General features: G+C 49.6%; 152 protein-coding genes and 1 pseudogene (1 of these 153 cut by a window edge). 79 read left to right on the top strand and 74 right to left on the bottom strand.

Annotated features, from left to right (window positions below; genetic code table 11):
* The 8 genes from AAHB90_RS14610 to AAHB90_RS14575 all read right to left on the bottom strand — a co-directional run.
* Window positions 1-6,010, bottom strand: a 6,010-nt coding sequence (locus tag AAHB90_RS14610; RefSeq protein ID WP_342085940.1) for an SBBP repeat-containing protein, incomplete at its 3' end; no start/stop codon positions are given.
* 185 nt (window positions 6,011-6,195) lie between these two features.
* Window positions 6,196-6,825, bottom strand: a complete 630-nt coding sequence (locus AAHB90_RS14605) for a response regulator transcription factor (protein WP_342085939.1) — start codon at window positions 6,823-6,825, stop codon at window positions 6,196-6,198.
* A gap of 23 nt (window positions 6,826-6,848) precedes the next feature.
* Window positions 6,849-7,478: a response regulator transcription factor gene (locus AAHB90_RS14600; RefSeq protein ID WP_342085938.1), complete on the bottom strand. Its 630-nt coding sequence runs from the start codon at window positions 7,476-7,478 to the stop codon at window positions 6,849-6,851.
* Between the two features lie 98 nt (window positions 7,479-7,576).
* Complete coding sequence (locus AAHB90_RS14595) at window positions 7,577-8,902, bottom strand: T9SS type A sorting domain-containing protein (protein ID WP_342085937.1); 1,326 nt, start codon at window positions 8,900-8,902, stop codon at window positions 7,577-7,579.
* Between the two features lie 84 nt (window positions 8,903-8,986).
* On the bottom strand, window positions 8,987-9,739 hold the full coding sequence (locus tag AAHB90_RS14590; RefSeq protein ID WP_342085936.1) for a hypothetical protein: 753 nt from the start codon (window positions 9,737-9,739) through the stop codon (window positions 8,987-8,989).
* A gap of 95 nt (window positions 9,740-9,834) precedes the next feature.
* Window positions 9,835-10,506 (bottom strand): hypothetical protein, encoded by a 672-nt coding sequence (locus tag AAHB90_RS14585; protein WP_342085935.1) that lies wholly within the window; start codon window positions 10,504-10,506, stop codon window positions 9,835-9,837.
* 33 nt (window positions 10,507-10,539) lie between these two features.
* Complete coding sequence (locus AAHB90_RS14580) at window positions 10,540-11,418, bottom strand: tail fiber domain-containing protein (protein ID WP_342085934.1); 879 nt, start codon at window positions 11,416-11,418, stop codon at window positions 10,540-10,542.
* Window positions 11,419-11,470: 52 nt separating this feature from the next.
* Window positions 11,471-12,205 (bottom strand): hypothetical protein, encoded by a 735-nt coding sequence (locus tag AAHB90_RS14575; protein ID WP_342085933.1) that lies wholly within the window; start codon window positions 12,203-12,205, stop codon window positions 11,471-11,473.
* Window positions 12,206-12,406: 201 nt separating this feature from the next.
* Here AAHB90_RS14575 and AAHB90_RS14570 point away from each other — a divergent pair, with 201 nt between their 5' ends.
* A complete protein-coding gene (locus AAHB90_RS14570; protein ID WP_342085932.1) occupies window positions 12,407-13,057 on the top strand; it encodes a response regulator transcription factor in 651 nt (216 codons plus the stop codon).
* A gap of 17 nt (window positions 13,058-13,074) precedes the next feature.
* On the opposite strand, the gene AAHB90_RS14565 is transcribed toward AAHB90_RS14570, so the two are convergent.
* The 5 genes from AAHB90_RS14565 to AAHB90_RS14545 all read right to left on the bottom strand — a co-directional run bounded on the left by AAHB90_RS14565 (window position 13,075) and on the right by AAHB90_RS14545 (window position 23,662).
* Complete coding sequence (locus AAHB90_RS14565; protein ID WP_342085931.1) at window positions 13,075-16,197, bottom strand: ligand-binding sensor domain-containing protein; 3,123 nt, start codon at window positions 16,195-16,197, stop codon at window positions 13,075-13,077.
* 328 nt (window positions 16,198-16,525) lie between these two features.
* Window positions 16,526-18,301 (bottom strand): RagB/SusD family nutrient uptake outer membrane protein, encoded by a 1,776-nt coding sequence (locus tag AAHB90_RS14560; protein ID WP_446717903.1) that lies wholly within the window; start codon window positions 18,299-18,301, stop codon window positions 16,526-16,528.
* A 21-nt stretch (window positions 18,302-18,322) separates the two neighbouring features.
* The gene (locus tag AAHB90_RS14555; protein WP_342085930.1) at window positions 18,323-21,838 is read right to left on the bottom strand and encodes a SusC/RagA family TonB-linked outer membrane protein; all 3,516 of its coding nucleotides are present in this window, start codon (window positions 21,836-21,838) and stop codon (window positions 18,323-18,325) included.
* 210 nt (window positions 21,839-22,048) lie between these two features.
* Window positions 22,049-23,020 carry a FecR family protein gene (locus AAHB90_RS14550; RefSeq protein WP_342085929.1) on the bottom strand — a complete coding sequence of 324 codons (972 nt, stop codon included), beginning with the start codon at window positions 23,018-23,020 and terminating at the stop codon, window positions 22,049-22,051.
* 75 nt (window positions 23,021-23,095) lie between these two features.
* Window positions 23,096-23,662: an RNA polymerase sigma factor gene (locus AAHB90_RS14545; RefSeq protein ID WP_342085928.1), complete on the bottom strand. Its 567-nt coding sequence runs from the start codon at window positions 23,660-23,662 to the stop codon at window positions 23,096-23,098.
* Window positions 23,663-24,101: 439 nt separating this feature from the next.
* Between AAHB90_RS14545 and AAHB90_RS14540 the strand changes: the two genes are divergently transcribed.
* Window positions 24,102-26,741 (top strand): hypothetical protein, encoded by a 2,640-nt coding sequence (locus AAHB90_RS14540; RefSeq protein ID WP_342085927.1) that lies wholly within the window; start codon window positions 24,102-24,104, stop codon window positions 26,739-26,741.
* 105 nt (window positions 26,742-26,846) lie between these two features.
* Window positions 26,847-27,557: a hypothetical protein gene (locus AAHB90_RS14535; protein WP_342085926.1), complete on the top strand. Its 711-nt coding sequence runs from the start codon at window positions 26,847-26,849 to the stop codon at window positions 27,555-27,557.
* A 177-nt stretch (window positions 27,558-27,734) separates the two neighbouring features.
* On the opposite strand, the gene AAHB90_RS14530 is transcribed toward AAHB90_RS14535, so the two are convergent.
* Complete coding sequence (locus tag AAHB90_RS14530; RefSeq protein WP_342085925.1) at window positions 27,735-28,211, bottom strand: group II truncated hemoglobin; 477 nt, start codon at window positions 28,209-28,211, stop codon at window positions 27,735-27,737.
* A 181-nt stretch (window positions 28,212-28,392) separates the two neighbouring features.
* Here AAHB90_RS14530 and AAHB90_RS14525 point away from each other — a divergent pair, with 181 nt between their 5' ends.
* The 3 genes from AAHB90_RS14525 (at window position 28,393) to AAHB90_RS14515 (ending at window position 30,582) form a co-directional block, all read left to right on the top strand.
* Window positions 28,393-29,199 carry an SDR family oxidoreductase gene (locus AAHB90_RS14525; protein ID WP_342085924.1) on the top strand — a complete coding sequence of 269 codons (807 nt, stop codon included), beginning with the start codon at window positions 28,393-28,395 and terminating at the stop codon, window positions 29,197-29,199.
* Window positions 29,200-29,226: 27 nt separating this feature from the next.
* Window positions 29,227-30,132 carry a helix-turn-helix domain-containing protein gene (locus AAHB90_RS14520; protein WP_342085923.1) on the top strand — a complete coding sequence of 302 codons (906 nt, stop codon included), beginning with the start codon at window positions 29,227-29,229 and terminating at the stop codon, window positions 30,130-30,132.
* Window positions 30,133-30,234: 102 nt separating this feature from the next.
* The gene (locus AAHB90_RS14515) at window positions 30,235-30,582 is read left to right on the top strand and encodes a DUF488 domain-containing protein (protein ID WP_342085922.1); all 348 of its coding nucleotides are present in this window, start codon (window positions 30,235-30,237) and stop codon (window positions 30,580-30,582) included.
* A 9-nt stretch (window positions 30,583-30,591) separates the two neighbouring features.
* Here the strand turns inward: AAHB90_RS14515 and AAHB90_RS14510 are convergent, their stop codons facing one another.
* Window positions 30,592-32,220: an alpha-amylase family glycosyl hydrolase gene (locus AAHB90_RS14510; RefSeq protein ID WP_342085921.1), complete on the bottom strand. Its 1,629-nt coding sequence runs from the start codon at window positions 32,218-32,220 to the stop codon at window positions 30,592-30,594.
* A gap of 143 nt (window positions 32,221-32,363) precedes the next feature.
* Between AAHB90_RS14510 and AAHB90_RS14505 the strand changes: the two genes are divergently transcribed.
* The 3 genes from AAHB90_RS14505 to AAHB90_RS14495 all read left to right on the top strand — a co-directional run bounded on the left by AAHB90_RS14505 (window position 32,364) and on the right by AAHB90_RS14495 (window position 34,817).
* The gene (locus AAHB90_RS14505) at window positions 32,364-32,555 is read left to right on the top strand and encodes a hypothetical protein (protein WP_342085920.1); all 192 of its coding nucleotides are present in this window, start codon (window positions 32,364-32,366) and stop codon (window positions 32,553-32,555) included.
* Window positions 32,556-32,935: 380 nt separating this feature from the next.
* Window positions 32,936-33,349 carry a hypothetical protein gene (locus tag AAHB90_RS14500; RefSeq protein ID WP_342085919.1) on the top strand — a complete coding sequence of 138 codons (414 nt, stop codon included), beginning with the start codon at window positions 32,936-32,938 and terminating at the stop codon, window positions 33,347-33,349.
* A 640-nt stretch (window positions 33,350-33,989) separates the two neighbouring features.
* Window positions 33,990-34,817 (top strand): SGNH/GDSL hydrolase family protein, encoded by an 828-nt coding sequence (locus AAHB90_RS14495; RefSeq protein ID WP_342085918.1) that lies wholly within the window; start codon window positions 33,990-33,992, stop codon window positions 34,815-34,817.
* A 10-nt stretch (window positions 34,818-34,827) separates the two neighbouring features.
* On the opposite strand, the gene AAHB90_RS14490 is transcribed toward AAHB90_RS14495, so the two are convergent.
* Entirely contained in the window at window positions 34,828-35,385 is a 558-nt protein-coding gene (locus tag AAHB90_RS14490; protein WP_342085917.1) for a hypothetical protein, read from the bottom strand.
* A 134-nt stretch (window positions 35,386-35,519) separates the two neighbouring features.
* On the opposite strand from AAHB90_RS14490, the gene AAHB90_RS14485 reads away from it, so the two are divergent.
* The 4 genes from AAHB90_RS14485 (at window position 35,520) to purL (ending at window position 40,725) form a co-directional block, all read left to right on the top strand.
* Window positions 35,520-35,873 carry a DUF6152 family protein gene (locus AAHB90_RS14485; RefSeq protein ID WP_342085916.1) on the top strand — a complete coding sequence of 118 codons (354 nt, stop codon included), beginning with the start codon at window positions 35,520-35,522 and terminating at the stop codon, window positions 35,871-35,873.
* A gap of 2 nt (window positions 35,874-35,875) precedes the next feature.
* On the top strand, window positions 35,876-36,361 hold the full coding sequence (locus tag AAHB90_RS14480; protein WP_342085915.1) for a DUF6644 family protein: 486 nt from the start codon (window positions 35,876-35,878) through the stop codon (window positions 36,359-36,361).
* Window positions 36,362-36,439: 78 nt separating this feature from the next.
* Window positions 36,440-36,901, top strand: a complete 462-nt coding sequence (locus AAHB90_RS14475; RefSeq protein WP_342085914.1) for a transposase — start codon at window positions 36,440-36,442, stop codon at window positions 36,899-36,901.
* Window positions 36,902-37,062: 161 nt separating this feature from the next.
* A complete protein-coding gene (gene purL, locus AAHB90_RS14470) occupies window positions 37,063-40,725 on the top strand; it encodes a phosphoribosylformylglycinamidine synthase (RefSeq protein ID WP_342085913.1) in 3,663 nt (1,220 codons plus the stop codon).
* Window positions 40,726-40,949: 224 nt separating this feature from the next.
* Here purL and AAHB90_RS14465 read toward each other — a convergent pair whose 3' ends face one another.
* Window positions 40,950-41,588 (bottom strand): TetR/AcrR family transcriptional regulator, encoded by a 639-nt coding sequence (locus tag AAHB90_RS14465; RefSeq protein ID WP_342085912.1) that lies wholly within the window; start codon window positions 41,586-41,588, stop codon window positions 40,950-40,952.
* Window positions 41,589-41,658: 70 nt separating this feature from the next.
* Here AAHB90_RS14465 and AAHB90_RS14460 point away from each other — a divergent pair, with 70 nt between their 5' ends.
* Both AAHB90_RS14460 and AAHB90_RS14455 read left to right on the top strand, forming a co-directional pair.
* Window positions 41,659-42,138 (top strand): hypothetical protein, encoded by a 480-nt coding sequence (locus AAHB90_RS14460; RefSeq protein ID WP_342085911.1) that lies wholly within the window; start codon window positions 41,659-41,661, stop codon window positions 42,136-42,138.
* Entirely contained in the window at window positions 42,138-42,710 is a 573-nt protein-coding gene (locus AAHB90_RS14455) for a cupin domain-containing protein (RefSeq protein ID WP_342085910.1), read from the top strand. Before AAHB90_RS14460 ends, AAHB90_RS14455 begins: the two co-directional genes overlap by 1 nt.
* Before the next feature lie 53 nt (window positions 42,711-42,763).
* Here AAHB90_RS14455 and AAHB90_RS14450 read toward each other — a convergent pair whose 3' ends face one another.
* Complete coding sequence (locus AAHB90_RS14450; RefSeq protein ID WP_342085909.1) at window positions 42,764-42,952, bottom strand: hypothetical protein; 189 nt, start codon at window positions 42,950-42,952, stop codon at window positions 42,764-42,766.
* A gap of 15 nt (window positions 42,953-42,967) precedes the next feature.
* On the opposite strand from AAHB90_RS14450, the gene AAHB90_RS14445 reads away from it, so the two are divergent.
* The gene (locus tag AAHB90_RS14445) at window positions 42,968-43,216 is read left to right on the top strand and encodes a hypothetical protein (protein WP_342085908.1); all 249 of its coding nucleotides are present in this window, start codon (window positions 42,968-42,970) and stop codon (window positions 43,214-43,216) included.
* Window positions 43,217-43,349: 133 nt separating this feature from the next.
* Here AAHB90_RS14445 and AAHB90_RS14440 read toward each other — a convergent pair whose 3' ends face one another.
* Window positions 43,350-44,702, bottom strand: a complete 1,353-nt coding sequence (locus tag AAHB90_RS14440; protein WP_342085907.1) for an alpha-L-fucosidase — start codon at window positions 44,700-44,702, stop codon at window positions 43,350-43,352.
* 177 nt (window positions 44,703-44,879) lie between these two features.
* On the opposite strand from AAHB90_RS14440, the gene AAHB90_RS14435 reads away from it, so the two are divergent.
* From AAHB90_RS14435 to AAHB90_RS14400, 8 genes are all read left to right on the top strand, one after another.
* The gene (locus tag AAHB90_RS14435) at window positions 44,880-45,506 is read left to right on the top strand and encodes a hypothetical protein (RefSeq protein WP_342085906.1); all 627 of its coding nucleotides are present in this window, start codon (window positions 44,880-44,882) and stop codon (window positions 45,504-45,506) included.
* 27 nt (window positions 45,507-45,533) lie between these two features.
* Window positions 45,534-46,133, top strand: a complete 600-nt coding sequence (locus AAHB90_RS14430) for a 2'-5' RNA ligase family protein (protein WP_342085905.1) — start codon at window positions 45,534-45,536, stop codon at window positions 46,131-46,133.
* Window positions 46,134-46,255: 122 nt separating this feature from the next.
* The gene (locus AAHB90_RS14425; protein WP_342085904.1) at window positions 46,256-46,666 is read left to right on the top strand and encodes a hypothetical protein; all 411 of its coding nucleotides are present in this window, start codon (window positions 46,256-46,258) and stop codon (window positions 46,664-46,666) included.
* Window positions 46,663-47,658, top strand: a complete 996-nt coding sequence (locus AAHB90_RS14420; RefSeq protein WP_342085903.1) for an MBOAT family O-acyltransferase — start codon at window positions 46,663-46,665, stop codon at window positions 47,656-47,658. The genes AAHB90_RS14425 and AAHB90_RS14420 overlap by 4 nt, the downstream gene beginning before the upstream one ends.
* Window positions 47,659-47,712: 54 nt before the next feature.
* Window positions 47,713-48,711: a hypothetical protein gene (locus AAHB90_RS14415; RefSeq protein ID WP_342085902.1), complete on the top strand. Its 999-nt coding sequence runs from the start codon at window positions 47,713-47,715 to the stop codon at window positions 48,709-48,711.
* A 104-nt stretch (window positions 48,712-48,815) separates the two neighbouring features.
* Window positions 48,816-49,016 (top strand): helix-turn-helix transcriptional regulator, encoded by a 201-nt coding sequence (locus AAHB90_RS14410; RefSeq protein WP_342085901.1) that lies wholly within the window; start codon window positions 48,816-48,818, stop codon window positions 49,014-49,016.
* Between the two features lie 5 nt (window positions 49,017-49,021).
* Window positions 49,022-49,354: a HipA N-terminal domain-containing protein gene (locus AAHB90_RS14405; protein ID WP_342085900.1), complete on the top strand. Its 333-nt coding sequence runs from the start codon at window positions 49,022-49,024 to the stop codon at window positions 49,352-49,354.
* Window positions 49,347-50,282, top strand: a complete 936-nt coding sequence (locus AAHB90_RS14400) for a HipA domain-containing protein (RefSeq protein ID WP_342085899.1) — start codon at window positions 49,347-49,349, stop codon at window positions 50,280-50,282. Before AAHB90_RS14405 ends, AAHB90_RS14400 begins: the two co-directional genes overlap by 8 nt.
* Window positions 50,283-50,290: 8 nt before the next feature.
* Here the strand turns inward: AAHB90_RS14400 and AAHB90_RS14395 are convergent, their stop codons facing one another.
* On the bottom strand, window positions 50,291-51,028 hold the full coding sequence (locus AAHB90_RS14395) for a DNA-formamidopyrimidine glycosylase family protein (RefSeq protein ID WP_342085898.1): 738 nt from the start codon (window positions 51,026-51,028) through the stop codon (window positions 50,291-50,293).
* A 102-nt stretch (window positions 51,029-51,130) separates the two neighbouring features.
* Here AAHB90_RS14395 and AAHB90_RS14390 point away from each other — a divergent pair, with 102 nt between their 5' ends.
* Window positions 51,131-51,340 carry a hypothetical protein gene (locus AAHB90_RS14390; protein ID WP_342085897.1) on the top strand — a complete coding sequence of 70 codons (210 nt, stop codon included), beginning with the start codon at window positions 51,131-51,133 and terminating at the stop codon, window positions 51,338-51,340.
* Between the two features lie 42 nt (window positions 51,341-51,382).
* Entirely contained in the window at window positions 51,383-52,546 is a 1,164-nt protein-coding gene (locus AAHB90_RS14385; protein WP_342085896.1) for an AI-2E family transporter, read from the top strand.
* Window positions 52,547-52,606: 60 nt separating this feature from the next.
* Here the strand turns inward: AAHB90_RS14385 and AAHB90_RS14380 are convergent, their stop codons facing one another.
* Window positions 52,607-53,620, bottom strand: coding sequence for a ScyD/ScyE family protein (locus tag AAHB90_RS14380; protein ID WP_342085895.1), 1,014 nt, complete (start codon window positions 53,618-53,620; stop codon window positions 52,607-52,609).
* A 201-nt stretch (window positions 53,621-53,821) separates the two neighbouring features.
* Here AAHB90_RS14380 and AAHB90_RS14375 point away from each other — a divergent pair, with 201 nt between their 5' ends.
* Both AAHB90_RS14375 and fdhA read left to right on the top strand, forming a co-directional pair.
* Entirely contained in the window at window positions 53,822-54,400 is a 579-nt protein-coding gene (locus tag AAHB90_RS14375) for an O-methyltransferase (protein WP_342085894.1), read from the top strand.
* 179 nt (window positions 54,401-54,579) lie between these two features.
* Complete coding sequence (gene fdhA / locus AAHB90_RS14370; protein ID WP_342085893.1) at window positions 54,580-55,767, top strand: formaldehyde dehydrogenase, glutathione-independent; 1,188 nt, start codon at window positions 54,580-54,582, stop codon at window positions 55,765-55,767.
* A gap of 61 nt (window positions 55,768-55,828) precedes the next feature.
* Here the strand turns inward: fdhA and AAHB90_RS14365 are convergent, their stop codons facing one another.
* From AAHB90_RS14365 to AAHB90_RS14345, 6 genes and pseudogenes are all read right to left on the bottom strand, one after another.
* Window positions 55,829-56,725: a Nif3-like dinuclear metal center hexameric protein gene (locus AAHB90_RS14365; protein WP_342085892.1), complete on the bottom strand. Its 897-nt coding sequence runs from the start codon at window positions 56,723-56,725 to the stop codon at window positions 55,829-55,831.
* A gap of 119 nt (window positions 56,726-56,844) precedes the next feature.
* A pseudogene (locus AAHB90_RS32800) lies at window positions 56,845-56,931 on the bottom strand (hypothetical protein); the annotation flags it as partial.
* 101 nt (window positions 56,932-57,032) lie between these two features.
* Complete coding sequence (locus tag AAHB90_RS14360; protein ID WP_342085891.1) at window positions 57,033-59,723, bottom strand: ABC transporter permease; 2,691 nt, start codon at window positions 59,721-59,723, stop codon at window positions 57,033-57,035.
* Window positions 59,716-62,346 (bottom strand): ABC transporter permease, encoded by a 2,631-nt coding sequence (locus AAHB90_RS14355; RefSeq protein ID WP_342085890.1) that lies wholly within the window; start codon window positions 62,344-62,346, stop codon window positions 59,716-59,718. The genes AAHB90_RS14360 and AAHB90_RS14355 overlap by 8 nt, the downstream gene beginning before the upstream one ends.
* Window positions 62,339-64,963, bottom strand: coding sequence for an ABC transporter permease (locus AAHB90_RS14350; RefSeq protein WP_342085889.1), 2,625 nt, complete (start codon window positions 64,961-64,963; stop codon window positions 62,339-62,341). The genes AAHB90_RS14355 and AAHB90_RS14350 overlap by 8 nt, the downstream gene beginning before the upstream one ends.
* A gap of 3 nt (window positions 64,964-64,966) precedes the next feature.
* Window positions 64,967-65,287, bottom strand: a complete 321-nt coding sequence (locus tag AAHB90_RS14345) for a PadR family transcriptional regulator (protein ID WP_342085888.1) — start codon at window positions 65,285-65,287, stop codon at window positions 64,967-64,969.
* Window positions 65,288-65,486: 199 nt separating this feature from the next.
* Here AAHB90_RS14345 and AAHB90_RS14340 point away from each other — a divergent pair, with 199 nt between their 5' ends.
* The 4 genes from AAHB90_RS14340 (at window position 65,487) to AAHB90_RS14325 (ending at window position 70,614) form a co-directional block, all read left to right on the top strand.
* Window positions 65,487-66,380, top strand: coding sequence for a LysR family transcriptional regulator (locus AAHB90_RS14340; protein ID WP_342085887.1), 894 nt, complete (start codon window positions 65,487-65,489; stop codon window positions 66,378-66,380).
* Between the two features lie 115 nt (window positions 66,381-66,495).
* Window positions 66,496-69,138 carry a DUF7133 domain-containing protein gene (locus tag AAHB90_RS14335; RefSeq protein WP_342085886.1) on the top strand — a complete coding sequence of 881 codons (2,643 nt, stop codon included), beginning with the start codon at window positions 66,496-66,498 and terminating at the stop codon, window positions 69,136-69,138.
* Between the two features lie 299 nt (window positions 69,139-69,437).
* Window positions 69,438-70,211 carry a HEAT repeat domain-containing protein gene (locus AAHB90_RS14330; protein ID WP_342085885.1) on the top strand — a complete coding sequence of 258 codons (774 nt, stop codon included), beginning with the start codon at window positions 69,438-69,440 and terminating at the stop codon, window positions 70,209-70,211.
* Between the two features lie 49 nt (window positions 70,212-70,260).
* On the top strand, window positions 70,261-70,614 hold the full coding sequence (locus AAHB90_RS14325; RefSeq protein WP_342085884.1) for a nuclear transport factor 2 family protein: 354 nt from the start codon (window positions 70,261-70,263) through the stop codon (window positions 70,612-70,614).
* Between the two features lie 21 nt (window positions 70,615-70,635).
* Here the strand turns inward: AAHB90_RS14325 and AAHB90_RS14320 are convergent, their stop codons facing one another.
* Entirely contained in the window at window positions 70,636-70,974 is a 339-nt protein-coding gene (locus AAHB90_RS14320) for a hypothetical protein (RefSeq protein WP_342085883.1), read from the bottom strand.
* A gap of 57 nt (window positions 70,975-71,031) precedes the next feature.
* Complete coding sequence (locus AAHB90_RS14315) at window positions 71,032-71,898, bottom strand: AraC family transcriptional regulator (RefSeq protein WP_342085882.1); 867 nt, start codon at window positions 71,896-71,898, stop codon at window positions 71,032-71,034.
* Between the two features lie 101 nt (window positions 71,899-71,999).
* On the opposite strand from AAHB90_RS14315, the gene AAHB90_RS14310 reads away from it, so the two are divergent.
* Window positions 72,000-73,001: a quinone oxidoreductase family protein gene (locus tag AAHB90_RS14310; RefSeq protein ID WP_342085881.1), complete on the top strand. Its 1,002-nt coding sequence runs from the start codon at window positions 72,000-72,002 to the stop codon at window positions 72,999-73,001.
* A gap of 106 nt (window positions 73,002-73,107) precedes the next feature.
* Here the strand turns inward: AAHB90_RS14310 and AAHB90_RS14305 are convergent, their stop codons facing one another.
* Together AAHB90_RS14305 and AAHB90_RS14300 are read right to left on the bottom strand one after the other, a co-directional pair.
* Window positions 73,108-74,241 carry a hypothetical protein gene (locus tag AAHB90_RS14305; RefSeq protein WP_342085880.1) on the bottom strand — a complete coding sequence of 378 codons (1,134 nt, stop codon included), beginning with the start codon at window positions 74,239-74,241 and terminating at the stop codon, window positions 73,108-73,110.
* Between the two features lie 28 nt (window positions 74,242-74,269).
* Entirely contained in the window at window positions 74,270-75,286 is a 1,017-nt protein-coding gene (locus AAHB90_RS14300; protein ID WP_342085879.1) for a hypothetical protein, read from the bottom strand.
* A gap of 139 nt (window positions 75,287-75,425) precedes the next feature.
* Between AAHB90_RS14300 and AAHB90_RS14295 the strand changes: the two genes are divergently transcribed.
* On the top strand, window positions 75,426-76,691 hold the full coding sequence (locus AAHB90_RS14295) for a hypothetical protein (RefSeq protein ID WP_342085878.1): 1,266 nt from the start codon (window positions 75,426-75,428) through the stop codon (window positions 76,689-76,691).
* 34 nt (window positions 76,692-76,725) lie between these two features.
* Here the strand turns inward: AAHB90_RS14295 and AAHB90_RS14290 are convergent, their stop codons facing one another.
* The 3 genes from AAHB90_RS14290 to AAHB90_RS14280 are packed head-to-tail and all read right to left on the bottom strand — an operon-like array spanning window position 76,726 to window position 80,000.
* Window positions 76,726-77,817: an Ig-like domain-containing protein gene (locus AAHB90_RS14290; RefSeq protein WP_342085877.1), complete on the bottom strand. Its 1,092-nt coding sequence runs from the start codon at window positions 77,815-77,817 to the stop codon at window positions 76,726-76,728.
* A 34-nt stretch (window positions 77,818-77,851) separates the two neighbouring features.
* On the bottom strand, window positions 77,852-78,529 hold the full coding sequence (locus tag AAHB90_RS14285) for a hypothetical protein (protein WP_342085876.1): 678 nt from the start codon (window positions 78,527-78,529) through the stop codon (window positions 77,852-77,854).
* A gap of 52 nt (window positions 78,530-78,581) precedes the next feature.
* A complete protein-coding gene (locus AAHB90_RS14280; RefSeq protein WP_342085875.1) occupies window positions 78,582-80,000 on the bottom strand; it encodes an immunoglobulin domain-containing protein in 1,419 nt (472 codons plus the stop codon).
* A gap of 184 nt (window positions 80,001-80,184) precedes the next feature.
* On the opposite strand from AAHB90_RS14280, the gene AAHB90_RS14275 reads away from it, so the two are divergent.
* Both AAHB90_RS14275 and AAHB90_RS14270 read left to right on the top strand, forming a co-directional pair.
* Complete coding sequence (locus tag AAHB90_RS14275) at window positions 80,185-80,979, top strand: HipA family kinase (protein ID WP_342085874.1); 795 nt, start codon at window positions 80,185-80,187, stop codon at window positions 80,977-80,979.
* A complete protein-coding gene (locus tag AAHB90_RS14270; protein ID WP_342085873.1) occupies window positions 80,969-81,355 on the top strand; it encodes a DUF3037 domain-containing protein in 387 nt (128 codons plus the stop codon). Before AAHB90_RS14275 ends, AAHB90_RS14270 begins: the two co-directional genes overlap by 11 nt.
* A gap of 290 nt (window positions 81,356-81,645) precedes the next feature.
* Here the strand turns inward: AAHB90_RS14270 and glgB are convergent, their stop codons facing one another.
* Genes glgB through AAHB90_RS14255 form a run of 3 tightly spaced genes read right to left on the bottom strand, consistent with a single transcriptional unit; the run spans window position 81,646 to window position 88,895 of the window.
* Complete coding sequence (gene glgB / locus AAHB90_RS14265) at window positions 81,646-83,571, bottom strand: 1,4-alpha-glucan branching protein GlgB (RefSeq protein WP_342085872.1); 1,926 nt, start codon at window positions 83,569-83,571, stop codon at window positions 81,646-81,648.
* A gap of 15 nt (window positions 83,572-83,586) precedes the next feature.
* Window positions 83,587-86,928 carry a maltose alpha-D-glucosyltransferase gene (gene treS, locus AAHB90_RS14260; RefSeq protein WP_342085871.1) on the bottom strand — a complete coding sequence of 1,114 codons (3,342 nt, stop codon included), beginning with the start codon at window positions 86,926-86,928 and terminating at the stop codon, window positions 83,587-83,589.
* 8 nt (window positions 86,929-86,936) lie between these two features.
* On the bottom strand, window positions 86,937-88,895 hold the full coding sequence (locus AAHB90_RS14255) for an alpha-1,4-glucan--maltose-1-phosphate maltosyltransferase (RefSeq protein WP_342085870.1): 1,959 nt from the start codon (window positions 88,893-88,895) through the stop codon (window positions 86,937-86,939).
* A gap of 464 nt (window positions 88,896-89,359) precedes the next feature.
* Between AAHB90_RS14255 and AAHB90_RS14250 the strand changes: the two genes are divergently transcribed.
* The 5 genes from AAHB90_RS14250 (at window position 89,360) to AAHB90_RS14230 (ending at window position 95,441) form a co-directional block, all read left to right on the top strand.
* Window positions 89,360-89,737, top strand: a complete 378-nt coding sequence (locus tag AAHB90_RS14250; protein WP_342085869.1) for a response regulator — start codon at window positions 89,360-89,362, stop codon at window positions 89,735-89,737.
* Between the two features lie 68 nt (window positions 89,738-89,805).
* A complete protein-coding gene (treY, locus tag AAHB90_RS14245; protein ID WP_342085868.1) occupies window positions 89,806-94,023 on the top strand; it encodes a malto-oligosyltrehalose synthase in 4,218 nt (1,405 codons plus the stop codon).
* A 76-nt stretch (window positions 94,024-94,099) separates the two neighbouring features.
* Window positions 94,100-94,570 carry a hypothetical protein gene (locus AAHB90_RS14240; RefSeq protein ID WP_342085867.1) on the top strand — a complete coding sequence of 157 codons (471 nt, stop codon included), beginning with the start codon at window positions 94,100-94,102 and terminating at the stop codon, window positions 94,568-94,570.
* 22 nt (window positions 94,571-94,592) lie between these two features.
* Entirely contained in the window at window positions 94,593-95,177 is a 585-nt protein-coding gene (locus AAHB90_RS14235; protein ID WP_342085866.1) for a DUF4202 domain-containing protein, read from the top strand.
* 54 nt (window positions 95,178-95,231) lie between these two features.
* On the top strand, window positions 95,232-95,441 hold the full coding sequence (locus tag AAHB90_RS14230; RefSeq protein WP_342085865.1) for a hypothetical protein: 210 nt from the start codon (window positions 95,232-95,234) through the stop codon (window positions 95,439-95,441).
* A 36-nt stretch (window positions 95,442-95,477) separates the two neighbouring features.
* Here the strand turns inward: AAHB90_RS14230 and AAHB90_RS14225 are convergent, their stop codons facing one another.
* Window positions 95,478-97,343 (bottom strand): vWA domain-containing protein, encoded by a 1,866-nt coding sequence (locus AAHB90_RS14225; protein ID WP_342085864.1) that lies wholly within the window; start codon window positions 97,341-97,343, stop codon window positions 95,478-95,480.
* Window positions 97,344-97,479: 136 nt separating this feature from the next.
* On the opposite strand from AAHB90_RS14225, the gene AAHB90_RS14220 reads away from it, so the two are divergent.
* The 4 genes from AAHB90_RS14220 (at window position 97,480) to AAHB90_RS14205 (ending at window position 101,096) form a co-directional block, all read left to right on the top strand.
* A complete protein-coding gene (locus AAHB90_RS14220) occupies window positions 97,480-98,070 on the top strand; it encodes an RNA polymerase sigma factor (RefSeq protein ID WP_342085863.1) in 591 nt (196 codons plus the stop codon).
* Window positions 98,057-99,139: a hypothetical protein gene (locus AAHB90_RS14215; protein ID WP_342085862.1), complete on the top strand. Its 1,083-nt coding sequence runs from the start codon at window positions 98,057-98,059 to the stop codon at window positions 99,137-99,139. Before AAHB90_RS14220 ends, AAHB90_RS14215 begins: the two co-directional genes overlap by 14 nt.
* Before the next feature lie 341 nt (window positions 99,140-99,480).
* On the top strand, window positions 99,481-99,870 hold the full coding sequence (locus AAHB90_RS14210) for a response regulator transcription factor (protein WP_342085861.1): 390 nt from the start codon (window positions 99,481-99,483) through the stop codon (window positions 99,868-99,870).
* A 14-nt stretch (window positions 99,871-99,884) separates the two neighbouring features.
* A complete protein-coding gene (locus AAHB90_RS14205; RefSeq protein WP_342085860.1) occupies window positions 99,885-101,096 on the top strand; it encodes a sugar transferase in 1,212 nt (403 codons plus the stop codon).
* 16 nt (window positions 101,097-101,112) lie between these two features.
* On the opposite strand, the gene AAHB90_RS14200 is transcribed toward AAHB90_RS14205, so the two are convergent.
* Window positions 101,113-101,730, bottom strand: coding sequence for an acyltransferase (locus AAHB90_RS14200; protein WP_342085859.1), 618 nt, complete (start codon window positions 101,728-101,730; stop codon window positions 101,113-101,115).
* Window positions 101,731-101,837: 107 nt separating this feature from the next.
* Here AAHB90_RS14200 and AAHB90_RS14195 point away from each other — a divergent pair, with 107 nt between their 5' ends.
* The 7 genes from AAHB90_RS14195 to AAHB90_RS14165 are packed head-to-tail and all read left to right on the top strand — an operon-like array spanning window position 101,838 to window position 109,588.
* Window positions 101,838-102,506: a TolC family protein gene (locus AAHB90_RS14195; protein WP_342085858.1), complete on the top strand. Its 669-nt coding sequence runs from the start codon at window positions 101,838-101,840 to the stop codon at window positions 102,504-102,506.
* Entirely contained in the window at window positions 102,503-104,683 is a 2,181-nt protein-coding gene (locus tag AAHB90_RS14190; protein WP_342085857.1) for an exopolysaccharide transport family protein, read from the top strand. Before AAHB90_RS14195 ends, AAHB90_RS14190 begins: the two co-directional genes overlap by 4 nt.
* A complete protein-coding gene (locus AAHB90_RS14185; RefSeq protein WP_342085856.1) occupies window positions 104,680-105,855 on the top strand; it encodes a glycosyltransferase in 1,176 nt (391 codons plus the stop codon). Before AAHB90_RS14190 ends, AAHB90_RS14185 begins: the two co-directional genes overlap by 4 nt.
* Window positions 105,856-105,867: 12 nt before the next feature.
* Entirely contained in the window at window positions 105,868-106,014 is a 147-nt protein-coding gene (locus AAHB90_RS14180) for a hypothetical protein (protein ID WP_342085855.1), read from the top strand.
* Window positions 106,014-107,498, top strand: a complete 1,485-nt coding sequence (locus AAHB90_RS14175; protein ID WP_342085854.1) for an O-antigen ligase family protein — start codon at window positions 106,014-106,016, stop codon at window positions 107,496-107,498. The genes AAHB90_RS14180 and AAHB90_RS14175 overlap by 1 nt, the downstream gene beginning before the upstream one ends.
* On the top strand, window positions 107,495-108,349 hold the full coding sequence (locus AAHB90_RS14170; protein WP_342085853.1) for a beta-1,6-N-acetylglucosaminyltransferase: 855 nt from the start codon (window positions 107,495-107,497) through the stop codon (window positions 108,347-108,349). The genes AAHB90_RS14175 and AAHB90_RS14170 overlap by 4 nt, the downstream gene beginning before the upstream one ends.
* A 54-nt stretch (window positions 108,350-108,403) precedes the next feature.
* Window positions 108,404-109,588, top strand: a complete 1,185-nt coding sequence (locus AAHB90_RS14165; RefSeq protein WP_342085852.1) for a glycosyltransferase — start codon at window positions 108,404-108,406, stop codon at window positions 109,586-109,588.
* Window positions 109,589-109,598: 10 nt separating this feature from the next.
* Here the strand turns inward: AAHB90_RS14165 and AAHB90_RS14160 are convergent, their stop codons facing one another.
* From AAHB90_RS14160 to AAHB90_RS14145, 4 genes are all read right to left on the bottom strand, one after another.
* Window positions 109,599-112,208: a response regulator gene (locus AAHB90_RS14160; protein WP_342085851.1), complete on the bottom strand. Its 2,610-nt coding sequence runs from the start codon at window positions 112,206-112,208 to the stop codon at window positions 109,599-109,601.
* A 61-nt stretch (window positions 112,209-112,269) separates the two neighbouring features.
* Entirely contained in the window at window positions 112,270-113,037 is a 768-nt protein-coding gene (locus tag AAHB90_RS14155) for a glycosyltransferase (protein WP_342085850.1), read from the bottom strand.
* 9 nt (window positions 113,038-113,046) lie between these two features.
* Window positions 113,047-113,823: a glycosyltransferase family 2 protein gene (locus AAHB90_RS14150; RefSeq protein WP_342085945.1), complete on the bottom strand. Its 777-nt coding sequence runs from the start codon at window positions 113,821-113,823 to the stop codon at window positions 113,047-113,049.
* 5 nt (window positions 113,824-113,828) lie between these two features.
* Window positions 113,829-114,695, bottom strand: a complete 867-nt coding sequence (locus tag AAHB90_RS14145; RefSeq protein ID WP_342085849.1) for a glycosyltransferase family 2 protein — start codon at window positions 114,693-114,695, stop codon at window positions 113,829-113,831.
* Window positions 114,696-114,851: 156 nt separating this feature from the next.
* Here AAHB90_RS14145 and AAHB90_RS14140 point away from each other — a divergent pair, with 156 nt between their 5' ends.
* A complete protein-coding gene (locus tag AAHB90_RS14140) occupies window positions 114,852-116,201 on the top strand; it encodes a lipopolysaccharide biosynthesis protein (protein WP_342085848.1) in 1,350 nt (449 codons plus the stop codon).
* 110 nt (window positions 116,202-116,311) lie between these two features.
* Window positions 116,312-117,526: a glycosyltransferase family protein gene (locus tag AAHB90_RS14135; protein ID WP_342085847.1), complete on the top strand. Its 1,215-nt coding sequence runs from the start codon at window positions 116,312-116,314 to the stop codon at window positions 117,524-117,526.
* Between the two features lie 6 nt (window positions 117,527-117,532).
* Here the strand turns inward: AAHB90_RS14135 and AAHB90_RS14130 are convergent, their stop codons facing one another.
* The 5 genes from AAHB90_RS14130 to AAHB90_RS14110 are packed head-to-tail and all read right to left on the bottom strand — an operon-like array spanning window position 117,533 to window position 121,266.
* Window positions 117,533-118,648 carry an acyltransferase family protein gene (locus tag AAHB90_RS14130; RefSeq protein ID WP_342085846.1) on the bottom strand — a complete coding sequence of 372 codons (1,116 nt, stop codon included), beginning with the start codon at window positions 118,646-118,648 and terminating at the stop codon, window positions 117,533-117,535.
* Complete coding sequence (locus AAHB90_RS14125) at window positions 118,645-119,220, bottom strand: ATP-binding protein (RefSeq protein WP_342085845.1); 576 nt, start codon at window positions 119,218-119,220, stop codon at window positions 118,645-118,647. Before AAHB90_RS14125 ends, AAHB90_RS14130 begins: the two co-directional genes overlap by 4 nt.
* 3 nt (window positions 119,221-119,223) lie before the next feature.
* Window positions 119,224-119,562 carry an STAS domain-containing protein gene (locus tag AAHB90_RS14120; RefSeq protein WP_342085844.1) on the bottom strand — a complete coding sequence of 113 codons (339 nt, stop codon included), beginning with the start codon at window positions 119,560-119,562 and terminating at the stop codon, window positions 119,224-119,226.
* Window positions 119,563-119,572: 10 nt separating this feature from the next.
* Complete coding sequence (locus tag AAHB90_RS14115; RefSeq protein WP_342085843.1) at window positions 119,573-120,730, bottom strand: response regulator; 1,158 nt, start codon at window positions 120,728-120,730, stop codon at window positions 119,573-119,575.
* Window positions 120,727-121,266: a hypothetical protein gene (locus tag AAHB90_RS14110; protein ID WP_342085842.1), complete on the bottom strand. Its 540-nt coding sequence runs from the start codon at window positions 121,264-121,266 to the stop codon at window positions 120,727-120,729. The genes AAHB90_RS14115 and AAHB90_RS14110 overlap by 4 nt, the downstream gene beginning before the upstream one ends.
* A gap of 181 nt (window positions 121,267-121,447) precedes the next feature.
* Between AAHB90_RS14110 and AAHB90_RS14105 the strand changes: the two genes are divergently transcribed.
* A complete protein-coding gene (locus AAHB90_RS14105) occupies window positions 121,448-122,365 on the top strand; it encodes a glycosyltransferase family 2 protein (protein ID WP_342085841.1) in 918 nt (305 codons plus the stop codon).
* 4 nt (window positions 122,366-122,369) lie between these two features.
* The gene (locus AAHB90_RS14100; protein WP_342085840.1) at window positions 122,370-123,542 is read left to right on the top strand and encodes a glycosyltransferase family 2 protein; all 1,173 of its coding nucleotides are present in this window, start codon (window positions 122,370-122,372) and stop codon (window positions 123,540-123,542) included.
* 38 nt (window positions 123,543-123,580) lie between these two features.
* Here AAHB90_RS14100 and AAHB90_RS14095 read toward each other — a convergent pair whose 3' ends face one another.
* From AAHB90_RS14095 to apaG, 11 genes are all read right to left on the bottom strand, one after another.
* Window positions 123,581-123,949, bottom strand: a complete 369-nt coding sequence (locus AAHB90_RS14095) for an Hpt domain-containing protein (protein ID WP_342085839.1) — start codon at window positions 123,947-123,949, stop codon at window positions 123,581-123,583.
* Between the two features lie 104 nt (window positions 123,950-124,053).
* Window positions 124,054-125,067 (bottom strand): MlaD family protein, encoded by a 1,014-nt coding sequence (locus AAHB90_RS14090; protein WP_342085838.1) that lies wholly within the window; start codon window positions 125,065-125,067, stop codon window positions 124,054-124,056.
* A gap of 2 nt (window positions 125,068-125,069) precedes the next feature.
* Window positions 125,070-125,834 carry an ABC transporter ATP-binding protein gene (locus AAHB90_RS14085; RefSeq protein ID WP_342085837.1) on the bottom strand — a complete coding sequence of 255 codons (765 nt, stop codon included), beginning with the start codon at window positions 125,832-125,834 and terminating at the stop codon, window positions 125,070-125,072.
* Window position 125,835: 1 nt separating this feature from the next.
* Complete coding sequence (locus AAHB90_RS14080) at window positions 125,836-126,624, bottom strand: MlaE family ABC transporter permease (RefSeq protein WP_342085836.1); 789 nt, start codon at window positions 126,622-126,624, stop codon at window positions 125,836-125,838.
* A gap of 31 nt (window positions 126,625-126,655) precedes the next feature.
* Complete coding sequence (locus AAHB90_RS14075; protein WP_446717902.1) at window positions 126,656-127,423, bottom strand: EcsC family protein; 768 nt, start codon at window positions 127,421-127,423, stop codon at window positions 126,656-126,658.
* A 192-nt stretch (window positions 127,424-127,615) separates the two neighbouring features.
* Window positions 127,616-129,655 (bottom strand): sialate O-acetylesterase, encoded by a 2,040-nt coding sequence (locus tag AAHB90_RS14070; RefSeq protein WP_342085835.1) that lies wholly within the window; start codon window positions 129,653-129,655, stop codon window positions 127,616-127,618.
* 13 nt (window positions 129,656-129,668) lie between these two features.
* Entirely contained in the window at window positions 129,669-130,658 is a 990-nt protein-coding gene (locus AAHB90_RS14065; protein ID WP_342085834.1) for a glycoside hydrolase family 43 protein, read from the bottom strand.
* Between the two features lie 56 nt (window positions 130,659-130,714).
* A complete protein-coding gene (locus AAHB90_RS14060) occupies window positions 130,715-131,860 on the bottom strand; it encodes a hypothetical protein (RefSeq protein WP_342085833.1) in 1,146 nt (381 codons plus the stop codon).
* Complete coding sequence (locus AAHB90_RS14055) at window positions 131,844-132,839, bottom strand: DUF2157 domain-containing protein (RefSeq protein ID WP_342085832.1); 996 nt, start codon at window positions 132,837-132,839, stop codon at window positions 131,844-131,846. Before AAHB90_RS14055 ends, AAHB90_RS14060 begins: the two co-directional genes overlap by 17 nt.
* Before the next feature lie 108 nt (window positions 132,840-132,947).
* Window positions 132,948-133,724 carry an O-methyltransferase gene (locus tag AAHB90_RS14050; protein WP_342085831.1) on the bottom strand — a complete coding sequence of 259 codons (777 nt, stop codon included), beginning with the start codon at window positions 133,722-133,724 and terminating at the stop codon, window positions 132,948-132,950.
* Between the two features lie 41 nt (window positions 133,725-133,765).
* A complete protein-coding gene (apaG, locus tag AAHB90_RS14045; protein ID WP_090386807.1) occupies window positions 133,766-134,152 on the bottom strand; it encodes a Co2+/Mg2+ efflux protein ApaG in 387 nt (128 codons plus the stop codon).
* A gap of 150 nt (window positions 134,153-134,302) precedes the next feature.
* On the opposite strand from apaG, the gene ung reads away from it, so the two are divergent.
* Complete coding sequence (gene ung / locus AAHB90_RS14040; protein ID WP_342085830.1) at window positions 134,303-134,968, top strand: uracil-DNA glycosylase; 666 nt, start codon at window positions 134,303-134,305, stop codon at window positions 134,966-134,968.
* Between the two features lie 70 nt (window positions 134,969-135,038).
* Here the strand turns inward: ung and AAHB90_RS14035 are convergent, their stop codons facing one another.
* Window positions 135,039-135,443 (bottom strand): Dabb family protein, encoded by a 405-nt coding sequence (locus tag AAHB90_RS14035; protein WP_342085829.1) that lies wholly within the window; start codon window positions 135,441-135,443, stop codon window positions 135,039-135,041.
* Window positions 135,444-135,869: 426 nt separating this feature from the next.
* Between AAHB90_RS14035 and AAHB90_RS14030 the strand changes: the two genes are divergently transcribed.
* Window positions 135,870-136,823, top strand: coding sequence for a zinc dependent phospholipase C family protein (locus AAHB90_RS14030; RefSeq protein ID WP_342085828.1), 954 nt, complete (start codon window positions 135,870-135,872; stop codon window positions 136,821-136,823).
* Between the two features lie 31 nt (window positions 136,824-136,854).
* Here the strand turns inward: AAHB90_RS14030 and AAHB90_RS14025 are convergent, their stop codons facing one another.
* From AAHB90_RS14025 to ald, 3 genes are all read right to left on the bottom strand, one after another.
* Window positions 136,855-137,379 carry a DinB family protein gene (locus tag AAHB90_RS14025; RefSeq protein WP_342085827.1) on the bottom strand — a complete coding sequence of 175 codons (525 nt, stop codon included), beginning with the start codon at window positions 137,377-137,379 and terminating at the stop codon, window positions 136,855-136,857.
* Window positions 137,380-137,444: 65 nt separating this feature from the next.
* The gene (locus AAHB90_RS14020) at window positions 137,445-139,217 is read right to left on the bottom strand and encodes a DEAD/DEAH box helicase (protein ID WP_342085826.1); all 1,773 of its coding nucleotides are present in this window, start codon (window positions 139,215-139,217) and stop codon (window positions 137,445-137,447) included.
* A 436-nt stretch (window positions 139,218-139,653) separates the two neighbouring features.
* Window positions 139,654-140,766 (bottom strand): alanine dehydrogenase, encoded by a 1,113-nt coding sequence (gene ald / locus AAHB90_RS14015; protein WP_342085825.1) that lies wholly within the window; start codon window positions 140,764-140,766, stop codon window positions 139,654-139,656.
* 173 nt (window positions 140,767-140,939) lie between these two features.
* On the opposite strand from ald, the gene AAHB90_RS14010 reads away from it, so the two are divergent.
* The 8 genes from AAHB90_RS14010 (at window position 140,940) to lepB (AAHB90_RS13975) (ending at window position 148,314) form a co-directional block, all read left to right on the top strand.
* Entirely contained in the window at window positions 140,940-141,401 is a 462-nt protein-coding gene (locus AAHB90_RS14010) for an Lrp/AsnC family transcriptional regulator (protein WP_342085824.1), read from the top strand.
* Window positions 141,402-141,467: 66 nt separating this feature from the next.
* Window positions 141,468-142,490 carry an SPASM domain-containing protein gene (locus AAHB90_RS14005; RefSeq protein ID WP_342085823.1) on the top strand — a complete coding sequence of 341 codons (1,023 nt, stop codon included), beginning with the start codon at window positions 141,468-141,470 and terminating at the stop codon, window positions 142,488-142,490.
* Between the two features lie 165 nt (window positions 142,491-142,655).
* Window positions 142,656-143,444: a ParA family protein gene (locus AAHB90_RS14000; RefSeq protein ID WP_342085822.1), complete on the top strand. Its 789-nt coding sequence runs from the start codon at window positions 142,656-142,658 to the stop codon at window positions 143,442-143,444.
* A gap of 21 nt (window positions 143,445-143,465) precedes the next feature.
* Complete coding sequence (locus AAHB90_RS13995) at window positions 143,466-144,383, top strand: ParB/RepB/Spo0J family partition protein (RefSeq protein WP_342085821.1); 918 nt, start codon at window positions 143,466-143,468, stop codon at window positions 144,381-144,383.
* A 3-nt stretch (window positions 144,384-144,386) separates the two neighbouring features.
* The gene (locus AAHB90_RS13990; RefSeq protein WP_342085820.1) at window positions 144,387-145,076 is read left to right on the top strand and encodes a DUF5683 domain-containing protein; all 690 of its coding nucleotides are present in this window, start codon (window positions 144,387-144,389) and stop codon (window positions 145,074-145,076) included.
* Between the two features lie 33 nt (window positions 145,077-145,109).
* Window positions 145,110-145,823 carry a 4-hydroxy-tetrahydrodipicolinate reductase gene (gene dapB, locus AAHB90_RS13985; protein WP_342085819.1) on the top strand — a complete coding sequence of 238 codons (714 nt, stop codon included), beginning with the start codon at window positions 145,110-145,112 and terminating at the stop codon, window positions 145,821-145,823.
* A 23-nt stretch (window positions 145,824-145,846) separates the two neighbouring features.
* Window positions 145,847-146,983: a signal peptidase I gene (gene lepB, locus AAHB90_RS13980; RefSeq protein ID WP_342085818.1), complete on the top strand. Its 1,137-nt coding sequence runs from the start codon at window positions 145,847-145,849 to the stop codon at window positions 146,981-146,983.
* A gap of 152 nt (window positions 146,984-147,135) precedes the next feature.
* Window positions 147,136-148,314: a signal peptidase I gene (gene lepB / locus AAHB90_RS13975; protein ID WP_342085817.1), complete on the top strand. Its 1,179-nt coding sequence runs from the start codon at window positions 147,136-147,138 to the stop codon at window positions 148,312-148,314.
* A gap of 101 nt (window positions 148,315-148,415) precedes the next feature.
* Here lepB (AAHB90_RS13975) and AAHB90_RS13970 read toward each other — a convergent pair whose 3' ends face one another.
* Window positions 148,416-150,248 (bottom strand): alpha-amylase family glycosyl hydrolase, encoded by a 1,833-nt coding sequence (locus AAHB90_RS13970; protein ID WP_342085816.1) that lies wholly within the window; start codon window positions 150,246-150,248, stop codon window positions 148,416-148,418.
* 106 nt (window positions 150,249-150,354) lie between these two features.
* Between AAHB90_RS13970 and dprA the strand changes: the two genes are divergently transcribed.
* Together dprA and AAHB90_RS13960 are read left to right on the top strand one after the other, a co-directional pair.
* A complete protein-coding gene (dprA, locus tag AAHB90_RS13965; protein WP_342085815.1) occupies window positions 150,355-151,482 on the top strand; it encodes a DNA-processing protein DprA in 1,128 nt (375 codons plus the stop codon).
* A 4-nt stretch (window positions 151,483-151,486) separates the two neighbouring features.
* Entirely contained in the window at window positions 151,487-152,116 is a 630-nt protein-coding gene (locus AAHB90_RS13960; RefSeq protein WP_342085814.1) for an AlbA family DNA-binding domain-containing protein, read from the top strand.
* A 71-nt stretch (window positions 152,117-152,187) separates the two neighbouring features.
* Here AAHB90_RS13960 and AAHB90_RS13955 read toward each other — a convergent pair whose 3' ends face one another.
* Together AAHB90_RS13955 and proS are read right to left on the bottom strand one after the other, a co-directional pair.
* Window positions 152,188-152,616, bottom strand: a complete 429-nt coding sequence (locus AAHB90_RS13955; protein ID WP_342085813.1) for an FKBP-type peptidyl-prolyl cis-trans isomerase — start codon at window positions 152,614-152,616, stop codon at window positions 152,188-152,190.
* A gap of 84 nt (window positions 152,617-152,700) precedes the next feature.
* On the bottom strand, window positions 152,701-154,176 hold the full coding sequence (proS, locus tag AAHB90_RS13950) for a proline--tRNA ligase (protein ID WP_342085812.1): 1,476 nt from the start codon (window positions 154,174-154,176) through the stop codon (window positions 152,701-152,703).
* A 183-nt stretch (window positions 154,177-154,359) separates the two neighbouring features.
* Here proS and AAHB90_RS13945 point away from each other — a divergent pair, with 183 nt between their 5' ends.
* Window positions 154,360-155,643 carry a hypothetical protein gene (locus AAHB90_RS13945; RefSeq protein ID WP_342085811.1) on the top strand — a complete coding sequence of 428 codons (1,284 nt, stop codon included), beginning with the start codon at window positions 154,360-154,362 and terminating at the stop codon, window positions 155,641-155,643.
* A gap of 104 nt (window positions 155,644-155,747) precedes the next feature.
* On the top strand, window positions 155,748-157,313 hold the full coding sequence (locus AAHB90_RS13940) for a hypothetical protein (protein WP_342085810.1): 1,566 nt from the start codon (window positions 155,748-155,750) through the stop codon (window positions 157,311-157,313).
* 51 nt (window positions 157,314-157,364) lie between these two features.
* Here AAHB90_RS13940 and AAHB90_RS13935 read toward each other — a convergent pair whose 3' ends face one another.
* Genes AAHB90_RS13935 through AAHB90_RS13925 form a run of 3 tightly spaced genes read right to left on the bottom strand, consistent with a single transcriptional unit; the run spans window position 157,365 to window position 159,616 of the window.
* Window positions 157,365-157,868 (bottom strand): shikimate kinase, encoded by a 504-nt coding sequence (locus AAHB90_RS13935; protein WP_342085809.1) that lies wholly within the window; start codon window positions 157,866-157,868, stop codon window positions 157,365-157,367.
* 21 nt (window positions 157,869-157,889) lie between these two features.
* A complete protein-coding gene (locus AAHB90_RS13930) occupies window positions 157,890-158,981 on the bottom strand; it encodes a BT_3928 family protein (RefSeq protein ID WP_342085808.1) in 1,092 nt (363 codons plus the stop codon).
* Between the two features lie 32 nt (window positions 158,982-159,013).
* The gene (locus tag AAHB90_RS13925) at window positions 159,014-159,616 is read right to left on the bottom strand and encodes a DUF1599 domain-containing protein (protein WP_446717901.1); all 603 of its coding nucleotides are present in this window, start codon (window positions 159,614-159,616) and stop codon (window positions 159,014-159,016) included.
* Between the two features lie 27 nt (window positions 159,617-159,643).
* Here AAHB90_RS13925 and folP point away from each other — a divergent pair, with 27 nt between their 5' ends.
* The 5 genes from folP to AAHB90_RS13900 all read left to right on the top strand — a co-directional run bounded on the left by folP (window position 159,644) and on the right by AAHB90_RS13900 (window position 164,898).
* The gene (folP, locus tag AAHB90_RS13920) at window positions 159,644-160,495 is read left to right on the top strand and encodes a dihydropteroate synthase (RefSeq protein ID WP_342085807.1); all 852 of its coding nucleotides are present in this window, start codon (window positions 159,644-159,646) and stop codon (window positions 160,493-160,495) included.
* Window positions 160,496-160,532: 37 nt separating this feature from the next.
* Window positions 160,533-161,336, top strand: a complete 804-nt coding sequence (cdaA, locus tag AAHB90_RS13915; protein WP_342085806.1) for a diadenylate cyclase CdaA — start codon at window positions 160,533-160,535, stop codon at window positions 161,334-161,336.
* 102 nt (window positions 161,337-161,438) lie between these two features.
* On the top strand, window positions 161,439-161,702 hold the full coding sequence (rpsT, locus tag AAHB90_RS13910; RefSeq protein ID WP_342085805.1) for a 30S ribosomal protein S20: 264 nt from the start codon (window positions 161,439-161,441) through the stop codon (window positions 161,700-161,702).
* 168 nt (window positions 161,703-161,870) lie between these two features.
* The gene (locus AAHB90_RS13905) at window positions 161,871-163,145 is read left to right on the top strand and encodes a WD40 repeat domain-containing protein (RefSeq protein WP_342085804.1); all 1,275 of its coding nucleotides are present in this window, start codon (window positions 161,871-161,873) and stop codon (window positions 163,143-163,145) included.
* Between the two features lie 139 nt (window positions 163,146-163,284).
* Window positions 163,285-164,898 carry an ABC-F family ATP-binding cassette domain-containing protein gene (locus AAHB90_RS13900; protein WP_342085803.1) on the top strand — a complete coding sequence of 538 codons (1,614 nt, stop codon included), beginning with the start codon at window positions 163,285-163,287 and terminating at the stop codon, window positions 164,896-164,898.
* An 82-nt stretch (window positions 164,899-164,980) separates the two neighbouring features.
* Here AAHB90_RS13900 and AAHB90_RS13895 read toward each other — a convergent pair whose 3' ends face one another.
* From AAHB90_RS13895 to AAHB90_RS13880, 4 genes are all read right to left on the bottom strand, one after another.
* Window positions 164,981-165,712, bottom strand: coding sequence for a class I SAM-dependent methyltransferase (locus tag AAHB90_RS13895; protein ID WP_342085802.1), 732 nt, complete (start codon window positions 165,710-165,712; stop codon window positions 164,981-164,983).
* 61 nt (window positions 165,713-165,773) lie between these two features.
* A complete protein-coding gene (locus tag AAHB90_RS13890; RefSeq protein WP_342085801.1) occupies window positions 165,774-167,216 on the bottom strand; it encodes a T9SS type A sorting domain-containing protein in 1,443 nt (480 codons plus the stop codon).
* A 176-nt stretch (window positions 167,217-167,392) separates the two neighbouring features.
* Window positions 167,393-168,028, bottom strand: coding sequence for a gluconate 2-dehydrogenase subunit 3 family protein (locus AAHB90_RS13885; RefSeq protein WP_342085800.1), 636 nt, complete (start codon window positions 168,026-168,028; stop codon window positions 167,393-167,395).
* A 29-nt stretch (window positions 168,029-168,057) separates the two neighbouring features.
* Window positions 168,058-169,797, bottom strand: a complete 1,740-nt coding sequence (locus AAHB90_RS13880) for a GMC family oxidoreductase (protein WP_342085799.1) — start codon at window positions 169,795-169,797, stop codon at window positions 168,058-168,060.
* A gap of 170 nt (window positions 169,798-169,967) precedes the next feature.
* On the opposite strand from AAHB90_RS13880, the gene AAHB90_RS13875 reads away from it, so the two are divergent.
* Complete coding sequence (locus AAHB90_RS13875; protein WP_342085798.1) at window positions 169,968-170,921, top strand: L-threonylcarbamoyladenylate synthase; 954 nt, start codon at window positions 169,968-169,970, stop codon at window positions 170,919-170,921.
* A 6-nt stretch (window positions 170,922-170,927) separates the two neighbouring features.
* Here AAHB90_RS13875 and AAHB90_RS13870 read toward each other — a convergent pair whose 3' ends face one another.
* Window positions 170,928-172,355 carry an ATP-dependent DNA helicase gene (locus tag AAHB90_RS13870; RefSeq protein ID WP_342085797.1) on the bottom strand — a complete coding sequence of 476 codons (1,428 nt, stop codon included), beginning with the start codon at window positions 172,353-172,355 and terminating at the stop codon, window positions 170,928-170,930.
* 158 nt (window positions 172,356-172,513) lie between these two features.
* Between AAHB90_RS13870 and AAHB90_RS13865 the strand changes: the two genes are divergently transcribed.
* The 3 genes from AAHB90_RS13865 to AAHB90_RS13855 all read left to right on the top strand — a co-directional run.
* Window positions 172,514-172,936 carry a CBS domain-containing protein gene (locus tag AAHB90_RS13865; protein ID WP_446717904.1) on the top strand — a complete coding sequence of 141 codons (423 nt, stop codon included), beginning with the start codon at window positions 172,514-172,516 and terminating at the stop codon, window positions 172,934-172,936.
* Window positions 172,937-173,060: 124 nt separating this feature from the next.
* The gene (locus tag AAHB90_RS13860) at window positions 173,061-173,552 is read left to right on the top strand and encodes an NUDIX hydrolase (protein ID WP_342085795.1); all 492 of its coding nucleotides are present in this window, start codon (window positions 173,061-173,063) and stop codon (window positions 173,550-173,552) included.
* 37 nt (window positions 173,553-173,589) lie between these two features.
* Window positions 173,590-174,077 carry the 5' portion of a DUF3822 family protein gene (locus AAHB90_RS13855; protein ID WP_342085794.1) on the top strand. Its footprint extends 418 nt past the window's final position, so 488 of the gene's 906 nt are visible here — the first part of the coding sequence; its start codon is at window positions 173,590-173,592; its stop codon lies off the right edge, out of view.

The raw sequence follows: 174,077 nt of genomic DNA, 5'->3' as shown, positions 1-174,077 counted from the left end.
TCACTGCAATACCGGTCAGGATACCATTGACTATTCCGTCGCTACCGGCCGCTGTGCCCAGGTTTTCACCTGTATTAAGCCAGCCTGTTGGCAAACTAGGCGTCGTCGATCCGGCCGCTGTCTGATGCAGCACCACGCTGTAAGTGCCCGGCGTAACATTGCCGAAATCATAGCTTCCATCCGCATTTACAGGGACAGTCGCCACCACAGCGCCTGTGCTATCCAGAAGCGATGCATAAAGGCCCGTTGGAATGGTAATGCCTGATGTTGTGTTAACGGTGCTGTCGGTCAACGCATTGGCGTCGTGGAACACATTACCCGAGAGGCTTACCACCGGAATAGTGAAGTCGGCCGTTACCGTGCTCACATTACTTTCCAGACCGCCATTGTCGGTCACAAAGAATGGAATCGAAGTAGACACATTTCCATCGACAGGGTCGACCAGGACCGACAAGCCCGTTCCCGGAACCGTCACATTGCCCGCCGGCCAAACCTGCTGACCAGCTTCCGGCGTTGTGCCCGGTGCGACATAGGTCGTTCCATTGATGGTGATCGTCTCGACATTTTCAGGGAACTCGGTGAAGGTAATCGAGCTCACGGTTCCATCCACATCTGAAAGGCCGAAATGCGAAGTCAGGTCAACTGTCGTCGTGCCGCCAGGGTTAGGCTGGGTTGGCTCCGCGCCGCCGGTAGTGACCGGAGGCAGCTGTATACCGAAGTTTGCATTGGTTACGTTGGTACCGGCTACGGTCACGCCAGTCAGGATACCACCGACAGCGTTATCGCTACCTACACCCGCGCCCAGGTTTTCACCCGTGTTCACCCATCCCGAAGGCAGGCTTGGCGTGGTAGAGCCTGCGGCAGTCTGGTGCAGCACAATGCTGTAATCACCCGGAGCAGTCACACCGAAATCATAAGTGCCATCCGCATTGACAGGAACTGTTTTGACAGCAGCGCCGGTCGAATCTACCAGGGTCACATACAGACCGGTCGGGATCGAAGGATCGGTGGCTGTGCTGTTGACAGTCACATCTTTCAAAGCATTCGCATCGTGGAATACGTTACCAGTAAGTGTTACGGGAGCAAAGCAAGCCTCAGGCGCATTGATAGCTACATTGACCTGTTTTACCAATTGACATTGGCTTGCATTATCCGTCACGGTTACCGTATAAGTTCTTGGCGAACCGGTGGTAACTGTCGGATTGGCAATGAATGCATTGGAAAGGCCTACTGATGGGCTCCAAACATAAGAGTAGCTTCCTGAGGAAGTTACATTCAGCGGCAGCGGGGCAGAGGTGCCTTCGCATAGGGCCACATCGCTGGTTGTCGCCGCGATGGTGTTCGGGTTTACCACGACCACTACTTCTTTGTAGTTACTGCAACCGGTTGCCGTGTTGGTTTGCGTCAGACGGTAGGTCTGGGTAGAGGTGGCAGCGATCGTCGTAGATGTGGCGTTAGGGCTGCTCACGCCAGCAACCGGGCTCCATTGCCAGGTACTGTTTGAAGGAGCAGTTCCAGCCAGCGACAGGGTCGCTATGCCACCTTCGCAAATCGCGGTGTTACCAGTGATGGCAAAGTTGTTCGGCGTGTTGACGGTCACGATTACCTGGTCGGTTGTGGTACAGCCGTTCAAAGTAGCGCTTACCGTGTAGGTGGTTGTTACGGTCGGTTTCACCGTTGGCTGGGCCACATTGGCCGCCCCTACAATGCCTGCACCTGTCCAGGAGTAGGTCGCACCGGCAATGGCTGGGGTGCCGATTACGGCAGATTCACCTGGGCATAAAGTTGCGTCGCTACCTGCATTGGCGGGCGGGCTCACTTTAACCTGATCGGTGAATACACAACCGCTAGGCAAGGTGACTGTTACCGAATAGATCGTTTCCGTGGTCACTGTGGCGGTAGGATTGGCGACAGTTGCGCTGCTCAGACCGGCTGCGGGTACCCAAAGGTAGGTTGCGCCAGCGGGAGCCGCCGGGTTTCCCGTTGCGCCGTATCCGATCGCGATCGGTCCTGCCGGACATACAACCTGATCAAGTAGTGCAAGACCGCCGACCGCGTTTACCGTAACGGTAATCTGATCTGCCAAAGGCGTATTACAACCCGGATAGCTAACCTTAACCACATAGGTTGTCGTTGCAGTAGGATTAGTCACCGTAGGATTAGCAACGGTATTGCTGCTTAGTCCGGTCGCAGGCGTAACACCATCGGCCATAAACCATTCATATTGTGCAAAAGGCTCGGCAGCACGTCCCAGTTGCACAGGCTCTCCCTGGCAAGTGGTAACGCCTGCGCCGGCATATTCGCCGGTAGCAACCGTATTACTCAATACCACCGTGTCGCTGGCCGTACAGCCCGACAAAGGATCTGTTACCGTCAGGATATAGCTTTGAGGCGTTGCAAATGCAAACTGCACCTGTGGCTGCGCATCGTTGGCATCGGTTCCGTTGGTCCAGGCCGTGTTGACTGGTTGCCACGAGTAGGTCCAGTTGCTACCTGCCGGAGGTGCGGTACCCAAAGTAACTGTGGCCCCGTTACATACGGCGCGGTCATTGCCGGCGTCTGCAACAGGCGCAGATGAATTGACCGTTACATCGGTATTGAGCTTACAACCTGAGGCTGTTTCTGTCACTACCACAGCAAAAGTCTGCGTGCTTGCAACCGTAGCGGTTGGGTTGGATACAGAGGTGCTGCTAAGTCCTGTGGCCGGTGTCCACGCGTAGGTAAAGCCCGCTACTGCGGCATTGCCTATCTGCACGGGGACATTCGGGCAGGTATACTTGTCGGTCGTCGCAAATACAGGCAGTGACCATCCCGGAGGGTTGATCACAATGGATTTCTGGCAAGTGATTGAGCCATCATACTTATTGGTCACCGTTACGGTAATGGTAGCTTGCGCAGTCGAAGTGATATTGACCGTCGCTGCATTGGCGTTGTCCACCAGGTTGGCAGGGCTCCATGAGAAGTTGTAATCCGAAGCAGCCAGGGTGGTTCCCAGTTTCAAAGCCACCGGTCCGAATACCTTCGGACAGCCCTGGTCTGAAAGCGTCAGGATTTCAAAGTCGCAAGTCGTTCCCGGTCCGGTACAAGGCTGTACCAGCACATCCGCGGTGCAGGTAACGCCATTCAGCGTCACGGTGCGGCGGAAGCGGGTGATACCGCTGTTACTTTTCAGGTAGGCATCTTTACCGCCGTTACGAGTCTGCAGGACCGTGCCATCCCCGCTAACAACGCTCCACGTATAGATGGTACCGGCAGCGTTGTCCTCATCCAGATGGGAAGACCAGACAGGGCCGCATATGGTTTCATCCTGATCGGTAATGCGCGAGTTAAGCACAGAAACCTTCACCTCGTCGGTGAACGCGCATCCAGCCTTTACCGCAGTTACCGTATAGTTGATCGAACCGCCGGTCACGGCTGCCGTACCCGCATTGAATACAGGGTTAGCACCCTGTGAAGCCGAAAGGTACTGGCCTGAAGTCCAGGTATAGGCAAATGTCGCATCGGCGGTACCGCCCAGGGTGACGGATGTGTTTTTACAAATCGTCTTGTCCGTTCCGGCAAACGCCAATGTGTTGTTTGGCGCAGTCACCGGGGTTACCGTCACATCGTCCGTAGTGACACAAGTTGCTCCCCCTTTTTGCTGAACCGTAACGGTCAAACGGTATACTGTCGCAGCAGTCGGGTTAGCAACAGGCTGCGCGCAGGTGGTACAGCTGAGTGACGAAATCGGGTCACCGGAAATGCTGGTCCATACATATGAAACCGAGGGGCTCGAAACTGGTGGCGCGCCGATCTGAACGCCACCAGCACCCTGGCAGGTCGACTTGTCGGTACCTGCATTGGCGATAGCGGGAACAATTGTAACTTGGTCAATATCCACACAGCCTGCCGCGTCGGTCACCTGTAAGGTGTAGGTCGTTGCCCCGGTAATACCCGGGGTTGTCCATGTGCCGGTAGAAGCGAGCGGTGTACCAGTGCTGGTGCTGCCTTCATACCACTGGTAGGTGTAGGCAGGCGTTCCGCCGGAAGCTGTTCCTGTCAGCTGTACCGTATTCGAACCAGGTCCGCAGACAAACCATTGTGGCCCGTCGGCGTTGGCAATCGGCGATACGTCGGTACCGATGATCACGGAGGCCACCCCGGAGCTGTCTACTGTTTTGAAACCGCAAAAACCGTCGTTGATCTTCACGATCCGGCGGTAGTAAGCCGAAGTGTTCCTGGCCAGTGGCTGCAAATCCTTGAATACCTCACCGGGCATGTCAGTCCATGGTCCTGTTGCGCTTTCGGCAATTTGCCATTGGTAAAGCATAGTTGTGCTGAACCCGGATGGAGAAGTGATGGTGGCAGGGCTCGCATTGATCACCTGCGGGATACCCAGGATACAGGCCTGCTGGCTGGCTGGTGAAAGCGTAGTCGCAGCGAATTGAAGATCAGGAACTGGGTCGGCTGAAAGCTTCCATACATACTGAGAACGGATATTTCCATTCGCCGTCGGCGTGATTGCATACTTGCAAGGGCCGAACTGGGCGTCAGTCGAGTAAATTCCACCCGCATAAACATCGCCCGCCGCGTCTACACCAACGGATAGTCCGTCCTCAAGGGAAAAGGTAGCACTTGCCCCTCCCGCAGTTTTGATCCATACGAAACCCGCGTCGGTGGTGTACTTGCTTACAAAAATATCCGTGCTGGCAAGGTGAGTACCCCGGTTGGTTACTTTGACAACTCCCGCTCCCGGGTCCCAGTCGCGGTCCAGGAGTGCAGGCGCATTGGTATAGCGGCCGGTGGCCAACAGATTTCCGGCATTGTCGAGTGTAATGTCGCCAACGGCACTACCCTGAAACATTCCCCAGGCGTAATTCCCGTTCCCATCCCATTTGGCGAGAAAACCGCCTCCGGGGAAGTCGGCAGTACCCGGACCCGGATCCAAGTCCCCAGTTCCTGACACGAGTCCCCCCATATAGATATTTCCGGTGCCGTCCACTTCGATATCAGACACGCTGCTAGAGGCGGTATTTGCAATCGTCTTGACCCATTGAAATGTTCCGGTGCTGTTCAACTTTGTGACAAACCCCGTTTGGGTGGTCACCGCAGGAACAGAGAAGGTGCCAAAATCAGAAACACTATTTGAATTGATAGTACCTCCGACAAGTACATTGCCATCTCCATCAACAGCCAGTGAGGTTCCATTGTCGCCGAATGTTCCTCCCATCCGCCTGGCCCATATGAATGTGCCGTCCGGAGCCAGTTTTAAAACATATGCGTCAAGCGCTGACGCACCACCCGGTGATGTCAACTCGGACACACCTGCGCCCGGGTTGAAGTCGACTGTATTGGCGAAGCTACCTGCAACATAAATATTGCCGGAACCATCGGTTTTGATCTCATTACCAGCGCCGTTGCTTCCAGCGACAGCGGAGGTGTCCCCCAATCGGGTAGCCCATAAATAATTCCCGTTGCTGTCGAGCTTAAGTATAAACGTTTCCGTGCCATTTGACGCTCTGGTCGAAAGCTGTGCAACGCCACTACCCGGGTCGAAGTCGGCAGTTCCCCTGAACGTCCCGGTGATAAGCAGGTTTCCTGCCGCATCGACCGTGATTGAATTAGTGGTGAGCTGAACAGTAGCGGTGATCGATTTGACCCATGACAGATTTTTGTTTTTATCCAGTTTCTGGATGTAGGCATACGCGCCGGCTCCTTCGGTCAAAGGGGTTACACCCGGACCTGGGTCGAAATCGACTGTTTCGAAGTAATTCCCGACCATATAGGTGTTTCCTGCCGGGTCGGTAGCGCCTCCTCGCGCGATAGCTTGCGCCCCGGCTGTAACCAGGCCGGGTTCTGCTACCCACACATTACCTACGTCCTGCGTTGCTTGGGCCTGCACCTGGCCGGGTTGCAGCCAGAGCATCAAAAGGCAGCATAAAGTTGCCAGCCCGGCATTGCCTGCCATTCGCGTTAGATTTTCCAATCGCCTGACAGCCAGCGCCAACTTAGTAAATAATTGTTTCTTCATTGAATGTAGAGTTTGGTTCGTAAAAAGTGCCTTGGGAGCATGAATTTTCATTTTATCATAGGCGATCAGGGATTTAGGATGGGTGGATTTGAAACTGTTTGGCACACGCGGGACCAGGGCACGCGTAAATCTCTTTCTGTTTCATGGGAGCAGATAGGGTCGTGTGTGTATAGTCGGGAGCCAGCCTAATCACCGACTTTCCTTGCCAATTCGATGATGCTTGAAACGCCCATTTTTTGGAATATCCGGGCCTTGAAGGTGCTGATGGTATTAGCGCGAAGGTTCAAATCCGATGCGATTTCTTTCACCCATTTGCCCTTTATGAGCATATGCATGACTTCCTTCTCGCGAACCGAGAGCCCTTTCACTACTTTCGGGCCTTTTCCGGATTGATTACCCGTTGAAACAGCCTCCAGTAACTTCTCCTGAACAGCCGGGCTCACATACCGGTTTTTTTTCATGACCGTTGTGACCGCAGTAATCATTTCCTCCTTATCGGCCGATTTGGACAAGTAGCCGTTAGCGCCGGACGTGATGTATTCCAGGGCTTGGATTTGCTCGTCTGCGCCAGAGCACATGAGTATGACAACACCGGGCTGCAGTTGCCGGATACGTTCGATCATCGGCCTGTTTTTTCCATCGGGGATGTCGGTATCGAGCAAGATCAAATCGAATGGCGAAGCCTGGATATGCGATATCCCGGCTTCAAAGCTTTCCGCTTCGGCGATCGTTGGCTCCCGGTAAACTTCGTTGAGCACGATCTTCTGGCTCATGCGGACTAAAAAATGGTCTTCGATCAGTAAAATTTTTATCATAAAAATAGTGGTGTGTCCGGTCGTCAGTTACCGCTTTCCTTGTTGATCAGGATCTTGTTGAGCTTGACAGCAAGGTCAATTAAATTGCCTACTTCTAACTTTTGAAAAATCCGACGTTTGTAGTATCCCACGCTTTTGGAGCTGGTTCCGGTGATGACGGCTACCTCCTGATGTGACTTGTTTGTAATCAATAAATCGGCCATTAATTCCTCCCGTTTTGTTAGCGTGCGGTTAATAGGCTTTTCAATGATATGGAATAGCAACTGTTGCTGGATATCGGAACTGATATACCTGGTATTGTTTTCAGCGAGCCTGAGGCCTTCGTTAATTTCCTCCGGCAGAGACTTGTTTGAAAACAGCGCGGTAACCCCCGCCCGTATGAATTTATACATGAACTGGGGTTGGTCGCCCAGGTTAACCAGGATGGCCGTGTGCGGGTTTGCTTTTTTAAAGTCATCCAGCAGCACTGTGTCTTTTGCGTCGGCTGCGCCAACATCCAAAATCATCGCGCGGGGATTTGACGTCTGCGACAAGGCAATAGCATTTAAAATGGTATCCGTTTCAATAATGGCACTATCGGGGTACTGGCTTTTGACAACTGAGCGTATAGCTATGGGAAACAGATGATTATCGGTAACGATCAATATCGTCATGACTGGGTAGGGTTATTCATGAAATTGGTGCTTAATTATCTGCGAACATCAACGCAAAGCCGGGCAGCAAAACTGCTGCCCGGATGGCATTCCCGTTATTACCTGGTAACGGCTATTTTGTGTGTGCTGATAGTGCCGTCAAACAGGGACATTGTAACGATGTAAATGCCTTGGGGAAGCTTTGTTACATCAATTCCGGCAGAGGACGGCTGCTGGTTTTTGATCACCTTTACACCGCTCGTGTTCACGATATCTATTTGTTTGACCAACTCATGACCCCGGATCAAGATTTTGTCCACGGCGGGATTAGGGTATGGCGCCACACCTCCTTCACCCTTAAACGCGACATTACGTATCTGGCTATACGCAAACGTTCCGTCCATGTCGACCATTTTAAGCCTGTAAAAATTCTGGCCTGCCAGCGGACTTGCATCTACATGGGAATAGTTGACAAGTACTTTGCTTTCTCCCTGGGAAGCAACCGATCCGATCCGGTTCCATTGCTTTCCGTTGGCGCTGCGTTCGATATCAAAACGTTCACTGTTTGTCTCTTCCGTTGTAGACCAGTCGAGCACAACCGTTCTGCTTTCCGCCATTGCCGTAAATCGTGTTAAGGTAACGGGAAGAGGAAGGACAAGCGAAGCAAACGTATAAGCTGTGTAAGTATCGGGTGCCAGTGGCGAGATCGTAGTGATCGATCCCGCTGTTAAGTCGCTGCTGCCACCCAGTACAGATGTTAAATCCACTTTGGATGGAATGGCTACCCATTGCGTTCCGTTCCAGCCGACAATCGTTAACTTCTCGAGCTGGCCGGCCGTCAACGTACCAATTGCGCTTCCCGCGTCCCATGTCAATGTAAGCGGCGTCGCGTTTGCCCCGTCGATGTCCCAGTATTCGACGGTGCTTACCACGTTGACATTAGTTCCCACGCTGCTGGTAGCAAAAGGACCTCCGTTTGGCAGGGCGGTATAGTCGGAGCCAGTGAAAAGGTTACTTGTAACGGCGGTATTGGCATCGGCGTGAAAGTAAGCGCCCATTGTGCCGTCGGCGGATGCAGCAAACTGGCCGACAAAACCATTGTCGCCCACAGGGAAGACAAAAGTGCCCGACCCATATTTACGCACGTAACCGTCCACATATCCCGCATCGGAAGCACCGGTGGAGGTGAGGTTATCGCCGGCGAAATTAAGCACGCCAAAGTTACCCGCAGCGCGCTCGGTCAGGATCACGCCCGGTTGGGCGCCTCCGCCTCCTGTCACAAAGTTATGGTTGCTGAAAAACGTCATCTGTGCACCGCCGAAGATGGTGGTGTTTCCCTGACTACCCTCCTGAGCCTGCGCCAGGTTTCCGAATAAAAGCAGGGCTGCAACGGCTGCCGTGCTAATCCATCCTTTTCCGGATGAAGTGGTATAGTCTTGTTTCATTGATTTGTCTGTTTAATGGCATTAGGAGACCCTAAGTGCCTGTTATGTTATAGTGGAGATTGAAATAATCTCGTTTGATCAATTCTAGTTTTTATTACAATCGACGCGGGTGCCTGAAAAATAAATTGAAACCGTATCCACCGAATCAGGCTTGACGCCGCTAACATGAGCGGAATCTATTTGAAATGTCACCTTATCGCCTGCCATCAGATAATTGGCAGATGTTACTTCTTGCCAGGCCCCGACTCCATAATTCAATTCGGGCGAAACAGTGTAGCTTAAAAGGCCTTTGGAAGTTGAGACCAATTGTAGCGTGGTGTTTCTTGCGCCAGTAGTTCCGGCGGCGACATTATAGGTACCCGCTGCCCCGTGAAAAATATAGAATCCGTTCTCGGGAACTGTGTACTCGCCGGTTGCACCGTTGTAGGCACCGGACGGAGCGTAAGCGACGTTATTGGCGATCAATTTGACTGGCAGAAATTCGCCCGGATTATTCACTGGTGTAGTCGTGTTACTCCCGCTGGCATCAAAGCTCGCGCAACCGGCGCCGCTCGTTTGCCAGCTTCCGCCGCCATTGGCATCGGAGGTAAATACTTTCCCCGCACCCTCAGTACCGTCTGTTATCGACACCTGGCCGGTCGTTTTATCCACCTTCATCTTACGCCCGGGCGTGGAGGCTTCCACTTCCAGGTTGGAGTTGGGTTCGATGGTCGTCGGATTGGTTCCGATCTTCACCTGTGCAAAAGCGGCAGAAGTACCCAAAAACAGTGCGGTGGCAAATAGAGCAGAGGTGATCTTTGCCCGGGAAGTTTTGAATAATAGATTTCTCGTTTTCATAAAGTGATGTATTTAAAGGCAGTCATGTACGAAATGGCTCACAGTTTGGCAAACGCCGTGTAAAAACTTTCGCTGGCAACAGCTGGCGGGCCGCATTAGAATGGCCCGACAGCATAGATTTCGTCAAACTGCAGTTTGCCGGTAAAAAAGCCGGTGTTGAACCAGAGGTAGATGGTTTGCGGGCCTGTCACAGTAACTTTGAACGCCGGGGTATTATGGTACATGCCATGTGTAATAAACAGCCATTCAGCCGCGCCCACATTGGGCATGTCGACAGTACTCTCGCTGGTTGACGGATTTATATTTACATAACCGATATTTGGGGTGGTAAAGCTCGTCACGGGGTCAAGTGTAAACCATCTGGTCGAAACCATATAGGTACCTGCTTTGGGCAATACAAGTGATCCTCCCGAATAGGTCAAAGCCACATTATTTGTTACGTTTACTTGCGATCCGGGAGCTCCGTTGATAAGTGCGGCGGGACTCTGCCAGCTCGCCCCACCCGCTGCATCCGAAGTCAAAACTTTTCCCGCTCCCTCGGTGCCATCGGTAATGGTGACCTGGCCCGTTGTTTTGTCGATTTTTGTCTTACGTCCGGGGGTGGACGCTTCCACTTCCAGGTTGGAATTAGGCTCGATGGTAGTCGGATTGGTTCCGATTTTTACTTGCGCAAAAGCGGCGGAAGAACCGCAAAGCAATGCAGCTGCAAACAGGGCGGAAGTAATCTTTGCCCGGGAAGTTCTCAATAATAGATGTTGTGTTTTCATATCGTTGTGATGGTTTTTGAAATATTTGCGTTTTTACCGGCCTACGGATTTTGTATTTTCACCACTGCTTAGCAACCGTTCCATCCGGGAAATGCGGCTGTCGAGCTCCTTTTCGGAGGTTTCTTTACGCTTCAATTCGGCGGTTAGCTGGGCTTTTTCGTTTTTCAGCGATTCTACCTCCTCGCTGAGCTCCTGCACTGATTTTATCAACATGGGAACCAGCTTGCTGTAATCTACCTGCCAGGGGTTGGCCTTGGCATCAGCGCCGCCTACGGTAACTGCCTGCGGATAAACCTTGTGCAGCTCCTGCGCTAGTACACCGGTGGAAAGCGTCTTTTTTGAATCTGTTTTGAAATTGTAGTCATACACTTTGACAGCCTTCAGTGCTTCCAGCCCAAACTTGCTGGCGTGGATGTTTTCCTTCAGACGCTGATCGGAAGTGGTGAGATAGACCACCCCCGCTGCACCATTATATCGGATCGAGCCGACACCGCCGACACCGCCCACACTGCAAATCAGGAATGAGTTTTCGCTCGGACCCGCGGGCTTGGAAAGATGCAGCGGGGCGCCTCCGTCGCGTTGGATGCCGACATAGATGACGCCATTGCCGGCGGTTACCTCCATACCGTCCATATTGGACTCTCCTCGCCAAATAGCACCGGTTTGGGTACCTGGCGAGGAGAGTATCTTGGTAGTTCCACGAACATCTAGCCAGGCCTGTGGCGTTACGGTGTTGATGCCAACTGCGCCGGATTGCATCACCACCGTATGTGTGCTACCCGTTCCTTCCACATCCAGGTTAGCCCCGGGGGTGATCGTAGTAGGGTTCGACCCTATTTTCACCTGGGCAAAGGAAGCATTGGCGGCCACAGTCGCAAAGAGGACAACGGCTAATAGTCGTCTTGTTTTCATAAGACATTTACGTTTTGGTTAGACAATCATTGAGAATATTTGAACCGACTCGCTAGTCGATCTTGGTAACGGTCATGTACGCGCGGCCACAGGTGCCGGTCCAGATCGGGTTGACGGGCGGGTTTCCGTCTGTCTGCATGGTGTAGCCTTCCAGGGAGATGCCATCGCCTGCTGTTAATTTTCCTGTATAAACAACTGATTGCCAGTCGCCCGCAACCAGGCCCATCGGGCTGGTACCCTTGAAGATCGGGCCGCCATTTTCCGATACCACCCATATCCTTGTCCAAAGTGTCACACCTGCGCCTGTTGTACTGATGCAGGACAAGCCAACCTGTACAGAATATGTTCCGTCTGCGGGAACGGTGAACCGCTTGGTGCCTGCGTCCCAGTACGCGCCTCCCAGTGTAGGGATAAGCGGAAGCCGCTGGCTGGGTTCGTCATGGGTTGTGAATGTAGGAATGATGGCCTGGCCGGTAATAGCGCCGCTGAAAGCGGTCACCGGTATCGCCAGCTGCGATTGACTCTGCCAGGTAGCGACGCCGTTGGCATCGGAGGTAAGTATCTTCTTGTCGCCCTGGGAGCCGTCGGCGATTGTGAGCTTACCGGTGGTTTTGTGAATGCTGATTTTTTTTGTCGGATCTGTGCTTTCGACTTCGAGATTGTTATTCGGATCGATTGTCGTTGGATTGGAGCCGATTTTCACCTGGGCCCAAGCCGATGATGAAGCAAGCAATAGGGCTGTTCCAAGTGCTGCCGTGAAAAATGCTTTGGGTAGTAGTTTTTCCATTTTTACGCTGTTTGAATTGATTTAGAGAGTCAAAAGATTTCTCAGCTTTTTGTTCTCGACAAATGCATGGTGTAAACATACAGCGGTCGACTAAGAACCTAAATCGAAATATTTCTACTAATCGTTACGAATTGTTCAGTTTGTAAATTGGTGCAACTAGCTTTACTTTGGAACCGTAAATCGTTTTCAGCAACCCCGGATATGCATCACATACTCATTATCGACGATCATCCTATGGTTTCCATAGGAGTACAGGCGCTTGTTAAGACCGTCCTGGAGAACTCTACCATTTCTTTTGCATATTCCTTTCAGGAGGGACTTGACGCGCTTGCCCGAACGCATGTGGATCTGATGATACTGGACCTTGCTATTCCGGGAAGCCGCGGGCCGGAGATGATCGGAGCCTACCGAAATGTGCAGCCGGATTTGAAAATCCTGGTCTTTTCAGGAAGGGATGAATTATCGAATGCGCCCATTTACTTACACAGAGGCGCCAACGGGTTCTTGCACAAGAACAGCTTTGATGCAGAGGCTGCGAAGGCCATCCTGACAATCATGGAGAACAAAAAGTATGTTAGCCCAAAGTTAAAGGAAGCCATGCTCAGCAACCTGATGGAAGGCAAGGCTATGCAGCCAGACCCCGTAGCTTCGCTCACCCCGCGGGAACGCGAGGTCCTTAGCTTACTGCTCACAGGCAAATGGCTCAAATCAATCGCTGATGAGCTGAACGTAAAGATTTCTACCGTCGGAACGCAAAAGAACCGGATTTTCAAGAAACTGAATGTCGATAACATCGTGGATCTTGCCAGGAAGTTCTGGTACCTGGAAGAAAGTTCCGCTGACCATCTGTAAGGACTGGCTTTACAACATTACTTTCCCCCAAAAATCAGATGTATGGATGCGCCCGGCCTGTTGATAACGTATAAGTCCAGACGTAAAAATTGACAGATCTGTTTTAGCAGCAACAGGCCCAGGCCCTCGTAACCCGCCGGCGGGGTTACCCCTTCCCCCGGGTTGGCTGCATTGAGCCATTTGAGAAGCTCGGCAGGCATGCCGGGCCCGTTGTCTTCAAAGATGAGGTGCACGTCGGCATCCTCCCGCCGGAGGTAAATTTTAAGTGTGTTTCCAGGGCGGATCTTGATGGCATTGTCTATCAGGTTATGAATGATAATGCCCAGCAGCTTTGGATCGGTAAAGACTGTCTCCTCCGGCGCAACATCCACCTGAATGTCGGCATTGCTTGCCGCGGCGATTTGCCTGAATAGCATGAGCTTTTCGTTGATCAGCTCAATGAGCTTAACGTCCGTCGCAGTGTTGCTCGCCCCGCGTACCTCCGGCTTAATGAAATTAACCAGGTTATCTACCATGTGGTACATCTTTTCTACGCCCTGTTTGAGCTGGCTGATAAAGGCTACGGCGCTGTCCAGTTTGTTTTCCTCAATCAAAGCCTGGCTATAATCCAGCGCATAAGACATGTGCTTTACCGGCGTGCGTATATCGTGTGAAATCGAGGCAATCATATGGATTTGCAGCCTGAGCTGCTGTTCGAGCTGTTTTTCCGAGTCACTGAGTATGCTGAGCGTTTTTTCAAGGTGTTCCGTCCGTTCCCTGACCTTGACTTCCAAAGCCAGGTTTTGTCTTTTGATGGCTTTGATGCGTCGTCTGAGTATGCTATAAAACAAGAGTACAATCACTGCCGCGGCGATACCGAAAAACCACCATGTTTCATGCCACTGCCGTTCAACGGAGATTCCCAGGTGCACTTCATTGTAGTTATTGACGCCAAACCCGCTGATCTTGCGGACGCTGAGGGTGTATTTACCTCCTCCGCGAAAGGGAATTGCGATGTTGTTGCTTTCTTCCAATGCCTTCCACTCGGTTAAGGGTTCATCACCCTTGAAGATCCGGTAGGACATTTTCAGATTGTAGGAATCGCCAAAGTAGGGTGTGCTTATCTTCACCAGGATCTGCGGCACTCCGGCCCTGACCAAAACATTGTCCTGGTCAAATACCATCGAGCTGTCGCCATCGTCGGCCTTATCGATGAAAATTTGCTGCCTGGGAAGCTCTGGCCGTACGCGTTCGGGGACAAACCAGACCAGTCCATCAATCGAGGGAAGTGATACTATTCCTCCCGGTGTCTTTATCGCGCAGGGCTGGCACCCGCCGTTGAATTCATTGGTATTAAAGCCGGCCACTTTTGAATAGTAGTGGTAATACAATTCGAACGGCTTTTTTGCATAGGTGAGCAGATCGGCCCTGCTGACCTGGAACAGTCCTTTATTGGTTGTTATCCAGAAGAAGCCGTTCTTGTCCTCGACAATGCAATGGGCGCTGGAAAGGTAGAGCTCTTTGTCAGGAGGGAAATGCGTGAGTTTGTCCTCTTTCAAAAGAAAAACGCCGTTGGAATAGGTGGTAATCCAAAGCTCGTTATGGCTGTCCGGAATGTAAAGGCTGCGGATGTAGATACCGGCAAGCCCTGTAACGCGGAATATCTTCTTGGAAGGTAAATGTATTTTGTAAAGCCCTTTGCCAGTTCCAACCCATAGTATTTCCCTGTTTTGATGTTGAATCCAGGAGATGTTGGACAAATGATTGCCTGCAAAAAATTGCGGTTGCGTGCCAGGTTGCGATGGGTCAATATAATACAGGCCCAGCGAGTTGGTGCCAATCCAGATCCTTCCGTCGGGGCCCTGATAAAGTTGCTTTATTTCGTCAGCCATCGTCCAGGTAGCAATAATGCGCTCACCACTACTGTCGAACCTGAACAAAGTTTCCCTTCGTTTACACCATATAGTGCCGGCCCGGTCTTTGAGGATGTTATACTTATCCCAGTCCACGGACTTTTCTATCAGCTTGAGCTGCGGGCTAACTGCTCCCAGATTTCCGCTATCCAGTGAAAAAACCACTCCTTTAACGGTAGCAATCTTTTTGCCGTCAAATAATGTCTGGCCGTAATAGACGTTGTCGGCGCTGGCCGACGGGTCTATTACCGTGCGGAACTGCTTTTTTGAAAGGATATAAAGACCATGGAGCTGACTTCCCAAAAATAATCTGCCCGTCTCCATGTCCATAAAGACGGTTTTAATATCGTTGCCTTGAAAATCGAACCCATCCAGCACCAACGTGCTAACCAGCGAGCCATTCTTGGCCGGCTGCAGGTAATACAGGCGCTGTCCTGTGGCTATAAAGGCTTGATTGGAGCAGTTATTCCAAAAGATCTGATGTTGTTTGCTGGACTTATAGTTGGGATCCTGAGAAATGGTCCCCGTCAGCATGGATGCTACCGGCGGGTGGTTACCCGGAAATTGGGTCAGTTTTAAATTTTCGTCCAGGAAATAAAGACTTTCACCCAAGCGAAAAAAGCGGAAAAAGCTCTTGCCGGGAAATGGAAGAAGCTTTGCCATTTTATTATTCACGTAGTAGCCCAGGTTTTTTTCATCATAGACAAAATGATTTCCGCCCGGTGTAGGGTATATTGTGGCAATACCGTGGCGGTAGTGTGTGAGCGCGGCCTCGTTCAGGTCAGGTAAGGCCTCAACCAAATGCAGGTCGCGGACTTTCGAAACGTTGGCCGACCAATGCAGGGGGTAGCCTTTCAACGAAGAGTCTATAGCGGCTTTGCCGTCGATCATCCGGATCCAAGCCTCGTCACTGGTCATCGCCAGCAGATCACCCGTACGGCTTTTGGGATCCAGGTGAAACCCCGAGATGCTCCGGGCTGCGAACGAATTCCCCAGGTTGTCAAAATTGACAAAACGGGTTCCGTCAAATCGGACCAATCCCCTTTCAGTGGCCAGCCAAATGTTTCCCCCCGCGTCGCGTACGATCGCTTTAATACTGTTCTGCGGCAAGCCGTTCTCGTCTGTGAAATGCCTGACCTCATACCCGGGAACAGGATTCTGCTGGGTTGGTACTTGTTGACCGACTGTTATGTTTGGGATGAAGAGGAAACAAAAAAAAAGTGGCAGGTGCTTGTAAACTAAATGCATTCTTGCTTCTGATAAATGACCTTGAATGAATCTTTGGTGCCGAATCGCGAAGCGCCAAGGTTTTCCTTGGTGCGCGATTTTGCTTCATCTAAGATTTTAATGACAAAGCCGTCACCAAGGTCGAATGTAGTTCAGAAAACATTTAGATTATAGAAAAAATTCGACAAATGTCGATGAAAAATGTGTAAAGGGGTAGGGTCGTGGGAGGGTATCCCTGCCGAAGTAGAGCGCAGGCTCCGAGATTATTGAATGGCAGTGGCAGTAAGCTGGGAAACACCGGTATCCTCAGCGACCGCAGCATTGAACCGGCCGCTGAGGATCGTTTTCTTTAATTATAACCCGGGTTTTGTTTAAGCAGCGGCGTTCCGTTCACCACGCTCATGTCGATCTGGTATTGAGGGATCGGAAAATAGTTGTTCTTGCCTTCAAGGTATTTACCGCCTGCAAGATCGGTGGTTATCTTGGACTCGTAGCCGAAATAGCCGTTAATTGCCGTGTTGGCTTTGCCCCACCTGACCAGATCGAAGAAACGGTGGCCTTCCATCGCCAGTTCGAGACCGCGTTCATAATAGATCGCCTCCAATACACCGTCTTTACCTTTGGCGGCCAATGTGCCGGCAGGGTAGGGCTTGATGACGTAGTTGGCTGCCGGAGTGGCCGAAAAGCCGCCCAGCGGGTTAGAGTCGTTGCTATATTTGTACAACCAGCCTGCTTTATCCGCAGCGCGGTTTCTCACCTTATTTACATACTCTTCGGCCTTTGCCAGACTTCCGCCATTTGCTTCGGCCTCGGCAGCCATCAGAAGCACGTCGGCAAAGCGGATTACCAGCACGTTGATCGCATTGCCAGGCGCCCAAGAGCTCAGGTCTGCGTAAAGGTCTTGTGTTTTTTGGCGGTGAATATTCTTTTTAGGCGCATACGGCCCGCCGTAAGGCTGGTCGCGCACCCAGTTCATGCCCGGGTAGATACCCCAGTCGTGGTAGGGAATGCCCCGGCGACCCACAGTCCAGTCCAGGCGTGGGTCCAGGTTTCCTGCATCGGGGGCGAATGCGGTGGCTGAGGTAATACCCATGTCGTTTTTGACGGCGTGGCTGTTGAAATCCGGGTAGGGTAACCCGTTCGCATCGGTACGGTACATATTCACAAGCATCTGGGTAGGCTGAAAAAAGCCGCAGCAACTGAATGGGGCGCCAGTACCATAAGGGAAATTGAGCATTCCGCCCTGGTTGGCATTGGTAATATCCAACGTTCCGTCATTTGCAACCATTTGGATCGCGAATACCGATTCGGCATTGTTTTTGGTGGCCGCATCGAAGTTATCCTTGAAAGAAACCAGCTCATACTTCAAACCGTTCGTGGTCACACCTCCGGCGATCACTTCGCTGAACACCTTTACAGCTTCGGTATATTTTTTCTGGTACAAATACGTTTTGCCCAGATAAGCGCCCGCAGCCCATTTGTTGGCCCTGCCCACAAGGGTCTGCGTGGCAGGCAGCTGCTCGTAAGCGGCTTTGAAATCCGCCTCGATCATCGGCCAGATGTCCTTGTCGTTTGGCTGGTTGAAGTCCGTGGTGGTTTCGTCGATCCAGGGGACCATATTCCACATTTTTTTCAATTCGAAATAGTAATGAGCCCTCAGAAACCGCGCTTGCGCTTCAATATTGGCCTTGTTTTCGGCCGGGACATCGCTGGCCAGCGCGAGTACTTTCAGCACGGTGTTAGAGCGCGAAACACCTTCGTACAATGCCTTCCATTTACTATTAAAAAAGCCGTTGTCCGCACCGGTAGCAAACGTGGCGATGGCGCTGATGGGGGTTTGGTCGCCGCCGTCGCTGCCTTTATGGGCGTCGCCGCCGGGAATCGAGCCGTAAACCCAGTTATCCGGGGGCGATTCCCAGCCGCTGCCGCCGGTGAAGTCGCCCTGGCCGTCGAGTGCTGCGTAGGCACCGGTCAGCAAGCCGTCAATACCTTTTGCATTGGCAAGCACGTCGTCGCCCAACGCGCCTTGCACAGGTTTATCCAGAAAGTCGTCCTGGCACGCTTGTAAGATTGTAAAACCGCCGATCCAGCAAAGAACGGCCATATATTTGATGAACTTGTTCATATCGCGTCGCTTTGTGATTGGTTAAAAAGTAAGGTTCAGGCCCACGGTGTACTGTCTGGATGAGGGGTATGAACCTTCGTCTATGCCGAACACGGTCGGGTTACCGCTGGCGTTCCGGCTTACCTCCGGATCAAGACCCGAATAGCCAGTGAGGGTAAACAGGTTGGTAGCTTGCAGGTACAGACGGAATTGCTGAACCTTGACCTTCCTGAGCAGCGAGGCAGGGAATGTGTAGCCTATTTGTAGGTTCTTTGCGCGCAGGTAGGATCCGTCTTCGACGAAATACGAGTTGGGCACATTAATGGTGCTAAAAGAACTGCTGTTTTCCTGAATCGGCGCTTTGGCATTGTGGTTTTCGGGTGTCCACGAGTCGTACAGCGCAGTTTTACTTTTCGCACCCGAGCGCGAGGAGTTGAAATCGCTCCACCACAGGGTTTGGTTCCAGAGCTGGTTACCCTGCACACCGTAGAGAAACAGGCTGAAATCAAAGTTTTTGTAATTCAGCGCCAGGTTCAGACCGTAGCTGAAATCAGGGTTGGGATTGCCCAGCATCTGACGGTCGGCCGCGGTGATCTGCCCGTCGCCGTTGATGTTCTCATAACGGAAACGTCCAACCGAAGCGCCATCCTGGAAGACCGCATTGGGATCGCTGGTTCGTTGCACAGCCTCTGCATTGGCTGCCGCGATCTCTTCCTGTGAGTTCCAGAAACCGATTACTTTGTAGCCAAAGAACTGGCCGATGGAACTGCCCACCTGGTTACGAACGATTGATGCACCATCGAAACCCCGGCCCTCCAGGTCAAAGTAATTGGTACTGTTGGTGACCTTTTTAATTTTGTTATTATAGGTCGTAAGCGTCAGGGTTGCATTCAGTTTCAGCTCACGCGTCAGATCGAATTTCGAGTCGATTTGAAGATCGATACCCCTGTTTTTCATTTGACCGATGTTTACATAAGGCACCGAGCCCCCACCCGCTGTACCGATCAGCGCAGGATTGAAAAGAAGGTCTTTGATCTCCTTCACATAGTAGTCGGCGATTACATCGAGTCTGCCCTTGAAGAAAGTCGCGTCGATACCGATGTTGGTGCTCACATTTTTTTCCCAAACCGCATTCGGGTTTCCGATCTGGCTCTTTTCAAAGCCTTCCAATGCACCCGAACCGCTGGTGCCGCCCAAATCGTAGTAAGAGCTGCGACGGTTGGAGCTGTAAGTAGTAAATGCATTGCCGGAGCTAACATTGATCTGGTTACCCATAATACCGTAATTGGCTCGCAGTTTCAGATCGTCGATCCAGGTTAGACCGCGCATGAAGTCCTCACGCGAGATACGCCAGCCGGCGCTCACAGCCGGGAAAAAGCCGTAGCGTTCGTTGATGAACTTTGAGGAGCCATCCCGGCGAAGGATCGCGCCGAACAGGTATCTGTCATTGAAGATGTAGTCCAAACGGCCGAGTAGCGAGTACAATGCATCGGCCGACCGGCTGCTGGAATTGGTACGCGTGCCCGAGCCGGTGCCCAGGTTCATGTAATTGGGGTCAAACGAGAAATAACCCTGTGTACTGCCGCCGAGCTCGTAATACTTGCCGCTGTAAGCTTCGGTGCCGGCCGCTACGGTCAGATCGTGCTTGCCCATGGTTTTGTGAAAGGTCAGCAAGTTGGTCCACGTCCAGTTGAAACCCGAGTAGGAACCTTCCGAATACGTGTTGGTGTTGCTGTTTTCCTTGTTCTCGTAGCTCGGAAAGGCAAACGAGTTCCACCTGCCGGAATAATTCTCGCCGCCAAGACTGGTGCGGAAGGTAAAGTAGTTGAAAAGATCGATTTCTGCGAAAACGTTACCGAAAAGGCGGTTGTCCAGGCCCTTGTCGTAGCGTGTGCGGTCGCGCATGGCCACAGGGTTGAATGCATCGCCCATACCCGAGGCGCGGCTACCGGCGTAGTTGCCCATGATGTCGTGTACGGGCACGATCGGCTGCATACGGAAGGAGAATGCAATGGCCGAACCGCCGTCGGAAAGGCTCGTCTTAGGGTTGTCGGAAATTGAATAGGCCAGGTTTTCGCCGATCCGCACGTGCTTGCCGATGTTGTACTGGCTGTTGGAGCGGAGCGTGTAGCGTTTCAGGTAGGTGTTTGTCAATGCGCCCTGCTGGTTGAAGTAATTCAGCGAGAACAGGTAGTTGCCCTGGTCGCTGCCACCGCTGAGCGAAATATTGTGGCTTGTGGAAGGGGCGGTTTTGAAAATCTCGTGAAACCAGTCGGTACCCTGCTTATTGGCTTTTACGATCTGATTGAAAGTGTTGAAATCGTCGACCGAAGTATAATTAGGGTTCACATAATACAGGTCGGGATTAGTGCCCGGATCGCCTTCTTTGGCGCCGGCAGGTAAAATGTAATCCGGCAAAACGGGAGAGGTGCCATGGCCGTATTGGTCGTCGCCTACGGTCAGCCCCGAGTTTTTCTGTACCTGGAATTTAAGCTGCGCCTGTTCCAGCGGGGTGAGCGTGTTCCACACATTGCCGCCGGGAGGCGTTTGTACACCGAACCACGCGCTGTAATTCACTTTCACTTTGTCCTTACCCTTCTTGGTGGTGATAATGATCACGCCATTTGCCGCCCGCGAACCGTAAATCGATGCAGAACCCGCATCTTTCAACACCTGCATCGAAGCAATGTCATTGCTGTTCAGGTCGGCAATCGAGGTCGTCGGTACCCCGTCGACAACATACAATGGCGAGTTGTTCCCAAACGTGTTCAAGCCGCGGATGCGGACCTGCGGGGTCTCGCCCGGCTGCCCGGAGCTCAGGATCGTCACGCCCGAAGCGCGTCCTTGCAGCTGGTTGGTGACCTGTCCGTCAGGGGTTTGCTTTAATTGCTCGACGTCTACGACCGACACCGCCCCGATCAAATCCTTTTTACGCTGGGCGCCGTAACCTGTTACTACCAGCTCGGTCAGCGTGGAGACATCCGGTTTCAGGGCTACATCCACGGTGCTGCGCGCGCCGACCATTACTTCCTGCGCGACAAAACCGATAAAACTGAATATCAGAATGGACTCGTCGCCAGTTACATCAATGGAGTAGTTGCCCTCGATGTCGGTCATGGTGCCCTCATTGGTACCCTTTACACGAATTGCCACCGATGGCAGGGCCTCTCCCTTCTCGTCGGTAACCTTGCCTTTCACGGGCCGGGCGGCCGTTTGCGTTACCGGCGTGATCTCACGCGTAATTTCCAATTTCGGCCGTTCTGTAATGCCGATCATATTGCCTACCTGCCTGAATTCCAGTTGGGTTTGCTTTTCGATCATCTTCAATATGGCCGGTATGGGTTGGCCCAATGCGTAAATGGTGACCTCCGGCGCCTTGCGCACCAGCTTCTCATCGAATGCAAAAGTGAGTCCGGTTTGCTGCTCGATCTGTCTTAGAACTGTCTTTACGCGGGTTTGCCTGACATCCATGCTCACATGCTGGGCCTCCGTGGGGCCGGCCATCAGCAGAGCGGTTGTCAGAACATTAATACCCAGTATCAGCGTAGAGATGCGCATACATTTTTTGAACAAGGGGAGTCCCTTATGGTAATATTTCACCATATTTGTCTGATGTTTAATGGTTAAGCTGTTAAACCGCGTCCACCCGCCATTCATGGTTCCAAGCATTGGCTGGCAGGGGACATCTGATACCGGGGACATTCGCAGTGTTCCCGGTATTCAACCGAACCAGCCTTCCTGGAAAGCCGGCCCGCATTTTTTGGTATCCTATCTTATGACTATCGTGCTATCGTTTAGTTGTGAATAATTGAAATTCTTCGAAAAGCCCAGCACTTTCAGCACGTCAGTCATTGGCTGATCATTCAGGGTAAGCGATATCTTTTCGGCGGAAAGCTCCGCTTTTTCGATAACAATGTGCTGATTGTATTTTCTTTCCAGTGCATGCAGTACTTCCACCAGCAATTCATCTTCGAATACCATCCGGTTATCCTTCCAGGGTGCGATGGCAGGCTTGCTGATCTCGTTGACCTGGATCTTCTGCGCTTTTTCGGCTACTACGGCCTGTTCGGCAGGAAGCAGCATCAATGCAGGCTGGCCGGGTTTGTCGCGCACCCTGACGCCGACTTTGCCGGTTTTGACCGTCACTTTAATGTCCGGATCGTTCTGATAGGCTTTTACATCAAATGAGGTGCCCAGTACGGTAATGTCCAGCGTTTTGGCATGGACTATAAAAGGCCTGGTGGTATCGCGGGCGATATCGAAGAATGCCTGTCCTTCGCGCAGAACGACCTCCCGCGTTTTGCCTTCGAACGTAACAGGGTAGCTTAGCGCGGAACCGGCATTGAGCCAGATATGCGAGCCGTCGGGCAGGTTTACTTTCAGTGTTTTTCCCAATGGCGCCTGCGCCAGCTTGAAATCGGTAGGGGTGGGTTTGCGCTCGTTGCTCCAAAGCAGAAAGCCGATGATGATCACCGCCGCTGCGGCCGAGGACCAGGTTGTGAGCCGGCGCACCCAGCCAAAGCGTTTTACCTGACGCTGCTGTCCCTGCCTGTGCTGTAAATTGGCATGCATGCGGTCACGTATTTCAGCGGCCCCTTCGGGCGCCCCGGTAGCAATGTTTTGGGGACTTTCATCATCAAGGAGCCGGTCGTACCACTCGTGCAATAGCTGTTTTTCTTCTTCCGAAGCGGTTCCTTCGAAGAATTTCCTGGCGAGCAGTCTGATGTATTCCTGTGTCATTGCAAAGCGGATTAGCCCTTTGCAACACATAGAGGGCAGTTGCGATAAAAACCCCTTAGTGGATAATGAAAATTTTTACAGCAGTAATAACGCCATTACGTTATTTAAGCTTGCCCTGACGATTTTCAGGGCCTTGGTGAGATGCGCTTCGGCGGTTTTAGGCGAAATGTTGAGCTCCTCGCAGATATCGGGCAGTGAGCGGTCTTGTAATTTGTTGTACTGAAAAACCAGCCGGCATTTTTCGGGCAGTCGGTTGGTAAGATTGGTAATAATTTCCAGCAGCAGACGGTTCTCGATCTCCTGGTCCATCGAGACCGACGAGGCCACCTCGTGCCTGATCGATTGCTCTACGTATTGCGCTTGTTTTGATTTGGCCAGATAACGGTACACCTCGTACCGCAGCATTGCGGCCAGATAAGGGCCTAGTGACTGTATTTGAAGCGTTTCGCGCTTCATCCAGAACAACATGAATGTGTCCTGCGTAATCTCTTCGGCCACAGCAGCCGATTTGACCATGCGATGGGCCGTATAGTAGAGCTTGTCCCAGTAGCGGACGTAGATTTCGTCAAACACCCGTTCCTCACCCTCCCTGAGCGCCGCCGCAAGCTGATCATCAGATAAAGAGGAAAGCGGAGTTGTCATCGTAGGTCAGGGTCAAACCATTTGTTGTTAACCAAATATATATCAATGCTTCGATAATATTGCCTGATCGTTGGAAAAAGCGGAATAAAAAACGTGAGAGCAGGCTAGTCTTCGTATTTTGGATTTAATGAATTGCAGAATTCCAATATTTTATTCTGTTGGACTGGTTCTCGTAGAATGCGCTCCGCGGCTGGATAGGTGCAATGTCGTGTGGCAAGCGGATAGACATCGCCGCGAGCTCGTAGGCAGGCTAACATCTTCTAAAACCTATCCCCCTAGTCGGAGCATGGTCAAGCAAGCGAGTATCTGAGCAGTCAAAGCTCCGTTGCCGGGCTAATTTCAGTCGAATACGCACGGATTCTTGTTAAAAGTTTTGATGTAACAAATCGGTGTTATATTATGCAGTCAAATCATATACTCAACGAAAAACTTGTTACTAATGAAACACTTTTTACTTTTTGTTATTCTTTCTGTTTCATGTTTGATGGGAGTTAGAGGCCAGTCGGTCGACCCAGTCAAATTCACACTTGAAACAAACGCATCCCGCATTCAGATCGGCGAAGAGGTGGAAATTGTCATTAAAGCGAGCCTGCTTGAATTACCATCTAACACAGTCTTTGTATTCAAAGAAAATTATTCATTTAAAGTAAAATTGGTGACGCCAGATGGATTTGTCCAGACATCGGGCACCTATTCCGATTATGTCGGTGCTACGCTTTCACCGGCAAGACCTGTTGTTACCTATACAGTTAAGGGGAAGTTTACCACCTCCACGAAGGCTAATAAGTTCACATTGCTAAGAGGAAATCAAAATGCCAACGATCAGAGTCAGTTTGTATTTGTGACTTCGTTGTCATATTCCATCCTTGAAAAAGAAAACACATCCAGAGTCAACCAGGAAAATTCAACACTAGTACTAAGTACACCTGAATTTGTCAAGCACTTGACAATTGATGAATTAAGAAATGGCGGTGCGGATTCAGCGCATGTGGTACTGGTAACGAATTATGGCCGGGTCTACACTTTTCGGTACGATCCGAATGCTTCGACATTGGTTGACAATTCCGGAACTCTCATAGTGGATACTAGTGCCAATCGCCAGTATGTCATCGACTCAGATTTTATTACGCCTGAAATGTTTGGTGCCAAAGGTGACGGGATAACCGATGATCTTGCGGCGCTGCAAGCTTGTCTAAATGTTCCCAATGCTCGTTATATGTTTAGAAAGGACGCTATTTATGCGGTGTCTAATGAAGTTCTTATTAAGAATACCGATTCACAAATTATCGGAAATAACGCTACGATCAAGGCGCATTCCTCGCCTAGTTCTGCTCTTCCGCCAAATGCATTTCTAATGCGCACCGGTAATTCCGCTGCGGTATATTCCCATACCGCAACCTCAATTAATATACAGGACGGTTCTGCGGAGTTTGTTTTCGAGGGTGCGGCTGCATTGAACATTGGGGACATTGTAAGGATTGAGGGAGGTATCAGCTATTCTAACACCGAGCTCGCAAATCAGACATATAATTATGGACATATGTCACAAATTAAAAGCAAAACGGGGAATGTCATTACGTTGACGAATCCGGCAATAGAACCCTTTACAGGATCAAAAATATATGCTTACCGCGCTCTGGACAGGATCGAGATTTCAAATCTTAATTTCGACCACAGTAGTTCTCTATTCTTCGGGTCGTTACAATTATCCTACTGCACTAATTTGAAAATTGACGGAGGCAGGTATCGTGGAAATGGTTTGGGGCAACTTGGGGTTTTAATCGATGCCAATATTAACGCCTTGGTACAGCGATTAGATATTGACGGCTATTCGAATTTAGTTGGCTCCTCCCCAGTTGGCTACGGGATTGGTATGATCGGGCACAATGTCACAGCTTTTAAAAACAGGATATCAGATTGTAAACACGCATTGGCTACGAGCGATCGACGTTACATGTCAACGGGCCTAATCATGGACAGTAACATTTGCTACGGCTTAAAAGTATTGGGCAATACCGCGCCGCTTGATTATCATGCCAATGCGCGCGGTAAAGCTATTAATAATACCATTTACAGCTTCAATGCTATCGGCGCGCAATTCCGTGACGGAGGAATAGACGTAATTGACAACACGATAATCATCAACAACCAGGGTACCGAATCACTTACTTACAAAGGACTGATCTTTTACGAAAAATACTTTGGCGAAAACAGAATCGAAGGCAATAAAGTCTTCTTCCACCACACGACTAATCCACTGGGCACTTTCGCCCTGCAAATAGATGTAAACGATTCAATACAAAACAAAAATGTGAGTGTGCGTAAGAACTTCTTTTCTGAGGGATTTGTGTATTGGGAACAGTCCAGTGGGGGCCTGGTGATTGAGGAAAACGAATTTACATCGCCTGGTGATCTTGGCGGCGCTTTAATTAGTCCGGGAATTCAGATTTTCAGGTCTTTTGATTTCTTAATTCGCCGAAATACTTTCACCAACAGGCACGTTTCACTGGGAAGCTACGCACTAATTGCTGATAGTTCCTGTTCGCGCGGAACCTTTCGGGATAATAAAATAAATCTTATCAACGACGATACCGATCCACAAATAAGGGTTGCGGGGAAGGAAACGAAAGTAATTGACAATGTCATTATCTCGGCCGCGGCAACTCAGAATAGTTATATTTCAGGGTATACGACGGCGAGTAAGGCTCTATTGATTAATAACAAAAAGACAACACCGACAGGCTCATATGTCTATATTGGCTATGGTACTCTTCCAAATCCTAGTGGGTTTTATGTGGACCAGAACATAGTCGTCAGCGCCGGTAGCACGACAACCAGTTATACTTGTAAGAATGTAGGTGGAGTTTACAGTTGGGTCCTTGCGGAAAACTTAAACTTTACTGATCCTGCTACGGCAATGCCGACAAAAACGAGTCTAAACGCGACCTATGGCGCCTACAAAGCGGGAGCGACGGTTTACTTTCCTAATCGGTCGGGATCAAAACGCTATGTTAAACTATCCGATTCTTCAACAAGTGAATGGGACGAGATTACACCGACAATTGTCGGCAATAACTAAACCGGAGAACGGATTTTACATCAACCCCTGGCTAGACACGGTCGATGAAGCGGAGGAATTTTCAATTTAAATTTGGAACCGCTTCTAATAAACAACCTGTAACCCATGAGCCGTATTTTACTTTTGTTGTTAGTATCTGCCAGCTTGATTTCCTGCCATGCCTTAAAGGACAGCCCTAAGTACAAACTGACAGACGGTGTCTATAAGACGAAAATCGGCGAGCAAAAAACAGCAGTTTATGTTGAGAATGCAGAGGATTCTGTCCTTGTATATCCATTGGGAGCGGGTTGGAGAACGCAGCGATCCGCCCCGAAGCCTCCTAAGCCAAGTATATACCCCCGGAGCGGGGTGGAGAAGGAAATTGGAGCAAGCAAGTACTGGAAAAACAGTTTTGATCTGGATGTGCTTACGATCCCGTTCAAGTACAGGCCTTCCACCAGCTCTTTCACCCCACAGCTAAGCAACCACCTGAATGGCGCAGTATATGTAGGTTACCGGAATGATACCTACGAGTTGTCCTACAAAAGCAATCCGATTGGCAAATTGAATCAACGGGTTACCCACCTTGGTTTTTCGGCGGGATTAGCAACCGGGATCGGCGTAACGCCGCTCAATCCCTGGGTTACTGATAATAATATCAACACTGAATATGACGGTTTTATCTGGTCAAAGGCATTCTGCGTTTTGATGGCAGTTGAGAAACTTAATTTTGGCCTTGCGCTGGGGGTCGATCATTTGCTGGACGACAACAGGCAATACTGGATCTACCAGGGTAAGCCCTATGTGGGTCTGACCGTTGGGTTAAACCTGAATTAAGCAAAAGCTTATCTGTTGCCAGGTAGCTTTCCCTGTTTCTGCGGCCGATAGTTTTGAGTGAGAAATTTTGATCAAGCACATGATATTCGCCAGAAGTCTATTGATTTTAAGAGGCATAGCTTTGCTGCTGGAATTGTTTAGGCCACTCAGGCAGAATACGTGCCGGTTCTGATGGCATCACCCCATGTAGGGGCCGGCAGGAACACCCCAGCCCCATTTGGGCATCGGCTCCTCTGGGTTCATTTGCAGCTCGTCGCTGTTGGAGTTGATGACCGCAATCCTGGTGCCCCATTCGATATAGGCTACAAATGCAGAACGGAATTCGGGATCATCAGGCAGGTTGATCTCATCTGCCGTTTGCAAAAGCAGCCCCACCCAGCGCTGGCGGTGCTGCTCGGTCAGATGCTTGGCCAAATGTTTCTGGACCATTTTAAAATGGCTGCCTTCCGCGGTACTGTACCATTCGGGGCCGCCCAGGACTTCGGCGATGAAATGTGCGACATGCCGCTGGTGCTCGGGCGACATATGCTTAAATACCGGTTCCAGCAACGGGTCTTTCAGGACCTTTTGATAGAATGAATCTGTCAGCCTTTCGAAAACAGGCATTCCGCCGGCCCATTCGAACAAGGTAGGAATTGAGGATTGTTGAGCCATAAGGGCGGGTATTTGATGATAATGTTGATGAAAGCGTTTTGAATAAACCCGATTTTGTAAAGGTAATAAAATGATGGCCTGAAATCCGGCCGTTGAAAAGTATAAGCCTTCCCGAGAAATCTATAAGCCCGCCAATTGCAAGCGCTCCACCTTTGCATCATTGAATTAAACAAATATAACAATGACAAAGACAGTATTGATTACGGGTGCTTCCTCCGGATTTGGGAAGGATGCTGCACGGTTATTTCAAAAAAATGGATGGAATGTGATCGCTTCAATGCGGTCGCCGGAAAAAGAGACGGAGTTGCGCGGGCTTGATCGTCTGGCGTTGGTGCGGCTGGATGTGACCGACAGCGCAAGCATCGAAAAAGCGGTGCAGGAAGGGATTGCGCGTTTTGGTGGAATCGATGCGCTGGTTAACAATGCGGGATTCGGTTCACTGGGTGTGTTGGAGGCGGCTCCCGGAGAGGTGATACGCCAGCAGTTCGATGTGAATGTGTTTGGAGTGATTGAGCTGATCAAGGCGATCTTGCCGCACATGCGCAGCAACAAGAGTGGAGTGATAGTGAATGTAACATCGATGGGCGGCCGGATCGCTTTTCCTTTTTCAACACTTTACCATGCTACCAAATATGCGGTAGAGGGACTTTCCGAGTCGCTGCAATATGAGCTCGAACCACTGGGTATAAAAGTGAAAATAGTTGAGCCGGGTGGTTATAAAACCGATTTTGCTGGCCGGTCTCTAGCAACTTTCGGCGCGGGCGATTTGTTGGACTACCAGTTGGCATATGACCAGTTCGCAGGCAAGGTTGACACCTGGCCGATGTCCGAGCACGTGTGGGAGGTGGCAGAAGCGATTTTTGAAGCGGCAAGCGACGGCTCGGAGCGGTTGCGTTACCCGGTAGGGGCCGATGCGGTGCAGCTACTTGAAGCCAGAAAAGAAATGGATGATTTGGCGATCAAGAATCTGATTGCAGCGCACCTTTAGATTTTATCAATCAGGTATTCCCATGTTATGACCAGTCAGTATCTAGATATCGAGTCCATTAGCGGCCTGCACGACTACGTGGGTGCTCCCAAGCCCAAACACCCGCTGATCAGTCTGATTGACAATACGCAGTTTTACGCGCAATGCCCGCGCGAGTTGACCTCCTTCCGGTTTGGCTTCTACACGATTTCGTGCAAGCGCGTCCAAGGTGTTTTGAAATACGGAAAGGGAACCTACGATTTTAGCGAAGGCTCACTGATGTTTACCGCGCCCTGGCAGGTCATAAGTGGCAGCATCGAAGAAGGCGGGGTGGAGCAGGGTTGGGCACTTTTCATCCATCCCGACCTGATTAATTCCACCGAGCTTGGGAAAAAGATACACCAGTATTCGTTTTTTAGTTACGATGTCAATGAGGCCTTACATATTTCCGATGATGAGAAACAGATAATCCGCGATTGCGTGGCCAAGATAGAAAGGGAATATTCCCAGAATATCGACAAGCATACGCTTGGACTGATCAGCGGAAATGTCGAGTTGCTGCTCAACTATTGCGACCGGTTCTATGACCGGCAGTTCTACACCCGTGCGAAAGTAAGCAATGACCTTGTGCAGCATTTCGAAAGACTGCTAAACGACTATTTTGCGAAAGATACGCTGATCGAAGCAGGCTTGCCCAGTGTCAGATACTTCGCTTCGCAGCTGAATCTTTCGCCCAATTACCTCTCTGATATGCTCAATCGATTCACTGGCAAAACCACCCAGGAGCATATTCATTTACGCATGATCGAGAAGGCCAAATCCCTGCTTTGGGGAACAGGGCAGTCGATCAGTGAAATCGCCTACGATCTGGGTTTTGAGCATCCATCCCATTTTACCAAAATATTTAAGGCCAAAACCGGCAAATCACCCAGCGAATTCAGGAACCTGAACTGAGGGATGGGTGAAATGCTGCCTATAAAAAATACTTTCGACAACAATCGTAAACCGGCAGGGGTGGCTAACTTTAAAGGGAAGAAAACCTTTAATCAATAGCCTATGACGATCAAAACAAAACGCGTTTATGAGCCCGTAGTGGCCACCGATGGCTACCGTGTATTGGTAGACCGCCTGTGGCCACGCGGGCTGACCAAGGAAGCGGCTCGTATCGACCGCTGGATGAAGGAAGTAGCGCCGTCCAACGAGCTGCGAACCTGGTTTCATGCCCATATGGACCACTGGGATGAGTTCTGCGCCCGCTATCAAGCGGAACTTCAAGATTCGGACGCATTGAATGCCCTGCGCTCCCTGATCTCAGAAAATGAGGTGGTAACCCTGCTTTTTGCGGCCAAAACACAAGACCGGAACCAGGCGCTGGTCCTGAAAGAACTGCTTGAAAAAGCCTGATTAACCTGCTCAACGTTCCAATCTTACGATCAATCCTTCATCCCCGCTCAGAAGCAGGTTGTTCTCCATGCGCAGGCCGATCCGTTCCGTCTCGGTGCTGATGACGATCTCGCCGGTAAAGGTTTCATTTTTAAGCCGTAAATAACCTGGCCTATGGCTCAGATTAAGTACCACCAAAAAGCGGTCAGTTTCGTTCTCCCGAATGAATGCGATCAGTTGTTTGTCTGAATAAACCGGGGTGTATTTTCCTGTCTGAAATGCAGGATGCCTTTTGCGCAGGGAAGTCAGGCTATGGTAAAAGCAGAGCATCGAGTCCGGGTCCTGTTTTTGTAATTCCACATTCACGCGGCGGAAGCTATACGGCAGCCGAAGCCAGGGCTTGTTTTGCGAAAACCCGGCGAATTCATCGGCATTCCATTGCATGGGCGTGCGCGCAGGGTCGCGGCTCACGTTGCGGTCGGGCATATTCAATCCCTGTGGGTCCACGATCTCCTCTTGCGGGATCGGCACATCACGCATACCGATTTCCTCACCATAATAGATAGTCGGCGTTCCGCGCAGCGTCAGTAGCAGCATTGCCGCCACGCGCGCCTGTGAGCGGCCTACGCGGCTGGCTACGCGCGGCTGGTCGTGATTGCCAAGCACCCAGTTGGGCCAGCCATCTGCCGGCAGGGCCCCTTCGTATTCATCGATGGCCCGGGCGATCTGCTCAGAATCCCAGGGTAAGGTTAGCAATTGGAAATTAAAGGGAAGATGCGCGCCGGATTTGTCTGGACCATAGTATGTCACCAGCTTGTGAATAGGCAGGTAAATCTCGCCGATCAGAACTCGATCCTCATATTGATTGGTTACCTGCCGCATCATGCGCACAATGTCATGAACCTCGGGCTGGTCGGTGGAATACACCGGATCGTGGTACTCGTAGATCAGCTCGGTTTCATCGAATGGGGAGCCTGGTACCACCGGGTTGTTGCGCAGCTGTAAATCTTTGATCATATGCCACATTACATCTACGCGGAAGCCATCTACGCCCTTGCCAAGCCAGAAATGCATCACGTCCGTCATGGCCTTTTGCACCTGGGGATTGCGCCAGTTCAGGTCGGGCTGCTGTTTCAGAAATGCGTGGTAGTAGTATTGTCCCGTCGTTTCGTCCCATTCCCAGGCATGACCGCCGAAGACGCTAAGCCAGTTGTTGGGCAGTGCGCCGATTTCGCCGGCATCGCGCCAGATGTACCAGTCCCGTTTCGGATTATCCCGGGAGGAGCGCGACTCGAGGAACCAAGGGTGCTGGTCGGAGGTATGATTGGGGACCAGGTCCAGGATCAGTTTCATGCCGCGGATGTGGACCTGGTCGAGCAGTTCATCGAAATCTTCCATCGTTCCAAACAGCGGGTGGATCCCCCGGTAGTCGGAGATGTCATACCCAAAGTCTGCCATCGGGGATGGGTAGATAGGTGACAGCCACACGCAGTCCACGCCCAGCCATTGCAGATAGTCGAGCCGTTGGACGATCCCTTTCAGATCCCCGATGCCGTCGCCGTTTGCATCCTGAAACGAGCGTGGGTAGATCTGGTAGATTACGCCTGTTTGCCACCAAAGGTGATTGTCTTTGGGGTTTAATTCCGTGGTTGTTTCCATCGCTTCTGGTTTTGCTGATGCCGACCGCCCTTAAAAAATCACACCACCTTATAAATGAAAAATTTTATGGGAATTATTTGATAAAAAACATGTATAATCGAAGTAAATAGATTATATTTCAGTAAACCAAAAATCCTCAGACCATGATGCCTTTCATCAAAGTTACCGGCGAATTCGACGAGAGCCTCAACGTAAGCGTAGAGAAGATCCTGTATTACATGGGGTATAGCCATGGTAGCACGATCTGGCTCGGTACCAGTATTTCCATTCGCGTGAAAGAATGCGAGGAAGACATTAAAAGGCTCATCGAAGAAGCATATATGCAGGAGGCTTAGGCCGGAAGGTTGCTTCAAGGTAGCAACATGGACCTGTAACAAGTAGCGAATGGTCGCTGACGGGAAGTAGCCCTGTCAGCGATTTTTTTTGTTTCAAAATGCGCAAAATTGGAATGTTAAGAAGCTTAGTAATAGTATTATTTTAATAAATTGAAATGGTGATAGTAAGAATTTTGAGCAAATCGGAAAAGAATCGCTAGCTTTGTAAACTATTGATAGACAATGATAGTTAATACTGTCGATTAGGATAATATCCTGGTAAGTCGTTTTGTGTCTAATAAATGCATTTAGTATTTTACCGTTGTTGTGGGTTTCGTCCCGAATTGGCTAAAAACCTCCTGAAAATATTGCCCACAGGGCATTCCATAAAATTCAATACCATGAAACAAGTACAAAAGGGTAAAAGAAAGCATGCTCCGGTAGGTTTCCGGACGTTTTTGGGTCAGTTCTTCAATGAACCCAAACAAGTAACAGAAGAATATTCGGAGAACCGGTACTCGGTCCTATATATGCTGAATGATCAGTATCAGCACGTCGGCTGTCCAACTCAGGAAGAGGCTCAGCTGGTCCAGAGTCTGATGCTTACCGATGAAAATCGTGTTCCGGTGGGTATTTACGATTCGCGCGCCGATTCGTTTGAGTGGGAGATTGTAGGCGAATATCTTGCCGCTCAGGGTACTGACGAACATCAGCGTAGCCATCAGGAAGAAATTCTCGGCATCGCACGGGCATTGCGCCGACGCGACGCGAGCTGGCACCCGGAGTATCTGCAGCGCCCTAGCTTTTTTGCGTGAACGAAAACGAGCAAAGCGCTATCCAGTAAAATGCAACGAGGCCATCTCATAAGAGAATGGCCTCGTTTTTTGATGCCTTAAGGCTATTACCAGGTCAGGGTGATAGCAACGTTAGGAAGAATAGAGTCAAGCCACAAAAGAAGCTGCGTAAGAGAAAGTCCAATTCCTACCATGATATTGATGAGATTAGCGTTTTTTGCCTACTCGTTTTTAGTGGTTTTCGGCTGTTCCACATCTTGCAAGATGTTGTAATATTAATCCTACAATAAATTAAAAGCAAATTCGATGCGTGACGCTTCTTCTTGTGTTTGATCCATGCGGTTACTTTGAGGTTTACTGACGCGTAGTTAGATGCCGAATATACTTCTACAACTAAAATTAAGCGTAATTTTTTGAATTTCAATCAATTGTAAATTTATATCCTCAGAGGCCTTATTGTCTATTGAGCTGTTCAAGTTGTAAAATAGTGTCGTATTATTGTAGAATAAATTTACGCTCTGTGAATTAAATTTGACCTGGCGGAGACGATTATGCCACAATGCAACTTGCCCGGGGCGAAGATATTTATGAGGGTGGAGCACATTTGCAAGGTCTGAATCGTTGCGCTAACTTTCAGGAAATTTTCAAATCCATAGAGCTGATGAAAAGATTTCTGATTCTTCTTGCGCTTGTGATCACCGTTGCGGCTTCAAAACCGCGAAAAATTACCTGGGTGGCCATCGGCGATTCGATTACTTACCTTAATGACCATCAGAACGAAACCGGGAATCGTGTTACCAAAGGGTATCTTACGCTCATTACGGAGAAATTTCCGCAGGTTACCTATATCAATCAGGGGCATAATGGCTGGACGTCAGTAAACATCGCCGATAAGATCGAATCGTTGGGGCTTGTGCGGGGCGATGTGTACACGGTTTTCCTCGGTACCAATGACTGGTGGCAGGGCAAACCGCTCGGCACGTTTGTGGATTACCAGCAAGGCAAGGGAACTGGTACCGTTTACGGCGCATTCAGGGTTATTACAGACAAGCTAAAGCAGCTCAATAAAAAGGCGAAGATCATCCTGATCACACCCATGCAGCGGGGTGATTTTGTGTATATTAACAGCTATAAAAACAACGCATTTGGTTCTTATATGCCCAAAAATGGCCAGACTCTGGAGCAGTTTGCCAATGCGGTAGTGGAAATTGGGCAGAAGGGGAAGTTTCCTGTTGTAGATCTATATCATAACGCAGGCATCAATCTGGATAATATAGTCCGGTTCAAGCGGGTGAAAGACCCGCAAACCGGGACTTACAAGGATTATAAATACCCGGATTATGTTGGTATACCTTATAATCCGCAGACCGACGAATACCCATATCCCGAACAATCGATCGATATGACCTATGATGGACTACATCCCTCCGACAAGGGATATGAAGTGATTGCAGAAATGCTAATAAAGAAATGGAAAGGGCTGAAATAACGGCCCCGTTTTATTCCGCTTTGGGTCCGGTGATATAAGCTTTCAGGTCGGCCAGCAGGTTATATAAGGATGTATTAATGCCATCATTATCGGCTTTCGCTGTTTGTAGCGCCAGTTCTGCTTCCTTCCGTTTTTTGCGATTGCTTTCTGTTTTAATGATTTGCTCTTTGGCGGTAATATTGTCATTATCTCTTGCGCCCAAACGGATGGGGCTGTGCTCGGCGGAAACACCGTCGAGTGTTGTAATGCGGGCATCGTACAGGTTGTCTTTATACTGAACGCCAAGGTCGAAGCGGACATACTGGTAGTCCGAGTGTATGACGGGTATATAGCTTGTGATGAGGATAATGCCTGCCTGGGTGTCATCGCTGGTTATCGCATTTTGTGCATTGCCAAACTTCTTGTCGACCCATGCCCTGATCTTCTCGTGAAGCTCTGTCCTGCCAAGCTTTGGCTGACCCGAATCGGTGTAGCTGATGCTGTTTTTGGAGTCGAGCGGCAATCGGCCGTCCTGTGCGAAACTGTGGGTGGCCGCTATTAGCAGCGCGAAAAGAAGCAGATGTTTCAAGACAGAGTGTTGTATGGTACCCGGCAAATATAGCGGAAAACATTTTGGCGGGGCTTTTAGCGACTTTGTATTTGGCTCGGTTTTTTAAAACAGATGATCTTGTTTACTTTTAAGTGCACTAAACTCAACAGGTTATGTCTAAGCTCAAAAACGTTTCACTTGCTATTGCGCTGCTCATCTGCGCTTCGTTCACTGTTCTGCACCACGGCTGGGCCGATTACGACCAGACTAAACCGACTGATTTTAAAGCCAAAATCGAAGACCTTACCTACGAAAACCCGCATGTACTTGCGAAGGTGAAGCTGAAAAAGGAAATGACCACAGTGTATCTGGCGCCTGTTACCCGGATGGAATCACGCGGCGTGAATGCAGACATGATCAAAAAAGGTACGACGATCCGTTTTGTTGCCTATCCTCACAAAACAGAGAAAAATGAAATGCGAGCCGAACGCATTTTTGTTGGGGACGAGAAATACGAACTCCGCTAAGCGTGCAGTCATACCATCAATCGCTCGAATGGCTGGAAAAATCTTCATGGGCGGCGGGCATCAGGCAATCGCTATGGCTATACCCGGCTTTGGAGATCGTTCATATACTAGGTATTGTGATGCTCGTTGGCGCAGCGTTTCTGTTTGACCTGCGCCTGCTAGGCTTCTCCCGCGAACTTCCCCTTAGGGGGCTTTCAAGGCATTTGTTACCATGGTCGCAACGTGGGTTGATACTGATTATCCCTTCCGGCCTCCTGCTGTTCATCACGAATGCGCAGGCGCTGGGAACTGATCCGGTTTTTTGGGTCAAAATCGGTTTGATACTGCTGGCGGCACTCAACGTATTTTGGTTTCACCGGTTTATTTATGGCCCGTTTACCCGATGGGGCGCCACCGGCGAGCTGCCCGGCGCCGCACGTTTATGCGCGGTGATTTCTATTCTGGTATGGGTTGCGGTGGTAGCTTGCGGGAGATTGCTGGCTTATTGAGCTGCAGCCGCTTGCTTATTGGTTTTCGGCGAATCGATTTATGTTTTTAGCTTTTCGCTGAACGTAAATCCTTGTTCGATGGGCAATTCTTATTCCCAAATCTTCATTCAATGTGTTTTTGCGGTAAAATATCGTGCTGCCCGGCTGCATAAATCCTGGCGACAAGAGTTGTTTGGGGTCATTGGTAATCTTATAAATGAAGCAGGTGCGCGGACGCTGATTGTGAATGGCGTTGAGGATCATGTGCATTGTTTGTTTACTCTTAGGTCAGCGCAGTCTGTCGCAGAAGTGATGAAAGTTGCGAAGGCTAAATCCTCCAAATGGATCCACGAATCCGGATTTCTTAAAAGTCGGTTTGAATGGCAGGTGGGCTACGGTGCATTTTCTTACAGTAAATCCGAAATTAAGCGGGTTTACAGGTATATTGAAAATCAGGAAGAACACCACTGCGGAATCTCTTTTCCGGAAGAATACCTGGATATGCTGGTAAAGAACGGCATTGAATTTCAAGAACAATATCTTTTCCATGCGCCCGTCTGATTCCTTTTTCAGGGATTTAAATCCCTGGCTGGAGTATCGTTTGTGCCTCTGGCACTTGTGATACGGAAGTGCCGGAGGTGCGAACGATTTTTTTGACCAGGCAATTCATTGCCTGGTTTAAAAAACAAAAAAGCCGTACCTTTGCGCCTTAATTGGACATCATGATTTACTTCTTCACTGGCGGGGATGACACCGTCTTTGCACTACAAACCGAGCGGACGCTCGATGCCTCCGATTCTTCCAAATTAAGCTGGCTTTTCGGCGGCGCAGAACTCCGAAAGGAGACCGTTCTCACAGACTTTTTCGTAGGCCCACGTGCTGCCATGATCACGCCGTGGAGTACCAACGCCGTCGAAATTACCCAGAATATGGGGCTGGAAGGCATTGTGCGTATCGAGGAATTCAGGAAGGTAACCGCTGATTTTACGGACTTCGATCCGATGCTCTCGCAGAAATACAGCGAGCTAAACCAGGAGATTTACACCATTAACATTCAGCCTGAACCTGTACAGGAGGTCGACGATATTGCTGCTTATAATAAACAGGAAGGCCTGGCATTGAACGATGAAGAAGTCGATTATTTGACTGGTCTTGCCCAAAAGCTTGGCCGCAAGCTGACCGACTCCGAAGTGTTTGGTTTCTCACAGGTGAACTCAGAGCACTGCCGTCACAAGATATTCAACGGCGTGTTTGTGATCGACGGGCAGGAACAGCCGGTTTCGCTTTTCAAGCTGATCCGTAAGACATCTGAAACGAATCCAAACTCGATCGTTTCAGCTTACAAAGACAACGTTGCATTCCTGAAAGGTCCGGTCGTGCAGCAATTCGCTCCCAAGCGCCCGGATGTGCCGGAATACTACGAAATCAAAGATTTTGAATCTGTTCTTTCATTGAAAGCGGAAACCCACAACTTTCCGACTACTGTGGAGCCGTTCAACGGCGCGGCAACCGGTTCGGGTGGTGAAATCCGTGATCGCCTGGCAGGCGGGCAGGGCTCGATTCCATTGGCTGGAACGGCGGTATATATGACCGCGCTCTCGCGTTTGGAGGAAAATCGTCCCTGGGAAAAAGGGGTAGAAGAGCGCAAATGGCTCTATCAGACTCCGATGGATATCTTGATCAAAGCTTCCAATGGCGCTACTGATTTTGGAAACAAATTCGGCCAGCCACTGATCGTCGGCTCGGTGCTTACATTCGAGCATGAGGAAGACGGTCGCAAGTTGGGTTACGACAAAGTGATTATGCAGGCCGGCGGTATCGGATATGGTAAAGCTGAGCAGGCGAAAAAACACACCCCTTCCACTGGAGATAAAGTGGTGGTAATGGGTGGCGAAAACTACCGGATAGGGATGGGAGGCGCGGCCGTTTCGTCTGCAGATACCGGTGCATTCGGTTCAGGTATTGAATTGAATGCGATCCAGCGCTCCAACCCTGAGATGCAAAAGCGTGTAGCCAATGCGGTACGCGGGATGGTGGAAAGCGGCAATAATACCATTGTTTCAATCCACGACCACGGCGCAGGCGGGCATTTGAACTGCTTGTCCGAACTCGTAGAAGAAACAGGCGGTAAAATCGATCTCGATAAATTGCCGGTTGGCGACCCGACGCTTTCCGCGAAAGAAATCATCGGCAACGAATCCCAGGAAAGAATGGGCCTCGTGATCAGCCAGGACGATATTGACTTCCTCCAACGCATCGCCGACCGCGAACGCGCCCCGATGTATACGGTAGGAGAGGTGACAGGCGACCACCGCTTCACTTTTGAATCCTCGGCCACTGGCGCCAAGCCGATGGATTTAGCGATGGACGAAATGTTCGGCAGTTCACCTAAAACGTACATGCGCGACAAAACCGTAGAGCGCAGCTATGAGCCGGTGCAATATGAAACTTCAAAACTGCACGAGTACCTCGAACAAATGCTGCAACTGGAAGCGGTAGCGTCCAAAGACTGGCTGACCAACAAGGTCGACCGTTGCGTAGGTGGCCATGTCGCGAAGCAGCAAACTGCGGGCCCGCTGCAATTGCCCTTGAACAATGTCGGTGTAATGGCTCTCGACTTCCAGGGCAAAGACGGTATCGCAACTTCTATCGGTCACGCCCCGCTTTCGGCGTTGATCGATCCGGCGGCAGGTAGCCGCAATGCGGTAGCAGAAGCGCTTTCTAACATCGTTTGGGCACCATTGAAGGACGGACTTGCGACCGTGTCACTTTCAGCCAACTGGATGTGGGCTTGTAAAAATGAAGGCGAGGATGCGCGTTTGTACAAAGCCGTACAAGCCTGCTCGGATTTTGCCATCAGCCTCGGCATCAATATCCCGACAGGAAAAGACTCCCTGTCGATGAAGCAGAAATATAAAGATGGCGATGTCATCGCGCCGGGTACTGTCATCATTTCGGCAGGTGCGCATTGTGATGACATTACTGCGGTGGTAGAGCCGGTATTGAAAAAATCGGGTGGCCCTATTTATTATATCAACCTGTCGTGCGACCGTTTCAAACTCGGTGGCTCGTCATTCGCGCAAATTTTGAATAAAATAGGTTCTGAAACGCCCGATGTTCGGGATGCGGCGCAATTCAAAACTACATTCAATGCGATTCAGCAATTGATCAAAGCGGGTAAAATCCAGGCTGGTCACGACATTGGCAGCGGTGGATTGATCACTACATTGCTCGAAATGTGCTTCGCAGACCGTGACTTGGGTGCTTCCATCGATTTGTCGGTGCTAGGCGACCAGGACATTATTGAGAAATTATTTGCTGAAAACATCGGTATCGTATTCCAGGCCGATGAATCGGCCGAAGCCGTGCTTTCGGAAAATGGAGTCGCATTCCATAAAATCGGTACCGTGAACCTTGCTTCTACACTGACTGTGAAGGATGCAGCAGGCAAATGGGATTTTGATATTGACCACCTGCGCGATGTTTGGTTCAAGACATCTTATTTGTTAGACCAAAAACAAACCGGCAACGGCCTTGCGAAAGAGCGTTTCGACAATTACAAGCACCACGTATTGCGCTATAAATTCCCTGCGCAGTTCGATGGCAAAAAACCGGTGATCGACGCTTCAAAACCACGTCCGAAAGCAGCTGTACTTCGCGAAAAGGGCAGCAACTCCGAGCGTGAACTTGCCAATGCCATGTACCTCGCTGGTTTCGACGTGAAGGACGTACACATGACCGACCTCATTTCCGGCCGCGAGACCCTGGAAGAAATTCAGTTCATCGGTGCGGTCGGCGGTTTCTCGAACTCCGACGTATTGGGTTCTGCCAAAGGTTGGGCAGGAGCATTTTTATACAACGAAAAGGCCAAAATCGCGCTCGAAAACTTCTTCAAACGCGAAGACACGCTTTCCATCGGTATTTGTAATGGTTGCCAGCTCTTCATCGAGCTCGGCCTGATCAATCCAGATCACGAAGAAAAACCGAAAATGCTGCATAACGCGAGCCATAAGCACGAAAGTATCTTTACGTCCATGACTGTGCAGCCTAATAATTCGGTTATGCTTTCTTCACTCGCAGGTAGCACCCTGGGCGTGTGGGTATCGCACGGAGAAGGACGTTTCCAGTTGCCATTGTCTGAAAATCAATACAACATCGTTTCCAAATATGGTTACGAAACTTATCCGGCCAACCCGAATGGCTCGGACTATAATACCGCTATCCTTTGCGATAATACCGGTCGGCATTTGGTAACCATGCCGCACATCGAAAGATCACTTTTCCAATGGCATTGGGCAAATTATCCTGAGGGACGTAGGGACGAAGTTTCTCCGTGGATGGAAGCATTTGTGAATGCGCGGAAGTGGATTGAGGAGAGACGATAGTTTTAAGGAGGAACGGGAAAGAAGAGGAAGTAAGTGTTTACCTTCTGATAAATGGGCCCGTTGCGATGGTAATCGTGACGGGCTTTTTTAGGTTGAAAAGTGTAGAAGATAAAGGGTTGCGCTTCATGCGTGGGATGGCAATATTTGGTTGAGTCAAAAAGTCAGTGAACTGCGTGTCGATTTAGTTATTAAGGATCACTTAACAACTGCCAGACTTCACCCAACTATGAAGATTTGAATTCCTTCAACTCCTCAATAAACCTATCAATATCCCAAATCCCCTTCTTAGTAGCATAAGGTCGGAACAAATGTGCCTTCATCCTTAAATAATGCGTCAATTGCGCCGCCAGGTTTTGCCGTGATTCGGTGAGGACCGCTTCCGAGAGCCAAAAACGGCTTTGCAGGCTGTTGCTGGAAACGATCAGCAATTTATCATCCTCACAGCTGAATTTCAGGTATTTATTTTCTTCCAAAATCTCTATATCCCGGATCAGGCCGGCCATGCGGTTCTGTATAACATTACCCTGGTAGTTCGCGGCGATGCGAGTGTTTTGTTCCATTAAATGCACCATGCTCAGCAGCAGGCACTGATATTTCAATCCATTTTCGAAAAGCAGCTTGTTCTTATGTAGGAAATCGTAAAGGCTCATTACGGGCAAATCACTGTGAATCTTTGAATTGGACTCGGTGTAGGCCTGACTGATGCTGAAAACCAGATCATCCTTCGTCGGGAAGTAATAGGTAAGGTTGCCGATGCGCATACCCAGGTCGGCCGCCAGTTCACGCATGCCTACGTACTCGATACCTTTGAGATTGAAGAGCTCCAATGCCCGTTTAATAATTTTTTCCTGGGTCGCGTTCATGAAAATTTGGTCAATGTCCTAAATTGTCGTAATTTTAGGTCGTTGTCCAAAAATAGAACTTTTAAATCTCATGACGAAATCATTTCCAAACATCTTGCACATTCTGGCGTCGATTGCCTTTATCACCATCATCGGCGCCGCCATTTACGAACATGCGGCCGTGGTGCCCATGTGGAGCGTCGCACCGCCACGCTCGCTATCCATGTTTCAGGGCGAGTACGGTCTTCAAGCCGTTAACTTTTGGAAGCCGGTACATCCCGTAGCCATTTTGTTGCTCGCAGCTGCATTGATTACCAACTGGCGCCAGCCACGACGCAAACAATTGCTAATCACCCTCGGCGGATACGCGCTGATACTGGTCATTACCGGGATATATTTTGTCCCCGAACTTTTGTCGATTACTACTTCTACCTACTCAACTGCCGTGAGCGATGATCTGACCGGCCGCGCCAAAACCTGGGAAACACTGAGTCTCGTGCGGTTGGGTGTATTATTGGTTTTGGCGGTAGTACTTTTAAATGGTTTAGCCGTAAAAACGAGAGAGAACTAATGGAAACTGCAACGACTACAATGGCATATCCCGTTACGATCGACAATGGCTACGGCGAGCGGCTGACTTTTCTCGGCCGCGAGCTCCGCGACGGCGTCGAATACATCCAGGTCGAAAACCAGGTAAGTCCTGGCGCGGGCCCGCCCATGCATGTGCACCATCAGCAGCACGAAAGCCTGCACATTCTCGAAGGTAAAATGGGTGTTGAAATCCTTGGCGAGCAGCCTTACTACTTGCACAAAGGCGAATCGGCCACCTTCGAAGCCGGCATTGTCCACCGTTTCTGGAACGCAGGTGATAACACATTGTATTGCAAGGGTGAAATCTGGCCGCCGCATAATATCGAGTATTTCCTTGGTGAAATCTACCGCTCCTCGCGCGAGCACGGCAAAGGTCGCCCGGGCGCGTTCGACTCGGCTTATTTGCTTCGGAAATACCGTACAGAGTTCGATATGCTGGGCATTCCGGCATTTGTGAAGAAAGTGATTTTTCCTATCGTGTTGTTTTTTGGGAAATTACAGGGGAAAAACAGGCGGTTCAAAGATGCGCCGGAGGCGCAGCCAGCGGGTTGATTTCAGATTTCTACATTCCAAACTTCTGCCCAGTATTTCCCGGAACAGTGCATTCAATGAAGCATTATCTGGTGCTGTGCCAGCAAGGGCGGAAGTTCTTTTACATACTTCTTAAAATAGGCAATTCTAGCCGTCAGGAAATCGTGCCGCAAGGGAAACTCGCACGCCGGGCTACTCGTTTGCGCCTTCACTACGTCCATCAAATGCCCGGGCCCGGCGAAGAAGATTTCGTTGTGATCCATTAAATCCCTAAAAGTATGTGTATCCATCAACAAACATCCCCCGAATCTTCGGATTGGGCCACACTCGCCTACGGTGAACACGTCAAAGCCTTGTTAAAGATGATGGCCCCCGCCGAATGGATCGAAGACATCTGGACGATTTACACCGGCTTCATGATCTCGCAAGGTGAACTAGGCCACAACCCACGCGCAAGCGACCTGTTCTGCACATTCCGCGAACTGGTCTTTTTCTTCCAAAAGCTAGAAAAGCGGAGGGCGGCGTAGGACCGAAGGCTAATCAGTAAAGTCACAAGGCACATTTTCAATAACTCACGTTCCTCTATTTACATTTCAAAACAAACAAAAAATGGAGACCACCCTGGCAGCCTCCATTCCAATGCATTAGCAGTGTCAGGCGTCATTGCGCGCCATCAATCCCCGATTTTGAAGTCTTTTTCTCCTCGGGAGCCTTAAACTTCGCGTTCGAAATCTTCAAAACCACCGCATTAGGCCACGTCCGGTTCGTATAAAACCGCTGTCCGTTCACAGCGCTCACAGCCAGCCCGAGAGGCGTTGAGGCCGACCGGATCGAAGCGTCGAAATTGTTTACATATTCCACCAATTCGCTTCCGTAGCCCAGCACTTCCACCTTGGTTGCAGCCGTGCCTTCGATCATCGGAAAGAGGAATTCGCGGCGTTGGCCGTATTTCCATTCGTCGTCGCGCTTCTTGGTGATGAAGGCGTAAATGTCCTTTTCGTCGTTCGATTGCGTGAACCAAATGTCCTTGTCGCGGATGACGGGCAAAGGTTTGACGGCGTATATGGATTCTCCGTTCGCGAAGTTCCAGAGGGCGATTTCGCGCAGGAGCGCTTCCTGTTCGATCTGGATTTCGCCATTCGGTTTCGGGCCGACGTTCAGGAGGAAGTTGCCGCCCTTGGCGCGGATCTCGATGAGCATGTTGATGATCTCGGTGCCCGATTTGTGCGGGTCATTGGTCGGCTTGTATTGCCAGTCGGTGCCCATCGTGTAGCAGGCTTCCCAGGGGCGCGGCGAGGCTTTGTCGGGGATGTTTTGCTCGGGCGTGTTCATGGCGTCGCGCGTGATGACGAGTTCGGGTTGCAGGCTCCACGCGTACTCGCGCAGCCCGTCGCCGGGGCCGTCGAAGAACATGACGTCGATTTTGCCGTAATTGGTGAGGAGTTCTTTGATCTGCGCCTTGTCGTACTCCATCAGTTTGGGGTTGTTCATCGGGAACTGGCGCTTGTCCTGCAAACGCCCGAGCGGGATGTTGTTCTGGTGGAAAAACAGGAAATCTTCCGGTGAAAAATACAGCCCGATGGCAATGCCCTGCTTGCGGAACGCCTCGATGATCTCCTTCGTCACATCGCGTTTGAAGGGCGTGTTCATGACATTGAATGTCGTCGTTTTGGTATCGAACATGCAGAAACCGGCGTGGTGCTTGGTCGTGAAAACGACATATTTCATCCCTGCGAGCCGCGCGGCAGTCGCCCATTCGTCTGGGTCAAACTTTTTGGGGTTGAAGAACGTCGGTAGCTCCTTCATATACCGGTTCACGTAATCGTCCGAAGCCCCGGCCAGCGAATGGCTGATCACCGTTCCGAGGGACACGTCGACATTCCAGTGAATGAACATCCCGAAACCCAGGTCCTGGAACCATTTGACGCGGTCGGGTTTGTTGGTGGTTTGCTGGGCTAGGGTGGGGGCTGCGAGGCTGAGGCCGAGTAAAAGGGTTAAGAGTTTGAGGCGCATTGTTTGTAAGGTCTTTTTTGAAAGACTGGATTTTAAGGCCGCGATACTCTGTTTTGACGGTGCTTTTTAAAAATAGTTTAAGGATCAGTGGTTATATTAGGGTTTTGTAGAATTTTATAATGAAAGACAGGAAGGTAAACGCATTTGCCGGCTGCATTCAAAAACACTTCATCGTTTATGAGAGTCTTGAAATTGAGCATAGTTCTTTGTCTCATAACCCTTACCGCCGCGGTCGGCCAGGTCGAAGAAATTTACCGGGTGACATTCAGCGATCCGACGAATTTTGCCATTATGAACAGCTTGTCGCATAAAAAGCCGAAGACGATCCTAATCTTAAACAGAACTCATGGCTGGGATTACACGATATTTTGGAACGGATTTGTAGGCGGAGAAACGCAGGATCAGATTGACACTGAAACTAAAACATCCCGCCATGAATCCTACGACCCCGCATCCCTTTTCAGGGATTCGGAAATGCTGAAAGCGATCAGTACAGCCGAACGTAAGTCGCTTCGAAAACGCACATTGAAACCCGCCTCGACAAAGAAAATCACATTGAAAGGTGCTAATTATAGAACGGTTTTGTCAGCCAAAAATATTAATGGCTTTTATGTTTCTACTACGGAACCTATCTTCACTTCCGATGGTCGACTTGCATTCATTGATCTGACGATCTTTCGCAAAGGAAATATCGAAGTCGGCGAGCGGATATTTGACGATTTTGGATCGGTGACGATCGTTTATCAAAAGCAAGCGAATGGCAAGTGGAGGAGATTTAAGAAGTATGAACATTTGATTTTGTAGATTCGCAAAAAATTAAAGTAACGAATTATGCCTGGCATTTGCTCCTACTCCCTGGCAATCATGCCATCGCCTATTATTCATGAAGAAGTAAAAGGCTTCAAGCAGCTCTTCCGCGATGCCATCGGCAAAAGCTACGGCAGCGCCAACGCCGACGGCCATATTTCCCTCGACGGCTTCGATGCCGCGGAAGCGGACTATCCATTGATCCTGGCTGAATACACCAAACTGGTTTCCCCCTTAACCCCCTTCCAGCTCAATTTCTCAGGCTTCTCCGACTTCGACCGGGCCAACTTCTCTGCATTCTACATCAAACCAACCGAAGAATCATCCAACGCCATCCGCGAGCGGACGCAGGTGATCATGAAGGCATTCGACAAGAAGTTCAAAAAGCAATACATGCAGAAATGGGCGGATGAGTCGAAAAACCCGCATATGTCGATCGGCCGCAGGCTTACGCGCGAGTGGATTGCATTGGCCTATTCACTTTTTACGGATTATGGGGCCGGGTTTCTTTGTGAGTCTTTTGCAATTAGAAAGTATAATGAGAAGCGTAGGCAGTATGAGGTGATTGATACGATTCCTTTACTTGGCAAAAGCACTGCGGGAGGGCAAACTAGTTTGTTCTAACGCGAATCTAATTCCTCCCATTTCCCGTTGGCTAACGCCGATAATCCCTACGAGAATTAAGTCTTTTGAAAAGACGCATTCATGCTTTGTTTTAGCCCTGATTCACCATAAGGGCTATACACATGCTTTTCAATTCCCTCCATTTTATCGTCTTTTTCATATTCATAACCACCACCTACTACACACTACCCGGGCGCTGGCGATGGATTTTACTCCTCATTGCCAGCGCCTATTTCTACGCCTCGTTTATCCCGGCCTACCTGTTATTGCTGGGGATCATCATTGTCTTCGATTATCTGGCTGGAATAGGTATTGAAATTCTCTCCGGTAAACCGCGCAAGGCGATGCTGGTGGCGAGCATTGTGGCCAACGTGGGGTTTCTTTGTTTTTTCAAATATTTCGATTTTCTAAATGCTAATATTTCCGGATTGCTGGCTGCGGCGGGGATTGATTATCAGTCGGGAACATTGGCGGAATGGTATCCGGGCTTGCTTTACCGATCGGTTTGTCGTTTCACACGTTTCAGTCGATGAGTTACACCATCGAGGTTTATCGCGGCAAGCAGCGTGCGGAGCGGAATCCGGGGATCTATGCATTGTATGTGCTGTTTTACCCGCAGCTCGTGGCCGGCCCGATCGAACGCCCGCAAAATGTACACTGGCAGTTCAGACGGCAAATGGATTTTGACTGGGATAATCTTTGGACGGGCCTTTGGTGGATGGTTTGGGGAATGTTCAAAAAGGTAGTGATCGCCGACAGGCTTGCATTGGTGACCGACTCGATTTTCGCACATCCCGAAACAGAGAATGCGACCAGCCTGGCCATCGCCGCTTTGCTTTACAGCATTCAGATCTACTGTGATTTCTCAGGCTATTCCGACATCGCATTAGGCACCGCGCGGACGATGGGCTTTCGGCTGATGGTCAATTTTCGCTCGCCTTATTTTGCCAAATCCATCCCCGAATTCTGGCAACGCTGGCACATTTCGCTATCGACCTGGTTTCGCGATTATGTGTATATTCCAATGGGTGGAAACCGACGCGGAAATTTCCGGACATGCATTAATCTGCTGATTGTATTTCTGCTAAGCGGGTTATGGCACGGCGCCGACTGGAAATTTGTAATATGGGGGCTGATACACGGCATTTTACTAATCCTCTCACGTATAGCGGGCGCCGGTATGCACGATTTCGGCCGTTGGCCAGGCTGGTTACGGATCGCGCTGACGTTCACAATGGTAACCCTCGCCTGGATTTTCTTCCGCGCGCATAGCGTAAGCGACGCAGTCCTGATCCTGCGAGCTTTTGCGACACCTTCCCCATGGAGTCCGCCCGCATTGCCGATCAGCGGAGGTGAAATGGCGTTCTGCGTTCTGCTGATCGTGTTTTTGTTTTTCAAAGAATACCAGTTTCCCGACTATGTACCGGCACGGAAGTCATTCTGGCCATCGCTGGGTGTGGCGACATTGCTGTGTTACCTGTGGGGCGTTTTTGGAAGTAACCAGTTCATCTATTTTCAGTTTTGAAATATGAGAATCCTGCATTCAATTTTGCGCATATGGCTAATGCTGGTATCCGGCATGGCACTTTCTACCAGCCTTTCCGACCAACTGCAACGTAAATTGTACGCGCGCGGCTTCATTTCGAACCAGTATCGTTTCGACGACCTCTACAACATTTCCAATTTGGCGCAATTCAAAGAAACGCAATGGGCCGAAACCGACGACCTTAATGAAAGTGACAAACCGGCCAGCCGGTCGAGAAACGTCGATTTGTACACGATCGGAGATAGTTTTACTACGATGGACACCAGTTTCTACGCCGGCCGCAGGAATCGTCACATCTGGCTCGGCACGGCGGTCGATACCGTCACGCTTGATCCGAAAGTGCGTTCCATTCTCGTCATCGAAGTCATTGAGCGGACGATCCAGGAGCGCCTCCGGGAGCATTATGCCGACCTTTACATTCGCCGCGGGTTTCAGGTGAGAGGCGAAACCCAGCCGCTCGCCCGGCCGAATGCGGAAACCATCGACACCTTTTGGGAAAACACATTGAACTCGGAAATCAACCAGCGGCTGGAATTCCTGCTTTTTAACGCGGATATCGCATTAAGTTGTAAGGAATTAAAAGCAAACCTCATGCTCTCCTGGTTCGGTCGCACGCATTCGGGTTCGCTCATCTCGCGCGACCGGCAGTTTCTCTTTTATGAGGTTGAAGCAAGCCGGAAAAGCAACCTTTCCCCATTCGTACCACTAACCGACGCCGATATCGACAGCGTGGTCGTCAACATGAACCGCATTCGGGCACATTACATCAGTGCCGGGTTTACCGAGGTCTACTTTTGCTTCATTCCTAATAAAGTAACCGTCTGTGAGCCAGGCCGGCATCCGCATAATGACCAGATCCAGCGCATCGAGCGAAACCGTAACCTCCAAGCCCCACTTCTAAAACTAAGCAACGAGCTCCTCCAACACCCGGAATGGTTTCACAAGAGTGGCGGGCATTGGAATGTGAATGGGAAACGGCTGTGGTTGAGGTATGTGAATGGGGTGGTGTTGGAATGGCCGGTGATTCGGTAAAATTATATCCTATCGGGTATAATTTCCGTTATTTATTTGTTTTTATACCTTTTAGGGTATAATTTCAATAAATTGCTTATTTTTATACCCTAAAAGGTATAGTTATGACTCAACTTCCTCGGTTTGTTAAGGAAAAACGTAAATCAGTAGGCCTCACGCAGGAACAACTGGCACTTAAGGCGGGTGTAGGTTTGCGCTTTGTCCGCGACTTGGAACAAGGTAAAGAATCCTTGCGTCTCGACAAAGTGAATCAGGTTTTGGCATTGTTTGGCAAAGAAGTAGGAGTAGTAAACCTTGAATCGTAGTTTTTATGGCGAGAGCGCTTATTTATTATCAAAAGGTCCTGGCAGGCTATCTTTCGGAAACCGACGAAGGATTTCTGTTTGAGTATGACACTGCCTATCTCGAACTACCCGATTCGAAACCGGTAAGCCTCACATTGCCTTTACGGAAAGCACCTTACCGAAGTAATGTCCTGTTTGCGTTCTTTGATGGGTTAATCCCTGAGGGCTGGCTTCTGAATGTCGGACGGGAGTATTGGAAATTGAAAAGCAATGATCGCTTTGAACTGCTTGTAACACTTTGCCGGGAATCGATCGGCGCAGTTAGCGTGGTGCCTGAGGAGGGGGATGAAAATGCCTAATTGTCTATTTTGCTATAAACCAGTCGAGGAAGGGGAGCAGGAATACCATGTGAAATGCTGTAAATCGTTTTTCGGCCTGGCAGCCTTGCCTGAATTACATCTTGATAAAAAATTGCTGGAAGAGCTGGCAAATCAGACGGTCAATCAGCGCATTGCTGTGACCGGCGTGCAACCCAAACTTTCCGTCGATTTGGCAAAGACCAGAAAGGGCGGCGAACGGTTGACGATAGTGGGCTTATGGGGAGAATACATCCTGAAACCCCAACACGAGCAGTTTATGCATATGCCCGAAACAGAAGACCTGACAATGCATTTGGCCAGCCTTTTCGATATTAAGGTTTGCCGACATACGCTCATGCGCACGTTGGAAGGTGAGCTGGTATATCTCGCGAAACGATTTGATCGTCAGAATGGGCAAAAAATACATGTGGAGGATTTTTGCCAATTGTCTGAGCTATTGACCGAGCAGAAGTATAAAAGCTCTTATGAGAAGATCGGCAAGCTAATCCGTTTGTACTGTACCTACAAAGGGCTCGATGCTTTGGCGTTTTTTGAACTCGTTCTTTTTTCCTATCTGACAGGGAATAATGATATGCATTTGAAGAACTTTTCGGTCATACACGATAATGGAGAAATAAAACTTGCCCCGGCTTATGATTTGTTGAATGTAAATCTTGTATTTCCTGACGATAAAGAAGAGCTTGGTCTGACGCTAAATGGTAAGAAGCGAAAACTAACCAAAAAGGATTTCAATACTTTGAGTGCAAGTCTCAGCCAGCCCGAGCGTGCCATTGAAAATGTTTACCAGAAATTTACAAATAGACAGAACGAAGTCAAGCGTTTGATTGAATCGTCGTTTCTACCTGCCGACTGGAAGGAGCGTTATCTCGCCATTTGGAATGAGAAGATAAAGATCCTGATCGGGTAAGCCCAATATCAATCATACAACCGCTGGCAATTCTCGCAAAAGTAACTCCTCCGTTTTGTCCGCCCCAAGTACTCTTTATGAAACGGAATATCGCACCGCGGGCAGATCTTCTTCGTATGCGCCAGCCAGTGTTTCTTTAAAGTAAATTCCTTTTTCCATTCCAGAAAATCGAAAGCGTAGTTTCGCGTTTCTTTGACCAGTTCCTTCAATTTAGCGACGGGGATTTCGCCCAGTTTGCTTTGCGGGTGCGTACGTATGCGGAACAGGACTTCGTTTTTGATGATGTTGCCGCTGCCGGCGAATATGTTTTGATCCAGAAGAGCATCGCAGGCAAGCATTTTCGGATTCTCCTTTAACTTTTTGAATGCGGCGGCGGGCTTCCAGGTTTTGGACATAATGTCTGCCGACCAGTCGTAAATTTCATGAGCGGGCTGCTCGATCAGCTGGACGGACGAAGTGTAAAAATTCAGTTCGTGGTCATCGAAAATCAGGCTTAGCCTGGGCGGAGTTTTCTTCTGTTCGTCGATCAGGTAGGAGCCGAAAAGCATGAAATGAATGCGGACGGTAAAATCCTTGAAGCAAATCAGGAAATGTTTTCCCCATGATCTGAAATCAGCCACCTTCTCTCCGATCAGTCGGTCTTTATCGATCTTCGAATTCCCTTCCACGTGTCGGATGGTCTTTCCCTTTAGCCCCAGTTCTTCAACGGCTTCCCTTAAAATTACAATGGACGGTCCTTCGGGCATCTGCGGCGAATTTGGTTTAGTGCAACCGGTTTAAAGAATAATGCCAGGTAACTTCGGCACGCTTATTGATAAGCTCCTTAAAACCATCAGCAATCATTAACTATGCGCAATTTCATGATTACCATTGCTTCCACTTCGGAAAAGAATATCCTGACTTTTGAAAGGCATCTGATAGCGTCTGAGACGTATCCGAGCCGGTCGTACGTCACCAACGTGGTCAACCGCGGCGGGCCGGAGCAGGCTCGTGGGGAGGTGATTTCGATCGTCGAACTTTCGGATCAGGACGTCCGTGAGTATGAGGGCACTGAATAGCCGCCCACGTAAACCTTACTTTTCATCTCTGACACCTTCTATATGGGATTATTTTTTAAAAGTCGCAAACCCGAATCCGCCCCTGAGCTGCCCGAATGGCTTACTGCAAAAGACGGCTTTCCTTTCTACATTAAGGCTCCGATGGTGTTCATCGGGCTTTATTTGTTTTTCAATACCCTCAATCTGTTGCAGGAGATCATTGTCCCATTTGCATTCGCCGGACTAATCGCTGTGTTGCTTAATCCGGTTTACAACCGTTTTCAGAAGTGGAAGTTCAATAAGATCCTAGCCATTGTGCTCACAATTTTTCTGGCAATACTCGTTGTGGGCGGTATTATGTTTTTTCTGTCCTCTCAGATCGTTCAGTTCGGCGATATGATCCCTCAACTGGAAAAGAAGGCCTTGAAACTACTTGGTAATTTGCAGGTTTGGCTGTCGACAAGTTTTGGTATTTCCACAGAGAAGCAAATGAGTATGCTCGATGAGGCAGTTAATAACAGCCGGACCTATGTGGGAAAGACGGTCAACACACTTTTCGGCATTATCAGCTTTTTTGTACTGATACCGCTCTACATATTCCTTCTCTTATTTTACAAGCCGTTGATCCTGAATTTTATATTTGAGGTTTTTGATGAAGATAATTCGGATCAGGTGGCCGAAATCTTGCAGGAAACCAAGGGTGCAGTGCAAAGCTATATAGTAGGGCTGATGATCGAAACAACGATCATTGCTACACTGAATTCGGTTGCATTGCTCATTTTGGGTGTGCAGTACGCCCTGCTGCTGGGTGTGATCGGGGCGATCTTAAATCTGATTCCCTACATCGGAGGCATAATCGCGATCGCATTGCCCGTTCTGATTTCCTTCATCACAAAGGACGGATATACCACACCGTTACTGATCATTGGAGCTTACACAGTGATCCAGTTTTTGGACAACAACATCATAGTTCCGAGGGTGGTCTCCTCAAAGGTCTCAGTTAATGCATTGATTTCCATATTGGTCGTTTTGCTTGGAGGTACGCTTTGGGGTGTGAGCGGGATGTTTTTATCGATACCTTTTGTGGCCGTTTTAAAAATCATATTCGACCGCATTGACGAGCTTAAACCGTGGGGCAAATTGCTGGGCGATACGATGCCGGACGATCCACCGGCCAAGGTCGTAAATCCGCGCGAGGCGGAAGACGACCAGCAAACTTTGCTGTAAACAAAAACAGGCAGGCATTCGAGCGAACACCTGCCTGTTTTGCATTTAATATGTTGTAAATCAATAATCCAGTTTCTTAATAGTGCCATCACCAAGGCTAAGCACATAAAAAGTGCGGTCACCCCAGCGTTTGATGTCTGTCGGCCTGTCGAGTCCGCTGAACAATACCATTCCGTCTTCATTGAGCACCGAGCCGGTATTTGCCTTAAAACCCGGAGGATTGCCCGGGCCGCCCGGAGGCATTGTGAAATCAGCATAATGTAGCAGAAGCGGTTTGTTATTGACAGTCAAAGTCAGATGGGTCAGGGTGGTGAACCCAGATTTGTAGGGAACCATCACGCCGCTCGTGTTAACCTTATAGATATTTGCCGCGCCCGGTGAGAATGGAAATCCAGTCAGGCTGCTCAGCACGAAGTGAGTACCATCAAAAACAATCCCGGTGGGAACAGGGTCCCTGTTGGGCGCCACGGGAGGGAAGGTCGTGAAGAGACTGAGCGTATGGGTGTCCTTGTCGCGTTTGATGACCGCGTTGGCGCCAGCATCGGCTATGTAGAGATGTCCATCCGGTCCCTTCGTCAGGCTGAATGCATTCGAGTTGTTGTCAAACGTGAGATTGAGCGTAGATACGAACGCCCGGATATTCTCTTTGGGAATCGTGTTCTTGTCAAGCGCTGGGGCTCCGGAGCTGAACCCGGAAACATCGATGATGTACAGAAAGCCTTCCACGCCGTGAAGCAGGTATATTGTGCCGTTTTCGTAGTATAAGTGGCTGATTCCCTCAACATTACCCTGGTTAATGATGGATTGAAAACCAGTGACAACAGTTGTTTTGACCCCGCCGGATGTAATCATCACCAATGCGCCGTCGTTTTGCCCGGTACCTCCTTCGGTTACCCAAAACTGGCCTTTTTCATCGATAGCCATCCCGATGGGAGCACGGAGGCCGCTTGTAAAGCTGCTTACACTGAATTGAGTGGGTTCGGGGACTGGTTCGCCGTGGTCGGTACAGGCGATCATGACCGCCGTGGTGGCCATGACGGCAAATGCAAGGAATGAGAGGAAATGCTTTTTCATCGCGGTTGAGTTTAGAGTGGAATAGATGGGAATGTAATTTGTAGAAGCTGGTGCCAAAAGTAAGGTTTTGATCTAGCCTACTCATTCAATAACTGGGTGGTTTTCCGTGGATTATTAAGCGGTAAATCTTTTTGTTCGGCCCTTTCAAATGTCACTAAATATTGATTTTTTGCAGTTTTTAAATCCACCACCAAACATCTTATGAACCAGGATATCCGCCAGCCGTTACCGGCTGCCTACCTTTCCATCGACCAGGCAACCCAAGCCTCCGGTTTCACGATGGCCTCCGACATTTACACCTGTTCGTTACTCAAAACGCTGGCCGCCTCCAAGCCGGGCGGTAAGTTCCTCGAACTCGGTACCGGCTCGGGCCTCTCCACATCCTGGATCCTCGACGGTATGGACGCGCATTCCACGCTCGTTTCGATTGACAACGACGCCCGCTTCCTCGAAATCGCCGAAAATCACCTCGGCGGTGACCCGCGCCTGACGCTAGTGCACACAGACGGCGAAGAATGGGTGAACGCGCATCTCGATGAGAAGTATGACTACATTTTCGCTGATACATGGCATGGAAAATACCTTTTGCTGGATGAAGTGCTCAACATGCTCAATCCTGGCGCATTTTATATCATCGACGACATGCTGCCGCAACCCAACTGGCCCGAAGGACACGACCAGAAGGCATTGAAACTCATCGAATACCTCGACAGCCGTCAGGACCTGGCCATTACCAAACAGGTGTGGGCGACCGGCATTATTCTGGCCGTCAAGCTCTGAGGATTCCGATGTTTCCTATGATCTCCCAAAATAGCCCTCTGGCACAATCAGAGGGCTATTTGTAACTTTTTGTGGTTTATGTAGGAGTAAATAAAGGTGCAATAGGGCTTGACTTTGATAATTGTAAGATCATCTTACAATTATCAAAGATTTAGTACTAACCCTTAAATCCTAGGCTTATGTGTCAAAATCACGGAGTAGCTTACATCAGGCCCGGCGAGGTCGAAGTGCAGGAAATCGAGTATCCGAAGCTGTCTATCGGTGACCGGAAATGCGAGCACGGCGTCATCCTGAAAATCGTTTCCACCAACATCTGCGGAAGTGATCAGCACATGGTTCGCGGGCGCACGACCGCACCTGCGGGCCTCGTTCTCGGGCACGAGATCACCGGCATTGTGATCGAAGCGGGCCGCGACGTCGAATTTATCAAAGTCGGAGATCTGGTGTCGGTGCCCTTCAACATTGCCTGCGGCCGCTGCCGCAACTGCAAGGAAGGTAAAACCGGCATTTGTCTCAACGTGAACCCCGCACGCCCGGGCGCAGCGTACGGGTACGTAGACATGGGTGGCTGGGTAGGCGGGCAGGCCGAGTACGTGATGGTACCCTATGCCGATTTTAACCTTTTGAAATTTCCGGACAAAGACCAGGGAATGGCCTATATCAAGGACCTGACCCTGCTTTCCGATATTTTCCCGACGGGCTATCACGGCGCCGTCACGGCCGGAGTAGGGCCGGGCTCGATCGTGTACGTCGCGGGCGCAGGTCCGGTGGGCCTCGCATGTGCGGCCTCCTGTCACTTGCTTGGGGCTGCGGTGGTAATCGTTGGCGACATGATCCCTGAACGCCTAGCGCAAGCCGCCAGCTTTGGGTGCGAGGTGATCGACCTCACCAAAGACACGCCTCTGGAACAAGCCATTGCCGAAATTATCGGCGTTCCCGAAGTAGATTGCTTCGTGGATTGCGTAGGCTTCGAAGCCCGTGGTCACGGTGCGCACGCCGTCGAAGAACGTCCCGCTACCGTTCTGAATACGGCCATGGCAGTTACCCGCGCTGGTGGTGCCATCGGTATCCCGGGCCTGTACGTCACCGGCGACCCCGGAGCCAAAGATAAAGCCGCCCAGGAGGGCAGCCTCAGCATCCGGATCGGTCTGGGCTGGGCCAAATCGCACTCGTTTTACACAGGACAATGCCCGGTGATGAAATACCATCGTAACCTGATGAACGCCATTCTTTACGATAAGATCAAAATCGCAAAGGCTGTGAATGTGGAAGTGATTACCCTGCAAGACGCGCCGCGAGGCTATGCGGATTTTGATAAGGGTGCGGCGAAGAAGTTTGTGATTGATCCGCACGGAATGATTGCTTGATCTTTTATGCAAAAACAGAAAGCGGCCCCTGACTTTTGAGATCAGGGGCCGCTGCTATTTCTCAAACCCACTGAAACGGGTCCCCCGATGCCACGTGCGTCACTTTCAATCCGCTAACTTTAGGCTGTAACCATTCCACAAAATACTCCATTCCCGGCTCTTCACTCACGGCGTGTCCAAGCACGATCAGCGCCATTTTCGAGCCGAGTAACCTTCCGTCGCGGGCGTATTCGACACCTTCCCATTCCGGGGTTTCTCCGACGATGAGGACATCGGGTTTTTCGGCTTCCGCGATCGATACCTGCCGTTGGCCACCCGCAGCTCCGGGCATGATCGCGAGTTTGGAGCATTGTTGGCCCAAATCACCAACGACGCGCAGCTTTTGAATGCCCAACTTATTTTTGAGATGCTTCACTAAATCTCCCAATGTCATTGCGGGGATAGTCAGTGCAGGGGATTCGTTTTTATAATATTGCGTCCAGCCCGCTTTTTTTACCACGCCGTAACGGATTGCGTCGGGTTTCAGCGAGTGGCAGTAGTCGTGAAAGCGCCAGACGGCGATTTTGTGCTTTTCGAGCAATGCCTGCTTCTTTTTAACGATTTCATTGTGTTTTATCCATTCCGGATCGTCGCGGTGGTTGTAGAAGGTCGGTTCGTGGGCAATGATGAAATTGGCTTTCAGCTTTGCGGCTTGCTCTATGACGCTCGCGGTGGCAAACATGGTAGTGACGATGCCGGTCACGGGCAGGTCCGAACTGCCGGATTTAATGGTGTCGACCGTATCCGGGATCGGTTTCAGATTGCCTTCTTTGAGAATCATGTCGATGATTTGCTGCACGGTGTATGCCTTGGGAGTTGCGCCGGAGAGCATTTCGGGAGCGAGGAATGTAAATACGCCGGCGGATGCAGCCTTGCTTAAGAATCGGCGTCGTGGGATAAATTCGGATTGTCGGGTCATGGAAACACCATTAAGAGTATAAATAAAAGAGGCCGGTTGCCCAGCCTCCTACTTGTCATGCTTAGTGGATTTCATCAATTTAGTTTCTTTTTTCTTCGCTTCTTCTTTTTTGGGGATCGTCAGCCGCAGTGTACCGTTTTTGTATGCGCGGTGATGCTGTCTTCATCCATTGCGTCTTTAGGTAGCACTAACGTCCGTTGAAACGATTGATAACTGAATTCCCGACGACTATAATTTTCCTTCTTATCTTGCTGATTGTTCTCTTCGGCAAGAAGATTGTCAGCGTACTACTATCGATACCGCCATCTCATTCACTGCGCAGGCTTTTTACGGGATTTGTCAGGGCCGCCCGGATGCTTTGGAAGCTCACGGACACGAATGCGATGGCGATGGACAATGCTGCCGCGATCACAAACATCCACCATTCGACGTCGATGTGGTAAGCGAAGTCATTAAGCCAGATGTTGATACCGTACCAGGCGATAGGGGCTCCAATGACGACGGCAAACAGCACCAGTTTGAGGAAATCCCTCGAAAGCAAGGCTACAATACCGGAAACAGTGGCGCCAAGGACTTTACGGACGCCGATCTCCTTAGTACGCTGTGCGATGGTGTATGACGAGAGCCCGAAAATACCCAGCGACGCGATCAGCACGGCGAGTATTGAAAAGAGACTGGAAATTTTGCCAAAAATCCGGTCTTCCTTGTACTGTTCATCGAAGTGCTGGTCCATGAAAAAATAGTTGAAATTGTTGCCCGGGAAAAAGTCGTTGAACTTTTCGTGTACCATGGCGATGCTTCGTGCCGGGTCGGAAGCGGTGATTTTGATGGAGATAAAACCGGAGAGTGTATAGAATGGCGCGAAAACGATGGGTTCTATGGTGTGTTTAAGGGATTGTTGGTGAAAGTCACTCACAACGCCGACGATATCCCATTCCTTGCCATTGAACAGGAATTTCTGGCCGGCCGCGTCGGCAGCATTGGCAAACCCGAGCAGTTTCGCAGCCGACTCGTTCAGAATGGCGCTTTTGACTTTGCCCGAGTTCGGGTTGGAGTCGCCAGGAAGGAAATTGCGGCCGGCAAGGAGCGGTATTTTGTAGGTGTCAAAAAAGTCGGCGTCGACCTGCATGCGGCTAAATGTAACGCCTTTTTCATCGTTCGAACCGATCCTCCGGAAATTAAAGCTGCGGCTTAGCCGGTTACCAAATAAATTCCCGGAAGCACTCGCCATTTGTACGGAGGGAATGCGTTCAAGCTCGGTTTTAAAGCTGTTAATACGGTCAATAGACGTCGAATCCCAGCGCGTTAGTTCCGGCCCGCGGATAACCAGTACCTGGTCCATATTGAAGCCCAGCTTCTCCTGGCGCATGAATTTGAGTTGTTTAGAAACAATGAATGTACCCACGATTAGCACCATCGAAGCCGTATATTGGAATACAACTAGCGACTGCCGCACCCAGATCCCTTTCGCAGAGCGTTTGAATGAACCCTTCAGAACCTGGACGGCCTTGAACGATGACAGTGCGAATGCGGGGTAAAAGCCCGAAAGCAGGATGCCGAGCAGGAAAACGCCTGTAACGATGAACGCAAAACCCTGCCCACCGAACCCTGCGCCGGTCAGCATCGCGAATGACAACGGTCTTTCGATCAGGTGGTTCAAAGCGGGTTGCAGCAGCAATGTCAGCATGATACCCAGGCTAAGTCCCAGCAGGTTCAGTACGACAGATTCGGACATGAACTGGCTTACGAGCTGCCACGAAGTTGCGCCGGCAACCTTACGTATGCCTACCTCACGCGCCCGTTCAAGCGACCGGGCGGTAGCGAGGTTAATATAGTTGATCCAGGCAATGAGCAAGATAAATACTGCGATTGTGAGCATCGTCCAAACCGCCTTACCGCTATTGACTTGCCCGATTTCATACTCGTAGTCCGAGAAAAGATGTGCTTTGCTGAGCGGTTGTAGAAAAAACTGCTCCACACTGCCGGAAACCTTGCTGCCGTGGAAATGCCGTTCGCTGAATGCAGGCAACTTTTTCGCCAGTGTTGCCGCATCCACGCCAGGCCGGAGCTTCATATAATGCCATACATCGGAACTTTCCCAGCTTGTTTTAATCCATTCGCCCCAGGTTTTAGTGAGCGTTTCGAAAGACATCAGTGCACCAAATTGCAAATGCGATGTCGCTGGAAAATCCTTCATCACCCCCGTGATCTGGTACTGTTCGGTATCCAGATCCACGACGATTGTTTTCCCTATCAGGCTTGCATAGTCGTTCGGACCGGCCTGGAAAATCCGTCGGGCATTGGTTTCCGAGATCACGATCGAATGCGGCGCTTTTAACGCCGTTTCGCGGTCACCGGCAACGAGTGGAAAAGTAAAAAGTGACAGGAAGCGCTCGTCGGCATAAGCCCCTTTCGCCTCAAAAATGCGACGATCCTTTTGCAGGCTGAACGTTCCCGGGTTCGCGATAGTGGTATAATTTTCAATTTCGTTGAAATCTTTCGCCATTGCAGCCGCCACAGCCGGGTAGGTGATCGTGCCATGCTGGATGAGTTTACCTTGCTGGAAACGATCGTTGGTAACGCGGTAGATACGGTCGAAATCCTTGTTAAACCGGTCGAAGTTCAATTCAAAGCTTACATACTGCAGGATCATCAGGCAGGCCGTGATACCGGCGACCAGTCCGGTAATGTTCATCGCAGAAAAACCTTTGTTCTTCCACATATTGCGCAGGGCGATTTTAAAGTAATTCCGGATCATATCAAATGGAGAAACAGAAGGTGGCGGATATTTGGATACTTCTTTTTTGAATGCGAAGGGGCGGGCGAGGCTGAATACGTCGCGTACATAACGCGAGCGGGCATGCCCCGCCCCGTATAGGCGCATACGTTGCGTGAAAAGCTCGTGAAGATCACCTTCGAGCTCCTCGATCAGGTGCGGCGCACAAAACAGCCGCAGTATGCGGCCCGGCCAGCGAGGGGGAAATGGGGGCTTATTCACTGCGAAGGCTTTTGACAGGGTTCATCAATGCGGCTCGAATGCTCTGAAAACTGATTGTTGCCAGCGCTACAAGTGCGGAAAGCAACGCCGCCGTGACAAAGACCCAGGCGCGGATATCCGTTTTGTAAGCAAAACCTTCCAGCCAGCGGTGCATCACAAACCACGCCAGGGGTGCAGCTATGACAAATGCGATGGCGACCAGTTGGAGGAAATCTTTGGACAACAGGCCGACTATACTCGCCGCGGATGCGCCCATAACTTTGCGGACACCGATCTCCTTGGTGCGCTGAACGGTGGAGTAAGAGGCCAGACCAAGTAAACCCAGGCAGGAAATGAAGATCGCCAAGACGGCAAAATTCAGAAAAAGTGCTTCGAAACGCTCGTCGGCGCGGTATTGTCGATCGAAGAACTCGTCAAGGAAGTAGTAGCTGAACGGCCTGTCTGGATGCATGGCTTTCCATCGGTTCTCAATTGATGCGAGGGTCTGCTTGGGATTACCTCCGTCGACTTTGACGGAAAGCAGCTCGCCGTTCCAAAAGTCGATCATGCGAAGGGTTAACGGTTTGATGTTTTCCTGCAATGACTTGAAGTGGAAGTCTTTAACAACACCGATGATAGTTCCCTGCCGGTCCCATTGATCGAACTTTTTACCGACGGCCTCACCTGGCGAGTGGTAGCCGAGTACTTTCGAGGCCGTTTCATTGATTATGAGCGATCGAGTGCTGTCAGAGCTGAATTGTTTCGAAAAGGCCCTTCCAGCCACTATTTCTAATCCATACTGTGGTATGAAATCGAAATCTACACGGTAGACGTCCATGTTGCCGGCTTGCATTTCGCCATTTCGGTTTTCCACCTTCGAATATGCCTGCGGGTTCCAGCTGCCTGGTACCGCCGAAGATGCAGCGGCCGATTTTACGCCCGCAATATCCTGTATAGAGGCCTCAAAGACGTTGCGTTCACGGCCGGTACCTGCCCGCACAACGAGTGTCTGATCCTTAGAGAAACCAAGGTCATAGCTGCGCATGAAATCGAGCTGGGTATATACGACGATGGTTGCGATAATCATTGTGATAGAAACGGCAAACTGCGCAGTTACCATGGCTTTGCGGAGCGTCATACCCTTCAAGCTGGTCGTAAAGCGACCTTTCAGTACCTTCACAGGTTCAAAGGAAGAAAGCACAAAGGCAGGATAAACGCCTGCAAGCAATCCAACTATCAGCGCCATCGCGAGTTGGATGCCTATGAAGGGCAACTCAAAGATAATTCCCTTGCTGATTTCCTTGCCGGCCAATGCATTGAAAGCAGGCAGTAATGCCGTTGAAATCATTGTGGATATTATGAATGCAACGATACAGATCAGTACCGACTCGCCAATAAACTGTATGGCTAGTGCCCCCCTGGCCGCACCAATCGCCTTGCGCACGCCTACCTCACGCGCACGCTCGACCGAACGTGCCGTGGTCAGGTTTACAAAGTTGATACAGGCAATGAGCATGATAAAAATGGCGACCACAGTGAAAATGTAGACATTGTCCATACTGCCGGATTCGTCCGATATGCGATTGGAATGCAGATAAATATTCAGTAGAGGTTCCATCTCGATGCTGATTTGCATCTGCTGCTCGGCCATCAGCTTACCGGCATGGGCTTGCAGGAATGCCGGAAATTTGCCTGCCATTGCAGCCGGATCGGCGCCCGGTTTGAGCAGCGCAAATGCGATCGCGCCAAAGCTGCCCCATTCGCGTTCGATGTTCTTGTCCTGATGGGCCGTGTAAGTGCTCATGGAAACGAAAATGTCTCCCTTGATCTGCGAATTGGCTGGGGGATCCTGCATCACTCCTGTAATCAGTGCCGGCTCGCTATTGTCGCCAAAAAGCAGCGTCTGGCCCATCGGGTCACTGTCGCCAAAGTATTTGCTGGCCGCGGTTTTGGTTAAAACCAGGCGTAAAGGCGCCATCAGTGCAGTGTTTGGATCACCCTCCAATAATTTAAGATCAAAGACCCTGAATAGTGTCGAGTCAGCGAATACGGTGTTCTCCTCATTGAACCTCAGATCACCTTTCCGGAACAGGGTTTCATCCTTTCGTACACGAACAATTGCCTCTACTTCGGGGAATTCGTTCTGCATATTTGGCGCCATTGCCCAAGGGCTGATTGCATAATGCAGTGTTTCAGAGCTGGTTTTAACATCCGCGGCGAGGCGGTAAATACGGTCAGCCTTTTTGTTGAACGCATCATAGGTCAGCTCAAAATGCACGTATAATGCAATAAGAAAGCAGGCGGTCATGCCGGCTGACAGTCCCAGCACATTAATGAAGGAGAATAGCTTGTGCTTGGCCAGGTTACGGAAAGCGATTTTTAAGAAAATACGGATCATGGCTGGTTGAGTGAATGCAGGTTTCGGATATTTTTCTGGTTTTTCCTTGATGGCAAACGGGCGCATCAGCGATAGTACGTCACAGACGTAACGCCTGCGGGCTTCGCGCGTCCCTTGTGTGCGGACACGCTGTGCGAAAAGTTCCAGCAGGTCGCCTTCCAGGTCATCTGCCAGGCGGGAGGCGCAGAACCAGCGCAGCAGCCGCGTAGCCCATCGGGGTGGTTGTTGATTTTGCAAGTTATTCACTGCGAAGGCTTTTAACAGGGTTCATCAATGCGGCGCGAATGCTTTGAAAACTGATTGTGGCCAGCGCCACAAGTGCGGAAAGCAGCGCAGCTGCGACAAAGACCCAAAGATCGATAGCCGTTTTATAGGCAAAACCTTCCAGCCAGCGTCGCATCACAAACCACGCCAGAGGCGCTGCAATGAGGAATGCAAGTCCAATTAATTGCAGAAAATCTTTGGATAGCAGACTGACGATACTTGCCACAGAAGCCCCCAAGACTTTTCTGAGACCGATCTCTTTTGTGCGCTGAATGGTAGTATAGGAGGCAAGTCCAAGCAGGCCCATGCAGGAAATGAAGATGGCCAGGGCTGCAAAGTTTAGAAAAAGTGCCTCAAAGCGCTCCTCAGCGCGGTATTGACGGTCGTAGAATTCATCGAGGAAATAGTAGCTGAAAGGCCTGTCGGGGTATTGCATTTTCCATTGCGTTTCAATTGCTTCCAGGGTCGCCTTTACATTGCGGCCATCAAGTCTGACCGATAACAGGTCGCTGTTCCACGGATCGAGCAAACGGAAAGTCAGTGGTTTTACATTTTCCTTTAACGATTTAAAATTAAAGTCTTTAACAACTCCGACAATCCTGCCGTTACGGTCCCACTGACTGAATTTTTTGCCAATTGCCTCGCCCGGGAAGCGATATCCAAGCAGTTTCACCGTCGCCTCGTTGACGATTAGCGCTTTGGTGCTGTCAGAGGTGAATTCGTTCGAAAATGGCCTGCCTGCCACTACTTTCAGGTCGTACTGGGGAATAAAGTCAAAGTCGACGCGATAAACGTCCAGGGTTGCTATCTGCATTTCGCCCCTGCTGTTTTCAAGCTTCGAGTGGGCCTGTGAATTAGGTCCCCCAGGAACCGCCGAAGAGGCTGCAACAGACCTGACACCGCTTAAACCTTGCAGTTTTGTTTTCAATGCATTACGGCCATTTCCAGAGCCTGGCCGGATTACAATTGTCTGATCCTTGCTAAAACCCAGCTCATGGCTGCGCATGAAATCCAGCTGCGAGTAGACAATCATCGTACCAATAATCAAGGCGATCGAAATGGCAAACTGCACGGTAACCAATCCTTTCCGAAGCATTGCCCCTTTGCCGCTCGTTGCAAACTTGCCTTTCAGAACCTTGACAGGCTCGAATGATGAGAGCACCAGGGCGGGATAAATGCCCGACGCCAGTCCGATCAGCATTGAACCCAGAAACAAAATGCCAACGGAAAGCGGCTCCTGGGCAAGCCCGCCACTGATCGTCTTGCCGGAAAGCTCGTTAAACAATGGGAGCAGTGCAGTGGCAAGTATTACGGAAAATAGAAAGCTTAGAAACGACATCAGCAGCGACTCGCCGATAAACTGCCGCGCGAGCAGCCACCTTCCGGCGCCCACCGCCTTGCGCACGCCGACCTCCCGGGCGCGTTCCAGCGACCGTGCCGTAGTCAGGTTGACGAAGTTGATACAGGCAATGAGTAAAATGAACACAGCGATGATGGTGAAAGTATAGATGTTTTCTATGCTCCCCGACTGTTCGGCTTCCCGTTTGGAATGCAGGTAGATATCCCGAAGTGGTTCCAGTAGCAGCGCCATCGATATGTTTTCCTGTTGCATCAACCGGCCCATGTGGCTGTGCAGGAATGCGGGAAATTTTCCTGAAAGTGTGGAAGGATCCGTTCCCGGTCGTAAAAGCAGGTACGTAGTAGTGCCGAAATTGCCCCACTCATCATTTACCGCCGTGTTGTAGTGGCGCGTATGGGTGGTCATGGAAAGCAATACGTCACCCCGTAATTGCGAGTTCACCGGAGGGTCTTGCATTATACCGGTGACCTGGGCAGCATCCCCTTTGTCCCCTACAAGAAGTATCCCTCCCATGGCGGGCCGCTTTCCGAAGTATTTTTTTGCCGCACTTTCGGTTAGTACCACGCTGAACGGGGCCTTCAATGCGGTTCTCGGATCGCCTTCAAGCAATTTCAGGTCAAATACCTGGAAAATCGACGAATCGGCGAGCAGCGTGCTTTCTTCATTGACTTTGACATCGCCTTTCCGAAAAAGATAGCTCTGTTTACTAACCCTGGTAAATGCTTCTATTTCAGGAAAGTCATTTTGCAGGGAGGGGCCGAATGGCCATGAAGTGATACTGTATTGCAGCGTACCAGCTGAAGATTGGACATCCGCGGCGAGGCGGTAAATACGGTCAGCCTTTTTGTTGAACGCATCATAGGTTAGCTCAAAATGCACGTATAATGCAATAAGAAAGCAGGCGGTCATGCCGGCTGACAGTCCCAGCACATTAATGAAGGAGAATAGCTTGTGCTTGGCCAGGTTACGGAACGCGATTTTTAAAAAATTTCGGATCATGGCTGGTTGAGTGAATGCAGGTTTCGGATATTTTTCTGGTTTTTCCTTGATGGCAAACGGGCGCATCAGCGATAGTACGTCACAGACGTAACGCCTGCGGGCTTCGCGCGTCCCTTGTGTGCGGACACGCTGTGCGAAAAGTTCCAGCAGGTCGCCTTCCAGGTCATCTGCCAGGTGGGAGGCGCAGAACCAGCGCAGCAGCCGCGTAGCCCATCGGGGTGGTTGAACAGGGGCGCTCATGATTCAAATGGGTTTGGGAATGGCGTTCCACATGCGGTTGCGTATCTGACGGATATTGTCCAAAGCCCTGGTGCCGGCCACGGTGACCGTAAAGAACCGCTTGCTTCGGCCGCCGCGCTCGGCGGTCGCCCCGCCCAGCCGCGATGACAGCAGGCCCTTCTCTTCCAACCGGTGCAATGCGGCGTGTACCGCGCCCAGGTTTACCGACCGGCCCATTTGCTGCTCGATTTCATTGGTAATCGAGGCTCCGTAAGCGTCTCCGGCTAGTATTGCCGCTGCCAGCAGGACTATTTCTTCAAATTCTCCCAGATAGGTTCCTTTCATAAGGGTGGCATTATTTCTGTAAATGTATAACAAATGGTGTGCCGCCGACTAAAAGTGTTGAATTTGCGCTGCAAATGCATTTTTTTGAAAATTTACCTGTCCGAAAGCGGACATACCGTGCAAATGCCGGACAATGCGTGCGGCCTTTTGTGCCGAAAGCCTTTTCTTTGCCCTGGCATAATCACCGAATCGATATTTCATGGTTTTCGACTTTCGCTTGCAGGTTTTCCAGGCTGTCGCCCGGCGTCTAAGCTTCACAAAAGCCGCATCTGAGCTTTTCATTACCCAGCCGGCGGTCACCAAACACATTCATGAGCTGGAAAATCAACTAAAAACTAAGCTATTTGAGCGGAGCGGTTCGAAGATCAGCCTGACAGCGGCAGGTGAAATCCTTTTGCATCATGCCGAGCAGATTTTCGATATTTACAGAAATCTTGAATTTGAAATAAACAGCCTTTCCCAAAGGACGAGCGGCAAACTAAGGCTGGGGGCGAGCACTACGGCCGCCCAGTACATTCTGCCACCTATTCTGGCGGCATTCCACCGCAAGTTCCATAATATCGAGGTGACCCTTACCACCAAAAACACCGAGGAGATTGAACAGGCCTTGCAGCACAAAGAGATCGATCTGGGCGTGATCGAGGGTTTTTCCAAGAATGCAGCCATTAAATATACCGAATTTCTAAAGGATGAGATCGTGCTGGTGGCCAATAGCCAAAATCCGCTGGCGGTAAAAGGGGTGATCAATGCTGCGCAGTTGCGCCAAATACCCCTGCTGTTGCGAGAGCCCGGTTCGGGCACGCTGGAAGTGCTCGCGCACGCATTAAAGTCGATCGGATTGGGACTTGGCGATCTCAGTGTGGAAATGCAGCTCAGCAGCAGTGAAAGTATGAAGTTATATATTTTGCATTCGGACAGCATGGCCTTCATTTCCGTGCACGCGGTCCTGAAAGAATTGCAGAGTAAAGAATGCCGGATTGTAGATGTCGAGGGGCTTTCGATCGACCGCCATTTTCATTTTACGACACTGCATGGCCAGCAGCAGGCCTTGCCGGAGCTTTTCATGCGTTTTGCGCTCTACCAGCGAAAATAGACGGGCATTTGGCGTTTTTTTCGAGTAGTTCTGCCTGTTATCCTATTTTAAGAATCTGTGTACTGTACCAATCAGCTTTTGTGGAAACGGCTGAATTATTTTTGTTAACCAATTTATGTTAAAAATCACATTAAGCGTATCGGCGTTCCTGCTCATGCTGTGGAGCATGACCAGCACCCTTCAAAAAGAAGAAACATCCAAGCCAAGGATTCTGACGCGAGCAGACTCCCTTCCCAACGCGGCCGCATGGCCGGCAGAACTGAATGTAACGCATTTTGCGGGCCACGATCTTACGCCAAGTCCGGCTTGCCTGGCCGCGGCGCCGACGGGCGAAGTATTTGTCGGGGTCGATATGATCGGCTCTTTGGGCAAAACGCCCGGAAAAGGCAGCATTGTGCGCCTTGTTGATACGGATAACGATGGCAAAGTAGACCAGCACACCACGTTTGCCATGCTGGATAATCCCCGCGGTATTATAGCCCAGGGCGATCAGGTCTTTGTTTTACACACAACTTTTTCCAAAGAAACCGGCAAGGCTTCCGGAATGGACCTGGTTGTTTTAGAAGATAAAAACCACGACGGCCTGGCAGACGGTCCGGCTAAGCCGCTTGTACAGAATGTGTGCTCGCCCAAATTTCTTCAAAGCCGCGGTACTGACCACGCTACCAACGGTATCAGAATGGGTATCGACGGCTGGATCTACATTGCCGTAGGTGATTTCGGCTTTCATGATGCGCTGGACCGCTCGGGCAAGAAAATGACCCAGCTCGGAGGCGGCATCGTCCGCGTCCGGCCCGACGGCACCGAAATGGAAGTTTACACGCACGGCCTGCGCAACATTTACGACGTGGCGATCGACCCTTTTATGAACATTTTCACCCGTGACAATACCAATGATGGCGGCGGCTGGAACATCCGTTTCAGCAATCAGATTCAGTCGGGTGAATATGGCTACCCGGTGTTGTTCAAGAACTTTACAGAAGAAATCATCCCGGCCTTGATCGATCTTGGCGGGGGATCGGGAACCGGCTCACTGTTTTTGGATGACCCGAGCTGGCCAGCCAAATACAATCGTGTGCCGATGATGGCCGACTGGGGCCGCAGCCAGGTGTATGTACACCGTTTGACAGCGGACGGGCCAACTTTTCAGCAAAAAGAAGAAGAATTTATCAAGCTTTCCCAGGTTACCGACCTGGATGTAGATGCCTCGGGACGTGTTTACCTGGCGGCCTGGGATGGAGCCGGCTACTCGGGTAATCCGGGCAAAGGATTTATCACCCGCGCAGTGCCGCAGGGCTGGAAGTATAAGGCATTCAAGGATATCAGCAAATCGTCAGTGAAGCAGCTGGCGGCGTTGCTGCGGTCGGAGAGCGCGGTACAGCGTCTGGCGGCGCAGCAGGAATTGCTCAAACGCCCGGCCAAAGATGCAGCAAAAGCGGCTTGGGCCGTTGCCGATGATAAGAAGGCTCCTTTATATGTACGCGTGGCGGGGATGTATACCTACGCGCAGGCAGCAGGAGCGGAAGGTATTGGAAACCTGGCCAAACTGGCTTCGGAAAATGATATGCGTGAGTATGCATTGCGCGCATTGGCGGATCGTAAGGCGTTTGTGGATAAAGTGCCGGTTGACCCGTTTTTAAAGGCATTGGAAAATGGAAACGCCCGCGAGCAACTGGCAGCGGCAATCGGCTTGGGCCGTTTGGGCAGACCGGAAGGAGCCCAGGCATTGCTGAAAGTGAAAGTGCCGGCCTCTTTTGTGGCGCCGGCCAAAGGAACCGAGGGGCCGCATGCAACCCCGAACTCGGCGATCGTAACTCCGCACATCGCGGTGCGTGCGCTGGTGGCATTGAACGCCGTGGACGCTTGCGTGCAAGCGATCGGTACCGAGAATTCGACCATCGCGTTGTGGGCACTGCGTTACATGCACGATCCGAAGGCCGTGGATGGGCTTATCGCAGCATATAGTAAGACCAGTGACAAGGTGCGGAAAGAACAGATACTGACTACATTGGGAAGGATCTACAAAAAAGAAGCTGACTACGATGGTTCCTGGTGGTGGAGCACACGCCCGGATACGCACGGTCCTTATTACAAGGCTGTTGAATGGGAGTCGTCCGCAAAAGTGAAAGACTTTTTGAGGAAAGAATGGAACAATGCGAGCGACAAGCAGTTCTTTGCCGACCTTAATGCACGCAACCGTATGGGTATTGCCGAATTTGGCGGTGAAGAGGTGGCGGCGGTCAAAGAAGAGGTGAAAGTTGACCTTGAAAAAATCCGTAACAAAAAAGGCCAGGTAGGAGAGTCGTCTATCGAAGATGTGATGCTGGCGATCGCAAAAATACAGGGAGATCCCGCAACGGGAAGAAAACTGTTTACAAAGCAGGGATGTGTTGCCTGCCACAGCCTGAGCCGTAGTGAGGTGATGAAAGGGCCATTTATGGGGCAGATCGGCTCTATTATGAACCGCGAGCAGATCGCCGAGTCGATATTGAAGCCTAATGCCTCCATTTCCCAAGGCTTTGCCTCGGTTATGATCACCACAAAAGGTGATAAGACCTACATGGGTTTTGTTTCGGAAGAATCGGCCGACAAGTTGGTGATCCGTGACATTACCGGTCAGGTGAACACGATTAAAGTTGCAAATATTACCTCTCGTAAGGAAATGGAAACCTCAATGATGCCTCCCGGACTGGCCAACGAGCTGTCCTATGAGGAGTTTGCCTCGCTGATCACGTTCCTTTCTCAGCAGAAGAAATAACAAAAGACAAAATCAGGTTGCCAAACCGGCACATTTCATCGAAAAAAAGTGTGAGATCTCCAATTTTTGACGAATTTTCTCATGATTATAACCGTTTTTTTGCGTCGCACTTGAAATTGCGCTACATTGGTACCTTGATAGAAGTAGTTGGAAATTGTTGAGTACACATTATTTGCACCCCTTGTCTCTTACTCGACGTTTACTTATACAGCATTCCCCGGCAAACACGTTTTCGCCGGGGATTTTTTTGCAATGACCTGTTCTGTTTATAGGCCTCTTAGTCGAGATTACCTGCTACCATGGCATTTTACGATTTGTCCAAGTCCGAAAGAGCTGATCGTGTAACGGCGATCCGGAAAGATATTAAGCAGGCATTGTTGACTCAAAGCCTTCAAAAAGTGCATTCGTACTACGCTGATCAGGACACTTATATACGCAAATCCGCCTATTTGGTAACCGGACGGCTGTATTCTCAGGAACCGGAGCTGAGCCGGGTGATACTCGAAATGCTTCTTGCTCTTCTTTTCGACCAGGATTTTAAAGTCAGGCAAACGGTGATCAATACTGCGGGCGAGATCGGAAAGCAACATTTTGAAGAAGTTCGGACTTTTTTCGACATAGGATTGAAAGATCCACATCATTCCCCTCGCAACGCAGTAATAGGTTCGATCAAGAAAATGGGTGAGGTGAACCCAAAGCCAGTTCTTGGCTGGGCCAGGGCGTATCTGCATGATGATGACAAGGAAATTCGCCGTGAAATTTGCCATGGGATCGAATTACGCGGCCGTAAAAATCCCGAAGACATCCTTCCGCTCTTGCAGGAGTTACAACATGACCGCGCGGCCCGCGTACGCAAGACGCTTGTTCATGTTATCGGGCAGATCGCCTACAAAAAGGGCTGCCTCATAAAAGTACTCACGCATTTAAAAGGTTGGGAGAACCGCCCGCTCGTCGAGGCCGCATTGGAAGAGATCATTGATGTGCATGATCGCTACCGAAACTTCGCAGCGCTTACGCAGGCGGAGGCTATTCAGTTGATCGATGCGCATTATCCAGACTGGAAGCGGATCTGAATCCTGGCATCATTTTCGCTGGCACCGTCCAAAACAACCAGTGGTAACCATGGAACAAGTTAGCAAGCATTTGAATATGGCGGTGAGCGCGATGACCGTATCGGCTTTTTTAAAAGCTTTGAACGAGAATGACTTTGATGGGGCAGGAGAGTTTATGGACGAAAATGTCCGGTTCGAGGGGGTGCTCGGGAGTGTCGAGGGCCGGGAGGAATACCTGAGCCAAATGGCGAAGATGAAGCTGCATTATGACGTGAAGCAGCTCCTTTACGATGAGGACAATGTTTCGGTACTGTATGAAATTGATATGGGAGGCAAGCCGGTGCTTACCTCCGGCTGGTACGAAGTGCGAGAGGGGAAGATCACGCACATTCGTGCCATCTTCGATCCAAGACCGGTGTTATAAGCCAGCGAGTTTGCGATTGGGTCAGGGCTTCCTGATCACCGTTTTTTTCCGCTTCACAGTGTAGGAAGTCGTTGTGTCTGCATCGGGCCTGCCCGTGCTGCTGCGGCTACCATCGACGGTCCCGGATGAGTTGACTGCCCCATTGTCATTCAGGATCGGGCCGGTTTCTGCGTTGGCGGAGTCTTTGAGAATGGCATTCAGATCCGATGAGTCGGCTGTTTTGACCTGATGTTTTCGTGTTTTGCGCTGGTATTTTTGCTCCTGCTTTGGCGACCTCGACGAAGCGTCGGTTGATTGTGCGTATGCTCCTGCGGGTATAGCCAGCGTCAATGCGAGTATGAATGTTTTAAGCGGTGTCATAAGAAATAGTTTTTAGTTTGATGATTCGCCTTGTCTTCAAATACCATTCCAGGGATTTCACGCAGGCGATGTTACACGGTGTTTACGACGGTATTCGCCGAGGCTCATTCCCTTGCCTTTTCTGAAAAAACGGTTGAGATGACTTTCATCTGTAAATGACAGCTCCGCGGCGATTTCATTCATACGCATATTACTGTGTAGCAGCCGTGTCTCGACTAGTTTCAGTCTTGAATTGATGATGTATTGCTGCATCGTTTCATTGGTATGTTTCTTGAAATACCGCCCCAGGTATGCTTCCGATATTCCAAAGTGATCGCTGATGCGTGCAGCTCTGATCTTTTCGGGGTGGTAAATGTTCGCCTGGATATATTGCAGAATGTCGATCGCCTTTTCTTCGCTGCATTCGCTAATCTTTTCGGGCAGGTACATGGCGATGTTCCGTGCGACCAGGATGATCATCGTGTTGACATACTGCCTGATCAGCTCCTGGTTGTACATATCGCGATTGACATACTCGCGGATTATTGCCTCGACCAGTGGTTTGACGATGCGCTTATCCGTCTGGTTTTTGAGTATGCATCCGGGTTGATGGCTGGCGTTCTGCAAGATAAATTCGAGCCGTTGCAGCAGATCTTCCCTTTGTGATGCGCTTACCAGTGACGTATTGCCCTTGAGATACACATCATTGAACCGGATGAAAACAAATTTAGTGGTCGTTTCGATGTCGAAAGAATGGGTATCCTCGGGCGTCAGCAGGAACATATGGCCGGCATTATACCGAAAAGTATGCTGATTGATCTCTTGCACACCGGTTCCTTCCAAAATATAAACCAGCTCAAAAAAGTTGTGTTGGTGCGTCGGTTTTGGACATTCGTCGAGCTCTTTGCAAATAATTTCGAAAGATTCGTGCAGGTTTTCTTTCATCTGTGTAATAAATATACCGGATTTTGGAAAAATTATACCGTGAAAATAACGACAGTTCGGTACAAATTTGCGCTATCGAACACAAAATAATTTTTAACCTCATGAAAGCAACATTTTTGACCGATACAAATGCTCCGCTCATTATCAAAGAAGTGGAAACACCCGTGCCCGCTGATAACCAGGTACTGATTAAGCTGGCCTATTCCTCACTGAACCATCGCGATGTTTGGATTCAAAAAGGGCAGTATGCAGGCCCTAGGGCCGGACTGATACTGGGTTCAGACGGATTGGGCACCGTGGTCGGAACTGGCAGGAATGTAGATCAAACCTGGGAAGGGAAGACTGTCATCATCAACCCAAGCCACGACTGGGGTGAAAACCCGGCTGCATTTGGTGAGCAGTTTAAAATCTTGGGAAATCCCGAGCCGGGTACTTTTGCAGAATATATTGCCGTGGATGTGCAGTACGTCCACGAAAAGCCGACGCACTTGACTGATATAGAAGCATCCGCGCTGCCTCTGGCGGGAATTACCACCTACCGGGCATTGTTTACGCGGGCAGCCTTGAAAGCGGGTGAGCAGATATTAATAACTGGTATCGGTGCAGGTACCGCATTGCTGGCCCTTCAATATGCGATCGCAGCAGGCGCCAGCGTGTATGTTACTTCCGGCTCTGAGGAAAAGATCGAAAAAGCCAAAGCACTTGGCGCGATAGACGGTTTTAACTATAAAGAGGCAAATTGGTTTTTAAAAGCAAAGGAAAGGACCGGCGGATTCGATGTTGTGCTGGACAGCGCCTCAGGCAAGGGATTCGGCGACCTTATCGAGACTGCCAAGCCTGGCGGACGGATCGTATTTTTTGGCGGGACAAACGGCCCAATCGGCAATATCATTCCCAATAAAGTGTATTGGAGAAACCTTTCAATACTTGGCACGACGATGGGCACCTTGCAGGAATTCAAAGATATGCTCGCATTTACGGCCAAGCATCACATTAAACCCATTATAGATAAAGTCTACCCCACATTGTCGGATGCCCAACAAGCCTTCGATTACATGCACGAAGGCAGGCAGTTTGGTAAAATTGTGCTGACTAATGTATAGGTAGAAGGAGGAAAAGGAGAAAAGGGAGGAGGGAGGAAAGGGATTTTCCCACTCTCCTTCCTCCCTTTCAATCCTTCCTCCCATTCCTCCTTCCTCCCTTTCGTCCCTATTCAACCGTGATTCCATCCATGTCTTCCAAGCGGGCGATCAGTGCCCAACCGTAAAAATCATTGGCTAATGCCACCATCAGCTCATTTTTCCCCGCTTTGAAGGGGATCACAAAAGAAGTGTTTTCAATGGAGCACCTGCCGGCGGGTTCTTTCATAATTGGAGCGCCAAACGTGTTTTTGTCCACATACAGATAGCGACCGTTGAGAAATACCCACACATCGTCGCTGAAACCCATTGCGATTTTCTTCTTCTGGTCTGTTTTGGAACTGACATTGACCTTCATCCACACAATTCTGCGCTCTTTGCTCATACCAAACCTGCGCGTCAGGTTGATCATTCCCCTTCTTTCAGCCCATATAGGTGACCATGGTGTTTCAGTTTTTGGAGTGTAGTTCAGGCTGAAATCTACGTTTTTGGGTAGCACGACCGGTTCGCTGACCTGCCATTTCCTGAGATAGCGTGGGTCGTTGGCAACCGGGTCGGTGCCCTCGTAGGCGGGTAGCCCCTCGGTCTGGCCTGGTTTGATCACAAGATTTGAGACGATCCCCTCACCCTCGAACGCGAGCGTGCCTTCTGTTACATTGCCTTCCATTCTGGGGACTTCCATCGTAGGCCGCATCATATCGTTCACAAACACCCTCAGCTGGTAACCCGACGCGATCAGTTTTACGTGGTTCCAGCTTTTGTTCTGGAAATTGGCCTTGCCCTGATAATGCGGCAGCAGGTCCCACAGGTTCACGCCGTCGATTGCTGGCGCATATTGCACTGCTTCGATGCCTGTCGAGTCGCCCGCGCGGTGGGTGCGAAAGTAAAACAGTTCGTTTTCTTTACTATCCCTATATCTGAAATAGAAAGATGCAAACCGCTGGTCGGTGGGAATGTAGTCGAATTCAATGGTACCGTTAGAAAACTTGGTATTTTTCAAAACGACCTGGCCCGGTTTGGGAAGCACCTTTAAAACCGGGCGGTTATCGTGGGTTGTAAATTCGGCATTGGCGCCAGGCGCATCCCAGTTTTCAGCTGCCAGAGCCATCCAGGTTTCGGCGGCTTTCTCGGCGGTTTTAGATTTTTTCTGACCCAATGCAGCGAAAGTGACTGCGCTGAACAACACTAAAATGAATTTTTTCATGGCCAATAATGCAAATGTTGAAGTGAACTTATTTTTTGAAAATACCGGCATTCAGCTCTTTTCCGGCCGAATTGGGGAGTGGGTTAAGGTGATCGCGCGGCAGCCCGTTGGTTGCGACTTCGCTGAGCAGCAGCTTGCCTGAGCGTGCGACATTTTCTTCTGAATGCGCGTTCTTGTCTGCGGGCACCGCACCATTCTGACCATAGTAGCCCATTTCATGCTTCATATCTGTAAAGAGGCAGTTTTTAAAGTGGTATTTCGGATATGTTTTCTCTGCGCGGAGCCAAAGAAATTCCGAGCCGGCGACAATATTGTTTTCAAATACAAATGGCTCATGGAAGGCCCCAAACCACACCGCTGATTCGTATGCGCCGACTATGACTGAGTTTTTCAGCGAAAAATCCCTGATGGCCATAAAAAGCAGCAGCGCATTCTTAGTACCGTAAAAGACACAGTGGTCGACATGGACCCCGGCGCCATGTGCCCAAATGCTTCCTTGAATAGGTGCGGAATTGCGTTCGCCGATGAAATAGCATTGGGAAATGTCAAGGCCCGACAATGTAGAGTCTTTGCGGTTGACCGGATAATAGTACTGAACCAGTGGATTGCCGTTTCCAATAAATTTCAATCCACCGATACGCACATGGTTGGCAGCTATCAGAAAACCGACAGCATGTTGGAACTGGGTTGTACTGTTGTTGTTGGATATGGACTGGATCACCGGCATTTGCGCGGGCTTCCAGGCGGTATCGTCGGGCATGGTTGCCGCTTGGATCGTCAGCCACGCCTGACCGGTATTGGGCTTGTCGATCACGACCTTGTCGTGCAGTGTGTAAAGCCCTGGGGAGACTTTAATCATCACGCTTTCACCCGCTTCAAATGTTTTGGCTAGCTCGATGGCGCGCTGCAACGTCGCTACCGGCGTCTGGACTTTACCGTTGGCTGCGTCGCTGCCCGTGCCTGCATTTACATAAATGGTTTGCGCTTGCAGAGGGCGAGTTGCCAGCAGTAAGATAATGGTCAATAAATAGTTTAATTTGTACATCTTTTGAAGATTTGTTGGCTGTTTCCTCACAAGGCCGGCCGGCTGGTCCTGTTTATTGATTCAAACATAATGATGCTGATGTTGGGGGTGTTTTCAAATTCAGGTCAAGTTTTGTCAAGTTTTATCATGCTCATTCACAATGGTTTCTGAAATAAATGAATTGCAGCATTGCAAGGCCGTTATCGAGGATAAACTGGGCTGGGGCCCAGCCGATGGCTGGCAAACGGCCGATTTCGAAAACCTTAGCGAACTGATCCAAAACCAAACCGGTGTGTCGCTGAGCACCAGCACGCTTCGTCGCATATGGGGCAGGACCGAGTATAACCATTTGCCAAGCGGCACCACGTTGAATACCCTGGCGCGGTTTGCGGGCTGGGGCGACTGGCGCGAATTTGTGAAGCAAAATAAACCGGTTGATCCTCCGAATCAGGATGCTACACCTTCTGTTGTTGCTGCCCCAGCGCCACCGAGCTGGAAGCGGTTAGCCTGGATTGCAACGGCTATTGTGGTGGTTATTCTGGGGGGGATGCTTGCATTCGATAAGGGAGAGCCACAACTGGAAAAGAGCGCGTACGCTTTCGAGAGCCGTTCGGTCACCAACGGTATTCCCAATTCGGTCGTATTCACCTACGACGCCTCGGCTTCACCAACCGACTCGGTTTTTATCCAGCAATCCTGGGACGATACTAGAAGAGTCTTGGTCGATAAAAACCTGCATAAGCACACCTCGGTGTATTACGAGCCAGGCACCTATCAGGCCAAGCTGATTATTGGTGATCAGGTGGTCGCAGAGCATCCATTGCTCGTTGGAACAGACGGCTGGTCGGCGCTTTTAGACCAGCCCAAAATACCTGTCTATTTAAAACAGGAAGAATTTCTACGAGCAGACGGCATTGGTACGAGTATCTCGATCATCGAAGAGAAAAACATCGCCTTGCAACCCGAGCCTCCTTTGATCAAATATTTTAACGTCGGTAATTTCGAGCCGGCAGCGCTTGGAGATTTTTCGTTTTCAACCGAGGTCAAAAATGAATATAGTGAAGGTGCCGCGGCTTGTCAATTAACCTATATCTCCCTTCTTACCGATGATGCACCCATTGTCATTCCGTTATCGGCAAAGGGATGTGTTTCAGAGCTTAACCTGATGAGTGTGGATAATTTCGTGTCGGGTAAAAAAGCTGATTTGTCTGCACTGGGGGTTGACTTTTCAGAATGGGTGCGGGTCTCATGCGCAGCTTCAGGCGGGAAAATCCGTTATGCGATTAACGGCCGCCAGACGTTTGAGTTTCCGGTTCCTGGCCGTCCCATTCGGATTCTGGGCGTCGCATTCGGGTTCCGCGGGACCGGCTCGGTTCGCAATGTTAGCCTACAATCAAAAGGCAAATCCGTTTTCGATGCATTATAAAAATCATAGCCCCGGCCATCGGCCAGGGCCTGATTTAATTATGCATCAACTTGAATATTTTGACAGTTCCGTCGGCTTGCTCGAAATGAATATAGTACATGCCAATTGGATATTGTCTCATACTGATTGTGAAAGAGGGCGAATTCACTGACCGGGAATGCCTTACCATTCCTGAATGGCTGATTACTCTGATGCTTTTTACTTTTCTATTGTGCATGACAATACGTAGCTGATCCTCCACGGGATTAGGATAGATTTCTGCCCACGAAAACTCAGGGAAATTCACCGAGCGGATACCGCTAAATGTAAAGCTGCCGTCCAGGTCAACCATTTTTAGTCGGTAGTAATTCAACCCTGGTTCGGGAATGCTGTCGGTGAAAGTATAGTTGCGGGTTCGGTTACTTTCAAATGCCGCTTCCAGCGTTCCGAGCACTTGCCAGTTGCGGGTATCGGTACTTCTCTGCACATCAAAATGAGCGCTGTTAAGCTCTCCGGCGGTCTGCCATTCGAGTAAAGCCTGGTCCTCTGCTTTCCGCCCATCGAAATACGCCAGTTTTACAGGTAGCGGGTCGGTAAAAATATTCACTTTGACCTTCGCTATGTTTGAGAGCTGCCCTGATTGGTCGGTTACGGTGTAGCCGATCATGACCTCGCCCTTAAAATCACGCTCAGGGGTATACGTTAACTGCCCGCCGACGCTTACCACGCTGCCTGAGACAGGGCTTTGTACGACTGTGAGTGAGGCCGCATTGAGTATGGTGCATTCAGACAAATCGTTTTTCAATACGTCGATCTCCACTGATGCATTTGTTTTTCCCGTGGCAAAGTCATCGACTGCCAATGGTGTATGATGCTTGACCACAATATAGACCGACTCCCCGGATTCGCAGCCATCGGCATTCACGGCTACTGCTTTATAAGTGCCTTCCTCATGTACGAGCAATTCGGCTTTTGAGGTTCCGGCAATCACCTGATTGTCCAAAAACCAAACGTAACGCGCCGCGCCTGTGGATTCGGCCCTGATTCGCAATGTAACATCCTTGCACATGAATACTTCTCTGGGCTGACTTTGCGCAGAGGCCCAGCCAGATACGAGAAGCATCCATATGGAAAAGTAGTAACGCATGACTGCCAGATTTCGCTTTTTTCGGCTACCCAAATCAGTTAAGGGTGATAGCAGGGACAGTAGGCACAGGGAGATTATGCAGGATTTCCTTCGTTCCGCCGATCACCGATCCTGTTAATTTGGAAGCGGTCGGAATAAAATCCCCAACGGTAGGGAGTACATAACTTACCAGGGCGCTGTAGGTACCGGCTTCGGTAACATTCAGACTCGAACTGCTCTGCCCGCTAATGACCGAAGCCCCCTTACTCCACGCGAAAGGGGAGATTGTCACACCATAGGTATCAAGGCCGGTTGTGGCCGATACTGTTGCTGAAAGGGTTGCCGTCACTGTTTTGTCGGTACAGAAATTCTCCTTATCGGCAGTGACACTAACAGTCAGCTTGGGAAGGACGATAACAGTGTGCTCAACAACATCGGACAAACAGCCGTCGAGCACTTCTATCACTCCGAGTGTGATTTTATGAATGCTTGGAGCGGTTGTAGCGTCCGAGAAGGTGTGCGTGAGCACGCCACCGCTTGCCTGATCTAGCGTCTGAATGGTTTGGCCGGCACCCGGGTCCAATGTCCAGAGATATTGAAAGAAGTTAGAGCCGGCAGCGGGTGAAAGCGAAAACGACTCCCCATTGACTACATAATAAGTGCCGGCTTTCGATACATGGGCCAGAGAAGAGAACAATAAAACCGCGAGCAGAATAGTAGACAGTCTTTTCATAATAAAAATGGTAAAAGTGAACAATTATAAAGGAAGGTGAAATTGAAAATGATCAGGGATTGAGTGCCACACCGGGCGAAACCGGCGGGTTGGAGACGATAATATCCACTTTCTTTCGCGGCGAAGCAATACACCCTGTTCCTGACTTGGTTGTCTCCACATAGTAGGATGCCGTGCCGGGTATACTAAGTCCGCTCACAACCCAGTTCTGCGTATTGGCCACTGGGCTTGTGCCATGCGCGGTAGCATACCAGGTGTAGGAAAATCCTCCGATGCCCGATATCGCCAATTGCGGAGCGAGTGCTGACAACGCCGCAGTGCCAATATTGCTGCAAGCCTTAGGGCCAGTTGCCAGGGGAACATCCGGCGAGCGACGTACGTCGTGGATATTAAGTCCGTTACTGCCCAGGCCGGCACCGAGTGCTCCGATATTCAAGTCGAGCTCCAGGCGGTCGAATATCACCGAGTTGCCGCCGGCATCTTTTGGCGCAAAATAGAAAGCCACCTGGTTGTTGTTTCCTCCCAGAAGGCCTAGTAAATCAGCATCTAACAGCGCGTTGGCCAGCGCGGAGGTTCCCACGGCCGTGTTGCCATTATAGGCTTGTAATGTAATGGCTGAGGACACGCTCACTGCCAGGAAAGAGCCACTTTGCGACAAGACAACCCGCACCGCGTCGGCGTTATTGGAGACCCCGTTGAAAAAGAATGTTTGTGTGATATGCCCGCTTAGCAAGGCAACGCCAGTCGAGACAAAAGAAGATTTCGAATTTAGATCATTATCAATCGCATTACCCGCGTTAAGCACATCAAAACTTCCCAGCGTGAGACCGGAATACCCTTTGGTGGTAACGTTGGGGCTACCGCAATCGGCTACATTAAACGGATAGGGATTAGAAGTATTTGTTGCTCCTGGCCCGTAAAACGCGTAGTAAACCTGTAAGCTGCTAGTACCCAATGCGACAGGAGAGGATAGCTTGGTCCGGACGTATTTAAATGTCGCCGTCGGGGTAATGGCCAGAAATACCGAGCCGTCAGCAGTGTAGTAGGTGCGGTAGCCCGGGGACTGTACTGCGACCTGTATACCATTTTTGTCATAGGCTGTCAGCTCGACGCCTCCGCCCAGCAAAGCACTGGAATTGTTGTTGGTTCGCACGTAGACGGTTACCGGAGTACTGGTGCTGCTTGTGACCTCTGAGGGGAATTCGAGCTGAATCCAGGCTGTGGAGGTTCCCAGCGTACTGCTGACTGTCAGTAACGCAAAATTATTATTCGGCTTGGTATTCCCTGTTGCATTTCGGGCATTATCTGCATTGATCACCGAATAACTTCCGGTCAGGCCACCGCCTGCCGCGCTACCTCCGTTGGTCTGCTTATCGGGATATACCGCATTCGAGGGTTGCGCAAAAGAAAATCGCGCAAGTGCTACGCAGCCGGTCAGGACCAGCAGCAATTTGAGGTAAAATTTTATCAAATTTATGAAGAAGGTTTACTGTTACAATTACTTCTACAAAGTAAGTATCAGATTTGTAACATGCAATTTTTTTTTATGATTTATTTGGCCGTAATGGTCCGTAGCACCGTTAGTACGCAGCGTGGGGTTAGTCATGTTGAAAAAAAAATCAAATTGACTAACTTCGGCATTTTAACCGATTTAAATGTTTCAATTGGACAAGGATCTTTTCAGCCTGCGAACCGTCAGTGTGCTTCGATATCTGACACCGCTTCGAGAAGGTGGTTCATTGCCCGCTATTGCGGAGGCCGACGATGATTTTCTTTATGTCCTGAAATTCAGAGGGGCCGGGCAAGGTACCAAAGCATTGATTTCAGAACTGATCGGGGGAGAGTTGGCGCGTTTTCTTGGGCTTAAAGTGCCTGAGATTGTTTTTGCAAACCTTGCTGAGGGTTTTGGCCGGACCGAGCCCGATGAGGAAATACAGGATTTGCTCAAAGCCAGTACCGGCTTGAATCTTGCCATGCACTACCTTTCCGGCGCTATCACATTTGATCCGGTCGTAACCAAGGTGGAGCCGCGTTTGGCATCGGAGATCGTATGGCTAGACAGTTTTTTAACCAACGTTGACCGTACGGCACGCAATACTAATATGCTCATGTGGCATAAGGAGCTTTGGCTGATCGATCACGGCGCTGCGCTTTATTTCCACCACTCCTGGCAGGGCTGGGAAGAACAAGCCCAGCGGCCATTTGTGCAGATCAAGGATCATGTTTTGCTTCGCAGCGCATCGATGCTCGAGGAAGTAAATACCGAATTCAGCAAACGACTTGCTGAGGGTATTATTCCGGCCGTTGTATCCCTTATCCCTGATGACTGGTTGATAAAGGATTCGCCATTTAACACTGTGGACCAGCATCGGCAGGCCTATATTTCTTATTTGCAGGCGCGGCTGTCGGCCTCTGAAATCTTTGTGAAAGGAATCCAGGATGCCAGATAGATTTTTATACGAATATGCGGTGTTACGCATCGTACCGCGTGTGGAGCGGGAGGAGTTCATCAACGTGGGTGTCGTGCTGTATTGTGCCTCTAGGGGTTTTCTTGCTTGTATTTCCGAAGTTGATCCGGACCGGTTAGCTGCTTTGGCGCGAGGAACTGATTGGGCAGAGGTTGAAGATTATTTACATTCGTTCAGGCAGATTTGCGAGGGTAACCGCCAGTGCGGCAGTCCGATTGCAGCATTGCCGCCTGCATCGCGTTTTCGGTGGCTTACCGCTACCCGTAGCACCGTTTTGCAGACCTCCAAAGTCCACCCCGGCTTTTGTGCCGACCCGGGGGAAACATTAAAGAAGATTTTTGTGCAGCAGGTAAAATAGTTTGCCCTCGCCCTTTCAGGGATTGGCAATAGAAGCTCTTTCTTACGAGGTAGAACTTTGATTTGCGAACCAACTGACAGCAAACTAGTTACCACCGGTTACCTGCTTGATGTTCTTTGAATCCAGGTGCTGTTTATACCGGATGAAAATAAACCTGCTGTTTAAAAAACAAGCCAACAGTTACGAGCAGCCGGTCAATTTGCCATTTGGCATGTGTGATAGATATCCAAGACGGTGGTAGGATTGTTGGAATTTTTCCATGCATTTTGTCCAATACGGCGCCATCCCCTTCAAAGCCATTCAAATTCTCTGGCATATCTTAAAACAATCACTGCCAATGCAGGCAGCGTCAACGGTAGCGAATGCGTATGACCATGTCTTGGAATAGGATAACTTTCAATCTCTTCCAGGCTGATCAGATCCGAGCCGCCGTAGCGCAGGTTATCACTATTGAAGACTTCCTGGTAGTAGCCAGGGTAGAAAACGCCAATTCGATAGTTTTCTCTCACTACCGGTGTGAAGTTGGCGACGAATAGTAGCTGGTCAGTAGAGGACGCTCCCTTCCTGATCCAGGCAAGAACGCTGTTGGTTGCGTCATGGTGATCGGTCCACTCGAATCCTTCCGCCGAAAAATTTCTCTCATATAGTGCTGGTTCATTCCGGTAGAACGCATTCAGATCTTTAACTAACGTTTGAATCCCGGCGTGCAGGGATCCGGACTTTTCATGCCAGTCGAGGCTATAATCATGACGCCATTCGCGGTTTTGCCCGAATTCACCACCCATAAATAGTAACTTGGCGCCCGGGTGACCGTACATGTATGTGTATAATAAACGCAAGCCTGCAAAACGCCGCCAGTCATCCCCGGGCATTTTTCCGAGCAGTGAGAGCTTGCCATGCACCACTTCATCATGCGAAAGCGGCAATACAAAACGCTCTGAGAATGCGTATTGTAGGCTGAAAGAAAGCTGCTGATGGTGATACGGTCGGTAAATTGGGTCTTTCTGAAAGTAAGAAAGAGAATCATGCATCCAGCCCATCATCCATTTCAGGTCGAAGCCAAGCCCGCCGCTACTGACCGGATGGGTTACGCCGGGCCAGGCCGTGGACTCTTCGGCAATCGTGAGCACGTCAGGAAAAAAATGGTGGACTGCCGAATTGAATTCCCGCAGGAATTCGATCGCCTCCAGGTTGTCCTTGCCGCCGTACCGATTTGGAATCCATTCGCCCTCTTTCCGCGAATAGTCAAGATAGAGCATTGAGGCTACCGCGTCCACCCGCAGACCGTCGATATGGAATTTGTCCAACCAATAAAGCGCGTTTGAAATCAGAAAGCTTTTAACTTCATAGCGCCCGTAGTTGAAAATCGCACTTTGCCAATCGGGGTGGAAACCCTGACGCGCGTCGGCATGCTCGTAAAGATGCGATCCGTCGAAATAGCTTAACCCGTGTTCATCAGTTGGGAAATGAGAAGGTACCCAATCAAGGATCACGCCTATTCCGGCTTGATGTAACGCATTGATAAGAAACATAAAATCCTGGGGCGTCCCATAGCGGCCAGAGGGAGCAAAATATCCGGTAAGCTGGTAGCCCCATGACCCGAAAAAGGGATGTTCCATAACAGGCAGAAATTCAACATGGGTGAATCCCATACACCGGCAATACTCGGGAAGCTCTGCCGCCAGTTCGCGGTAGGTCATCCAGCGACCTTCCTCCTGTTGGACCCTGCGCCAGGAGCCAAGATGCATTTCATAAATCGAAATCGGCTTTTGCAACGCGGGTGTCTTCCGGTTTTCAAGCCAGATCTGATCACTCCATTCGAATTGGAGATCCCACATAATTGAGGCGGTACGTGGAGGCGTTTCCCAGTAAACCGCATAAGGATCACCTTTTTCGACTTCATATCCATTGTTTGAACGGATAAAGTACTTGTATAATTCTCCTTGGCCGAGGTTTTCAATAGTAGCTTCCCAGATGCCCGAGCCATCTGTTCGTGGGGAAAGCGAATTGGCGCGCCGGTCCCAGCCGTTGAAATTACCAATCAGGGAAACTTCCGACGCATTCGGAGCCCATACGGCGAAGTGCGTCGCTTGCCCTTCAGAATCGCGGCGGATATGCGAGCCGAGCTTGTTATATAGGTGATAGTGTTTGCCGGATCTGAACAGCTCAATGTCATAGCCGGTAAGTAGCTGTTGCTTCTGCTGTTGTTGCGTCATAATACCATTATTTATTTAAGCCATCACACCAACCTCCTTCTTGTCGAGCATGGCCCGGATGCCACGTAGCGGTACCATTACCCAAGATGGCCGGTTGTTTACTTCATAATTGAGCTCGTAAATAGCCTTTTGAAGCAAGAACGTTCTCAGGAGTATTTCCAGGTCGCCTTTCTGATGTGGAATGATCGGACTCTCGCCGACGGTGTCCAAATAAGCCCTCATAAAAAAGCCGCTCATATAGTGAAACCATTGCTCCACATATGGGAGTAGTTTGCTCACATCCTCGGGCCTGATCTGATTATCCAGATACAGACTGCCGTGCGCTGCGTAGTGGAACGAGCGGAGCATCCCGGCTACATCGCGCAGGGCCGATCGTTTCAATCTCCGTTCACTGTAACTGCGCGCGGGTTCTCCTTCAAAATCAAGAATGATGAAATCCTTTCCGGTGAACAGCACCTGCCCGAGATGGTAATCGCCGTGGATACGTATTTTGGCCGTCTCGATCTTGTGGCTATATACCTTTTTTAATTGCGTCAGTACCCCCTCTCGTGCTAATAGCACTTCCTCGGCCGCGCGCCGTGTTTCCGCATCTAGTTTCTTGATATTCCGGCTAAGGCTTTGAAATGCTCCCCGGACCAGTGATTGTAGCGAGGAATACACCGAGCGCTGATAGTGAAGCGAAAATTCCTCCGGTTTAAAGTCGGGATTGTCCTTTTCTGCGGCAAGGGCAAGGTGCATTTCCGCGGTACGCACGCCCAATAATCTGGCTTGCTCTGCAACGTGTACATCCAACAGTTCTTTGAGCATTTCCGGGATTTCTTCATAGCTTACCGGATCGGTAAGTGTTCCCAGCAGCTCGGCTGGGAGTTCCAGGCCAGTAGTTGAGAGTACCTTTTCATTGAAACTATCCAGTCTGTCAAGCATATTCGCCCAGGCATCTGTGGCGTTACCGACCATCTCCTGCATCATTCCCAGCACCATCGAGTCTTTTTTGTATTTCCATTCAATGGCGCCCACAAAGGCGGGAATATTTTTGAATCTGGCCTGATTAGTCAGATACTGGGTGATTTCGACATCTGGATTAACAGCCCGGTCTACCTTGCGGTAAAGTTTAAAAAAATACTTTCCATCGTAAGTGATGGATGTATTGCTTTGCTCTCCCGACAGCACGCGGGGCTTGATGCGGTCGGTTTCGCTGATATGCTGTGCAAGCTGCCGGTGAGAGCAGAAGTGGATCTGACTGTCCTTGGCGGGTACCCGCTCGTTTCCAGCCATGTTCTGGATCAACGCCTGTTGCAGTTCAAGACCGTAGATGGCATCAAACAGCACACCTTCTTCCTCACCCTTGATCTGAATCCGCGCCAGAACTGCCTGTGGGCAATTTTCACGGACGTTAAATGCAAAGGGCTCTTTGCCGAATGCAACCGGTAGCTGGTACATTTCCGGTAGATCGTTCAGATAGGAGGTTTCCAGCAGCAACAGGTAACAGGGCGGATTCTCGCCCAAAGGAATGGCGGCGTGCGATATGATGCTGACTTTGTCCAGCCCTTTTCCCTTTCCTCCAAACCACCTCATTTTCATAAGGTAGGAAGGCAGGATGTGTGTTTCCAATTGTTCAGTTACGATGGGATCCAGCAGGTCTTTCCATTTTTCAAGTCCGATCAGCGACAGCTCCTCGTTCTGGTCTATTTCCGGGTGTGTTTTTTGCATCAAAAAACACTGGCAGCCGTATGCCTCCAGCGTGAAGAAGTAAGGTGTATTGTCCTTCACGGAGGGGAATTTGTTTTTGCTATAAATTTCCACCGGCTGAAAACCCTTGAAATGATCCAGGTCAAGCTCGACCGGCTGTGGGAATCTGGAAAGGTTAGCGATCACCAGCATCGTTTCCTCCTCATAGGTTCGCGTGTAAGCCAGCACTTTTGCATTCTCGTGATTTAGAAATTTGATGTCGCCACGGCTGAACGCTTTATATTTCTTGCGCGTGCTTATCGCCCTTCGCATCCACCACAGCAGCGACGAGGAATTCCGTAACTGTAACTCGACATTGACTGATTCATAGTGGTATTGGGGATCCAATATCAGCGGCAGGTACAGGCGCTGAGGGTTGGCCTGAGAAAACCCTGCATTGCGGTCAGGGTTCCATTGCATCGGGGTGCGTACCCCATCGCGGTCGCCAAGGTAGAAATTATCACCCATCCCGATCTCGTCGCCATAGTAAATGATGGGCGTTCCGGGAAATGTAAACAGCAAGCTGTTAAGCAGCTCGATCTTTTTCCTGTTATTTTCCATCAACGGAGCAAGCCGGTGTCGTATCCCCAGATTGATCCTGGCTTTGGGATCTTTCACATAGACTTTATACATGTAATCACGCTCTTCGTCGGTCACCATCTCGAGCGTCAGCTCGTCGTGGTTGCGCAGGAAAATGCCCCATTGGCAATTGTCAGGGATAGCCGGGGTCTGGTCAAATATGTCGGTAAGCGGGTAGCGGTCCTCCATTTGCAGCGACATAAACATGCGCGGCATAATCGGAAAGTGATAGTTCATCTGACATTCATCGCCATCTCCGAAATAGGCTGCCGAATCCTCTGGCCACATATTTGCTTCGGCGAGTAGCAATGTTCCAGGGTAGCGGCTGTCGACGTATTTTCTGAGTTTCTTCAAAAAAGCGTGTGTCTCCGGCAGGTTCTCACAGTTGGTGCCGTCTCTCTCAAAAAGGTAAGGGACAGCGTCAAGCCGGAAGCCATCGACCCCCATCTTGCACCAAAAATTAATGATCTTAAAAATCTCTTCCTGAACATCGGGGCTGTCATAGTTCAGATCAGGTTGATGGTGAAAGAACCGGTGCCAGTAATACTGTTCTGCGACACTATCCCAGGTCCAGTTGGATTTTTCATAATCCTGAAAGATGATGCGCGCGTCCTTGAACTGTTTGGGATCGTCGGTCCATACGTAAAAATTCCGATAGGCCGAACCTTTCGGAGCCCGGCGAGCTCTCTGAAACCAGGGATGTTGGTCGGAGGTGTGATTGATCACCAACTCGGTTATCACTTTCAGGCCCCGCTTGTGCGCCTCACGCAGGAAAGTTTTAAATTCCTGGATATCCCCGTATGAAGGGTTAATGGTGTAGTAATCGGCAATATCGTAGCCATCGTCGCGGAGTGGCGATGGGTAAAATGGCAGCAACCATATGGCCGTAACACCCAGGTCTTGAAGGTAATCGAGCTGTTCGAGCAAGCCCTGAAAATCGCCTATTCCATCACAATTACCATCCTTGAAGGCTTTGATATGAAGTTCATAAATGACTGCATCCTTGTACCAATGCAGATTTTTCTCGGGCATTTCTTTTTTGTATTCCATGGGCTCTCTCAATTCAATCGTTCAACACTAAGAATGTGTGCGGGCATTTCGAAGGGATTCATCTGGACGTAGTTGTATTCCCCCTGCCATTTGTACTTCTCCCCGCTGAGCATGTCGCGGATCAGGTAAGATTGATCGTAGCCGATCCCGAACCGATGCAAAGGAACCCGGATGTGGGCGCCCTGTGTGTGATAATGGTCGAGATTGACGGCAATAATTAAAGACTTGCTATCGTCCGGCGCTATTTTGGTATAGCTAATCAACCTGTCATTATTGGTTTCATTGAATTCAATATTCCAGGTTGACTGCAATGCAGAATAAGCCCGCCTGATCTGGTTTACGCGGGTAATAATTTCGCGCGTCCGGCTATAACGGTCCCAGTCCCAATGCTTGATTTCATACTTTTCATTGTCCGTATACTCTTCTTTTCCAGGGTACGGCGTATTGATGCCGTATTCATAAACAGGGCCATACAGTCCATAGTTTGAAGAAAGGGTGGCGGCAAGGATGAACCGGATAATGTGGGCATTCTCGGCCCCTTCGACAAGATGGTGTGGCAGAATGTCGGGAGTGTTGGGCCAGAAATTGGGACGGAAATAGTATTGCTGATCGGTTTTGGTCAGCTCATGCAGGTATTGTTCGAGCTCCCATTTGCTGTTGCGCCAGGTGAAATAGGTGTAAGACTGGTTAAACCCGATTTTGGCAAGCCGCTCCATGACCCGCGGACGGGTAAAGGCCTCGGCAAGGAAGATTACTTGTGGGTTGGCCTTGCGGACCTGGCCGATCATCCATTCCCAAAACGGGAATGCCTTCGTGTGGGGGTTATCTATCCGGAAAACGTTGACACCCTGATCTATCCAGAAATCAATCACACTTTTAAGTTCATTCCAGAGATTTTGCCAGTCTTGTGTTTCAAAATCAAAGGGAAGAATGTCCTCATATTTCTTGGGAGGATTTTCAGCGTACTGCACCGTGCCGTCGGGGCGCCACCTAAACCACTGCGGATGTTCTTTCACATACGGGTGATCCGGCGCACACTGGTATGCAATGTCCATGGCGATCTCAATACCAAGAAGTTTCGCCTCGCGAACCAACTCTTTAAAATCTTCGATCGTTCCCAGCTCGGGGTGGATCGATTTGTGGCCCCCGAACCGGTTGCCTATCGCCCACGGAGAGCCCGGATCAGTAGAGGAGGGAACCAGTGAGTTATTTTTTCCCTTGCGCTTCATTTCTCCAATCGGATGAATCGGCGGAAAGTAAAGCGTATCAAAACCCATCTTGGCGACTTTTGGCAGCAGCCTGAGTACATCTTCAAAAGTGCCGTGACGGCCCGGGGTTTCGGCCGTTGAACGGGGGAAGAGCTCATACCAGGTGCTAAAACCAGCTTTTTTTCGCTCGATTTCCAGATGAAACGTTCGGTCGAACACGCTGATACGATCGGTGTAGCGAATCTTCGACATGGCTTCGGCCAACGCATCGCTCAGGGACAACTCGACTGCCTGCTGAGGATCCGCGTCATTTTCCAATGCGGTAATCCACCGGTTAAAAGCCTGCTCAAAGTCTTTTGATGCCAGCCCGGCCGCTTCTCTTAAAAGATCAGCCCCGATGCGTAGCTCAACTGCGATATCTTGGCCGTCGTGAAATTTCTTGACAAGACCCTTTTTCCAAGTCGTAAAGTGGTCGATCCAGCCCGTAAAGCGATATTCGTAAAAGCCTTCCAAGGCGGGCGCCCATTTCACTTGCCAATGGTCATTGCCCAGGTGTGACATGGGTAGATCCTGCCACAACGGGTCGCTGCCATGCCGGAAGATGACACTGGCCGCTACCGCATCGTGACCATCGGCGATAATGTCGGCCGAGAACACGACGCTTTCGCCAATCGCCCTTCTTGCAGCGAACCTGCCTTCCTCTACCTGGGGTTTGACGTTGCTGATCACTACCCGCTTTCTGCCATCCAGCGTGCTCATCGTCAATAGTTTTTAGTTGTTGGATGATGAATGCCGGCAATGATGATCAAAATCGTGCCTGCAGAGGTGAAACCGGATGCTGGAAAGATTCGGCTGATGCGCCGCGATCAGAAATGCTGGTTCTGCCTTGAGAGTAAAAAAAATATTTATTATCTTTTTGTATTCAGTAGCCCACTTCCATCAGATCTCACCACTCAACGATAGCCAGCAACTGGCCCAAGGAAACTAAAACAGTAACCGCAGGTTTATTGGTCTTGCCACCCGGAATCATAGACAACATGTGTACTATAATCGGGGCCTGGCCAGCGTATCAAGTCAATATTTGCCGGTTTGTCAGTTAGATTTGACAATTTTGTAGCTTATTTGCGACAATTATTTCTACAATTTAATAGTCGTAGAGGTAGGACGAATCCTATTGAGGTTGAGTATAATGGATATTGTGGAACCCTTCTCTTACTATAAAAATGGAATTTATTATCGTAGACGACAGTGTATTCGATCAGTTTACCCAGGAGAAATTGCTGCTCAAAAGCGGTTTAACCCAAACGGTAAAAACGTTCAACTCGGCACAGCATGCGATAGATCACCTTCGTAAGCAGGATGTGGACATGCCCGAAACTGTGATCCTTCTGGATCTTCAAATGCCTGAACTGAACGGCTTTGAATTCACCGAACAGTATGGTTTGTTACCTGACGCGGTCCGAAAACGGATCCGCCTGTTTATGATATCGTCTACGGTCGACGTGTCGGACATCGAGCAAGCCAAAGCAAACCCCTACATTATTGAACTCCTGCCAAAACCCCTCGAAATACGGCTGCTGAGAGAGCTTCTCAGAAAATAGCAGCCTTCGTCGTGCCTTCCGCTGGCATAATATTTAATGGGCTGAGGATACACTTATCGTCAGCATGCATGAATAACCCAGTCTCCACTTACCGGCTCCAATTTCACAAAGACTTTTCATTTCAGGATTTTGAATATCTGATACCTTATTTCAGAAAATTGGGTGTGGGAACGATTTATGCTTCCCCGATCCTGGCCTCCGTGGCAGGCAGTACGCACGGCTACGACGGGGTAGACCCCGAGCGGATCGACCCTGAAATTGGCACCATCGACCAATTGCGTAACCTGGTATCAAGACTTGGCGAATCAAAAATTGGCTGGTTGCAGGATATTGTTCCCAACCATATGGCCTTTCACCCGGAAAACCCGTGGCTGATGGATCTTCTCGAAAAAGGGAAACAGTCGGTTTGGGCCCCGTACTTTGACGTCGCCTGGAATAGCGAGTTTTTCCAGGGCAAGCTTATGGTGCCATTTCTGGCCAAAGAGGCGCAGGAAATGATTGCCGCCGGTGAAGTAAAGGTGGTCTACGACGGTAACCGATTCGCGCTCGACTTCGGCGGGCAGGTCTTCCCACTGAACCTGCGGTCGTATCAGGTACTGCTCCAAAATGTGGGGGAAAAATCACAGGCCCTCATGCAACTGCTCGACCAGCTGAAAGAAATGAATCATATCGAGGATGCCCCGGCATTTTCCCAGAGCTGGGACGAGTGGATCTTACAGCTTCGCTCGCTTTACAACAATGCAGAAGCGAAAGCGTCGATCGAGGCTGCCTTGTTAAAAGTCAACGAAGATCCGGCAATGCTTGCGGCACTGGCAGATCAGCAGAATTATCTTCCCTGTCATTGGCAACGGACAGAGGAAGAGATCAACTACCGGCGCTTTTTTACCGTAAACGGACTTATTTGCCTGAGTATACAGGATGAGGCCGTTTTTGAGAAATACCATACACTCATCAGCCAACTGACCCGGGAAGGCCTCTTCCAGGGACTCCGAATCGATCATATAGACGGTCTTGCCGATCCAACATCCTATCTGCTCAGGCTTCGCCAACAAACAGGAAACCAGACATACATTATCACTGAGAAAATTCTGGGAGAAGACGAGAGCCTGCCTGAGTTATGGCCCATACAGGGAACGACTGGCTACGAGTTTCTCGCCGTGGTCAATAACCTGTTTACAAATCAATCCGCCAAAGAAGCATTTACCACATTTTATACTTCGTTGACAGCAGACGGCCGGCCAGTTGTCGAACAGTTGTTGAGCAAAAAAAGTGAAATACTTTACGGGCACATGGCCGGCGAGCTCGAAAATCTGTATCAGCTGTTCGTCTCGTTGGAATTGATTGACCCGCAAACGCTGGACCGGATCGGGGCCGGCCTCGTTTGTCAGGTAATCGGTGAGTTCCTGATCCACTGCCCGGTGTACCGATATTATGGCAGCGAAATGCCGCTCTCCGAACGGGAATCGCAAGCAGTGAAAGATATATTGATTGACATCAGCAAGCATCATCTCGATTTGTCGCCGGCCGTGGAAGTGCTGGAACAATGCTTTATTCATCGCCCTGCATTGGGTGATGAAGGTTACAATCGCCGGGCGGCTGAATTTTATCAGCGATGCATGCAGTTTACCGGGCCGTTGATGGCCAAAGGAGGGGAAGATACGCTGATGTACACCTATAACCGCTTTATCGGCCATAATGAGGTCGGTGATTTTCCGAACCGTTTTGGGATAACGGTCAGCGATTTTCACAGCTACATGAAAACGCGCCAGAGGCAATGGCCAATGGCGTTGAATGCCACATCTACGCACGATACCAAGCGTGGTGAAGACGTGCGTGCCAGGTTGAATGTGCTCACCGATTTGGCCGATGAATGGATCGGAGAAGTAAAACATTGGCGGCAGATTAATGGTGCCTTGCGTGGATCCGGGCAGCAGCTCAGCGACAATGATGAATATCTTATTTACCAGACCATAGCCGGGGCTTATCCGATGCCAGGGGAAGATGCCGGCGATTTCGCAGAGAGGTTAAATGAGTATTTGCAGAAGGCATTAAGGGAGGCCAAGATGCATTCATCGTGGTCGTCGCCCAACGAAGCCTATGAGAACAAAGTCAAGGCTTTTGCCAAAGAGATACTGAAAGACGATTCTGGGTTTTTCGGATCTTTTCAAAAGCTACTGGGCTCCATCGCGGACTTTGGCATTATTAATTCGTTGGCGCAAGTTGCGCTTAAATTCACTTGCCCGGGCATTCCCGACGTCTACCAGGGCTGTGAACTGTGGGATTTGAGCCTTGTAGATCCCGACAACCGGCGTAAGGTCGATTTCGAAAAAAGAAAAGAGTTGCTTGACGAGCTGGAAAATTATGAACCAGACCCGCTGCTGCAAAAACTTTGGGATGAGCGTCGAAACGGGCAGATAAAGCTTTGGCTGATGCAGCGATTGTTCCAGCTGCGAGGCCAGGAACCACTGCTTTTTACGCACGGCGAATATATACCATTGAAAATAAGGGGAATCTATAAGGATCATCTGCTGGCATTTATGCGTTGCCATAAACGCGATGTTTTCCTGACGATCATTCCGCTGCATGTGGCTGTGATGAGCCGCGCCCAGCAAAAGGACTTTTTTGACCTGGATTGGCAGGATACGCATATCGTCCTACCCGGGAACATACTTCCCGAATGGAGTAACGAACTCACCGGCAGCCAGGAGCTTTTCCAGACGAAACTTTTTCCGGCCGATCTTTTCACCAGAGTACCTTTGGCAGTATTAAAGGGCAAGCGCGTTGAAAACGAACGCAGTGCTGGTGTGCTGTTGCATATCAGCTCGTTGGCCTCTCCGTTTGGAATCGGCGACATTGGTCCTGAGGCGTATAACTTCGCGGATTTTTTAGAGCGGACCCATCAGAAATTCTGGCAAATTCTGCCGCTCAATCCAACAGAGACGTCTCAGGGCAATTCTCCTTACAGTGCCCTGTCAAGTCATGCAGGCAATTCGTTGCTGATCAGTCCGGAAGCGTTGGTTCTGGAAGGTTTTCTGACCGATCAGGACCTGGCGCATAACTATTTACCCGAATCGTCAACGGTGGATTTCCAGGCAGCTGGACAAAAGAAACAAGTTTTGCTGCAAAGGGCATTTGAAAACTACAATCAGGGTCCTGGCCAAGCACAGGGAGAATTTGAGGAGTTCGTGGCCAGCCATTCATCGTGGCTGCACGATTTTGCCTTATACACAGTACTTAAAGAGCGGTTTGAAAATAGGCCTTGGTACACCTGGCCTGAAGAGTTCCGAGACCGGCAGCAGGCAGCACTCGGCAAATTGAGGCAGACCGATCATGAGCAAATCCAGCGGGTTGAATGGCAGCAATATGTGTTTGACAAGCAATGGAAAGCGCTCCGGCGATATTGCAATGACCGGCAGATCAAACTGCTTGGCGATATTCCATTCTATGTCAGTTACGATTCGGCGGACGTCTGGGCACACCGTGAATTGTTTTGCGTGGACCAGGAGGGTAAGATCACCGGCATTGCCGGCGTGCCCCCTGATGCCTTCTCCGAGGATGGGCAGCTTTGGGGTATGCCTGTTTTCAACTGGAACGCCCTCCGGTCGCAGGGATACCAATGGTGGATAGATCGGTTGGCGCGGAATATAGAGTTGTTCGACCTGGTCCGGTTAGACCATTTCAGGGCATTTGCAGACTATTGGGAAGTACCGGGCGGTGAGAGGATCGCCGTCAACGGCACATGGAAAACCGGCCCTGGCGAAGATTTTTTTCGGAAAGCAGAAGCGGCTCTGGGCCGCTTGCCTTTCGTCGCGGAAGATTTGGGAGAAATTGGTTCTGAGGTCCATCTGCTGCGGGATAAGTTCAACCTCCCCGGAATGAAGGTGCTGCAATTCGCATTTGACGAAAGTATGCCGCAATCCGATCATATTCCGCATCACTACAAGCCTGATTTTATTGCTTACACGGGCACACACGACAACAACACGACCAGAGGTTGGTACCGCGAGCAAGCCGCTACTGGCATGCAGGAGCGTATTGAAATGTACCTTGGGAAAGCGATTTCCGAAGAGAATGTGGCAGCAGAGCTGGCCAGGACTGTCTTCGGTTCCGTAGCGAAAACGGCTATTTTGCCCATTCAGGATGTCCTTAATTTGGATGAGACGGCTAAAATGAACCTTCCGGGTTCGAGCGAAAATAATTGGTCGTGGCGGCTGTTGCCCGGACAGATCAGCGAGCAGGCCGCTCAGTTTCTCTCGTCGATTACGCTGCTTTACAATCGCGAATGAGTATTCCCGCAATTTAATCGGAAGACAAATGCAGTTGTGGCTATATTTGCGCATAGTCATCAACTCCGGGTTTACCATGCTTTTCAGAAAAATCACCGTTTTCATGCTGCTGGTCGTGACAGGTGCTTACATAGCCTCCTGCGACCGGCCAGCCGGAACGCCGCAGGAGGCTGCGGAATTGCTCACCGCCGTGCCAGAGTGGAAGATCGACCAGATTAGCGTCAACGACGCGGTCACCTTCAAAGACGGTAAAATGACCCAGCAATTTGGCAGTATTGATTTTCAGAGGTATATGGAAACTGTACGAGTGAAAAAGGACGGTGTGTTTTCCGGAGTCTTTAAAGGAGAATCCAAGTCTTTTTTGCTCAAATGGCAACTCACCCCCCAAAATATCACTATCAGCGCGGCCGATGGGGGCGGCAAAGGAGAATGGATCGTGCGCCCGGTTGACGTCCGAAAGGATTCTTTCGTGATGAAAACGCAAAGCACAGCCTATGATTACCCACGCATGACTACTATTGCCCTGAAATTCAAGGCAGCACAATAGCATTTACCTACACCAGATCATCATGAGCAAGCTCGACAAAGCTTTTGAACTTTTTGACGAATACAACAATCGCTCGCCCGAGCACACTGTATGGGACAATGTGTCCTATCCGATCGAGTACTTTTATGCTATAAAACTGCACGACTGGGTTACTAAACTCGATCCACAAGCAGATGAAAGCCTGCTTCTGGCATCGCGGTGCCAGCATATCGGCCGCTGGGAAATTGCCCGTAAAAGTTATCCGGATGGTAGAGTGGGTTATCTTAAATGGCGCAGTGACCTGTCCAAATATCATGCAGGTATTGCTGCTGAAATCCTTTCCGGGGTTGGATATGACCAGGAAACAATCAATCGCGTCAAGCAGATCGTACTCAAACAGCGCCTGAAAAGCGATACCGACGTGCAAACCATGGAAAACGCCCTATGCCTGGTTTTCCTCCAATACCAGTATGATGATCTGATCGCCAAAATGACCGAGGAAAAAATGATAGATATCTTGCGTAAAACCTGGGGCAAAATGAGCGATCCGGGTCGCGAGGCGGCGTTGTCGTTGCAGTATAGCGAGCAGGGGCGGGATTTGATCTTGAAGGCCTTGAAGGAAAATTGATGCCGAACTTGTTTTCGATGAGGTTCTTTGGAAAAAAATTAAGACTCGATGGAAATGAAAACAGAGACTAAAAATACCGATAACCTTTCCGGACGAATTATTTTGGGTGTTAGAAAAGCTGTACGCAAAATGATCGAGGAGAGGGCTTTGGCCGGAGATGGTGTAATGGTCGGTGACGGGGAGGAGGGGTTTAAGTATTTACCGGCCAAAGAGGTACTTGAATCGTTGAACAATTCGGATCATGAGCCTGAAAGCAAAAGCTAGCCGGAAAGTCCCAACTAGCTTTTATTTCAATATACATTACTTCCGAACCGTCCCCTGCGAGCCATCCAGGCTCTGTGCGGCTTTGACCAATTGCATAAATTCGGAGCGGTAACCCTCTTCATCTTTCCCGAAAGCACCTCGCGCACGCTGGATCACGTCCGCATAAGTAGCTTTTCCTTTGTATTCAGAACCACGTAGCAACAGACCGAACTCGGCTACGGCGCTTGCGAATCTGAGATTTTCAGAACATTTTTCAAATGCGACAGGCATTGCTTTTACCGGCAGCTCGAAAAGCAAACTTTGCTCACTGTCGGGCTTTTTATAACGGACTTTGACGGTCATCATTTCGTCGCTGCTTCCGGTTGTTGCACCATTGCCTTGCTGATATTTCAATGCCCCGCTTGATTGGATGTAGGAGCTCTGCACCCCCTTGGGAACAATTTCGTAAATGGCCGTTACCATATGGCCTGAACCCATCTCGCCGGCGTCTTTTTTGTCGTCGTCGAATTCATCGTTGCGCAATGCGCGGTTCTCATAGCCGATCAGGCGGTAGGCTTGCACTAGCGCCGGGTTAAATTCGATTTGGATTTTGACATCCTTGGCGATGGTGAACAAAGTACCGCCAAATTCCTGCACAAATTCCTTCCTTGCTTCCTGGATATTATCAATGTAAGCGTAGTTACCATTTCCTTTGTCGGCCAGTGTTTCGACCTGGCTGTCTTTATAATTACCCATTCCAAAACCCATTACGCTGAGAAAAATGCCTGCTTTGCGTTTGTCCTCGATTAGTTTCTGTAATTCGGATTCGCTGGAAATGCCCACATTGAAGTCGCCGTCAGTAGCCAGGATGACGCGGTTGTTGCCTTTGGGAAGGAAGTGCTTTTTGGCAAGATCATAAGCCAGTTCAATGCCTTCGCCCCCGGCCGTTGAGCCACCCGCTTCCAGTTTGTCCAAAGCCTCTTTAATGGTCTTTTTCTCTTTTCCGGAAGTAGGGGCCAACACCATACCGGCCGAGCCTGCATAGGCGACGATCGAAGTTTTATCTTCCGCCCGAAGCTGGTCGACCAACAGTTTGAAGGCCTGTTTGAGCAAAGGAAGCTTGTTAGGGTCGCTCATTGAGCCTGATACATCGATGAGGAAAACCAGATTGGACGCAGGCAGGTTTTCGGTCGAAATGGTTTTGGCCTGCAATCCGATATGCACCAGTTTCAGGCCCGGATTCCATGGTGAATCTGTGGTTTCGGAGGTGATCGCCACGGGATGCTCCCCGGAAGGCTGTGGATAGTTGTAGTCAAAATAATTGATCATCTCCTCGATTCTCACAGCATCCTCGGGCGGCATTTGGCCATTGTTCAGAAAGCGGCGCACATTACTGTAAGCAGCGCGATCGACGTCGACTGAGAAAGTCGTTACCGGCTGCTGACTGACCAAAAGAAAACCATTTTCATTGATCGGTTTGTAGCTTTCGGTAGGGGAGGGCAAATGAATAGCAGTTCCCCGAAACGCGGAAGGGGCAGTGCGAACCTGGTTGAATGCCAATGACTTTGCGGTGCGTGACAGCTCCACTGCATTCAATTCCTGATCCGCTATTTGCTGGGGCTGCATCGTATCTATTCTTGGGATTATCACCACCTTCAGGAAAGAACCCGATGTAACGGGCATTCTCAATGGGGCATATCCGGTCTTTTTAAACACGAGCGCCCTGGTCAGGTTTGGCACGCGAATCGAGAAGCGACCTGTCTGGTCGGTTACCGTGCCGGCGCCGCTGCCCTGTATGGTTACATTAACGCCGGCGATGGGCGTATTTGCCCCGTCGGTTACTATGCCAGTGATAATGCGCTCGGGCAACAACGCGAAGGCACTCAAAAAGATGGCTAGCAGAATAATTGCTCTTGTTTTCATGGTTTTACCGATTTCGTTATTTATCCGCTGGATGCGGTCCGGCAGGTAATTCCATAAAAGTTTTAGAATTTTTTTATGGAATTTTGATTAAACCGCATCCAGTAACCGAAAGGCTTGAAACAATCCCAGAGCACACGTGAAGTTTTTGAAATTCTTTCAGGGTAAAGTCAATGAACCGGTGAGCGAAGCCGAAAGGCTTGCTGCATACCGGCGCTTTGGCGATCTAGCTTTGTTGGGCGCATTGTATGAGCCTTATATGGATATGGTTTTCGGGGTGTGCTTTCAGTATTTGCGCAGCGAAGAGGAGAGCAAGGACGCGGTAATGCAGATATTTGAAAAGCTGGTTGTTGACCTCAGGCAGCATGAAGTTGCAAATTTCAAAAGTTGGCTGCATAGCGTATCTCGGAATTATTGTTTGATGAAACTCCGGGCATCGCGGGTTGCCGCAGGGGACGAGCCGGTGAAAGACCGGGAAAATGAATGGCAAGTTGAAACGACCCATGATGACGGTGCATTCGAAATACAGGAACGGCTGGACTCGTTGGATGAATGCCTTCAAAAGCTGGTTAGCCAACAGCGGATCAGCATCGAGCTGTTTTACCTGCAAAACAAATGCTATCGCGATATTGCATGGGAAACTGGCTATGAGGTAGGTAAAGTGAAAAGTTACATCCAGAATGGAAAGCGAAAGCTGAAAATTTGCATTGAAAACAATGGCAGCTACTAACGATCATATACCGGATTTTGACGATTTCGAACGCTACTACAGCGGCGAGATGCCATTAGCCGAGCAGCGCTTGCTGGAAGGAAAAATGCTGGCCGAGCCGCTGCTGGCCGAAGCTTATGAGGGTTTTCTCGTCTGGCGCGCAGGAAATACCCGCGCTGAGAACGTTCGCGCGGACCTGCAAGAGCGGCTGGGCAAACGTCTAGCGCCTGCCCGCAGGAAATCAATACCGGTATGGCACTACGTATCGGCGGCTTCCGTAGTGCTGGCCTTATGGGCTTACTGGGCCTTTTTCTCACGTGATCATAGAATTGATGTGCAAAAGCCTGAGGTAGCGACAACGCGGAAAGAAGTGGCAGCACCCAAACCTGAGCAGGCTGATGTGAATGCGCCCATTCAGCCGGAAAAGCCTCATAAATCAGTCACTTCGGGCGTGGCTAAACCCGATGCTTTAATTTCCGGTAAACCAGGCCTGGCAATCCGGTCCGGGCAAATCCCTCAGGCCGCGCCAAAGCCCGAACCAGCTTTGACAACTTCGGTGCTTGCCGACGCGGAGGAGCGCCAGGATGCAGCTGAGATCGTACTGGCAGACTCGATCCGGGCCGAAAATCATATTGCGCAGACGCCTGCTCAACCGGCCAATGCCTTGATTGCGCCCGGCACTGCACAGGCCGTCCGAAAATCAATGGCCGCCAGGGTGAGATCAGAAGAAAAAGCTGTTGATACCCAATATATTGTGAGCCATAGGCCAGCATATGACGGAAAAAAAATCGACGATATAGTCGTTCGTGTCGATACGCTGTCTGCCCTCCCGAGAATGGGTTGGCCGTCCTACCAGGCTCATCTCGATAGAAACACGGACTCTGCGTCTATAACTGCTCAAATAATGGTGACATTTGCCGTCAGCGCATCAGGTGTCTTATCCGATTTTGTAGCCAAAGGCCCCGAGCAACTTCAAAAAGACGCGATCCGTCTTATCAGTAACGGACCCGCCTGGGCGCCCGCCCGTGTGAACGGCAGGCCGGTTAAGTCTGTGGCGCAAGTACAGCTACAATTCCGGCGTTCCCAATAATCCCATTCAAATCAGACGGTTATAGGGAGACTTGTAGAAGTAATTTTAAAATTTTCCCAAAATAGAGCACTTATTTTTTGTGATCTACGCGGCAGTATTTAATTTTACTACAAGCTCTTAACTGCCCATCTCTTGATTTTTTACCATTTCTGAATTTGTGATCTTCTACCGCTAGTCGCTTGCTGGCCATTTTTAGACCGGTCTCGGAGTGATGTACTGGTGAAATCTGCAATTTTCTGGCTTAAATTTTGTTATGGCAAGTATTATGACTAACTCCACGAAGTAATTTTGCTATTTCTTCATAGTACCACATCAAATATTGCATTTTTATACCTCAACCTATGGACGTTAGAAAGAATCTGTTGATTATAGACGACGAACCCAGCATTACCAAAATACTGGAACATTTTCTTAAGAAGGACTTCAACGTGGTGATCAAAAGTGACGGCTCCGAAGGTATGCTTTGGCTGGAAGAAGGTAATCAGGCCGACCTGATCATCGCCGACCTGCATATGCCCAACCTGAGTGGTAAAGAGTTTTTGAAAGTGGCGAAGGCAAGCAACCTGTATTCGGAAATACCTATTATTATCTTGTCGGGTTCTGACGAAAGCAGCGAGCGCATCCAGTGCCTTAACCTGGGTGCCGACGATTTTATGGTCAAGCCCTTCAATCCCATGGAGGTGCACGCCAAGATCAACGCCGTGTTGCGGCGCAGTAAACGCTTCTCTTAAACGATAACGATATTATGGAACTGGCCGGCACAACGACTGAGACGGTAACGGCAGGGAAGGCCTACGTTGCCCAGTTCAGGGTTATTTATGTCCATAACGACTTTCAGGAATACCTCAGGTTCGTCGAGCGATTCGCCGAATACCTTCAGGTGGAATATTTTGATTCCCCCGATGGGGCCCTGCAAGCATTGGGAGAAAACTTTCCCGCCGACGTGATTGTGGCGCACGACGCAAGCGGTGGGGTTGAGTTGCTGGACACGATCCGAAAAAGTGCTGGTTTCGGCAATATCCCTTTTGTCCTGTTGGTCGACAGGCTCTCCCGCCAGGCCATCGACATCGCCCGCAGCAAGCATGCCGACGATATCTTTGCGGTAAACTTTGATGACGGGGATTTGATTACCCGCATCAAGTACTTCAAAAAGCGCCAGTGGTATGTGGCTAGCAAAGCATCGGAAAGGATCGGCTCGCAGGGCCATAAAACACCGGTCTGGAAGCGCGCGATCGACATTGCCACTACCGGTACGGCGGTAATCCTGCTCTTGCCGGTATTTATCATTGTAGCGATCCTGATCAAACTCGACTCGAAAGGACCTGTTTTTTACAAATCCAAAAGGGTAGGAAGCGGCTATAAGATTTTTGACCTTTACAAATTCAGGACCATGCGGACGGACGCCGACCAGCTGATCCGAAAAATGGCGGCATTGAATATGTATTCGAAGGCCGAGCCCGTCGCCCAGATCGAGACGCACGGGCTTTGTGACGAATGTCAGGCCGGAAACCGTTGCAAAAGCCTGCTGTTTCATGACGGTAAGGAAATCTGCGAAAAGCTTTACCATTTCCAGAAAGAGCAGAAAGCGGCATTCATGAAATTTCAGAACGACCCGCGCATTACGCGCCTGGGCAGTTTTCTGAGGAATTCGAGCATCGACGAGCTTCCTCAACTGATCAATATTCTTAAGGGAGATATGTCGCTGGTGGGCAATCGCCCCCTGCCCTTATACGAAGCGGAAAAGATGACCACCGATGACAAAATCCTGCGTTTTGCCGGCCCGGCCGGCCTTACCGGATTGTGGCAGGTAACCAAACGCGGCAAAGGCAAATCCGATATGACCGAGGAGGAACGCACGCAGCTCGATATCACTTATGCCAGGGAGTTTTCCTTTAAAATGGATATGGAAATCATCCTGAAAACCTTTCCCGCGCTGTTGCAGTCGGAGAATGTATGACGGGCTAAAAGGTATGTCAGGACGCTTTCACCCAGTCTTTGTATCCGGGATCATATTTTTTGATAATGCGCGCGGGATTTCCCACGGCGACCGAATAGGGTGGGATATCCTTGGTGACAACAGCGCCGGCGGCGACAACCGAATGCCGGCCGATTGTAACGCCCGCAGTAACAACGGCATTGGCTCCGATCCAGCATTCGTCTTCAATGACAATGGGTGCGACACTTACACCTTGTTTATGAATCGGCTGCTGAATGTCCTGGTAATTGTGGTTCAAACCGCTGGCAACGATATGCTGCGCCAGGATTACATCGTTGCCGATGGTAACCGGACCGATAATAACATTTCCCAGGCCGACCAGCGAGTTGGCGCCGATACTTACTGCCCCCACACCATTATTGATTGTACTGAAATCCTCGATCATCGAATTGTCACCGATCGAAAACGGATTGAAAGGCAGCACATCCATTCGTACCCACCGGCGGACGATGACGTTTTTGCCCCTTTTGTGAAAAAAACGATTCAAAAACACCCGGACCCAGAGCCTTGGACGAGCCTGATTGGTTGGTATCAGCAGCCAGTGGACAAATTTTTTTAGCCCGGGACTGCTCCGGATTTGGTCGGACAGCGACATTTTGCCTAGATTAGTAAGATGTAGTAATATTTTTACCAAAAGTATTTCGTATCGCTTCAAAATCAAGTGAAAGTGATTTTAAATAAATATTGTACCCTGATATGCCGATGAAATTTACCTTTTTTGGGCTCCTGTTTTTTTTTATGATCCAAAGCAGCTATGCGCAGGAGTCCCTCAGTAAAGACCTGGATTACGCCTACCTGGATAAGCTGATCGCTTTATGCAGAGCCAATTATCCCAAAATCAAGATGTATCAGGCGCATGTTGAGGCGGCCGAGACCGGCGTCAAAAAGGCGAAACTTTCATACTTCGACATTTTCAACTTCTCCTATCTGTACAATCCCAAAAATAGTGGTACTCCTGTATCGGCGTCTTTTCCATTTACGTATCAGTTTGGTTTCTTCGTCAATATCGGCGCCATCCTGCAAAAGCCAGCGATGGTCAAGCAGGCCAGGAGCGAGCTCGCATCGGCGGAGTACGATAAACAGTCGTTCGACCTGAACATGGAAGCCGAGGTTAAAAAAAGGTATTTCACTTACATTCAGAAGAAAGCCGTCTACCGCGTGCGGTCGAATGCATCGCTGGATGTGGAAAGCATGCTCGAGAATGTGAAAAAGCGCTTCGAAATGGGCCAGGAGACATTGGAAAAGTATAACCAGGTGTTGGTCATGCAGACCGACCACGCACAGAACCTGTTGAATTCAGAAAGCGAGGTGCTGGTCGCCAAAAGCAGCCTGGAAGAACTAGTAGGACAAAAATTAGAAGATATCAAATGACCGAAGTTATACAGTTTCTGAGATTGCTGCAAAGGAATAAGATCACCCTGATCCTTGTTCCGCTGATTACCGTTATTGTTTGCTACTTCCTCGTCCGGCGGCTGCCGGATACTTATGAATCCCATGCCCGAATTGCCACCGGGTTGGTTGATAAAACCGACCAGGTGATAACCCGCGCCAAGGATGAGCAGGACCAGCAGATTGCGCGCAAATTCGAAAGCCTGATCCAGGTAATGCGTCTGAAAAGAACGCTCGATCAGGTTTCTTACCGATTGATTCTCAATGACCTGAAAGGGTTGAAAGATTCGACATGGCGTGAGCCGGTGCGCGAACTGGAAGAAATGAGCAAGGCTGATAAGGCGAAAGCCATCGCGCTGATCACCGGGAAGTATCAGAAGCGCGAGGAGCTTTTCTTATGGAAGCCCGAGGAAAAAAAGCTTAGCGACATTATTGTTGACATGGGCTACGGCGCAAATACCCTGCGCGAGAAGCTCATCATCTACCGCATCGGGGCAGGCGATTATATCGATATCGAATTTGAAGCAGAACATCCCGAACTGACCGCCTATGTGATCAACACGCTCGCCCAGGAGTTCATCTCCGACAATTCGTTGCGCGTGGTGGGAAATAATAAGAAGACGATCGATTTTCTTGAGAGCTTTATGTTGCAAAAGCTGAGCGCACTCAACCAGCGGATGAATACTTTGAAGAATTTCAAAATCCAGAACCGTGTGCTGAATCTGAATGAACAGGCTAAAAGCATCTATGGGCAGATGGCCGATTTTGAAACCCGCCGCCAGATTGCTCAAAAAGACATTATTGCCTATACGGCTGCGATCGGTAACATCGATCGCCGCTTCAATCCGACCGAGCGTAAGTATTTCGAGAGCGCTTTGACCGACATTAACCAGAAGATCATCGCCACCAAGATCAACCTGAGGGCGCTCAATGAACGGTATATCCTGAGCAACTTTGATAACCGGGTCAAATTCAGCCTGGATTCACTGAGAAGCCGCCTCTCAGAAGAGATCAATGAGGCTACTGACAAGTATGCCTACAACCCGATGGTGGTGAAGCAGGACCTGGTAAACCAGAAACTGAGCATGGAAATATCGTTGGAACTGGCTAAAAACAGCGTAGCCTCGATACAGGGAGAGCTCGACCGTCTCAACCGTAAATTCGATGGGCTTGTACCGAACGAAGCCAAAATCCAGGAGTACGAGACCTCGATCGATATCGCCAGCAAGGAATATATCGAGGCTTTGCAGCGCTACAATGAAGCCAGTCTCGAATTCAGCTTCCCGGTATACCTGCGTTTGATCGAACGGGCCATGCCCGGCGAGGTACAGGCGTCCAAGAAAATGGTGCTGGTGATTCTCTCCGGTGTGATCAGCTTCGTTTTCTGCGTGTTTGTGTTTTTTATTCTTTATTACCTGGACAAATCGATCCGGTATCCCTTGCAGCTGGCCAACGAAACAGGCAATCCGGTGCTGGGATATTTAAATGCACTCGATAAGGATTCGAACCTGAGCCTTTCGGGTATGAATGCTTCGGACGACAAGTCCTTGCGGCTATATAAAAACCTGGTGCGGTCGATCCGTTATGAGCTGGACAATGAAATGAGCGATCCCAAGGTGATTGCCGTTACAAGTCTGGGCTACGGGGTAGGTAAAACGCCGTTTGTGATCGCGCTGGCCTGGGCATTTTCAAAGATTAATAAGACGGTGCTCATTATCGACGGCAATTTCAGTCAGCCGGATATTTCCAAGCTGAACCCGGACAGTACACCCTTTGAAAACTTTGTTAAATCCAACAATCTGCCCGAAGCAGCACCCGGGCAGATCAGCATTCTCGGGTCAAAAACCGGCGATATTTCCGTCCTGGAACTGGCCGGCGAAAAGCTGATCGGCGAGCGTCTGCAGGCATTGAAGACGCGTTTTGACATTATCCTTATCGAAACCGATTCGCTAAGGGCAATGAACCGGGCCAAGGAGTGGGTGAGCTTTTCGGATCTGGTCGTTTCAGTATTTGCGGCGGGACGTACTATTGGCTCGGAAGATCAATCCAAAATACAGTATCTCAACAGTCTGAATGGGAAATTTGCCGGCTGGGTGCTCACCAACACCGAGAGCATTCCCGAACAGGCTGGAAGGGTGGCAAAACCGGCGGAAGTATGAAAATCCTGGAATGGATAGGACTGGCAGTTCAGGCGGCGATCGGATACAATCTGGTGTTTCCGGTCTTTCTGCTGTTAATTTATCTACTGAGAAAGGCCCTGATAGTAACTCGTCCTGCCAGCGGTGACGCGACGCTTCCCGATTACGGAATAATCGTTACGGCCTACGAATACACGGCCCAACTGCCTGCGGTGGTAGGCTCGCTGCTGCAACTGAACTACGAGCGCTATCATATTTACGTTGTTGCCGATAAATGTGACATCAGCAACCTGCATTTCCCTGCTGAAAGGGTCGCGTTGCTGCGTCCGGAGCAAGTTCTGGGGAGCAACACCCGTTCGCACTTCTACGCGATCCGCCGGTTTATCCGGCCGCACACGCACCTGACGATCATCGACAGCGACAACCTGACCGATCCGGAGTACCTCAATGAGCTGAATGTATATTTCAACCAGGGCTACCAGGCCGTACAAGGTGTGCGGGAGGCCAAAAACCTGGATACAACCTACGCCTGTCTTGATGCGGCCCGCGATATTTACTACCATTTCTACGACGGAAAGGTATTGTTTGGAGCCGGTTCATCGGCTACGCTGGCGGGTTCGGGAATGGCATTCAGCACGACACTGTACGAAAAAGTGCTCGGGCATCTGGATGTGACAGGTGCGGGTTTCGATAAGGTACTTCAGGAAGGTATCCTAAGCCGTGGCTACCGCATAGCTTTCGTCGAAAAAGCCGTTGTTTATGATGAAAAAACAACCGGTTCGGATCAACTCGTAAAGCAGCGTGCCCGCTGGATCAATACCTGGTTTAAATATTTTGGTTACGGGTTCAAAATCCTGTTTAAGGGCATTGCCCGTTTCAGTCTCAACCAGATTCTGTTCGGGCTGGTGCTGCTACGGCCGCCTTTGTTCATATTTCTGCTGCTTTCGGTGTTTTTTATGCTGGTCAATCTGCTAATCGCGCCGGTTATCTCGCTGGTCTGGTTAATTGGGTTGCTTGTCTTTGTGCTGGGGTTCTATATTTCGCTTAAAAGCTCGCCAACGGACCCGAAGATCTACCAATCGCTGGTCAATATTCCCAAATTCATGTTCTATCAGCTTACAGCGCTGTTGAACGCGCGCAGGGCGAACAAGATTTCGGTGGCGACCCGGCAGGAAAACAAAACGCAGGGATAAGGCCTGGCTACTATGAAAATTTATCCCGATAAAAAGGTCAGCAGGCAAAAACGGAGCTTCAACGAGCTTACGCCCATGCAGCAGAAAATACGTCAGGCTGCATTGTTGCTGGCGTTGGTGAGCGCATTTATCTGGTTTTTTAAAATTTTGTTCTTTTAGTGAAGGATATTCAGATACATATTCCCGGAAAAAGCAGCGACGGGCTGAGCCGCATCGAAAAAGTGCGTGCGCTTTTTGATCGCAAACTGGCCGGGCTGCTTATTCTGCTGCTGATTTCGCTGATCTTAGGCGCGCTTATCGCCTACCAGGGAATTATCGCCGGAGTAGGTATCCTGGGGTTGATGTTCGGCCCTCCGGTGGTGTACTGCATCGTGGCGTTTCCGGAATTCGGTATAACCGTGCTGCTGATGCTTGCCTACCTGCTGTTCTTCATCGGCCGGCTTGGCGTGAATTTCCCACTCGGAACGGTCATGGATGGCATCCAGGGACTGCTGATACTTGGCTTTTTCATTCATCAGAAACGGCGGCCGAACTGGAAGGTTTTCAAAGGGCCTATCAGCGTAATGATTTTGATCTGGATCGTTTATAACCTAATTCAGGTTGCTAACCCGGCCGCCGAATCCCGCCTTGCATGGGTATACACAATACGGGCAGTAGCGATCGTGATGCTGACTTACTTCGTGTTTATGTATCAGATCTGTACCGTCCGGTTTCTGCGTTTTTTGCTCAAACTGTGGCTTGGGCTCGCGCTTTTCGCCGCCTTATACGCCTACAAGCAGGAGTACATCGGTTTTTCCGCCGCTGAGCAGGCTTGGCTCGACTCGGAGGGCGTGGCCGACCTGCTTTTCATCGCCGGTCACTGGCGTAAGTTTTCCATTTTCTCCGACCCGGTCGCATTTTCGTATAATATGGTGGTTAGCAGCATTATCTGCATTGCCTTGCTCACTTTCGTAAAGAAAACCTGGCAGAGGGTCGTGCTGGCGGTGATGATTGCCTTGTTTTTCTCCTCGATGCTCTTCTCGGGCACGCGTGGGGCGTATGTATTGATACCTGCGGCAATGATATTGTTTGTGATTTTGCGGATCAACCGGCAGGTAATCATCTTTTCGGGGGTCGCAGCGCTGTTTTTTGTATTCTTGATTTTTGTGCCTACGACCAATTCCAACATTGTCCGGTTCCAGACAGCCTTCAAACCCAACGACGATATTTCATTCCAGGCCCGTAAAAACAACCAAAAACGCATTCAGCCTTACATTCTTACACATCCGATCGGTGGAGGGCTGGGGGCTACCGGCGCCTGGGGACAGCGTTTTGCCCCCAATTCGTACCTGGCGAATTTCCCCCCCGATAGCGGGTATGTCCGCATCGCCGTCGAGCTGGGCTGGGTGGGTCTTTTCCTGTTCTGTCTGCTGATGTTTTTCATTCTCAGGGAGGGGATCAACAACTATTTTCTGATCCAAAATCCTGAGCTGAAAACTTACTGTCTGGCTATGCTGTTGGTGGTGTTTGCCTATAATGTGGGTAATTACCCCCAGGAGGCCCTCGTGCAATTTCCGTCCAATATCTATTTTTATCTGGCAGCAGCAATCATAAACATTACCCGTATTCTCGACGAACGGGAGCGGCGGAAAGCGAACCTATGAAGATCGCCCACCTGATACTCGCACATACCGCGCCGGCCCAACTTTCGAAGCTCATTGGTGCGCTCCAAGGCGGTAATGCGCATTGCTTCGTGCATCTTGACCGGAAGGCAGACCTGAATTCGTTTCCTTTCCTTTTGGACAGCGCGGGAGTGACGCTGGTTGCTGATCGCGTGGACGTCGGCTGGGGCGCATACAGTATTGTGGAAGCCACAATCCGGGGTTTTGGAGCGATTACCGCCTCGGGGATGGATTTTGGTTACGTAAATCTGCTGAGCGGCGCGGATTACCCGTTGGAATCACCATCGGGAATCCATGATTTTTTGGCCCGGAACTCGGGAAAGAACTTCATGGAATACTATCCGGTCTATAACCAGTGGACGGAAGCGATCCCCAGATTAAGCCAGTATCATCTCACCAACTACCATTTTCCGGGTAAATACCTGGTTCAGAAATATATTAACAAACTGCTTCCCGAACGCAGCATGCCAGCCGGACTTGAACCGGTCGGGCGCTCGCAATGGATGACCCTGACCGTAGATGCGGTCCGCTACATTTTAGAGTACCTGCAAGCGCATCCCGAGGTTGTCCGTTTTTTTAAGCTGACCTGGGCGCCGGATGAGATTATTTTTCAGACTATTTTGTACAATTCACCATTCCGTTCGACACTCGTGAACGATAATTTGAGGTATATTGACTGGTCTGACGGTCAGGCTAGTCCAAAAGTGCTTACCGAGGAGGACCTGGAACGGATGGCCACCTCGGGCAAATTGTTTGCGCGCAAGTTTGATCTGGCCCGGTTTCCGGCGGTGATCGAACAGCTCGACAAGAGGATAAAAGACCATCAAATGTAAAGCGAATCTCAACGAGCTTGGGCACATTCAAACCCAGGCATTAGCTTCTTTAATATGGATATTGTCATTACCGGACAACAGGCCTGGGATGTAGAAATCGGGAGCAACTGCAAGAACATTGCCCTGGAATTCAGCAAGAACCACAGGGTACTGTATGTTAATTCTCCATTGGACCGGATCTCTCTGCTCCGACACGGCGATGATCCCAAGATCGCGAAACGCAGACAGGTAGTTTACGGTAAAGCCGACGGGTTGGAAGAAGTACAGCAGAATCTTTGGGTGCTGTATCCGGACAAGATGATCGAATCGATTAACTGGCTGCCGGAAATGCTGTTTGATATTTTAAACAAAAGGAATAACCAACTCTTTGCCGGATCGATCGCACGCGCCACCAAGTGGCTCGGCTTTACGGATTATATTCATTTCAATGACAACGATATGTTCAGGAGTTTTTTCCTGAAAGACCTGCTCAAACCGCGGTTGTCAATTTATTACTCGCGCGATTATATGTTGGCCGTTGATTACTGGCGCAAGCACGGCGCCCGGCTGGAACCGGGCCTGATTGCCAAGAGCGACCTTTGCGTGGCCAATTCGACTTATCTGGCAAACTATTGCGCCAAGTTCAACCCGCATTCGTTTTACGTGGGCCAGGGTTGCGACCTGGACATCTTCATGGCCGGAAACCAGGCGGCTGAGCCTGCTGACATCGGCTCGATCCCGCGCCCACGTATCGGTTACGTAGGCGCGCTGCAGAGTATCCGGCTGGATATGGAATTGTTGGAATACATCGCCCAAAGCCGCCCCGATTGGAATATCGTGCTGGTCGGGCCCGAGGACAACGAATTCCAGCAAAGCAGCCTGCACCAGCTTTCGAACATAACTTTTACCGGTTCGCGCAATATCACCGATCTGCCGGCCTACATCAACGCATTCGATGTGTGTGTGAACCCCCAACTGCTCAACGAGGTGACAATCGGAAACTATCCCCGTAAAATCGATGAATACCTGGCCGTAGGCAAACCCGTCGTAGCCACGGCGACCGAGGCGATGAGCGTATTTGCAGACCACGTCTATCTGGGCAAAGGCAAGGAAGACTACGTCAGGCTGATCCACCTTGCGCTGGCCGAAAATTCGAACGCCCGCGCCGAAGCCAGGCGGTCATTTGCCAGCTCCCATACCTGGGAAAACAGCGTGGGGGAAATCTATAAAGCCATCGGCCAGGTCGCTGCCGACCTGTGACCGCTTTGCATTAAAGCTTTTTAAGCTCAGCTAAACCCGTTTCTGCCTCGGCCCTTAATTCGACCAACTTCTGGCTAAGATCGGCGGTCCAATTCCCTTGTTTTAGCGTTGCCTCAAGCTCCTTATACTGGTTGGCAGTATTGAGCAATCCCACTGAAAACAGCGAAGACCGGAATTTGTGAATCGTCTGGCGCAGCCGCTCCAGATCGTTCGCGGCCGATGCCTCATCGATATTGGTGAGCTGCACCTTGCTGTCTTTTTCGAAGAGCGCGATCAGTTCATCGCGTAGTTCCTGGTCACCCCCGGTAATTTCGGTGAGGTAGTCAAGATTCAGGATTGTATCTGCCATTATAGTTGGTGGAGGTTGCTGAGTAGCGTTTTGGGATTGTGGTAATTCGTAATGCTCTTTATTTCCAAGATGTGCAATAGTATATAAAAGTTCGCTTTCTTTAAAAGGTTTCGAAATATAGCTGTTGGCGCCAATGCTAAGGCATTCTTCTTTCTCACCTACCATCGCGTGAGCGGTCATCGTGATGATCGGTATGGTGCCGGAAATCGATCGTCGTATCTCCTTAATGGCCGTATAGCCATCCATGACGGGCATTTGAATGTCCATTAAAACCATGTCGAAAGCTTCCTGGCGCAGCTTGTCGAGCGCCTCCTGTCCATTATTGACAACCGTTAACGGGATATCCAACCGCTCGAAAATGGCTTTTAACAGCTTTTGATTGAGAGAATTATCTTCTGCCGCCAGGATGCGCAGCGAAGTGACGGACGCATTGATATCTATTTCCTTCTCGATATCATCGTGCAAAGCAGCTTCTTTGACGACCTTGAATGGAAAATCCATCGTGAAAACAGTTCCCTTGCCCAGCTCGCTTTCTAGTTTTATGGTGCCTTCGAAAAGGTGTACCAGCGACTTTACAATGCTCAATCCCAGCCCTGTACCGCCAAAGACCCTGGTAGTACTTTCGGTGGCCTGGACAAAACGGTTAAATACCTCTTGGAGCTTGTCCTTGGGAATGCCAATGCCGGTATCTATCACTTCGAAACGGATATTCTGCACATCGTTGACCGGCTCGCCGATCGGCTCTATGAGCAACTTGACGCTTCCCCGCTCAGTGAATTTAACTGCATTCCCACAAACATTGAGCAGTATCTGCGTAAGCCGCAGCTTGTCGGTTTCCACGTACTCTGGCAGGCCGTCTTTCAGCAAAGCCTCGTAACCGATGCCTTTCTCGACGGCGCGATGGTGCATAATGGCCGATACCGAATCGACCAGTTCGCGGATCGGGACCGGCGTTTTTTCCAAATGCACCTGGCCGGCTTCGATTTTTGAGAAATCAAGGATATCGTTGATCAGTTCGAGCAGGTTTTTGCCTGCATATTGAATATAGCCGACATATTCGAGGCTCTTCGGGTCGGTTACTTCTCCAAGCAGCAAGTTGGTAAACCCGATGATCGCATTCAGTGGCGTTCTGATCTCATGACTTACGTTAGAAAGGAAAATATCCTTCACACGCACCGATTTTTCAGCCAGCGTCCGTGCTTTTTCCAGCGTCGCCTCATAGTTGGCCCGTTCGGTAATGTCCCTGAAAACCGTAATGGCGCTCTTGATCTGGCCGTCCAGGCCGATTACCGGCTGCACGTTTGTTTCCAGATGGTATATCTTGTCGTTTTTGACCAGATCGATTTTGTTACCAGTGAGTTTTTCGCCTTGCAGCGCGCGCGCTACTGGCAAAGTATCGGCGGAAAACCGGACATGATAACGCGTTGGATCAAGCAGTTTGATGCGGTTTACCTGCTCTTCAAGCGTCTCGGGTCTTTCGCCGGCCACACCTAGGATTTCCCTTCCGGATTGGTTGAGGATCTCGATTCTGTGTTCGTTGTTGATGACCATGACACCGTCCGGGATCGCTTCAAGGTACTGGCTCACCGTGCGTTCCCGCTCATTGATCTCCTTTTGCAGCAGCCGCTGCTTGCGTTTATCAAGGTTCAGGAATATAATCGACAGGATTGTGAGAACGAAGCCAACAGCGCCCGTCAGCAAAATGAACATGACCGAATTTTGCTGGGTGGCAGAAACCAGCTTGCGCCGCTGGTCCAGATTGTTGTTTTCGTAAGCTTCTATCTCGTTGATCTTCTTGGTCAGCAGGTTGGTAAGCCTGATCCCTTCGCCTTCTTGTATTTTGGTAAATGCCTGCTCTGCGCCTTGGGTACGGTAAATACTAATCACATTTTGCGAGTAGGCCACGATCTGGCTGGATATTTGAAGCAGGTCTTTAATACGCTTCGTCTGGATCGGGTCGGTCTTGACCAGATTGAAGAGCGTATCGGTAATACCTACGAGCTGGATTTTCTTGTTGTAGTTGTCAGTTAGCAGGGCATCGTTCCTGGTGATCAGGTAGCCGCGCATGTTCGATTGGAAATCCTTTGTTACCAGGCCGAAATTGGCCGTCTGGTTCAGCACGCCGATCGTGACGTTGAGGCGCTCGTTGTTCAGCGAAAGGTCGCGGACGTTTTTATAGGTGAAATACTGAGAGCCGAAGATTAGCGCCAGTCCAAGGTAAATGCTCGCGTAGTACCATCTGAATGAGTCATTTCTTGAACGGGTCGGCATAGCTCAGGGGCGGAAACATTGGGTTTGATGGCACCAAGATCGGAATAAACAAAGATTATATTCAGGTCAGATAATCAAAATTAAATTTCAGGTGCCGGTAAAAGTGCCTCATTTGCGTGAGCAGGAAGTTGTCGCTTTCCCGCCACCTATCCCTTTTCATGGTGCTGGGCTCAGCTTCGGAATTTTTTTGGACAAACAGTCCAGTAAAATCTTTGTAAAAATAGGCTTTGCCTTTGTTTTTAAGGAATGATATCATCATCCGGTACTCGGTGACATCGCCTTTCATTCCTTCGACGTACCTTCCGAACTTGCTAAAAAAATTGCTCCTGCGCAGGTGTGGGTGGTCGCTGTACGCGTAAAACTTGCGGTAACCGGGCTTCCAGAGCCTGAAATCCATTTCGTAGAACCCATGCTCGGGATTGCGCAGGTAGGGGTATTCGAAATAGGCGTAGAAACGCACTACGTCGGTGGCTGGTTTTTCCCGCATAATATCCAGCGCGTGGGTGAAGCTTTCCGGGAAAATCGCTGTGGGAGTGAAGTCTTCCTGTACGTAAAGTGTCAGCGGGGTCTTCACCGCGTCCTGGCCTTTGTTAATATTGTTACCCAAACCCCTGTTCTGAGGCGTCGTAATGAGCCTGAATTCGTGCTTTTTCTGCAACTGAATCAGATAATTGACGTGCTCGGGCTTGCTGCCGTCGTCGGAGACGACAATGTCGCCGAACCGGCATCCCAGGGCTTCAAACGAAAGGAGCAACTGTTCCAGTGACTGGCTCCGGTTATAATGGGTAATGAGCAGTGTCACTTCCCCGAAGAAATATTCCTTGTTCATGTAGGCAGTCTATTTCATGAAAACCACGTCCAGCGTATTTTTCAACCAGCGATAGCGTAGATAAGTCAGTCGCGCAATTTTGACCAGCGGGTTTTCGCTCAGTTTCCAGTTGGCGCGCTCCATCGTGCTGGGCTCATCGGAAGAATTTTTTTGATAAAATAATTTGGTGAAATCATTGAAAAACAGCCCTTTGCCCTTGTTCTGTAAAAATCTGACGGCCATCTTATATTCTGTCAAATCGCCCTTAATCCCTTCGGGGTAGCGACCGAACTTGGCAAAAAACGAGCTCCGTCGCAAATGTGGGTGGTCGCTGTAATAGTAGAATTTCAAATGGTCCATATCCCAGAACCGGTACACCATCTCCGAATAGCCTTTCTTGAAAGGCACCAGGGTAGGGTAGGCAAAGTAGGCGTAAAAACGCACGATGTCCCATTTGGGGTCTTCACGCATGAATGTGAGCGCGTCCTTGAAATGCACCGGAAAAATCTCGGAAGGCTGGAAATCCTCCTGTACATAGAGGGTGTACTCGGATTGCACCGCATCCTGGCCTTTATTGATATTGTTGCCCAGGCCGCGGTTTTTTGGCGTGGTTATCAGCCGGAAATGGAAACGGCTGGTCAGCGCCTGTACTTTCTGAAGATGCTCCGGCTTGCTGCCATCGTCGGAAACGACGATGTCGGCAAACTGACAGCCGATCGATTCGAACGTCGCCAGCAGCCGTTCGAGTGATCCGCTGCGGTTGTAATGGGTAATCAGCAGGGTCGTATCGGGGAAGTGGTGCTGCATCATATTTACGAGAGGTAGTCACGCATGCCTTGCAACTGTCGCCTGGCCCGATTGAAAAAAGCCTTGGAAATGCTGCCATCGTCGAGCAGGCGGCGTGGCGAGGTAAAAACCGTAGCTTTCGAGCTGGTAACCTGTTTGAGTTTGCCTTCTTTTTTTAGGTTCAGTGCCATGCGGCCGTCTTCGGCTTCGTTCTGGAAATCGCTGCCGACAATATTGGCGTAAACCCTCGAGCCGCTTACCCTGAACCCGCCCGTTCTGCGTCCTACTTCTGTCACAAAGCCCATATTGAAGCCGTAAACATTCAGGTATTCACGGTTCTTTTTCCGGATTTGGATCATCAGTCCCGCAAATTTTTCATAAAGCCAAAGGCCGAGCCGCCCTTGTCCGGCCGGCGGAATGAATGCGTAATTGCCGTAAACACCTGTAACGCCCCCATCTTTGGCCATAGGTTCCACCATCAGGTCGATCCAGTCGGGTGGGTAAAAAGTATCCGAATCAGCGCAGAGATGATACTTGCCGCGGGCGTGGTCGAGGCCCATTTGCCGGGCAAAGGGCGTACCTTGCTCGGTTTGCAGGTAATTTCGCACGCCCAGCGTATCGAGCACTTTTTGGGTGCCGTCGGTTGAATTGTTGTTGACAACGATGATCTCGACCTTATGGGGCGTATTGCTCGCAGAAAGCGAGGACAGTGTCCGGTAAATATTGTTCTGCTCGTTCCATGCCGGGATCACCACCGAAACTTCCGGAGCTTCGTGCTTGAACCGGCTGATACGTTCACGCAAAGCCTGAATTTCACCTTCGGTGAGATCTTCGAAACGCTTGTTTGTAAAAAGGTGTGGTAGAATCCATTTAGGTAAGCCCAATAAACTCATATTCTGGCATCAGTAGGTTTTGTACATCTTTACAATCAAGCTGGCCTGTGCGGCGGGCAGTAGGTAGGAAAGTTAAAACATTATTCCTGCTTTGCGCAAAAATATTGTAAAATTACTTCGCATATTGCGTTTGGTTCGAATCTTGCCCACGACCTGATGGCCTTTCAGCTTTTACAGAAATTAAGGAACAAACATTTTCTTTCGCTGGCCGGAAACGGCATTATGTCGGTTCTTGGAATGCTCAATATGATCATTTTGTACCGCGCGCTGCCTGTGGCCAGCATCGGAATGTGGGTGTTCTTTTTGTCGATATTGCTGCTGGTTGATACTTTCCGTTCCGGCTTTCTGACAACGGCTTTCATCAAATTCTACGCAGGGGCGGATCCGGCGCGGAAGCGCGAGGTAGTGGGTTCGGCCTGGTTTATCGGCGGAGCCATCACAGGCATTCTGGCGCTGATCAACATTCCCGCGTTCTTGTTTTCGGATTGGTTTAAAAACCCATCGGTGGTGCTGTTCGTAGAGTGGTTCGGCATTATCTACATCGCCTCGTTGCCCTATTTTATCGCTTCCTGCGTAGTGCAAGCCGAACAGCGGTTCGATCAGCTCTTATCCATCCGTTTTTTGAGTCAGGGCTTTTTCATTCTGTTTGTAATGGTAATGGCCTTTACCAAGACCGCCAATCTGCAAAATATCATTTACGCTTATCTGGGTGGCGCAGCGTTGACGAGCATTTTTACAATCGTTATGGGCTGGGCCAGGCTGGGCAACTTCAAGGACCGCACCAGCGCATGCATTAAGGAAATCTTCCATTTCGGCAAGTTTTCGGTAGGTACTACGTTGAGCTCGAATCTGTTCGGTACATCCAATACCATGATCATCAACTTCATGCTCGGTCCGGCCGCACTTGCCGTGTTTAACCTCGGGCAACGGCTGATGGAGATCATTGAGATACCGTTGCGGAGTTTCGCCGCTACCGGTATGCCCGAGCTTTCGGCTGCCTACAATGAAGGCAACCGGCCGAAAGTGATCGAAACCATGAAACGTTATGCGGGGCTTATCACCATGGCGCTGCTGCCCGCCTGTATAGGCGCAGTCATTCTGGCCGATGTTGCCATTCATATCATTGGAGGTGAAAAATACATCGATTCGGAAGCTGCAAACATCATGCGCCTGTACATGACCTTCGCGCTCCTGTACCCGCTCGACCGATTTTTTGCCTTGACGCTGGATGTCATCCATCAGCCCAAAATCAACTTCATCAAAGTGCTGATCATGCTGGCGGGCAGCGTTATCGCGTCCGTGACGACCATTTACATCACCGGCAGCATTTACGGGGTGGCCATCGCCGGTGTTGTCCCGACGCTCATCGGCGTGGGCATCGGCTACTGGGGGCTTAACCGTTTTCAGCCTTTCGGTATCCTGAGCGTCTTTACTACGGGTTATTCCGAAGCTGTTAGTCTGCTCAGGACATGGTGGGGCAAGCTGACCGTTCACAAGGCGCATTAATGGGAATGTGTTATAAAATTCTTTAAATTACTGATTCAACAAACCAGAGCTGATGCAGCACCGGCCAGGCGCCCGCGATCTGATGAGGACACATTCAATACGCTTTGCCAATGAAACTGAAAGGACATCAGATCTTAATTTTTGGCTCATCCCGATTTGACGCGCCTGTGGAGCCCACCGCCTACAAGATCGCCAGGCTGCTGGCGCGGGAGAATAAGGTGTACTACATCGACAATCCTTTTACACTAGGGGAATATTTTAAATTACGCAAAACGGCTGAATACCAGCTACGCAAAAAACACCTGGCGCTGACCAGCCATTCGCTTCTTGAAACTGATACGCCTGACTTGAAAGTGATCATCCCGCCGATTTTGTTGCCGGCGAACTTTCTTCCGGAGGGCGGACTGTTTCGAATGGCGCTGAAATTCAATGAATTTTTGATCCGCTTAAAGCTGAAACGCATGCTCAATGCCTGTAAGGTCAGGGATTACATTTACATCAACGCTTCCAACTTTCATTATCCGACGCTGGCCGAAGGTCTTACGCCTAAGTTGAGCGTGTACTATTCCCTTGATCCTATGGCGTTGGCGTTCAACCTGCGCCATAGGGTGGTTTCCGAGAATATCCTGGTCAAACAGAGCGAGTTGGTGATTTGCAACAGCAAACAGTCCTATGAGGAGCATAAAAAGCATAACCCTTACAGCTATTTCGTGGCCGACGCTGCGGATCTGGGCCGCAGCAGCAAAGCTTTGAATCCGGAGCTCCCTGTGCATCCAGCCATTGCTGCGTTGAAAAGGCCGGTGATCGGTTATCTGGGGCCTATCGAGGGCCAGATAGATTATGATTTGCTAAGAAAAGTAATATTCGCCAATCCCGATAAGAGTTTCGCCTTGGCCGGCCCGGTCAGCCGCGAGGTTGCGCCCGATTGGCTCTTTACGGCCGTAAACATTCATCTGCCGGGAACAATTAGTTACAAGGATATGCCTATGGTGATCAAGGGGTTTGATGTGGCACTGATCCCATTTAAGAAGGATGAGGCGAGCAGCAGTATCTTTCCGCTTGAACTTTTCGAATACCTCGGTGCCGGAAAACCCGTAGTGTCAACCGATTTTAACCCTGATTTAAAAGAGTTCACCAAGGGTGCGGTAACCTTCTGTACCGACGCCGAAAGCTTTTCTGAGGCTATTGACCTTGCATTGCGGACCGATAATGCCGAGCTGCGCAAAAACCGCGTGAGGATTGCCGCCGAGAACACCTGGGACAACCGTATCGATGCTATTGCCGACATTATCCATTTCCACCTCGAAGAGGTGATCCATCCCTGACGGTCTCTATTTGCGGACGATCTCTCCTTCGCGCTTTTTTTCGGGCGATTTGTATTGAAAGCGCATTTCGATGTGCCTGTAGGTCCATGCCGATACAAAGTAGATCAGAATGAAGTTGAAAATAAACAGGTAGGAGTATGCCTCCGGAGGAAATTTCAGTATTCGAATGAACAGCACATTGAAGAGACTGATCAATAGCGCGTGCGTCATGTAAATAGAGTAGGAGTACTGCCCGAGCTTGTGCAGCAGTTTTACACTTTTGAGCCCTTTTGAAATAATACCTCTTTCAAATGAGAATGTGTAAATACAAACGAAGAACAGTATTTCAAAGACGGCGCCCCAGGGTTTCATTACCTGCCCCCAATAAATGCTGAGGCCAATCAGTAACAGCGATACGGCTTCCGCGACGGAGAATAAAGCCGGCGACCATTCCCGTACCTGCACATGCGTATTGCTGAACAGGTTAAAACAAAGTACACCGGTGAAAAAGCCAAGAATACCTCTCAAAAACCCGTAGTCGAAGCTGTAATTGATCTGGAAACTATTGGAAACAGACCAAAGTGCGGTGATTGATATGACGATCATCAAACCATACCAGGCATTGCGGGCAGGGAATTTACGGGTTCGATGAATGAAAACCACCAGGCTGCCGAAAACCAGGTAAGCCATCATTTCCGCACTGATCGACCAACTGGGGATATTCCAGCTGACATCGCTGACACCCGGTACAGGCGTCGAATTGATCAGGAAAAGCGATGTGAAAAAGGTGTAGACGCTGTTGGCAGGATTTACCAGGTTATTGACCTTGATATAGGGACTGAGCATATTTTTGGCCACCTCCATCCCAACAAAAGCCATTAACATCACAAAATGTAGCGGGTAAATGCGGTAAACCCGCTTTTTTAGAAATAGCCTGAATTGTCTCCAATCGGCCAGCGACTGGTAGCTGTATGCGATCACAAACCCGCTCAGGACAAAGAAGAAATCCACGAACATGTCCGAGTTCTCCACGAAGCGGTTGTTAAGGATCGGCGTGTTGGCAAATGGCCCCAGGTGAAAAAGGAACACCAGCGACGCAAACAAGCCCCGAAAAATATCCAATACTTCGAAGCGGTGTTTCATAAGAGTGGCTGGGTGAAATAAAATGTGCTGATAAAGCGGTTTAGACCAGTGTCCGGTTCATGTTCATAGGCGAACTCGTCGGAAGCCTTGGTCATGATAAGCAGCCCGAAATGCTCGCTGGTGTCAGAAAGTAATGCAGGCATTTCCAGTTCTGCAAGTTCTTCGATAAAGAATATTGCCCGGCCCGACTCGTCTGTGCGCACACAGAGGGAATCCATACCATTGTGGTAAATGGGAAAGTCCACGGGGCGCACCATATTGTCCAGCGGCCACATGATTTTTTTCTTGCCCTGCCCCACGAGTACGAGTGGTTTGCCATAATCTTCCTTTTGAAGGATCACAGCATCGACGGTCAAACCGATTCTGAGAACAGATTCCCGCTCGCCGGAATGCTTGACCGCATTGGTGAGCAGTTCCATAATGACCCACTTGATCTTGGCCATCATGTCTTCACCGAGCGCTGATCCGTTTATTTTTTGCCGGATGTGGTTTAGGCACAGGTTCAGCGTGCCGGGAATATCCTCCCGGTTACTTTTAAAAACTATGGTGATCTGATCCGATTCCTCCCTCATAAACTAGCTAAGTGTGCCCATCGCCTCCTCAAAATCGTCGAATATCCTGAATACCTTGTCCATCCTGATAAGTGTAAGCAGGTTTTTGACATCGGGTTTCAGAGATACGAGGTAAATATCGACATTGCGCGGCATGGCGTATTTCAGCGCCACTACCAGGCTGCCCAGGAAAGAGCTATCGATGTAATTCACATTTTCAAAACTGACGATCACCAGACGGATGCCTTTGCCGATGATCGTGATCATTTCTTCCTTGAATAGGTCCGCGTTGGAAAGGCTTGCCTCGTTCGGTATGATGGTGGCCTGTACCACGCGGTTTATTTCTATAACTTTTAGTATCATATATTAAGGGTCATTGTTTTTCTATAAAAATGATGCTCGCATCGTCCATCTGGTTACTGTCGTCTATCAATTCAAGGACATGTGTCCGGATAAGGTCGAAACTGTTGGGCTTGCCCAGATAAGGGGTTATTTTTTCTACAAAAAACGGGTAATCACTCTTTTTGGATCCGTTTGACGGGATGTCGATCATGCCGTCGGTGAAGATTGCCAACTGGTCGCCGGCCTTCATTGAAACTATCTGGCTATCATACATACCGTCTTCAAGCAGGCCGAGCAGCAGTCCGGTAGATTGAATAGTCGATGTGATGTCGGCCTTGGCAGCGTAGCTGATCAGCGGAAGGTCGCCTGCGCCCGTGTAATGCACCTCGCCCGTCTGCGTGTCGAGCAGCAGCAGCGAAAGGCTTGAAAGGATACTCTGCAGACTTTCATCCAGGTAGATCAGCTTGTTGATCTTTTGCACGATCGTGGCCAGATCGAAGTCCTGGTCAAGTACGCAGAAACGGATCGCAGCGCGGATATAGCTCAGAAAACCGAAGGTGAAGAACCAAGCTTTCCACTTTTTACCCATAATATCGCCAAGAAACGCGAAGCAAAAACGGCTGTCGACCTGTACAAAATCGATAAAATCGCCGCCCGGATACCCGCGGTATCCTTTATGCCAGCAATAGATACGGTAGCCGTTCACTGCCGGCGCGTGCGTCGGGATCGATTTAACATTCAACGTTTCGGCAGCAACCTTCAACTCCCTTACCGATCTGAGATGTTCGTTTTCAAGGGTCTTGATGATATTATTCAGCTTGCTGATAATCACCGGGATCGGCGTTTCTTTGTTGATGAAGTCCAACGCCGACATGTTCAGGCCTTCCAATACCAGTTTGTTATCGGTGAACGATGTCAGGAAAACAAACGGGATGTCGCTGATATTAGGATTTAAAAGCACCGCCTGCCGGAAATCGAAACCGTTCATTTCAGGCATATCATAGTCGGAAAGGATCAGATCGGGCGTTTCTACAAGCAACATCTGCAATGCGTCTGTCGCTGATTCGCATAATACACAGCTGTATCCTGCTTTCAGCAGTGCGTGTTCTACGACCTTACTGAACAGGAGGTTGTCCTCCACAAGCAGGATTTTTTTAACGGTTGTCGGCAGATCGGGAAAGCTGATCATCTCTTGTTGAAGTTAACTACAAACAAAAGTACTCCACCGAAGATAATCAGTAGCGAGACCAGGTCCATAATTGTAACCCCGTCGTTGATATTGAAATAATAAACCGTAAAAAGTTCGAAACTGGGTGGCGCCGGCATAATGATCATCGCAAAACCGACGATGATGAGCAGGATAGCAAGAATAAACATGACCCCTTTCTGGACCAGCCAGCTATGTTTGGGCGTGTTGATCCGGCTGTCGAACTGGTTTTCGGCCAGCAACTTTTCCAGGCCTTCCAATAGCTCTTCTCGCGAGAGGTTATTGTCCTGGTCGAGCTCTTTGAAAGGTGCGAACTTCTTTTGAGTGGCAGCCGAGCGCTGGAAAGCGTCGGCAATTTGCTTTTGAAAATGTCGGGAATGATGCCCGTCCACGTCGGCCTGCTCGATGAGCTCGATCAGTTCGGCAACCTTTTTCTCGACCCGCACAATATCCTGTTTTTCAGGATCGTGTGGAGGGTCGCCGGAGTTTTGGTCGTTGAGCAGATGGTTGAGTTTCACGCTGGGGATAGTTTGTTCGTAAAAAGCAGTCAGGAGCGCATTCAGGATGTTTTTTACAAAAACAGGTGATCATCGTCCGATTTTGGATAAAGCTATGTTTTTATTATTAAATTTGAAATAGTTCTACAAATCAATAAAAATATTCCTTCGTCCCCTGCAACCTAGCGGCATAGTTTTGCGCATGAAAAAAGTTTCCATTGTAACGGTGAATTTCAATCAGCCGAAGGTTACCGAAGACTTATTGAGATCGCTGGACGAGGTTAACACTTATCCCAATCTGGAGATCATCGTAGTCGATAACGGCAGCAAAGCAAACCCTGTGCCTGAATGGCAAAAGCAGTATCCTGACATCATTTTTATCCGCTCGGATTTGAATACCGGCTTCGCGGGAGGGAACAACATCGGTATTACGCATGCTACGGGCGATTACCTTTTTCTGATCAACAATGATACGGAGGTGACTGCCGGACTGATTGGCAAGCTTGTCGATTCAATGGAAGCCAATCCCAAGATCGGTATGATATCCCCCAAGATCCACTATTTCGATCAACCCGGAATGCTGCAATACACCGGTTACACCCCTATGAATTACTATACTTGCCGCAATGCATGTATCGGGCAGTTCGAACAGGACCATGGCCAGTATGATTTTCTCACCGGCCCGACTGGCTATGCGCACGGGGCCGCGATGATGATCAGCCGTGCGGCGTTGCGGAAGGTGGGAGGGATGGCCCAAAACTATTTCCTTTACTACGAGGAACTGGACTGGTGCGAGCGTATCAGAAAGGCAGGATATGAGATCCATGTCAATCTCGATGCATTGATTTATCATAAGGAATCAGTCTCGGTTGGCAAGCGGACAGCTTTGAAGGAATTTTTCATGAGCCGCAACCGCATATTGTTCATACGCAAAAACGCGCCTGGTTTCAGGTTTTTTGTGTTTTGTTGCTACTTTACGCTGGCCGTGTTACCCCGGAACATCATTCAGTATATTAGAAATAAAGAATACGATTTCATACCCGTTTTTTGGAGCGCGGTTACCTGGCACTTCAAAAATTCACCCGATAGCGAAAATCTTGGCTTCCCGTTGACCCGCTGATTTTATGGAGATCATTTTCTGGCTCAGTCTGTTTGTTGTTTTCTACACTTTCCTCGGCTATGGCATTGTATTGTACTTGCTGGTCCGTATCCGCCGCCTGTTCAAAGGAAAAAGGATGGCCCCGGGGCTGGACCAGGATTTCCCGACGCTGACCCTTGTGATTGCCGCTTATAATGAGGAAAGCATTATCGAAGAGAAGATCGCCGACACGCTCAGGCTTTCATATCCGGAGGGAAAGCTCAAACTGATCTTTGTCACTGACGGTTCTTCGGACAGGACGCCTGAACTGGTAGGCCGCTATCCGCAAATCAAGCTGATGCATACACCGGTGCGCAGCGGAAAGATCCTGGCCATGCACAGGGCGATGGATGAGGTGGACACCGAGGTGGTCGTTTTCACGGACGCCAATACTTTCCTGAATAAGGAGGCCCTGTTGTTGATCGCGCGGCATTATGCCGATGCCAGCGTAGGGGCGGTTTCAGGAGAAAAACGGGTAATGCAGGATGCACTTTCGGATGCGACGGCAGGCGAGGGATTTTACTGGAAATACGAATCGACACTCAAAAAATGGGACTCCGAGCTATATTCAGTGGTAGGGGCGGCCGGTGAGTTGTTCAGCGTGCGGCGGTCGCTGTACCGTCCGGTGGAGCCGGATACGATCCTGGACGATTTTATGATTTCAATGCAAATTGCAGAAAAGGGTTACCGCATTGTATATGAGCCTGATGCGTATGCCTCGGAGCTTTCCTCGGAGAATATTAAAGAGGAGTTAAAGCGAAAGGTACGCATTGCCGCGGGCGGAATTCAATCCATATTTCGTTTAAAAAGGCTCTTGAATCCGTTTCACGATCCGTTGCTTTCATTTCAGTACATCAGCCATCGCGTATTGCGGTGGACGGTCACGCCATTTTTGATGATTCTTGCTTTGGTGCTCAATATGATCATCGTGGCTCGTTCGGGGGGCGTGATCTACCAGCTTTTACTGGTCGCTCAGGGCACATTTTATTTGCTGGCGCTTGCGGGATGGGTGCTGGAAAGGCAGAAAATCAAGATCAAGGCGCTTTTTGTGCCTTACTATTTCTGCATGATGAACTATGCGGTGGTGGCCGGCATCAGAAGGTATTTTAAAGGCTCGCAAAGTGCTGCCTGGGAGAAGGCCAAAAGAAAAAGCGCATAGCCGGTGGACTATGCGCTTTGAGTGCTGTGAGTGTTTGCTTAGAGCTGTTTCAAGCGTTCGGATTCCGATTCCAGGATAGGGATCAATTCCTCTATCTCGGTCGAAATGCGCTGATACATTTCCAGAAGCTTTTCTCCTGATTCATTTTCTTTAATGGCCTTTTCGAGCACTTCTACCTTTGGCCGCACGTGCGTAAGGCCGGTCATGGTAAAGGACGGTTTCAGTCCGTGGACGATGCTGGCGGATTCTTTGAGGTCCCCTGATTCCAACGCGCCTTGCAATGTTTGCCAGCGCGGGACGGAGTCGCTCAAAAATGCATCAAAAATCATGTACAGGATTACAGGATCTTCTCCGTAGGCCTGGTCGATGTAGGCAAGGTCCAGGGCGGGGTTGAGTTGTAAGGCCATCGGTTTGTGTTAAAGTTTTTCAGAAGCTCAATTAGTGGGATTGGTATGGTAATATTCAAAGAATATACTTCGACAATATAATCGGTTTCTGCAAAACTATCACATTATTGTTGGTTCTCCTGCTCTTTGACTTCCTCTTTGACAGGCTGTTTGGCGTCCTCCTTTGCTTTTTTACGGAAGTACCTGCGGAAAAGGAAATTGGAGCGGAGCGCCGTCATATTTTCATCGAGCTTCTCAGTAGTGCTTTCCAGGTTTTTCAGCGTTTCTTTCAGGTTTGAGGCAGTTGCTTCGTCGTGCAGTAAAACACCCAATGGGCTGGTTTTGTTGGAGTTAAGATCGGCGCTGGCAGTTTTCAGGTTATTAACCATGACGTTGGCAGACGAAACGGTTTCATTAAGCCTGGCAATGCTTCCGCGCAAGTCCTTCATGATTACAGTGTCGGTGGCAAAGTCATTGGCCAGGCCTCCTTTCTCATTGAGCTTGGCACTATAACCTGCCAGTGAGGCGGTTAAGGCCTGGGCGTTGACGGAAGCTTTTTTCATAGCGCCCAAAGTCTGGTCAAGGTCATTGTACAGACGCTCGTCATTAAGCAGCATACCCACCGTACCCTTTCCGGCCAGGATATTCTTACTGATGGTTTTGAATGCGCTGGTAATGCCCAGCAGGTTTTTGTTGTTTTCCGAAAGGACAGCCAGCATTTCTTCCGTGCTCTCAATTTTTTCAACCGCAATTTCGTCCCCATCTTCAATGGATGGAACCTTTTGCGTGCCCCCATAGATGACAATGATCTTGTTACCGATCAGACCGTCGGTACTGACCTTGGCTTTGGCGTTCTTGCGGACAAATTCCTGCGATTTTTCTTCGATATTCAGCATCACCTCCACCCTGGAGTTGGCCAGGAAGCGAATACTTTTAACGGTTCCGATCTTGACTCCGGAATACCAGATATTGTTGCCTGTTTTAAGCCCGTTCACATCGTCAAAAATAGCTTTGACCGTGATCGTCGAAGAGAGAATTTTCTTCATGCTGCCGACGGTGAGAATCCCCACTACGAAAATGAGGATGCCGATCACGACGAAAAGGCCTACGTTAATGGATCGTTTGGATGATGTTGCCATTATTACTGAATAAAATTATAATCGTAAAAACTCTTGATCCGCTCTTCGTCGGTATCAAATACTTCTTCAAAAGTGCCCGTTTTCAGAAACTTGCCGTCGAGCAGCATCGCGATCCGGTCGCCTGTCGCCCGTGCGCAGGTTAGGTCGTGCGTAATGATGATGGAGGTGGTCTGGTATTTTTCCTTCACCTCGTTGATCAGTTCGTTGATTTCCAGGCAGGTGATCGGGTCCAGGCCCGCCGTGGGCTCATCGTAGAGCATAATTTCCGGTTTCAGGATCAGCGTCCGGGCAATACCTATCCGCTTGCGCTGTCCGCCTGAAAGCTCGGCTGGAACCTGGTTGATCGTTTGCAGCAGACCTACCGCATCGAGCACAGATTCCACCTGCTCGTTAATTTCCGACCGGCTCAGGTTGGGGATATTGCGCACCAGTGGAAATTCAAGGTTTTCCCGCACCGTCATACTATCGTACAATGCACTATTTTGGAAAGAAAACCCGATTTTTAACCGCAAATCGCGCAGCTCGTTGCCTTCCAGCGAGGAGACTTCTTTTCCCAAAACAAGACAATCGCCCCGGTCTTGTTTGAGCAGACCGACCATGATCTTGATCAGGACTGATTTCCCTGTCCCGGACCGGCCAAGCACGACCATGTTTTCCCCTTTCGTCACAGTCAGATCTACGCCCTGCAACACATGCAGATCGCCGAATGACTTGTAAAGGTCACGCACCTCTATCACAGGCTCGCCGGGTTTGAAATCTTGTTCCATTTTAAATTCTGAAATAATTGGATACCTGTACGATGATTACCTCCTCGATGAAAATCAGGAACATAGAGGTTACGACCGCTGAGTTGGCTGCCTTGCCGACGCCTTCGGTACCTTTGCTTGCATTATAGCCCTGGTAACTGCCCACGATCCCGATCGTAAACCCGTACGCGACCGCTTTGGCCACCGACGTCCAGATATCGAGAAACGTGATCTGTTCGAACGCATTCTCGAAAAACGCGATGAAACTTGTGCCTTCGTTCAAAGTCACGTTCAGGAACGCTCCCAGCAAACTTACCAGCGAGCAGTAGAACATCAGGACAGGGATGGCTATCGTGCAGGCCACCACGCGGGTAACGACAAGGAATTTGAATGGATTTACCGCCGATACTTCCATGGCATCGATCTGTTCTGTTACGCGCATGGACCCCAGCTCAGCTCCGATGCTGGATCCAATCTTGCCCGCGCTGATCAGCGCGGTTACCAGAGGCGCCAGGGCGCGCACGATTGCGATCGCAACCAGCGACGGCAACCAGGAAGTAGCCCCAAATTCGGATAGTGACGGCCGGGACTGCTTGGTGAACACCATCCCGGTAATGAACCCGGTAAGACTGATCAGCAGCAGTGACTTGTTGCCGATTGCGTAACACTGCCGGACAATCTCCTGGAATTCCATTCTGCCCCGAAAAACCTCGCGGAAAAAACGGATAAAGAAAACATACGCATCATAAACCGCCAGTAGGGCATTATCCAGACTTTTGCCGTATACAAATTGCTTTTTGTTAGCGCTCATTCAATCGGTACATTGTATTAAACTTTAATTATCAGGCAGTTATGCTCAGAAGGCCCTGGGGATCCCCTAGCATCCGTTCTTCGAACCACCGCATACGGTAGGCGTTCATCGCGTTTTTACCCAGTTGATCGAGCAACCGGTAATTGACGATCACGCCTACCGCAGCTCCGATGCCAGGGATCAGCTGGGCCATCTTGGCCAGGTCGATGTAATCCCGGTATTCCTGTTGGAAAGTCTTCCAGTCGAACCCGTGAATGTCTGTCGGAAGGTCCTTGCTGCGCTGATCCCACCGGATCATTTGTGAAAACACCTCCTGCCGTCCTTTTTGGCTTGAAAACGTGAGTTGAAAAATATGGAGTATAAAAAGCCGTTCCCTGTAATCGTTCACCGGCCTGCCGTACAGAGCGGCAATTTCAAAAAGAAGTTTGATTTTGATGCCCAGCAGAATGGGAAACTCGGCCAATGCGAGCCAGAAGCCGCCTGCTCCTGTGATACCGCCTTCGGCTGCGCCGGCTTTTTTGTAAAAATCGATCTTCTTGCGAACGGCTGTTTCAATCTCCTCCAACGAAGCGCCGGGGATATTTTGGGTGGTAGTATATTCAGCCCCGGTGAGCACACCACGCACCATTTGTTTGATGGTACCGGTGATTACCGCGTGTACTTTGTCGGGAATGATATCGTTGATTTTATCTTGAAATTTCTTGGAGGTCCTGTCAATGAAGTTGGGCCGCTTCTGCATTTTGAGCTGCCATTTGGTCAATTCAGCTTTTATTTGCTCCTCATAATGGTTGATGTGCATATCCTTTCAGGGCTAATGTCAAACGGGGTAGAGAAACGGTGGTTTTGCTAAGGTCAGCAAAAATCATTCCAATATCGTATAAACTCCAAAAACAGCCTTAGAAAATACCAGAATTCCATTGGGGCAGATATGCAACTGGTTGCCCGCTCCGGAATCCCATCCGGCAACAACGCTTACTATTATATGTTCAAACTATCTGATCCATAGTTTTTTAGTAAACACTTTTCCACCGGAGTTAAATCTGATCAAATGCACTCCGGAAATTTGCTTAGGAGCTATTAAGCTGCTCTGGGAGCTGCCCGAGATTTTTCGGTTCAGCAAAAACTGGCCTTTAAGGGTGATCAGACTGATCTCTCCTGTCTGTGGCCGGGCAAAATTAATGGTAACTTCCTCCCCGCGCAGGGCCGGGTTTGGAAATATTTCGAAAAGCGCCCCGGGCTCCTTCTCTGAGCCCAATATCAGCGTCGGTGCAACCTGGGCGTATGCAGGGGTGGCAGATTCGGAAACATCGTTTATTGCAACAAGCCTATAAATAATAGGAAGATCGGATTGGCCAGGTTCGTCATCCCATTCAGTGCTTGCGCTGATCCGCGCCACGGGGCTGAAAATGCCGGTATCTCCAAACCTGCGTTCAAGAATATAGCCCTCTGCACCTGAAACCGGCTGCCATGAAAGCCGTACGCTGCCGTTTTCGCCGTTTTGCGCGTGAAGGACGGTTCCGTCCAGGGCGGATGCCAGAGGTACATTAAAGAATGTAAATGCCCGCATACCCCTTGCATTGCTGATGTACGGACCCTGGAAAGGGTAGTAAGGGCCATCCTTTTCAAGATAAGGGGGCAGATAGTTGAGCGTCGCTGCGTTTTGTGGGGCATTCAGATCCAGTATAACACGGTTGCCTTCGGCCTTACCGGCAGTTACCGCACCGGCCTGATGGTCCAGATAGAAAAAATCCTTCAAGTCCATTAAAGGCCCGCTGGGGTGTTTGTAAGGGTCGGGGTATTTCAATTGCTGCCCTCGATCGAATACCAGCGTAATGCTTTTCTTTTCAGAGGAATTGTAGAAAGCCTTTTTCAGGGTCGGAGAAGAGATACTATTCGTGTCCGCAGAGGCGTAAAAGTCTCGGAGCATCAGCCGGGAAAGCTCGCTGCCCCCCTGTTTATTTCCTTCGCGGTTATAATGCAAACCGTCGAAACCGGCAGTACCGACCGTCGCAAGACTGACAATGTCGGGATACATATCGGGTAGGCGCCGCTGATAATCTCGTATCAGAGTTCCTACCAGCGACGGCCAATAGATGATATCGATCTGGAAGACATACAGCTTTTGCAGACTTTTAAAGTCCTTTTTTAAATTTTTGTACAAAACATCGAAATGCCCTTCCCAATTACCTCCTTCGCCATACGCCTCACTTTCACCTTGTCTGAAAATATAGCCCTTCACCGCATCGGCGACACCGGCTTTGCGGGCACGGTAGAGCATCCTGCCATAACCCGTTGTGAAATCGGTGGGATTGTTTTCAGTACGTATTGAATGTGAATAGGCAGAGGACCAATGGTAACCTGCATTGATAAGACAGTTGGGGATGCCGGTTTTCTCCATCAGCTGCTTTTGAATTTCAAAACCCATCGTGCCGACCCCGTTGTTGTAGGGATGCATATTAGAAAGCGTCCAGAGTGTGTCGGCTTCCTTATAGGGGAAAGTGTTCAGATTTTCGGTAATCGTTCCGAAAGTCCGGCAAAACATGCTCGTGTCGCTCTCGCCAAAAAAGCCGGTAGAATTGGATTGGCCCGACAATATGTAAACATCGCCGCTTACTACCTTTGAACGGGTCACCAGCAAGGTTGAATCACGGTCTTTGCAGAGAAAAATCTGGAAATCGTAATTGGCAAGTTCGGCCTTGATGGTTGCTTCCGTACCGAATACACCCTTCGCGTCTGCTCCATACTGGACACCAGCCCTCCGGTACTGGTAGGACTGATCGTTGCGGCGCACCAGAACCGATACATATTTCCAGCCGGGTGCGTCCACAACACCCGCAATGGGTACGCCTGCATTGTTGTCTGCATCGCGCGGGTAGAGCTGGTAGTCTTGCGGCAGCTTACCGAACCGTACCGGCTCAAAGCCTTGTCCGATACCAAAAGTAACCGTCAGGAGCGTTAAAATAATTGATAAAAAGAGGGGTCTGGCGGCTTTTCCAATAAAGAGCCCGCTTCGATAGAGGGTTTTCAGCACAGGGTTTAGTATTTTATTTTAACCGAACGGGTTTGACGCCTTCCCGCGTGATCTTCACGGGATTGATCATGCCTTTTTCGTCGAAAGACATGACATCTATACAAGTTTCGCGATGGTTTCCATCAGTTTCGGTCAGCGGGCGACGGTGGTAAACGATATACCATTCATCCTTGCCCGGAACCTGGATGACCGAATGGTGTCCTGCACCGGTGGCTACCGCGGGATCCTGTTGCAGGATTTTACCCACACGCTCAAACGGTCCAAAGGGAGAATCTGCTACGGCATAGGCCACAGAGTAATCAGGGCCTGTCCAGCCTCCTTCCGACCACATGAAATAGTATTTGCCGTTGCGGATAAACATGAAGGGGCCTTCCACATAGCCTTTTGGTGTTATCTCGCGAAACGTCGTTCCGTCTTCAAACGGAATGAAGCCGGTGAAGTCGTTTTTTAGTTTGGCTACATTGCAATGCTTCCAGCCACCATAAAAAAGATAGTATTGGCCGTCTTTGTCCTTGAAGACAAACTGGTCGATAGGTTGGGCTCCGTTGTGGAACTTATCGATGAGCGGCTTGCCCAGGTAATCTTTGAACGGGCCTTCCGGACGGTCGGCAACGGCAACGCCGATACCGCCGTTTTCCTGGTCATTCTGAATATCGTTAGCCCCGAAGAAGAGAAAGTATTTCCCGTCTTTTTCGATGATCGACGGTGCCCACATGGCCCGTTTGGCCCATTTAACAGCCGATGTGTCTATAATGTTCGGGTGTTTATTCCAGGTTACCAGGTCTTTGGAAGAAAAAGCATCCATGTGCACCTGCTTGTTGTAAGGCGCAGAAAAGGTGGGGTAAATCCAGAAGGTTTTGTTAAAAATAATACCCTCCGGATCGGCATACCAACCTGGAAAGACGGGATTCCCCGACGTTTTGGTATTTGGGCGTCCAGTTGTTTGTGCGAAAGTTTGGGAACAAAAAAGGTTTAGAAGTGTTAAGGCAAGCAGTTTTTTCATAAGTCAGTTTCGGTAATTGGCAATGTAACCGCTGCAAGTTCCAAATTTTTGCCCAATTAATAAGCCTCGCCCGCGCCGCCGCCGCCGAACGTACCACCGCCGAATTCGAGTCCGGGTTCATTGATAGGCGTAACACCAAGTTGTTGTGCTGCAATAACCGCTTGCAGGTTTTCCAGGCTGTTTTGGCGGTTTTGCTCATCGGAGATGCCGTATCGGGGAGTATGCAAATATTTGATCAGCGCTATCGCCGCTGTCATCATGAGCGTGCCTGCCAGGACAAGCTCCTGCGAGGTGGTCAATATGCTGAAATAGTGTTTGTAGGTATAAACAGAGAATGCAAAGGCAACCAGCCCGATAATGAACAGGATGCGGTCGGATCTTTTTAATCCAAAATATACATATGCTAAGGGAATGATGAGCGTAAAAAAGTAAAACAATGGCGCGAACGCGATTTGCGGGGCTACCGACAAATTCAGGCTACTGATCATCGCATTCAGCTCCCTTACGACCAGGTAATTCCCTCCCAGATAAAAGGTAACCAGCGAAAGCACTTCCAGGATCTGTCGGCATTCGCGGTAATAGATGTCTTTGTTCTTTCTGGCAAGCAGATAGATCGTTGCCGACAATATCATCACGGCAAATGGTAAGAGGGCTTTGCCAAGGGGGAATTTCATCATCAAATCCGCCAGTATTGTAAAGATCAACCCGAAAATGGCGATCGGGCCGAGCAGGTCGGCATAACGCAGCGTGGCCGGGATAATGATGGCAAGTGCGACCAGGCAGTAGACCCAAAGCTGCGCGTTTTCAAAAAGCAGGAATACTGGCACCATCCCGGCCGTAACGGCTGCGTAAAGCAATGCGTTATCTACGCCGGAATGGAAGAGGTGTTTGGTTTTTATCAAATATTCCAAAGAAAAGACGAAGCAGGCGCAGCAAATCAGGCTCAATGTCGAAAAGCCGAGCTCAGAACCGGTATCATAAATAAACAATGATAAAAAGCCCACAAAAAACGAAGATGCGACCACGCCAAAAAGGAACAGCCCTATTTTGACAAATATGCCGGGCCGGTAGAATTTTTCCGGGAAGAGTAGGTCCACCTGCGCCTGCTGGACATCGGTGAGCAAGTTTTTGGATCTCCATTCGGCGACCCTGTTTTGAAGGTGCAGGTTTTCGACCCAGGTTTCGTTATATGCCTTTTTCATTTTTTGATTCCCGGGATTTGATCCCCAGGAATTTTTTAAAGTTCAACAAAAAGTAAATTACCCCCAGGCTGGAAAAGAAGAAATAGAAGATTCCCAGGCCGAAGGCGGCGTCTGCTCCAAGGTTCTCGAAAATGGTGTAGGTTATGATGCAGTAACCGTATACTGTGCCCATCAGAAGAAATAGCAATGATTGCGCATGTCTGGCGCGACGGATGAAAAAATAGCAAAGCCCGATACCGATGGCAAAGTAGAGTATTTTAGGCGCGTGGGTGAACAAGCCGATTTGGGCCGCAATGGCCGCCAGGTTCCCGCCCATGAGCATATAAGTGAATGCGAAATGTTTTTTGACATTTTGCTCCTCGGAAATCCATCCGACGGCAGTGAGCACAGAGCCGAGGGCTATGGCAGGAATAATCAGTTTACCATCAGAGAAATCATTGTCGGAAAGCACAGAAAGCGGCGCTATCGTCAGACCGAGCCACGACGCGAGACCTGTAATAGCCATCGACAGTGCCCCGCGGTGATCGAAACGGTAAGCGCAAAGGAAGAAAATGATCGTCGGAATGATGACTGCAAGGCCGTAGCGGGAGCCGAAAAGGTTGTATTGATATTGAAGATAGCCTTCAAGGCCCAGAAATGTCGAGCAGCCTAACAGCAGCACATAATCGACCAGCTTGTTGGGGTTTTCAACCGGCCCGTGCGAATAAGGAAGACTGTTTTTATAGGTGTAGTAAAAACACCCCCCGGTAATCAGCGCAATGATTGCGATAATTACCTGATGGCCGATCGAGTCGATATTTTCGTAGATCAGGATCCCCGCTCCGGAGGTAAAAAGCAATATGCCCAGATATAGTATCGAGCGTAATTCCCAGTGGATGGAAAAGGCCTTTTGACTCTCAAAAGAAGCAATAATATCGGCCTGCTGATCGGAAATAACTCCCTTGCTCGTAAGGGAATTGAGGATTGATTTTGTGGTCATGGAAGTTGAGACGAGGGAAGGTAAAGTTAACAAACTTTACCATGAACGCTGCGTGGCTCTGCTTCCGCAATTATTTAACGGGGCATCGGGATATTTAACGGTACAATATCAGAACCGAAGCGTAAAATCTTCCTTTACCTGCTCGCTGCGAAAGAATACCAACCCGACCCAGAACAAGTCGACCGTGACTGTTACCTGTGGGTGCGCCTTGATATATTCCCAGGCCTTTGTCATTTCTTCAGACCAGTATATATCGTCAAAAATGAACAACGAACCATTCTGAATGTGGGGAAGGCATTGTTCAAAATAGCGGACGGTAGGTTCGTGGCGATGGTTGGCATCAAAATAAGCAAAGTCGATCGGGCGATCGAGCGCTTCGAGGCGGTCGGGAAGCGTCTGATCGATATTCCCCAGCACGATTTCCACATTATCTGCATGTTCGCGCATGAAATGCTGCCGGGCCTTTTCCGCCGTTTGCGGGCATCCCTCGAAAGTGATCAGTCGCGCGGCCGGGTTTGCTTTGGACATATACAGTGTGGTCAATCCAAGCGAAGTGCCGAGTTCAAGAATCGTTGCCGGCCGAAAGCGACGGATTAGCCGGTAGAAAAGCCTTCCGAATTTGGCCGGTTTCTCTGCGTTTTTGGCAATCGTTTTGATCGGCCGAAGATTGGATTTGTTCACGCGAGAACCTGCGCCTAAATCCAGTATTTCGATTTGTTCATCGGAGCGCAGCAATTCTTTACGCAGCGCGCGGATGGCTTCGTAGTCGGCATTATGATCGTTGCGGACAGCGATCACATTGTTATACAGCTCGAACAGAAATGGGGAGTGAATCGAATGCTCGTTTCCGGAGCGCAAAAGGTACTTGATATAAGCGGCAATCAATGCAGTGGAATTTTAAAATAAACCGGTGTCCGGCCGGTGATTCAGTTGAGGCGATACGGGGCGACAAGCGAAAATGCAGGTATCACGACGCGGAATTGCCGGCCGTCCAGCACGCGTTCCATCAGATAAGTACCAGCCATTTTGCCCATGTCCGTGCGAAGGTTACAGCCTGAGACATAATCGTGCACATCGCCGGGTTCCAGTACGGGTTGCAGCCCTACAATACCTGCTCCTTCCACTTCACGTACCGTTCCGTTTGCGTCGTAGATCAGCCAATGCCTTCTCAATAGCTTAACGGTATGTTCGCTGTGGTTTTCAATCAGGATCTTGTAAGTGAATACAAAATGATCCTGACCCGGATTGGAGTAGTCGGGTTGATATTCCGTCAAAACGGTAACTTTGACACCATCTGTAACCTTGGAAACCATATAGATCGAGGGTGTAGGAAAGTATTAGGACTATTGGAGCTATGGCAAATATACCGGTTTGCACCTCACCATTAACGAAAATAGTAATCAATTGCGGATAAAACCAAATCAAAAAACACATAATTTGGTTTTCAAAACAAATTCAACAGCATGGATGTAAAAATTGAGCAGTCGTGGAAAGAGCGGCTCGCACCCGAGTTTGAGAAACCCTATTTTGCTTCGCTCACGACTTTTGTAAGGGAAGAATACCAGACCAAACAGATATTTCCACCCGCCAGGCAGATATTTAACGCCTTCAATTATTGCAGCTTTGACGAATGTAAGGTGGTCATACTTGGCCAGGACCCCTACCACGGTCCAGGTCAGGCGCACGGCCTTTGTTTTTCGGTGAACGACGGTGTGCGGATGCCGCCTTCCCTGATCAATATTTTTAAGGAAATCCAGCAGGACCTGGGTAAGCCGTTTCCGCCGTCGGGTAACCTGGAACGCTGGGCAAAGCAAGGCGTGCTGCTGCTGAATGCGACGTTGACGGTACAGGCAGCAGCGGCCGGTTCGCACCAGGGAAAAGGCTGGGAACGTTTCACCGACGCGGTGATCAAATGCATTTCCGACGAAAAGCAGCATGTTGTTTTTATGCTCTGGGGCAGGTATGCCCAGGAAAAAGGCGCCGTAATAGATGCTGCGAAGCATTATGTGCTGAAAGCGAAGCACCCTTCGCCCATGTCGGCCAATGGCGGAGGCTGGTTTGGCACGAAGCATTTCAGCAAAGCCAACGAATACCTCGAAAGCAAAGGGCTTGACCCGATCAACTGGTAGGTGCGTAAATAAAAAGAGAGCCGGGATGCCCGGCTCTCTTTAAGATTTTCACTCCTATTACTATTATTAATTACTTCTCAATGTTGGAATTCATCTCCAACACTTTGTCCCAGTGGGCTTCGTTAGCCTTCACAAATTCTACCCTGTCGGCATTCAATGTGTATTCCTGGGCAGCTTCCTTCGTACGGAAAGTCAGGTAATGAATCACGTCAAACTCTTCGCCGCTATTATCTGCCTTCTGTACATGTCCTGCCGAATAGGCAACGACATCTTTCACCGATTTTTTCATCACCGCAAAGTCGCGTAAGTGTTTTTCAACTTCCTGCGATGTAGTACCAGGCTTAAACTTGATACAAACTACCCGCTGGATTTCGGCCGGCTTGTGCGGAACATAGGCACCGTAAATAACCAGCATGAATACGCAAAGCGCGAAAATGGGGACTAAATATCCTAATGTTTTATTTCTAGTTTTCATTGTAGCAAATTCGATAAATGCAATTATCTATTTCTCCTGCTACAAAGATAAAACATAAATCTATTATTGTATTATTTGTATATTAAATATAAATAATTTTGAAAAATTGATATTTAAGAAAAGAAACAACCATTAGAAATCTACTTTCCGAAATATTATTCGGAGATCAATTTTTTGTAAAATTTTCTCATTCGTCTCTCTCTCAACAACCTGTAAGCGGTAGATCGGCTAAAAATCTGCCGTTTGGAAAAAACAAGATCAAAAAGAGCCTCTTTCTGTTACTTTTTCTTGCAACCGGCGTCATAACAGGTGTAAAAGACCCAAAAACCACCTTCCGAATATTGTATGGCGCAGTTCTTCTGACAAGGGCAAAAAAAATCTGAAAAAAAACCGTTTTTTTTCAGATTTGTACTGAATTTCAGCGTAATGATGGCTGGTCTGATGCTTTTTTGTGGCTTAAAAACCTATTGGGGCTTCTGGGCACACAAACGGATCAACCGTTTGGCTGTTTTCCGGCTACCGGCTGAAATGCAGGGCTTCTACAAAAAGTACATTGATTACCTTTCTGAGAATGCAGTGAATCCCGACAAACGCAGGTACGCCGTGCCTGGTGAAGCCGAGCGCCACTTTATTGACCTGGATGCCTATGGCGACAGTGCGCTCACCATGCTTCCCAGGGATTGGCAGGCTGCCGTAAGGAAAATAGGAGAGGATAGTCTGGGCAAACACGGAATTGTGCCCTGGCATGTTCAGGTAACGGCCGCACAATTGACAACCGCATTCAAGCAGAAGAATACTTTCTGCATTCTGCGCATCTCCGCGGATCTCGGCCATTACATTGCCGACGCGCATGTGCCGCTACATACCACGCGCAATTACAATGGCCAGCTCACAGGGCAGGAGGGCATTCATGGCTTCTGGGAGTCCCGGCTTCCGGAGCTTTTCGGCGGGCAGTATGATATGTGGCTTGGTCCGGCCATGTACAGGAAGAATATTGCCGAAGACATCTGGAAGACGGTCGCAGCGTCCCATTTGGCGATGGATTCGGTGTTGCTTTTTGAAAAACAGCTCACAGAAACACCCCAAGCCGACAAAAAATACAGCTTCGAGCTTCGGAACAATGTCCTTACGCGGACGCACTCACGCGAATTTTCCGAGAAATACCACCGGATGCTGGCGGGTCAGGTAGAAAGGCGTATGCGGGCTTCGGTGCAGATGGTGGGTGATATCTGGTACACTTGTTGGGTGAATGCCGGCCAGCCGGACCTTGGCCCGCTGACGAATGCCGTAGCCGATAGCCTCGGGCAAAATGCAGAAACCAACGAAGAGCAGAACTGGTTACAGCGGCTCCTGAATGTGCGACCCGAGCCGGACAACTAGCTAGCAATCATGAAGGCGATCTGTCCGAGAATCAATCGTTTGGCCCGGTAATCAGCACCTTGGCGGTCACCAAAAGTTGGCCCACGTGGCGTTGGGTATGCTCGGCTGCGTGGAAAAGCAGTCCCAGATGCGTTGAAGGTACCATGGCGCGTCCTACGTAGCGTATTTCAGTCAATGTGTCCGGATTAGTTTGGCGGAGCTGCGACAATGCTATTTCCAGCTGAAAGCTGAACTGATCAAGCAAATGATTGTAGGTGCAATCTTCAAATGGCTCCTTTCCCTCGTTTTTAAGGTACGCCATCTGACTTTCACTCAGCGATTCCTCGCGCGCGTAGGTGAAGAGGCGGTCGAGTACGCCCGCTAGGTGCTGCAAATGGAAACCCACCGACGCGACGTTCGCCGGTTTTTCCCAAAGTAACTTTGAGGGGAATGTATTGCTGAAAATGCCCAACTCCTCGCGCGCCTGCAATAATGCGTGCGCCACAGGTTGAAGCAGATCGGGTATTTCGGGCAGTGGCCCGCGGAGCCATACTTCGAGTTGTTCGTTGTTTTGCATGGCTGAAAATAAACGAAAAAGGGACCTTTTTACAAGTCCCTTTTCGCACTAATTGTTGTCAGAATTTATTTTGCAATGTCGATTTGCACCGGTTTGCCTTTGATGGTGTTGCCATCCATCGCCCGCAATACTGCGCGTGCATCGCGCTCAGGTACATCTACGAATGTAAACTTGTCATAAATGTCGATCGCACCGATGGTTTTTCCGGGAATGTTCGCTTCGCCGGCGATGGCCCCAACAATGTCTTTCGGCATGATGTGGTCTTTGCGGCCAAGGCTCAGGAACAAACGGGTCATACCTGCCTCGGGAGCCGATGGACGGCGTTCGCGCTCTGCACCACGCTCACCGCCACGGGCGAAACGATCACCTCCGCGGTCTCCGCCACGGTCACCGAAGCGACTTCCACTTTCGCGACGGTCACCAAAACGGCTTCCGCCTTCACGACGATCGGTTTTGGCGTAACGGTCAGTGCCGCCTTCACGACGATCGCTGCGACGTTCTTCCCATGCGAGGTTGCTGTCAGCATATTCGTTCTTCTGAACGCCCATGATCTGCTTTGCCATTGCGCCTACGATCTGCTCGGTCGAGAAGCCGCTGTGGTGTAGCATTTCAAGTACATCGTTATACAGTTCCTGATCGGCGTTTTCTTTGATAGCGGTTGAAATATTCTCCACAAAACGAGCCTTACGGATACCCACGATGTCTTCGAAAGAAGGGATAACACCTTTTTCGATTTTAACTTTGGTATAGCCTTCAATGGATTTCAGACGGTATTTTTCGTCACGAGCCACAAGTGAGAATGCCTTTCCGGACATTCCCGCACGGCCTGTACGTCCGATACGGTGTACGTAATATTCTTCGTCCATCGGAATGTCGTAGTTGATCACGCCATCCAGTCCGCTTACGTCGATACCACGGGCCGCCACGTCGGTCGCAACCAAAATGGTAGTAACGCCCGCCTTGAATTTGCTCATTACATTGCTGCGTTGTTGCTGGCGAAGGTCGCCGTGGATGCCTTCTGAGGCATATCCGCGCAATTGCAGGTCTTCCACGATCTCATCTACCTTGCGTTTGGTATTACAGAAAACCAGCAGGGATTTAAGGTGGTGCATATCGATCAGACGGGTCATCACCTCGACTTTTGCCTGCGGCTTAACCTCGAAGTAAACCTGCTCGATATTCTGGTTGGTCAGCTCGTTGCGAACGACTTTGATCAAAGTAGGGTCATTCAGGAAGCGTTTGGTGATCGACATGATGGGTTTCGACATCGTTGCCGAGAAAAGGATCGTCTGGCGATCTTCCGGCATGTCTGCCAAGATGCTCTCGATATCCTCACGGAAGCCCATATCGAGCATTTCGTCAGCCTCATCGAGTACCATCATGCGTACTTCATCGAATTTCAAGGTGCGGCGCTCCATGTGGTCCATTACGCGGCCCGGAGTTCCCACTACTATATGTACCCCTTTTTTCAGGGAGCGTATCTGACGGTCGATCGAATCTCCACCATAAATGGCCTCGATGCGTACGCCACGCAAATATTTGGCTAAACGGCCGATTTCCTCAGACACCTGAACGGCAAGCTCACGGGTTGGACAAAGGATCAGGGCTTGTACTGCGTTGTTGGAAGTGTCTATTCTTTCCAGCACGGGAATACCGAATGCCGCGGTTTTACCGGTACCGGTCTGGGCCTGACCAATTACGTCAGAACCCTGCATAACTGCGGGGATTCCCTGTGCCTGTATCGGGGAGGGTTTTACAAAACCCATTTCTTGCAAGGCTTTCAGGATGTTTTCGTTGAGTCCAAGCTCTTCGAAGGTTTCAAAAGTTTCAGTAGTCATTCTATTGCTTTTAGTATTAATTCTTGAATCGAACGGATGTTCCGGAAAAGCGACTATGGCAGCAATAACGCAATGATCCCAGGGGTAAGCCTAGCATATGCATTAGTTCCAATGAAATTGGACCACATCACCGGTATTCCGGTTTTAATCGTAAAAATTGAAAGGGATCGCGCAAAGCCCACCACAACCATCCGTGGGGCTCTGCATGTGAACGGTAGGTCCAGCCGGGACAAAATTTGAGGCTGGCAGGTGATCTAAATGTACTAGACCGTTTATGAAGCAGAGAAGCGAACGGATGTTCCTTCAAAATGTGTCGCAAAAGTAAGGACAATAATTTAAAATCGCAAAGCCTTTGAGAAATTAATTGTAATATTTTTAGAAAACAAAAACCCGGCGCGTCAAAGACGACCGGGTTTATCTAGTCAGGTTTGCTGATTCAGAATAATTCTTTTACGTCTGTATAAGGCAAATGCCAGGCTTCGGCGACGCCTTTAAATACTACTTTTCCGTGAACGACATTTAGGCCTTTGCGGAGCTCCTCATTGGCCGAGCAAGCCTGCTTCCAGCCCTGGTTGGCCAGTTGCAATGCATAGGGGAGGGTAGCGTTGGTCAGCGCCAGTGTGGAGGTATAAGGAACAGCACCGGGCATGTTCGCGACACAGTAATGTACGACACCGTCGACTTCGTAGATCGGATGCTCGTGCGTTGTAGCTTTGGAGGTTTCGAAGCAGCCGCCCTGGTCGATGGCCACATCCACCATCACTGTTCCCGGTTTCATTAATTTGAGCATATCGCGGGTAATTAGCGATGGCGCTTTGGCGCCCGGAATCAGCACGCCGCCGATAATGAGGTTGGCACTCTGGATCAGTTCGCGTATGTTGTATTCATTGGACATTACCGTGTCCACGTTGGCCGGCATGATATCTTCCAGGTAACGCAGGCGCGCCAGGCTGATATCGACGATCGTTACGTTTGCCCCTAGTCCTGCCGCCATTTTCGCCGATTGGGTTCCTACGATCCCGCCACCGAGCACGAGTACATTCGCCGGTTTTACGCCGGCTACACCACCAAGCAGGATTCCGAAGCCACCCATTGGTTTTTCCAGATATTTGGCTCCTTCCTGGATAGCCATGCGTCCTGCGACCTCGCTCATCGGCACGAGCAAAGGCAGGCTACGATCTGTTTTTTCAACTGTTTCATAAGCGAGGCAAACTGCTTTGCGCCCGATCATGGCGTGGGTAAGGGGTTCCGAGGAAGCGAAATGGAAGTAGGTGAACAGGAGCTGGTTCTCCTTAATTAGCGGGTACTCACTTTCAATGGGTTCTTTGACCTTGATGATCATTTCGGCAATGCCGTAAACCTCTTCGATGGTTGGGAGAATGCTGGCGCCTGCCTGTGTGTACTGGTCGTCGGTAAAACCGCTGCTTTTGCCTGCCTCTGCCTGCACGTACACTGTGTGTCCGTGCTTACGCAGCTCTGTGACTCCTGCGGGCGTTAAAGCTACCCGGTTCTCGTTGTTTTTAATTTCTTTGGGGACACCAATGATCATCGGTATGTAAGTGTTTATATAGTTTAGATTAATGATTCAAAATTAATTTTTGACAGAAAAACATACTATAAGGCCCAGAAAAGACAGAAAAGAAAACTATTTTTAGGCCGGTGTGTAAGAAAAATTTCTCCCGGGAACGTTCACAGCCTATATACGGCCACAAAAAATACTTTATGCAGCCTGACCAGACCGATCGCAAAATTCTGGACTTGTTACAGCAGAATGCGCAAATGACGATCAAAGAGATCGCCAGTAAGATCAATTTATCGGTCACCCCGGTGCACGAGCGTATCCGAAAGCTTGAAAAAGAGGGTTTTATAGATAAATATGTGTGCTTGCTCAATCGCCGGAAACTGGGTAAAAGCCTGGTGGTGTACTGCAACGTCACACTGGATAAACAACGGAAGGAAAGCTTTGAAGACTTCAACCAGGCTGTCGTTAAAATGCCCGAGGTGCTCGAATGCTCGGTCGTTTCGGGTAACTTCGATTACATGCTGAAAGTGGTTGTCGAGGATGGCGAGGCTTACAACCAGTTTTACCAACATAAACTTTCTGCCCTGTCCAGCGTGTTACACATCAGCAGTTATTTCGTAATTTCCGAGATCAAGTACACCACCGGAATCGCTGTATTGTAATTATCAACGCTATTTGAATTGATCATCAGGCCGGTAGGCGCGAACCGATCGCTTAATGCACAGCATATGAACAAGAATTTTAAGGATGGCCTGAACCTGATGTCGAAGGTGACAGTGAAGCGTGCCTGGAATGCGGTGCAGATATTGGGGAGCTATTTTTATTCCAAAGCAACAGGAAATCCGGTGCATTGGGGAATGCCGATCGCCATTTCTTTCGAACCCACCACATCCTGTAACCTTCGCTGCCCCGAATGCCCCAGCGGCCTGCGCTCATTCACGCGCCCGACGGGCATGATGGAGGAAAAGTTATACAAAAGAACGATCGACGAGCTGGGTGATACCTTATTATATTTGATATTCTACTTCCAGGGCGAGCCCTATTTGCACCCCAAGTTTTTTGAGCTGGTGAGATACGCGCATGACAAGGGCATTTACACCGCTACTTCCACCAATGCGCATTACCTGACCGACGAGAAGGCACGCAAAACAGTGGAATCGGGTCTCGACCGTCTCATTATTTCCATCGACGGCACTACGCAGGATGTTTATCAGCAGTACCGTGTCGGCGGAAACCTGGAAAAAGTCCTGGAAGGGACGCGTAACATCATTAAATGGAAGAAAGAATTAAAGTCTGCTACCCCGCATGTGATATTCCAGTTCCTTGTCGTGAAGCCCAATGAACACCAGATAGAGGACGTAAAAAAGCTGGCCGAAGAAATGGGTGTAGACGAAGTCGGGCTTAAAACCGCTCAGATCTATGACTACGAGGAAGGTTCGGAGCTGATCCCGACCATAGAGAAATACTCGCGCTACCAGAAACAAGAGAATGGCAGCTATTCGATCAAAAACAAATTCGTAGACCATTGCTGGAAAATGTGGCATTCGTGCGTGATCACCTGGGATGGCGCCGTGGTGCCCTGCTGTTTTGATAAGGATGCCGAGTATAAGCTCGGCGATATGAAAACCTCGACCTTCCGCCAGCTTTGGAAGGGCAAGAAGTACCGCGACTTCCGTGCTTCGCTGATCAGATCTCGTTCAGAGATAGAGATGTGCAAGAACTGTACGGAAGGTACGCAGGTGTGGGCGTGAAACATCGGCTCTTTTCTGAGTCCAAATTATTTTTAATTAAATAATAATATCATTTAAAAATCTGATTTTCAGTATTATAAGTGTTTTCTTGAAAACTCCGTGGAACATTCTTTGGTAGATTGCCCCGAATAACAGAAATTTGACATTGGTAACTCAAATGAATACATGGGCAAAGTCATTGCAATTGCAAACCAAAAAGGAGGAGTAGGGAAAACTACCACTGCTATTAACCTGGCGGCCAGTTTGGCTGCGCTTGAATTCCGCACACTCATTATCGATGCCGACCCGCAGGCCAACTCAACGTCTGGGCTCGGGTTCAATCCGCAGGAGATGGAAAACAGCATTTACGAATGCATGGTCGAGCAGGCGAAAACTTCGGAGATTATCCTGCAAACCGATTTTCCAAATCTGAATCTGCTGCCGTCTCATATCGACCTGGTAGGGGCCGAGATTGAGATGATCAATCTCAAAAACCGTGAGCACAGGATGAAGGACGCTATCGCAGAGGTGCGCGACGAGTACGACTTTATCATCATCGACTGCTCTCCTTCGCTGGGCCTTATCACGATTAACAGCCTTACCGCTGCCGATTCGGTGATCATTCCGGTACAATGCGAGTATTTTGCGTTGGAGGGCCTGGGTAAGTTGCTGAACACCATCACAATCATCCAGTCCCGGCTGAATACCGACCTTGTTATCGAGGGCATACTGCTGACGATGTATGACCTGCGCCTGCGTCTGTCCAACCAGGTGGTGACAGAAGTTACCAACCACTTCGAATCTCTTGTTTTCAATACCATTATACCTCGTAACGTACGTATCAGTGAGGCACCCAGCTTCGGAATCCCTGTCATGGCGCAGGATTCGGACAGCAAAGGGGCCGTTAGCTACCTGAACCTTGCAAGAGAGATTCTCAGTAAAAACGGTTTGCTCTCTTCCGACAGAGTGAACTGATCACGATAGTACGAACAGGCAATGGAGAATAGCAGCAAGACGAAAAAAATGACCGGACTGGGAAGAGGGCTAGGCGCTCTTTTGCAGGACTCCGAGAAGATTAACCCGCCAAGGACCAGTACACGCATTTCGCCGACCGAAGTTATCGGTTCGATGAACGAGATCGACGTGAGCCAGATCGAGGCGAATCCATACCAGCCACGGACGAAGTTCGACCAGGAATCACTGGATGAGCTTGCCGATTCGATACGCGTGCAAGGGATCATCCAACCGATTACGGTACGCCAGCTTTCGGAAGATACCTATCAGCTGATTTCCGGAGAGCGCCGTTTGCAGGCATCCCGTTCGTTGGGAATGAGGACCATTCCCGCCTACATCCGCACAGCCAATGACCAGCAAATGCTGGAAATGGCCCTGATTGAAAACATCCAGCGCGAGAACCTGAATGCGATCGAGATTGCATTGAGCTACCAGCGGCTGATCCTTGAATGCAGCCTGAAACAGGAAGAACTCGGCGCACGTGTAGGCAAGAACCGCACGACGGTCAACAACTATATCCGGTTGCTCAAACTACCGCCGGTGATTCAGGCTTCTTTGCGCGACGATAAGATCAGTATGGGCCACGCCCGGGCGCTGATTACGATCAACAGCGATCAGAGCCAGCTCAAAATTTTCAACCAGATCATTGAAGAAGGGTGGTCGGTGAGGAAGGTAGAAGACGAGGTGCGCAAGCTCGGAATGATGAGCAATGTACCAAGCGAGTCCAAAAAGCAGCCGACAATTAATCAGGAAATAAAGTCGTTACAGTTCCAGCTTTCGTCCTTTTTTGGGGCAAAAGTGTCTGTTAAGAGTAATGACGAGCACAAAGGCGAAATCAAGATCCCTTTTGGCTCTCAGGACGAACTGAAAAAGATTTTAGAAACACTGAAATTTAAATAAAGGGTGAAAAACTGGGTTTTGTTAGGGTTGGTTTTGCTGTTTTCAGGTCGGATCGCAGCGCAGACGGAGAGTAAAAAAGATAGCTTGAAAACCGGGAAATCACCGGCCGTCGCATTGGATAGCACGACTTTGGCCCTTACAGATTCGTTAAAGAAAGTTAAAAAAAAGTGGATGCCAGTGCCCAAAACGGCGACGCGGCTGGCGCTGATTCCGGGAGCGGGCCAACTTTACAACCGGGACTACTGGAAAGCGCCTATTGTATACCTGGCGCTCGGAGGAGGGCTTTACACCTATTATCTGAATACGGTCAAATACCACGATTATCTGAGCGCCTATAAGTCGTTCTATATTCTGGATGGGCCCGATAAAGGAAAGCGGCGGAAGGGACTGGAAGGCGATGATGCACAGGTGCAGGTGCGGGTACGCAATCTTCTTAATACGAGCAGCGAATATCAAATGGCATACGAAAGCCAGGTTGTGCGGGGGAAGAACTACTGGCGCCGCAACCGCGGCTTTGCTATCATTGTCACGGGCCTGATCTACACGCTGTCGATCATCGAGGCCAACGTGGCCGCCCATTTGAAGACATTCGATCTTTCGGACGATCTGACTTTGAATGTGAGCCCGAAGCTAAATCAGCCGTTGATGCAAACCCCGACGCCGGGCGTGCGTCTGGTTTTTAATATAAAGTGATTTAACAGAGTACTGATTTCAAATAACAGATTAATGAGAATACTATTACTGGGGTACGGAAAAATGGGGAAAACGATCGAACAGATCGCCATTGAGCGTGGCCATTCGATCGTTGGTAAGATTGATGTGCAAAACCGTGCGGACATGGACAAGCTGGAAACCGGCGATGTAGATGTAGCAATCGAGTTCAGCTCACCGGAATCCGCTTTTGAAAATATCATTTATTGCCTCAAAAAAGGCTGGCCGATCGTGTGTGGCACCACGGGCTGGCTCAATCATCGCAGCGAAGTAGAGGCACTTTGCAAAGCGCAATCAGGGTCCTTTTTCTACGCATCCAATTATAGTATTGGCGTAAACCTTTTCTTCCGGCTCAACCGTATGCTGGCGCGGCTGATGAACGGGCACGAATACCAGAGCTCGATGACCGAAGTTCATCACATTCACAAGCTTGATGCCCCGAGCGGAACTGCCATTACGCTTGCAGAAGGTATTGTGGAAGAGATCGGAAATGTCGACGGCTGGAAGCTGGCCCCTGATAATGAGGAAGGTTACCTGCAGATCCTCGCTGAGCGGCGCGGCGAAGTCCCCGGCACCCACATCGTTCGTTACGAATCGGAAGTGGACACCATTGAAATATCACACACGGCCCATAACCGTCAGGGTTTCGCTCTGGGCGCTGTGGTGGCTGCCGAATGGCTTCCGGGTAAATTCGGGGTGTTCGGAATGAACGATCTCCTCAAAATTTAAAGTATCTAACTATCAATCATCGCATGGCTGTTAATAAAGAGTTGACTTCCAGTTCAGTTGAATCCAAAAAGAAAAAGTCACCGGCACGGGAGTGGTTTGACTCCATTTTGTTCGCGGTAGTCGCCGCAACCCTGATCCGTTGGCTGTTTTTTGAAGCATTTACCATTCCGACGCCTTCGATGGAGAATAGCCTGCTGGTAGGCGATTTCCTTTTCGTGAGCAAGCTGCATTATGGTACCCGCACGCCGAAAACGCCTTTGCAGGTTCCGCTCACGCACCAGACGATCTGGGGTACTAATATCCCTTCCTATACGAGCCTGATCCAGCTGCCTCAATACCGCCTGCCGGGGTTCAGCGAAGTGAAAAGAGGCGATGTAGTGGTATTCAACTACCCGCCCGAATTGCAGCATCCGGTTGACCTGAAAACCAATTACATTAAACGTTGCGTCGGTCTTCCCGGCGACAAGGTGGAAGTGCGAGATTTGCAGGTATACGCCAACGGACAGGCGATGGAAAACCCTGTGCGAATGGAAAATGAATACTTCGTGGCTACGACAACTGCCGTCAATGAAGAAAAAGTTTTCCGCGAAAACGGTGTTTCTGAATTCAATACCTATACGGAAGGCGATAATGACACGATCAAGGGCAACGAGCAAATGGGGTACCTGGTTTTTACAACTACGGAGATCGCAGCAAAACTCAAAACCTACGATTTTGTGAAGAGCATCACCCTTGTCAAATCGCCGAAAGATATCACCGAGCCGATGTTGTACCCAAATTCATCGCTTTTTAAATGGAACCGTGACAACTATGGCCCGATTACCGTTCCAAAGGAGGGTATGACCGTTCAGCTGACTCCGGAAAACGTGGCCATGTACGGGCCTGTTATCAAAAATTACGAGGATAACGAGGATGTGGTGGTAGATGAAAAATCGGTAAAAGTGGGTGGGAAACCTATCACAGCCTATACCTTCAAACAGGATTATTACTTTATGATGGGGGATAACCGTCATAACTCGGCCGATTCGCGCTACTGGGGCTTCGTGCCGATGGATCACATCGTAGGCAAGGCGGTGTTTGTCTGGATGTCCATCGATCCCAATCCGACCAGTTTCTTCAATAAGATCCGTTGGAGCCGTATTTTCAGGGTGATCAACTAAGCATTCAAATAGAAAGGCGGAAAGGGAAGAACTCATTGTTCTTCCCTTTCTTTTTGATTAATATATATAAAATAATAATATATAATGTTTTTCGTGTTATTAGGTTTAGGGGTATATTGCGGTTGAAATGAAGACGTTAAAAGACAGCACCTATGCCACTCACACAAACAATTTCAAAACCCACCAGCACGCCCAAAAAGAAATCCGCTTTTCGTGAGTGGTTTGACTCGGTATTGTTCGCCGTTGTCGCGGCAACGCTAATCCGGTGGCTTTTTTTCAGTGCGTTTGTGATACCGACGCCCTCGATGGAGAATAGTCTGCTTGTCGGCGACTATCTTTTTGTGAGCAGGTTGCATTATGGGACTACCACGCCGGTAACACCATTGCAGATTCCGCTGACGCATCAGACCATTTGGGGCACGAGCATCCCGTCCTACCTTGACTGGATTAAGCTTCCACAGTACCGATTGCCTGGTTTTACAAAGGTGAAAAATGGTGATGTTGTCGTCTTTTATTTGCCGGTCGAACATTCTGACACCTATCAGAAGTACAGCAATGTACTACCCGATCTGCACCCACATCCGACCGATCTGCGTTCGAATTACATTAAACGGTGTGTCGGCATTCCGGGCGATAGGCTGGAAGTCCGGCTGGGGCAGGTCTATGTGAACGGGCAGGCGCAATCGTCGCCCCCACGCATGCAGAACGAGTATTTTGTTTCCGTGAAAACGGCTGTGAATGAAGAAAATGTGTTTCGGAAGAATGGTATTGTCTCTTATTCGCAGTTTACCGAGACATTTGGCGACACCATTGCAGCCAACGACGAGCCGGGTTATCTGGTGAAAACGACTGAGGCGCTGGCCGGGAAGCTGAAAACCTATGATTTCGTAAAGCGCGTGGAGCCTGTGTTTATGCAAAAAGGTTTGAAAGAGCCCTACCTATTTCCGGCCAGTGACGCCACTGACTGGAACAAAGACAATTACGGACCCATTGTAGTGCCCAAGGCCGGAATGACCGTTCCATTGACCGAGGTTACCATCGCACTTTACGGCGATATTATCCGGAGTTTTGACGGTAATGGAAACGTCGTGGTGCAGAAAAGCAAAATCACCATCGGGGGTAAACAGATTAGCCATTATACATTTAAACAGGATTACTATTTCATGATGGGGGATAACCGCCACGATTCGGCCGACTCGCGCTATTGGGGTTTTGTGCCCGCAGACCATATCGTCGGAAAGGCAGTTTTCGTATGGATGTCCATCGATCCCGATCCGACAAGTTTCCTTAAAAAAATCCGCTGGGACCGAATATTTAGAAGTATAGAGTAGGGAGGAATGGGAGGAAGGAGGAAGGGGAGGAGGCAAAGGGTGTATTACACCCATTCCTCCCCTTCTTCCCTTTCCTCCCCATTTTTCCTCTCCTCCCTTAATTATTCTTCTTGCGAAAAGATCAAAGCCGAATAGGGCGGGATTTGTAACGACCCGAATTGCTCGCAACCGTCCATTTCTCCTTCCATTGTTTCGATGTCAAAAACGCCCAGGTTGGAGAAGTCGGCGTCGTAATTTTCATTGTCGCTGTTAAATCGCAGATGCCATTTACCAGCCCGCGGAAACCCTACTTTGTAATCAGAGAAGGTTTCGGTTGAGAAGTTAAATGCTACCACAACACTATCTTTCGGCCCGCCTTCGTCCCAGCGGTGCATTACGATTACTTTTTTCTCATTATCCTGCCTGATGATCCCCACGTTCTGACCTTGAAGACCTTTGGTGACGCCGAACCAGTTTCTGCGGATATGGATGATGTCACGGTGCAGAGCCGCGAAGGCGCTGAATTTTTCCAGCCTCGACCAGTCGATCGGATCACTGTCCGAAAACCATTTGTCTTCCAATAGCGGCTGTCCCTGGAAAATCATTGGAATACCCGGAGAAGTGAGCACCAACGAAACACCCAATGCAGCGCGTTTTTTAGAATACCAATTGTTTACGTCGCCATCGGCGATCTCTTCGGCTACACGCGCCTGGCCGTTGGCTACTTCGTCGTGCGATTCGGTGTAAATAATGCGTTGGAATGAATCCGTGTTGTACCGGTTGGTGATGGCAGCAACCACGCTGTCCATGTTGCGGTCCTGATCATTAGGCGTGATGATTACGTCACGGACCGAGTGGACGAATTCTGCATCCCACTGCGATCCATAGCCCAGGCCGCCATTTTCGACCGAGTTGGTGATGAAGTCCAGCGAATGCATGTCTTCGGCAATGGTAATGCAATTCCCGCAGCTCTCGCGAATGTCTTTATTGATCCATTGCACCAGGGACATGCCTTCGGGAATATCGTCACCCGGGTTGCCGTTGGCTTTTACGTTTCGGATATAAGGCACCATGTCCATTCGCAACCCGTCAATGCGGTAATCGCGCAGCCACATCATCGCATTGTCGTGAATGTATTGGCGAACTTCTGCGCGGCCATAGTCGGGGCGGGTGTTGCCCCAGGGGGTTTCCGAGCGCCAGTCATTGTAAAAGTAAATGCCCCCGCCATCATTCTCGTGCCAGCCGTCGAACTGCCACAGGTCGAGGTCTGACGGGCCGAAGTGGTTGTAGACAACATCGAGAATGACGGCAATGCCGGCCTCGTGGGCAGCCTTTACAAATGCTTTTAAACCATCCGGGCCACCATAATCGGATTCTATTGCAAAGGGGTTTGCCGGATTGTAGCCCCATGACCGTGAGCCCGGGAATTCCGAACAGGGCATTAGTTCGACAGCGTTGAAACCCATGTCTTTCAGATAAGGAATCCGCTCGATTGCCGTGTAGAATGTGCCGACTTGTCCTTCTTCTTTTACATTAAAAGTGCCGACATGCAGCTCATAAATTACCACTTCATGCCAGCCGGGCAATTGGAAGCCGGTATCCTGCCAGTCGAAGGACCCGTGGTTATACACGACGGAATTACCGGCAGAATTAGTCACTTTCAAAGCATACGGATCGTTGCGGAGCAGTTCACCTGCCGGTGTTTTGAGATGGTATTTGTATTCGTCTCCCTCCTTTGAATTTTCAACCAGTGCAGCCCACATACCATTTTCTTCGGATTGAAGCGGATTGGCGGAGGCATTCCAGTCATTGAAACTTCCTATGACCGAAACACTTTCGGCATGTGGCGCCCAGACGCGGTAATAAACTCCCTCAGGATGGCAGGTGGCACCCATACCTTCATAATGTTGCTCAGTTTCGGTTACTTCGGTTACTTCGGTTTCGAGGTTTTCCATATATGGTTTTCAGATTATTGATTATTTTTGAAAATAACTGCTGACGTATATGGGCAAAATGTATGCCAGACGTGGACAGTCCAAAACTCAACCAACACACTATACCATGCAACCATATCCCGACGCAGAGAAAATCTGCATCCTCGCACTTATGCACACGCCCGGAATCGGTGCCGTGACGATCCGCCAGCTCATCAGCTACTGCGGCAATGCCTGCGGAGTTTTCCAGGCCGATTACAAAAAGCTGATCAAAATCCCTGGTATAGGAGACAAGATCGTGAAGGCCGTTTTGGGAAAGAATACACTGGAAATGGCTGAAAGAGAGCTGGCCGAATGCCGGAAAACCGGTACGCAGATACTTTTCTTCAATGACCCGGATTACCCTGCCCGTCTTCGCCCGCTATACGATGCGCCCATTGCCCTGTACGCAAAAGGGAATACCGACTTTAACTGGCCGCGTACCGTGGGGATCGTAGGCACGAGGAAAATCAGCGAGTACGGCAAGTCGGTTACCGAAAATATCATTCGCGAGCTTGTGCCCTACCAACCGCTTGGGGTAAGCGGGTTGGCATATGGTGTGGATATCACTGCACACCGGCAGTGCCTTCGGAACAACCTGGCGACCCTGGGTGTGATGGCGAGCGGGCTGGACGTAATCTATCCCGCCGTCCATCAACGCACCGCTTCTGAAATGCAGGACAACGGCGGGATCGTTACGGAAAGCGCGTTGGGGACCAAGCCGGATTTTATGAGATTTCCGGCCAGGAACCGAATTATTGCAGGGCTCAGTGATGTTATCATCGTAGTGGAATCCGGGCGGACGGGCGGAAGTTTGATCACCGTGGAATTCGCGCAGAATTACCACCGTGAGGTTTTCGCAGTACCCGGCGCGATCAACGAGCCACAATCGGAGGGGTGCAACTTTCTGATTCGTGATCATAAGGCGGCTATTTTTACATCGGTAGAAGATATGGCCGAAGCATTGGGCTGGGTGAAAGGAAAGCCGGAAACCGGCCCCGGCCTAGCTACCGACGAACCGGTGATGACTTTCGAGGGTTTTACCCAGGATGAAGGCCAGGTACTTTCACTATTAAAACAGCGGGGAGCAATGCAGATCGACGAGCTAGCCTGGCAGTCGGGCATTCATTTGAACCGGCTTGCTACGCTGCTGCTGAATCTGGAATTCCAGGGGATGGTCCGGTCGATGCCGGGCAAAAAATACGGGTTGATTTAAATACATGGATAAAAGTATCATTCAGTTAATAAAGGAAGGAGAGGGGCTTACCATCGAGTTTAAAAGGACGGTGGATAGTCCTTTCAAGATTGCCAAAACCATTGTTTCATTTGCGAATACCTCGGGTGGCAACCTGTTGATCGGCGTGGCCGATCATGGTGCTGTTATGGGCGTGCAATCAGAGCTGCGGGAGTTGCAAAAGCTGGAAAAGGCGCTGGTGAAGCTTATTGAACCGGAATTGGTCGTCCGGATCAAATCGGAGAATCTGGACGGGAAGAAGGTTTTGAGGGTAACGGTTGCCGAAAGCGAAGACAAGCCGCATCATGCGCTGAATGAGAAAGGCGAACGTATTATTTACATCCGCGTTAAGGATAAAAGCATGCCTATTCCCAGGTTGCTGCTCTACAATGGCGCCGATGGCGAAACGGAGAAGTTGTTGGCTACACGGCACGTGAAAACGCTGATAACATACCTTAAAGAAACCGATTCGGTAACTGCCAGGACATTTTCAAAAATCATTAATATTTCCGAGAAGAGGGCCGAACGAATGTTACAGGACCTTGCTGCGCGGCAGATTTTACTCAAGCTCTCAAAAGGCAAGCCGGAAAGTTTCAGCCTCAAATGGGCCGAATAGAAACCGGGCCAAATAAAACGCGGCCGGCATCAGGGTTTCCCGATCGCCGGCCGCGAAACATATTCGGACTATTAGTTGATACCAACCAGTTCCAATTCAAAAATGAGGTCCTGACCCGCTAATGGATGGTTCGCGTCGAGCACTACATACTCCTCGGTCACTTCTCTCACAACGACAGGGATAACCTGGCCGCCGTCCTGATGCATATTCAATGTGCCACCGATTTCCAGCGGAATGTCAGCCGGGATTTGCGCACGATCGAATTTGACGATCATTTCTTCGCTCACCGGGCCATATGCTTCCTCGTTAGGGATATTGATCGTCTTTTTTGCGCCGATTTCCATGCCGGTCACGCCATCATCAAATCCTTTGATCACCTGACCGCTGCCCAATGTGAAGCTCAAAGGCTCACGTCCCTCGGAGGAATCAAAAAGTTGTCCGTCCGGCAAGGTACCTTTATAATGTACCTGCACTTTGTCACCAGCCTTTGCCTGACTCATGGTTTTCTATTTTATATGGTTTGAAAAAAAATGCATTCGCGAAACGTTTTTCGTGAAACCTGCGCGAATGCACGAGAATGAAAATTAGTATGCCCGGGCAAATATCACACGTCCTTTCGACGGCTTGCCCGAGTAAATGCAAACGCCCTCTTCGGCCTCCTGGTTCAGCGGGATGCAGCGGATGGTCGCTTTTGTTTCTTCCTTGATCTTCTCTTCGGTCTCGGAAGTCCCGTCCCAGTGGGCGAGGATAAAGCCGCCTTTGGTATCGAGGATATTGTTGAATTCTTCAAACGAATCCACTTTATAGGTATTCTCTTCGCGGAATGTGAGCGCCTTTTTGTAGATGGATTGCTGAATATCTTCAAGCAGGTTCTGAATGTAAATAGCGATTCCTTCAACTGAAACCGTTTCTTTGGTTTTGGTATCGCGGCGCGCTACTTCCACCGTGCCGTTTTCAAGGTCACGGCCGCCCATAGCAAGCCTTACGGGAACGCCTTTCAATTCATACTCCGCGAATTTGAAACCTGGTTTGAAATTATCGCTGCTATCATATTTTACACTGATCCCGAGTTTTTTCAAATCTTTGGTGATTTCAGCAACTTTTTCTGAAATCTGCGCAAGCTGCTCCTCATTGCGGTAGATCGGAACAATCACTACCTGGATAGGCGCCAGCTTCGGAGGCAGCACCAGGCCGGCGTCGTCGGAATGCGCCATGATGAGCGCGCCCATCAAGCGCGTACTTACACCCCATGAGGTTCCCCAAACGTAATCGAGCTTTCCGTCCTTATCCTGGAATTTCACATCAAATGCAGTGGCAAAGTTCTGGCCTAAAAAGTGGGAAGTGCCTGCCTGCAATGCTTTCCCGTCCTGCATCATGGCTTCGATACAGTAGGTGTCTTCGGCGCCGGCAAACCGCTCATTAGGCGTTTTTACCCCTTTGATTACCGGTACAGCCATCCATTCTTCGGCGAACTGGGCATAAACTTCCAGCATTTGCCTGGTTTCTGCAATCGCCTCCTGTGCAGTCGAGTGCGCAGTGTGGCCTTCCTGCCAGAGGAATTCCGTTGTACGAAGGAACAGGCGTGTACGCATTTCCCAGCGCACTACATTGGCCCACTGGTTGATAAGCAGCGGCAGGTCCCGGTACGACTGGATCCAGTTTTTATACGTGCTCCAGATCACCGTTTCCGAAGTCGGACGAACGATCAGTTCTTCTTCCAGTTTCGCTTCCGGGTCAACGATCACGCCTTTGCCGTCGGGGTCGTTTTTGAGGCGGTAATGCGTCACGACGGCGCATTCCTTGGCAAATCCTTCCACATGTGAAGCCTCCTTGCTTAGATACGATTTTGGGATGAAAAGCGGGAAATAGGCATTGGTATGGCCTGTTTCCTTGAACATATCATCGAGCGCGCGCTGCATTTTTTCCCAGATAGAATATCCGTACGGTTTGATCACCATACAGCCTCTCACGGCTGAGTTTTCGGCCAGGTCGGCGCGTTTCACTAATTCATTGTACCATTCGGAGTAGTTTTCACTTCGTGTTGGCAAGGCTTTACTCATTACTTTGTATTATTTTGGAATTGAAATGGAGTATTACGTTAATCCTGACCTGTTTTTCAAGGGAGTTGCAAAGATAGTTTTTTATGTTAACTTTGGAATTAATGTATAGTGACGGACGTTTACTTCATGCTGGGAACGCGTTTTATAACTATATTAGCAACAAACTTTTAATCCTTCAAAGCCATGAGTATATTCAATAAAGCAAAATATTTGTCTTTGCTGGTGCTGTTGGGAGCTTGGGGATGTACTTCAAATCAATATGCATCACGATCGGGCGACGGATATGATGATCTCTACGGAGGAAGCTCCGGCGGAGGCCTCGTGTTGGCAGACAGGGGTGCAGACCAGGAAGTCTCCCGTCTGGACAATCCGGATTACGCCTACACAGGCAATAATTCCGAGAACGGCACATCCGATTATTACGACGAAAACTACCTGTCGTCCAGAGGCGTAAAACGTCAGATTTCGACAGATGTAGGTTATAATGCCGGTTTTGTCGACGGATATAATGCAGCCAGCTTCAATACTCCTTATTATGGTGGTCTGGGTTCTTACTGGCCTGGAAGCTACGCAGGTCTTTCGCTCAACTTCGGTTATGGCGGATTCAGAATGCGTCCATCCTTCGGCTTCGGTTACGGATCGATGTTTGGCTACTCGCCATGGGGATACGGCAGCATGCTGGGTTATGGAGGCATGATGGGCTACGGTTATGATCCATTTGGTTACAGCCCATGGGGATACAGTCCCTGGGGTTATAACAGTATGTACGGTTGGGGTGGCGGCTACTACGATAGCTTCTACGGTGGTTACGGATATTCGCCCTGGGCTTACAGCCGTCCGGTTATCGTGATCAACAATCCTGAAAGAGGTATTTCAAGAACCTATGGTCCGCGCGTAGTGGATGCAAGCAGAGGTCGTAACAGCGAACGCTACAACTCCAATTTTGTAAATTCTTCGCGCTCGCGTTCCGAGACTTCCACAAGGGGCAGCAGGGATGGTGGTCGTGTGATTTCCGGTGATACCTATTCATCTCCGAGATCAACGCGGAGCTCAGGTCGCGGCGATGCTGTGGCTAATGGCGGAAGAACAAGCGGAGAGTCTTACGGATCCCGTGGTGTGGTGGATGGCGGCAACGTGTATTACTCACGTCCACGGTCGGCGAATTCGAGCAATTATTCATCTGAGGGAGGAAGTACCGGCGGAACAAGCTATTCATCTCCGCGTTCGTCAAGGAGCTCTTCTTACAGCGCACCGTCATACAACAACAGTGTGCCATCGAGAAGTCAGTCGGATTACAGCGCACCCAGCAGAAGCTATTCGACTCCGAGAAGCGAATCTTACAGCGCGCCGACCCGTACGTACAGTCAGCCGTCTTATAGCGCTCCTTCGAGAAGTTACAGCGCGCCATCCAGTAGTGGAGGCGGTGGTGGCGGCAGTTCCAGCCGTTCTTCAAGAGGTCCAAGATAATCTTCGATTGTCCTGAAACAGAGATAATCAATGCCAAACCCTGCAAAATGTCATAATTTTGCAGGGTTTTCGTTTAAACTGTATTGAAATAAGTATTAACTGCCATGTCGAAAACATACTCAGGAATTGCGCTCCTCCTTTCGCTGCTCTCCTCGTCAGCAGCATTTGCACAATACGCTACCGATGCGCTTCGCTATTCAGAAATCAATCAAACCGGGTCTGCCCGTTTTCAGGGGCTGGGTGGTAATCATGCAGCCATTGGCGGGGACGCCAGCTCTATTTATGGTAACCCGGCCGGGTTGGGGTTCTATACCCGCTCGGAGGTTACTTTAAGTTCAGATTTGAGAATCGCCGGAACGACTGCCGACTATTTGGGTAATAGTAACAAATATGCGGGTAGTGGCAAAACTAAATTTAATCCGATACAGGGCGCTTCCGTCGTGTTCGCCAGCCAGCCGGGATTCCAGCGGAAGTGGAAAAGGTCGTCGTTCGGCGTTTCGTTTTCCCGCCAGCAATCGTTTCAAAACGGGTACAGGTACGGAGGTAGGAATAGCAACAGCGCCTACCTGGATAATGTGGTAGAAGGTGTTAACGACGCGAAGACGTCTGTCAGTGATTTGGAAAAGAAATTTAATAGTCAGGCTCAGGGAGGGCCCACGGCGTATAGCCTTCCCGCAGCTTACTACCAAATGTATCTGATTAATCCAACTACTGCTGCCGGCCCTCCTTACAGAGCTTTGGATGGAAACAGTGTGGTAGATCAGACAGGTGATTTTACTTCAAAAGGCTCTACTTCGCAATGGACATTTGCCTACGCCGGTAATTTGAACGACAAGTTTTACCTTGGTGGTAACGTTGGTTTCAGTCGCCTCAGGTATGAATATTCTTCGAGATTTAGTGATGACTATGTCGATAGCCCGGAGTTGGCCTATATTGATCAGTTTGAGGATTTCGTGGTGAAGGGTACAGGGGTTAACCTTTCATTGGGGGCCATTTACAAGTTTAACCCAATGTTCCAGATAGGCGGAACGATCATCAGCCCGACTTTCAGCGCGATTAAGGAGACATTTAGCCAGAGTGTCGCGGCTGGATATGTGGACGGAAAGGTAACAGGGCCAGACGGTAATCTGATAACGCCCCCTTACACTTCGCTTCCGGTTGCTCCGAACGATTTTGAATATAGCCTGACTGGTCCGATACGGGGGAATTTAGGAGGTACCGTGTTTTTCCAAAACAAAGGTTTTTTGACTGCAACAGTGGAATACGTTGGTTACGGCGGCATGCGGGCGAGAACAAGTTTTTGGGATTCCGCAGGTAATAGAGACTTTAAGAATGAAACGAACGCGGAAGTGAAAGACACTTTCCGCAATACGGTCAATTTCAGATTGGGTGGTGAAGTCAGGGCGAATATCTTCCGTGCGAGGCTCGGAGGTGCCTATATTTCAGATCCCTATCTTGACCGCACAGACGGCATCGATCGCAGCAAAATCCTCGCCTCGGCGGGCGTAGGAGTGCGTACAGACCGCTTTTTCATTGATTTGACAGGGACCTTTACCACCTACAAGTCAGCCTATACGCCCTATTATCTCAACAATCCCAATGACTATGCATCAGTTGAGATTACCAACCGGCCGGTGAATGTGATGGTGACAGGTGGAGTATTCTTCTGACCACTTTTGAATCCCGTAACTAAAAAACCTGCGATAAGCAGGTTTTTTAGTTTATAGCAAAGGGGTAAGTACTTCCAGCAAATGGCTGACGTCAATTTCTCCTTTCAATGTAAAATCTGCCTGTGAGTAATAAGGCAGCCTGTCGTTAATGCGGCTTCGCAGCGTATCAACCAGCGAAGTTGCGCCCGACAGGATCGGGCGGTCGTCTTTGCCATGGTTTTCGATCCTTCTCGCGAGATCTTCGGCGGGAACGTCCAGGAAAATGCTGATGCCCATTTCCCTGATCACATTCATATTGTCGAAAAAGCATGGTGTTCCTCCCCCGGAAGCTACTACAATGCCTTTTTGGGTTGAAGTTTGTTTTAAAATCCTGCTTTCCACTTCCCGGAAGTAGGCCTCTCCCCGTTGCACGAAAATGGAAGAGATCTCCATTCCCTGATCTTTTTCGATCAGCTTGTCCAGATCTACGAATTGATAGTTCAGTGCGCGGGCGAGCTTTTTGCCCAATGTTGTTTTGCCGGATGACATCATTCCGACCAGGATAATATTCTTCATCTGGGTTAGGTGTCGGTCACATTATTTGACGAGATCCACCACCTCTTCGGCGGTAGGGGTGTCGTTGTAGTGCCATTTGCCTTTTACAACGCCGTCTTTCAAAAGCCACAAGCCGGGGTTTGATCGCGAAATGGTTTTTAAAACAGTCGCATCTACATAATAGTATGGCGCCGTAAGCTGGTGCTGCGAGAGGAACTTGGCTATGTCCTCGCTGTTGCCCGAAGTGAGAATGACTGGCTCCACGCCCTTGCTTTTTACCGCATTGATGAGCTTATTAATATCCGGCAATGCTGCGGTATTAATGTCGGTCAGGCTTTTAATGATCAGAAAAAGCTTTTTACCCTGGAAGGTGCTTTCGGTGAAGTCACCCGCATCATTCCAAACTTTGTAATCGGTGATCTTAGGTTTGGCATCCTCGTTGAGTACTACCATTTCCTTGAATTTCAGTGTCGTATCACTTGGGTACTGCTCATATTCCAGTGTTTTGCCGTCTTTTTCGAAAACATATAAATAGCGCAGCGGCTCGGAAGGTTTCATTTGCGCAGGAATGCTTGCGCCCACCCGGTAGGGCAGCAAATCCATGATCGGTAAATGCCTTAATGAATACACGGCAACACCCAGCGAGACCAGTGTAGAAATGACCACGATAATGCCGGTGGGGTAGGATTTGAATTTCTTCCGGTAATATACAATTACCAAAATCAGCGCCAGCAGGAAGATGTCTTTGCCGAACGATGTCCAGGGCGTGAGCTTGATTGCCGCACCAAAACAGCCGCAGTCGGTAACCTTATTGAAATAGGCCGAATAGAATGTCAGGAATGTAAAAAAGACGATGATCGCCAGCAGTAGCCAGGATATTGTCCTGGGCTTGTAGGCGACAAGCAACGCAATACCCAAAACCACCTCGGCGGTGCAGAGAAAGACCGAGAAATATAGCGCCAGTGGCACGAGTGCCATGAAGAAATCATGCAATGCCGGCAGATCGGTCGCGAAAACCTCGAAATATTCTTCCAGCTTGTACTGCGTCCCGATGGGGTCGTTGAGCTTGATGATTCCCGAAAAAATGAAAAGTAATCCTACTACAACTCGTGAGATCTGGGCAAAGATTTTCATTGCAAACTAGACGGCGGTTTGGTGTGTCTTTGTTAGTTGGTCTGTAAGGCATTCGATTTGATCAGGCAGAATACCGAATAATTGATAATATCCTGGTATCCGGCTTTAACACCCTCGGAAACAAGGGTGAGTCCCTGATTGTCCTCGATTTGTTTGATCCTTAGCAGTTTCATGAGAATGATATCGGTCATGGAGCTCACACGCATGTCGCGCCACGCTTCGCCATAATCATGGTTTTTATTAAACAACAATTCCTTCACTTCGTTCACCTGCTGATTGTAAAGAATTGTTAATGCAGAGTCATCGATGGCCTCGTTTCGCTCCGCCGCCGAAATCTGGATCAAGGCCATCACGCAGTAATTGATGATCCCGATGAATTCCGAAGACACATCTTCGTTTACTTTCTGTACACCTTTGTCCTGGATAGTACGGATGCGCTGGGCCTTGATAAAAATCTGATCTGTGATGGAAGGGAGCCGCAGGATGCGCCAGGATGTTCCGTAGTCCTTGTTTTTTTTTGTAAAAAGATCTTGGCAATACTGAATGATTTCCTGATATTCCGATTCTGTGGATTTCACTGTTTCAAATAAGTTAGAGACTTTCAGACGGTAGGAAGAGAATGCTTTGATATTCATTCCTTTGCCTGTTTTTGAAAAGAATTTATGTTGCAAGTTAGTAAAAAAACGCTCAATATCCGGGGCACGCTGATCGATCTGTCGACACCCTTGGTAATGGGTATTCTGAATATTACACCCGACTCGTTCTACTCCGGGAGCCGGGTGGCTTCGGTGGACGAGATCATCGAAAGAGCCGGCCAGATGATCTCGGAAGGGGCGGGTATGCTCGACATCGGCGGCTATTCCACACGTCCGGGCGCCCGCGAGGTGAGCGCCCAGGAGGAAGGCGACCGCGTCGAATCGGCGGTCGAGCCACTAGCTAAGTATTTTCCCGACCTGATTATTTCTGTTGATACCTTTCGCGCCGAAGTGGCTGAACGGGCCATTGGTAAAGGTGCCCATATCATTAACGATGTTGCCGGCGGAACGCTCGATGATGCTATGTTCGAGGCTGTCGCCAGGCTTCGTGTGCCGTATATATTAATGCATATGCGTGGCACCCCACAGACGATGAACCAACTGACGACGTACGAGCGACTGGTGCCGGATATTCTCCGCGACTTACGGCAGAAAGTCGCGGTCCTGCAAAGTAAGGGAGTTGCAGATTTGATCATCGACCCGGGATTTGGTTTTGCTAAAACCATTGCGCAGAATTTCGAGCTAATGCGGGAGTTGGAACAGTTTAAATTGCTTGGATACCCGGTGCTGGTGGGTGTTTCACGCAAGACTACGGTCTATAAAACCTTGCAGGTTTCGCCAGAGGAGGCGTTGAACGGAACAACGGTTCTCAACACGCTCGCATTGGAGCGCGGGGCATCGATCCTTCGTGTGCATGATGTAAAACCTGCCGTGGAAGCGATAAAACTCTGGATAGCCGCAGGTAACTATCCAAATTAAAATAGTAATTTAGTCGCTCTAAAATATCACCTTTCGTATGCGTGTGGGTTTTCTGAACATCAATTGGGCTGATATCCTGGATGTTTTTTTAGTGTCCATTCTTCTTTATCAGGTATATACCCTTGTTCGGGGAAGTATTGCAAGCAGGGTTTTTCTGGGGTATTTGTTTGTGTATGTCTTCTATCTGGTCGTCAAAGGGCTCGGCCTGGGGCTGCTGACAGCCATTCTACAATACTTTATGGGCGTCGGAGCGGTGGCCCTGATCGTGATTTTCCAACAGGAAATCCGCCGTTTTTTGCTAATCATAGGAAAGTCGACGATTTATACCAATAATGGTTTTCTTAAAAAGATCATTGGCAGTTCGATGCTGGATTTAAAGGTCAAAAACCTGAAAGAGGTAATCGATGCCAGCAAGACTATCGCGTCAAACTTTACAGGCGCGTTGATCGTGCTGAACAAACGGGATGACCTTGGTAAATATGTGGAGACCGGCGAGATGCTGGAAGCGAGGGTTTCTAAACCGTTGCTCGTGTCCCTTTTCAATCAGTACAGCGAGCTGCACGATGGAGCGGTGATCATCGTCGATGGTGTTCTGAAGGCGGCGCGCTGTGTGCTGCCGGTTGCAGATGGAGTCGACGTGCCTTCTTCGCTGGGCTTCCGCCACCGGGCGGCGATGGGTATGAGCGAGGCAACCGACGCGATTGTGATCGTGATCTCGGAGCAAACTGGCAAAATATCGCTGGCGGTAGAAGGGGAGCTACACAGCAATATCCCTTACAACGAACTTGAATCGCGGATAGAGGAGTACCTGGCCTCCGATGTTCAGCGTATGCCTAAGTAAGTTTATTTAGTTGAAATATATTTTGAGAGGAAATTTGGCGTTTTGAGATGCAATTTCTATTTTTGCAGACCGAAATGAGAAATAGAAAAATATTCATTACAAATGGCAAATCATAAATCAGCTTTAAAAAGAATCCGCGCTAACGAGACTAAGCGTTTGCGTAATCGTTACCAGCACAAGACTACCCGTTCATACATCAAGAAATTGCGTGAAACGTCTGATAAGGCAGTAGCTGTTGAAGTTTACAAAACTGTATCTTCAATGTTGGACCGTTTGGCGAAGAAAAATATCATCCACAAGAAGAAAGCTTCCAACCAGAAGTCTAAATTGGCGAAATTCGTCAACAGACTTTCTGTTGCAGCGTAATTTTTACTTCCTGTGACCCGAAACCCCGGCAAATGCTTGCCGGGGTTTTTCTTTTTATTGTATATTGCGGATTCTTGAAAAGAACCTTGCAGGATATAATGCCGCTGCAAGGTTCTTTTTGATGTAAACTCAAATTGTTCAAACCACCTAAAACTTAAATTCTTTTCTATGAAAAAAGTTGCATTCTTTGCTGGTTTGGCTGCGTTGGGAAGCATCCCTGCGATAGCCCAATCACCCATTACGTTCAATGCACGGGGCCTGGTTGTTGTGTCTGATGCCGATTTGGCAGCTTCTGCATTGGTGGATGGTAAGCTACTAAGAGACAACACATCAAAAGATCAACTCACGACCATTAAATTCCCGGTAGAAAGAGGAAGCAAAGGCCTTGGGACTGCCCTGGTTTCCAATTCAGCTTTGGGATATTCGAAAACACTGGCCGTGTCCCCGACAGGAACGCTTGCATTTGTGCTTGAAAACCGGATCAGACCGGAGGATGGTGTAGGAGAATACAAGGAGCTGTCGAAAGAATTTCCGGTAGGCGAGAAGCTGTTTGTGGTCGATATCAGCAATCTGGCCGCGCCGAAAGCTAAGTTCGGCTTCCCGGTCGGTAAAAAGCCGACCTCTATCGATGTCAATAAGAACGAACTGATCCTTTCAACCAGCGATACAGGCAAAGAACTGGTATTTATCGAGGCTGGGCCGGACGGCAAGCCGGCGCGTTTCCTGAACCTGCCTGCTGCATTGGATACAACCAGCCGCATTGTAGATATATCCTGGCATCCATCAGGTGATTTCATCGCATTCACCCTTGATAATTCCAACGAAGTTGGACTCTACAAAGTGATCCGCGAGGCCGGAAAGCTGAAAAACGTAGAGATGGTAGGTAAACCTGTAAAAGTAGGTGTTGATCCTTCTTTTGGAAAATTCACCGCCGATGGAAAACATTACCTGGTACTCGATACGAAAGGAGCGCAGGGTAAAGGTTCGGCAGAAGGCGAAGTCATCGTGGTGGACTTTTCAATGGACGGCGCCGTTGAACATAAGGTAGCCGGACAAGCGCCCGTGGGCCTCAATACCGGTTCTTTTGCATTGAGCCCCGATGGTACGTTGCTTGTGACTGCGAATGCAGGTAAAAGCGGCTCGCCATGGGCGGAAGCCGGCGCAGGTACAGGGGCTTCACTCTCACTGTATAAAGTAGCGGCCACCGGTGCATTGACCAAAGTGGCTGACTACCCGTTCGACGGCATTTACCCGCAGAGCGTAGCGTTCGACAAAGACGGTTCTAACCTGGCGGTTTCCGTGTTCGAATACCTCGAATATGGAAGCGGCAACGGTGGGGTGGAATTCTGGTCGGTTACCAAAGGCGATACCCCGGCATTGAAAAAGCAGGGCGCAAAAGTGAGTGTGGCCAAGGGCGCGCACACGCTACGCGTGATCCCCTGACCAACGGGAAACGTCCAATTTTAACAGGCAGGCCGGTATGTTACCGGCCTGTTTAGTTTGTATTTAGTTTCTCCAAGGATGCTAAATCAGACCGATTTTTGTAATTTTGCGGTCTCATTCATAAATAATCAATTTTCAGATGATTACGGTTCAGAACGTATCGCTGCGATACGGTAAAAGGGTATTGTTCGACGAAGTAAATATAAAGTTTGTTCCAGGTAACTGCTACGGCGTAATTGGTGCCAATGGAGCCGGGAAATCCACATTTTTGAAGATTCTTTCAGGTGAGATCGAGCCGCAGACGGGTAATGTAAGCATGAATCCCGGCGAGCGGATGACGTTCCTGAAACAGGACCAGTTCGAGTTCGACGCATACACCGTTATGGACACGGTGATTCTGGGCCACGAACGCCTTTATAAAGTAATGAAAGAGCGGGAAGCCATTTATGCGAAAGAGGATTTTACAGACGAGGATGGCGAAAAGGCGGCGAATCTGGAAGCAGAATTCGCGGATCTGAATGGTTGGGAGGCTGAAACCGAAGCCGCACAACTTTTGAGCGGTTTGGGCTTGGGCGAAGACCTGCACCATTCTCTAATGGGCGACTTGAATGCAAATGACAAAGTGCGCGTTCTACTCGCGCAGGCGCTTTTCGGTAACCCCGATGTGCTCCTGCTCGATGAGCCTACCAACAACCTTGACGTTGAAACTGTGCTGTGGCTGGAAAACTTCCTGGCAGATTTCAAAAACACGGTAATAGTCGTTTCCCACGACCGTCACTTCCTCGATGAAGTTTGTACGCACGTCGTGGATATCGATTTCAGCAAAGTACAGCTGTTCTCGGGTAACTATTCATTCTGGTATCAATCCAGCCAGCTCGCATTGAAACAGCGCCAGGATGCGAATAAGAAATCGGAAGATAAGCGCAAGGAATTGGAGGAGTTCATCCGCCGTTTCAGCGCGAATGCTTCCAAATCGAAACAGGCTACTTCCCGGGCCAAGCTGTTGGAAAAACTCACAGTGGATGACATCAAGCCTTCGTCCCGCAAGTATCCTTACATCGCATTCAAATCGGAGCGCGAGGTAGGTGACCAGATTCTCCGTGTGGAAGGGCTTTCCAAAACTGCCGAAGACGGCACCAAGCTGTTCGATAACCTGACCTTCACCATTAATAAAGGTGATAAAATTGCATTTGTAAGCCGGAATGTTTTGGCTATCAGTTCATTGTTTGATATTGTGAGCGAAGTAGACAAGGCTGATAAAGGAGAATTTACCTGGGGGGTTACCATTACAAAATCCTACTTCCCGAAAGATCCCGGACAGTTCTTTGATGTAGATTTAAACCTGGTAGACTGGCTTCGCCAGTATTCGGAGGAAAAGGACGAAAGCTTCATCCGCGGCTTTCTCGGAAGAATGCTTTTCTCCGGTGAAGAGTCATTGAAAAAGGCAAAAGTGCTTTCGGGAGGTGAAAAGGTGCGTTGTATGCTCTCGCGTACGATGCTCTCGGGCGCCAATGCACTGGTACTCGATGACCCAACCAACCACCTTGACCTTGAATCGATCACAGCATTGAACAACGGTCTGATCGACTTTACAGGCGCTTTGTTGTTCTATTCACACGACCACCAGTTCGTAGAAACGGTTGCCAACCGCATTATCGAGATCGGGCCAAAAGGAATCCTTGACAAGCTAATGACTTACGACGAATTCCTCACAGACGAGACGGTGAAACAGCAGCGTCAGAAGCTGTATTGATCCCGCTCCGCGGTCATTTACAAACGAAAGCCCAGTTTCCATTCGAGACTGGGCTTTCGTTTATGTAAAACAATATTTGCGGCTAGAAAATGGAAAGCTGCTTTTCGTTCTTCTGCGTCAATACAGCATATGAGCTGGGCTTAATACCCCGCAGATAGGGTACCATCCCCAGGATGGCATGCTTAATTTTCGTAATGTAATAGGGTGCGATTCTATTGCTGAATGAGAGTTTTAGTACTTCGTCGTGATACAGGTGATTAATATCCTTTTTTACCTCAAAATTTTCAGATTTAAGCAGGAACCTGAATAATGCCGGCGTATAAATATTGATATGGCCGTAAGAAAGAAAATGCTCCAATTTCCGGTCGACATAGAATGAAAAATCGATCGGTACTTCGAAAATCTGATACTTTGAAACCCGTTTAATCTCTCGCAATAATATCCTTTCGTGCTCCACATGCTCCAAAACGTGCGAGCAAATGACCAGGTCAAAGTGATTGTCGGGATACGGGATTTTGTACCCGTCGAACAACAGCACATCATTGAGATTCTTGATATTTTTCGACTTGATCAGTTCGATCCCGCTCTCAGAGATTTCAACACAGTTTAAATCCGGACAAAAATCCCATTGCGACAGCCAGCTCAGAATACTTCCTTCACCTGCACCGACTTCCAACACGTTTTTGAACTGAATCGATTTGGAAAGTTCAACAATATTAAGCGCTTTATAGCGCGCACCGGTGCTCCGCCATTTTACTGAATTTTCATCATACTGGTTTGAATATGATTCTTTTATGTTGCCAGATAGTTGCATATGGCTAATGCGGATTATGTTCTAGGATTGATAAAATAAACGAGTCGATCAAAGCGATTTTCTAGTCATTAGCTACCAGTATCTTAACGACTTCGGAACCAACGGTCAGAAAATAGATTCCATCCTGTAATGAAACTGTGGTGATCTTCCTATCAGGAACGATTGTGGATTCTATCACGGTAATTCCTTGGGCGTTTTTTATGTTATAAGGCTGATTCTGGTTTTTAGCGCGAATGGTGAGATGTCCGCGTGATGGATTAGGATACACAGCGACAGGTTGTTCTTTTGCCTTCACGTTAATTATTTTTGAATAGGTTGAAGTGCCATCCCAGTCGATCTGTTTCAGGCGGTAGTAAGTTAGTGGATGAGGCGCCGGGTCAGTAAATGAGTAATCCAGCTTCTCTCGGCTGTCGGTATTACCATTTATAAAACCGATTTTTTGGAACAATCGGCCATTTGGGCTGTTTTCCACTTCAAAGCCCTTGTTATTGCTTTCGGAAGCAGTTGTCCATTTCAGCACATTTCCCTCAGCCTTACTTTCGCCGGAAAAACTTACGAGATCCACGGGCATTGAGCTGCACAGTGTCGATATTTCCTCCGTAGAGTTGCATCCCGTTGCATTTGAAGTCACGTAGAAAATCGTTGGCCTTGTTTTAAGAAGCAAACAGATGGGGCGGATGGCGCATTCAGACAATTTCCCGCAGTTTTGAATCTGAACTTGACTGGCAAACCCAAGACTATCCAGGCCGCTAAGCGAAGCGAGTGCATTATTATTTGTAATGTTCAGGTAATAACCAATACTTTTCAATTTGTTGAGGCCTTGTAAATTGGTAAGCAATGGATTGTACCCAATGTAAAGATAGCCCTCAGTACTTTTTAGGGATTGCAGACCATCAAGATTCAATAGCTTATCATTCAAGGCTATGGAAACTGAATGGGCTGACGAAATATTGTGAAGACCTGTTAAACTTTCCAGCAATGGATTTGCGCCAACCGACAGGAAATCTGTGACGGAAGTTATTTTATTAAATACTTCAACACTTGTTAAAACCGGGTTATAAACAACCCTGAGGTAGGTCCCTACATATGCAAGAGATTGCAAGCCGGAAAGGTTTGTCAGCGACTGATTACTTTCCACATTAATTCCATCGTAGATATTGGTAAGGGCTCCAAGTCCATCTACGTTGAGTAAGGATGGATTATTAATGATCGTCAGACGGCCTATTACCTCTTCCAGCGATCCGAGACCGGTCAAATTTGAAAGAGTTGCATTATTGGCTATCATCACACTACCATTAATGGTGGAGATATTGGAGAAGCCGTTCAGATTTGTGATATCTGCTCCGCTGATAACCACATCTCCCGAGATTGCTTTGCAACCGGGGTTTTGAATTTTGAAGTCATCAATTTGTTGCTGGCTGGCAAATGTAGGTGCCGTGCAGACCTGAGCTTTAGCGTATGAAGAAAAGAAGAGAATGAAAAATAGCAGGTAAATCTTGCGCATATTTGTCAGCATTCCGGTGGTGAGTAGTTATTGACCGCTGAATCAGTCAACTCAAAGGTACCATCTCGTTTGCAGCGCTCAAAATAATTTTACACGGATTGCCGTTTGAACCACTTGCGGCAGGTTGCACCATTGACATCCTAATGGTATAACCTGCGACAAGTGGTTCAAAGATTTTAATCGTAGCTCAAACCATACTGCTTCAACACATCATCCGGAACACCTTCCCACACATTCGGTGTGTTGCCTTTATAGCCAAGATCAGCGATGCCGATTTTGGAAGTATAGTAGCCCGAAGCTGTCAGATTGCGCATAAAATTGAAGAACGCAACACCTTGGCTGTGAATTGGTTTGGCTTTTTCGGGATATGCAATATCATCCACGATCTGGATTTGCTGCGCCTTGGTCGCCAGTGTAAATCCTTTGCCGAAGCGGTTGAGCGATTCTCTTTCGAGCCATCTCAAACCTCCGCGCAATGGTGTCTGATGTTGAGGCATATCTTTGACAATGAAGTCGATAAATTCAACCACACCTGCCTGTGATGCGCTGCCGGATTTGTCGTCGGCCGGGATGATAATGTCCACCAAAACCTTGATGGTCGCCAGTTCAGCTACTGTCAGGAATTTCTCCTTGGCCAGTTTCGCATCACGGATCGCTTCTTCCTTCGTTCTGCCTCCCGGAATTTTAAGCGGGGTTTCCGGTGGGTTTTGCATATCGAGCTCCCGCTGCTCGGCAAGAGCTACCTGAGGGCTTAACGCCACCATTCCCAGGGAGCTCAGTGTCAATGACTTTAATGAATCTCTGCGTTTCATATGGGTATAATTTGAACAGGGTTCAAATGTTAGATGTTTTTCTGTTTAACCTGATTGATAATATACTCCGAAGCACGCATTGATAGCGCCAGGATGGTCCAGGTCGGGTTTTTATCGGCCTGTGATACGAAAGATCCACCGTCTACGACAAAGACGTTCTTGGCATCATGTGCCTGGGAGAATTTGTTCAATGCGGAAGTTTTCGGATCGTCACCCATACGCACGGTGCCTACCTCGTGAATGATGCGGCCCGGTGCGGCCAGACCATAATTGGTATCGGCGCCAGGCTTGGTGCCATTCGCAACGCCGCCCAATGCATGGATCATCTCCTCGAAAGTATCATGCATGTGCTTGGCCTGCTTGATTTCGTAGTCGGACCATTTGTAATGGAAGCGCAATACAGGGATACCGAATTTGTCGACTACATTCGGATCGATCTCGCAGTAGTTGTTAAAATCGGGGACCGCCTCTCCGCGACCGGCCATACCGATGTTGGCGCCATAGAAACGGCGGTAATCTTCTTTGAGCGAAGAGCCGTAGCCGCCTGCTGCCTTGGTTATACCATCCTTGGTAGGATATTTACCATTCAGGTTTTCGATTCCTGAACCGAAACCGTAGCTTGGCATTCCCATGCCGCCGCCGTATTCGATGTGGTAACCACGTGGGAAGTCAAGTTTCTTGTTGTCGAGCCACCAGGGAGTGTACACGTGCATGCCGCCTACGCCGTCCTCATTGTAACGCTTACGATCCATCAGATGGGGCAGGAATGCGCCGCGCGAAGCGCCGGTCGAGTCGTGCAGGTAATGGCCTACAACGCCGCTTGAGTTCGCCAGACCATTCGGGTGACGGGCCGATTTCGAGTTGAGCAGCAAACGTGAAGACTCTGCCGCACTGGCTGCCAGAACTACTACTTTCGCTTTAATAGTATGCTCGGTTAGTTTTTCACGATCAATGTAGGAAACACCTGTTGCAAGTCCTGTTGTCTGATCGGTAAGTACCTCGCGGCACATAGCATTGTTGATCAAGGTTACGTTACCGGTTTTGATCGCAGGAATACATAATACCGACGATGAGGAGAAGTCCGCATAGGCCTGGCAGGCGCGCGAGCATTGGCTGCAATAGAAACAAACACCGCGCTGGTCGTTGATAGGTTTGGTAAGGATCGACAGACGCGACGGGATTACCGGAATATTCGCCTTTTTACCGGCTTGTTTCAGGAAAAGCTCGTGCAGACGTGGTTTCGGCGGTGGCAGGAAGATGCCATCCGGCTCGTTGTCCAGGCCCTCGACAGTACCAAAAACCCCGATCAGCTTATCCACCTGATCATAATAAGGCTTTACATCGTCGTAGCTGATCGGCCAGTCGTCACCGAGCCCATCGATGCTTTTTCTTTTGAAGTCTTTTGGTCCGAAACGCAGGGAGATACGGCCCCAGTGATTGGTACGGCCACCGAGCATACGGGACCTGAACCAGTCGAATTGCGTTCCGTTCTTGCGTGTATAGGGTTCGCCTTCGATTTCCCATCCTCCCCAGGCAGCATCGAAATCACCGAAAGGGCGGTGGGTACTGGCGCCGCGGCGTGGCGACTCGTACGGCCATTTAAGTTGGGTAATGTATTTGGGATCGGCAGGGTCGAAATATCCACCTGCTTCCAAAAGAGCCACCTTGGCACCTGCTTTGGCAAGTTGATAAGCTGCCATTCCGCCTCCCGCGCCCGAGCCGATGATGGCGACGTCGAAAACGGCAGGTTGTTCTTTGATTTGAAACATAGTAAAGGGTTGTTTAGATAGTACTATTTAACCAATAAATATAAACACGTATCAGGTAACGGAGGGCCAACTTTTAGACATTCAGGTTTATTTAAAAACAATCTAAATGCGGATATTCGGATTTCTTCCGCGGTGCCGTATTTTTGTATTTTTTAAAACTGAATCATACTTTGGCAGTTACCGGCAGCGACCTTGATGTCGCAAAAGAATTTCTTGTAAAAGGCGAATTGGTAGCCATTCCTACCGAAACCGTCTACGGGCTGGCGGGCAATGCGTTGAACGAAAAAGCAGTACTTTCTATTTTTGAGGCAAAGAACCGGCCCGCATTCGATCCGCTCATTATCCATACTGATTCGATCGAGAAAGCGGCTACTTATGTATCGGATATCCCTGAAAAGGCGCGCGTACTGGCCAGTCGCTTCTGGCCCGGGCCGCTGACTTTGCTGCTGCCCAAAAAGGATATCGTGCCGGATCTGGTTACCTCAGGGCTCGATACGGTTGCCGTGCGGATCCCAAACCATCCACTGACGCTGGCATTGCTCGGCCAGCTTAGCTTCCCACTTGCCGCGCCGAGCGCAAATCCGTTCGGATACATCAGCCCTACCAAACCAGAACACGTCGATCAGCAGCTCGGCGACCGCATTCCTTATATTCTGGACGGCGGTGAATGCGAAGTGGGGATCGAATCGACAATCCTGGGTTTTGAAAACGATGAGACGATCGTCTACCGGCTCGGCGGGCTGGACATCAACGAGATTGAATCGCTGATCGGACCAGTGGTGCTGATGCCGCATTCGACGTCCAATCCCAAGGCCCCCGGTATGCTCAAAAGCCATTACGCACCACGCAAGCCGTTGCATTTATACAGAAGGGATGATATTGTACCGGGCGGTGCAGAAACAGGGTATCTGATGTTTGACCGGTACCTCGATGGGGCCGACCGGCAGCATCAGCGTCTGCTGAGTCCGAGTCGTGACTTAAAAGAGGCGGCGCATAACCTGTTTGCGTACCTGCGAGAGCTGGATACATTACCTGTCTCGGAAATTAAAGCGGAGCTGGTGCCTTCCAGTGGGCTGGGACTTGCCATCAATGACCGGCTGCAACGTGCTTCTGTACCTGCCTGATAATGTTTATTTGAAAAATTGCTGGTGAAAGTTCATTAGGAAAACCTCGTCGGTGGCCCTGGTAATGGCCGTGTAAAGCCATCTGATAAACTCGGTATTGATCTGCTCCTCCGGCAAATAGCCCTGATCGATAAATACGGCACTCCACTGGCCGCCCTGCGCCTTGTGGCACGTGAGCGCGTAAGCGAATTTGACCTGCAATGCATTCAAAAACGGATCTTTCCGCAACGCTTCGACGCGGTCCTTTTTGGATTTGATATAGAAATAATCCTGCTGGACACTTTCGTAGAGCTTCTTGTTATCCTCGGCGGACATCGAGGCCGAAGGTGAATGTAATGTATCAAGGAAAATCTTTGCGTCGAATTCGGGCTGTTTTTCATAGTCGGTCAACCGTAGCGTCACGTCGGCGAAACGGAAGCCATGCATTTCCTGGGTCTTGCGGATTTTGAGAAGCTCCACAAAATCACCGTTGGCAATAAAGCCTGCCGGAGAATCCTCGTCAAGGATATTGTAGTTGTTCCGTACGACCATCAGCCGGTCGCCGGCGTCGAGCTCGTCTTCCGAAAAGTTGATCACTCGCCGGATGTATTCGTTGTACTGGACAGCGGACTTGTTCGAACGTGTCAGGATAATCGAGTTTTCCGTTCCGTATTTATCGTACGCATATCGCAAGCCTTCTTCCAGTTTTTCTCCGGTCATCTTAAAAACATCACGGAAGGAGCGGGTGGTAATATGGATTTCTGCTGCCTGGGCACTAAGCTGGCTGCGCAATTGGGTGGCATTGAAAAGGATACCCGATTGTTCGTCCTGCCGCATGACCTCTTTCAATTCTTCCTGAAAAACCGACATATAGAATGTTCTTTCCAGGTAATCACCGTCCAGTGCAGGGCTTAGTTCCTTTCCGACAGGCGGCAGCTGGGCAGTGTCGCCTACAAGCATCAGCTTGTTGCCCGGATTTTCGAATACAAACTCAACGAGATCTGCAAGCAGGCTGCGGCTTCCGAAATCAGCTTCGTCGGTGATCATGGACGCCTCATCGACGATGAAAAGGGTATTGTCGTGGTAGTTTTTCTGTCGCTGGAAAGCTAATGTGCCTGAAAATGCGTCTGCGGTCTGTTTGTAAATCTTCTTGTGGATCGTCAGCGCGACCTTTTCCGAATAGCCTGACATCACCTTCGCTGCCCGGCCCGTTGGGGCCAGAAGGACTGATTTATATCCGAAATTTTTAAGGACTTTGATCAACGTGCTGATGATGGTCGTTTTGCCCGTCCCTGCATAACCTTTGAGTAAAAAACAGTCCCTGTAACGTTCCAGGCCCTTTTCTTCAATAAGAAAATCATTGGTAAGCTCAAAGAATCGAAGCTGCCCCTCGGTGGGTTTAAAAGGGAATTGTTTGCGCAGTAATTGGGAAGGCAAAAGTTTGTCGGTGTCCATGGAACGAATCTAGCGCAAGGAATTTGAATATCAAAAACCGGATTTTTTTACAAAATAATACTCAGAATTTATTGGATTTTAATAGGCTAAATCCATATATTAGACTCCCTTATCTCAAAATCCCCAAAACCTAAACATCTATGCTGGTACAACATGTAATGGGCAACAAGCCTGTCAATGCGATTTGGTCGGTTACGCAGGACAACACAGTGTTTGAGGCTTTGGAACTCATGGCCGAGAAAAACATTGGGGCAGTTTTGGTACTTGAAGATAATGAATTGATCGGTATCTTCTCAGAGCGCGATTATGCGCGGAAAGTGATATTGCAGGGACGTGCTTCGAAGGACACGCTGATCCGCGACGTAATGACCAGCAGGGTTATTACAGTGGAAACAGACGAGAAGATCGAGGAATGTATGCAGATCATGTCCGACAAGCATATCCGCCACCTGCCCGTGAATCGCGACGGTCAACTGGTCGGCATCATTTCGATCAACGATATTGTTTCCGCGATCATCAATGAGCAGAAAGAGCATATCAATACGCTCGAAAGCTATATTTCCGGAAGCCCCTACTCCTGAGCGCATCTCGCTGAAAGTCCGTCGTTGGATAGCCCCATCCCGGGATCCGGAAGGTGGGGAGGGATAATTATGTCTTGCCTATTCTGGACGGATGGTTATCTTTGCCCGTTCAAAAAAACGGGCCTTGCAGACTTTAAATGCGGACATAAACAAGTTGTATGGAGGCTCGGTGCGCGTGCGGGTAGGCGGTGTGTGCGTGGAGCAAGACCGGATTTTGCTCGTCAATCACGCGCTCTACGGGCCTGAGGGTACCTTCTGGTCCCCACCAGGTGGTGGCGTGCGGTTTGGCGAATCTGCGGAAATGGCGTTGGTACGTGAATTTAAGGAAGAGACCGGACTGGATGTGGAAGTAGGAGAACTACTTTTCGTTCACGAGCATATTGCAGCGCCCTTACATGCGGTGGAATTGTTTTTCCGTATAAAATCCTTTATTGGAAATGCAGAAGCAGGGGCTGACCCCGAGCTGTCAGCTGACAGCCAGATTATCAGGGAAGTCCGCTTCCTTGACTGGGAACAGATCCAGCGTTACCATCCTGGCCAGCGTCATCGCATTCTGAATATGGCGGCTTCGATAGAAGGAATTTTTGAGCTGAACAAGTATATTTCCGGAAGCTAATGCCGGTACAAAACATTAAACAATACCACCCCACGACGTGGCAAATTCTGAAAACCAGTTGATTGAAGTTATTCCGACGCTGTTGGTAGGAGACAATTCCTTCGATGCGGCCAGCATACCGCTTTGCACGCTCTGTGTCGAGCTGGACGAGCGTCGCATCCGCTTCTGCATTGTCAGGGATGAGAATATGGAATGCATCTGGCTGGAAGACTATTTCTTTGAGAATGCGCTGACACCTGCCGAAATTTTCGAACGGTTGAAACGGATTTTCAGCGGACACTTGTCGTGGTCATCCAACAACTGGAAGAATGTCCGTGTGACGGTGAACTCGCATGCATTCACATTAGTGCCAAATGTGATTTTCAAGCCGGAATCGGCTTATGAATACCTTTCTTTTGCGTTAGGTAATCCAGTTTCTAAGCATGAGAAGGTACTTTGGCATGATTTGCCGCTGGTGCACGCGCAAAATGTATTCAGCATTCAGGAGTTGTGGTATGACTGGGTCGTGAACCATTTCAGTGCTTC

The organism is Dyadobacter sp. OTU695 (assembly GCF_038440355.1).
Classification (GTDB): Bacteria; Bacteroidota; Bacteroidia; order Cytophagales; family Spirosomataceae; genus Dyadobacter.
This window is presented reverse-complemented; position numbering and strand designations above follow the sequence as displayed.

Bases quoted from the DNA above. Each gene is read 5' to 3' on its own strand.
- AAHB90_RS14605 (WP_342085939.1), bottom strand. From the start codon at position 6,825: ATGATAAAAATTTTACTGATCGAAGACCATTTTTTAGTCCGCATGAGC.
- AAHB90_RS14600 (WP_342085938.1), bottom strand. From the start codon at position 7,478: ATGACGATATTGATCGTTACCGATAATCATCTGTTTCCCATAGCTATA.
- AAHB90_RS14595 (WP_342085937.1), bottom strand. From the start codon at position 8,902: ATGAAACAAGACTATACCACTTCATCCGGAAAAGGATGGATTAGCACG.
- AAHB90_RS14590 (WP_342085936.1), bottom strand. From the start codon at position 9,739: ATGAAAACGAGAAATCTATTATTCAAAACTTCCCGGGCAAAGATCACC.
- AAHB90_RS14585 (WP_342085935.1), bottom strand. From the start codon at position 10,506: ATGAAAACACAACATCTATTATTGAGAACTTCCCGGGCAAAGATTACT.
- AAHB90_RS14580 (WP_342085934.1), bottom strand. From the start codon at position 11,418: ATGAAAACAAGACGACTATTAGCCGTTGTCCTCTTTGCGACTGTGGCC.
- AAHB90_RS14575 (WP_342085933.1), bottom strand. From the start codon at position 12,205: ATGGAAAAACTACTACCCAAAGCATTTTTCACGGCAGCACTTGGAACA.
- AAHB90_RS14570 (WP_342085932.1), top strand. From the start codon at position 12,407: ATGCATCACATACTCATTATCGACGATCATCCTATGGTTTCCATAGGA.
- AAHB90_RS14565 (WP_342085931.1), bottom strand. From the start codon at position 16,197: ATGCATTTAGTTTACAAGCACCTGCCACTTTTTTTTTGTTTCCTCTTC.
- AAHB90_RS14560 (WP_446717903.1), bottom strand. From the start codon at position 18,301: ATGAACAAGTTCATCAAATATATGGCCGTTCTTTGCTGGATCGGCGGT.
- AAHB90_RS14555 (WP_342085930.1), bottom strand. From the start codon at position 21,838: ATGCGCATCTCTACGCTGATACTGGGTATTAATGTTCTGACAACCGCT.
- AAHB90_RS14550 (WP_342085929.1), bottom strand. From the start codon at position 23,020: ATGACACAGGAATACATCAGACTGCTCGCCAGGAAATTCTTCGAAGGA.
- AAHB90_RS14545 (WP_342085928.1), bottom strand. From the start codon at position 23,662: ATGACAACTCCGCTTTCCTCTTTATCTGATGATCAGCTTGCGGCGGCG.
- AAHB90_RS14540 (WP_342085927.1), top strand. From the start codon at position 24,102: ATGAAACACTTTTTACTTTTTGTTATTCTTTCTGTTTCATGTTTGATG.
- AAHB90_RS14535 (WP_342085926.1), top strand. From the start codon at position 26,847: ATGAGCCGTATTTTACTTTTGTTGTTAGTATCTGCCAGCTTGATTTCC.
- AAHB90_RS14530 (WP_342085925.1), bottom strand. From the start codon at position 28,211: ATGGCTCAACAATCCTCAATTCCTACCTTGTTCGAATGGGCCGGCGGA.
- AAHB90_RS14525 (WP_342085924.1), top strand. From the start codon at position 28,393: ATGACAAAGACAGTATTGATTACGGGTGCTTCCTCCGGATTTGGGAAG.
- AAHB90_RS14520 (WP_342085923.1), top strand. From the start codon at position 29,227: ATGACCAGTCAGTATCTAGATATCGAGTCCATTAGCGGCCTGCACGAC.
- AAHB90_RS14515 (WP_342085922.1), top strand. From the start codon at position 30,235: ATGACGATCAAAACAAAACGCGTTTATGAGCCCGTAGTGGCCACCGAT.
- AAHB90_RS14510 (WP_342085921.1), bottom strand. From the start codon at position 32,220: ATGGAAACAACCACGGAATTAAACCCCAAAGACAATCACCTTTGGTGG.
- AAHB90_RS14505 (WP_342085920.1), top strand. From the start codon at position 32,364: ATGATGCCTTTCATCAAAGTTACCGGCGAATTCGACGAGAGCCTCAAC.
- AAHB90_RS14500 (WP_342085919.1), top strand. From the start codon at position 32,936: ATGAAACAAGTACAAAAGGGTAAAAGAAAGCATGCTCCGGTAGGTTTC.
- AAHB90_RS14495 (WP_342085918.1), top strand. From the start codon at position 33,990: ATGAAAAGATTTCTGATTCTTCTTGCGCTTGTGATCACCGTTGCGGCT.
- AAHB90_RS14485 (WP_342085916.1), top strand. From the start codon at position 35,520: ATGTCTAAGCTCAAAAACGTTTCACTTGCTATTGCGCTGCTCATCTGC.
- AAHB90_RS14475 (WP_342085914.1), top strand. From the start codon at position 36,440: ATGGGCAATTCTTATTCCCAAATCTTCATTCAATGTGTTTTTGCGGTA.
- purL (WP_342085913.1), top strand. From the start codon at position 37,063: ATGATTTACTTCTTCACTGGCGGGGATGACACCGTCTTTGCACTACAA.
- AAHB90_RS14465 (WP_342085912.1), bottom strand. From the start codon at position 41,588: ATGAACGCGACCCAGGAAAAAATTATTAAACGGGCATTGGAGCTCTTC.
- AAHB90_RS14460 (WP_342085911.1), top strand. From the start codon at position 41,659: ATGACGAAATCATTTCCAAACATCTTGCACATTCTGGCGTCGATTGCC.
- AAHB90_RS14455 (WP_342085910.1), top strand. From the start codon at position 42,138: ATGGAAACTGCAACGACTACAATGGCATATCCCGTTACGATCGACAAT.
- AAHB90_RS14450 (WP_342085909.1), bottom strand. From the start codon at position 42,952: ATGGATCACAACGAAATCTTCTTCGCCGGGCCCGGGCATTTGATGGAC.
- AAHB90_RS14445 (WP_342085908.1), top strand. From the start codon at position 42,968: ATGTGTATCCATCAACAAACATCCCCCGAATCTTCGGATTGGGCCACA.
- AAHB90_RS14440 (WP_342085907.1), bottom strand. From the start codon at position 44,702: ATGCGCCTCAAACTCTTAACCCTTTTACTCGGCCTCAGCCTCGCAGCC.
- AAHB90_RS14435 (WP_342085906.1), top strand. From the start codon at position 44,880: ATGAGAGTCTTGAAATTGAGCATAGTTCTTTGTCTCATAACCCTTACC.
- AAHB90_RS14430 (WP_342085905.1), top strand. From the start codon at position 45,534: ATGCCTGGCATTTGCTCCTACTCCCTGGCAATCATGCCATCGCCTATT.
- AAHB90_RS14425 (WP_342085904.1), top strand. From the start codon at position 46,256: ATGCTTTTCAATTCCCTCCATTTTATCGTCTTTTTCATATTCATAACC.
- AAHB90_RS14420 (WP_342085903.1), top strand. From the start codon at position 46,663: ATGAGTTACACCATCGAGGTTTATCGCGGCAAGCAGCGTGCGGAGCGG.
- AAHB90_RS14415 (WP_342085902.1), top strand. From the start codon at position 47,713: ATGGCACTTTCTACCAGCCTTTCCGACCAACTGCAACGTAAATTGTAC.
- AAHB90_RS14410 (WP_342085901.1), top strand. From the start codon at position 48,816: ATGACTCAACTTCCTCGGTTTGTTAAGGAAAAACGTAAATCAGTAGGC.
- AAHB90_RS14405 (WP_342085900.1), top strand. From the start codon at position 49,022: ATGGCGAGAGCGCTTATTTATTATCAAAAGGTCCTGGCAGGCTATCTT.
- AAHB90_RS14400 (WP_342085899.1), top strand. From the start codon at position 49,347: ATGCCTAATTGTCTATTTTGCTATAAACCAGTCGAGGAAGGGGAGCAG.
- AAHB90_RS14395 (WP_342085898.1), bottom strand. From the start codon at position 51,028: ATGCCCGAAGGACCGTCCATTGTAATTTTAAGGGAAGCCGTTGAAGAA.
- AAHB90_RS14390 (WP_342085897.1), top strand. From the start codon at position 51,131: ATGCGCAATTTCATGATTACCATTGCTTCCACTTCGGAAAAGAATATC.
- AAHB90_RS14385 (WP_342085896.1), top strand. From the start codon at position 51,383: ATGGGATTATTTTTTAAAAGTCGCAAACCCGAATCCGCCCCTGAGCTG.
- AAHB90_RS14380 (WP_342085895.1), bottom strand. From the start codon at position 53,620: ATGAAAAAGCATTTCCTCTCATTCCTTGCATTTGCCGTCATGGCCACC.
- AAHB90_RS14375 (WP_342085894.1), top strand. From the start codon at position 53,822: ATGAACCAGGATATCCGCCAGCCGTTACCGGCTGCCTACCTTTCCATC.
- fdhA (WP_342085893.1), top strand. From the start codon at position 54,580: ATGTGTCAAAATCACGGAGTAGCTTACATCAGGCCCGGCGAGGTCGAA.
- AAHB90_RS14365 (WP_342085892.1), bottom strand. From the start codon at position 56,725: ATGACCCGACAATCCGAATTTATCCCACGACGCCGATTCTTAAGCAAG.
- AAHB90_RS14350 (WP_342085889.1), bottom strand. From the start codon at position 64,963: ATGAGCGCCCCTGTTCAACCACCCCGATGGGCTACGCGGCTGCTGCGC.
- AAHB90_RS14345 (WP_342085888.1), bottom strand. From the start codon at position 65,287: ATGAAAGGAACCTATCTGGGAGAATTTGAAGAAATAGTCCTGCTGGCA.
- AAHB90_RS14340 (WP_342085887.1), top strand. From the start codon at position 65,487: ATGGTTTTCGACTTTCGCTTGCAGGTTTTCCAGGCTGTCGCCCGGCGT.
- AAHB90_RS14335 (WP_342085886.1), top strand. From the start codon at position 66,496: ATGTTAAAAATCACATTAAGCGTATCGGCGTTCCTGCTCATGCTGTGG.
- AAHB90_RS14330 (WP_342085885.1), top strand. From the start codon at position 69,438: ATGGCATTTTACGATTTGTCCAAGTCCGAAAGAGCTGATCGTGTAACG.
- AAHB90_RS14325 (WP_342085884.1), top strand. From the start codon at position 70,261: ATGGAACAAGTTAGCAAGCATTTGAATATGGCGGTGAGCGCGATGACC.
- AAHB90_RS14320 (WP_342085883.1), bottom strand. From the start codon at position 70,974: ATGACACCGCTTAAAACATTCATACTCGCATTGACGCTGGCTATACCC.
- AAHB90_RS14315 (WP_342085882.1), bottom strand. From the start codon at position 71,898: ATGAAAGAAAACCTGCACGAATCTTTCGAAATTATTTGCAAAGAGCTC.
- AAHB90_RS14310 (WP_342085881.1), top strand. From the start codon at position 72,000: ATGAAAGCAACATTTTTGACCGATACAAATGCTCCGCTCATTATCAAA.
- AAHB90_RS14305 (WP_342085880.1), bottom strand. From the start codon at position 74,241: ATGAAAAAATTCATTTTAGTGTTGTTCAGCGCAGTCACTTTCGCTGCA.
- AAHB90_RS14300 (WP_342085879.1), bottom strand. From the start codon at position 75,286: ATGTACAAATTAAACTATTTATTGACCATTATCTTACTGCTGGCAACT.
- AAHB90_RS14295 (WP_342085878.1), top strand. From the start codon at position 75,426: ATGGTTTCTGAAATAAATGAATTGCAGCATTGCAAGGCCGTTATCGAG.
- AAHB90_RS14290 (WP_342085877.1), bottom strand. From the start codon at position 77,817: ATGCGTTACTACTTTTCCATATGGATGCTTCTCGTATCTGGCTGGGCC.
- AAHB90_RS14285 (WP_342085876.1), bottom strand. From the start codon at position 78,529: ATGAAAAGACTGTCTACTATTCTGCTCGCGGTTTTATTGTTCTCTTCT.
- AAHB90_RS14275 (WP_342085874.1), top strand. From the start codon at position 80,185: ATGTTTCAATTGGACAAGGATCTTTTCAGCCTGCGAACCGTCAGTGTG.
- AAHB90_RS14270 (WP_342085873.1), top strand. From the start codon at position 80,969: ATGCCAGATAGATTTTTATACGAATATGCGGTGTTACGCATCGTACCG.
- glgB (WP_342085872.1), bottom strand. From the start codon at position 83,571: ATGACGCAACAACAGCAGAAGCAACAGCTACTTACCGGCTATGACATT.
- treS (WP_342085871.1), bottom strand. From the start codon at position 86,928: ATGGAATACAAAAAAGAAATGCCCGAGAAAAATCTGCATTGGTACAAG.
- AAHB90_RS14255 (WP_342085870.1), bottom strand. From the start codon at position 88,895: ATGAGCACGCTGGATGGCAGAAAGCGGGTAGTGATCAGCAACGTCAAA.
- AAHB90_RS14250 (WP_342085869.1), top strand. From the start codon at position 89,360: ATGGAATTTATTATCGTAGACGACAGTGTATTCGATCAGTTTACCCAG.
- treY (WP_342085868.1), top strand. From the start codon at position 89,806: ATGAATAACCCAGTCTCCACTTACCGGCTCCAATTTCACAAAGACTTT.
- AAHB90_RS14240 (WP_342085867.1), top strand. From the start codon at position 94,100: ATGCTTTTCAGAAAAATCACCGTTTTCATGCTGCTGGTCGTGACAGGT.
- AAHB90_RS14235 (WP_342085866.1), top strand. From the start codon at position 94,593: ATGAGCAAGCTCGACAAAGCTTTTGAACTTTTTGACGAATACAACAAT.
- AAHB90_RS14230 (WP_342085865.1), top strand. From the start codon at position 95,232: ATGAAAACAGAGACTAAAAATACCGATAACCTTTCCGGACGAATTATT.
- AAHB90_RS14225 (WP_342085864.1), bottom strand. From the start codon at position 97,343: ATGAAAACAAGAGCAATTATTCTGCTAGCCATCTTTTTGAGTGCCTTC.
- AAHB90_RS14215 (WP_342085862.1), top strand. From the start codon at position 98,057: ATGGCAGCTACTAACGATCATATACCGGATTTTGACGATTTCGAACGC.
- AAHB90_RS14210 (WP_342085861.1), top strand. From the start codon at position 99,481: ATGGACGTTAGAAAGAATCTGTTGATTATAGACGACGAACCCAGCATT.
- AAHB90_RS14205 (WP_342085860.1), top strand. From the start codon at position 99,885: ATGGAACTGGCCGGCACAACGACTGAGACGGTAACGGCAGGGAAGGCC.
- AAHB90_RS14200 (WP_342085859.1), bottom strand. From the start codon at position 101,730: ATGTCGCTGTCCGACCAAATCCGGAGCAGTCCCGGGCTAAAAAAATTT.
- AAHB90_RS14195 (WP_342085858.1), top strand. From the start codon at position 101,838: ATGAAATTTACCTTTTTTGGGCTCCTGTTTTTTTTTATGATCCAAAGC.
- AAHB90_RS14190 (WP_342085857.1), top strand. From the start codon at position 102,503: ATGACCGAAGTTATACAGTTTCTGAGATTGCTGCAAAGGAATAAGATC.
- AAHB90_RS14185 (WP_342085856.1), top strand. From the start codon at position 104,680: ATGAAAATCCTGGAATGGATAGGACTGGCAGTTCAGGCGGCGATCGGA.
- AAHB90_RS14180 (WP_342085855.1), top strand. From the start codon at position 105,868: ATGAAAATTTATCCCGATAAAAAGGTCAGCAGGCAAAAACGGAGCTTC.
- AAHB90_RS14170 (WP_342085853.1), top strand. From the start codon at position 107,495: ATGAAGATCGCCCACCTGATACTCGCACATACCGCGCCGGCCCAACTT.
- AAHB90_RS14165 (WP_342085852.1), top strand. From the start codon at position 108,404: ATGGATATTGTCATTACCGGACAACAGGCCTGGGATGTAGAAATCGGG.
- AAHB90_RS14160 (WP_342085851.1), bottom strand. From the start codon at position 112,208: ATGCCGACCCGTTCAAGAAATGACTCATTCAGATGGTACTACGCGAGC.
- AAHB90_RS14155 (WP_342085850.1), bottom strand. From the start codon at position 113,037: ATGAACAAGGAATATTTCTTCGGGGAAGTGACACTGCTCATTACCCAT.
- AAHB90_RS14150 (WP_342085945.1), bottom strand. From the start codon at position 113,823: ATGCAGCACCACTTCCCCGATACGACCCTGCTGATTACCCATTACAAC.
- AAHB90_RS14145 (WP_342085849.1), bottom strand. From the start codon at position 114,695: ATGAGTTTATTGGGCTTACCTAAATGGATTCTACCACACCTTTTTACA.
- AAHB90_RS14140 (WP_342085848.1), top strand. From the start codon at position 114,852: ATGGCCTTTCAGCTTTTACAGAAATTAAGGAACAAACATTTTCTTTCG.
- AAHB90_RS14135 (WP_342085847.1), top strand. From the start codon at position 116,312: ATGAAACTGAAAGGACATCAGATCTTAATTTTTGGCTCATCCCGATTT.
- AAHB90_RS14130 (WP_342085846.1), bottom strand. From the start codon at position 118,648: ATGAAACACCGCTTCGAAGTATTGGATATTTTTCGGGGCTTGTTTGCG.
- AAHB90_RS14125 (WP_342085845.1), bottom strand. From the start codon at position 119,220: ATGAGGGAGGAATCGGATCAGATCACCATAGTTTTTAAAAGTAACCGG.
- AAHB90_RS14120 (WP_342085844.1), bottom strand. From the start codon at position 119,562: ATGATACTAAAAGTTATAGAAATAAACCGCGTGGTACAGGCCACCATC.
- AAHB90_RS14115 (WP_342085843.1), bottom strand. From the start codon at position 120,730: ATGATCAGCTTTCCCGATCTGCCGACAACCGTTAAAAAAATCCTGCTT.
- AAHB90_RS14105 (WP_342085841.1), top strand. From the start codon at position 121,448: ATGAAAAAAGTTTCCATTGTAACGGTGAATTTCAATCAGCCGAAGGTT.
- AAHB90_RS14100 (WP_342085840.1), top strand. From the start codon at position 122,370: ATGGAGATCATTTTCTGGCTCAGTCTGTTTGTTGTTTTCTACACTTTC.
- AAHB90_RS14095 (WP_342085839.1), bottom strand. From the start codon at position 123,949: ATGGCCTTACAACTCAACCCCGCCCTGGACCTTGCCTACATCGACCAG.
- AAHB90_RS14090 (WP_342085838.1), bottom strand. From the start codon at position 125,067: ATGGCAACATCATCCAAACGATCCATTAACGTAGGCCTTTTCGTCGTG.
- AAHB90_RS14085 (WP_342085837.1), bottom strand. From the start codon at position 125,834: ATGGAACAAGATTTCAAACCCGGCGAGCCTGTGATAGAGGTGCGTGAC.
- AAHB90_RS14080 (WP_342085836.1), bottom strand. From the start codon at position 126,624: ATGAGCGCTAACAAAAAGCAATTTGTATACGGCAAAAGTCTGGATAAT.
- AAHB90_RS14075 (WP_446717902.1), bottom strand. From the start codon at position 127,423: ATGCACATCAACCATTATGAGGAGCAAATAAAAGCTGAATTGACCAAA.
- AAHB90_RS14065 (WP_342085834.1), bottom strand. From the start codon at position 130,658: ATGAAAAAACTGCTTGCCTTAACACTTCTAAACCTTTTTTGTTCCCAA.
- AAHB90_RS14060 (WP_342085833.1), bottom strand. From the start codon at position 131,860: ATGAAAAAGGCATATAACGAAACCTGGGTCGAAAACCTGCACCTTCAA.
- AAHB90_RS14055 (WP_342085832.1), bottom strand. From the start codon at position 132,839: ATGACCACAAAATCAATCCTCAATTCCCTTACGAGCAAGGGAGTTATT.
- apaG (WP_090386807.1), bottom strand. From the start codon at position 134,152: ATGGTTTCCAAGGTTACAGATGGTGTCAAAGTTACCGTTTTGACGGAA.
- ung (WP_342085830.1), top strand. From the start codon at position 134,303: ATGGATGTAAAAATTGAGCAGTCGTGGAAAGAGCGGCTCGCACCCGAG.
- AAHB90_RS14035 (WP_342085829.1), bottom strand. From the start codon at position 135,443: ATGAAAACTAGAAATAAAACATTAGGATATTTAGTCCCCATTTTCGCG.
- AAHB90_RS14030 (WP_342085828.1), top strand. From the start codon at position 135,870: ATGATGGCTGGTCTGATGCTTTTTTGTGGCTTAAAAACCTATTGGGGC.
- AAHB90_RS14025 (WP_342085827.1), bottom strand. From the start codon at position 137,379: ATGCAAAACAACGAACAACTCGAAGTATGGCTCCGCGGGCCACTGCCC.
- AAHB90_RS14020 (WP_342085826.1), bottom strand. From the start codon at position 139,217: ATGACTACTGAAACTTTTGAAACCTTCGAAGAGCTTGGACTCAACGAA.
- ald (WP_342085825.1), bottom strand. From the start codon at position 140,766: ATGATCATTGGTGTCCCCAAAGAAATTAAAAACAACGAGAACCGGGTA.
- AAHB90_RS14010 (WP_342085824.1), top strand. From the start codon at position 140,940: ATGCAGCCTGACCAGACCGATCGCAAAATTCTGGACTTGTTACAGCAG.
- AAHB90_RS14005 (WP_342085823.1), top strand. From the start codon at position 141,468: ATGAACAAGAATTTTAAGGATGGCCTGAACCTGATGTCGAAGGTGACA.
- AAHB90_RS14000 (WP_342085822.1), top strand. From the start codon at position 142,656: ATGGGCAAAGTCATTGCAATTGCAAACCAAAAAGGAGGAGTAGGGAAA.
- AAHB90_RS13995 (WP_342085821.1), top strand. From the start codon at position 143,466: ATGGAGAATAGCAGCAAGACGAAAAAAATGACCGGACTGGGAAGAGGG.
- dapB (WP_342085819.1), top strand. From the start codon at position 145,110: ATGAGAATACTATTACTGGGGTACGGAAAAATGGGGAAAACGATCGAA.
- lepB (WP_342085818.1), top strand. From the start codon at position 145,847: ATGGCTGTTAATAAAGAGTTGACTTCCAGTTCAGTTGAATCCAAAAAG.
- lepB (WP_342085817.1), top strand. From the start codon at position 147,136: ATGCCACTCACACAAACAATTTCAAAACCCACCAGCACGCCCAAAAAG.
- AAHB90_RS13970 (WP_342085816.1), bottom strand. From the start codon at position 150,248: ATGGAAAACCTCGAAACCGAAGTAACCGAAGTAACCGAAACTGAGCAA.
- dprA (WP_342085815.1), top strand. From the start codon at position 150,355: ATGCAACCATATCCCGACGCAGAGAAAATCTGCATCCTCGCACTTATG.
- AAHB90_RS13960 (WP_342085814.1), top strand. From the start codon at position 151,487: ATGGATAAAAGTATCATTCAGTTAATAAAGGAAGGAGAGGGGCTTACC.
- AAHB90_RS13955 (WP_342085813.1), bottom strand. From the start codon at position 152,616: ATGAGTCAGGCAAAGGCTGGTGACAAAGTGCAGGTACATTATAAAGGT.
- proS (WP_342085812.1), bottom strand. From the start codon at position 154,176: ATGAGTAAAGCCTTGCCAACACGAAGTGAAAACTACTCCGAATGGTAC.
- AAHB90_RS13945 (WP_342085811.1), top strand. From the start codon at position 154,360: ATGAGTATATTCAATAAAGCAAAATATTTGTCTTTGCTGGTGCTGTTG.
- AAHB90_RS13940 (WP_342085810.1), top strand. From the start codon at position 155,748: ATGTCGAAAACATACTCAGGAATTGCGCTCCTCCTTTCGCTGCTCTCC.
- AAHB90_RS13935 (WP_342085809.1), bottom strand. From the start codon at position 157,868: ATGAAGAATATTATCCTGGTCGGAATGATGTCATCCGGCAAAACAACA.
- AAHB90_RS13930 (WP_342085808.1), bottom strand. From the start codon at position 158,981: ATGAAAATCTTTGCCCAGATCTCACGAGTTGTAGTAGGATTACTTTTC.
- AAHB90_RS13925 (WP_446717901.1), bottom strand. From the start codon at position 159,616: ATGAATATCAAAGCATTCTCTTCCTACCGTCTGAAAGTCTCTAACTTA.
- folP (WP_342085807.1), top strand. From the start codon at position 159,644: ATGTTGCAAGTTAGTAAAAAAACGCTCAATATCCGGGGCACGCTGATC.
- cdaA (WP_342085806.1), top strand. From the start codon at position 160,533: ATGCGTGTGGGTTTTCTGAACATCAATTGGGCTGATATCCTGGATGTT.
- rpsT (WP_342085805.1), top strand. From the start codon at position 161,439: ATGGCAAATCATAAATCAGCTTTAAAAAGAATCCGCGCTAACGAGACT.
- AAHB90_RS13905 (WP_342085804.1), top strand. From the start codon at position 161,871: ATGAAAAAAGTTGCATTCTTTGCTGGTTTGGCTGCGTTGGGAAGCATC.
- AAHB90_RS13900 (WP_342085803.1), top strand. From the start codon at position 163,285: ATGATTACGGTTCAGAACGTATCGCTGCGATACGGTAAAAGGGTATTG.
- AAHB90_RS13895 (WP_342085802.1), bottom strand. From the start codon at position 165,712: ATGCAACTATCTGGCAACATAAAAGAATCATATTCAAACCAGTATGAT.
- AAHB90_RS13890 (WP_342085801.1), bottom strand. From the start codon at position 167,216: ATGCGCAAGATTTACCTGCTATTTTTCATTCTCTTCTTTTCTTCATAC.
- AAHB90_RS13885 (WP_342085800.1), bottom strand. From the start codon at position 168,028: ATGAAACGCAGAGATTCATTAAAGTCATTGACACTGAGCTCCCTGGGA.
- AAHB90_RS13880 (WP_342085799.1), bottom strand. From the start codon at position 169,797: ATGTTTCAAATCAAAGAACAACCTGCCGTTTTCGACGTCGCCATCATC.
- AAHB90_RS13870 (WP_342085797.1), bottom strand. From the start codon at position 172,355: ATGGACACCGACAAACTTTTGCCTTCCCAATTACTGCGCAAACAATTC.
- AAHB90_RS13865 (WP_446717904.1), top strand. From the start codon at position 172,514: ATGGGCAACAAGCCTGTCAATGCGATTTGGTCGGTTACGCAGGACAAC.